The 230,686-nt window shown below is 42.8% G+C and carries 196 protein-coding genes, 6 tRNA genes and 3 pseudogenes (2 of these 205 running past the window's edge); 34 read left to right on the top strand and 171 right to left on the bottom strand.

The genetic code is table 11. The annotated features are described in order from the left end of the window. From ACIRUQ_RS03235 to ACIRUQ_RS03200, 8 genes are all read right to left on the bottom strand, one after another. Positions 1 to 1,392, bottom strand: the 5' portion of a protein-coding gene (locus ACIRUQ_RS03235; protein WP_021739496.1) for an oxaloacetate decarboxylase subunit alpha. The gene continues 18 nt to the left of window position 1, outside the view; 1,392 of the gene's 1,410 nt are visible here — the first part of the coding sequence; it begins with the start codon at positions 1,390 to 1,392; the stop codon falls past the left edge of the window. Positions 1,393 to 1,592: 200 nt separating this feature from the next. Beyond that, on the bottom strand, positions 1,593 to 2,744 hold the full coding sequence (locus tag ACIRUQ_RS03230; protein WP_021739497.1) for a sodium ion-translocating decarboxylase subunit beta: 1,152 nt from the start codon (positions 2,742 to 2,744) through the stop codon (positions 1,593 to 1,595). Positions 2,745 to 2,758: 14 nt separating this feature from the next. Further along, a complete protein-coding gene (locus tag ACIRUQ_RS03225; protein WP_022036481.1) occupies positions 2,759 to 3,127 on the bottom strand; it encodes a biotin/lipoyl-containing protein in 369 nt (122 codons plus the stop codon). A 31-nt stretch (positions 3,128 to 3,158) separates the two neighbouring features. Then, a complete protein-coding gene (locus ACIRUQ_RS03220; RefSeq protein ID WP_022036480.1) occupies positions 3,159 to 3,551 on the bottom strand; it encodes an OadG family protein in 393 nt (130 codons plus the stop codon). Between the two features lie 20 nt (positions 3,552 to 3,571). Beyond that, complete coding sequence (locus tag ACIRUQ_RS03215) at positions 3,572 to 4,942, bottom strand: carboxyl transferase domain-containing protein (RefSeq protein WP_055289669.1); 1,371 nt, start codon at positions 4,940 to 4,942, stop codon at positions 3,572 to 3,574. A gap of 449 nt (positions 4,943 to 5,391) precedes the next feature. Continuing rightward, positions 5,392 to 6,024: a L(+)-tartrate dehydratase subunit beta gene (ttdB, locus tag ACIRUQ_RS03210; protein ID WP_022036478.1), complete on the bottom strand. Its 633-nt coding sequence runs from the start codon at positions 6,022 to 6,024 to the stop codon at positions 5,392 to 5,394. Positions 6,025 to 6,108: 84 nt separating this feature from the next. Continuing rightward, positions 6,109 to 7,008 carry a L(+)-tartrate dehydratase subunit alpha gene (gene ttdA / locus ACIRUQ_RS03205; RefSeq protein WP_021739502.1) on the bottom strand — a complete coding sequence of 300 codons (900 nt, stop codon included), beginning with the start codon at positions 7,006 to 7,008 and terminating at the stop codon, positions 6,109 to 6,111. Between the two features lie 68 nt (positions 7,009 to 7,076). Continuing rightward, the gene (locus ACIRUQ_RS03200) at positions 7,077 to 8,345 is read right to left on the bottom strand and encodes an SLC13 family permease (protein WP_022036477.1); all 1,269 of its coding nucleotides are present in this window, start codon (positions 8,343 to 8,345) and stop codon (positions 7,077 to 7,079) included. 219 nt (positions 8,346 to 8,564) lie between these two features. Between ACIRUQ_RS03200 and ACIRUQ_RS03195 the strand changes: the two genes are divergently transcribed. After that, positions 8,565 to 9,440 carry a LysR family transcriptional regulator gene (locus ACIRUQ_RS03195; RefSeq protein WP_022036476.1) on the top strand — a complete coding sequence of 292 codons (876 nt, stop codon included), beginning with the start codon at positions 8,565 to 8,567 and terminating at the stop codon, positions 9,438 to 9,440. Between the two features lie 128 nt (positions 9,441 to 9,568). Here the strand turns inward: ACIRUQ_RS03195 and ACIRUQ_RS03190 are convergent, their stop codons facing one another. The 5 genes from ACIRUQ_RS03190 to ACIRUQ_RS03170 all read right to left on the bottom strand — a co-directional run bounded on the left by ACIRUQ_RS03190 (position 9,569) and on the right by ACIRUQ_RS03170 (position 15,091). Next, positions 9,569 to 10,093 (bottom strand): adenine phosphoribosyltransferase, encoded by a 525-nt coding sequence (locus ACIRUQ_RS03190; protein ID WP_021739505.1) that lies wholly within the window; start codon positions 10,091 to 10,093, stop codon positions 9,569 to 9,571. 125 nt (positions 10,094 to 10,218) lie between these two features. Then, positions 10,219 to 11,721 carry a glycerol kinase GlpK gene (glpK, locus tag ACIRUQ_RS03185; RefSeq protein ID WP_022036475.1) on the bottom strand — a complete coding sequence of 501 codons (1,503 nt, stop codon included), beginning with the start codon at positions 11,719 to 11,721 and terminating at the stop codon, positions 10,219 to 10,221. Between the two features lie 298 nt (positions 11,722 to 12,019). Continuing rightward, positions 12,020 to 12,388, bottom strand: a complete 369-nt coding sequence (locus tag ACIRUQ_RS03180) for a DUF1667 domain-containing protein (RefSeq protein ID WP_022036474.1) — start codon at positions 12,386 to 12,388, stop codon at positions 12,020 to 12,022. Next, positions 12,388 to 13,653 carry an NAD(P)/FAD-dependent oxidoreductase gene (locus ACIRUQ_RS03175; protein WP_055289667.1) on the bottom strand — a complete coding sequence of 422 codons (1,266 nt, stop codon included), beginning with the start codon at positions 13,651 to 13,653 and terminating at the stop codon, positions 12,388 to 12,390. The genes ACIRUQ_RS03180 and ACIRUQ_RS03175 overlap by 1 nt, the downstream gene beginning before the upstream one ends. Before the next feature lies 1 nt (position 13,654). Then, the gene (locus ACIRUQ_RS03170) at positions 13,655 to 15,091 is read right to left on the bottom strand and encodes an NAD(P)/FAD-dependent oxidoreductase (RefSeq protein WP_022036472.1); all 1,437 of its coding nucleotides are present in this window, start codon (positions 15,089 to 15,091) and stop codon (positions 13,655 to 13,657) included. Positions 15,092 to 15,540: 449 nt separating this feature from the next. On the opposite strand from ACIRUQ_RS03170, the gene ACIRUQ_RS03165 reads away from it, so the two are divergent. Genes ACIRUQ_RS03165 through ACIRUQ_RS03140 form a run of 6 tightly spaced genes read left to right on the top strand, consistent with a single transcriptional unit; the run spans position 15,541 to position 21,169 of the window. Then, the gene (locus tag ACIRUQ_RS03165; RefSeq protein ID WP_022036471.1) at positions 15,541 to 16,764 is read left to right on the top strand and encodes an NRAMP family divalent metal transporter; all 1,224 of its coding nucleotides are present in this window, start codon (positions 15,541 to 15,543) and stop codon (positions 16,762 to 16,764) included. 16 nt (positions 16,765 to 16,780) lie between these two features. Further along, positions 16,781 to 17,509 carry a 5-oxoprolinase subunit PxpB gene (gene pxpB, locus ACIRUQ_RS03160; protein ID WP_021739511.1) on the top strand — a complete coding sequence of 243 codons (729 nt, stop codon included), beginning with the start codon at positions 16,781 to 16,783 and terminating at the stop codon, positions 17,507 to 17,509. Positions 17,510 to 17,512: 3 nt separating this feature from the next. After that, positions 17,513 to 18,520 carry a biotin-dependent carboxyltransferase family protein gene (locus ACIRUQ_RS03155; RefSeq protein ID WP_055289665.1) on the top strand — a complete coding sequence of 336 codons (1,008 nt, stop codon included), beginning with the start codon at positions 17,513 to 17,515 and terminating at the stop codon, positions 18,518 to 18,520. A 32-nt stretch (positions 18,521 to 18,552) separates the two neighbouring features. Further along, a complete protein-coding gene (gene accB / locus ACIRUQ_RS03150) occupies positions 18,553 to 18,987 on the top strand; it encodes an acetyl-CoA carboxylase biotin carboxyl carrier protein (protein WP_022036468.1) in 435 nt (144 codons plus the stop codon). 12 nt (positions 18,988 to 18,999) lie between these two features. Then, positions 19,000 to 20,346: an acetyl-CoA carboxylase biotin carboxylase subunit gene (gene accC / locus ACIRUQ_RS03145; protein ID WP_022036467.1), complete on the top strand. Its 1,347-nt coding sequence runs from the start codon at positions 19,000 to 19,002 to the stop codon at positions 20,344 to 20,346. A gap of 52 nt (positions 20,347 to 20,398) precedes the next feature. Next, a complete protein-coding gene (locus tag ACIRUQ_RS03140; protein WP_021739515.1) occupies positions 20,399 to 21,169 on the top strand; it encodes a LamB/YcsF family protein in 771 nt (256 codons plus the stop codon). Between the two features lie 90 nt (positions 21,170 to 21,259). On the opposite strand, the gene groL is transcribed toward ACIRUQ_RS03140, so the two are convergent. The 3 genes from groL to ACIRUQ_RS03125 all read right to left on the bottom strand — a co-directional run bounded on the left by groL (position 21,260) and on the right by ACIRUQ_RS03125 (position 24,180). Further along, positions 21,260 to 22,885: a chaperonin GroEL gene (groL, locus tag ACIRUQ_RS03135; protein WP_055289663.1), complete on the bottom strand. Its 1,626-nt coding sequence runs from the start codon at positions 22,883 to 22,885 to the stop codon at positions 21,260 to 21,262. 24 nt (positions 22,886 to 22,909) lie between these two features. Then, complete coding sequence (groES, locus tag ACIRUQ_RS03130) at positions 22,910 to 23,194, bottom strand: co-chaperone GroES (RefSeq protein WP_022036466.1); 285 nt, start codon at positions 23,192 to 23,194, stop codon at positions 22,910 to 22,912. A 206-nt stretch (positions 23,195 to 23,400) separates the two neighbouring features. Beyond that, a complete protein-coding gene (locus ACIRUQ_RS03125; protein ID WP_021739519.1) occupies positions 23,401 to 24,180 on the bottom strand; it encodes a Cof-type HAD-IIB family hydrolase in 780 nt (259 codons plus the stop codon). A 312-nt stretch (positions 24,181 to 24,492) separates the two neighbouring features. On the opposite strand from ACIRUQ_RS03125, the gene ACIRUQ_RS03120 reads away from it, so the two are divergent. Next, entirely contained in the window at positions 24,493 to 24,906 is a 414-nt protein-coding gene (locus ACIRUQ_RS03120; protein ID WP_055289661.1) for a hypothetical protein, read from the top strand. Positions 24,907 to 25,344: 438 nt separating this feature from the next. Then, positions 25,345 to 26,688, top strand: coding sequence for an MATE family efflux transporter (locus ACIRUQ_RS03115; RefSeq protein ID WP_055289658.1), 1,344 nt, complete (start codon positions 25,345 to 25,347; stop codon positions 26,686 to 26,688). A gap of 166 nt (positions 26,689 to 26,854) precedes the next feature. Here the strand turns inward: ACIRUQ_RS03115 and ACIRUQ_RS03110 are convergent, their stop codons facing one another. From ACIRUQ_RS03110 to ACIRUQ_RS03040, 15 genes are all read right to left on the bottom strand, one after another. After that, entirely contained in the window at positions 26,855 to 28,348 is a 1,494-nt protein-coding gene (locus tag ACIRUQ_RS03110) for a glutamate synthase subunit beta (protein ID WP_022035537.1), read from the bottom strand. Between the two features lie 104 nt (positions 28,349 to 28,452). After that, positions 28,453 to 32,997: a glutamate synthase large subunit gene (gene gltB / locus ACIRUQ_RS03105; protein WP_055289656.1), complete on the bottom strand. Its 4,545-nt coding sequence runs from the start codon at positions 32,995 to 32,997 to the stop codon at positions 28,453 to 28,455. A gap of 383 nt (positions 32,998 to 33,380) precedes the next feature. Continuing rightward, the gene (panF, locus tag ACIRUQ_RS03100; protein WP_055289655.1) at positions 33,381 to 34,862 is read right to left on the bottom strand and encodes a sodium/pantothenate symporter; all 1,482 of its coding nucleotides are present in this window, start codon (positions 34,860 to 34,862) and stop codon (positions 33,381 to 33,383) included. After that, on the bottom strand, positions 34,855 to 35,109 hold the full coding sequence (locus tag ACIRUQ_RS03095; protein ID WP_022035535.1) for a YhdT family protein: 255 nt from the start codon (positions 35,107 to 35,109) through the stop codon (positions 34,855 to 34,857). The genes panF and ACIRUQ_RS03095 overlap by 8 nt, the downstream gene beginning before the upstream one ends. A 115-nt stretch (positions 35,110 to 35,224) precedes the next feature. Then, a complete protein-coding gene (locus ACIRUQ_RS03090) occupies positions 35,225 to 35,887 on the bottom strand; it encodes an HAD hydrolase-like protein (RefSeq protein ID WP_055289652.1) in 663 nt (220 codons plus the stop codon). Then, positions 35,884 to 36,726 (bottom strand): 2-amino-4-hydroxy-6-hydroxymethyldihydropteridine diphosphokinase, encoded by an 843-nt coding sequence (gene folK, locus ACIRUQ_RS03085; protein WP_021739528.1) that lies wholly within the window; start codon positions 36,724 to 36,726, stop codon positions 35,884 to 35,886. The genes ACIRUQ_RS03090 and folK overlap by 4 nt, the downstream gene beginning before the upstream one ends. A gap of 1 nt (position 36,727) precedes the next feature. After that, on the bottom strand, positions 36,728 to 37,534 hold the full coding sequence (gene folP, locus ACIRUQ_RS03080; RefSeq protein WP_022035532.1) for a dihydropteroate synthase: 807 nt from the start codon (positions 37,532 to 37,534) through the stop codon (positions 36,728 to 36,730). Positions 37,535 to 37,640: 106 nt separating this feature from the next. Continuing rightward, positions 37,641 to 38,285 (bottom strand): HD domain-containing protein, encoded by a 645-nt coding sequence (locus tag ACIRUQ_RS03075; protein WP_055289650.1) that lies wholly within the window; start codon positions 38,283 to 38,285, stop codon positions 37,641 to 37,643. A 69-nt stretch (positions 38,286 to 38,354) separates the two neighbouring features. Further along, entirely contained in the window at positions 38,355 to 39,737 is a 1,383-nt protein-coding gene (locus tag ACIRUQ_RS03070) for a folylpolyglutamate synthase/dihydrofolate synthase family protein (RefSeq protein ID WP_082432712.1), read from the bottom strand. Continuing rightward, complete coding sequence (locus ACIRUQ_RS03065) at positions 39,722 to 40,240, bottom strand: 5-formyltetrahydrofolate cyclo-ligase (RefSeq protein ID WP_207642768.1); 519 nt, start codon at positions 40,238 to 40,240, stop codon at positions 39,722 to 39,724. The genes ACIRUQ_RS03070 and ACIRUQ_RS03065 overlap by 16 nt, the downstream gene beginning before the upstream one ends. A 242-nt stretch (positions 40,241 to 40,482) precedes the next feature. Beyond that, entirely contained in the window at positions 40,483 to 40,809 is a 327-nt protein-coding gene (locus ACIRUQ_RS03060) for a rhodanese-like domain-containing protein (protein ID WP_021739533.1), read from the bottom strand. A gap of 121 nt (positions 40,810 to 40,930) precedes the next feature. Next, positions 40,931 to 41,902, bottom strand: a complete 972-nt coding sequence (locus tag ACIRUQ_RS03055) for an alpha/beta fold hydrolase (protein WP_021739534.1) — start codon at positions 41,900 to 41,902, stop codon at positions 40,931 to 40,933. Positions 41,903 to 41,951: 49 nt separating this feature from the next. Next, entirely contained in the window at positions 41,952 to 43,307 is a 1,356-nt protein-coding gene (locus tag ACIRUQ_RS03050) for an MFS transporter (RefSeq protein WP_055289645.1), read from the bottom strand. Positions 43,308 to 43,321: 14 nt separating this feature from the next. After that, entirely contained in the window at positions 43,322 to 44,008 is a 687-nt protein-coding gene (locus ACIRUQ_RS03045) for a TetR/AcrR family transcriptional regulator (RefSeq protein WP_055289643.1), read from the bottom strand. A gap of 187 nt (positions 44,009 to 44,195) precedes the next feature. Beyond that, entirely contained in the window at positions 44,196 to 46,208 is a 2,013-nt protein-coding gene (locus tag ACIRUQ_RS03040; RefSeq protein WP_055289641.1) for a sodium-translocating pyrophosphatase, read from the bottom strand. Positions 46,209 to 46,645: 437 nt separating this feature from the next. On the opposite strand from ACIRUQ_RS03040, the gene ACIRUQ_RS03035 reads away from it, so the two are divergent. Further along, positions 46,646 to 47,920: a M18 family aminopeptidase gene (locus ACIRUQ_RS03035; protein WP_055289639.1), complete on the top strand. Its 1,275-nt coding sequence runs from the start codon at positions 46,646 to 46,648 to the stop codon at positions 47,918 to 47,920. Between the two features lie 85 nt (positions 47,921 to 48,005). On the opposite strand, the gene ACIRUQ_RS03030 is transcribed toward ACIRUQ_RS03035, so the two are convergent. The 11 genes from ACIRUQ_RS03030 to ACIRUQ_RS02980 form a co-directional block, all read right to left on the bottom strand. After that, positions 48,006 to 50,267, bottom strand: a complete 2,262-nt coding sequence (locus tag ACIRUQ_RS03030) for a DNA topoisomerase (ATP-hydrolyzing) subunit A (protein WP_055289637.1) — start codon at positions 50,265 to 50,267, stop codon at positions 48,006 to 48,008. A gap of 143 nt (positions 50,268 to 50,410) precedes the next feature. Continuing rightward, positions 50,411 to 52,333, bottom strand: a complete 1,923-nt coding sequence (locus ACIRUQ_RS03025; RefSeq protein WP_055289634.1) for a type IIA DNA topoisomerase subunit B — start codon at positions 52,331 to 52,333, stop codon at positions 50,411 to 50,413. Between the two features lie 530 nt (positions 52,334 to 52,863). Then, positions 52,864 to 53,919 carry a DUF4349 domain-containing protein gene (locus tag ACIRUQ_RS03020; RefSeq protein ID WP_021739541.1) on the bottom strand — a complete coding sequence of 352 codons (1,056 nt, stop codon included), beginning with the start codon at positions 53,917 to 53,919 and terminating at the stop codon, positions 52,864 to 52,866. A 67-nt stretch (positions 53,920 to 53,986) separates the two neighbouring features. Continuing rightward, positions 53,987 to 54,919 (bottom strand): immunoglobulin-like domain-containing protein, encoded by a 933-nt coding sequence (locus tag ACIRUQ_RS03015; protein ID WP_021739542.1) that lies wholly within the window; start codon positions 54,917 to 54,919, stop codon positions 53,987 to 53,989. A gap of 7 nt (positions 54,920 to 54,926) precedes the next feature. Beyond that, positions 54,927 to 55,466 (bottom strand): RNA polymerase sigma factor, encoded by a 540-nt coding sequence (locus tag ACIRUQ_RS03010; RefSeq protein ID WP_021739543.1) that lies wholly within the window; start codon positions 55,464 to 55,466, stop codon positions 54,927 to 54,929. Between the two features lie 293 nt (positions 55,467 to 55,759). Then, complete coding sequence (locus ACIRUQ_RS03005) at positions 55,760 to 56,200, bottom strand: DUF6548 family protein (RefSeq protein WP_404856546.1); 441 nt, start codon at positions 56,198 to 56,200, stop codon at positions 55,760 to 55,762. 73 nt (positions 56,201 to 56,273) lie between these two features. Beyond that, positions 56,274 to 57,458: an iron-containing alcohol dehydrogenase gene (locus ACIRUQ_RS03000; protein WP_055289632.1), complete on the bottom strand. Its 1,185-nt coding sequence runs from the start codon at positions 57,456 to 57,458 to the stop codon at positions 56,274 to 56,276. Between the two features lie 186 nt (positions 57,459 to 57,644). Further along, positions 57,645 to 58,682: a PTS transporter subunit IIC gene (locus tag ACIRUQ_RS02995; RefSeq protein WP_022035519.1), complete on the bottom strand. Its 1,038-nt coding sequence runs from the start codon at positions 58,680 to 58,682 to the stop codon at positions 57,645 to 57,647. A 193-nt stretch (positions 58,683 to 58,875) separates the two neighbouring features. Further along, positions 58,876 to 60,198 carry an MFS transporter gene (locus ACIRUQ_RS02990; protein WP_022035518.1) on the bottom strand — a complete coding sequence of 441 codons (1,323 nt, stop codon included), beginning with the start codon at positions 60,196 to 60,198 and terminating at the stop codon, positions 58,876 to 58,878. A gap of 301 nt (positions 60,199 to 60,499) precedes the next feature. Next, a tRNA-Leu gene (locus ACIRUQ_RS02985) sits at positions 60,500 to 60,584 on the bottom strand. 34 nt (positions 60,585 to 60,618) lie between these two features. After that, positions 60,619 to 60,703, bottom strand: a tRNA-Leu gene (locus ACIRUQ_RS02980). 186 nt (positions 60,704 to 60,889) lie between these two features. Between ACIRUQ_RS02980 and ACIRUQ_RS02975 the strand changes: the two genes are divergently transcribed. Beyond that, positions 60,890 to 60,974: transfer RNA gene (locus tag ACIRUQ_RS02975), tRNA-Leu, on the top strand. An 83-nt stretch (positions 60,975 to 61,057) separates the two neighbouring features. Here ACIRUQ_RS02975 and ACIRUQ_RS02970 read toward each other — a convergent pair. The 12 genes and pseudogenes from ACIRUQ_RS02970 to ACIRUQ_RS02915 form a co-directional block, all read right to left on the bottom strand. Then, positions 61,058 to 61,267, bottom strand: a complete 210-nt coding sequence (locus tag ACIRUQ_RS02970) for a hypothetical protein (protein WP_055289629.1) — start codon at positions 61,265 to 61,267, stop codon at positions 61,058 to 61,060. A 17-nt stretch (positions 61,268 to 61,284) separates the two neighbouring features. Next, a complete protein-coding gene (locus ACIRUQ_RS02965) occupies positions 61,285 to 62,475 on the bottom strand; it encodes an ABC transporter permease (RefSeq protein ID WP_404856530.1) in 1,191 nt (396 codons plus the stop codon). Further along, the gene (locus ACIRUQ_RS02960; RefSeq protein WP_404856529.1) at positions 62,468 to 63,352 is read right to left on the bottom strand and encodes an ABC transporter ATP-binding protein; all 885 of its coding nucleotides are present in this window, start codon (positions 63,350 to 63,352) and stop codon (positions 62,468 to 62,470) included. Before ACIRUQ_RS02960 ends, ACIRUQ_RS02965 begins: the two co-directional genes overlap by 8 nt. Next, positions 63,336 to 64,115, bottom strand: a complete 780-nt coding sequence (locus ACIRUQ_RS02955; RefSeq protein ID WP_404856528.1) for a hypothetical protein — start codon at positions 64,113 to 64,115, stop codon at positions 63,336 to 63,338. Before ACIRUQ_RS02955 ends, ACIRUQ_RS02960 begins: the two co-directional genes overlap by 17 nt. After that, positions 64,102 to 64,641 carry an RNA polymerase sigma factor gene (locus ACIRUQ_RS02950; RefSeq protein WP_005348545.1) on the bottom strand — a complete coding sequence of 180 codons (540 nt, stop codon included), beginning with the start codon at positions 64,639 to 64,641 and terminating at the stop codon, positions 64,102 to 64,104. Before ACIRUQ_RS02950 ends, ACIRUQ_RS02955 begins: the two co-directional genes overlap by 14 nt. A 187-nt stretch (positions 64,642 to 64,828) precedes the next feature. After that, entirely contained in the window at positions 64,829 to 65,113 is a 285-nt protein-coding gene (locus ACIRUQ_RS02945) for a hypothetical protein (RefSeq protein ID WP_055291366.1), read from the bottom strand. Positions 65,114 to 65,442: 329 nt separating this feature from the next. Next, on the bottom strand, positions 65,443 to 65,724 hold the full coding sequence (locus tag ACIRUQ_RS02940; RefSeq protein ID WP_055291368.1) for a hypothetical protein: 282 nt from the start codon (positions 65,722 to 65,724) through the stop codon (positions 65,443 to 65,445). Between the two features lie 14 nt (positions 65,725 to 65,738). Next, the gene (locus tag ACIRUQ_RS02935; RefSeq protein WP_242853648.1) at positions 65,739 to 66,086 is read right to left on the bottom strand and encodes a TnpV protein; all 348 of its coding nucleotides are present in this window, start codon (positions 66,084 to 66,086) and stop codon (positions 65,739 to 65,741) included. 82 nt (positions 66,087 to 66,168) lie between these two features. After that, positions 66,169 to 66,321, bottom strand: a pseudogene (locus ACIRUQ_RS02930) (Maff2 family mobile element protein); the annotation flags it as partial. A 93-nt stretch (positions 66,322 to 66,414) separates the two neighbouring features. Beyond that, positions 66,415 to 66,723, bottom strand: a pseudogene (locus tag ACIRUQ_RS02925) (TraG/TraD/VirD4 family protein); the annotation flags it as partial. Between the two features lie 280 nt (positions 66,724 to 67,003). Further along, positions 67,004 to 68,299 (bottom strand): tyrosine-type recombinase/integrase, encoded by a 1,296-nt coding sequence (locus tag ACIRUQ_RS02920; RefSeq protein WP_006859611.1) that lies wholly within the window; start codon positions 68,297 to 68,299, stop codon positions 67,004 to 67,006. 86 nt (positions 68,300 to 68,385) lie between these two features. Then, positions 68,386 to 69,015, bottom strand: coding sequence for a helix-turn-helix domain-containing protein (locus ACIRUQ_RS02915; protein WP_015529844.1), 630 nt, complete (start codon positions 69,013 to 69,015; stop codon positions 68,386 to 68,388). 171 nt (positions 69,016 to 69,186) lie between these two features. On the opposite strand from ACIRUQ_RS02915, the gene ACIRUQ_RS02910 reads away from it, so the two are divergent. The 9 genes from ACIRUQ_RS02910 to ACIRUQ_RS02870 all read left to right on the top strand — a co-directional run bounded on the left by ACIRUQ_RS02910 (position 69,187) and on the right by ACIRUQ_RS02870 (position 77,475). After that, on the top strand, positions 69,187 to 69,417 hold the full coding sequence (locus ACIRUQ_RS02910) for a helix-turn-helix domain-containing protein (protein WP_004843519.1): 231 nt from the start codon (positions 69,187 to 69,189) through the stop codon (positions 69,415 to 69,417). 140 nt (positions 69,418 to 69,557) lie between these two features. After that, positions 69,558 to 69,872: a hypothetical protein gene (locus ACIRUQ_RS02905; RefSeq protein WP_006859613.1), complete on the top strand. Its 315-nt coding sequence runs from the start codon at positions 69,558 to 69,560 to the stop codon at positions 69,870 to 69,872. After that, on the top strand, positions 69,872 to 70,243 hold the full coding sequence (locus tag ACIRUQ_RS02900) for a hypothetical protein (RefSeq protein ID WP_015529843.1): 372 nt from the start codon (positions 69,872 to 69,874) through the stop codon (positions 70,241 to 70,243). Before ACIRUQ_RS02905 ends, ACIRUQ_RS02900 begins: the two co-directional genes overlap by 1 nt. Next, on the top strand, positions 70,200 to 71,921 hold the full coding sequence (locus tag ACIRUQ_RS02895) for a MobA/MobL family protein (protein WP_055289267.1): 1,722 nt from the start codon (positions 70,200 to 70,202) through the stop codon (positions 71,919 to 71,921). The genes ACIRUQ_RS02900 and ACIRUQ_RS02895 overlap by 44 nt, the downstream gene beginning before the upstream one ends. Beyond that, the gene (locus ACIRUQ_RS02890; protein WP_006858470.1) at positions 71,860 to 72,606 is read left to right on the top strand and encodes a DUF6040 family protein; all 747 of its coding nucleotides are present in this window, start codon (positions 71,860 to 71,862) and stop codon (positions 72,604 to 72,606) included. Before ACIRUQ_RS02895 ends, ACIRUQ_RS02890 begins: the two co-directional genes overlap by 62 nt. 108 nt (positions 72,607 to 72,714) lie before the next feature. Then, positions 72,715 to 73,383: a response regulator transcription factor gene (locus tag ACIRUQ_RS02885; protein ID WP_006858428.1), complete on the top strand. Its 669-nt coding sequence runs from the start codon at positions 72,715 to 72,717 to the stop codon at positions 73,381 to 73,383. Then, on the top strand, positions 73,380 to 74,393 hold the full coding sequence (locus tag ACIRUQ_RS02880; RefSeq protein ID WP_006858429.1) for a HAMP domain-containing sensor histidine kinase: 1,014 nt from the start codon (positions 73,380 to 73,382) through the stop codon (positions 74,391 to 74,393). The genes ACIRUQ_RS02885 and ACIRUQ_RS02880 overlap by 4 nt, the downstream gene beginning before the upstream one ends. A 111-nt stretch (positions 74,394 to 74,504) precedes the next feature. Further along, a complete protein-coding gene (locus ACIRUQ_RS02875) occupies positions 74,505 to 75,272 on the top strand; it encodes an ABC transporter ATP-binding protein (RefSeq protein WP_006858430.1) in 768 nt (255 codons plus the stop codon). Then, positions 75,262 to 77,475: an FtsX-like permease family protein gene (locus ACIRUQ_RS02870; RefSeq protein ID WP_006858431.1), complete on the top strand. Its 2,214-nt coding sequence runs from the start codon at positions 75,262 to 75,264 to the stop codon at positions 77,473 to 77,475. Before ACIRUQ_RS02875 ends, ACIRUQ_RS02870 begins: the two co-directional genes overlap by 11 nt. 76 nt (positions 77,476 to 77,551) lie before the next feature. On the opposite strand, the gene ACIRUQ_RS02865 is transcribed toward ACIRUQ_RS02870, so the two are convergent. From ACIRUQ_RS02865 to ACIRUQ_RS02810, 12 genes and pseudogenes are all read right to left on the bottom strand, one after another. After that, positions 77,552 to 77,791: a DUF6061 family protein gene (locus ACIRUQ_RS02865; RefSeq protein WP_006858432.1), complete on the bottom strand. Its 240-nt coding sequence runs from the start codon at positions 77,789 to 77,791 to the stop codon at positions 77,552 to 77,554. Positions 77,792 to 78,097: 306 nt separating this feature from the next. After that, positions 78,098 to 78,421, bottom strand: coding sequence for a hypothetical protein (locus ACIRUQ_RS02860; protein WP_055290862.1), 324 nt, complete (start codon positions 78,419 to 78,421; stop codon positions 78,098 to 78,100). Positions 78,422 to 78,536: 115 nt separating this feature from the next. Further along, positions 78,537 to 80,309, bottom strand: a complete 1,773-nt coding sequence (locus ACIRUQ_RS02855; protein WP_055290860.1) for an FtsX-like permease family protein — start codon at positions 80,307 to 80,309, stop codon at positions 78,537 to 78,539. Next, positions 80,296 to 81,057 (bottom strand): ABC transporter ATP-binding protein, encoded by a 762-nt coding sequence (locus tag ACIRUQ_RS02850; RefSeq protein ID WP_055290858.1) that lies wholly within the window; start codon positions 81,055 to 81,057, stop codon positions 80,296 to 80,298. Before ACIRUQ_RS02850 ends, ACIRUQ_RS02855 begins: the two co-directional genes overlap by 14 nt. Before the next feature lie 47 nt (positions 81,058 to 81,104). Then, positions 81,105 to 81,446: a hypothetical protein gene (locus ACIRUQ_RS02845; RefSeq protein ID WP_055290856.1), complete on the bottom strand. Its 342-nt coding sequence runs from the start codon at positions 81,444 to 81,446 to the stop codon at positions 81,105 to 81,107. 39 nt (positions 81,447 to 81,485) lie between these two features. Further along, positions 81,486 to 81,821 (bottom strand): DUF3784 domain-containing protein, encoded by a 336-nt coding sequence (locus tag ACIRUQ_RS02840; RefSeq protein ID WP_055290854.1) that lies wholly within the window; start codon positions 81,819 to 81,821, stop codon positions 81,486 to 81,488. A gap of 47 nt (positions 81,822 to 81,868) precedes the next feature. Beyond that, on the bottom strand, positions 81,869 to 82,246 hold the full coding sequence (locus tag ACIRUQ_RS02835; protein ID WP_055290852.1) for an SdpI family protein: 378 nt from the start codon (positions 82,244 to 82,246) through the stop codon (positions 81,869 to 81,871). Between the two features lie 43 nt (positions 82,247 to 82,289). After that, positions 82,290 to 82,478, bottom strand: a complete 189-nt coding sequence (locus ACIRUQ_RS02830) for a PDDEXK nuclease domain-containing protein (protein WP_055290849.1) — start codon at positions 82,476 to 82,478, stop codon at positions 82,290 to 82,292. Positions 82,479 to 82,679: 201 nt separating this feature from the next. Beyond that, positions 82,680 to 84,518, bottom strand: a complete 1,839-nt coding sequence (locus tag ACIRUQ_RS02825; protein WP_055290866.1) for an amino acid ABC transporter ATP-binding/permease protein — start codon at positions 84,516 to 84,518, stop codon at positions 82,680 to 82,682. A 20-nt stretch (positions 84,519 to 84,538) separates the two neighbouring features. Then, a pseudogene (locus ACIRUQ_RS02820) lies at positions 84,539 to 86,275 on the bottom strand (ABC transporter ATP-binding protein/permease). A 31-nt stretch (positions 86,276 to 86,306) separates the two neighbouring features. Continuing rightward, a complete protein-coding gene (locus ACIRUQ_RS02815) occupies positions 86,307 to 86,603 on the bottom strand; it encodes a YbaN family protein (RefSeq protein ID WP_404856527.1) in 297 nt (98 codons plus the stop codon). Positions 86,604 to 87,336: 733 nt separating this feature from the next. After that, complete coding sequence (locus ACIRUQ_RS02810) at positions 87,337 to 87,516, bottom strand: hypothetical protein (protein ID WP_055290847.1); 180 nt, start codon at positions 87,514 to 87,516, stop codon at positions 87,337 to 87,339. A gap of 780 nt (positions 87,517 to 88,296) precedes the next feature. Here ACIRUQ_RS02810 and ACIRUQ_RS02805 point away from each other — a divergent pair. After that, positions 88,297 to 89,286, top strand: a complete 990-nt coding sequence (locus tag ACIRUQ_RS02805; protein WP_055290845.1) for an alpha/beta hydrolase — start codon at positions 88,297 to 88,299, stop codon at positions 89,284 to 89,286. A 198-nt stretch (positions 89,287 to 89,484) separates the two neighbouring features. Then, positions 89,485 to 89,569: transfer RNA gene (locus ACIRUQ_RS02800), tRNA-Leu, on the top strand. A gap of 56 nt (positions 89,570 to 89,625) precedes the next feature. Here the strand turns inward: ACIRUQ_RS02800 and ACIRUQ_RS02795 are convergent. The 9 genes from ACIRUQ_RS02795 to cas1 all read right to left on the bottom strand — a co-directional run bounded on the left by ACIRUQ_RS02795 (position 89,626) and on the right by cas1 (position 98,405). Continuing rightward, on the bottom strand, positions 89,626 to 90,936 hold the full coding sequence (locus ACIRUQ_RS02795) for a tyrosine-type recombinase/integrase (protein WP_207642790.1): 1,311 nt from the start codon (positions 90,934 to 90,936) through the stop codon (positions 89,626 to 89,628). A gap of 220 nt (positions 90,937 to 91,156) precedes the next feature. Continuing rightward, on the bottom strand, positions 91,157 to 92,005 hold the full coding sequence (locus tag ACIRUQ_RS02790; RefSeq protein ID WP_055290841.1) for a hypothetical protein: 849 nt from the start codon (positions 92,003 to 92,005) through the stop codon (positions 91,157 to 91,159). A 105-nt stretch (positions 92,006 to 92,110) separates the two neighbouring features. Beyond that, positions 92,111 to 93,121 (bottom strand): site-specific integrase, encoded by a 1,011-nt coding sequence (locus ACIRUQ_RS02785; protein WP_055290839.1) that lies wholly within the window; start codon positions 93,119 to 93,121, stop codon positions 92,111 to 92,113. Positions 93,122 to 94,319: 1,198 nt separating this feature from the next. Then, positions 94,320 to 94,511: a hypothetical protein gene (locus ACIRUQ_RS02780; RefSeq protein WP_156331002.1), complete on the bottom strand. Its 192-nt coding sequence runs from the start codon at positions 94,509 to 94,511 to the stop codon at positions 94,320 to 94,322. A 40-nt stretch (positions 94,512 to 94,551) separates the two neighbouring features. After that, positions 94,552 to 95,394 (bottom strand): hypothetical protein, encoded by an 843-nt coding sequence (locus ACIRUQ_RS02775; protein ID WP_055290835.1) that lies wholly within the window; start codon positions 95,392 to 95,394, stop codon positions 94,552 to 94,554. 51 nt (positions 95,395 to 95,445) lie between these two features. Then, the gene (locus tag ACIRUQ_RS02770) at positions 95,446 to 95,658 is read right to left on the bottom strand and encodes a hypothetical protein (protein ID WP_055290833.1); all 213 of its coding nucleotides are present in this window, start codon (positions 95,656 to 95,658) and stop codon (positions 95,446 to 95,448) included. 54 nt (positions 95,659 to 95,712) lie between these two features. Further along, a complete protein-coding gene (csm6, locus tag ACIRUQ_RS02765; RefSeq protein WP_055290830.1) occupies positions 95,713 to 97,038 on the bottom strand; it encodes a type III-A CRISPR-associated CARF protein Csm6 in 1,326 nt (441 codons plus the stop codon). An 18-nt stretch (positions 97,039 to 97,056) separates the two neighbouring features. Next, the gene (gene cas2 / locus ACIRUQ_RS02760; protein WP_055290828.1) at positions 97,057 to 97,374 is read right to left on the bottom strand and encodes a CRISPR-associated endonuclease Cas2; all 318 of its coding nucleotides are present in this window, start codon (positions 97,372 to 97,374) and stop codon (positions 97,057 to 97,059) included. Between the two features lie 26 nt (positions 97,375 to 97,400). Further along, complete coding sequence (cas1, locus tag ACIRUQ_RS02755) at positions 97,401 to 98,405, bottom strand: CRISPR-associated endonuclease Cas1 (protein WP_055290826.1); 1,005 nt, start codon at positions 98,403 to 98,405, stop codon at positions 97,401 to 97,403. A 1,586-nt stretch (positions 98,406 to 99,991) separates the two neighbouring features. Here cas1 and ACIRUQ_RS02750 point away from each other — a divergent pair. After that, positions 99,992 to 100,110, top strand: a tRNA-OTHER gene (locus ACIRUQ_RS02750). 296 nt (positions 100,111 to 100,406) lie between these two features. On the opposite strand, the gene csm5 is transcribed toward ACIRUQ_RS02750, so the two are convergent. From csm5 to aroB, 11 genes are all read right to left on the bottom strand, one after another. Then, complete coding sequence (gene csm5 / locus ACIRUQ_RS02745; RefSeq protein ID WP_055290824.1) at positions 100,407 to 101,531, bottom strand: type III-A CRISPR-associated RAMP protein Csm5; 1,125 nt, start codon at positions 101,529 to 101,531, stop codon at positions 100,407 to 100,409. A 3-nt stretch (positions 101,532 to 101,534) separates the two neighbouring features. After that, positions 101,535 to 102,443, bottom strand: coding sequence for a type III-A CRISPR-associated RAMP protein Csm4 (gene csm4 / locus ACIRUQ_RS02740; protein ID WP_055290823.1), 909 nt, complete (start codon positions 102,441 to 102,443; stop codon positions 101,535 to 101,537). Positions 102,444 to 102,461: 18 nt separating this feature from the next. Further along, complete coding sequence (gene csm3 / locus ACIRUQ_RS02735) at positions 102,462 to 103,130, bottom strand: type III-A CRISPR-associated RAMP protein Csm3 (protein WP_055290821.1); 669 nt, start codon at positions 103,128 to 103,130, stop codon at positions 102,462 to 102,464. Positions 103,131 to 103,145: 15 nt separating this feature from the next. Further along, complete coding sequence (csm2, locus tag ACIRUQ_RS02730) at positions 103,146 to 103,538, bottom strand: type III-A CRISPR-associated protein Csm2 (RefSeq protein WP_055290819.1); 393 nt, start codon at positions 103,536 to 103,538, stop codon at positions 103,146 to 103,148. Beyond that, on the bottom strand, positions 103,535 to 105,889 hold the full coding sequence (cas10, locus tag ACIRUQ_RS02725; RefSeq protein WP_055290818.1) for a type III-A CRISPR-associated protein Cas10/Csm1: 2,355 nt from the start codon (positions 105,887 to 105,889) through the stop codon (positions 103,535 to 103,537). Before cas10 ends, csm2 begins: the two co-directional genes overlap by 4 nt. Then, the gene (gene cas6, locus ACIRUQ_RS02720) at positions 105,886 to 106,668 is read right to left on the bottom strand and encodes a CRISPR-associated endoribonuclease Cas6 (protein WP_242853627.1); all 783 of its coding nucleotides are present in this window, start codon (positions 106,666 to 106,668) and stop codon (positions 105,886 to 105,888) included. Before cas6 ends, cas10 begins: the two co-directional genes overlap by 4 nt. A gap of 278 nt (positions 106,669 to 106,946) precedes the next feature. After that, positions 106,947 to 107,405, bottom strand: a complete 459-nt coding sequence (locus ACIRUQ_RS02715) for a hypothetical protein (protein WP_156331001.1) — start codon at positions 107,403 to 107,405, stop codon at positions 106,947 to 106,949. Positions 107,406 to 107,465: 60 nt separating this feature from the next. Further along, complete coding sequence (locus ACIRUQ_RS02710; protein WP_055290864.1) at positions 107,466 to 108,911, bottom strand: aminoacyl-histidine dipeptidase; 1,446 nt, start codon at positions 108,909 to 108,911, stop codon at positions 107,466 to 107,468. 83 nt (positions 108,912 to 108,994) lie between these two features. Beyond that, positions 108,995 to 110,464 (bottom strand): sodium-dependent transporter, encoded by a 1,470-nt coding sequence (locus tag ACIRUQ_RS02705; protein ID WP_055290813.1) that lies wholly within the window; start codon positions 110,462 to 110,464, stop codon positions 108,995 to 108,997. Next, positions 110,448 to 110,885 (bottom strand): hypothetical protein, encoded by a 438-nt coding sequence (locus ACIRUQ_RS02700; protein WP_055290811.1) that lies wholly within the window; start codon positions 110,883 to 110,885, stop codon positions 110,448 to 110,450. The genes ACIRUQ_RS02705 and ACIRUQ_RS02700 overlap by 17 nt, the downstream gene beginning before the upstream one ends. Positions 110,886 to 111,073: 188 nt before the next feature. Further along, positions 111,074 to 112,186: a 3-dehydroquinate synthase gene (gene aroB / locus ACIRUQ_RS02695; RefSeq protein ID WP_022035394.1), complete on the bottom strand. Its 1,113-nt coding sequence runs from the start codon at positions 112,184 to 112,186 to the stop codon at positions 111,074 to 111,076. A 456-nt stretch (positions 112,187 to 112,642) separates the two neighbouring features. Here aroB and ACIRUQ_RS02690 point away from each other — a divergent pair, with 456 nt between their 5' ends. Beyond that, entirely contained in the window at positions 112,643 to 113,515 is an 873-nt protein-coding gene (locus ACIRUQ_RS02690) for a deoxyribonuclease IV (RefSeq protein WP_404856526.1), read from the top strand. Further along, complete coding sequence (locus ACIRUQ_RS02685) at positions 113,512 to 114,405, top strand: LysR family transcriptional regulator (protein ID WP_022035392.1); 894 nt, start codon at positions 113,512 to 113,514, stop codon at positions 114,403 to 114,405. The genes ACIRUQ_RS02690 and ACIRUQ_RS02685 overlap by 4 nt, the downstream gene beginning before the upstream one ends. A gap of 190 nt (positions 114,406 to 114,595) precedes the next feature. On the opposite strand, the gene ACIRUQ_RS02680 is transcribed toward ACIRUQ_RS02685, so the two are convergent. Further along, the gene (locus tag ACIRUQ_RS02680) at positions 114,596 to 115,480 is read right to left on the bottom strand and encodes a hypothetical protein (RefSeq protein WP_022035391.1); all 885 of its coding nucleotides are present in this window, start codon (positions 115,478 to 115,480) and stop codon (positions 114,596 to 114,598) included. 69 nt (positions 115,481 to 115,549) lie between these two features. Beyond that, positions 115,550 to 116,908 carry a citrate/2-methylcitrate synthase gene (locus tag ACIRUQ_RS02675; RefSeq protein WP_055290807.1) on the bottom strand — a complete coding sequence of 453 codons (1,359 nt, stop codon included), beginning with the start codon at positions 116,906 to 116,908 and terminating at the stop codon, positions 115,550 to 115,552. 296 nt (positions 116,909 to 117,204) lie between these two features. Between ACIRUQ_RS02675 and ACIRUQ_RS02670 the strand changes: the two genes are divergently transcribed. Further along, positions 117,205 to 117,639 (top strand): helix-turn-helix transcriptional regulator, encoded by a 435-nt coding sequence (locus ACIRUQ_RS02670; protein WP_021739559.1) that lies wholly within the window; start codon positions 117,205 to 117,207, stop codon positions 117,637 to 117,639. An 81-nt stretch (positions 117,640 to 117,720) separates the two neighbouring features. Here ACIRUQ_RS02670 and lon read toward each other — a convergent pair whose 3' ends face one another. The 7 genes from lon to ACIRUQ_RS02635 all read right to left on the bottom strand — a co-directional run bounded on the left by lon (position 117,721) and on the right by ACIRUQ_RS02635 (position 129,221). After that, positions 117,721 to 119,991: an endopeptidase La gene (gene lon / locus ACIRUQ_RS02665; RefSeq protein ID WP_022035389.1), complete on the bottom strand. Its 2,271-nt coding sequence runs from the start codon at positions 119,989 to 119,991 to the stop codon at positions 117,721 to 117,723. Positions 119,992 to 120,164: 173 nt separating this feature from the next. Further along, positions 120,165 to 121,127, bottom strand: coding sequence for a TIM barrel protein (locus tag ACIRUQ_RS02660; RefSeq protein WP_055290805.1), 963 nt, complete (start codon positions 121,125 to 121,127; stop codon positions 120,165 to 120,167). Between the two features lie 62 nt (positions 121,128 to 121,189). After that, positions 121,190 to 123,937, bottom strand: coding sequence for a translation factor GTPase family protein (locus tag ACIRUQ_RS02655; RefSeq protein WP_055290803.1), 2,748 nt, complete (start codon positions 123,935 to 123,937; stop codon positions 121,190 to 121,192). A gap of 110 nt (positions 123,938 to 124,047) precedes the next feature. Further along, on the bottom strand, positions 124,048 to 125,532 hold the full coding sequence (locus ACIRUQ_RS02650) for an AAA family ATPase (RefSeq protein WP_055290801.1): 1,485 nt from the start codon (positions 125,530 to 125,532) through the stop codon (positions 124,048 to 124,050). A 120-nt stretch (positions 125,533 to 125,652) separates the two neighbouring features. Beyond that, positions 125,653 to 126,201 (bottom strand): carbonic anhydrase, encoded by a 549-nt coding sequence (locus ACIRUQ_RS02645; RefSeq protein WP_022035385.1) that lies wholly within the window; start codon positions 126,199 to 126,201, stop codon positions 125,653 to 125,655. An 81-nt stretch (positions 126,202 to 126,282) separates the two neighbouring features. Beyond that, positions 126,283 to 127,881: an MBL fold metallo-hydrolase RNA specificity domain-containing protein gene (locus ACIRUQ_RS02640; protein WP_022035384.1), complete on the bottom strand. Its 1,599-nt coding sequence runs from the start codon at positions 127,879 to 127,881 to the stop codon at positions 126,283 to 126,285. A gap of 23 nt (positions 127,882 to 127,904) precedes the next feature. Then, a complete protein-coding gene (locus tag ACIRUQ_RS02635; protein WP_022035383.1) occupies positions 127,905 to 129,221 on the bottom strand; it encodes an ATP-binding protein in 1,317 nt (438 codons plus the stop codon). Positions 129,222 to 129,438: 217 nt separating this feature from the next. On the opposite strand from ACIRUQ_RS02635, the gene ACIRUQ_RS02630 reads away from it, so the two are divergent. Both ACIRUQ_RS02630 and ACIRUQ_RS02625 read left to right on the top strand, forming a co-directional pair. Beyond that, entirely contained in the window at positions 129,439 to 130,614 is a 1,176-nt protein-coding gene (locus tag ACIRUQ_RS02630; RefSeq protein ID WP_055290799.1) for a 5-bromo-4-chloroindolyl phosphate hydrolysis family protein, read from the top strand. A 45-nt stretch (positions 130,615 to 130,659) separates the two neighbouring features. Then, positions 130,660 to 131,817, top strand: coding sequence for a toxic anion resistance protein (locus tag ACIRUQ_RS02625; RefSeq protein WP_055290797.1), 1,158 nt, complete (start codon positions 130,660 to 130,662; stop codon positions 131,815 to 131,817). Positions 131,818 to 131,900: 83 nt separating this feature from the next. On the opposite strand, the gene ACIRUQ_RS02620 is transcribed toward ACIRUQ_RS02625, so the two are convergent. The 16 genes from ACIRUQ_RS02620 to ACIRUQ_RS02545 all read right to left on the bottom strand — a co-directional run bounded on the left by ACIRUQ_RS02620 (position 131,901) and on the right by ACIRUQ_RS02545 (position 154,184). After that, positions 131,901 to 133,220, bottom strand: coding sequence for an ATP-binding protein (locus ACIRUQ_RS02620; protein WP_021739569.1), 1,320 nt, complete (start codon positions 133,218 to 133,220; stop codon positions 131,901 to 131,903). A 77-nt stretch (positions 133,221 to 133,297) separates the two neighbouring features. Then, positions 133,298 to 133,975, bottom strand: coding sequence for a response regulator transcription factor (locus ACIRUQ_RS02615; RefSeq protein ID WP_204987662.1), 678 nt, complete (start codon positions 133,973 to 133,975; stop codon positions 133,298 to 133,300). Positions 133,976 to 134,375: 400 nt separating this feature from the next. Beyond that, positions 134,376 to 135,437: an electron transfer flavoprotein subunit alpha/FixB family protein gene (locus ACIRUQ_RS02610; protein WP_240122430.1), complete on the bottom strand. Its 1,062-nt coding sequence runs from the start codon at positions 135,435 to 135,437 to the stop codon at positions 134,376 to 134,378. An 18-nt stretch (positions 135,438 to 135,455) separates the two neighbouring features. Beyond that, complete coding sequence (locus ACIRUQ_RS02605) at positions 135,456 to 136,247, bottom strand: electron transfer flavoprotein subunit beta/FixA family protein (protein WP_021739573.1); 792 nt, start codon at positions 136,245 to 136,247, stop codon at positions 135,456 to 135,458. A gap of 14 nt (positions 136,248 to 136,261) precedes the next feature. Continuing rightward, the gene (locus ACIRUQ_RS02600; protein ID WP_161128790.1) at positions 136,262 to 137,428 is read right to left on the bottom strand and encodes an acyl-CoA dehydrogenase; all 1,167 of its coding nucleotides are present in this window, start codon (positions 137,426 to 137,428) and stop codon (positions 136,262 to 136,264) included. A 192-nt stretch (positions 137,429 to 137,620) separates the two neighbouring features. Continuing rightward, entirely contained in the window at positions 137,621 to 138,460 is an 840-nt protein-coding gene (locus ACIRUQ_RS02595) for a 3-hydroxyacyl-CoA dehydrogenase family protein (protein ID WP_021740763.1), read from the bottom strand. Between the two features lie 233 nt (positions 138,461 to 138,693). After that, positions 138,694 to 139,881, bottom strand: coding sequence for an acetyl-CoA C-acetyltransferase (locus ACIRUQ_RS02590; RefSeq protein WP_021740764.1), 1,188 nt, complete (start codon positions 139,879 to 139,881; stop codon positions 138,694 to 138,696). Positions 139,882 to 140,472: 591 nt separating this feature from the next. Beyond that, positions 140,473 to 143,676: a carbamoyl-phosphate synthase large subunit gene (gene carB, locus ACIRUQ_RS02585; RefSeq protein WP_055290587.1), complete on the bottom strand. Its 3,204-nt coding sequence runs from the start codon at positions 143,674 to 143,676 to the stop codon at positions 140,473 to 140,475. After that, the gene (locus ACIRUQ_RS02580; protein WP_055290588.1) at positions 143,676 to 144,746 is read right to left on the bottom strand and encodes a carbamoyl phosphate synthase small subunit; all 1,071 of its coding nucleotides are present in this window, start codon (positions 144,744 to 144,746) and stop codon (positions 143,676 to 143,678) included. The genes carB and ACIRUQ_RS02580 overlap by 1 nt, the downstream gene beginning before the upstream one ends. A 356-nt stretch (positions 144,747 to 145,102) precedes the next feature. Beyond that, the gene (serS, locus tag ACIRUQ_RS02575; RefSeq protein ID WP_044964989.1) at positions 145,103 to 146,383 is read right to left on the bottom strand and encodes a serine--tRNA ligase; all 1,281 of its coding nucleotides are present in this window, start codon (positions 146,381 to 146,383) and stop codon (positions 145,103 to 145,105) included. A gap of 138 nt (positions 146,384 to 146,521) precedes the next feature. After that, the gene (locus tag ACIRUQ_RS02570; protein WP_022035834.1) at positions 146,522 to 147,775 is read right to left on the bottom strand and encodes an ABC transporter permease; all 1,254 of its coding nucleotides are present in this window, start codon (positions 147,773 to 147,775) and stop codon (positions 146,522 to 146,524) included. Positions 147,776 to 147,793: 18 nt separating this feature from the next. After that, positions 147,794 to 149,338 (bottom strand): biotin/lipoyl-binding protein, encoded by a 1,545-nt coding sequence (locus ACIRUQ_RS02565; RefSeq protein ID WP_055290589.1) that lies wholly within the window; start codon positions 149,336 to 149,338, stop codon positions 147,794 to 147,796. Further along, the gene (locus ACIRUQ_RS02560; RefSeq protein ID WP_022035836.1) at positions 149,335 to 150,009 is read right to left on the bottom strand and encodes an ABC transporter ATP-binding protein; all 675 of its coding nucleotides are present in this window, start codon (positions 150,007 to 150,009) and stop codon (positions 149,335 to 149,337) included. Before ACIRUQ_RS02560 ends, ACIRUQ_RS02565 begins: the two co-directional genes overlap by 4 nt. Positions 150,010 to 150,018: 9 nt before the next feature. Continuing rightward, a complete protein-coding gene (locus tag ACIRUQ_RS02555; RefSeq protein ID WP_055290590.1) occupies positions 150,019 to 151,353 on the bottom strand; it encodes an efflux RND transporter periplasmic adaptor subunit in 1,335 nt (444 codons plus the stop codon). A gap of 278 nt (positions 151,354 to 151,631) precedes the next feature. Next, complete coding sequence (hydF, locus tag ACIRUQ_RS02550) at positions 151,632 to 152,888, bottom strand: [FeFe] hydrogenase H-cluster maturation GTPase HydF (protein ID WP_055290591.1); 1,257 nt, start codon at positions 152,886 to 152,888, stop codon at positions 151,632 to 151,634. Between the two features lie 249 nt (positions 152,889 to 153,137). After that, on the bottom strand, positions 153,138 to 154,184 hold the full coding sequence (locus ACIRUQ_RS02545; protein ID WP_082432848.1) for an ABC transporter substrate-binding protein: 1,047 nt from the start codon (positions 154,182 to 154,184) through the stop codon (positions 153,138 to 153,140). A 291-nt stretch (positions 154,185 to 154,475) separates the two neighbouring features. Between ACIRUQ_RS02545 and ACIRUQ_RS02540 the strand changes: the two genes are divergently transcribed. Beyond that, complete coding sequence (locus ACIRUQ_RS02540; protein ID WP_055290592.1) at positions 154,476 to 155,513, top strand: low specificity L-threonine aldolase; 1,038 nt, start codon at positions 154,476 to 154,478, stop codon at positions 155,511 to 155,513. Between the two features lie 172 nt (positions 155,514 to 155,685). Here ACIRUQ_RS02540 and ACIRUQ_RS02535 read toward each other — a convergent pair whose 3' ends face one another. From ACIRUQ_RS02535 to ACIRUQ_RS02515, 5 genes are all read right to left on the bottom strand, one after another. Next, positions 155,686 to 157,455: an ABC transporter ATP-binding protein gene (locus tag ACIRUQ_RS02535; RefSeq protein ID WP_055290593.1), complete on the bottom strand. Its 1,770-nt coding sequence runs from the start codon at positions 157,453 to 157,455 to the stop codon at positions 155,686 to 155,688. Between the two features lie 29 nt (positions 157,456 to 157,484). Then, positions 157,485 to 159,218: an ABC transporter ATP-binding protein gene (locus ACIRUQ_RS02530; protein ID WP_022035842.1), complete on the bottom strand. Its 1,734-nt coding sequence runs from the start codon at positions 159,216 to 159,218 to the stop codon at positions 157,485 to 157,487. 66 nt (positions 159,219 to 159,284) lie between these two features. Continuing rightward, entirely contained in the window at positions 159,285 to 160,760 is a 1,476-nt protein-coding gene (locus tag ACIRUQ_RS02525) for a polysaccharide deacetylase family protein (protein ID WP_055290594.1), read from the bottom strand. A 182-nt stretch (positions 160,761 to 160,942) separates the two neighbouring features. Further along, on the bottom strand, positions 160,943 to 162,406 hold the full coding sequence (locus ACIRUQ_RS02520; RefSeq protein ID WP_082432846.1) for an ABC transporter substrate-binding protein: 1,464 nt from the start codon (positions 162,404 to 162,406) through the stop codon (positions 160,943 to 160,945). 157 nt (positions 162,407 to 162,563) lie between these two features. Continuing rightward, positions 162,564 to 163,913, bottom strand: a complete 1,350-nt coding sequence (locus tag ACIRUQ_RS02515; protein WP_055290596.1) for a nitrate/nitrite transporter — start codon at positions 163,911 to 163,913, stop codon at positions 162,564 to 162,566. A gap of 252 nt (positions 163,914 to 164,165) precedes the next feature. Here ACIRUQ_RS02515 and ACIRUQ_RS02510 point away from each other — a divergent pair, with 252 nt between their 5' ends. Next, positions 164,166 to 166,190, top strand: coding sequence for a sensor histidine kinase (locus tag ACIRUQ_RS02510; RefSeq protein ID WP_055290597.1), 2,025 nt, complete (start codon positions 164,166 to 164,168; stop codon positions 166,188 to 166,190). A gap of 81 nt (positions 166,191 to 166,271) precedes the next feature. Here the strand turns inward: ACIRUQ_RS02510 and ACIRUQ_RS02505 are convergent, their stop codons facing one another. The 30 genes from ACIRUQ_RS02505 to ACIRUQ_RS02360 form a co-directional block, all read right to left on the bottom strand. Continuing rightward, on the bottom strand, positions 166,272 to 167,126 hold the full coding sequence (locus ACIRUQ_RS02505) for a response regulator (RefSeq protein WP_022035847.1): 855 nt from the start codon (positions 167,124 to 167,126) through the stop codon (positions 166,272 to 166,274). A gap of 95 nt (positions 167,127 to 167,221) precedes the next feature. Then, complete coding sequence (locus ACIRUQ_RS02500; RefSeq protein ID WP_172679902.1) at positions 167,222 to 167,452, bottom strand: hypothetical protein; 231 nt, start codon at positions 167,450 to 167,452, stop codon at positions 167,222 to 167,224. A 197-nt stretch (positions 167,453 to 167,649) separates the two neighbouring features. Then, the gene (locus ACIRUQ_RS02495) at positions 167,650 to 168,111 is read right to left on the bottom strand and encodes a metallophosphoesterase (RefSeq protein WP_022035849.1); all 462 of its coding nucleotides are present in this window, start codon (positions 168,109 to 168,111) and stop codon (positions 167,650 to 167,652) included. A gap of 77 nt (positions 168,112 to 168,188) precedes the next feature. Continuing rightward, positions 168,189 to 169,517, bottom strand: a complete 1,329-nt coding sequence (locus tag ACIRUQ_RS02490; RefSeq protein WP_243115857.1) for an MATE family efflux transporter — start codon at positions 169,515 to 169,517, stop codon at positions 168,189 to 168,191. Between the two features lie 78 nt (positions 169,518 to 169,595). Then, positions 169,596 to 170,162, bottom strand: coding sequence for a SpoVA/SpoVAEb family sporulation membrane protein (locus ACIRUQ_RS02485; protein ID WP_022035851.1), 567 nt, complete (start codon positions 170,160 to 170,162; stop codon positions 169,596 to 169,598). A 79-nt stretch (positions 170,163 to 170,241) separates the two neighbouring features. After that, positions 170,242 to 170,664 carry a stage V sporulation protein AB gene (locus ACIRUQ_RS02480; protein WP_055290598.1) on the bottom strand — a complete coding sequence of 141 codons (423 nt, stop codon included), beginning with the start codon at positions 170,662 to 170,664 and terminating at the stop codon, positions 170,242 to 170,244. A 78-nt stretch (positions 170,665 to 170,742) separates the two neighbouring features. After that, entirely contained in the window at positions 170,743 to 171,378 is a 636-nt protein-coding gene (locus ACIRUQ_RS02475; RefSeq protein WP_022035853.1) for a stage V sporulation protein AA, read from the bottom strand. Further along, positions 171,375 to 171,755: a hypothetical protein gene (locus tag ACIRUQ_RS02470; protein WP_055290599.1), complete on the bottom strand. Its 381-nt coding sequence runs from the start codon at positions 171,753 to 171,755 to the stop codon at positions 171,375 to 171,377. Before ACIRUQ_RS02470 ends, ACIRUQ_RS02475 begins: the two co-directional genes overlap by 4 nt. A 155-nt stretch (positions 171,756 to 171,910) precedes the next feature. Beyond that, the gene (locus tag ACIRUQ_RS02465) at positions 171,911 to 175,459 is read right to left on the bottom strand and encodes a penicillin-binding Tp47 domain C-containing protein (RefSeq protein WP_055290600.1); all 3,549 of its coding nucleotides are present in this window, start codon (positions 175,457 to 175,459) and stop codon (positions 171,911 to 171,913) included. 315 nt (positions 175,460 to 175,774) lie between these two features. Next, positions 175,775 to 178,141 (bottom strand): hypothetical protein, encoded by a 2,367-nt coding sequence (locus ACIRUQ_RS02460; RefSeq protein WP_055290601.1) that lies wholly within the window; start codon positions 178,139 to 178,141, stop codon positions 175,775 to 175,777. A 342-nt stretch (positions 178,142 to 178,483) separates the two neighbouring features. Next, positions 178,484 to 179,341, bottom strand: coding sequence for a 4Fe-4S binding protein (locus ACIRUQ_RS02455; protein ID WP_055290602.1), 858 nt, complete (start codon positions 179,339 to 179,341; stop codon positions 178,484 to 178,486). Then, positions 179,342 to 179,779, bottom strand: a complete 438-nt coding sequence (locus ACIRUQ_RS02450) for an FMN-binding protein (protein ID WP_022036430.1) — start codon at positions 179,777 to 179,779, stop codon at positions 179,342 to 179,344. Then, positions 179,776 to 181,551, bottom strand: a complete 1,776-nt coding sequence (locus tag ACIRUQ_RS02445) for an FMN-binding protein (protein ID WP_242853622.1) — start codon at positions 181,549 to 181,551, stop codon at positions 179,776 to 179,778. Before ACIRUQ_RS02445 ends, ACIRUQ_RS02450 begins: the two co-directional genes overlap by 4 nt. 313 nt (positions 181,552 to 181,864) lie before the next feature. Then, complete coding sequence (locus tag ACIRUQ_RS02440; protein WP_021740798.1) at positions 181,865 to 182,389, bottom strand: Gx transporter family protein; 525 nt, start codon at positions 182,387 to 182,389, stop codon at positions 181,865 to 181,867. 20 nt (positions 182,390 to 182,409) lie between these two features. Further along, positions 182,410 to 183,525, bottom strand: coding sequence for an FAD:protein FMN transferase (locus ACIRUQ_RS02435; RefSeq protein WP_055290604.1), 1,116 nt, complete (start codon positions 183,523 to 183,525; stop codon positions 182,410 to 182,412). Positions 183,526 to 183,724: 199 nt separating this feature from the next. Then, positions 183,725 to 184,438 (bottom strand): SigB/SigF/SigG family RNA polymerase sigma factor, encoded by a 714-nt coding sequence (locus ACIRUQ_RS02430; RefSeq protein WP_021740800.1) that lies wholly within the window; start codon positions 184,436 to 184,438, stop codon positions 183,725 to 183,727. 6 nt (positions 184,439 to 184,444) lie between these two features. After that, the gene (gene spoIIAB / locus ACIRUQ_RS02425; RefSeq protein ID WP_021740801.1) at positions 184,445 to 184,909 is read right to left on the bottom strand and encodes an anti-sigma F factor; all 465 of its coding nucleotides are present in this window, start codon (positions 184,907 to 184,909) and stop codon (positions 184,445 to 184,447) included. 5 nt (positions 184,910 to 184,914) lie between these two features. After that, on the bottom strand, positions 184,915 to 185,220 hold the full coding sequence (locus ACIRUQ_RS02420) for an anti-sigma factor antagonist (protein WP_021740802.1): 306 nt from the start codon (positions 185,218 to 185,220) through the stop codon (positions 184,915 to 184,917). Positions 185,221 to 185,503: 283 nt separating this feature from the next. Continuing rightward, the gene (locus ACIRUQ_RS02415; protein WP_049946855.1) at positions 185,504 to 186,991 is read right to left on the bottom strand and encodes a zinc ribbon domain-containing protein; all 1,488 of its coding nucleotides are present in this window, start codon (positions 186,989 to 186,991) and stop codon (positions 185,504 to 185,506) included. A 10-nt stretch (positions 186,992 to 187,001) separates the two neighbouring features. Further along, positions 187,002 to 187,139 (bottom strand): hypothetical protein, encoded by a 138-nt coding sequence (locus ACIRUQ_RS02410; RefSeq protein WP_021740804.1) that lies wholly within the window; start codon positions 187,137 to 187,139, stop codon positions 187,002 to 187,004. After that, positions 187,132 to 188,532, bottom strand: coding sequence for a folylpolyglutamate synthase/dihydrofolate synthase family protein (locus ACIRUQ_RS02405; RefSeq protein ID WP_172679903.1), 1,401 nt, complete (start codon positions 188,530 to 188,532; stop codon positions 187,132 to 187,134). Before ACIRUQ_RS02405 ends, ACIRUQ_RS02410 begins: the two co-directional genes overlap by 8 nt. Positions 188,533 to 188,545: 13 nt before the next feature. Further along, positions 188,546 to 191,191 (bottom strand): valine--tRNA ligase, encoded by a 2,646-nt coding sequence (locus ACIRUQ_RS02400; protein ID WP_055290606.1) that lies wholly within the window; start codon positions 191,189 to 191,191, stop codon positions 188,546 to 188,548. A gap of 506 nt (positions 191,192 to 191,697) precedes the next feature. Continuing rightward, a complete protein-coding gene (locus tag ACIRUQ_RS02395; protein WP_021740808.1) occupies positions 191,698 to 192,348 on the bottom strand; it encodes a hypothetical protein in 651 nt (216 codons plus the stop codon). Positions 192,349 to 192,430: 82 nt separating this feature from the next. Further along, a complete protein-coding gene (locus ACIRUQ_RS02390) occupies positions 192,431 to 192,931 on the bottom strand; it encodes a small multi-drug export protein (RefSeq protein WP_021740809.1) in 501 nt (166 codons plus the stop codon). 74 nt (positions 192,932 to 193,005) lie between these two features. Then, positions 193,006 to 194,076 carry a histidinol-phosphate transaminase gene (gene hisC / locus ACIRUQ_RS02385; protein WP_044965041.1) on the bottom strand — a complete coding sequence of 357 codons (1,071 nt, stop codon included), beginning with the start codon at positions 194,074 to 194,076 and terminating at the stop codon, positions 193,006 to 193,008. 97 nt (positions 194,077 to 194,173) lie between these two features. Next, a complete protein-coding gene (locus ACIRUQ_RS02380; protein WP_055290607.1) occupies positions 194,174 to 195,217 on the bottom strand; it encodes a sulfate/molybdate ABC transporter ATP-binding protein in 1,044 nt (347 codons plus the stop codon). A gap of 89 nt (positions 195,218 to 195,306) precedes the next feature. After that, a complete protein-coding gene (gene modB, locus ACIRUQ_RS02375; protein WP_022035568.1) occupies positions 195,307 to 196,011 on the bottom strand; it encodes a molybdate ABC transporter permease subunit in 705 nt (234 codons plus the stop codon). Between the two features lie 198 nt (positions 196,012 to 196,209). Next, complete coding sequence (gene modA, locus ACIRUQ_RS02370) at positions 196,210 to 197,139, bottom strand: molybdate ABC transporter substrate-binding protein (protein WP_055290616.1); 930 nt, start codon at positions 197,137 to 197,139, stop codon at positions 196,210 to 196,212. 169 nt (positions 197,140 to 197,308) lie between these two features. Further along, positions 197,309 to 198,190: a helix-turn-helix transcriptional regulator gene (locus ACIRUQ_RS02365; protein WP_055290608.1), complete on the bottom strand. Its 882-nt coding sequence runs from the start codon at positions 198,188 to 198,190 to the stop codon at positions 197,309 to 197,311. Further along, on the bottom strand, positions 198,163 to 198,285 hold the full coding sequence (locus tag ACIRUQ_RS02360) for a hypothetical protein (protein WP_278493977.1): 123 nt from the start codon (positions 198,283 to 198,285) through the stop codon (positions 198,163 to 198,165). The genes ACIRUQ_RS02365 and ACIRUQ_RS02360 overlap by 28 nt, the downstream gene beginning before the upstream one ends. Positions 198,286 to 198,413: 128 nt before the next feature. Between ACIRUQ_RS02360 and ACIRUQ_RS02355 the strand changes: the two genes are divergently transcribed. Continuing rightward, positions 198,414 to 198,487, top strand: a tRNA-Pro gene (locus tag ACIRUQ_RS02355). Between the two features lie 121 nt (positions 198,488 to 198,608). On the opposite strand, the gene ACIRUQ_RS02350 is transcribed toward ACIRUQ_RS02355, so the two are convergent. From ACIRUQ_RS02350 to ACIRUQ_RS02305, 10 genes are all read right to left on the bottom strand, one after another. After that, a complete protein-coding gene (locus tag ACIRUQ_RS02350; RefSeq protein WP_055290609.1) occupies positions 198,609 to 200,135 on the bottom strand; it encodes a hypothetical protein in 1,527 nt (508 codons plus the stop codon). A 193-nt stretch (positions 200,136 to 200,328) separates the two neighbouring features. Continuing rightward, the gene (locus ACIRUQ_RS02345; RefSeq protein ID WP_055290610.1) at positions 200,329 to 201,240 is read right to left on the bottom strand and encodes a LysR family transcriptional regulator; all 912 of its coding nucleotides are present in this window, start codon (positions 201,238 to 201,240) and stop codon (positions 200,329 to 200,331) included. 34 nt (positions 201,241 to 201,274) lie between these two features. Beyond that, a complete protein-coding gene (locus ACIRUQ_RS02340) occupies positions 201,275 to 201,673 on the bottom strand; it encodes a SufE family protein (RefSeq protein WP_070103980.1) in 399 nt (132 codons plus the stop codon). After that, positions 201,670 to 202,629, bottom strand: a complete 960-nt coding sequence (locus ACIRUQ_RS02335) for a LysR family transcriptional regulator (RefSeq protein WP_021740818.1) — start codon at positions 202,627 to 202,629, stop codon at positions 201,670 to 201,672. The genes ACIRUQ_RS02340 and ACIRUQ_RS02335 overlap by 4 nt, the downstream gene beginning before the upstream one ends. A gap of 36 nt (positions 202,630 to 202,665) precedes the next feature. Beyond that, positions 202,666 to 203,883 carry an aminotransferase class V-fold PLP-dependent enzyme gene (locus ACIRUQ_RS02330; RefSeq protein ID WP_055290611.1) on the bottom strand — a complete coding sequence of 406 codons (1,218 nt, stop codon included), beginning with the start codon at positions 203,881 to 203,883 and terminating at the stop codon, positions 202,666 to 202,668. 249 nt (positions 203,884 to 204,132) lie between these two features. Continuing rightward, the gene (locus tag ACIRUQ_RS02325) at positions 204,133 to 205,662 is read right to left on the bottom strand and encodes a hypothetical protein (protein WP_021740821.1); all 1,530 of its coding nucleotides are present in this window, start codon (positions 205,660 to 205,662) and stop codon (positions 204,133 to 204,135) included. A gap of 340 nt (positions 205,663 to 206,002) precedes the next feature. Then, positions 206,003 to 206,134, bottom strand: coding sequence for a hypothetical protein (locus ACIRUQ_RS02320; RefSeq protein WP_021739850.1), 132 nt, complete (start codon positions 206,132 to 206,134; stop codon positions 206,003 to 206,005). A 14-nt stretch (positions 206,135 to 206,148) separates the two neighbouring features. Continuing rightward, the gene (locus ACIRUQ_RS02315) at positions 206,149 to 207,597 is read right to left on the bottom strand and encodes a sodium:solute symporter (RefSeq protein WP_404856525.1); all 1,449 of its coding nucleotides are present in this window, start codon (positions 207,595 to 207,597) and stop codon (positions 206,149 to 206,151) included. Between the two features lie 79 nt (positions 207,598 to 207,676). Further along, the gene (locus ACIRUQ_RS02310) at positions 207,677 to 208,099 is read right to left on the bottom strand and encodes a hypothetical protein (protein WP_055291167.1); all 423 of its coding nucleotides are present in this window, start codon (positions 208,097 to 208,099) and stop codon (positions 207,677 to 207,679) included. 18 nt (positions 208,100 to 208,117) lie between these two features. Continuing rightward, positions 208,118 to 209,644: a hypothetical protein gene (locus ACIRUQ_RS02305; protein WP_021739647.1), complete on the bottom strand. Its 1,527-nt coding sequence runs from the start codon at positions 209,642 to 209,644 to the stop codon at positions 208,118 to 208,120. 383 nt (positions 209,645 to 210,027) lie between these two features. On the opposite strand from ACIRUQ_RS02305, the gene ACIRUQ_RS02300 reads away from it, so the two are divergent. Next, the gene (locus ACIRUQ_RS02300) at positions 210,028 to 210,708 is read left to right on the top strand and encodes a phosphatase PAP2 family protein (protein ID WP_021739648.1); all 681 of its coding nucleotides are present in this window, start codon (positions 210,028 to 210,030) and stop codon (positions 210,706 to 210,708) included. Between the two features lie 77 nt (positions 210,709 to 210,785). On the opposite strand, the gene ACIRUQ_RS02295 is transcribed toward ACIRUQ_RS02300, so the two are convergent. From ACIRUQ_RS02295 to ACIRUQ_RS02275, 5 genes are all read right to left on the bottom strand, one after another. After that, positions 210,786 to 211,634 (bottom strand): Mrp/NBP35 family ATP-binding protein, encoded by an 849-nt coding sequence (locus tag ACIRUQ_RS02295; protein WP_055291165.1) that lies wholly within the window; start codon positions 211,632 to 211,634, stop codon positions 210,786 to 210,788. 199 nt (positions 211,635 to 211,833) lie between these two features. Then, entirely contained in the window at positions 211,834 to 212,931 is a 1,098-nt protein-coding gene (gene mtnA / locus ACIRUQ_RS02290; RefSeq protein ID WP_373927565.1) for an S-methyl-5-thioribose-1-phosphate isomerase, read from the bottom strand. A 159-nt stretch (positions 212,932 to 213,090) separates the two neighbouring features. After that, entirely contained in the window at positions 213,091 to 214,362 is a 1,272-nt protein-coding gene (locus ACIRUQ_RS02285) for a peptidoglycan-binding protein (RefSeq protein ID WP_022035576.1), read from the bottom strand. A gap of 93 nt (positions 214,363 to 214,455) precedes the next feature. Next, complete coding sequence (locus tag ACIRUQ_RS02280) at positions 214,456 to 215,142, bottom strand: hypothetical protein (protein ID WP_055291162.1); 687 nt, start codon at positions 215,140 to 215,142, stop codon at positions 214,456 to 214,458. A gap of 644 nt (positions 215,143 to 215,786) precedes the next feature. Further along, a complete protein-coding gene (locus tag ACIRUQ_RS02275; RefSeq protein WP_055291160.1) occupies positions 215,787 to 216,755 on the bottom strand; it encodes a beta-ketoacyl-ACP synthase III in 969 nt (322 codons plus the stop codon). 351 nt (positions 216,756 to 217,106) lie between these two features. Between ACIRUQ_RS02275 and ACIRUQ_RS02270 the strand changes: the two genes are divergently transcribed. Next, a complete protein-coding gene (locus ACIRUQ_RS02270; protein ID WP_055291158.1) occupies positions 217,107 to 217,871 on the top strand; it encodes an N-acetylmuramoyl-L-alanine amidase in 765 nt (254 codons plus the stop codon). A gap of 439 nt (positions 217,872 to 218,310) precedes the next feature. Here the strand turns inward: ACIRUQ_RS02270 and ACIRUQ_RS02265 are convergent, their stop codons facing one another. The 9 genes from ACIRUQ_RS02265 to tig all read right to left on the bottom strand — a co-directional run bounded on the left by ACIRUQ_RS02265 (position 218,311) and on the right by tig (position 229,040). After that, on the bottom strand, positions 218,311 to 218,586 hold the full coding sequence (locus tag ACIRUQ_RS02265) for a hypothetical protein (protein WP_404856524.1): 276 nt from the start codon (positions 218,584 to 218,586) through the stop codon (positions 218,311 to 218,313). A 262-nt stretch (positions 218,587 to 218,848) separates the two neighbouring features. Further along, positions 218,849 to 220,840 carry an NAD(+) synthase gene (locus ACIRUQ_RS02260; protein ID WP_055291154.1) on the bottom strand — a complete coding sequence of 664 codons (1,992 nt, stop codon included), beginning with the start codon at positions 220,838 to 220,840 and terminating at the stop codon, positions 218,849 to 218,851. Beyond that, positions 220,837 to 221,709, bottom strand: a complete 873-nt coding sequence (gene hslO, locus ACIRUQ_RS02255) for an Hsp33 family molecular chaperone HslO (protein ID WP_055291152.1) — start codon at positions 221,707 to 221,709, stop codon at positions 220,837 to 220,839. The genes ACIRUQ_RS02260 and hslO overlap by 4 nt, the downstream gene beginning before the upstream one ends. 71 nt (positions 221,710 to 221,780) lie before the next feature. Beyond that, positions 221,781 to 222,533, bottom strand: coding sequence for a class I SAM-dependent methyltransferase (locus ACIRUQ_RS02250; protein ID WP_055291149.1), 753 nt, complete (start codon positions 222,531 to 222,533; stop codon positions 221,781 to 221,783). A gap of 10 nt (positions 222,534 to 222,543) precedes the next feature. Further along, on the bottom strand, positions 222,544 to 223,470 hold the full coding sequence (locus tag ACIRUQ_RS02245; RefSeq protein WP_055291147.1) for a DUF1002 domain-containing protein: 927 nt from the start codon (positions 223,468 to 223,470) through the stop codon (positions 222,544 to 222,546). Between the two features lie 40 nt (positions 223,471 to 223,510). Further along, positions 223,511 to 225,280, bottom strand: a complete 1,770-nt coding sequence (recJ, locus tag ACIRUQ_RS02240; RefSeq protein WP_055291145.1) for a single-stranded-DNA-specific exonuclease RecJ — start codon at positions 225,278 to 225,280, stop codon at positions 223,511 to 223,513. Positions 225,281 to 225,312: 32 nt separating this feature from the next. Continuing rightward, positions 225,313 to 226,074, bottom strand: a complete 762-nt coding sequence (gene truA / locus ACIRUQ_RS02235) for a tRNA pseudouridine(38-40) synthase TruA (protein WP_055291143.1) — start codon at positions 226,072 to 226,074, stop codon at positions 225,313 to 225,315. 277 nt (positions 226,075 to 226,351) lie between these two features. Then, complete coding sequence (asnS, locus tag ACIRUQ_RS02230; RefSeq protein ID WP_021737828.1) at positions 226,352 to 227,743, bottom strand: asparagine--tRNA ligase; 1,392 nt, start codon at positions 227,741 to 227,743, stop codon at positions 226,352 to 226,354. A 112-nt stretch (positions 227,744 to 227,855) separates the two neighbouring features. Continuing rightward, a complete protein-coding gene (gene tig, locus ACIRUQ_RS02225; protein WP_022035440.1) occupies positions 227,856 to 229,040 on the bottom strand; it encodes a trigger factor in 1,185 nt (394 codons plus the stop codon). A gap of 224 nt (positions 229,041 to 229,264) precedes the next feature. Here tig and ACIRUQ_RS02220 point away from each other — a divergent pair, with 224 nt between their 5' ends. After that, entirely contained in the window at positions 229,265 to 229,711 is a 447-nt protein-coding gene (locus ACIRUQ_RS02220; protein WP_021737826.1) for a hypothetical protein, read from the top strand. Between the two features lie 255 nt (positions 229,712 to 229,966). On the opposite strand, the gene murI is transcribed toward ACIRUQ_RS02220, so the two are convergent. Further along, positions 229,967 to 230,686 carry the 3' portion of a glutamate racemase gene (gene murI / locus ACIRUQ_RS02215; protein WP_055291141.1) on the bottom strand. It continues 126 nt past the right edge of the window, so only the last 720 of its 846 coding nucleotides appear in the window; its start codon lies beyond the right edge, outside the window — the gene reads right to left on this strand; the stop codon is at positions 229,967 to 229,969.

Raw genomic sequence — 230,686 nt, 5'->3', positions numbered from 1 at the left:
ATTTTTGTGGTCAGCCGCCTCCGGATCTACCTTTGTCTGCTGTGCCTCACGATATTTGAAGAAATCCAGTGCCTGCTGCGGGAAGAGTGCATAAGAAAGCACATCCTCATCCTGCTGTTTCCAGCGTGACATTTCATTCTCAATCTTGGCAAGTTCCGGTTCGATCAGATCTGCCGGACGACAAGTAATTGCCTTATCTTTATCCGCACCGAGAACTTTTTCCACTACTTCCGGATTGAATGGTTTTACTGTCTGACCATATTCACCAAGTAAAATGCTCTTGGTTTCTTTGGTAGCAACTTTATAACGCTCACCCATCAGAACATTTAATACAGCCTGTGTACCTACGATCTGGCTGGAAGGTGTTACGAGAGGTGGCTCACCAAGGTCTTTTCTTACACGTGGGATTTCTTTTAATACTTCCTCATATTTGTCCTCTGCGTTCTGCTCTTTCAGCTGAGAAATCATGTTTGAAAGCATTCCGCCCGGAACCTGATAACGTAAAGTATTGATATTTACGCCAAGTACCTTCGGATTTAACAGGCCGCTTGCCATTGCCTCCTCACGGATCTTGCCAAAGTACTCATTGATTTCAGCAAGAATATCCTGATTCAGACCGGTATCATACGGTGTACCTTTGAAGGTTTCAACCATAACTTCTGTTGCCGGCTGGGATGTTCCCAGTGCCAGTGGTGAAATTGCAGTATCAATGATATCGCATCCGGCTTCTACTGCTTTCAGACAACTCATGGAAGCCACACCACTTGTATAGTGGGTATGAAGCTCGATTGGAAGGCTTACATTTTCTTTTAATGCTTTTACAAGACGCTCTGCCTCATATGGAACCAGAAGACCTGCCATATCTTTGATACAGATGGAATCTGCACCCATATCCTCGATACGTTTTGCAGTATCTACCCAATAATCCAGCGTATATGCCTCACCTAAGGTATAGGAAAGTGCAATCTGGGAATGACCTTTTTCCTTTTTGCAGGCATCTACGGCTGTCTTTAAGTTTCTCAGATCATTTAAACAGTCAAAAATACGAATGATATCGATTCCGTTTGCAATAGATTTCTGTACAAAATATTCTACTACATCGTCTGCATAATGACGGTATCCCAAAATATTCTGTCCACGGAACAGCATCTGCAGTTTTGTATTTTTGAAACCATCACGGAATTTTCTGAGACGCTCCCACGGATCTTCTTTCAGGAAACGCAGGGATGCATCGAAAGTTGCACCGCCCCAGCATTCGACTGCATGATAGCCGACTTTATCCATTTTATCGATGATCGGAAGCATCTGCTCTGTGGTCAGTCTGGTGGCCATCAGAGACTGATGCGCATCACGCAGAACAGTTTCTGTTATTTTCAATGGTTTTTTCTCCATGATAAATTATCTCCTTTTTTATAATCATTGCCTTTGTTTACGGATTGTTCCGCTGTTCCAGCTCCCACAATCCTCCCTCCATTCGAAAATCGCATGACTCTGTCCTGCTTTTTTCTCATTGGAGGGGCGTGTCGCTAATCCTGTAAAGCATTTACATGCAAGCATGACATGCTTTTAGGATTTCGACACTGTAAACAAAGTTATACACCGAATATTGCCATGAATACTCCGGCTGCAATCGCAGTTCCGATAACTCCGGCAACATTTGGTCCCATGGCGTGCATCAGCAGGAAATTGGTCGGATCTTCTTCTGCACCAACTTTCTGGGATACACGGGCTGCCATCGGTACTGCGGATACACCGGCAGAACCGATCAGCGGATTGATCTTGCCTTTTGTTACAACGCACAGGATCTTACCAAAGATAACACCTGCTGCGGTACCAAATGCAAAGGCTACCAGACCAAGTACTACGATCTGAAGTGTTGTCACTTTCAGGAATGCTTCTGCACTTGTGGATGCTCCGACGGATGTACCAAGCAGGATAACTACAATGTACATCAGGGCGTTGGATGCTGTCTCGGACAGCTGTTTTACTACGCCACTCTCACGGAACAGGTTACCAAGCATCAGCATACCTACCAATGGAGCTGTGGTCGGAAGCACCAGACACACAATAATGGTAACAACGATTGGGAAAAGGATTGCTTCCAGTTTGGAAACTTCACGAAGCTGTCCCATACGGATGGAACGCTCTTTTTTAGTTGTTAAAAGTTTCATGATCGGCGGCTGGATGATCGGTACTAATGACATATAGGAATACGCCGCCACGGCGATCGGACCCATCAAGTCATTTTGATGTAATTTTCCGGCCAGGAAGATGGAAGTCGGTCCATCTGCTCCACCGATGATGGATACTGCTGCAGCTGCTGCATCGGAAAAACCGAATACGATAGCCAGCAGATATGCGGCAAAAATACCGAACTGTGCGGCTGCTCCCAAGAGAAAACTGATCGGGTTTGCGATCAACGGACGGAAATCCGTCAGTGCGCCGACACCAAGGAAAATCAGGGACGGAAGAATGGACCACTCATCCAGTTTGAAGAAGTAGTGCAACAAACCTCCGACACCGTTGCTTGCATTTTCCGGAGAAATCATGATATCCGGATAAATATTTACCAGAAGCATACCAAACGCGATCGGTACCAGCAGTAACGGCTCATATCCCTTTTTGATTGCTAAATATAAGAACACACAGGCAACGGCGATCATCAGATAGTTTCCCCAGGTCAGATTGAAGAACGCGGTCTGATGCACGAGATTGCCCAATGTCTCTGCTATATTACCTGACATGTCTACCTCCTGTCTTATGCGTTCATAGTAGCAAGTACTGCTCCTGATTCTACTGTCTCACCTTTTGCTACATCCACACTGGCAACAGTGCCATCCTGTGGTGCAACAACTGGTGTCTCCATTTTCATGATCTCAAGTACAACGACAGGATCACCTTTCTTTACGGCTGTGCCCGGTGCTGCTACAACATCAACAACTTTACCTGCTGCACCTGCAGTAATGGAAATGCTTCCTGCTGTGCCTGCAGCTGCCGGTTTTGCTGCCGGAGCCGGTGCCGGTGCTGCTGCTCTCGGAGCCGGTGCTGCTGCCGGAGCGCCATTTGTATTTTCTTCTACGGTTACATCATATACGTTTCCGTTTACGGTAATTGTATAATTTTTCATTTTTCTATTCTCCTTAAACAAAATGGTGTGATTAGCGTCTCTTGATCGTACGGACTCTGAAACTGTCTACCGGTACATTCTCACTTGCTGCGATCGCGGCTGCGATAACAGCGACCAGCTCCAGATCATCCGTTTCCTGTACAGGAGCTGCAACAACTGGTACTGTCTTTGGTGCTTCTGCTGTCGGTTCTGCTTTTTTGGCAAATTTTTCCTGGATTACAGGAATGATCTTGAAACAATAAATGATCAGCGCAATTGCGATCAGCATAACGAATACCGTTCCCATACCAAGGACTGTATTCTGTAATGCATTTGCCAGCCGGGCTTTTCTGTCTGCTGCCTGCGCAAATACGGTCATTCCCGGAAGCTGTAAAGCCAGAAGTCCGAGACTGCCTGCCGCAATCCCTTTGATATTCTTTCTCATCTTCACTATCTTCCTTTCTTTTACAGCATGGAAAATGCCATGATCAGATGTTTTCTTGTCTGTGCCGGAGCGATGACTGCATCCACGCTGCCTCTTGCTGCTGCGGAAGTTACGGCATTCTGTTTTCCTTCATAAGCAGCTGCCTGTTTTTCAGTTGCTTTCTCTCCTTCAGCTGCAAATAAGATATTTGCTGCTTTTTCAGCTTCCATCATACCTACTTTAGCATCATCCCATGCAAATACCATATCGGCATCACTGATGCTTCTTGCGCCCATAGCCACATAAGCACTGCCGTAAGTATCGCCCATGATCAGGTTTACTTTACTGTTGAAACCGCCGTCGTGATAAGCTTTTACCAGTTTTGCGATTGCCTGTGGAAGACCTTTTTCTGTCTGCTCTACTGCCGCAAATCCATCTGCTGCTGTCACAGTCAGAAGCGGAATCTCGCAATCGTTACAGAATGCGACGAAAGCTGCTGCTTTCTCACATCCGTCTACTGTAAGACCGTCAGCCAGATCTGCCGTCTTCTCACCTTTTTCATCATAAAGTGCATCGGCATTTGCCACTGCACCAACTAAAATTCCATTTAATGTAAGGAATCCTGTCACCATCTCCGGTGCGTAATCCGGGCGGATCTCCAGGAATTTATCGTCTGCACACTCAGCTAACAATGCACGTGCATCTTTCATGGCACATGTTTTATCAGAAATGTAACGATTCAGATCATCCTCTCCACAACGTCCATATTCTTCATCAATGAGCATTACTACCAGCTCACGGATTTTTGTCAGAACAGCCTCTTCGCTCTCCAGTACTTCTGCCTGTCCGGAAACTGCCGCCTGATATTTTGCAGAATCAAACTCGCGGGAAAGTTTTTTATTATCCATAATGGTATGCGGTGCATTCACATACATCTGTGCTTCTTTTGTCATAAATGCAAAATCACTCATGGCCGGAATCAGTGTCATACCACCTGCACAGTTACCCATTACTGCGCTGATCTGAAGTACACTGTCCGCATACTCAGCCTGCTTTGCAAGGACACATCCAAAGCTGTCCAGTGCATCTACAGATTCCTGCAGACGAAAACCGCCGCAGTCTAACAGTCCGATCACCGGAGCTGCTGCCTTATCAGCCATATCATATAATTTTGCAATTTTCTTTGCGTGCATCTCACCCATCGTTCCGTTCAGCACATCACGGTTCTGACTATATACATACACCGGATTGCCCTCAATCTGTCCGTATCCTGTGATAACACCATCGGATGGTGCAGACTGGTCATTTACGGTAAAATCTGTTGTGCGGGCGGAAACTAATGCGCCAACCTCTACGAAACTACCTTCATCTAACAGACGGTTGATTCGCTCTAACGCTAAACATTCTGCCATATTGCCTCATACCTCCTTGAGATTGTTATTTTATTAACATACCAGATTCATTCTACTTCATTTTTTACAAAAATTCAAGAAAAATGTTCCTGTTTGCCTATACATTTTTTTGCATTTCCTTGGCATATTCACTTGTATTCTATGCAAAGTATACAAAATACTTCGCATTTCCTTTTCTAACTGCAAAAAATATAATTTTTTATTAATTCTGCCTTATTCTTTATTACTATTAAAACACCGGTTCCACTATTTTGTAAAAATCATTCTTGTTATGAAGATATTCCTTTTCGGAATCAGAAATTTAAAAGGATTTTCAATGTGATTTCCTGTCAAAAGAATGCGCACCATGCCTGCTATACATGGTGCGCATCCTGTAATTCTATGGAGTACTCAGTTTTGCAACCGAATGGATCTGCTCAGCATAAACGATCTTCTATATGCATGGATTTTTATTTGATGAATTTTACTTCCGGATAAATCTTCTGCTTTGCAGCTTCTTTTCTTTCATTATAAATAACTTTCTGTTCTTCGAATAAATTGCGTCCGTTTGCATCAATGGATACGATGAGCGGGCCAAATTCTTTGACCTTACAGCACCAGAGTGTTTCCGGCATTCCAAGTTCATCCCAGTGATGCTCCGCAATGTACTGCACTTCAGTAGCTGCCACAACGGCACAGCCTGCCGGGAATACACAGTGGATGGCACCAAATTCTTTACATGCGCGCTCGGTATTCGGTCCCATACCGCCTTTGCCAACAATCACTCGGACACCGGTCTGCTCGGTAAATTCGTACTCGAATTTTTCCATACGCATGGAAGTGGTCGGTCCAACGGATACCATCTCATAATCATCCTCGGTTCCTTCAATTTTTCGCACAATCGGTCCTGCATGGAAAATTGCTTTGTTTCTGATATCATATGGAAGTTCTCTGCCGTATTCCACCAGTCTGCGGTGTGCCACGTCTCGACAGGTCATCAGATCGCCGTCCAGCCATACAATGTCACCGATTTTAATATCTGCCAGATCCTCCTTGCTTACAGGAGTAACTAATACTTTTTTATCGCCTCTGATTTCAATCATCTTTTTATTCTCCTTTTTCACGAAATATTTGCATAGCTTTCACGTTTCGCCAATCATACATCTAGAAAGGAAAGCCGTTACTTTTTACTCAAATTTCCAGGTAGAATGTGTATCACAGACTACGTTCAGATCTTTGTCGATCACAATGTGACCACGACGGTGTGACCAGCATCCTACGTTTACAGCAACACCGATAGTAGACGGATGACGTGCTGTATTCTCAATATTTACACCCATGACAGAATATTTTCCGCCCATACCCTGCGGTCCAAGGCCAATAGCATTGATTCCATCCTCTAAAAGCTGCTCCATTTTTGCTGCATTTGCATTGTCATTGTGGGAACCAATCGGTCTCATCAGCGCCTTTTTAGAATTTAATGCTGCAGTCTCTACGGAAGTTCCGACACCGACACCAACCAGAAGCGGCGGGCAGGCATTTAATCCATAAGTAGTCATCTGATCCAGTACAAAATCGGTGATTCCTTCATACCCTGCACCCGGCATCAGTACCATTGCTTTACCCGGAAGAGTACATCCGCCACCTGCCATGTAAGCATAAATCTCACACTGGTCGTTATTTGGGACAATATCCCACCATACCGTCGGTGTTCCTTTTCCGACATTTTTCTTTGTGTTGTACTCGTCAAACGTCTGTACAGAATTGTGGCGAAGTGGTGTGGCAAATGTTGCCTGCACAACCGCATCTGTCAGCAGAGCTTCCAGCTCATTGATGTACGGGAAATTTGTTCCGCATTTGAGCCAGAACTGAAGGACACCGGTATCCTGACAGCTCGGACGGTCAAGTTCTACTGCCAGTCCCTGATTTTTTGTCATGGTTTCATATAATACTTTCGGCAGTGCCGCATCTTCTTTGGAGCCAAGCTCCTCTAATTTTGCCACGACATCATCCGGCAGCTTTTTTCCGATATGTCCGACAAAGTCGGCTACCATGTCTGTTAATCTCTTGATTTCTTTTTCTTTCATTGAATCGCACCTCCAGCAATTTTTACTTTAAACTTTAATACTAGCTTCGCCGCTTATACAGCAGCTTTTTAATGATAAAATGGGAATAAAATTGGTAACAAAATCATACATAACGCAAAGGATACAAGGATCAGCGGCAAACCTGATTTCACATAATCCTTAAAGGTATAACCGCCAAGTCCGACTACCATGGTATTTGCAGGCATTCCGATTGGTGTTGCGTAAGCGCAGGATGCTGCAATTACCGTTGCAATAACCACTGCTCTTGGATCTGCCCCAAGGATATCTGACATAGATACCGCAATTGGAACCATCAGCGCTGTGGTTGCTGTGTTTGACATAAAGTTTGTCAGAACACATGACACTACAAAAATGACAAACAATAACATCATCGGGCTTGGATTTTTTCCAAGGAATCCTACGATTGTGTCCGCGATCATGGTTCCGGCGCCTGAGGTATCCAGTGCATTGGCAAGCGCCAGGGAACCACCGAAGAGGAGAACTACTTTTAAATCTATGGATTTCAGTGCAGCGCTTCCGGAAATAACACCGGTTAGTACAACTACACAGGCTCCGATACAGGCAGATACCTGAATTGGAATACCAATCTGTTTTTCAAAGATCATTGCTAAAATAACCGCGATCAGCACTACCAGAGACGTAATCTGTTTCCACTTTGGCACATGACTGAAATCCGGTTTTGTCTCTGCCACTTCTGCCACACTTTTTGCAGAAGTCTTCGGAAGCAGGCGGTATCCGATGAAAACAAAATAAACGATACCTGCCAGAAGCATTGGGATTCCAATCGGCGCATACATAAAAAATCCGGTTTCTTCACCAAGATTCTGCAGGGCATCCACACCCATCAGATTTCCCGGTGCTCCGATAATGGAGAGGTTTCCGCCAAGTGCTGCTGCAAATACCAGTGGCATGAGCAGGCGGCTTCTGGAATATCCGGATTCGTCTGCAATTCCACAGACAACTGGGATCAATACTGCTGCGGTCCCTGTATTTGACAGGAATCCTGACATGACTCCTACGATCACCATAATGGCAACCATCAGGATTTTTTCATTTTTTGCAAATCTGGTCACCACCCCACCAATCTTGTTTGCCATGCCGGTTTCAAAAAGTGCCTGTCCTACTACAAACATTCCAACGCACAGAATCACGTTGCTGTTTACATATCCGCTGAATGTCTGGGAAGCGTCCAGAACCCCGGTCACATTTAATCCGATTGCTACAATCGTAGCGGTAAGCCCCAGTGGAATCTTTTCTAATATAAAGCTGACAATCGCAAATATCAGAAATAAAATTGTTATTGTCGATGCTGACATTTTTCACCCTCCCTGTAAAGAATTGTGAATCGGCCGTTCTCTTTATTTGATATCTGTATTGTAAATCAGGTATATTCATTTGTCTATTTAATGAATTTTAACTTGCCATAAATAAAATTTATAGTATACTTTAAGCAAAAGGAAGTTATTGAATTCATCTGATCATTCATCAGTGGTGAATTTATGACGGAAAGCAGCTTCGACGAAAGGAGAATTTTTATGACCTTAAATCAGTTGAAATATTTTTGTGAAACATGCAGATGCCACAGCATCACCGCTGCTGCAAATCAGCTGTTTGTGACGCAGCCGGCCATTTCACTGGCTATCCGGGAACTGGAGGCTGAATTTGGCATCACACTTTTTACACGATTCAACAACCGGCTCACCCTGACGGAAGACGGCGCACTGTTTTATAAGAAAGCTGACTACATTCTGCAGTACTGCAAAGATATGCAATTTGAATTGAACGGCAGCCGGATTCAGCAAAATCCGATCCACGTCGGCATTCCTCCGGTGCTCAGCAGTTTTTTCTTTCCGGGACTCATTGATGCTTACCGTTCCAAATATCCAGATGCTCTTGTATCCCTGGAGGAATATGGTTCTGTACGTGCCTGCGATCTGGTTCTGGAAGATAAACTGGATCTGGCTCTCGTCAATATGGAAATGTATAACATCGACCAGCTGAACAGCCATGTACTTATTCACGACCAGCTTGTGTTCTGTGTATCCCCGGAACACCCACTGGCAAATCATACTTCTATCAAAGCTGCTGATCTGGATCATCAGAATGTTATTTTGTTTAATAAAGATTCTGTACAGAATGCCATTTTACGCACCCGCTTTGATTTCGGAAATGTCCATCCGAATATTATCATGCAGGGAAACCAGCTCTATACCATGATTAATTTTATTCGCTCCGGGACAGTGGGATGTTTTCTTTATAGCTGCATTACCGCAGGACTGCCGAAATACAAGGCCATACCTATGGAGCCGCCAATGAAAACGGATATTGGTATTGTATGGAAAAAAGGACGCTATCTGACGACGCAGATGCAAAATTTTATTACGTTTGTGAAAAAATATTATGATGCATAAATACAAAAAACTTTCTGACAGAACCTATCATTCAATCATGATTTTTCTGGTCAGAAAGCTTTTTAATTAACGATTTCTCTTGTTTTTATAAGGATAAACTCTGGGCAGAGACTCTCTCTACCCCAATCCTAGTTACCCGGATAAGTAATGACAGACTCTACGTCGTAACCTTTCAGTTTCTCACGACCGTTTAATCCAGCCAGCTCCATCAGGAATAATACTTTGACAACTTCTCCGCCAAGGCTCTCGATCAGTTTGATGGCAGCCTCAATGGTTCCGCCGGTTGCGATCAGATCGTCTACTACGACAACTTTCTGACCCGGTTTGATGGAATCTTTGTGCATCTCAATCTCAGCAGAACCGTACTCAAGATCATATTTGGCACAAACTGTCTCGCATGGAAGTTTTCCTTTTTTACGAACCGGCACAAAACCTTTGCCAAATTCGTAAGCCAGCGGTGCTCCAAAGATAAATCCTCTGGATTCTGCTCCAACTACCACATCAAAATCTACGCCATCCAGACGCTCCTTTAATCCGTCAATCGCAAGTTTCAGTCCGTCCGGATCCTGTAAAACGGTTGTTATATCGCGGAAAATAATTCCCGGTTCCGGAAAATCCGGGATACTTCTCACGTAATCTTCTACTTTTTTCATAATATGTATAGTTCCTCCTGTTTTATGGATTATCACTCAACCTTATCATTATACATGAAAATCCATAGGATATAAAGACATTTTTTCTGTTCTTTGGAAAAACGAATACATCAGAAATTACAATTTCATTCTTCATCCTGAGACCATGCAAGTGCACAACGCACTGCGCGGTGCCAGCCTTTCAGCAGTTTCGCACGCTCTGTTTCCTCCATGGTGGGTTCAAACGTACGGCCAAGATTCCAGTTTTTGCGAATTTCATCCTTGCTGCTCCAATAGCCTACAGCCAATCCTGCCAGATACGCCGCACCAAGTGCTGTTGTCTCAATGCATTTCGGGCGCTCTGCACGGATTCCTGCGATATCTGCCTGGAATTTCATCAGCATATTATTCGCACTGGCTCCACCGTCCACTTTTAAATGTGTCATTTTAACTCCGGCATCTTCTTCCATTGCGGCAATGACATCATAAGCCTGATAAGCGATGGACTCCAACGTTGCACGGATAAAATGCTCTTTTTTACATCCTCTGGTCACACCTACAATAGTGCCCCGTGCATAGGAATCCCAATATGGTGCACCCATTCCGGTAAAAGCAGGAACGACATAAACTCCCTTGCAATCCGGTACTTCATCTGCGTACTCTTCTGACTGGCGCGCACTTTTGATCATGCGCATCTCATCCCGCAGCCACTGGATCGCCGCACCTGCCACAAATACACTTCCTTCCAATGCATATTCCACCTCATCACTGACACTCGCCGCCAATGTCGTCAACAATCCATTTTTTGATGTGATCGGTTCATTTCCAGTATTCATAAGAAGAAAACATCCGGTTCCGTATGTGATTTTTCCTTCCCCTTTTTCAAAACAACTCTGCCCAAACAAAGCTGCCTGCTGATCTCCGGCAGCTCCGCAGACCGGAATTTCTCCGCCTGTCACGGACGGATCAGTATAACCATAGATATAGCTGGATGGTTTTACTTCCGGAAGCATACTTTCCGGAATGTTGAATTTTTCCAGGATTTCCTTATCCCAGCAGCATTTGTGAATATCATAAAGCATTGTTCTGGATGCGTTGGAATAGTCTGTCACATGCACAGCGCCTCCGGTCAGATTCCAGATCAGCCAGGTGTCCACGGTTCCAAATAAAAGGTTTCCTTCCTCTGCCTGTTCCCGTGCACCTTCGACATTGTCCAGAATCCAGGCAATCTTGCTCGCTGAAAAATATGCATCTGCGATCAGTCCGGTCCGCTCACGGATCAGCTCATCAAATTTTTCCTCTTTCAGACGGTCAATCTGTTCTGCCGTTCGACGACACTGCCAGACAATCGCATTGTATACCGGTACTCCGGTAAAACGATTCCACACAATCGTTGTTTCACGCTGATTTGTAATTCCGATTCCTTCAATATCTTCCGGCATTGCTCCTGTCACAGCCAGAGCTTCTGTCAAAACAGATAACTGTGTAGACCATATTTCACGCGGATTCTGCTCCACCCAGCCCGGCTGCGGATAAATCTGTGTCAGCTCTTTCTGTGCCATCCCACAGATATTTCCCGCATGATCAAATAAAATACACCGGGAGCTTGTGGTTCCCTGATCCAATGCCATGATATATTTTTTCCCCATGATTTCTCCTCATTTCCGTCAACTTTTCTTATTATTCTATGATGCCAGGGTCAAAAGCCTGAAACCACGATGTGCTTGCACAAGAGTGGTTTTATGGCTTAATGACCCGCCCCGATATGAGCATAAAAGTGGAGCGTCAGCTTCACGATATGCGAATATTGGGTAGAATTGTGGGAGTACGAAGTACGGAACAATTCGTATGGCATCTTTTGACCTCAACATCATTTTATCGTATCTCTCAAAATGTTTCAAGAATTCCCTCGGCATTCTTGCTGCTCACCACATCTAGAGGCGAGAGTCATCTCACATCTGATATAGATTTCGTCGCAACCACATCCACGCCGGTATCTGCCACATTTTCCACAATCACATCACCGATCTGAACCGGTGCGGTAAGTGTCACTCCTTTTAATGCACACAGACATTCCCGGATTTTTCCCTTCGGAATATCTGATGCCGTTTTTACCGATACCACCGGCAGATTGCCTCCAGCTACCGGCACTGTCGATGTCACGATTCTTCTTGGATCTGTCAGTTCCTTTCTGGCATAATCATCTCCGCGCTTGCATGTATTTCCATTTACAGATACCACCTGCCCGCCATCCATTTCCACTGTCAGATTACAGCCCAGCGGACAGCCGATACAAATCAGTTCTTTTCGTTCCATTATGCTTCCCCCTGTTCGATTCGAATTGTTATTTTGGACAGATTTTCATATTCCTGCAATTTTTTCTTTTGTAAAATTACCTGTTCCATCTCGCCCGGTGCCATAACTTTCTTTTTCAGACGCATGATACAACTATCGTCAAAATAAACACAGAGTTCACTGTTTTTGTATACATTTCCAACGCGGAAACGGACGATCTGTTTGTCCTGCATCCGATGAGGATGAATGGAAGACGGCACGGTATAGCGCACACCACCCTCCGGGCAGATAGCGATTTCTGTCGTGTCTTCCGCAAACTGCTGTGTCACATATTCTGCCGCAAACGTTCCTGCTGCGCCAGCTTCTTCGGATACATAATCCACCAGATCATGCACATGTAATACGTTCCCGCAGGCAAACACACCCGGAATATTAGTTTCCAGACGCTCATTTACAATCGGCCCCGAAGTCACCGTACTTAATTCCACACCCAATTTTCCGGAAAGCTCATTTTCCGGGATTAATCCGCAGGATAACAGTAAGGTATCACACTCGTAAGTTTCTTCTGTTCCCGGAATCGGTTTTAATTTTTCATCCACCTGTGCGATCGTAACTGCCTCCACCCGGTCTTTCCCTTTGATATCTACCACAGTATGACTTAATTTTAACGGAATATCATAATCATCCAGACACTGTACAATGTTTCGCTTCAATCCACCGGAATATGGCATCAGTTCTGCCACCACCTGCACTTTAGCGCCTTCAAACGTCATGCGCCGCGCCATGATCAGACCGATGTCACCGGAGCCAAGAATGACCACTTTTTCACCTGGCATCCGTCCCTCTATGTTGACGTAACGCTGTGCGGTTCCTGCAGAATAAATTCCCGCCGGACGATACCCCGGAATATTCAGGGCACCTCTCGGACGTTCCCTGCATCCCATCGCCAGAATGATGGCTTCCGCCTCTAGCACAAACATTCCCCGTTCCCGGTTCATACAGGTAATCTTTTTCTCCGGACTGATATCCACCACCATAGTTGACAGCAGATATGGAATCTGCATTTCTTCCACTTCTGCAATAAAACGTGCCGCATACTCCGGTCCTGTCAGCTCTTCCTGAAACGTATGTAACCCAAATCCATTGTGGATGCACTGATTTAAAATACCGCCAAGCTGCTCATCACGCTCTAAAATCAAAATATCTTCCACACCGGCCTTTCGTGCCGCAACTGCTGCTGACAGACCTGCAGGACCGCCGCCGATGATTGCAATTTTCGTTTTCATATTACAGTTCCTCCTTATCATATCCGGTCAGGAATCCTGAATTTCTGCCTTTTTTCGTAATCTCACTGATGTCGCATCCAAGTTCCCTTGCAAGGATTTCCACGGTTTTCGGGGAACAGAATCCTGCCTGACATCTTCCCATTCCCGCACGGGTTCTGCGTTTCACTCCATCCAGCGTTGTCGCTCCCAACGGACGGTGGATCGCATCCAGAATTTCTCCTTCTGTCACCATCTCACAGCGGCAGATCACATTCGCATACGCCGGATTTTTCCGGATCATCAGATGGCGTTCTTCCATACTCAGTTCTTCCATGCAGACCACTCCTTTTCTGGTGGATACAAACTCCGGATTATCCTCTGCCGGAAGCAGTTTTTCAATCATTTCTGCCACATAAATGCCAATCGCCGGTGCACTGGAAAGTCCCGGAGATTCAATCCCTGCCACATCGATAAATCCCGGTGCATCTGCCACTTCTTCAATGATAAAATCATTCTTCTCTGTATGTGCACGAAGACCGGCAAATGACGTGATAGTCTGGCGTTTTGGCAGGTTTGGTGTACTTAAGCCCGCACGCTGCTGCAGATCCTCCAGACCTTCTGCTGTGGTTGCGATATTTTCCTTATCCAATTCGTCCACTGCCGTCGGTCCAAGCATCAGATTACCATGTACGGTCGGCGTTACCAGTACACCTTTTCCATACTTTGTCGGAAGCTGGAAAATCGTATGAGAGACAAATTCGCCTACTTTTTTATCCAGCAGACAATACTCGCCCTTTCGCGGAATGATCTGAATCTTCTGTTCACTGACCATATTGTGAAAAACATCCGCATAAACGCCTGCAGCATTTACTACCAGTTTTGTCTCATACACATGATCCTGCGTGCAGACCTCATAATATCCATCTTTTTTTACAATATTCTGAACTTCCTGGTTCAGGAAAAACTGTACACCGTTTGCACATGCATTTTCTGCCAGTGCGATCGTCAATCCAAAAGGACATACAATGCCTCCTGCCGGCGCATGCAGCGCAGCCACGACCTGATCCGACACCTGCGGTTCCATCTGCCGCACTTCATCACCGGAAATGATCTGACATCCTTCCACACCATTTTTCTCCGCTTTTTCCAGTAATTCTTCTAATTTTGATCTGTCCGCATCTTCAAAACAAAGCACCAGAGAACCATTCCGCTTATAAGAAAAATCAAGTTCCTTCGAAAGTGCTTCCATCCTCTTGCTTCCCTGCACATTCATCTTCGCTTTTAATGTTCCGGGTGTTGCGTCAAATCCGGCGTGTACAATGCCACTATTTGCCTTGCTGGTTCCTTCGCAAATATCACTGCAGCGCTCCAATACTGCTACCTTTCTCTTCTTACGCATCAGTTCCCGGGCAATGGCACTTCCTGTCACGCCTGCTCCTATGATCATTACATCATACATAACATTCTTCTCCTTTAACTAATAAAAGCCGAGCAAAAATAAACCACTCTCATGGTTTTTCTTTTTGCTCAGCTCATAATCTCATGCAAATCCCTATGCAATTTCTAAGATTATTTTAGCACTAATCCTGAGAACATACAAGTGACACTTTTCACTTTATTTATAAGTTACAGTTCACACGCGCCATTCGCAAAACGTCCTTTCAGGACTTCTCCGTAGCTACGCTACTACTTTTGCTCATAAAAAGGCGCTCCCTTCATCATTATGTATCCAAATATTTCCTCATGCAAGCATGATCAATATTTGAATACATATGATGAGTGAACTGTAATAATAAAAAAGTTTGTACTTCTTCTTATAATTATGTATAATAGTAACACTATAAAAAATGGACTCCGGAAATTTTTTTAACAGTTCTGAGAGTACATATCATACAGAAGGAGATACTTATGAACAAAAACAATCAGAAAAAAAATGCCGGTGCCCTGATCGGTGCCGCATTCCTTATGGCAACTTCTGCCATTGGTCCGGGCTTTTTGACCCAGACCGGAAAATTCACTGACAGCTTACACGGAAGTTTCGGCTTTGTCATTTTGATTTCTATCATACTGGCAGCCATCGTGCAGTTAAATGTATGGCGTGTTTTATGTGTATCCGGCATGCGTGGACAGGATGTGGCAAATAAAGTCCTTCCGGGACTCGGTTATGTAGTAGCTTTCCTGATCGTTGCCGGCGGACTGGTCTTCAATATCGGTAACGTTGGCGGAGGTGCGCTTGGTTTTAACACACTGCTTGGTATCCCGACCACCGCAGGATATTTCCTGGCAGGTGCCATTGCCGTTCTTGTTTTCTTGTTTAAAAATGCTTTAAAAGCTATGGACACACTGACCAAAGTACTTGGCGGACTCATGATCGCTGTTATCTTTGTAGTGATCCTCATTGTTCGTCCACCAGTTGGCTATGCATTAAAAGAAACCGTTGCACCATCTGCACCAATGGGCGATATCTTCCCTGCAATCCTGACATTACTTGGCGGTACTGTCGGCGGATATATCACCTTTGCCGGTGCACATCGTCTGATTGATGCCGGTATCACGAAAAAGGAAAATCTGAGTGAAATCAGAAAAAGTTCTGTCATGGGACTTGGTATCGCAACGATCGTACGTGTACTGTTATTCCTCGCTATCCTTGGTGTTGTTGTTGCTACTGCAACTTCCGGTGCTCATACACTGGATCCGTCCAACCCTGCTGCTGATGCATTCAAAATCGGTGCCGGTGAGATCGGATATCGCTTCTTCGGGCTTGTGCTTTTATGTGCTGCCATCACTTCCATCGTTGGCTGTGCATATACTTCCGTATCTTTCCTGAAGACATTCAGCAAAGTAATCGAAAAAAATGAAAAATGGTTTATTGTCGGATTTATCATCCTCAGCACCATCGTTATGGCTCTGATCGGTCAGCCGGCTACTCTGCTCGTTCTGGCAGGTGCCTTAAACGGTCTGATTCTTCCGATCACCCTGGGTGTGTGTCTGGTAGCTTCCAAAAAGAAAACCATCATGGGGGAGGATTACCATCATCCAAACTGGCTGCTGATCCTTGGTATCATTGTTGTTATCATCTCTGCATACCTCGGCATCACCTCCCTTGGAAACCTTGCAACACTTTTTGCATAATGGAGCATGATCAATTATGAAAGAGACAAAAATTCTTACCGCCGGAGATTCCTCCCTGCTCATTCAGTTTGGGCAGGAGATTTCTCCTGAAATCAATGCACAGATCACTGCATTTGTGCATCTGATGAGAGAACAGCATCTGGAAGGTGTCACAGATGTGATCCCTGCTTTCACAAGCCTTCTCATCAACTACGATCCGCGAGTCATTGACTATCGCAAATTAAAACGCCGTCTGGAAAAATTATTAAAACTGGAAGTCAGCAAAAAAGCTTCTTCTTCCCGTATTTTTGAAATTCCGGTATGCTACGGCGGGGAATACGGCCCGGATCTGGAAAATATTGCAAAACATGCAAACCTTACCACACAGGAAGTCATTACTATTCATTCATCCAGTGACTATCTGATCTACATGCTTGGATTTCTGCCTGGATTTTCCTACCTGGGCGGTCTGGATGAGCGTATTCACACTCCACGTCTGGCAAATCCACGTATCCGGATTCCGGCCGGAAGTGTCGGCATTGGCGGTTCCCAAACCGGCATCTATCCACTGGATTCCCCGGGTGGCTGGCAGTTACTGGGACTGACACCGGTTAAAACTTATGATCCGAACCGTGATGTTCCGATTCTTTTTGAAGCAGGTGATTACATCCGTTTCGTCCCGGTCAGTGAATCTGATTTTGCAAACATAAAAAATGAAGTGGATAACGGTACTTATACCTGTACCATTCATCCAAAGGAGGTGTAACCTATGGGCGTTCGTGTATTAAAAGGCGGCATGCTCACAACCGTACAGGATCTTGGAAGAACCGGCTATCAGAGCCAGGGCTTCGGCGTGTCCGGTGTCATGGATGTACGTTCCTTTAAAATTGCAAATCTGCTTCTGGATAATCCGGAAAATGAAGCGGTTCTGGAGTTTACCCTGATGGGACCAACCCTGGAATTCACTTCCGAGACCATCATTGCTATCACCGGCGGTGATTTCCAGCCACAGGTAAATGGTAAGCCGATCAAAAACTATACCGCAGTTTACATACACCGCGGTGATATCTTATCTTTCCGTGGAGCCAGAACCGGAAGCCGCGGCTACATCGCTTTTTCCAGCTACCTGGATATCCCAGTGGTGATGGGCAGCCGTTCTACCAATATCAAATGCTCCATCGGTGGATATAAAGGACGCCGCCTGATGGACGGAGATTATGTCGGTTTCCGTATCAAACGAAGATATCTACCGTATTACCTGTCCCGCACCCTGGATCTGGATGAATTTGACCAGGATGAGGTGACTTTACGTGTCATCATGGGACCACAGGATAAATCTTTTACCTCTGCAGGGCGAAAAACATTCCTGGAATCAGAATATACTGTAACCAGCGAATTTGACCGCATGGGATGCCGTCTGGAAGGGCCTTTTATTGCCTACAAAACGACATCGGATATTATTTCCGATGGAATTGCCTTTGGTTCCGTTCAGGTACCAAGCCACGGAAAACCGATCATTCTGCTTTCTGACCGCCAGACCACCGGAGGATATGCCAAAATTGCCACTGTCATTTCCGTGGATATTCCAAAACTGGTTCAGCGGAAAACAGACCACAAAGTACGGTTTCAGGCAGTTACTGTGGAAGAAGCCCAGCAATTGATGCAGGATGAACTGCACGAACTGCAGGAATTCCGCAAACAAATTTATCAGCCATGTAAAGAGGTACTGGACTGCAGGCTGGTAGCTAAGCGCCTGACAAAGCTGTTCCAGGACTAACTACTGAATAATTAAAGGAGTAACAAATTATCATGGATTTACAACAGATTGAAAAACTTGTACAGATTATTGAAAATTCTTCCATGCTGGAGTTTTCCATCCAGGAAGGCGATACAAAGATCAAAATGAGCCGCCGCGGAACTGCTGGTGTTCCGGGAGAAGCCGCAATCACCATCGCGCAGGCAGCACCTGCTGCCCAGGCAGAGGAAGAAGCCGAAGATGAAACTTACATCACCTCTCCGATTGTCGGCACTTTCTACTCTGCTCCGTCACCGGAAGCAAAAGCCTTCGTAAAAGTCGGTGACAGAGTCAAAGCCGGCCAGACTGTATGTATTCTGGAAGCTATGAAACTGATGAACGAAATTGAAAGTGATTTTGACTGTGAAATCGAAGCAGTACTGGTCAGCAATGAACAGAAAATCGAATATGGCCAGCCACTGTTTAAGGTAAAGAAACTGGATGACTAAGGAGGCCTGCTGATGTTTCACAAAATATTAATCGCAAATCGTGGAGAAATCGCAGTCCGCATTATCCGCGCCTGCCGAAACATGGGAATCCGCAGCGTCGCTGTATATTCCAAAGAAGATCAAAACAGTCTTCATGTACAACTTGCGGATCAGCGTGTCTGCATTGGAGAAGGTCCTGCCCGCAACAATTATCTGAATATGGAACGCATTATCACAGCAGCCCGCAATGTCGGTGCTGATGCCATCCACCCGGGATTTGGATTTTTATCTGAAAATGCAGATTTTGTCCGTCTCTGCAACGAATATGGTATCGCATTTATCGGTCCGACTGCAGAAGTCATCAACAGTATGGGAAATAAATCCCATGCCCGCCAGACCATGATGGATGCCAAAGTACCTGTCGTTCCCGGCACAAGAGAACCAGTCTATGATGCTGAAACCGGTGAAAAATTTGCGGATGAGATCGGTTATCCGGTAATGATCAAAGCATCCTCCGGCGGCGGTGGAAAAGGTATGCGCGTGGCACAATCCAAAGACGAGTTTGAATTTCATTTCAACATGGCACAACGGGAATCTGCAAATGCGTTTGGCGATGATACAATGTACATCGAAAAATATATCGAAAATCCGCGCCATGTGGAAATTCAGATCATGGCAGACAATTTCGGAAACGTAGTTGCACTTGGAGAACGTGACTGCTCGGTACAGCGAAATCATCAGAAGCTGATCGAAGAATCTCCATCTCCTGCCATCACAGAAAAAATGCGTGCTTCCATGAATCATGACGCAATTCTTGCAGCCAAAGCAGTGAATTATACAAATGCCGGAACTGTCGAATTTATCGTAGATCCGAAAGGCACTTACTATTTCATGGAAATGAACACCCGAATTCAGGTAGAGCACGGTGTCACAGAAATGGTCACCGGTACCGATCTGATCATTGAACAGATTCGCGTAGCTATGGGAGAACCGTTAAGTTTTTCCCAGAATGATGTCACACCAAAGGGACATGCCATCGAATGCCGCATCAATGCGGAAATTCCGGAGAAAAACTTTATGCCAAGTCCCGGTGTGGTTAAACATCTGCACCTGCCGGCAGGAAACGGCGTCCGTGTGGACACCGCCCTTTACACCGGTTACCGCATTCCTTCCGAATACGATTCCATGATTGCAAAAGTCATTGTACATGCACCGGATCGTAAAGCTGCCCTGCAGAAAATGCGTTCTGCATTGGATGAAATGCTTATCATGGGTGTGGAAACCAACCTGGATTTCCAGTATCGTATTCTGAAAAATCCAGAGTTCTGTGAAGGAAAAGCCGACACCGGCTTTATTGAACGGATTTTGCGTCTGGACTGATAAATCCACAAATGTAAAGCATGATTTTTAATCAGAAAGAGAGGTCTTTACCATGTATCAGGTAGATTTAAATAGTGATCTGGGCGAAAGCTTCGGCCGCTATACCATTGGAATGGATGAAAAAATCATTCCCCTTATTTCCTCTGCAAATATTGCCTGCGGATATCATGCATCCGATCCTGTCGTAATGCTCGAATCCATCGCCCGCACCAAAGAGGCTGGTATCAAGATTGGAGCGCATCCGGGGCTTCCGGATCTGATGGGATTTGGCCGCAGAAATATGGCAATTTCCCCAGAAGAAGCCAAAGCTTATACGCTGTATCAGATCAGCGCTCTTGGAGGCATGTGTCAGGCAAACGGAATGCGTCTGCAGCACGTCAAACCACATGGAGCCTTGTACAACATGGCTGCCAAAGATTATGCCCTTTCTCTGGCTATCTGCGAAGCGATCCACGACTATGATCCTGAAATTATTGTTATGGGATTATCTGGAAGTGAAATGATCCGTGCGGCAAAAGACTGTGGCTTAAAAGCAGCCAGTGAAGTATTTGCTGACCGCGGATATGAAGAAGATGGTACGTTAGTAAACCGTCGCAAAGAAGGCGCCATGATCACAGATGAAGATGAGGCTATTGCCCGTGTCATCCGTATGGTAAAAGAAGGCGTTGTCACTGCTGTCACCGGAAAAGATATTCCGATTCAGGCTGATTCTGTATGTGTACACGGAGATGGCGAAAAAGCATTGCTTTTTGTAGAAAAAATCCGTAAAGTACTTACTGAAAATGACGTACAGATCTGTCCGCTCGCCGATATAATTGGCTAAACGATATGTTGTGAAAAAGAGATCCAAAAAGCCGTCCCACATGCAAGCATGCGGACGGCTTTTTTGTTAGGGCATATGTGAGCTGTTGAATTACATCATTCCCATTCCCGGTGCACCACCTGCCGGCATTGCCGGAGCTGGCTCTTTGATGTCTGCTACAACAGACTCTGTTGTCAATAATGTAGAAGCAACGCTTGTTGCGTTCTGTAATGCACTTCTTGTAACTTTTACAGGATCAAGGATTCCTGCATCTACCATGTTTACATACTCTTCTTTTGCTGCATCAAATCCGACACCCGGCTCGCTCTCACGAACTTTGTTGATGATGACAGCACCTTCGAGACCTGCATTTGCGGAAATGTAGAATAACGGAGCTTCCAGAGCTTTCAGGATTACTTTTGCTCCTGTCTTCTCATCACCTTCCAGTGTCTCAGCAAGTTTTGCAACCTCTTTTGTTGCATGGATGTATGCAGATCCGCCACCTGCAATGATTCCTTCCTCTACTGCTGCTTTTGTAGCTGCCAGAGCGTCTTCCATACGCAGTTTGCTTTCTTTCATCTCTGCTTCTGTAGCTGCACCTACACGGATCACTGCTACGCCGCCTGCCATCTTCGCAAGTCTCTCCTGCAGTTTCTCACGGTCGAAATCAGATGTAGTTGTCTCAATCTCTGCACGGATCTGAGCAACTCTTGCTTTAATTGCCTCAGAATCACCCTCACCGTCAACGATGATTGTGTTCTCTTTCTGAACTTTAACAGATTTTGCCTGACCAAGCTGATCTAATGTTACATCTTTTAATTCCAGACCAAGTTCGGAAGAAATTACAGTACCACCTGTCAGGATTGCGATATCCTGCAGCATTGCTTTTCTTCTGTCACCATATCCCGGTGCTTTTACGCCGACAACAGTGATTGTTCCACGTAATTTGTTTACGATCAGGTTTGTTAATGCATCACCCTCGATATCCTCAGCAATGATTAATAATTTTTTACCTGTCTGTAAGATCTGCTCTAACAATGGTAAAATCTCCTGAATGTTTGTAATCTTCTTATCTGTGATCAGGATGTATGGCTCATCCAGGTTTGCTTCCATTTTATCCATATCAGTTGCCATGTATGCAGAAATATATCCACGGTCAAACTGCATACCTTCTACTAAGTCTAACTCTGTCTGCATTGTCTTGGACTCTTCGATTGTGATAACACCGTCTGCGGAAACTTTCTCCATAGCATCTGCTACCATATTTCCTACTGTCTCGTCGCCAGCGGAGATTGCTGCAACTTTCGCGATATGGTTCTTTCCGTCAACTTTCTGGCTCATAGCTGCGATTGCTTCTACAGCAGCCTCAGTTGCTTTCTTCATACCTCTTCTCATAACGATTGGGTTTGCACCTGCTTCCAGGTTTTTCATTCCCTCTTTGATCATTGCCTGAGCGAGAACGGTAGCGGTTGTTGTACCATCACCTGCTACATCATTTGTCTTTGTAGCTGCTTCTTTTACAAGCTGTGCACCCATGTTCTCGAATGCATCCTCAAGCTCAATATCTTTTGCGATTGTAACACCATCATTTGTGATCAGTGGAGCACCAAAAGATTTATCCAGAACTACGTTTCTTCCTTTCGGTCCTAATGTAACACGAACGGTATCTGCTAATTTATCTACACCAGCTTCCAGAGCTTTTCTTGCCTCTGATCCATATTTTAATTCTTTTGCCATGATAATTTTCCTCCTTCAATTTTATTACTCTACTACAGCAAGGATGTCATTCTGTCTTACGATGATGTACTCCTCACCCTCTAATTTTACTTCGTTACCTGCATATTTAGAATAAATAACTTTATCACCCGGTTTTACCTGCATGGTTACTTCTTTACCATCTACCATTCCGCCAGGTCCTACAGCGATTACTTCTGCTTCCTGTGGTTTCTCCTGTGCACTTGTTGTAAGGATCAGACCGGATTTTGTGGTCTCTTCTGCCTCTACCTGTTTTAATACAACTCTGTCACCTAATGGTACTAATTTCATGATGTGATTCCTCCTTATTCTATATATAAGTTCTATGCTTTCTTTTGTTTTATTAGCACTCATTTCTTCTGAGTGCTAACCGATAGTCATATAATAGTTTTTTTACACCTGAATCGCAACTAAACAATTTCGTATATATATGTGTATTTTTTCCACTTTTCTCTTATATACTCTTTTTTTCTTACTTTTTCTCACTTTTTCATTTTTTAAATCAATGCAAAATGCTTCAGTGCATGATAAATACCGTCTTCATGCAACCCCCTAGTTACATAGTCCGCATGCTCTTTAGCCACATCCGTTCCGTCCCCCATCGCAACTCCCACACCGGCAAACTCCAGCATGTCTACATCATTGGCACTGTCACCGAATGCATAGGTATCCTTTACATCAATTCCCAGTTTTTCGCATACAAAAGCAATTCCGCTCGCTTTGCTGTATCCTTTTGGTACTACTTCCATGGCCACATCCCCGTGAACCATAAAATCATAATCATCCTTTAATAATTCGATCACCGCCGGATAATCCCGATCATGGATTAAAACAGAAAACTTACTTGCTTCCCACTGTTCCTCATGCCCTTGAATCGGCAGCATACAGTCTTTCATAACCTCCAGCAGATATCTTCCGTATGCATCTCTGCTGATCTTGTCTGCATCCATGTACAGCATATGGCGGCCTTCCATAACCATGGCAATATCATAATCATAAAATACCTGTACTGCCTTTTTCAATAATTCCCGGTCAATCTCTTTGTACAGCATTTCTTTTCCTTTATATTCTATAAAGGTGCCACAACCGCAGACAATGCCGTCAAATCCCATACCGAGCAGCTCTTCACTGTTGATAAACACGCGTGTCCTTCCACTGCAGAGGAAGGTCTGATGTCCGTTCTCCTGAAGCTGATGAATTGCTTCTTTTGTGCTCTGTGGAATGTTATTGTCCCTGTCCCATAAAGTCCCGTCAATATCAAAAAAAATCGCTGCCATATATGTATGTGTTCCTTTCTTCTTACCTCATTTTTCCTGTTTTCTGATTATAACGGTTTTTACATACAAATGCAAATATTCAGGGTAAGGCATAAAGCACTTTTTCCAGATGAAAAATCGTTTCTTTATTTTGAAGATTTCCTTAATATTCTTTGAATTCACAGTTTCGCCACATCGTACATGCTATAATAAGTAGAAACAGGTAAAATCGACAACACATGAGACTTGATACATGATTCTGGTCAACGTAGTCTATTACATTCTTCTCAGAATCATTGCATTTTCTCACCGACATTAAGAGGAGGTTACATTATGGCATATCCACATAAACGGCACCGTTTTCAAAAATTTATTGTTTTTCTGTTTGCTATCGTGATTATTTTACTGGTTAGCTATTTTGTTGCCTTACCAAAAATAAAAACAAAAGCCACCGGAATTGTAGCTGAAAAACTTCTGGAGTCACAAATCACATCTGATACATCTGCCATTGCAGGCGTCAATGCTCAGGAAATCCTTGATGCCATGAACGATACAGACCGTGCAACCGTAGATCAGATCATTACAAATCATATGTCTGCAGATACAATGAAAGAAGCCTCTTCCTACATCACCAGCGGCGATACTGCCGGATTAAAACAATACGCAAAAGATACGCTGACAGCCTCTGAGTTGGAACAGATCAAAGAGCTTTATAATAAGTATAAAGGACAGGTTTCGATGAAGTAAAGCGTAACACTATATTAAAAAGGAGCCAAAAAACTTACCTTGTTAGCTAACAATCGCTGCCAAGGTAAGTTTTCTCCGCTCCCTTATCTACAACATAATAGCTTACTGAAAACAGTACTGCAATATTTCTTGCGTAACTTGAAAACGCTTATGCCATAGCAAATTTATCATAATAAACAAGTACTTCTCATTCCGATAAATTTAGTTTTTTTTAATTTTTCACTCTTTTTACTTTATTCAACAACTCCTGATTAGCATTCTTTACAAATCCACAATTATCCCTATAAAAAATCCAATTAACAAGTCAAAGTGACAAGATGTCACCCAAAAGTGGTAGATAAAAATATCAATGTGCCATATAATACAATAGAGGATTGCGTTTTGGCAGAGTCCTATGTAAAATAATCGGACAAGGATGAGAAGAAAAAGGAGATTCTTATGGGAACAAATGAAAAAAATATGACCACTGGATCACCTGGAAAACTGATCATTACTTTTGCTATACCACTGATGCTTGGAAATATCTTTCAGCAGTTTTATACGATGGCAGATACCATGATCGTCGGACAGGTGGTAGGGGTTGAAGCACTGGCGGCAGTAGGCGCCGGAGACTGGCTGGTATGGCTGGTGTTCGGTATCATGACAGGTATCACACAGGGTTTTTCTATTCTGGTAGCTCAGTTTTATGGAGCAAGGGAAAAAGAAAATCTGAAATGCGCGGTGGCGAAAAGCTATATCATGACAGCACTGCTTTCTGTGATTGTACTTGCGGTAAGTGAAGGGGCAGTTTATCATGTTCTTTTGTTTTTACAGACACCGGATAATGTCATTGACCTGACAATGCTATATCTTCGGCTGATCTTTGCCGGAATTCCGATCATAGCAGCTTATAATATATTTGCAGCGATTCTTCGAGCACTGGGTAACAGCAGATCTCCACTGATAGCAATGACCGTAGCAGCGTTGATCAATGTGGGACTGGACCTGTTATTTGTGGCAGTTTTTGGCTGGGGTGTAGCCGGAGCAGCAGTGGCGACAGTCATCGCACAGGGATTTTCAGCCCTGTACTGTCTGATGGTGTTACGGAAAATTCCGGATATCCGACTGGAAAAACAGGACTTCTACAGACAGCCGGCAATGAGTCTGCGGCTTTTGAAAGTGGCGACTCCTCTTGCGATCCAGAATGTGATCATCTCTATAGGGGGGCTTACAGTACAGTATGTAGTCAATGGATTTGGATTCCTGTTTGTGGCTGGATTTACAGCATCAAACAAATTATATGGAGTTTTAGAGATGGCTGCCGTTTCATACGGATATGCAATTACAACCTATGTAGGCCAGAATCTTGGTGCAAAGAAATATCAGAGAATCCGGAAAGGTGTGCATAGCGGAACTTATATGGCATTGCTTACTTCTGTTGTGATCTCAGGTGTGATGGTGTTATTCGGACGCAATATATTGTCACTGTTTGTATCCGGCGAACCGGAACAGATCCGACAGGTGTTAGACATTGCATATAAATATTTGTTTATTATGGCAATTTTTCTATGGGTACTGTATCTGCTGTATGTATATCGTTCGGCGATTCAGGGTCTAGGTAATACCCTGATTCCCCTCGCCAGTGGCATTGCAGAATTTGTGATGCGTGTCAGTGTTGCATTATTGTTACCAAAACTGATCGGTGAAGACGGAATTTTTTATGCGGAAATTTGTGCCTGGACCAGCGCAGCTGTTTTATTGTTTATAAGTTATATGATTATTATACGAAAATACAAAGAATAAGGTTTAGAGGAATAAGTTTTTAATATGATATAAAGAACTGCTGCATCACAGATTCATCTATGATGCAACAGTTCTTTTATATTAAGCTGCAATCGCATATATACTTTTCAAAATAATAAAAAAGAGAGATTGTTCATCAATGATAACAAATCACTGCACATCTACACTATTGTACCGAAAGATAAGAATATCCCATCAGGCTCTCATCTACTTCTCTGGCTGCTTCGCGTCCCTCACGGATTGCCCATACAACCAGTGACTGTCCTCTGTGCATATCGCCTGCGGTAAAGACTTTTTTCACATTCGTCTTGTAACGGCCTTCTTCAGTTTCTACGTTTGTTCTGGCATTTAATTTTACACCAAAAGCATCTGCTACGTATTTCTCTGTACCAAGGAATCCCGCTGCGATAAGTACCAGATCTGCATCCAGTTTCTGCTCACTGCCTTCCACCGGAACCATGTTCATACGACCGGTTTTCTCATCTTTTTTCGCTTCCAGTTTTACAGTGATCAGACCTGTCAGATTGCCGTTTTTATCTTTCAGAAACTCTTTTACCGTTGTCTGATAGATTCGCGGATCATGTCCGAATACAGCAATAGCTTCTTCCTGACCGTAATCTGTCTTGCAGATTTTTGGCCATTCCGGCCAAGGATTGTTCGCAGCACGCTGATCCGGAGCTTTCGGCATCATCTCAAGCTGTGTTACAGATACTGCTCCATGACGAATGCTTGTTCCCACACAGTCATTTCCGGTGTCACCACCACCGATGATCACAACTTTTTTGCCCTTTGCAGAAACAAATTTTTTATCTTTCAGATTGGAATCGAGCAGACTCTTTGTGGTCTGTGACAGGAAATCCACTGCAAAATAAATACCTTTTGCATCTCTGCCCGGTGCATTGATATCACGCGGATTTTTGGCACCGCAGGCAAGTACCACGGCATCATACTCTTTCATAAGTTTTGCTGCTTTTTCGTCTTTTCCCACATTCACTCCGGTGACAAAGTTGATGCCTTCTTCGGTCATCACATTGATTTTGCGGTCGATGATGTGTTTTTCCAGTTTCATATTCGGAATGCCATACATCAGCAGTCCACCCACACGGTCATCGCGCTCATATACGGTTACCAGATGACCTCTGCGGTTTAACTGGTCTGCTACGGCCAGACCAGCCGGGCCTGATCCGATGACAGCCACTTTTTTCCCTGTACGCACTTTTGGCGGATTTGCCTTCGCATATCCTTTTTCATATGCATGTTCAATAATTCCGTACTCATTATCCCGCACAGTGACCGGATCATCATGCAGACCGCAGGTACATGCAGCCTCACACAGTGCCGGGCAGACACGGGATGTAAATTCCGGGAAGTTGTTGGTTTTGTGCAGACGCTCGTAAGCCTGCTCCCATGTTCCCATATAGATCAGGTCATTCCACTCCGGCACCAGATTGTGCAGCGGACAGCCACTGGTCATGCCCATGAGTGTCATACCTGACTGACAGAAGGGAACGCCGCATGCCATGCAGCGTGATCCCTGAATCTCCTGTTTTTTCTTTGAGAGGTGGATGTGGAATTCATCAAAATTTTTGATTCTTTCTTTCGGTTCAACCGCTTTGCTTACCTCTCGGTCATATTCCATAAATCCTGTTGGTTTTCCCATTTTAATCCTCCTGTTTTACCGAAATTCATCATAATTCACCATAAGTGCTTCACTTCCGTAAAACTATCTTTTTATAGAAGTGAAAGTTTTCTCATGTAAAATTTCTATGCCTGAGCCTCAAGATTTGCATAAAATGCTTCAATCTGAGCCTGCTCTACGTTGTAGCCTTTTTCCTCCATCTGTACGATGGTTGTCAGCATATGATGATAATCATATGGCACTACTTTTTTGAATTTCGGCAGATATTCTCCGAAGTTATCCAGAATTTCTTTTCCTTTTACGGAATTGGTCAAAGCGACATGTTCCTGAATCAGTTCTTTTAATTCCTGTACATCGTATTTGTTGGTCAATTCCTCGGTAAATACCATTTCTTTATTGGTTCTTGTATACAGATCGTTGTCCTCATCCAGTACATATGCGACACCGCCGCTCATACCTGCTGCGAAGTTCTTGCCTGTTTTTCCGATAACAACTACGCGTCCGCCGGTCATATACTCACATCCGTGATCGCCGACACCCTCAACGACTGCAATTGCACCGGAGTTTCTGACTGCAAAACGCTCTCCTGCCACACCGTTGATAAATGCTTTTCCGCTGGTTGCACCGTAAAGTGCTACGTTACCGATGACAATGTTTTCATCCTGACGGTATTTGATGCCTTTCGGCGGATATACGACCAGTTTTCCACCGGAAAGTCCTTTTCCGAAGTAATCATTGCTGTCACCTTCCAGCTCCAGTGTCAGGCCGTTCGGAATGAAGGCTCCGAAACTCTGTCCACCGGCTCCGTTACATTTTACCACGTATGTATCATCTTCCAGTGTATCTTTGTATCTTCTTGTAATTTCAGAACCAAAAATGGTACCAAAGGAACGGTTGATATTAGAAACATTGATTTCTATGCTTCGTTTCTGTTTCTGCTCAAGTGCCGTTTTCATCTGTTTTAACAGCACTTTCTCATCGGCTGTTTTCTGCAGTTCAAAATCGTATACTTTTTTCGGATCAAAGATTACTTTATCCTTTGAGCTTGCAAACGGATTCTCCAGAATGTTCTTCAGATCCAGTTTTGCAGCGTGACCGGTTAAGTTATCACGTACTTTCAGCAGATCAGAACGTCCAACCAGCTCATCTACCGTGCGGACACCAAGTTTTGCCATATATTCGCGAAGCTCCTGAGCGATAAAACGCATGAAATTCATAACATATTCCGGTTTTCCGGCAAAACGTTTTCTCAGTTCCGGATTCTGTGTAGCGATACCAACCGGACATGTATCCAGGTTGCAGACACGCATCATGACACATCCCATTGTTACCAGTGGAGCTGTAGCAAAACCGAATTCCTCGGCACCAAGCATTGCTGCTACAGCAACATCTCGACCACTCATGAGTTTTCCGTCTGTCTCAATGCGGACTTTATTTCTCAAGCCGTTCATGATCAATGTCTGATGCGTCTCAGCGAGACCAAGCTCCCAAGGAAGTCCTGCGTTATGAATAGAGCTTCTCGGTGCAGCACCGGTTCCTCCGTCATAACCGGAGATCAGAATAACCTGTGCACCGGCTTTTGCAACACCGGCTGCAACAGTTCCGACACCTGCTTCTGATACCAGTTTTACAGAAATTCGTGCTCTTGTGTTTGCATTTTTCAGGTCAAAGATCAGCTGTTCCAAATCCTCGATGGAGTAAATATCGTGATGAGGCGGCGGTGAGATCAGACTTACGCCCGGTGTGGAAAGTCTTGTTTTTGCAATCCACGGATATACTTTTTTACCCGGTAAATGTCCACCTTCTCCCGGTTTTGCGCCCTGTGCCATTTTAATCTGAATTTCCTGTGCGCTGACAAGGTAACGGCTGGTTACACCAAATCGTCCGGAAGCAACCTGTTTGATAGCAGAGCACCGCTCCGTATCCAGTCGTTCCAGGCTCTCACCACCTTCACCGGAATTGGATTTACCATGTAACCGGTTCATGGCGATGGCAAGTGTCTCATGAGCTTCCTGTGAAATAGAACCGTAAGACATCGCACCTGTTTTAAATCTTGTCACAATAGAGTCAACACTTTCTACTTCATCGATTGGAATACCTGACTTCGGATATTTGAAATCAAGTGTTCCACGGATATTCATAATGTCGGTCTCATTATTGACCAGCTTTGTATACTCTTTAAATAAATCATAATCCCCACGTTTTGTGGACTCCTGCAGCAGATGGATCGTCTGTGGATTGTACAGATGTTTCTGTGCTCCGCTGCGCATCTTGTGATGTCCTTTGCTGTCCAGTGTCAGCTCCGTCTGTAATCCAAGCGGATCAAATGCCATGGAATGCAGCTCATTTACATCATTTTCAATATCAGAAATCGTGATGCCGCCGATTCTGCTGACAGTATCCGTAAAATATTTATCAATGACGCTTCGATCAATACCGATAGCTTCAAAGATTTTGGATCCCTGATAGGACTGGATTGTGGAAATACCCATCTTGGAAGCAATTTTTACAATTCCGTGTAATACCGCAGAGTTGTAATCATTGATCGCAGCATAATAATCTTTATCAAGCAGATGATCATCTACCAGCTGCTCAATCGTATCCTGCGCCAGATATGGGTTGATGGCACAGGCACCGTAACCAAGCAGTGTTGCAAAATGGTGGATCTCACGCGGCTCACCACTCTCCAGGATCATTGCCACTGCAGTTCTTTTCTTTGTCTGGATCAGATGCTGCTGCATTGCAGAAACTGCCAGCAGTGACGGAATTGCCACATGGTTCTCATCCACGCCACGATCGGACAGGATCAGGATGTTTGTGCCGTCACGGTATGCACGGTCTGCCTCTACAAACAGGCGGTCAATGGCTTTCTCCAGACTTGTGTTTTTATAATAAATAATCGGAACAACACCAACTTTGAAACCTTCTTTTTTCATATGTTTGATTTTCAGAAGGTCTGTATTTGTCAGAATCGGATTTTTGATCTTCAGTACCTGACAGTTTTTCGGCTCTTCCTCCAGAATGTTTCCATCTTCACCAACATAAACTGTTGTGGATGTGACAATCTCCTCACGGATAGCATCGATTGGCGGATTTGTAACCTGTGCAAACAGCTGTTTGAAATAGTTAAACAGCGGCTGATGATCATCGGATAATACAGCCAGCGGTGTATCAATGCCCATGGCTGCTGTGGATTCCGCACCGGTTTTTGCCATCGGAAGCATGACTGTCTTTACAGACTCATAAGAATAGCCAAAGGCTTTCTGGATGCGGTGCAGATCATCGCCGGTGTAACGCGGTACACGCACATTCGGAATTTTCAGATCTTTCAATTCTACCAGGTATTCATCCAGCCACTGTCCATAAGGACGTTTGCCCGCATAAGATTCTTTCAGCTCATCATCATCGATGACACGGCCTTTGACGGTATCAACCAAAAGCATTTTGCCCGGACGCAGACGATCTTTTGTGACAACCTTCGTCGGATCTACATCCAGCACACCTACTTCAGATGCAAGGATCAGATAATCATCATCTGTAATGTAATAACGGGACGGACGCAGACCATTGCGGTCAAGGACAGCTCCCATAATATCCCCGTCACTGAATACGATGGATGCCGGGCCATCCCATGGCTCCATCATCGTTGCATAATACTGATAAAAATCTTTTTTCTTCTGACTCATCAGATGATTGTTTGCCCACGGCTCCGGAATAGTGATCATAACCGCCAGTGGAAGTTCCATACCACTCATTACCAGGAACTCCAGTGTATTATCAAGCATTGCGGAATCGGAGCCGGATGTATTGACTACCGGAAGCACCTTGGATAACTGACCTTTCAGATGCTCAGACTCCATGGTCTCCTCGCGGGCCAGCATCTTATCGGAGTTACCCTTGATTGTATTGATTTCACCATTATGTACCATAAAGCGGTTCGGATGTGCACGCTCCCAGCTCGGATTTGTATTTGTAGAGAATCTGGAATGAACCATTGCAATGGCAGATTCATAATCCGGATCCTGCAGATCTTTGAAAAACAAACGCAGCTCGTTTACGAGGAACATTCCTTTGTAAACAATCGTTCTGCTTGACAGTGATACTACATAGGTATTGTCGTTAGACTGTTCAAAAACGCGGCGTGCCACATACAGGCGGCGGTCAAAATCCAGACCTTTTTCCACATCATCCGGACGTTTGATAAACGCCTGCATAATGTATGGCATGCAGTCTACAGCTTTCTGTCCAATGACTGTCGGATCCGTCGGCACTTCTCTCCATGCCAGCAACTCTAACCCTTCTTTTTCAATGATGACTTCAAACATCTTTTTCGCCTGATTGCGTTTTAACTCGTCCTGTGGGAAGAAGAACATACCAATTCCGTAATCTCTTTCTTCACCTAAAAAGACGCCGAGGGATTTCATGGTTTTGGAGAAGAATCTGTGAGATATCTGTAACAGAATACCTACTCCATCACCAGTTTTTCCTTCGGCGTCTTTGCCAGCTCTATGTTTTAAGTTTTCAACAATTTTTAATGCGTTCTCAACCGTCTGATGTGTTTTCACACCTTTAATGTTTACCACAGCACCAATACCGCAGTTGTCATGCTCGAACCTTGGATCGTACATGCCGACAGCCTTGGCGTTGCTCTCGTTCATATGAAGTTTCATAACATCTTCCTTTCTGTAATCCGTTACATACGCTTTTTTACATGTATTAACGCAAACTGATTGATTGGGTATACTATACCGCTTTTTTTTTAAATTGTAAACCCACTTTTTTCCTCTAATTGTCAGATAGTCAGATAATTATTTTTTAATTATATTGTTGTTTCTAAATTATTTTAATTATCTGTCCATTTTGTTTTATATCGCACAATTTCACTTTGTATTTCTTTATAAAAAAATTTACCTGTAAGAATCAAATTCATGTATTACAGGTAAATTTTTCGAATTTTATATTCAATTCATTCTTTTTTTGGATGTTGGCCAAAATTTAATATTATGAAGGGCGAAATCAGAGATTCCTTTAATAACCTACAAATTGACACCCATTAAAAATACAATTTCAGCACTTTTTCGTCAGTTTTTTTGCCAACTATGGAACCAATCACCATGCAAAGCAGTGATACACTGATGCCGATCAGAATCTGGTGCAGATTCGCGATTTTCCATCCAAAGAACATGGTCACACAATAGCATACCGCACCACCGATGATTGCACTGATCGCTCCGGCTTTGTTTGCTTTTTTCCAGAACATACCAAGCAAGAAAATCCAGAAAAATGCACTTTCCAGTCCACCAAAGGCAAACATATTGATCTTCCAGATCACACTTGGCGGATTGATGGAAATTCCAAAAATAATAAGTCCGATCACCAAGGTACAGATCTGGCTGAGCATCGTTGTTGTTTTTTCAGATACTGCATGTCCCTTTTTCTCTTTCTCATGCATATACACATCTTTTACGATGGAAGATGTCGTGCTCAGCAGCAGAGATGAAATTGTGGAAATGGATGCTGCGATTGGTCCAATGATACAGATTCCGGCCACTAATGGTTTTAAGGAACCTGCAATAGCAAGCGGAATGATATTATCCACACTGTTTCCATAGTCTGACAGATTTCCGGTCAGAACACCTGCGGATAATACACCAATAAAGTTCATGCCGATATTCATAGCGCCGACAACAACGGTACCAAGAATAATCGCATGATGCAGCGATTTTGTATCTTTGTAGCTTAAACAGCGCACTGCTGACTGCGGTAATCCCAATGTAAAGATACCAACCAGCATCCACTGGGAAATGTACAGACTCACCGGCATATTTCCACCGGATAATGGCTCCAGCATCTCAGGCTTTGTAGCCGCGATGTTTTCCATAATGTTCTCATAGCCGCCGCCCTGACGGATAATGCCAATGAGCAAAATCACCATACCTGCCAGCATAACTACCGCACAGATGGCATCTGTAATCGCTACGCCACGAAATCCACCGACAGTCGTGTAGATAACAACAACCAGGCCGAATACGATCAAACCCGTGAGATAAGAATATCCTGTGACTGCCTCAAATAATTTCGCACCACCTACAAACTGAGCAACCATCGTTGCCGCGAAGAAAATAACGATGATAATTGCGGAAATATTTGCCAGCACATCAGACTGATACCGATGTCGGATCACATCAATAATGGTCACTGCATCAATTTTTCGTGAAACCATCGCCATTTTTTTACCAAGGATACCAAGCACCAACAATAACGCTGTCACCTGAACGACGGACATATAGATCCATCCGAATCCAATGCTCCATGCCTGTCCCGGTCCGCCGACAAAGGAACTTACCGAACTGTAAGTTGCAACGGTGGTCATCGCCAGTACAAAGCCTCCCAGACTACGGGAACCGATAAAATAATCTTTTACAAAGCCTTCGGAGGTTTTTTTTGCAGATGCCCGGCGCACATAAATACTTACGATCAACATAATGATCATAAAAACAAACACCGGCATCAATGCCAGAATATTCTTATTCATCTGCATTTTCCTCCTCCAGATCAAAGTCTTTAAATACGCGTTTCATCAGATATACAACGACAATAATGGAAAATATCCATGTGCCGATGCATCCTGTGACAGCCCATAACGGAGTATGGAAAATAGTGATATGTAACTTGCTTACTCCAAACCCTGCAACTATCCAGAACACGATAATTGCAATGACTGCCCAAAGGACAGATTTCGCCTCTTTTGCGATCTGCCGCAATTTTTCCTTTCGCTTCATGACGTCCTCCCTCATTTTTTGGCTCGTGTCAACGATTCCACAGTTCACTCAGTTTCGTTCTGATTTTTCATCTCTGATTAATTATATACAGACATAAAAACTTATCTATTATAACTTATACCAATGCTTCCCGCAATGCTTTCTGGTCTTCATATACGGCCACAGCACCTGCGTTCCACATTTCTTCTGCGCCTCCGAATCCATAGCCTACTCCGATGCAGTCAATACCGCCTTCCTTTGCACCATCCGCATCATAATGCGTATCTCCGATCAGCACTGTTTGTTCTTTGGAAAAATCCGCATACTGTGCTTTCATCCGTCGAAATGCTTCTTGCAATACTTCAATTTTTGTATCAATTCTGCCATCATGACTGGCACCGACTACTTCATCTAATTCTGTCAGCAGATCAAATTTTTCCAGCACCTGGCGGCACTGTGCCTCCGGCTTTGATGATGTGATGACCTGAATGTATCCTGCTTCTTTGAAAGCCTGAATTGTCTCACGTACGCCTTCAAATAATTCACACTCATATACTCCGATCGGTATATAGCGCTCCCGATAGCGCACAATTGCTTTTTCTGCTTCTTCCTCACTGAGTCCGCAATATGTTGTAAAAGAAAAACGAAGCGGCGGTCCGATAAACTTCCGCAGTTCCTCCTCTCCTTCCAGATGGATTCCGTATGGTTCCATGGCATATTTCACACAGTTTGTCACACCCTCATAAGTATTCGCCAGTGTGCCATCCATATCCCAGAAAATAAACTTATACTTCTTCATTCATTACTCCATTTATTCTGTGTCTTGCTGATCAGTTCCTGACGAAGCTGCGCAACGGTCTTATGCAACACCGGATGGACCTTTCCCGGGCAAAGCATGTAGAGTGGTTCCAACACAAACAATCTGTTCTGCATATCGATATGCGGAATGATCAGTTCTGACTCTGCCACGATTTCATCATCATAAAATACAATATCCAGATCGATGGTGCGCGGTCCCCAGTGAATCACACGCTCCCGCCCAAGTTCTGCCTCAATTTTGTGAATGACGATCAGCAACTCCTGCGGTGTAAATAATGTCTCAAGTTCGATGGCACCATTTAAAAAAGCAGGCTGCTCTGTATAGCCATACGGAGCTGTCTCCATCAATTTTGACACTTTCAGATTGCGGATTTCACTGCATTCCTGCAAAAGTCTCACTGCTGCCCGCAAAAACTGCTGGCGTTCTCCAAGATTTGAACCTGCAGAAAGATAGACTGTATGCCAGCCGCGGCTGATCTCCACCGATACATTTTCCAGAGGCAATCCGATCGGTGCCCATGGTTTCCGGATCTCCAGATCCAGTTTCTGTAAAAGCGGATATTCCATCAGCATAGCCTGTGCCATATGCTCTGCTACCGCTTCAATCAGTTTAAATGTATGATTTTGCATGTAACCTGTAATAAAATGACAAACTTCACCATAGTTGATAGATTTTTCCAGGTCATCTGAATAACCGGCTGCACGCGTATTTGTGTACATTGTTGCATTTACCAGAAATTTCTGTCCCAGTTTTGTTTCCTCAGAAAACACCCCATGGTGTCCGAACACTTCCAGATTCTGTATTTTTATACGATCCATATTACGCCTCCATAATCGCTTTTGTCATCTGAATTGCCTGTTTATTTGCCTTGATATCATGTACACGAACAAAGGCATAGCCCTGCTGTACCGCAAATACGGTTGTCACAGCGGTTCCCAGCACACGGTCGGTCACAGGTGTATCGAGTGTCAGTCCGATCACCGATTTTCGCGATGTTCCAAGAAGCAGCGGATAACCAAGTGTTTTCAGTTTGTCCATATATTTGATGGTGATCAGATTCTGCTCATACGTCTTTCCAAAACCAACCCCGGGATCCAGAATGATTTTATCATCCGCAATGCCGGCTGCTTTTGCCAGTGTCACGCACTCTGCAGTTTCGTCGTACCATTCCTTCAGGAAATCTGCATAATTGCTGTTGTCCCGGTTGTGCATCAGACAGCATGCCACATCGCCTTTAGCGATTACTTCAGCCATCTTCGGATCATATTTTAATCCCCAGATATCATTGATCAGATCTGCACCTGCTGCAATTCCTGCTTCTGCCACTGCACTTTTGTAAGTATCCAGTGAAATCGGTACATCAAATCTGGATTTTACCGCTTCAATGATCGGCGTCACACGGTCAATTTCTTCCTGATCTGTAATTTGCACATGCCCCGGACGGGTGGATTCTCCGCCAATATCGATAATATCAGCGCCTTCTGCCAACATTTCCTCTGTATGGCGCAGTGCCGCATCCAGACAATTAAAATTACCGCCATCTGAGAATGAATCCGGTGTCACATTCAAAATGCCCATTATATATGTCTCATGATCTGTGTCAAAATTTTTCTTTCCTATTATCATTTTTTATTTTCCTTCTAAAACGCTATATTCGGTATGCTTTTTTCCATTTATTCTATATACCGAATATGTTTTTTATGTCAAAACCGTTCCGTTTTTCACTACACTTTTACCAGCAAATCGTCTGATTACGTTCTTCTTTCTTCCATTTACAGGAATCTGATGCTTCACAGAAAAAACAGTTTCTTGAAAGATGATCCGCCCGGCGAATATAGTATTCCATCCTAGAAAGCTCGCCATCCGTTTCTTCTCTCCCATGATGCACACCCACAATCTGCAAAGTCTCACGCATCCATTCCGACGGATATTCAATCTCTGTCAGCAGTTTTTCTGCAATCCGCACACCGGCAACGCTGTGATGTTCCCCGGTCTCATACTGTGCCACTCTGCCAATATCATGCAACAGACCAGTTACGTAAAACTGATCTTTTTTAGCCAGCATGTTATCTGCATTCAGGTATGGTTCCTCCGCATGGTCAGCATCGTCTGTTTGTAAATCTGTTATATATTGTTCTGCAATTTCAGCACGGTATTCCTGTTCACTGACCTCTACTTTTGCTTCCTTTTTTTGCCGATAATCTTTCAAATGTGTCTTATATTCATCTTCCAGATACATCATCCATGCCATTCGGCAGACATCCAGCGCATGTGACAGTTCATGATGACAGTATATTCTGTCCTGTTCCATCTCCTGTACACGTTTCTGCAACTGCAAAAATTCCGGGTGTTTCAATAATTTTTCTGCAAATTTCATAAATCTTTCTTTTCCTATTTCTGTGCAACTGTTCTGATATTAACTCACATCAAATTATTTTTAGTAAATTTATTTTTCACTCTCATATGCGTTACGCACATCCCGCAGATACGACAGTGATCCAAAAGCCAGTATCATATCCTCTTTCTGCGCGTCCCGCAAAGCATATAATACCGCATCCTGAATATTTTCACAATATTGTGCATCAATATTTTGCCCGAAAAGTTGCTTTTCCAGTTCTTTACCGTCCAGCGCCCGGGGATTCTGAGGTGTCACAGTGTATACACGATCTCCGGGCTGATACATCATCGTAATCATTTTTTCATAATCTTTGTCAGCCAGAACCCCCATAATATATACGATTCTTCGGTTCGAAAAACTTTCGTCCAGTGTTTTTCTCAACTTACGCACTGCGTCTTCATTATGCGCCCCATCCAGATAGAAATCCGGTCCCGTTCCGATTTGTTCCATACGACCGTGCCAAATGGTATGTGAAAGTCCCTGTTGAATCACAGTTTCTGTGATTTTCGGATACTTTTTCTGTAGAATCCGCAATGCATTTATCACACAGACTGCATTTTCTACCTGAAATGCACCGCAGAGGGAAAGTGCAACTGGAATCCACAGAAAATCTTTTTCTGATTCTTCTTTCTGGATATTGTTTTTTACAGCATCCGGTGCAATACATACCTCATTGCTATTTCTCCTTGGTGCTTTCCATTCAAATGCATACCGACCATCTTTTTGCGTTATGTTCTGCACCTGCGTGATATCCGCAACAATCAACTCTGCCTGCATTTCTTCTGCTTTCTTCTTAATGACCTCCATTGCCTCCGGCTTTTGCTGCATGGTAACTACCGGCACCTGTGGTTTGATTATGCCGCTTTTTACAGTTGCGATCTCTGCCAGTGAATTCCCAAGAAAACGGATATGATCCATACTGATGGATGTCAGTACGCTGACCAGTGGCTTTTTGATCAGATTGGTTGCATCTGTCGCACCGCCCATTCCGACTTCAAGCAATGCCATGTCACAGTTTTCTTCATAAAACCATAAAAAGGCTGCCGCGGTTTCCACTTCAAACCGGGTAGGATGTGCCATTCCCTGTGCCACCAGTTTTTCACAGGCCGCTTTTACCCTTGTAAAAAGCTGTGCCAGCCGTCCTTTTTCTATATTTATGCCATTCATCTGAAACTCATCTTCATAAACAAATACATCCGGCGTACAGAATCTGCCCACGCGATATCCGGCTTCTGTCAAGACCTGGGAAAGCATAGCGCCCACAGAACCTTTTCCATTTGTCCCACCGATGTGTACCAGTGGAATTTCATCCTGTATATTGTCAAGTTCTGCCATCAGATTCTGAATACTGGTCAGCCCCAGCTGACTGCCGTATTTCTTTGTTTCTTCCAGGAAATCCATTGCGTCTATATAATTCATTGTCTTTTCCATACTCCTTTTTCTGTCACCAGATATTCCACAGGCAAATCATTTTCTTCCGTTGGCAGTTGATCCGCCACCTGCAGTTCATAAGCCACTCCTACTTTTACACAATCTGTTTTTCCTTCAAAAAACCGGTCATAGTAGCCTTTGCCATATCCCATACGATTACCCTGACGGTCAAAAGCTACTCCCGGCACAAACACCAGAGCTTCTTCCCAGTCCACCGGATTTGTCTCCACCGGTTCCATTACATGAAATGTACCTTCCTTCAGTTGTGAAAAACTGCTGATTTCAAAATATCGCATGGTATCTCCAAATACTTTTGGAAACACAATTCGTTTCTGCTGCCGCCAGCCTTCTTCTATCACCGGACGGATATCCACTTCATTTCCAAGTGGCGCATACGCCAATATTCTTTCTGCCTGCTGAAACAAATTACTTGAGATGATGTTCTGACAGATTCGATCTGATTTTTCTTTTACTTCCATCTCGCTCATTTTATTTCGCAGCATCTTGTATTGTTTTCTGATTTCTTTCTTTTCCATCATTTACCATTTCTGTACCATATCGTTTTTCGTAAAGCTGACATTCTCAATTCACTTTACATGTCGCTAAATTATTAGTCAACCGTCTTTTGCATATTCCGCTAATTATAACGCAAATACGGCATAATATCAATTTGTTTTGATATTATGCCGTATTTATTTTTCTGCATTCATTTGATTAACAAACGTCAATCGCCAAATTTCATATTTTATTTCATTTTCTTCAATGGACCTTCATGCTCTTCCATTCTTCCGCCTGGAATCGCATTTTCATATCCCATTTTCTTTAATTTTTTTGCTGCCTTTTTCGGTTCATTATCATAGCTTCCAACGATATAAATCTTTTTCTCCTTATCCGGAACACGTTTTTCGATCAGTTCTAACTGCGTCATTGGAATATTGATGCTTCCGCTGATATACCCGCGTTTATATACATCTTTGGCACGAATATCGATCAGTACTGCATTTTTATCTGTTCTAGACTCATTAATGGCATCATTTACCGTTAAAACCTTAAATCGATCAAAAATCCCCATTTTCTGTTTCTCCTTCACCTTATCTTTTCTTTTATGCCCGTTATCTGCCATACCTTTTTTACGTGCAGAATCCGATTACACGTAGAACAGTATATAACCGCCCATAAAATCTGGCAAGCTTTTATTTCTGAAGAAACGCTAAAATCTTATTGATATACTTGTCCATCGTCTCATCATTGCTGCTGTATGTCTCATGTTTTGTTTCTGACAGATACAGGTATTCACATTCAGCTATACCATGTTTTTTAATCTTATCAGCAAACTTCTGTATTTGACTTGTCCACACATAATCGTCCTGTTCTGCCTGAATGATCAACATCGGTGCCGTATACTTTTTCCACGCATGACGCATCAGATACGTGTTCATCTTTGCAGCATTCGACAGCCAGCTGTAAGATGCCGCACAGGTCTGCATCTCTTTTGTCGCTTTTCTGCGTTCGTTAAAGCGGGTAAATCTCGGTTTTGATGTAGATGCACTTGTCTCAAATGTTTCACTCGCTTCATATGGTTTCTGTCCAAGCACATAATGTTCTGCTTTTCCGATCAGGCACTGGAGCGTTGACACCGACGCAGAAATTCCCCACGGAACATTTGCAGTATGTGGTCGGATCATCGGAGAATTTAAAATCACATGTTGAAACCACTCCGGCTTCCAGGACACTGCAATGGCTCCGATTGCCCCTCCCATCGAATGGGCAAACAAGTTTAACGGCAAATTCGGATATTCTTTTTTTGCCATCTGACAAATTTTCAGAAAATCTCTGATATAACGTTTCCATGTATCAATATGTACCAGAGAAGAATCTTTCGTCAGGCGATAACTCCATCCATGTCCGCAATGTTCCGGCAGCCACACATGATAACCGGCCTGTAAAAAGTAATAGACCAGTTCATCATATTTCGGATAGGATTCCGTAAATCCATGACAGATCACAATCACACCTTTTGGCATGTCTGCCTGGTAACGTAAAACATGCAGTTTCCCGACTGCATCATAACTGTCTGTATATCCGCTTATGCATCGTTGTTTCAGATATGGTTCTACCGTCGTCTTCATAGTCTCATCATATTTTACTTCCTGTATAATTTCCATATTGTCCTTCCTTCGTATCCTGTCTTTTGTCCTTCCCTGTTACAAACAATTACTTTCCGCTGATAATCCCGTTAATTCTTTTTTCATTATAAAACGCAAGAATAATACCGCCAACACAGCAAAATACTGCTGCTCCAAATGCTGCGATCCGATAACCGGTTCCGTTTCCCGCTCCAATCGTAGAAACAGCTGTAAAAATCAGCATGGAAAGGCTCTGCCCAAGTTTAAATGCAAAGGTTCTTGCTGCATAAAACATGCCTTCCCGGTTGCTTCCGGAAGTTATAGCATCACTCTGTGCGATATCTGCAACGACTGCCTGCGGGAGAATTCCGAAAATTGCCATCGGCAGCGCTGCTACAACCATAAGAATCAGTCCCTGTGCGTTTTCCGGTATCAAAGAAATTTTCCCCATAAAACCGGTATAAAAATAAGCCAGACTGAATACCACAAATGCAAACAGAATCATCTTTTTCTTTCCGATCTTCGGTGTCAGCTTATTGACCGGTATGTAAAACACCAGAGATAATGCAGTCATTCCGACAAAATAAATTGTTGTCATTGTCTCCGGAAGACGCAACAGACTGGTAACGAAAAACGGAAGCCCTGTCTGGAACATTGTCAACGCAATCCAGTAAAAAATATCTGATCCGACAAATTTGCGAAATTCCCCATTTTTAAATGTTTCCACAAGAGAACGAAATGCTGATTCTTTTGCCGGAACCGTATTGACATAATCTTTTTCCCGGATACAGAACACCGGAACAAGCATGCAGATAAATGCAATCACTGCCATAATCGTAAAAGTCACACGGATTGCACCGACTCTTCCAAATGCCGGAATAAACATGCCCCAGATGGTCGGTGCCAGATACGCAACTGCTGTTCCCGCAATAAATGTAAAGGAAATCACAGTGGAAATATTCAGCCGTTCCTGCTGCGTATGTCCAAGCTCCGGAATCAGCGCATTGTACGGTGTACAATATGCCGTAATTGATAAATAGTATGCCAGAATCATGACCAGTAAAAATACTGCGTTAATTCGGCTGTTTTTATTCACCGGTGACCAGAATACAAGCACGGTTGAAAGTGCCAGTGGCAAAGATGCCCATTTCAAAAATGGGATTCTTCGCCCATGTTTCGATGTACAACGGTCAGATAACGATGCGATCATCGGATCTGTAAACGCATCAAAAATCCGTCCAAACGCGGTAATTCCCCCGATAATGGTAAAGATTCCAAAGACTACCAGTCCCTGCGGAATAAATACCGTCTGTCCCTGACTGATAGCTACCTGATCCGGCTGATAAAAGTATACCAGCCAGTTTGAAATAATTCCCGACAACATTGCCCAGCCAAACTGACCTGCTGCAAACTGCCATATTTTTGCCGTTGATAATTTTTTCATAATACCGTCTCCTTCTATTTTTTATCCAAAGAATTCTGCTGTAATCCCCTCAAAATCACTCCTGTCATCACCTGAAGCTGTACGTTTCCTTCCACAATCCGATCAGAAGTCAAAATATCTCCTCCCACTGCCAGTTTTTCCATCAATGACAACAGTGTATGGGTCAGTGAAAAATACATTTCATCTACTGAACAGACAAAAGCAAGACTTCCATCTTCCAATCCTGTTTCCAGTGCATTTGTCACATATGGTTTCAACTTCAAAATGCCATCTTCGTAATCAGACAGACCTTCTTGGGAAATCTCATATTTTTTTACAAACACATCAAATTCCTGTAAAAATTTCAAAAATGCTTTCTCTTCTTCAAAAATCCGGCAGAAAATATGTAAAATCTGTTCCAAACGCTGATAACCGCTCCACTTCTTTAAAGAAACAGATTCCGCTCTTTCCAGCTCTGTCAGATATTTTCCTGCTACCTGTTCCCAGTAGTGTCCCGCAGTCTCAATCACCAGTTCGATTTTCGTAGAAAAATAACGATATACCGTCGCAGCCCCCACACCGGCATGCTTCGCAATTTCTTCTATTGAAGTGTCTTCGATACATTTTTTCTCAAACAAGGTCATCGATGCCGTCAGAATCTGCTTTCTTTTCTGCTGTGCCTGTCGCTCTCTTGTGCTGAGTACTATTTTATCTCCACTCATATGTTTATCACCTTCTTTTTATGATAGTAATACTATCACTTTTATCATTATCTTACAATATATTTCCTGTCAAACAAAAAGAGAACCTCCGGTTCCTGTCTGAAACAGGAACCGGAGGTTCTCTTTTCTTATATTTATTTCATCAAACAAATATGAACATTCTTCGTCAACGATCTATTTTCTTATCTTAGAAAATTAACAGTCCACCAACCTGTAAGAACAGTGGGGCGAATACTAATGACACGATTGTCATCAGTTTAATCAGGATGTTGATGGAAGGACCTGATGTATCCTTGAACGGATCACCTACAGTATCACCAACAACGGCTGCTTTGTGCGGCTCGCTTCCTTTTCCACCATGATTTCCACCCTCGATGAATTTCTTAGCATTATCCCATGCTCCACCGGCGTTAGCCATAAAGATAGCCATCATAACACCAGTAACCAGAGCACCTGCAAGCAGTCCGCCAAGAGCTTCTGTACCAAGCAGAAGACCAACGACAATCGGAACAATGATTGCCAGAATACCCGGAACGATCATCTCTTTTAAGGATGCCTGTGTAGAAATACCTACGCAAGTCTTGTAATCCGGTTTGCTTGTTCCCTCAAGGATTCCTTTGTCAGATCTAAACTGACGACGAACTTCTTCGATCATCTTGTAAGCAGCTTTGGAAACTGCTTCCATTGTGATGGATGAGAACAGGAATGGTAACATGGCACCGATGAACAGACCAGCGATAACAACCGGGTTCAGGATACTGATACCGGACTCCATCAGATCAACTGCTTCTGCATAACTTACGAAAAGTGCAAGAGCTGTCAGAGCTGCAGAACCGATAGCAAAACCTTTACCAATAGCTGCTGTTGTGTTACCTACAGAATCCAGAGAGTCTGTGATGTCACGAACGCTCTCGTCCAGACCGGACATCTCTGCGATACCACCAGCGTTATCTGCGATCGGACCGTATGCATCAACGGCTACTGTACTTCCTGTTGTGGCAAGCATACCTACGGCTGCAAGTGCGATACCGTATACACCAGCCATCATGAAAGCTACGATAATTGCAACTGCGATCAGAACAACCGGTAATGCACAGGACTGCATACCAACTGCAAGACCACTGATGATGTTTGTAGCGGAGCCTGTCTCAGACTGATCTGCGATCTTCTGTACATGTCTATAATGATCAGATGTATACCACTCTGTGATTTTACCGATCAGCAGACCAACAATCAGACCTGCAACGATTGCAACAAACGGTTTCATAGAACCAAGCATAACGTGGGAAAGAATTGCAGCGAGCACGATTGTGATCACATAAGAAACATTCTCACCAGTGTTCAGTGCTTTCTGCGGATTAACACCATCTTTACCACGTACAAAGAAAATACCGATGATAGAAGCGATGATTCCGACTGCAGAAAGTACTAACGGATAGAAAGCTGCTCCAATGGTTCCTGCTGCTCCGATATAAGATGTAGATGCTGCAATACCAAGTGTGATTGCAGAAATGATAGAACCTACATATGACTCAAAAAGGTCAGCTCCCATACCGGCAACGTCACCTACGTTGTCACCTACGTTATCAGCGATAACAGCCGGGTTACGAGGATCATCTTCCGGAATACCAGCTTCTACTTTACCAACAAGGTCAGCTCCTACGTCAGCAGCTTTCGTATAGATACCACCACCAACACGGGCAAATAAAGCAACGAAAGAAGCACCAAGACTGAAGCCGAACAGGATGGATGAGTTTCCTGTCAGTACATAAATGATGCTGACACCAAACAGACCAAGTCCAACTACACAAAGTCCCATAACTGCACCGCCACGGAATGCAACGGATAAAGCAGCTGCCATACCTTTCTCTTTTGCAGCATTCGCAGTTCTGACGTTTGCTCTTGTAGCAACTGTCATACCACAGAAACCTGCAATAATAGAGAAAAACGCTCCGATTAAGAAACATAAAGCTGTTGTCCAGCCAATTGCAAATCCTACTGCCACAAATACAATGACAATAATGATTGCAAGAATTTTGTACTCAGCGAATAAGAACGCACGAGCACCTTCATGGATTGCTGCTGCAATTTCTTTCATACGGTCTGTACCTTCAGACTGTTTTTTTACATTGGCAGCTAATCCTGCGGCAACCAATAAAGCGATGATGCCGATGATTGGAATAATAATAGTCCAAGTCATGATGTATTAACTCTCCCTTCGATAGTCATAAAGTATGTCCTTATATTCATACTTCATTGTGAATAGCCAATCCCTGCATCTTTCATATTTCATGCCATACATTCTTATTTCATGTTAAAAATGATGCCACGACTATAAAAGCCTGCAAAAATTGTCTAGGCATTATACTAGCATATGCAAAACGGGCTTGTCAACGATTGTTATGCAATTATCAATCTATTCTGTGCAAATTCAACCATTATATCTTTGATTACGTCATTCTTTTCGTCATTATTCCATGTGTTTTTTCCATTTTTTTCTACATTTTTTCAAGAATCACTATTTTTCAGAACAAATCAGATGCAATTTCATTTTCCATAAATGGATGTTTTATGATACAATAATGCATGGCATTATTAATGCTTTTTTACTAATTATATTATTCGAGGTGAATGTTTATGCAGTCAAATATCGCAACAGAATTAATACAGTTTATAAAGACAAGTCCATCTGCTTTTCATGCAGTAGACACAATGAAAAAAGAGTTTCTGGCAAATGGTTTTACCGCTCTGGCAGAAAATGAGCGCTGGAATCTGAAAGCCGGCGGACAGTATTTTATCACACGCAATGACTCATCCATCATTGCTTTTTCTATTCCGGAAAATGGATTTCACGGTATGCGCATCATGGCTAGCCACAGTGACTCTCCTTCCTTTAAAATTAAGGAAAATCCAGAAATGGAAGTGGAAAAACACTATATCAAACTCAATGTAGAACGCTACGGCGGCATGATTTTTGCGCCTTGGTTTGACCGTCCGCTTTCCGTAGCCGGACGTCTGATCATCAAAAATCCATCTACCGGAACACTCGAAAGCAGACTGGTCAATGTAGACCGTGATCTGGTCATGATTCCAAACCTGGCCATCCATATGAATCGTGAAGTAAACAGCGGCTACAAATATAATGCGCAGAAAGACATGCTTCCACTCTACGGCATGAGTACAGCAAAAGACACCTTTATGGAAACAGTTGCTGGCGCAGCTCATGTATCCACTGATGACATTCTCGGACACGATCTCTTCTTATATAATAGAGAATCAGCCAGCATCTGGGGAGCTGATGAAGAATTCATCTCTGCTCCACAGCTTGATGATCTACAATGTGCATTTTCATCCATGAAAGGCTTCTTGTACGGAGAAAAAAACAATTATCTGGCTCTACATTGTGTATTTGATAACGAAGAAGTGGGAAGTGGTACCAAGCAGGGCGCTGCATCTACTTTTTTACGTGATACCCTGCAGCGTATCCACGAAGTATTAGGCTACGACTGTGAGGATTATCGCATTCATCTGGCTAACAGCCTGATGTTCTCTGCAGATAATGCACATGCGGTCCATCCGAACCACACCGATATGGCAGACCCGACAAACCGCCCGTACCTGAATGGTGGTATTGTGATTAAATTCAATGCAAACCAGAAATATTGTACCGATGCAGTATCCGCAGCAATGTTTCGCGATATCTGCAAACAGGCAGATGTACCAGTACAGACGTTCACAAATCGTTCCGATATCGCAGGCGGATCCACACTGGGCAATATTTCCAATACACAGGTCGCACTCAATACAGTGGATATCGGATTACCTCAGCTGGCCATGCATTCACCATATGAGACAGCCGGAGTGAAAGATACCGAATATCTTGTACGCGCGGCACGCGCATTTTTCTCTTAAAAAAGAAGCTGGAAGCAAAACTCCAAGGCGCAGCGCAGATAGAAAATCAATCGTGCCGGCATTGGAGTTTTCTTCCAGCTTCTTTTTAAACTACCCTAAACAAGATTTTATTTTTTACCCCGCGGGTATCGCGGTTTGCAATTCTCAGCCGATTCAAATGCACGGCTTTCTCTTTTATCATAATAATCTCTTCTTTTTCATTGTTCAGCTGCCATACATCCGTCAGCAGTTCCCCATCACCAAGCCGCATGCCCCGGACACCGACAGCGCCTTTTTTCTTTTCCGGAATATCTTCGGTTGCAAAGCGAAGGAAATAGTTTTTCTGTGACCGGAGTACTAATGTTGTCTCCAGTTCTGCGACTGCCAGATACAGGATTTTGTCTCCTTCCTGCAATTTTGTAGCTGCAGTGGTTCGTTTTGAAACATCAAATTCGCTGCCTGCCACCAGTTTGCACATAGACTGTTCTGTCACAAAAAGCAGCTTCTTGTCCATGATAGATTCCAGTGCTGTAATGTATACAATATTTTCTGTGCTGCTATCATAATTACTGATATTATCCACCGGAATTCCCTTATCGCGGAATTTACCATATGGAATATCTGACACTTTTACCATATGCAGCTGCCCGCCATCGGTAAACAGACAGATTTTTCCGTCACTCATACAAGGAACAATCTGCTTATTTTCACTGTCTGCCGCTTCTTTGTTGCGCTCGTAAACAGAATTGTCCACGGTCTTTACATATCCAAAACGATCCATCAACAATACAACCGGAACTGCCTCAATCTCTTTTTCTTTGTATACAGCAGCTTTTCCGTTTTCTATTACAGTCAGGCGCGGATGTGCAAATTCTTTTTTCAATGCTTTCAGTTCCCTGATAATGACTTTAGCCATGGCCGAACGGCTTCCAAGAATTTCCTCATACCGTGCAATATTTTTCAATGTTTCCTCATGCTCTGTCATCAGTGCTTCTATTTCGAGTCCGATCAGCTTGTACAGACGCATTTCCAGGATTGCGGTAGCCTGACGCTCAGAAAAATGAAGCATGGAAGCGGTTTTTTCGGAAAGTTTGGACTTGAATTTGATCCCTTCTGTTTCTCCGGTGATCAGGCACTTTTTCGCCTGTTTGATATTTTTACTTCCACGCAGGATTTCGATGATCAGATCAATAACATCGCAAGCCTTGATCAGACCTTCCTGAATCTCACACTTATCCTGTTCCTTTTTCAGCAGGGTTGTATACTTGCGGGTTGCAAGTTCATACTGGAACTGTACGTTGTGGCGAATCACGGATACCAGTCCCATAGTTTCCGGTTTTCCATTAGCTACTGCCAGCATATTTACGCCAAAAGTATCTTCCAGTCGTGTCTTCTTATATAAGAGGTTACACAGATTCTGCGCATCAGCACCTTTTTTCAGTTCAATGACAATACGGATGCCTGCTTTAGAGGACTGATTGGAAATATCCACGATATCGGATGTTTTTTTCGTTTCAACCAGACTGTATACATCATTCAGGAATTTACCGATATTTGCTCCGATCATGGTGTATGGAATCTCAGTGATAACGATACGTTCTTTTCCACCCTTCATCGGCTCAATCTCTACTTTTCCGCGCAGTTTAATCTTTCCATTTCCGGATTCGTAAATGGAAACCAGTTCATCTTTATTAATAACGATTCCACCGGTCGGAAAATCCGGTCCCTGAATATATTCCATTATTTCTTCTGTGGTAATATCCGGATTTTTCATATAGGCAATCACACCGTCAATGACTTCACCAAGGTTATGCGGTGGTATGCTGGTTGCCATACCAACCGCAATTCCTTCTGCACCATTGATCAGAATGTTCGGTACTTTTACCGGAAGTACGGAAGGTTCTTTCTCTGTCGCATCAAAGTTCGGGATAAAATCTACCACATCTTTATCTAAATCTGCCAGATATGCCTGCTGTGTGATTTTCTGCAGACGTGCCTCGGTATAACGCATTGCTGCGGCTCCGTCACCCTCTATGGATCCAAAGTTTCCATGCCCATCCACCAGCGGCATACCGTATTTGAAGTCCTGCGCCATCACGACCAAGGCTCCGTAAATGGAACTGTCACCATGAGGATGATATTTACCCATGGTGTCACCGACAATACGCGCACACTTACGATACGGGCGGTCATAACGGATGCCCAGTTCATGCATATCGTACAGAGTTCTGCGCTGCACCGGCTTTAATCCGTCCCGCACATCCGGCAAGGCTCTGGCAATGATAACACTCATTGCATAGTCAATATATGATTTCTGCATGATCTCCGAATACTCGGTCCGGATGATCTGCTCTCTGTTTTCTGCCATGTTTCTCTCCTACAATCACTATTCAGGATTCACCTGCAAATCCTGATCCGGATCAGACTAATACTCTTTTGTTTCTGATCCGGATTTTTCTACTCTATTCGTTCATAGAATAATTATATCATTTACTTACATTACTTTCCTTATTAGATATCCAGCTCTGCATCATTGGCATGCTCATAAATAAACGCTTTTCGCGGCGGTACATCCGTACCCATCAGCATTTCTGTCACATCCGATGCCATTCGTCCGTCCTCGATCTCGACTTTTTTCAGCATACGCGTCTCCGGATCCAGTGTAGTCTCCCAAAGCTGCTCCGCATCCATCTCACCCAGACCTTTATAACGCTGCAATGTAAAACTACCGGTGTGTGTCCTGCGGTAACGCTCCAGGGCCGTATCATCATAAAGATATTCTTCTTTTCCTTTGGACGGAATCACTTTATAAAGTGGTGGCATTGCAATGTATACATGTCCTTCAAAGATCAGTTCCGGCATAAAACGATAGAATAAGGTCAGAAGCAGTGTGGAAATATGCGCACCATCCACATCGGCATCTGCCATAATAACAATCTTATCATAACGCAATTTGGAAATATCGAAATCGTTGCCGTATCCCTCGGAAAAACCGCATCCAAACGCATTGATCATGGTCTTGATCTCCGCATTGGCCAGCACTTTATCAATACTTGCTTTCTCAACATTCAAAATTTTTCCACGGATTGGAAGAATCGCCTGGAAATTACGATCACGGGCGGTCTTTGCGGAACCACCGGCAGAATCTCCCTCGACGATGAAAATCTCACATTTGGAAGCATCCCTGCTCTCACAGTTTGCCAGTTTTCCGTTGGAATCAAAAGAAAATTTCTGCTTTGTCAACAAGTTTGTCTTTGCCTTTTCTTCTGTCTTACGGATTTTTGCCGCTTTCTCCGCGCAGGATAATACTATTTTCAGTGTCTCCAGATTTTTGTCAAAAAACAGCTGGATCTCGTCACCGGTAACTTTTGCTGTAATACGGGAGGCATCCTGATTATCCAGTTTTGTCTTGGTCTGTCCCTCAAAACGCGGATCCGGATGCTTAATGGAAATAACCGCGGTCATACCGTTACGCACATCTGCACCGGTAAAATTTGCATCTTTTTCTTTTAAAATTCCAAGCTGGCGAGCGTACTGATTCATTACCGTTGTAAAAATCGTCTTGAATCCAGTGATATGGGTACCGCCTTCCGCATTGTAAATATTGTTACAGAAGCCAAGAATATTTTCATGAAACTCATTGGTATACTGAAATGCCGCTTCCACGGTGATATCTTCGCTCTCACCCTTGAAATAAACCACGTCATGCAGCACTTCTGCCTTTTTATTCAGATCACGGACAAATCCGATGATTCCTTCTTCTTCATGATAAACAATGTGTTCCGGCTCCTCACCACGCAGATCTTCGTAAATAATCGTCAACTTCGGATTCAGATATGCTGTCTCATGCAGACGGCTTTTTACCTCATCCTCTTTGAATCTTGTTTTTTCAAAAATCTCCGGATCCGGAAGAAAATTAATCTTTGTTCCGGTCTTTTTTGTCTTTCCGATCACCGGAAGCAAACCATTCACCAGCGGTTCTACTGCCACACCACGCTCATACCGGTCATGATGGATTGCACCGTCCCGGCTGATCTGCACATCCAGATACGTGGACAGTGCATTTACAACCGAAGAACCCACACCATGCAATCCGCCGCTTGTCTTATATACAGAATCGTCAAATTTTCCTCCTGCGTGCAATGTAGAAAACACAAGTCTTGCCGCCGGAACTCCTTTTTCATGCATTCCCACCGGAATACCACGGCCATTATCCTCTACTGTACAGGAACCGTCCGCTTCCAGCGTCACTTTAATCTCGCTGCAGGCTCCTGCCAGATGCTCATCCACTGCATTATCCACAATCTCATAGATCAGATGGTTTAACCCCTTACGTGAAACACTTCCGATGTACATACCGGGACGCTTGCGCACTGCTTCCAGCCCTTCCAGCACGGAAATACTTCCCGCATCATATGTTACTTTATCTGCCATTCTCTCACCCTTTCCATTGTAATTCGTTCCTATCATTCACCGGTTCCATATCATCAGTCCGTTCCCATACGAATCAAGAAAACACACTGTTTTTGTGTACCAGGTTCGCTGTAACCAAAAATTAACTGCCAAAATATCCATTTTCATGCAGCAGAACTCTTTTCTGTGCTTCCGGATTCTCTTTCGGCAGCTATCCTTGTCTTTTTATCTCAGCCTGAGATAAACGCTCCGCGTGGATGCGCAGTGATTCTGAGATGAATATGTCAGCCTATGCTGACCAGAATCACGCATCAAGTCTCACGTGCGTTCGGCTTGAATTTGTTCACATTGTTTCACAACGATATACTTGGCAATGAACATTTGTTCACCAAAGTTTTTTTATTTTACCATAAAAATGGGAATCCTGCAAGGCGGATTCCCATTTTCAAGAATGTCCTCGACATTCTTGCTACGAGATGCACGTCATGTAATGCATGACATATTCTTCTGTGTATCTCTGCAAGCCTACACTCCGATTTAAATCAGTGTAATCACATTTTTTCAGAATCTGATTTCTGTTTCCCCTTTTTTCTGTCTTTTCTCTTTCGCAAAATCCTGCGAACTACCATAAAAGCTGCCACACACACGATCACAACCGGAACCAGGATCGGCAGACCTCCCAAAAAACCGATCAGGAAATTTTGAAATCCCTGCCCCATCCGATACAGATTATCATTCCATCTGGTATACACACGATCACCAAACGTTTTACCGGTAGTCGAACTTTCCCGTGTTACCTCGTACAGATCCAGATATATCGTACTATAATTGACCTGATTGTCGTATACACGAAGCTGGGACTCATAACTTTCAATCTCATAACGGACATCCGTGATCTGGGACTGAATGGACAGGATATCCGTCATAGAATCTGCCTGCTCCATCATGGTAAATAACGCATCCAGTTCCTCCCGCAATGCTCTGATATGTGTGTCCATATCGATATACTGCAGCGTGACATCCTCCGTGTTCTCACTGAAAGACCGTACGTTAGTGGTATCTTTTAATCCATTTACAAAATTATCCAACTGATCTGCCGGAATCCGCAGAACCAGATACGCATACCGCGTCATATCCATTCCATAGTTTCCGCCAATATCGGAATTTTCCACATAACCGCCGACACTCTTCGTTTTTTCCCGCACATCTGCTACCAATGTATCAAACTCGGTAGTCTCTGCTGACATATTGACCGTTTTGATCAGTTTCTGATCTGTGTTAACCCCTTCCACCTGTTCAAATTCTGTTCCGGTCGTATCCGTTCCCTGTTCTCCGGAGTCCTGTACACTTTGTTCCACGGTATCGTCTGTATTTACTGTTGCTTCTGTGACACCACCTTCAGCCGTTGTTTCCGCACTGACTTTTTTCTGACTTTCTGCCTGAAAAGTTCCAAAACCACTTTCACTGTGATTTGTGGCACTGCTGTCTGCACTTGACTGCGCGCTTTTTCCACATCCGATTGTGGACAGCATACATCCAACTAACAGCATACAAAGTATCCATTTTCCAAAAACAGAACATTTTCCCGCTTTTTTCTTTTCTCTCATAATTCTTCTCCTCCCGCAATCACTGCTGTTATCTGACATCAAATTCGATCTGAATTGGCTGTAGCTGTTATCTGACATCAAATTCAATCTGAATTAGCTGTACATACTGGTCGCCACCATCGATATTTCCAATGGAAATATTTTTCTGCAGGCGATAATGCCCTGCCCCAAGAGAACCATATACATTTGCCCAGTCCACATACCAGTCAAACCAATTCTGTTTATCCCCTGACTTCACAAAATGTAAAATATCGTAACATGCGATTTCATACTGCTTTTGACACTCCATCCATGTATCTGTCGTCTCATCATAAACTTCTATACCTTCGTAATCATCTCCAAAACTAATATCTTCATCGCCGTTATTTGTCAATCTTACTTTCAGGGATGTTGGTGTCACTTCCAGCACTTTTATATCCACATTCTGTGCAAGCATCCCCGTAGATGCTGATGCGTCTTCCTCTGTGCCCGCCGAATCCTGACTGCTTTCTGTTTCTTTCTTATCCTCATTTAAAACATTAGATTCATTCTCCTGCGTATCCGAAGCATCCACGTTTCCACTTATTGTATCAGCATAATCTGACTTTCCCATTTCAGGGCTTTCCTCCTGGCTTGCCGTTTCTGTTTTGCCAGTTAAAGCAGAGGATTCCTTCTGCGACATTTTCAAATTTCCACGCAGCCCGACCCAGCTTCCGCCTGCCACAACCACACATACAATGCATGCGGCTGCCACACGGGTCCATCGCCGCCCACGTGCTTTCTTTTTCTGCTGTTCTTCCGCCTGTTTTCCCTGTTTTAAAATAAACTGCATTTTTTCAATAAACGGCTTTGAAAATGCATGCTGTCCTTCTCGTTCCAGCTTTTTCTGTACCTGGTTCGTTTCTTCCTGCATGCAGTCTGCCAATGCCCGTTTTAGTACTTCATCTGCGCCCCGCACTTTTTTTCGTTTTTTATAAATATACTCGCTTTTCTCTGATTTTCCCTGATTTCGTCTGTTCACTGTGCCATCACTCCTCTCTCAGAAGATTTTGCAATTTTTTCCGTGCCCGGAAAATCCGCACATTCACCACTTTTGGTGTTACGCCAAGCAGATCAGCAATCTCCCTGTCGGAAAGTTCATGCAAATATTTGAACTCAAATACCACACGATAAATCTCATCCAATTTCTGAATGGCCTGCAAAATGCGTTCATAACTTTCCTTCACCAGATACTGATCCAGCACATCTTCACCGAAAACCTCTGCTTCCTGTTTTGGGGAAGCCTCTTTCTCTTCCATGATTCCCTGACGCTTTCTCCATAGATCCGTTGCTTTATTTTTTACAATTGTTGCCAGAAAATTCCGCGTTGCTGCAGATTCCACACAGCCAACCTTGTCTATGTGATGCGTCAGTGCCAGAAATGTCTCCTGTACTGCATCTTCTGCCAGATGGTCATCCTGTAGTCTTTCACATGCCAAATACCACAAAAAATAACGATATTTATGATAAAGCTGAACAAATTTGGACCGGTCCTCATCGCTGTCCAGCATGATTAAAAACAAAAGCATAACGTTTCCTCCCCGTTATTTACATACATTCTCGAAATCTTTTAAACAAAGATTCGAAAACCCATTTACAGATATCCGTAGTAAAAAGATTGTGATTTATCTCTTATATATATAATAACGGAAAAAGCCTGTCGTTTACTACAGAATTTTCCATTTTCATAATATTTTTTTACAAAAGATGTTATCCTAAAACACAAAATAGGTAAAAACGAAAAAAATACCTTGTCCATTCAAAACCATAGACAAGGTACTAAAATGTCATAAAAATATATCGATATATCTCTGAGAAAAATTTATAATATGACTTTAAAAAACAGGAATATAACTATCACTGCAATTATAGTGCCCCAAACGAACACTCCACACCTGTGAGATTCCTGTGAAAATCTACTGTGCTTTCCTTTTTGTTGTGAATCGTCACACTGCCGCGATGCCGATTTCCCCCCTGATGATGAATGAGTCTTTCTGTTTGACCTGATTGTTTTTCGATATAAAGCCAGCGGATCACTTGTAGACATCATCCGAGTATAAAAATTATTTATCCATTGTATATCATCACGGTTACACATGTTTGTTTCCGTACATCCCGGTTCATGCACAATTTGATTTCTCACCCAACGATAATGTTTTAATTGCTTCAAATCCTCATTCCAACTTTTAACATAACACGAACCAACAGGTGTATTAATCATTTCATCAATATATAATGAGACACCATGCTTATCGCCGTACATCTCATTGCATAATTTTTCAAGCTTCTTATAAGAATCAATAAAATTCATCATTTACTCCGTACTAACTGAGTTTTTAGACATCATACGCCATACGGAACACTTCCAATATGTCATCGTATGCCAGTTCTTTGTAACCGATCAGTGTACGTGTTTTCCCTCTGGAGCACTTAAACGCCAGCATCTCCAAATCTGTTTCTTTCACACCAAGCATTTTCAAATTTGTTGGCATTCCAATAGATGCATAAAATGCTTCCTGCATGTTAATGGCCGTCTCAATGGTTTTCTCCGGGTGTTCAAAATCCACATCTACATTCCATACATTCTGTGCATACTGTAACCAGCGGTTGATGTTTGCCTTGTATACATAACGTGCCCAACTGCACCAGAGTGCTGCCAAGCCAGCTCCGTGTGCCACCTGTGTATACATTCCGGAAACCTCATGCTCTAATTGGTGAACAACAAGCTGAGTCTTTCGTCCACATCCTGTCAGACCATTATGAGCCAGTGAAGATGCCCACATCATATTTGCACGCGCTTCATAATTTTCCGGATCTGCCAGACAGTCTTTTCCGGCTTTCATCACATTTTTGATCACTGCTTCTGCAATGGCATCCGTCAGATAAGTATCTTCGCCCGGGCCGAAATAACGCTCAATCGTATGCATTGCAATATCCACGATACCGCAGGCGGTCTGATATGGACTTACCGTATAGGTCAGTTCCGGATTTTCAACAGCAAAATCCATACGGTTGCAGCTGCATCCATAGCCTCGTTTTTCGTTTGTTTCCGTATTTGTAATAACACAGGAATTGGACATTTCAGAACCGGCTGCTGCCAGTGTCAGGATTGCTCCCTTATGTAATGTTTTCTGTGGTACACATTTTCCCAGCGAAAAATCCCACACGTCAATATCCGGATTTGCCACACCGTTTGCAATATCTTTAGAAGAATCCAGTACAGAACCACCACCAACGGCTAATACAAAATCAACGCCTTCCCGCTGACAGAGTGCGATTCCTTCCCTCACCAGCTTCAGTTCCGGATTGGCTGTCACACCGCCAAGTTCCACATAAGCGATGCCTTCTGCTTCCAACGCTTTTTCCACGCGGTCCAACAGTCCGCTTTTTCTGGCAGACTGACCGCCAAAATGAACCAGCACTTTCTTCGGTGTAAATCCGGCAATGATTTTTCCTACGTTTTGTTCTTCACCTTTTCCAAAATAAACTTTCGTGGGTGTTTCATATACAAAGTTTTCCATACCATTCTACCTCCAGCAAACATTTACTTGTGTTGCTACTACTTTATAACAATCCGTAAAAATGTTCAACCAATCCTTCGATATTCTATATACTTTCACTTAAGCATGCTCCATACTGTTTGTAAAGCGGACATTCGCAATCTGCTTTCGCTACTTGCTCATTCCCATTTTTCAGATTCTTTGATTTTATACTTCCAGTTTCATGTCACCGTCTTTGATCCATCCGGCTTTTCTCATTCCTTCTGAGAAGATCAGTGTCACAACTGCCGGCAAAACAAAATGCATAATGATGATCTGAATCAGTGCCACTTTAGAAGACATGCCTGTTTCAAGCATTGCTCCATAAGCTGCGATCTGTCCGACAAAACCTGCGGAACCCATTCCAGATCCGATTGGTGTACTTACCATATGTAAAACTGCAGATGCAATCGGTCCTAAAATCGCACTGGAAATGATTGGTGGAAGCCAGATCAACGGTCTTCGCAAAATATTTGGCACCTGAAGCATGGATGTTCCGATTCCCTGCGCAATAAAACCGCCAAATTTGTTTTCCCGATAACTTGCTACCGCAAAACCTACCATCTGACAACAACATCCAATCGTCGCTGCACCTGCTGCAAGCCCTGTCAGTCCCATGGAAACACCAAGTGCTGCCGAACTGATTGGCAGAGTCAGAATCATTCCCATAAGAACGGATACTGCGATACCTCCAAGAATCGGAGATGCCTCTACGTTAATATTTACCAGATTTCCAAGCCATTTCATAAAATTGGAAATTGGCGGTCCCACGATAAATCCTGCTGCCGCACCGGTACAAATGGATACCAGTGGCGTCAAAATAATATCAATTTTTGTTCTTCCTGCAACCAGCCTGCCGCACTCAATGCCGATCAGAGCTGCCACAAAAGCTCCCAGAGGCTCTCCTGCTTTTCCCAATGCAAAACTTTCCATTCCCAGTGCCGGAAACGCTCCGATCATACCGGCTACCGCAGCTGAAACTGTTACAAGCGGTCCCTGTTTAAACTTTGCAGCGACACCGACACCAATACCTGCTCCGGTTACTGTTTTTGCCACACTGGAAATCGCAATCAGATAAGTTCCAATCTCATTTCCAACTAAAGTTCCAATCTGTCCAATGATTGTTCCGATGATCAATGTAGAAAAAAGCCCAAGTGCCATTCCACTCAAACCATCAATAAAAATGTGATTTAGTATCTTTTTCATAAAACTACTCTCCTTTATTCTCATATCGCTATAAGGATATGGTTTTTCATAGGATAGACAAATACACTTAATTTCGTTGTTTTGTCTGTCTTGTCACTTGTCGTCACATTATAGCACAGAGTGTTTAAAAAGAGAAGTCCATCTTTGTCTCTTATTTTCCCCGCAATTTCTTCTTGTTTTTTAATCAGCAGGCTTACTTTTGGATCGACTGACGCTTAAAGAAAAATGCCAGCACCATGCATCCTGCCACGATCAGCATCGGTAGCCAAAACAGATTCATGTAAATGGCACAAATTGCCTCCGGACTTTGCTGCGCCGTCTCTGCCGCATAATGTCCTGCATGGAGCACCACTGAAAATACCACTCCGGCAATGGCAGTCCCAGCTTTCATCGTGCACATCATAAAGGATGTCATCACCCCCTGCGGACGTTTTCCAGTCAACGCTTCTACTTCATCTACCGTATCCGCACAAATGGCATAACATGGACTGGTTGCCATACTTTTTCCAAGCCCTGCCAATAACATAAAAATGCAGAATAAGATCAGATTTTTCCTAAATGCAAACATAACCACTGTCAACACCAGAAAAACACCAAATCCAAACAGCATACAGTTTCTGTTTCCAAGCCAATTCAGCATCTTATCCATAAACAATGCCGCCAAAAGCTGTGTCATTGTATAAATCGTAAGAATTAATGTTGCCCTGCTCTCATCCATCAAAATATATTTCGCGTAATACATAATGCTCTGGTTCTGCAGTATCATAACAACCATAACACAGGCTCCGATCACACAGAGCAAAATCCATGACCGGCTTTTTGCCGCACAGTGCAGAGATTCCTTTAAACTCATGCGTGCTTCCCCGTCTGTCTGCACACGTTCCCGACAGGAAATACTACAATTTCCAAGTAACACCAGATTGATCACACCATAGATTACCGCCACCGGTGCAAAACTGAAACGTCCCTGCACGCCGCACAGTGCTACCAATGGCAGCGTCAGGAAACTTACCAGCAAACTTCCTGTTCCGCTTCCAAATACTTTAAAACTATTCAGCACACGCCGTTCTTTCACGTCACTGGTCAGCAACGACAGCAAAGTGCCGTAACCAGTGTTGTTGACCGCATACAAGATACAGAATAATAAATAAGTAATAAACGCAAACGTCACCTTCCCGTGTGCGCTCAGATCCGGTACCATAAAAACCAGAATAACCATAATTGTCAGCGGGATTGTAGTTGCATAAATAAACGGCTTTGCCTTACCACCTTTGAAATGACTGCCATCAATAGCAACGCCCGTCAGGAAATTCACCAGTGCTTCCAACAATCTTGTCACGCCAAAGATCACGCCCACTGCTGCAATGGAAATTCCTGCGATATCTGTATAATAATAGGAAAGGTAAGAACTGACTGCACCAAACGTAATGCAGCTTGCCACATCCCCGCCGCTGTAGCTAAGTTTTTCCCATAAAGATATTTTACCAGATTCACTTTTTATGTTTGTAGTTTTCATTGTCTGCCCCCAACTTGAACTGTTTTCATTCATTAACAATATAAATCTTATAAAAACAAGTTTACTACTTTGATAAACAAAAATATAGAAATATTTTTCCCAAATACTGTAAATTTGTATCATTATGTTACACTTTGTTCATTATATTATACTTTGTTCATTTCATGGATTGAAAGAATGATTGTACTTGCAGGAGAATTTATTCGATAGCTTACTGAAAAAAGACATGCCAAAATACAAAATTTATATCACCATAATTATAACGCAAAAATCAGCAGATCTTCTCTGCTGATTTTCATGATGCAGGAAAAGGGACTTGAACCCTCATGACTGCAATAGTCACACGGACCTGAACCGTGCGCGTCTGCCAATTCCGCCATTCCTGCGTATTAAGTTGTTCTGCTGCATCGTTGATTAAAATGCAGGAAAAGGGACTTGAACCCTCATGACTGCAATAGTCACACGGACCTGAACCGTGCGCGTCTGCCAATTCCGCCATTCCTGCATATCAATTTGCTTTGCTGCCTCGCAGCTGACAAAGCATATAATACAACAACGCCATTTAAATGTCAACACCTTTTTCGTATTTTTTGAAATATATGTTTTTTATATTTTTTTTACAAAACTGTTGACATTATGCCCGCCTTTTGGTATCATTCTTTCTTGTCGGAAACAAATTAATACGACGCATGCGGAAGTGTCGGAACTGGCAGACGAGCAAGACTAAGGATCTTGTGACTATTGCAGTCGTGTGGGTTCAAGTCCCATCTTCCGCATTACTTATTCGGGTGCGGAAGCCTTATAAATTAAGGCTTCCGCGCTTTTTGTTTTTAAACTGTTTGAACACCCTTGAACACGTTCACATCCGGCATTTTGCCACTGATTGCCGCTTCGTAGGCAGATACTCTATCTTCCAGCGGTTCCGTTGCAAAAATGTAACTCTTGTTTTTGTATACCACACAACTTCATATCCATCACGTTTTACCGCCCCAGACTCATCATGTATATACTTTTTTACTTCCTGACGTTGAATATGTACTACTTTTCCAGAAAATACTTTATTTTTCATGAGTATGAATACAATTTTTACCTATTTCCATATCTGCGAAAACTTTTATAAATAAAAGGCAGTAAGGCTATTGCCATTACTGTATACATTACCATTACAAGCGGAATTTGTCGAAATACACAATTCCCAATCTGATAAATAAGTGGAACTTTTACACTTGCCTGTACATTTGTCAAAATTGTTGGTATCAAATTGAAAAGCGTTGTATACCCAGAAAGTGCCCGTCCTATAAATGGCAATAAGCAATATAAAAAGAACGGAATGCAAACAGCGACACTAATTGTATGCATTTTAGCCGCTACTAACATAGACACTGAAGCCGCCAGCATACTGGCTATAAATCCACATACAACTGTCAACAAATAGTATTGTCCATATGACATAATGTAAATACTATATGCCTGATACATTTGATAGGGTGTATTCATACCACTGGTTCCCATAATTCCAAAACAAATCACACTAAGTAATATAATTCCCATACAATAAATCATAACTGTCGTAACTATTCCTGCCAGTATTTTTGTTTTAACAGCTTTTGTACGTCCATACTTTGTAGAGAAAAATACTGCATCTGCTTTTGTCTGAAAATCATCTGCAAATATTCCAGCACAAATAAAACCAACTATGATTGCCAGAATAATAGAATACGTTTCTACATACATAATCATAGTATCCCATGAACTATAAGATTCGTATTCTACTGGTAATTTTATTTCATTATATTTCTTTTCCAAGTATTTTTTCTGTACAGAAGTCTTTCCATATTCTTCTGCCATCTTTTCCATATTTTTATGATAAGTGTCATAGAACTCTTGCACATTTTCTTCTGTAATTTGATTCAGAACACTTTCATCATATTCTGCATCCGGTGTTAATACCGATATTATAAAACCCCTAATATCATCTATCGGTTGTAATGTCGTTCCGTAAATCGCATTTTCTTCTGAGGATTGTGTCATCGCATTTTTATTTTGTTCTATAACTTTTCCAAGTTCATCTTCTGTCAATGTACCTTTCCATGCTCGTCTGTTATCTGTAAGTTTTCTTGTTGCCATAATTCCAGTACTAGCATTTCCATTCTCATCCACATAGCAATTACTTGTAACTGCAAATCCGCTAAAAATGACAGCAAGTATCAATGCCAATCCGATTGCAAATACATTAATTTTCTTTGAAAAAATTCGTTTTAATTCTAATTTAAGCATCTTGTTTTTCCTCCGATTTTTCTCCAAAATAAAATAGAAATGCATCTTCCAGATTTTTTTCTACAGCCACAGCATCTTCTGTTGGCTTTTCTATTGAAATAATTCTAAGCTCTGCTCCGGTTTTTGTTGTTTTTATATTTCCAACCAAATATTCATTCATATATTTGTCTATCATACTTCTCGAAACATTACATTGCCATACCTTTTCTTTCATAGAAGATACTAAATCTTCCGCAGTACCTGCATAAAAAAGTTCTCCATCTTTCATTAACATAATGTTATTCGCAATGTACTCAATATCCGATACAATATGTGTAGACAAGAGCACCAAACGTTCTTCCGACAATTCACTAATTAAATTACGAAAACGTATTCTTTCATTCGGGTCTAATCCAGCGGTAGGTTCGTCCAGGACAAGAATTTGCGGATCGTTTAACATCGCCTGTGCTATTCCTACACGTCTAACCATTCCTCCAGACAAATTCTTCATTTTTCTTTTACTGAATTTTTCCATTCCTACTTGATTTAATAATTGCTTCACTTTTTTTCTGGCAAACGGCATTTTTAACCCTTTTATAGAAGAAATGTACATCATATAATCATATACGGTCAAATCTGGATAATATCCAAAATCCTGTGGTAAATATCCCAGAGCTTCTCGGTATTCGCCTCCTAGTTTCCATATATCTTTACCATTCCATAATATTTGTCCTTCTGATGGTTGAACAATCGTACAAAGCATACGCATTAATGTGGTCTTTCCTGCTCCATTTACTCCAAGCAGTCCATAAATTCCTTTTTCCATAACACAATTCACTTTATTAACAGCATTTACTTCTCCGTATTGTTTTGTTACATTTTTAAATTCTAATTTCATACGTGTAATCCTCCAAAATTTTTTCATCAAATAGCAATGACTTCTGAACACAAAAAATAAAATATACAAAAGTCAATATCAGCATAGCCACCCATACCGGAGTTACAATTTTCTGATAAATAACATCATTTGCAACAATCATCATCCATAAACCAACCCATACCAGACAGGAAAGCACTGCTATATATTCTGATTTTTCCCATCTGCTGTACAACACACGAAAACATATACAACATGAAACATTTACCGGAAGTAAAAAATTAACCACTAAATCTCTTAACGAGAGTATTGTTGTTTGATATGTAATTGCCAAAAACGCCATAACGATCACCAGATCCACTACTCCAAACATTAACATTCTTGCTGTACAAATCTGACGCAGTGTGTAATAAGACGCCTGCTCAATCTCAATCGCACCATTTCTTCTGTTTTTCCAAATTTCCGGGACAATCAGAACCACAAATATTGTGGCAGATATTCCCATAATCCTCATCATATCTTTTATGTCTGACGTATAATTACTCAACCATATCCATAGACACATAAGAATACAACCTTGTAAAATCCACCATCTTTTTTTTATGAATTTTGTCTGCTCATACAAAAATTCAAAATAAGATGTTCTATGCGATTGTTTCGATAAAATTGACTCTGACAAAATATTCTGACATACTTTTACTGTTCTGTTTTCTGCTTCAATCCTTACATACTTTTCTTCAATCTCCTCTTTATATTCCTTTATTTGTTGCTTATAATTCTTCATCTTTTTTCACCTCCAACTCTTTCATTAAAAGTTCTTTTGCTCTTCCGATTCGATATTTTACAAGAGAAAGTTTGATATGAAGTAATTCTGCAATTTCTCTTTGCTTCAATTCCTGAAAAAAATATAAAACTGCCGTTTCTCTAATTTCTTCCGGTAACTTTCTCACTGCCTGTTCAATAGTTAATCGGACTCCTAGCTCTTCTACATGATTTTTACTACAGTCCTCTGATTTTAGCAGTTCCTCTGATGGAATATCTTTTTTCTTTTTGTAATAATTTTTAACGGTATTTCCGGCAATTGTATAAAGATAATTCTTAACTTTTCCATATTCTTTATATCTATATAAATTGGAAAAGAAACGTGTAAACACTTCTTGTGTCAAATCCTCTGCCTCATAGGGATCATTGATATGTAGCAAACAATATTGATATATACTTGAGTAATATTTTTTGACCAGTTTTTCACACGCATCTTCATCTCCTGCTCTTGCTAGATGTACTAACAAAGAATCAGTTTTGTATTCCATTCGCAAATTTGCCTCCCTCTGTTTTCTAAAAAATATAACAATCCTACTATAAAAAAAGTTAGGATTTTCTTTTGTTTTTATTTATATTTTTCTAAATATTCTTCCAAACATAAATTTTCTTCTTTCATTATTTTAGCGACAGTCATTCCAACATAGCGGTAATGCCATGGTTCATTACTAATTCCTGTTATATCCGTGAATCTACTTTTTTACCATTCGATAATTCTGTCAATTCTACTTGATAATAATTTGGAATATAATGATTTCGATCGACCAAAATAAGATTCCATTCACCCGAAGTGTCTGCAAAGGACTTTTCTGACTGCAAAATTTTCGGTAATGTTAATTCTCCAACCTGCACATCGATTTTTATTGTTCTCCACATTACAACGGTTATTATGATAGTCATTAAAAGAATGAATACTCGTAAAATATTCTTTCTTCTGCGATTGCTGTATCTTCTTTTGTTCATTTTCTCTCCCACACTTTCATTATCAAAATATTTCTACTTTTAATATAATTAACAACCAAAACGACAAAAGAGTTAGTATCTAAACTTATTTATCAATAAAAAGTTTATTTTTTATCAATTCCAGTTCAATTTCCCCTCAATGCCTTTTTTCTCCGATTTTCGTATGCTTATCCCACAGCAGAGCAGTACCTACCACACCGGTACGACCTGCTGAATCAATCAATACGAAAACGGAGGTATTTTTTATGCAGGTGAGACAGTAAAGACCTCCTGTGGCTGATTGCTTTCACAGAAGGTCTTATTTGTTTATGCTGTCACATTTTCATTTTTCAGATATGGTTGTCTTTCTCACACACCAGCCTTTCATAATCCAGAAATCCCCGGATATACATTTCTTTTGCCACAATCCCTTCCATGGCATTTTTCGCTAAGATAATTCTGTCCAATGCCTGCCACATCTCCTGTCCGGCATCTCTGAGGACTGGTTCCAATATTTCTATGTAATGATGAATTTCTGCTTCCAGAGAAAACATCTCTGGATCGGATTCAAGAAATCTTTCCAGTTCCCGCTGGTATTCTTCATAATAGCTTTCAATCAATTCTCTTCTCATATCTGGAATCCCCCTTATACATAAATCAGTTCCTGCTTGATGATTTCAGCAGCCCGGTTGCGGATATTGTTGCAATGGCATACCCATTCCATAGGATTCTGTCTCTTCAGTTCCTCCGTAACTCCCTCTGCACTTCTCATCTGAGCTTCTATCAGCTCAAAGCGTTCCTGTGCCTGTTCATTCAGATCTGCCAGATAGCTGTCCAGTCTGCCGGTCAGAAGAAGATATGTATAAGTTCCAGATTTATGTTCTTTCAGATATTCATTCCGAAGCATTCCCCAACAGCCAATCGGTCTGGTTTCCTCCGGATAGTAAAGATTCGGTAAATAATAGTCTCCTACTTTTGTGTATTCGATTTTCATGGTGTCTCCTTTCGCTTTGCATGAAATTGTCATGTTATCTGCGTAGGATGTGCGTTTTTCCTTTAAAATCTTTTCACATAGAAGACATTAAGTGCTTCATGCCCTGAGATTTTGCGCCAGGGTTGTCGTTGCCGTAACCTTCCAACAGGTTGATGACACCCCAGATACCAAGACCAGCGCCCAGAGCGATAACGAGAGTCTGAAGAACGGTAATTGCCTGTTCAAAAAATGCCATAAATAATATTAGCCGGAATCATTTGAATGATTAGTTAGGTTTGTTTCATAAGCGCACAAAAGCCGGAACAATCTGCCCTCGATATATGAGAGCCTGATTCCGGCTCTCTCCGGTGTTGTAAGTGTCTATGGTCTCCTTTCCCAGAACAGCCGCCAGCTCTTTCAGCGTTGTTGGCTCTTTGCCACCCAGGAAGATGGAAGTATCCATATTGCCGATGATGGTATCGGCATTATCTTTGTAAATTGCCTTGAGCTGGCTCTGTGCCTGCAACACCAGACAGGCAGAGATTTCACGGCTTCGGATGGTGGCCACCAGCTTTTCCAGCTTCGGAATCTGCCCGATGTTAGCACACTCATCAATCAAACAGCGCACATGAACCGGAAGCCTGCCGCCATACACATCACAAAATCGACTTAGCGGTTTTGCCAGTAACAAAATGTCAATAGTTTTTTAATCACTTTTTTCAAAAAGGCAAAAAAAATAGAACGTATAGATTATTTCCATACGCTCTATCTCACATTTCATATTAAATTTTTGAATTCTACAAACTGGAATTTATATAATTATTCCTCTAACTTTCCCTATTTTACAGGCTTTCCCGCCTGTTCATTAGTGAAATGATATGTAGTTTCCCTTATTTTTGCCCTTATGAGATAATCACAAGGGAAATAAGGGAAATTTTTTAGTCATTGCCTACCACTTTATCAAGAAGCCGAACCGATTTTCGTTTCGCATCTCTTGTGGAGTGAGCATAGACGTTCATTGTGGTACTGACATCTGAGTGTCCCAACAATTCCTGTACATCTTTTGGGGCTGCTCCATTTGCTAAAAGGTTGCTTGTATAGGTGTGACGTAACTGGTGGAAATGAAAGCCTTCAAATCCCTCTAATGCTTTTGCCACCTTTCTGCATACCGTCCCCAAAGTAGTCGGAAGTTCCAGACAACCATCCGGTCTTAAGCAGACAAAAGAAATTTCTTTATAATCTGCCGGGACTTCCTGCGTTCTGTCTAAGCAATAATATTCGTAGTACACTCTGTTTTTCTCTTTGACCTCTTTGTAGTAGTTCGTGTGATAAAGTTCTTCGTACTGCATTCGATTTTTTAACTGCTCTTTCCGGGCATTACGGAAAATCTCTACCAGTGTATCTCCAAAATCAACAACCCTTACTTTTTTCCGCTTGGTTGGTCCGATGATATATTTGCGCTTTGAGCCATCATATCGGATGCTGCGTCTTATGGTAAGGCATTGTTCTTCCAGATTTACGTCCTGCCATGCCAAACCACAGGCTTCTCCAATACGAAGCCCGGCATAATAGGCTATCTGGATTGGAAGTATTGCGGCTGGGTTCTTTTTTTGCAGATAAGCAAGCAGTCTTTCATAATCTTCTCGTGAAATTGGTTGGACATTTCCGTCCATATCCTCATCAGAAAACAAATCCACTTCATCCGTCTGATACCGCAGTTTAATATACTGCATAGGATTGAACGTAATATACTGCTTTGGAAATACTGCAAAGCGGAATGATTGCTGCATGACTGCGGAAAAAGAATGGATGTAATCTTTGCTGTAACCCTTTCTCTCTTTTCCATCGGGATGAACTCCCCCGAAGGAAAGCAAATCGAAGAAAGATTGCAAATGTTCAGAGGTTACATTTTTCAGTTTACGTTCTGCCAATGGGTGTTTCTTAATATTTCGGATTGTTCCGAGGTAATTCTCCACCGTACCATTGCTGAGCGTACCTGTTTTTAATTCCTCCTCTGCCCACACATCCAAAAGCTGTCCGACTGTGAGATTATCCGCTTTGGCAACAAATTTCTTTTTCTCATAATCATCCATTGCCTGACGGAGCAGTTTTTCAGTTTCACTTTTGCTTTCTGTTCCAACGCATTCTTTCTGAACAAGATTGCCGCTTGCGTCCTCTACATAGAAGCGGTAGTACCATTTCTTTCCTTTTTTTCTTACAGATCCTTTTGCCATAATCGTATGTCTCCTTTCGATATTAGACAATCGGAACTGATGAAATGCTTCGTGCGTGTAAGTATATCATAACTCCGGTTGTCTTACTATACCGATTCGGAATCTTCGTATAAGACTTCTGATAAAAGATTTGCAAGCCTTTGTTCTGCTGTTTTTGGTTTCTTGGAATAGAGCCTTACAATGTCTGCCATCTCATTAAAAGCATTGATGGTATGAGTGATTTCCCTTAAGAACATAATCTCATTATATTCCTCATTCGATTCAAACCCTATTGTTTTGGCAATATCCGTCTGACCAGCATTTCCCTTGAAGTTTTTGCAGGCGAACTGGAAGGAATCCAAAAACAGACCATATTGTTTTAACATCAGCAGTAATAAATCTTTTGAAAAAGCATCTTCTTCTTTGGTAAGGGCAAGCGGTAACTGTTCCAGAATATCTCCCATCGCATCACGAATCTGTAATTCTCTCTTATCCGTAATGTCGGTTTCATATTCATCTGTTTCCCCTTTGAGCCATTCCACAGATACATGGAGTGCTTCCGAAAGACCTTCCAGCACCATTTTTTTCGTATTGTCAATCGAACCATTCTCATAACGCAGGATTGTAGAAGCGGTAACTCCCATCTTCTCTGCGACATAAGGCTGTGTCAGATTCAATTCCAGACGGCGCTGTTTTATTCTGCTGCCTATCAGCTTGCGTAATTCTTTATCTTTCATGCTGACTGCCTCCTTTTTCGGTATGTATGAATTATAGCATTGTTTTTCCGAAATTGCAATATGCAATGCAATATTTATTTTTGACATTTCGTAACGCTTGACAAAAAGATGTGAAAAGGATATACTTACATCACAGGAATTGCATAATGCAATTTATAAGGAGGTGATTATATGACGCAAAGAAAAATTGCATTATCCATCGAAGAAGCTGCCGACTATACGGGAATCGGCAGAAACACCTTAAGACAGCTTGTAGAATGGAAGAAACTTCCGGTATTAAAGGTTGGTCGTAAAGTCCTGATTAAAACCGATATTCTGGAAATGTTTATGGAAGCGAATGAAGGTCGTGATTTGAGGGATAGAGGAAATGTAAAAGCCGTAACAAGAACTGCGGCAAATTAAAAAGGCGGCTTCCCAAGAAACCGCCAAAGGTTCTATCAGACCGAAGCCATGATATACCTACACGCAAGAAGATTATACCATGTGCTTCTTCTGATACGCAACCAAGAACTTATGTTTGTGAAGGAAAGGAGAATGTAAGAATGGCAAAATCAACAAAAAGTTATGAAGCACGAATGCTTGAAATGGAAAAGAAAGAGCAGGAAAGCCTTGAAAAGGCGAAACGATATGCGGCACAGAAGAAAGAACTTCTGAAGCGAAAGAAAGCCGAAGAAAGTAAAAAACGAACCCATAGGCTCTGTCAGATTGGCGGTGCGGTGGAATCCGTTCTCGGTGCGCCTATTGAGGAAGAAGACATCCCAAAGCTGATTGGTTTTCTGAAAAGGCAGGAAGCCAACGGGAAATTTTTCTCAAAGGCAATGCAGAAAGAAGTCAATACCGATATGGAGGAAGTGTAATGGCGGAGGGGATGAGTTTTTCATTCCCTTCATTGCTTTTTCATGAAGGGCGCACTTATGGACAACCAGAGGTCGTCCCAATAAGTTTGCCACAAGTGGCAACCGGTCTGCGTTCACGCTTGCCGGGCTCGTTCCGTCGGCGGGGCTTTCAGCCAGACCTGCTCATGCCGCAGGAGGCACTCTTCGCCAGAGAGGCGCATTCCATGCAGGCTGCTATGCGCAGGGCACTCTTACGCAGAGGGCGTTCCGGCAATGCTGCTTTTCCTAAAACCGAAAGCAATGTTGCCGGAAATCTATGCCGGATGTGCAGAAAGGAGGAATCCAGACATGGCGATTTTTCATTACACAGTCAAAATAGTCGGACGAAGTAAAGGGAAATCTGTTATCTCCGCTTCCGCATATCTCAATGGGGATGTGATGAAAAACGAGGAAACCGGGAGAATCAGTTATTACACTTCTAAAAAAGAAGTGGTCTACACTCGGCTGATGATGTGTGAAAACGCACCTCCTGAATGGCAGATAGTACCAGAAGAAAATATAAAACGCTTTCAAAAATCTGTCCGATACAAAAGATCAGAAGATAAAGAAGCTGCTTTAGAAAAATTTAAAATCACATTTCAGAAACAAAGGTTATGGAATGAGGTATTGAAGATTGAAAAAAATGCAGATGCCCAACTTGGCAGGTTATTTGAATTTGCCCTTCCCAAAGAATGGAACAGACAGGAACAAATTCAATATACAACTGACTATATTCAAAAAACTTTTGTAGATAGAGGAATGTGTGCTGATTGGAGTATCCACGATAAAGGGGATGGCAACCCCCATGTCCATCTGCTTCTGACTATGCGTCCTTTTAACCCGGATCATTCTTGGGGAAAGAAAGAAGTCAAGGATTGGGATTTTCTCAGAGATAAAAACGGAAATATCGTGATTGATGAATCCCATCCGAACTGGTGGCAGGATAAGAAAAACCCTGACCGTCATGGAATCCGTATCCCTGTATTAGACGAAAACGGAATTCAGAAGATGGGTGCAAGAAACCGCCTGCAATGGAAACGGGTGCTGACCGATGCTACCGGATGGAACAATCCAAAAAATTGTGAACTGTGGCGGAGTGAATGGGCAAAGGTGTGTAATGAACATCTTCCTTTGCATAATCAGGTCGATCACCGTTCTTATGAAAAACAGGGAAAACTCCAGATTCCTACCATCCATGAAGGCGCTGACGCAAGAAAGATTGAACAAAAGTTTCTTGCCGGGCAGGAAATAAAAGGTTCGTGGAAAGTAGCGGAAAATCAAATCATAAAACAACAAAACACGTTATTGCAAAAGATACTGGACACCTTTGGAAAAGTATCGGGTGCATTATCATTATGGAAGGAGCGATTAAATGACATTAGAAGAAAGCCGGGAAATTATACCCTTAATGGAATCCATGATTGGGCAAATCGAAGAACAGCAGACCTTAATGGCAGAAATGATTCTGGAAATGCAGAACCGGGACACCCAACTCTCTCTTATGCAGGAACAGAATCAGAAATTGCAAAAATTAAACAGCGAGTTATCCGAGCTGCTCAACATTTTGCCAAATACCGAGGAACTGCTTTCCAAGATGGAAGAACAGAAAACGAAGATAGAACTTTTGGAAAACGAAAATCAGCAATGGCAGAAATTGGTACAGAAACTGAACAGCGAAAACAGTTTATTACTGAAACAGAACACCGAATTGCTGAACTGGAACAGCAGATAGAGAAAGGACGTGATATAGATGAACGAATCCAGAGAATCAAAGAACGCCGAACAGTTGGAAGAACTTCTCCTCTTGACCGAGGAGATACAAGAAGAACTGGAACAGAAAGACCAGCTTATCGTGGAACTAAAGACGCAGCTCAACGAATCTCTGACCTTGAACGAGAAATTAAACAAAGAGAACAGAGCCGGGAATATTCAAGCATTAAAGAACGACTTGAAGCTAGCAGACAGAGCATTGCGGAACGAGAAAGAGAAGCTGCGAAGCGCAAACGTCACGATAGGGGAATGTCAAGATAAAATACGATGCTTAACACAACAACGGGATTATGCCCGGACACATCAGAAAATCGTAGAGATACCGGTAGAAAAGCCGGTACTCTATGAAAAATGTGAAGCCTGTGACCGGACAGACTATCAGAATGCAAAAGCAAAATACGAAACACAAAAAGAGCGACTTGCAGGACAATATAAAGCAAAAACGGTAATGTTCCAAACAACCTTGTTCCTTCTTGCATGGTATTCGCTGACAACCACTCTTTTTCAGGCAGTACAGTCAGATGTGCTCCTTTCCGATTGCAAATCATTCTTCCATGATGCAGCGTCATTCATACAAACTTTTATCGGTTGGACGATTGAGGTCGGGCAATCTGTGGCACAGATTAGCACAAAAATTCCAAATCCTTTTATAGCCGGAATGGTATATTGGATATTGCTAATATTGATTGTAGGAATATGTGTGGCAGGAACAGGGATACTGGCGATACTGATAGAAATAAAGGTTATAGAATTATATAGGGAAAAGTGTTGGGATGTCATTACTCTACTGATGATACTGACAAGTGCTGCTGTCATCATTTATTTTGGAGAAGCAATCAAAAAAGCACTGTCAGTAAATCTTCTATTGCTTTTTGTACTTTTGCAGGGCGCATATGTTGGACTTAGGTGTTATTTAGAATCGTACCTTGAGAAAAGAAACTATTAAGCATTTTTTACAAAGCTATGTACAAAATCATTCTAAAATTCCCATTCAATAATACGATTGAGAAAACCTCTCTGATACAGTATAATAAAGTGTCAGGGAGGTATCTCTATGAAGGAAAAAATACTAATCATTGAAGATGATTTTACGATACAAACACAGCTTAAAACTCTTTTGTCTGGGAATGGATATGAAGTATTTGCAGTTACGGATTTTTCCAAAACAATAGAGCAGTTAAAAGAAGCTGCGCCACATCTGGTTATTCTGGATATAAAACTTCCGGGGAATAACGGTTTTGAAATATGCTCGGGGATTCGCACCTTTTCAGATATTCCGATTGTATTTGTAACAAGCAGCAATACAGATATGGACGAACTGAACAGCATTATGCTGGGTGGAGATGCGTTTATCACAAAGCCTTATAATCCCGCTATTCTTCTTGCTAAAATTGCTGCATTGTTAAAGAAAGCCTACCGTTCCCCTCAAACAGAAATTTATATGTGGAGAGAAGCTACCCTGCATTTGGAGAGTAGCATGATAGAGTACAAAGGACAGAAAGCAGAATTGACAAAGAATGAATTGAAAATCCTCTACTACCTTTTTAAGAACTCCGGAAAAATCTGTTCCAGAAATGATATTGTGGATTTTCTTTGGGACAATCAGCTTTATGTTGATGATAACGCCCTAAGTGTCAATATTACCCGTATTCGCGACAAACTGGCAGCAATCGGACTTGTAGATTTCATTAAAACAAAACACAGGCAAGGATATACATTATGAGTGGAAAACAATATTTGAAAAATCAACTCCCCGTTATTTTAATCAATCTGCTGGGTATGCTTGTCCTTGCTTTGTTCCTGATTGCAAGCGATAATCCTATCCAAACAGTCCTGTTTATTTTTGCAGTCTGGTCGATTGTCCTTGTTTTATCTTTGCTGGCATTTTATTTCTCACGAAAAAAATATCTGAATAAATTGCTCAATATGACGGAGCAATTAGAAGAACGATATTTATTGCCGGAAATCATGCAAGTGCCGGAAAGGGCTGATGAACAGGTTTTTTACCAGATTATGAAAATGGCTGAAAAATCTATGTTGGAACGGATTGGCGAAGTACAGAGGGAACGCAGGGAATATAAAGAATACATTGAACAATGGATACACGAAGTAAAAACACCAATTACAGCGATGAAGCTGCTGTGTGAGAATAACCGTTCTCCCTTTTCCAGAGAGGTATTGGCAGAGTTAGAGAATATCAACCAATATACAGAACAGGCACTTTACTATGCCCGGAGTGAACACGCTGAAAAAGACTATTCTGTCCGTGAAGTCAATTTATGCGATGTTGTGCATAGTGCAATCGCAGATAATAAGTATCTTTTGCGTCAAAGCAATATGTCAATTCAGATAGACGATATAGAAACAAAAGTTTATACCGATGAAAAATGGGTGCGGTTCATCTTAAATCAGATTATCGGTAATGCAATCAAATACCATGCAGAGCAGCCTATTTTGCACTTTGGGGCAACAAAAACGAATGACAAGATTGTGCTATCTATCAGCGATAATGGGATAGGTATTCCTAAAAGTGATTTACCCCGTATTTTTGAAAAAGGATTTACAGGTCAGAATGGGCGAACCGGGAAAAATTCTACTGGAATTGGCTTATATCTTTGCAAGCGTCTATGTGATAAACTGGGAATAGGGCTTACTGCTTATTCCGAAAACAGAGGAACAACGATTTCACTTATCTTTCAAATGAATGATTTTATTATCGGAGTGCAGGGCTGACAGGTTCTGCACTTCTTACATTTTTGTAAGAACTGTGTAAGAAAACTTGATACAAAAAATGAGATACTCCATTTACAATAAAGATATGGAACAGTTAAGGAGGTTTATCAGATGAATACGATTTTGAAACTGGAACATATCCAGAAATATTATGGCAATGAAGGGAATATTACCAAAGCCATTAAAGACATTAGCTTTTCTGTGGAAGCTGGGGAATTTCTCGGAATTATGGGTGCGTCCGGTTCTGGAAAGACAACGCTGCTCAACTGTATTTCTACGATTGATACCGTAAGTGCAGGGCATATTTTTTTAGATGGAACAGATATAACGGAAATCAAACCAAAATCCCTTGCCCGTTTTCGCAGGGAGAATTTAGGGTTTATATTTCAAGACTTCAATTTGCTGGACACATTGACGATTTCAGAAAATATTGCACTGGCATTAGCAATCAACAAAGTCCCTGCCGGGAGCGTAGAATCCCGCATTTTGGATATAGCCGGAAAGCTGAATATCAGCGATATTCTAAACAAATATCCTTATCAGGTATCCGGCGGACAAAAACAGCGTTGTGCTTGTGCAAGAGCAATTATCAACAACCCGAAGCTCTTACTGGCAGATGAGCCGACAGGGGCATTAGACAGCCATTCCTCACAAATGTTGCTGTCTACCATTCAAAGTATCAATGAACAGCTTAGGGCGACAATTCTTATGGTAACTCATGACGCTTTTACCGCCAGCTATGCCAACCGTATTCTTTTTTTGAAAGACGGAGAAATCTTTATGGAACTGCGCAAGGGCAACGACAGCAGAAGTGCTTTTTTTGATAAAATTCTGAATGTCCTTACCATGATCGGAGGGGGACAAAGCCATGTATGCTAAACTTGTTTTCAGAAATGCAAAACGGTCTGTAAAAGACTATCTGGTCTACATTGTCACAATGACAATCTGTGTTACCTTGTTTTATGCGTTCTTGTCTATTTCCAGTAGTTATTATAGCCCGGATATAGGCAGCGAGTATGATTTTACTCTGTTAAGTGACGGAATGAAAATTGCAATCTGCATGATAACATTGCTGTTGTTATTTTTGATACGGTTCGTCAATCATTATATGCTAAGACGGAAGCAAAAAGAGTTTGCTGTCCAGTCCATTATGGGAATGGAACAAAAAACTATTGGCAGGATTTTCTTTGCAGAAACACTGATTATGGGTATGTTTTCCATTTTGATTGGTATTTTTTGCGGTGTATTTTGCTCTCAATTCATTACCGCAATGCTCCTTACTGCTTATGGAGAGCCTTATGAAATCTCATGGACATTGTTCCCGGACACCGTTTTGCTGACAGTGATATTTTTTGTGGTAAGTTTTTTTGTGGTAGGAGTTTTCAATACACGCACAATCAAAAAAACAAAAATTATTGATATGCTTTCCGCAGAGAAAGAAAATGAGCCAGAATTGAAAAAGAGCCGATTCATTCCTGTCGTAGTAATTCTGTTTTTAATGTTTACTTTATGGGAATTGTTTTCAGGAATACAAAATGTCCGATTTTATTATGACTCCCGCTTTGTTTTCCCGGTGAAAATCATGTATTGGGGAAATATTTTGCTCCCTGTTGTTACATTAGGCTGGGCGGCATTATGGATGTTGAAAAAGAAAAAAATTGCTTTTCAAAAGTTGATTGATGGGCTGCTTATTTGTTCTGTATTGCACGCCTTTTTAGCAGCAAGCGTACCTGCTCTTACCAATCAATACTATTTGCCTTTACATGGTGGAATACTGAATCAATATCTGGTATTTGTATTGATTGATTTGCTCTTCTTTATTTGTGCATTGATTTATCTTGCCAGCAGCTTGATTGTAGCATGGAAAGTAAAATCGCCGGAACATAGATACAAGGGAGAAAACCTGTTCTTTTTCGGGCAAATTATATCAAAACTAAATACAACCAGCAAAACAATGACGCTGATTTGTATAACCCTTGTCCTTGCAATCTTCATGTTTATTGCCGCCCCTATTTTGACGGGCTGGGCTTCAGGTTATTTGGATATGCGCTCTATGTATGATGTGCAGGTATATTCAAGATATAATGACGTATATGAAGAAGAAAATCTGCCGCAAGACAGTTATGAAATCATTACTGAGTTTCTGACAGAACACAAAATAGATACAGTTTATGATTGCACGTTCAATCTATATCTGCCAGAGAAAGACGATTTTCACAACAGACAGAAATATGATTTTCCGATTGTAGCAATTTCTTTGAGTGATTATAACACTATACGGGAAATGCTGGGTTACGAACAGATTTCTCTGGAGGAAGATGAATTTACAACACAATGGAAAGCAATCGCCACCGAGGAAGAACGGGATAGCTTTTTGAAAGAACACACCAGCATTATGACAGACGCAGGAGAATTGACTCTTTCCGGGCAGTCCTATTATGAGGATCCGATTGGAGAAACAGCGTACAATTCCTATACAAATGTATTGTATGTACTTCCAGACAATATTTGTGAAAAGCTGTTGCCAGTAATAAAAAACCGATATATTACAACAACGGAAAATATCTCCTATGAAAATGCAAGGAAACTGGAAAAACTTTTTACAGAGAAATATCCCGAGCAGGCAGAAACCGGGGCTATTTATGGCGTGCGTTTTAGCACACTGCAAATCAATAGTTCCATAGCAAATAACTTTATTTTACAGACTGCAATGATTTATGGTGCTGTCGTACTGATGGTTATATGTCTTACCGTACTTTCTTTGCAACAACTCTTAGACGCAGGACAATATAAATATCGCTTCTCTGTACTCCGAAAATTGGGGGCGGAAGAAAAGCATATCGGAAAACTTATCTTGCAACAATTAAGTGTTTGGTTTGGGCTTCCAATTATCACAGCAATCATTGTAGCTGCTGTTGTAATAGCTTACTTTATCCAAACCATATCAGCAGAAATTTCAGCCTATATTGGGTTTAGTACATTGATGTTACAAATAGGGGCAACAATGGGGATTTTGGTAATTTTATTGATTTGTTACTTCATAAGTACATGGATTATTTTTAGGCGCTCTGTTAATCCATAGAAAATATGTAATTATTGCATTTCGCACATTCTTTAAAGAGGGATAGCACTCTTAATGAACACTATCCCTCTTTCACTTAATAAAGTTCTAATGAATCTTCTGCATCCACCCACATCTGTAAATTGCCCTCAAGATATAATCTTGCATATTCCAAAGGCTCATCCACAGCTAATGAAGTAAGTGCACATTCTGATCCATATGTGGTTTTTAAATCTTTTTCAGCTTCCCAGCAGTCAATGCGAAGCATATATCCAGCACTTGTGTAAACATCAATACTATCGTGATTTATGTTGTATTCTGCATAAATTGTTCTCATCGTATCTTATCTCCATTTTCTTTTGATAATCAGTTATAGAGTTAAATATCGAAAACATTTCAATCAGTTCACCATGTCGTTATTGTTATATGTTATACTGTGTTATGAAATTTTCTTTCCCTTAATTTTTCCCATATTAAGGTTCATGAAAGCTAATGGGAGAATGTAACACAAGGGAAAGAGTAAGGGGAAGTACACTTGCTACAAACTTAGTATTTTCAAGGGTTTGCGAAGAATTTGATAATCAAATATAACAGTTATTAAATTTCCTAAAATATGTGAAATATCAACTGGAATTTGACTTGCCTATTTTCTTAAAATCTCATGTGAAGCTTCTATTTCATTTGCCAAGGTATGCTCTGTTAATTCTGACATCAATTTCAATTTTTTATTAATCAATGGTCGCATACAATTAGGAACATGTTCCTGATGCGCTCTGTGGATTGCTACACATTCCTTACAGTTTCCGTGATAACGACAGGCTTTCAGGCAAGGACAGTGATCTTTGTCTTTATATTCCTTACGAAATTCCGCTGCAAATTCTTCTTGCAGTCTCAGCCCCTCGACACGGTTTCCCTTATGAAATTCTACCATTGCATCCAGTTCTTTCTGGTTCCCTTCAATCTTCATGTTATTATAGCGCCTCCATTTCAACTATTCCTCATTTTCTGACAAATTCCGAGTTGTCTCTATCTTTATCTTTTAATTATACACAGGATTTGAATCTTTTTCTACTTATCTATAATCAAAAAATCCTCTCGAAAAATCCTCTTCCTTGTATTATAAAACCGCTTTCATAAAGTTTTTCTTCTTTTTCAGAATACCTGCGTATCACTACGAATATTCCGACTGTCAAAATCACTCCAAATACGATTCCTGCCAGAATTCCATTCGTCCCCATTCCATAACTCTCATTCAGATAATAAGATGGCAGGAAAGAAAGGATTGTTCCCACAACCGATGGCGGTATAAATCTTAGAAAATTCTTATAGCATAGGCACTTTACCATTTCCTTGTCTATCATTCCCAACATTCGCAAACTACAAACGACCCTGCTATTTTCTTCCTTCTCTGCCTGGATACGTGAATGAATTAGCAGAAACTCAGCCATTATCATAAGCCCTATCACAAATGCCATCAAAAATAATAAAAATTGTCCTGATTTCTTTGCATCCTGGTATTTCTCCACTTTCGAAGACAATTCATAATATGTCTGCTCATCTTCATTCAACTGATTGCTTTCCTGCAGATATTCTTTTACTTCACATACTCCCGCATAAGAATCTTCCCAATTCTGAAACTGAAACAAGTTTGCGATACCAGCACTACCTGTTATATCTGCACTTAATTTTTCGAAATCAGAATCGTTGATGATCAGTGTTTTATCTGCAAAGGTCGGATTTTGATTAAACAGTATCTTTACATCTGTTCCAACAGACTGCAGCTTTCTGTCCCCGGAAATCGTTACAGTAGATACTGGCTGTATGTTATGTTCATACCCATCTTCCAGATTGTATTGAAACAAATTCAAAAACTCGCCTTCCTGAATCTGATAATCACATCCAAAATCCCGGTTTATTTCTGTCACAGGAAGATAATTAAAAACATCATCTCTGATATAGGGAAGCTGAATGACCTGTTCTACAGTAACACCATTTTTCTCCAATATATGAAGGACATCCTGTACTGAAACCTGATTCATTCCATAGATTTCTGAGTACACCATGTCATAGGGAGAATAACTTTTTGCATCCTGTAAAAAAGCCGGATATAAAGTCACACATACCCCCATAAGCATAACAGATACCGCTATTATGAGAGAGGCTAAAACATACCTACATCCCCATTCTTTCTTGTGTCTGCGGACAAATGACCATTCCACCAGATGAAACCTCATGTGGTTGGGGGCAAGTCTGCATAGGAACGTACCGATCTTTCCTGTTTTTTCTGCCCGATATTGTGCTTTTAGCAGGGTTCCGATTTTATCCAGCATAAGTCTCCCGGCATTCAGGATAAAGGCAACTGCCACCACTACTGTATATAGAACTGCTGTAAGCTTATATGCTTCCGGGCAAAACTGCCATTGCACTCCGTGAACATCTATTGCATAAATGATAACGGAAAAAAATAAAAATGACAGCACAGTTCCTGCCGCAAGTGCTATTGCTAATGCCAGCACGGATATGATCACATTTTCAAAAAGTAAGTTTCTAAACGCTTCCTTCCGGCTCATGCCAAGAGAAAACATCACGCCGTATTCCTGTTTTCTTGATGCCAGAAATGCCTGACACGAAACAGGAAGAAAAAAAACCAGAAACACTGCAGACAGAAAAAATGGAAGATAAATGTTATTGGATATTGATGAATTTACAATCGACGCATTCATAAACGTCCTGTTTGTGGAAATAACTGCAAAACAACAGAATAATGCCGTTGCAGATAAATTGCATAGAAAGTACAATCGATATTTGTAAAAACCAGCTTTCAGCATCTTTCGGGAAATATCAAAAAAGGTCATCTTTTCCACCTCCCAAACCGCACAGCGTTTTCCATATATCTTCTCTGAAATTATCGGCAGTGTTCTCTTTCTTTACTTCTTTTGCCAGATTCCCATCCTGTAGAAAAAGTACCCGGTCACAAAAGGATGCCGTATAAGCATCATGTGTCACAAGCAGAAAGCTGATGCCAGACCGTTGATTCATCTGTTTCATACATCGCATCACATCCCCGGTGGTCTTTCGGTCAAGGCTTCCTGTTGGCTCATCTCCAAAAATAATATCCGGTTCATTGATTAGCGCCCTGCCAATCGCAACTCTCTGTTTCTGACCTCCCGATATTTCCGTAATTCCTTTGTCAGCTAATTTTTCAATGCCGAGCACATCCGCTATTCTTGAAAAACGCTCTTGCTGGATGTCTGCTTCTTTTCGTTCAAGAATAAGTGGTAACAATATATTTTCTTTTACCGTCAAACTCTCCAAAAGCTGGAAATCCTGAAAAATCATTCCCATATGCTTTCTGCGGAAAAATGCCTTCTCTTCTTCCGTAAGCTGTGAAAACGTTTCTCCTCCTATTACGATTTCTCCATCGTCCGGTGTGTCAACCCCGGTCAGCACATGGAGCAGAGTAGTCTTTCCACTGCCGGATGGTCCCATAATAGCAGCCATTTCTCCTTTCATAACTTGCAGATTCACATTCTGCAAAATCCGCATAGTTTCTCCTGCAGTTTTATAACTTTTTGAAATATGATTTGCATTTAATACATACATCGAAGTTCCTCCTGATAATAAATTTTAAATTTGATTATCAGAAGTATTTAATCATCCATCCGAACCGATAGACTGCAAAGGGTAACTCCCGGTCTGAAAGAAAACTCACCTTGTCCGAGGTCTTTAAAGCCATCATATACCCAGAGCACCATTATTTCTATTCCACCGAAACATATACACTCATAGAAATGCAAACATATACTTTCGCTTATATCGTTTTCACTATTTGACTTTTCCAAGCATTCCATCTGATGTATGACTATACTTTCCAAATCCCCTTCTGCATAATATCCACTCCAGAGTCGGAAATTTAGCGACAAAAGTAAAATCAGCATGATGGAACTTAAAACCATAATAGCAGCAATTCTCTGTTTTTTTACTGAAATCATATGAATCAAACCCTATACTTCTGCTTTATCATCTGGAATTTATTTTAATAAATATTTTTCAAATGCTTTGTGCGTGTCAAAGTGAACCTCTTTGAAAAATAAAACGAGCCAAATAATAAAAGCCGGAATAGCCATATATGGTGTTAAAAAATAAGACAACCCTGCTCCTACTAACATTATGCCAGCCCATGTAAAACACTGATTTTTTATATCACGAGAAATATGAGCTTTATCATACAATGCCTGTTCTTCTTTCGGTAATGAATTAAATCCCGAAACAAATTTAGCCGCTTTTTCTTTAAATATTGCAAATAACACTCCTATAATCACAAATGGAATAACCAAAACTCCACATAGCCAAAACCCTATATTCATAGTATATTTCTCCTTCACAAATCCCGATTTTCTTGATTCTGCAAACTTTATCGTCTTGTTCCATTCTTATCAAAATTCTTTTTTAATGCTATTTCTGTTGGGAGAATAGACCCAATTAAAGAAATAAGTTGAACACCACAAATAATTCCTCCCATACTCCCAACACAATCTTCACTTTTTCCAATTACTAAAAGCATGAATATTACTGTTATTGGCAACATAACCATTCCACAGACATACCAGACTTTACCGCAATATTTATGAGCAAATTCCCATGTATCTTTATTCTTCATAGACATCGAAGTCCGATATCCGAATACTGAATTTATTTCCTTTGGAGCCTTTTTCATAAAATATTTTCCAAAACCAATCATCGTAAATGGAAGAAGCAAATCCATAATCAACATAAAAATCCAAAACTCCATTGTAAATCTCCTTTACTATAACTTCCGCTTTGTATTTCCGTTTTTATTCTTTTTTGTGAAATTCTTTCAAATTTAATTCACGTTTCAATTCTTCCTTTGACGGCAGATAGGTGAAATATTTCGATGCAAATATCTGATGATTATCTTCAGGAAGCGTATATTTTACAATAGAATCTCCCTTATCTGCACAAAGTACAATCCCAATAGGCTGCGTGTCTCCTTCATTCATCATTTATACGCATCAAGACACGATAATGTGACCAGCTCATCGTTTCTTTTGCTACTTCTCCAAGATAATGAAATTTATCCTATAAACTTTCAGTTATCATCCTTATATAACATAAGATTGTACTATGAAATTTGCGTCATTTTCGACCTGTTATTCAGACAGTTTACAAATACATTAACCTTGTCTTTAGCGTGCCTGACACTCTTAAGAAATCCGTCCATTTTCCATTTCATATACCACATCCGCCACGTTCATGGTTGAAGTCCGGTGTGATACCAATACCACCGTCTGTTTTTTTCCGGATTCTTTCAGAGATTTTAAAATAATACCCTCATTTAGTGAATCCAGATTTGATGTCGGCTCATCCATAAGCAGAAGTGGTACATCGTGCAAAAATGCCCTTGTGATACCGATTCGCTGCTTTTCTCCACCGGATAAAGTATCACCCAGTTCTCCAACTTCGGTATCATATCCTTTCGGTAAGGTCATGATAAAATCGTGAATGGATGCTTTTTTTGCCGCTTCCATAATTTCTTCTCTGATTGCTCCCGGTTTTGCAATAGCTATATTATTTGCAATGGAATCATGGAACAGATGTGTTTCCTGTGTGACATAACTTTCCATATGACGTAAGTACTTCGTTGGAATCTCACGCACATCGGCACCGTCCACCGATACGTTTCCTGCGTTGACATCCCAGAACCGCATCAATAATTTTAATAGCGTAGATTTTCCGGAACCGCTTGCTCCATGGATACCGGTAATCTTGCCAGCTTCCAGTTTCAGGGAATAGTCATCTAAAATGGTTTCTGACTCATATGCAAAAGTTACATGTTCTGCACTTGCGCCAGCAAATTCACTATTTTTGTCTGTCTCACTTGTAAAGTTCTGTTCTGTAACATCATCATTTTCTGCTGAACCTGCTGAACGATCAGTTACTGATACAATACTTTTTCCTGTCTCTGGAATTTCCTCTACCAAAGGTGTTTCCTCTAATAAAGAAAGTACACGTTCACCGCTTGCCAATGTCTGATTCAGATTGTTTGACAGACTGGACAACGCAACTACCGGTCCAAAAGATCCCCACATGGCAATCGTACAGGTCAAAATGCCTTCAAACCCCATGGCACCTCTTGCATACAACCAGATGGTCAGCGTCAGCATACCAAAGGATGCCAGCAAGATTACCATGTTTGTAAAGGAACGCTGTGCTCCTTCCATGTGGCTCAAATCTTTTTGCATTCCAGAGAGTTTTTTAGAACGCTCTGTCATCTGTGCTTTGCGGTTTTCACCCTGTCCGTATTGAATGGTTTCATCCAATCCGCGTAAAGAATCCAGTACGAAACTGTTTAACTCACCAAATTCTGTCCGGAATTCCATACCTTTCTGACTGCCGCGTTTTCCATTCCACAGCGGGATCACAACACCAACCATCAGATATGCCGCCAGTGCAAGAAGTCCTGCCAGTGCATGATATCTTCCGATGAAAATCACCATGATTGCAGATGTTAAAGTTGCAATCGCAATCGGTGAGATTGTATGTGCATAAAATACTTCCAACAACTCAATGTCTGTTGTAATAATGGAGATCAGGTTTCCTTTGTCCCTTCCTTCCAGTTTTGCCGGACAGAGTTTCCGAAGTGCCGCAAATACTTTGTGACGGATGATTGCCAGCAGTTTAAATGCGATAAAATGGTTACAATATTGCTCCACATAGTGAAGTAAACCACGCAATACCGCAATTACTACCATCACGATCAGAATTGTTTTCACCGGTGTAAATACTAACCACATATTATCCACCGGGACATTCATGCCTGCCACGCCAGTCAACAATCCATGCACGATCACCTGTCCTGCAAGGATAGTCAGAAAAATAGCACACAAATAACCTAAGGTTCCAAGGACGATTGCCGCCAGCATGATATGAATCAGAGGTTTTACCAGTCCGATCAGGCTTCCCATAATTGAAATCGCACTTCTACGCTTTTTCGTTTCAGCAGATCCATTGACTTGGGTTGTCTGCTTTTGCTCACTCTGCATCTCTTTTCTTTCTTCTGCCATCAAAGACTCCCCTCCTCCCCATAATGCTCCAGCGCCATCTGACTCTCATACAAGTGTCTGTAGGATCCGTTTTCTTCCATCAACTCCGCATGCGTTCCACGCTCTTTGATCTCGCCATCTTTCAGAAAATAGATCTGATCCGATTTCACCACATTTGCCAGTCGATGTGAGATCAAAAGCACTGTCCTGGTCTTTGCCAGTTCGTGGATCACCTGCATGATCAGTTCTTCACTTTCAATGTCGATGTTACTTGTTGCTTCATCAAAAATATAGACTTCCGCATCTTTGAGCAGTGCCCTTGCAATTACAAGCCGCTGACATTGTCCGCCGGATAAGTTTCCTGCTTTCTCCAAAAGTTTTGTCTGCAAGCCATCCTGCGTCTGCAAAAATCTAAGCAGATTGACGTTCTGAAGCACCGCATTCATTTCTTCTTCCGTTGCATCCGTTTTCGCCATCCGTAAGTTTTCTTCTACGGTTCCTTTAAATAAGTAACTGTTATGGCAAACCAAGACTACATGCTCCATCAGATTTGTTTCATTCACTTCCGATAACGGCACACCGCCAATAGTGATCTCCCCGGAAAATCCCCGGTTTTTAGCAGAAAGTAATCCTGCAATGGTACTCTTTCCACAACCGGATTCTCCGACCAGTGATACAAAACTTCCCGCCGGAAGATTCAGGTTGATGCCTTTCAGGATTTCTCTGTCTTCCTCATAAGAAAAATATACATCTTTGAGTGAAATGTCTAATGCTCCCTCCGGTAATGTTTTTGCTCCTGTCTCCGGCTCCGGCAGATCCAGAATCTTAAAGATCTTGTCACTTGCCGCCATACCATTCATTGCGATATGAAAGAAAGAGCCAAGCAGACGCAACGGCAGGAAAAATTCACTTGCCAGAAGCACGATACATAATATACCCGAAATTGTCAGATTTCCTTTCAAAAACTCTGTGACAGCAACTATCATACCAATCGCCGCTCCACCATATGCAACGATATCCATCACACTGGTAGAATTGAGCTGCATGGTCAGCACTTTCATAGTGATCCGGCGGAAGTTCTGAGACTCCACATCCATCTCATCTGCTTTCTGCTGGTCTGCCTGATAGATTTTCAGAGTAGTAAGTCCCTGCAGGTTTTCCAGAAAGGAATCACCCAAACCGGTATAAATGCTCCAAAACTTGTTTAATAACTTCTTGGCGATCTTCTGCACCACCACGATAGAAATCGGGATCAGCGGCACACAGATCAGCAGAACCACGCTTGCTTTTAAGCTGACTCTGCACAAAATAATAAATAGCGTCACCGGGGCGATCAGACTGTAGAACAACTGTGGCAGGTATTTTCCAAAATAAGTTTCCAACTGCTCTACACCTTCCGTAGAAACCTGCACCACCTCGGAAGATGACACCTGTTCGCTGTAAGAAGCCCCCAGTTTCAGCATTTTTTCATAAATTTTTTCCCTTAAAATGCGTTTTACATCCACGCAAGCCAGATAGGAAGACCTTGCCCCCATCCGCTCACAGACAAACCGCAACACGATCACGATCGCCAGCGTGACCACCGTCAGCTCAATGCTTTGCACTGTCACTGCCCGCTACACGACACGTTCCAGCAAATTTGCGATCGAAAAAACTGCGAAAACCTGTGACAGTAACGCAAACCACTGCCACAGGATCGTGTATACGATATACTTTTTTGCATGGGACAATAGCCCCACAAGTCTCGTTTTTATCATATTTGTTTTCCTTTAATGTTTCCTTGATTGATCAGATACTTTCTCCGTCTACCTCCCCGGGGTTCTCCGTTTTTACCCGAAGAAAGAAATATAACAGATGGCATACCCAGACAATGGCAATACAGATCCGTCCGATCGGCACGTTTTTCATGCAGATAAAACCGATCGCCATCACAACGGTTACCATACCGATGATCTTTAATTTGGTTCCCATCGTCATGGAACGCTTCTGCACGAAATTCTCCAGATGCTTCTTATATAAGTTGCTTCCGGTGAACCAGTCATGCAGCTTCTGGGAACTCTTTGCAAAGCAGAACAGAGTTGCCATGTAAAATGGAACCGTCGGCAGAATCGGAAGTACGATCCCTACCGATCCAAGTCACAGACAAAGACAACCTAAAACAAGCCATATAATTCTCATATCTTTCCTCCGATTTTCAGGTACTTCATGAATACCTTCAACGCTTATATAGTTACAGTTCACACGCGCCATTTGCAAAACGCCCTTTCGGGCTTCTCCGTAGCTTTGCTACTGTTTTTGCTCATAAAAAGGCGCTCCCTTCATCACTATGTATCCAGGTAATTCCTCATGCAAGCATGATCATTACCTGAATCCATGTGATGAGTGAACTGTAACCTTATATAACTATTAATGTTGTTTATTTTGGATTATTCATTGATTTCAGAACAGATGTTTGATAAAATAGACTCTAAGGTGCTACTTCACATTGACGTGAATGGCGGTTCGCTTTTTGCGGAGAGTTCATAGCTCTGATTACATAGATTATATCTTTTAGGAGAAATCTTACGGAAGGAGAACTCTGCTTATGCTTACAATCGGTGACTTGATTGCAGTGCTTAGTCTCTGCTTAACCTGTTTTGGTCTTGGCTATTCGATTGGTTCTAATAGTAATAAGACCACAAAAAAATAACCGCCTTCCCTGTTAAATAAGCGGTTATTTTTTTCCAATTATATATCAGGCGAATCGTCGTTAGTAGCACCTTTTACAATATTATATTAACACCGCTTATATTTCATGTCAAATACATCTGTTCTATTTTCAACTTTTACTTCCAAATCGTGTCCGAAAAGTTTCCATCTCTGTTCCAGTAGATGCAACATCTGCATTGGAACCTGAGCTGTCATCTGTATCTGCTGCAAATGCTGACATCGGAACACTGCCGATCAGCATCGCTGCTGCCATCACAAATGTCAGCAATTTTTTTGCTGCTTTTTTCATCTCTTTTCTCTCTCCTCTCTTTTTCTCTTATTTTTATCCCTCCTTCTTCTGTCGTTATGTTCCGTAATTAGCACTAGTTTTCTCTGATTACCTATCATTTCCTTTGGTTAGTTTCTGTAATCATTAGTTAGTTTCTTTCACTTTTCATTAGTTATAAACCACCCTCCCCGCATTGTCAATAAATTTTCACGTTTGTGTGCATCGCTGCACGTTTTGGCTACAGACTAAATTCCCTTGTTTTCTTGATTCATCGAAGTTTTTGGATTTTTTAAAAATTTTTTCGTGCTTTAATCGGAAGACAAAAAAAGAGGGAACCGACTCCTGACAGGTTGGGTTCCTGTTGGATATCGATTTCCTCTTTTCGTATGATTAACGGTTATTTTGTTGTGATGTTACATTTATTCCGCATAGATAATCTTTGCACAATATGTTCAAGAATGCCCTCGGCATTCTTGCTGCGAGATGCACGTCATACAACGCATGACATATTCTTCTGTGCATCTCTGCAACTCTACACTCCGTTTCGGTCGGTGCTAAACGAGTGCCACCGGCACTCAGAACCCCTCTGATTACATAGAAACCCGAAATGGAATCCACTGGAAAGGCTGGCTAAGCCATGAGTATTATTGACTTTATAGCTGTGGTAAGTTTCGGCTTAACCTGCTTGGGTCTTGGATATATCTTTGGCAAGGATAATATTTTCTTGAAGATATTTCATCAATCATGTATATTATAATGGTTTGATACCCAAACAAATATGAAAGAAAGGTTTTTATATACATGAAAATAACAAAAAAGAAAAAACTCAGCATCAAAAAAGTTATACTCATCATCATAGCAATTCTAGCTGCACTATTTGTTCTGATTTCCCTCTTTGCCGGAAATTATCTTGTGAATTATTCCATTGGTCGTTCCGGTGACGGTGGAAACAGAACCGTTGCCCTGGAAATTCCGGAAACAGCCGATGATACAGAACGTACAATCGCAGAAGGCAAAATTGCTCAGCAGGAAGCAAACGAAGCTTTTCTTGCTGAAAATCCGGGACAGACGGTTGAAATCACAACTGAAGATGATATTCACTGCAATGGTGTTTATTATCCAAATGGCGAATCCCATGATTGGGTAATTGCCCTGCATGGCTACCGCGGTGACCATCTCGGTGCAACCAGCCTGGCTCAGCACTACTATACTCGCAATTATCAGGTATTGACACCGGATCTTCGTGCCTGTGGAGATACAGATGGCAATTACCTTGGCATGGGCTGGCTCGACCGAAAGGATATCCTTTCCTGGATTAACTGGATCGTCGCTCAGGATTCCGATGCCAGAATCGTTATTCACGGTATTTCCATGGGTGCTGCCACAACCATGATGACAGCTGGTGAAGATACCCCGGATCAGGTAGTTGCCTTTATAGAAGACTGCGGTTATACCAGCGTGTGGGATATTTTTTCCAGTGAATTAAAACTCCGCTTTGGTATGCCGGAATTCCCGTTGATGTATACAGCTAACCTCTTTGCCAGCACCAAAGCCGGCTATTCCTTCAAGGAAGCATCCGCTCTGGATCAGGTAAAAAACTGCAAAAAGCCGATGTTGTTCATTCATGGTACCGCAGACGATTTCATTCCATATGAAATGATGGATATTTTATATCAGGCAAAACCTGGTAATAACAAAGAAAAAATCACGGCCCCAGGTGCAGGTCACGGAGAAGCAATGTATCTACTGGGCGAGGAATACTGGGATGATGTCTTTACTTTCTTAGAGTGAACTACATCGGAAGTTAAATCACCTGGGGCCACTTACTAACCTAATTCGGATTACAAAATTGCCTCGTTTCAGCTTCAGCAGTATTACGTATGATCAGGGGTATATTTTATTAGATTATTTTCAAAAATATAGCTTGACATTTTATACTTATTTTGTTATTATAATCAAGTCGTTTGAAACAACTACATAATGGCAAATGCGGAAGTGTCGGAACTGGCAGACGAGCAAGACTAAGGATCTTGTGATTATTGCAATCGTGTGGGTTCAAGTCCCATCTTCCGCATTACTTAATTTGGTGCGGAAGCCTTATAAATCAAGGCTTCCGCGCTTTTTTTATTTTTAAATTGTTTGAACACCCTTGAACACGTTCACATCCGGCATTTTGCCACTGATTGCCGCTTCGTAGGCAGATACTCTATCTTCCAGCGGTTCCGTTGCAAAAATGTAACTCTGCTGTGTCGTAGAAATATCTTTATGCCCTGCAAACATTCTGATTTCTTCATCTGACAAAAGCTTCGATGCTGCTAAATTCGAAATACACGTTTTTCTGATACTGTGATTTCCTTTTTGTGATGTTTCAATTTTTTTATTGATTCTGCGCAGTGTATTATTGATTGCATCATTGTGCATCCGTTCCCCCTGCGCATTTAAAAGCAGATATTCCGAACAGAACCCTTTCTGTTCATTGATCTGACATATCAGTTTAAAAAATATCTTTGCATTGCTGGTAAGTACAATTTCACGATTGGATTCTCTTGTTTTTGTATACCACACAACTTCATATCCATCACGTTTTACCGCCCCAGACTCATCATGTATATACTTTTTTACTTCCTGACGTTGAATATGTACTACTTTTTCAGAAAAATCTTCTTTTTTCAACGCAACAAGTTCTCCAACACGTAATCCTAACGTAAAATTCAAACCAATTGCCAGATACGCGACATTTTTTGTTTTTTTATATTGTTTCATGGCCAACTCAATAACGGATGTTTCTTCTTTTCCCATAAAAATCTGCTCTTCTGCCGTCTTTTTCTTTGGCTGTGCAAATTTTTTATAGGATATATTTCGAACATTTCGTGAAACATTATATTTTATGATGCTTGAATCGATTGCATAATCATACAGCATGTTCAAAAGTGATTTCATTTCTTTAAACTGCTTATTTGTCAGATGCAACTGCTCAATTTTGTCCAGATACCATTCTTTTAAAAATGCTACCGTGATTTCGTCAAGATACTTTGTAACCAATGCATCTTCTTTGTAATACTTTTCCCATACCCAGTTAAGCTTGTGAGCATTGGCACAGGATGTTTCTTTTTCTTTATATTTCAGAAACATCGGATATAATATTTCAAATGTTGGTCGTTCTAAAACTTTCGCTTCTTCTCTTTTCTTATAAAATACTACCAGTTTTTTTTCGAGCCCCTCAAGGGTTGTCGATGTCAGCGGTTTTCGTTTCTCATCATCGTTTTTTACATAAGTACGATATCGCTGATCTTTTTCTGAATAGTAGATTTTATAATTATGCTGTGCTAAATAATATTCTTTTTCCATATTTTTAATCTCATTCAGCACACTGTCTAACGTTTTCTCTCTAGCACGACATTCAATATTCGACAGTGCTTCTGCATCTGTATGAAAAAACATCAGCTTTTTCAAGATTGCACAGGCGTCCAATATTGAAATATTGGTCGTTTTGTATCACTCCTTCCATCGTGAGACTGCTTTTTTCTATACAAAACATATGTTTGTATCTATTTTACCAAATGTCAATCCTAATTTTATTTTTCAATTCGGATTTTGTTGATTACATTCGATAAATCAGGCACAAATTTGTTTTATATGCCTAGCATAATTTCAAAGTCAATTACTTAGAATTCAACTGTTCCAATTGAATCTGCAATCTGATCACTTCTTTGTCTGCATCTCTGAGTTTTTCTTCATACATATTTCTTACTTCACGCTCCGTATCAGATATAGACTGAAACACTTCCATCTGCACTTTGCTTTCAGCTTCGGATAGTTTCTGCTTCATTTCTGACTGTAACTCATGCATTTTCAACTCATGGCTTTTCTCATTTTCCAGTAATGCACGTTCCAATTCTTGTATACGCCCCTGATAGTCTTTTTCTGTTTCTACCATTTTCGTATACTCAATCATCTTTTCTTCTGCTGATGCAAGTTTTTCTTTCAGATTTGCAATTGTTACATCTTTTTCTGCTGCCAATTTTACAACGGTATCTACATACTCTTTTGCTTCTTCCGCATCTTTTGTTGCCTGTTCAACCACATCAGCATTTGCCGCTGCCATGCACTCTGCTTCTTTTAACTTAGATTTTGCATCTGTTACCTGCGCATCGGCTTCATCGCGGATCTTATTTTTCAACGCAATTGCATCAGATAATTGACTTCTCAATTCCGTAATCGTATTATCCTGTCCAGCAACAACAGCATTAATCTGTTTCACCAAAGTTACAAGAGTCTGATCAACCGCTGTCAGGACAGGCTCTAATTCTGGATGCGTACCTCGCGTTTTTTCAGCATTAGCGATGTCCAAAATTCTTATCAGTGCGAGTTCTCTCTGCTCATTTTTAGGATCTGTTTCGTTTATATATGATACAATTGTATCTTCAAGATACGTATCTGTAGTATCTCTCATCCTAATACTTTTCGGTTTCTTTTCATCTTTTACTTCATCAGTTACTTTTCGACTCATTGCTTTTATCCTTTCAAATTATTATGTAAACGTTTACGCGTATACGTTTACAAAGTTATCAAATTACACTGTTACTGTTTGTTTTTGTCACCATTCATACTTCTATCACAAATTACGAATATAGCTTGTAATTGCGGTATCCTCGCGATTATGTCCAAGTGCAACGCTCACAGCCCTGATTGCTTTTCGGTCAAGTTTTTTACCTTTCTCATCGGATCTGCACACATAAATTTCTGAACGTAACTTTCCATCCGCACATAAAATTTTCTTTTTGTAATCCAATGATTTAATTGGTCTTGCATACAGCTTGTACAAATACGTCGCATAATCTGACCGATATCCGTGCACATCACAGTTGCTATTTATATAGTTCCACACTAAATCATTCGGGGCTGTATTCTGCATTCTGCGTATAATCTCATCTTTATGTGGGCCTACAATCGGTGCAAGTCTTGTCTTCCCACCTTTGTCTTTGCGATGCAAAATGAAATACTCCTGATCCGAAAAAAAGTGTAATGCATCTTCACACGCTTTGGTCATAGACATATCATGTTCTTTTCTAGCCTGTAGCAAACACTGCTCCACTCTTTGGCGATCATATAGATCATCCCCACGCAGACGCTCAAGTACGTTACGCCGAAATCCGCAGGCCTGGCAAAAATGAATCAGTTCTTCATTCGTCAGTTTGGCAAAATGTTTATCTCGCTCTTTCTGACCACGGCTTCTTTTGATATCTACTCTGTTTCTACGTGGACATTGAAATCGCTTTGGATCATCTGGCGCAATCTCGTAAAATTTATTAAGTGCTGCCGCTTCCAAGTTAATCGTCCACGCGGAACATCCTTCTGCAACTCTCAATTCCAACCACTCTGCAACATATTTTTTTGCTTTTTTCATACTTTTAACTTCCGGATGCGTTTTCATAATATATTTTACAAAATAATTGATATGCTTTTTATACGTCTGATAAGTACTTTTTGAATATATTTTGTTTCCAGTTGCTCCGTTCTTTTTCGCATTTGCTTTTGACTCGCCAAAAGCAATCATACTTTGAAGCTTGTCATAAGCCTGCTGATGAAGTGTCCTTTTGTAATACTTCGATTTATTTCTTCCCATTTTACCTGCTCCCTCCTTTCTCAGAAATTTTTGTTAAAACAATTGCCGCAGAATGCCTTTTATCAAAGACTTCCGCTACGCCATTTTTTGAACCAATTCTTTCGGCAAGTCCGGCGTATGACTTTCATAACGCGTTTTTACTGCTTGCGTCTGCAGTCTCGATTACGATTTTGTGATAGCATTACCTCTTTCGGTATTCATCGGAACACTACGTGCAAATACGTCTAATCCGCTTATTACCTAATTAGTATGCATACCGAAATCTTTGGGCTTGAGATTCCTGCCGCATTTTATGCTTGTTTTACGACAAACAGTTCCAGATATGCGCGATCTGGGTCATTTTTCTTAAGGAAATGACATCTCCCATTCACTAATTCTAGCATTTGCCAGAGAGCATCTGTTTTTTAAGTACGATACTCAAATACTTTTCTCCGCCGCGTCGACGGTTTAGACGGTCAACCACCGTCTACTCCATTTTGCAGATCATTTAATCTGCTGACATCTACAAAGCCGATGTCGTGCTTTCCTTTTGATGTCTTTCGACATTTTGCTGATGTTTCATTGTTTCAATGTCGCATCTGTTTTTCTCCATTTATCTTGTTACATATATAGTATGAAAGATAAAAAATTTTTGACTGCCATTTTTGTCCCTTTCTAATTCAAATTTTTAATTTCTTACTAAATTTCTGAATAAATTTTATAAAATTCTTCTACTGCACGCTCTGGTTACACCGCTTCTACCCACACTTAACGGTTTACTCGTTCATATATTTAGGTCGGCTCCACGCCTCCCTGCATATAAACGAGTAAACCGTTTCTGGCCTCTCACTACTCTTCCGACCAAATATAAGTGTGCATTTTCTTCTCTTCATGCATTTTTTCATTTCTTCTGTGGCATATACTTGTCATATTTTCAATCGGTGGCAAGTATATGTCGATCTATTTGTTTTTGTGACATATATTTGTCGTACTTTAAACAGTGGCATATATATGTCGGAATATTATTTTCGTGTCATATATTTGTCGTATTTCAACCAGCGGCATATATTACCAGCTTTGCAAAAATGTCATATATATGACAAAAGCGAAACGCTCAATAACCGAACCTTTCGATTTTCTTTACAATAAAATGCTCTTATTGTTGATATATTTTTTCAAAAAAATAAGATGCCAAATTCTGACATCCTATTTTCCATCTTTATTTGTTAAGTTCATTCAACAATTTTGCATCTAGTTTCCATACATTTTCTAATTTGAACCGCGACACTTTGAGTGCTTCATCAATAACAGCATCTCGTTCATCAGCATACTTTATTTTCTGCAGCAAAACATATATATCTATTTCATGCATTAAATTCATAGTATCAGTCGCCTTATCTAATTCTTCCATTTTCTCCGTAGCAACCACCGTATCCCCTTTCTAAGCAACATTAATCCATGGCATTTTCCCAATAATCATAGGCATCATCATACCCATCATCGTAATCACCATCGCCAAATTCTTCCGCCCACTCTTCTGCAAAATCATCTGCATTGTCATAGTCTTCCGCATCATATGGATCAGAATACGTATATTTGTGTTTGGATGAACTGCTGGAATTATAATTATATTTCTTTTTATTTGATGAAGTAGACGAATCCTTTTTATTATTTTTATATCCTGTTCCAGAATTAAATGTATCTCTAGGTGCAGTGTAATGATATACAGATTCATTATTCACATACAGGCTCTCTCCCGTATAATCTGACCACATTTCATAATTTGTTCCAGATTCTGCATCAGAAACCATAATACGCGGCATAAACTGATCATTGACAATATAAACCTGTATGGTTTTATCATTAATCTCTGTTTCGTATGGGTCATCTATATCATGCGAATCAATTACATCGTACTTTAACTCTTTCAGATCGCGCATAATATCCACGAATTCCTTTAATCCTCCATCTCGGGTCGTCATAATAGCATATTTCTTGTTCAGATCTTCACAGCCATACCCAACCTGATAATAATAAATATAATCTGCCCGCTCTCTGCGACTCAGATCAAATTCTTTTCCGCATACCTCAGCAGAACATTTGCTGTACGATACCTTCAAATTTTCCAAATCGCCTTTTTTCATTTCTGCTCGCATATCCGAAACATATTCTTTGACATAATCTTTTGCAATCTGATCTGCCTGCTGTTGCTCTTGCTCAGGTGTCATTGTTGCACCTGCTCCACTTCCAGCTATTAATGCTGCCAGCACCCCTGCCAATAATTTTTTCAACATAACTCATTCACTTCCCTTATCGATTCTTCATAAAAAATCTGTTAATTCATATTAAAAATCGTCATCAAAATCATCACTGTCAAAATCATCGTCTTCGTCAAATTCATCCTCATCGTCGAGATCTTCATCTTCCGGTTCTTCCTCGTCAGGGCTTGTCAGCCACTCCAACTCATTCATTTTCTCTACTCTGTCAAGTTCTCCATCTCGATCCCAATCAAACATACTGTCAATACCGTTATCTACTTCATCATCCCAAAATTTCATTCCGTCGCCTTCCTTATCATCTGTACTTTAATACTACATAAGTATTCTTTATTTCTACATCTTAGATATAATTATTTTATTCATCTCATCATATGAATCCCAATACTCTTTTTTTATATTGATTCCCGTGTAGTTGAATAGTTCTTTTATCATTTCCATGATTTTATCACTGGAAAATCCTGTCAGCTTCTGTATTTTTTCTTCTGTTACAGAAATAATCTGGTGTGCTGCCAGATTCCGAACATTATCTTCTACGGAACGAACATCCCTCACCAATTCTATTAGATGTTGGTCTGTATCTAATCTCTCAATTAATACCTTCAAATGTTTTGAAGAAATATCCTGCCCATTAAATTTTCCAGCAAATCCATCATTTAATATCTTTAACACAGTTGTATCTTTCAACTGCTGCATTGACCACCTGCGATGCCCCTTTCCATCCCTTGTACTAAGCCTACAATAATCGTCTATTTTTATATGACATCTTTTTTTCAAAATCAGCTCAAATAAATCTACAATTAATGGTGTAACTGAACGAATAAAATCCACATACTCTTTCTTTTTCAGGCGTATTTCCATATTGCAGGCATATTCAAAATATTTTCTCTCACCACTTCCTCGTACTGGCAAACACTGAATTCCTGTTTTTCGAATCATTTTATCAACATTTTCGAAATCCAACATCATTCTCTGTGATGCCATATAAAGCAAATCACGATATGATTCTACTTCATCTTTCTGCATTGTATCAGTAACTTCCAAAGCGGCTGAGTAATCATATGCCAAAATATGTTTCTTTATAATTTCTTCCTTTTTTATTTTTGATAATGTCGGACATTTTATTTCCCTGCACCGATTCGGAGAACCATCTTCATTATCCTCATTTAACTCCCACAATAATTCCACATCATAATTTTTATGGATATGCTCGTTAATTTTTCTTTCCGGAGTTGCCACCTGAATCATCTTTGCCGGAAATTCTCCTAATGTCTGCAATACAAGAAGTCCACTTTTCATAGCGGGTGTTCCAGAAGATACATTTAACAGTAATGTGTCCGTTTCATCCATCTCATCATATATCTGATGAATTATTTTACGAAAATCCTCATAAAAATAATCAAATTCATGCACTTCTGTTAATTCTCTACGTTCAACAATTTCATATTTCATCTCATGCTGTTGCAATTTTGATAAACGATTGAGACAATAACGATACCTGTCATCTGCTTCCTGATTCTCCAGCATTTCCTTCGACATATACATAATCACTTTATCTGGTTTATAATTTCTGCAAATATGTAACATGGAACCATCTCTACAATTCGTAGAAGATATTGGATCCGTTCCTCCCACTGGTGTAAATAAAATTATTTTATCCATTCTTACTATCTCCAAATTCTATAAAATAATAACCTCTTCGTCTTCAATTCTATGGCTTAATCCAAACAAATTTACTTCTCCCATTCCTCGGATTTTATATACCCTTACGGTATCACTTGTATTATCAATCAAATGTGGTATCTCTGCAAGCAACTTCCGGTATAAATTTTCTGTAATCATTGCCTCAAATGCTGATTTCTGTACCCGAAATCCATAACCATTCATCTTCTTTGCAAAAGCAACTCTCCGTCTATTATCTACAATATCGTAAATAACCAAAATATAAAGTTTTTTCTTATCACTTAGTATTTCTGTATTCCAAAAATAATTTTCCATCCCTGCATCCTCATACACCAACCATATTATCGAATCAAAATCGGACGATATTCATTTGCATTTTCTGTCTCAATTGCCTTTACCAGTTGTCCGATTTGTAAGTCCAATGCTCGTCTAAAACTTACACTGTAATCCACATATGACAAATACTTGCTTTCTGCTCGAAATTTTCCTTCCAATTTCTGAATATACTTTTTGAATCCTTCTTTTTCCAGAAAAACTCCCGGCTGCTCAATACCTGAATAAAAATCATCCACTAATAATTCATGTCCATTTAACATGCTCAATGCTGTCGAATCAATCAATACAGCTCTCCATTCTTCTATCAAATCACTTGCAAGTGTTGGATGTTTTTCCCGGTCTTTATGCATCAAACCAAAATATGGATTTAGTCCCTTTGCTTCGATTTTTCCATATAATTCATTCATCATTATTGAATAACCAAGACTTATCATTGAATTAAAAGGATCCATAGGTGGTCGTCTTGAACGCCCAGAAAATTTAAACTCCGGTTCTATCAATGCTCCCAATGTTCGAAAATAAATTTTAGCTGCCGTTCCTTCATATCCCATTATCTGTTCAACACTCTCCGCTATTAGTAATTTTTTATACATATTTTGCATTTCAATAACGGATCTTTCAATCTCTACGTTTTTATTTCTTGCATAACGTCTCAAAATAACAATCTGATTTCGTATTTTTGCATCAATAATTTTCTTGGAAAATGTTAGTTTAAAATCCTCGTTTTTTCCTATTTCTGCCTGCTTTCTCTGACGCTGCACATTAACGTGGGATGTTGAAATCAATCTTCCATAATATGCCCCATTAATCGAATAAAACAATATATCTACTCCTCTTTTCAAGCATTCTTCCATACACTGTGTTGTAATCTGTACCTTTCCAAACACAGATATTACTTCCATCGGTTCTGCAGGCACACTTTTTATTAAGCCATCTTTATATTTCACCTGAAATCGATTTTCGGAAATACCGATACTTGCCCCCTGTTCACTTACATACAAATAACTCATAGTCTTTCCCTCTCTCTACTCTAACTGTTTTTTCGTATTGTCCCCTTATGGAGAATCTATATATCTACCACACAACATTAAATTATCGGAGGCAAAAATCAGTTCTCGTCCCCTCCACGGGGAATCTATATATCTACTGTGCATACCTACTGTTGATGGAAAATCTATTCTTTCGTTCTCGTCCCCTCCACGGGGAATCTATATATCTACTAGAAACTATCATCAAGACTACTTTTAGTCTGCCGTTGTTCTCGTCCCCTCCACGGGGAATCTATATATCTACGAAAAAGAGGATTAACGCTTGAAAGCAAGGGACACGTTCTCGTCCCCTCCACGGGGAATCTATATATCTACGTTCTCTTTACCTGTGTTACTGTGTTCCCGTTTGCGTTCTCGTCCCCTCCACGGGGAATCTATATATCTACCAAATGGCAAGAAAAGAAAACATGGTAACAAGAACAATGTTCTCGTCCCCTCCACGGGGAATCTATATATCTACAAATTTACAGTTTATGACAGTTAAAAAACTTTTAGTTCTCGTCCCCTCCACGGGGAATCTATATATCTACGGAAATGAATGATATTGCTTCATACATGAATGATGAGCTTGTTCTCGTCCCCTCCACGGGGAATCTATATATCTACGTATATTGCAGAAAGTAGGTGTAGATATGAAAAATCAAGTTCTCGTCCCCTCCACGGGGAATCTATATATCTACAACAAAAGTTGACTTCTTCCAGTCTGCACGCACTCTGTCGTTCTCGTCCCCTCCACGGGGAATCTATATATCTACGTAAGCCTTCAGCAAATACATTAGGTTGTATTATCGATGAGTTCTCGTCCCCTCCACGGGGAATCTATATATCTACCAATTCTTAAAAAGTTTGGCTATAACAAAAGAATAGTTCTCGTCCCCTCCACGGGGAATCTATATATCTACATGACAAAAAAATTATTACAAGAAAGATGCGAATACTTGTTCTCGTCCCCTCCACGGGGAATCTATATATCTACATGGAAGAAGCAATAGATGATTGTGAAGAAGTAAGTTCTCGTCCCCTCCACGGGGAATCTATATATCTACTTACAATGTTTAATACTATGAGAGCAGTAAAGCAATGTTCTCGTCCCCTCCACGGGGAATCTATATATCTACAAAAACTTTTAGGTGATGATATGAAAGATATGATTGTTCTCGTCCCCTCCACGGGGAATCTATATATCTACTATTTACAGGAAAGAGCAGATTATCTTTCAGAATTGTTCTCGTCCCCTCCACGGGGAATCTATATATCTACGAATATTGTGCATGGACAGCTTTGCAGTATTTTGTTCTCGTCCCCTCCACGGGGAATCTATATATCTACAAATACCTGTATCTTCGTTCATGCATTAGTAATCAGTTCTCGTCCCCTCCACGGGGAATCTATATATCTACCTAATTGAGTTAGAACAAAGGTACAGGGACTTATTTGTTCTCGTCCCCTCCACGGGGAATCTATATATCTACGATATAGTTTGGAAGTTCCAATTGCCTGTTTATCAGTTCTCGTCCCCTCCACGGGGAATCTATATATCTACTTATGGGGAAGTGGCGCAGTGGTAGCGCACTGGTCTGTTCTCGTCCCCTCCACGGGGAATCTATATATCTACCAGATGCAGCTGATACGATAGCAAAACAACTAGGTGTTCTCGTCCCCTCCACGGGGAATCTATATATCTACGCTTCTATGGCGTTTGCTTCTAATGTATGTAAATGTTCTCGTCCCCTCCACGGGGAATCTATATATCTACTAAAAGTTAAAAGACAAACAAAAGAACAAATTGAAGTTCTCGTCCCCTCCACGGGGAATCTATATATCTACCCTCTCCCTGCTATCCCGCAAAGATACTGGGCTCATTATCCAGTTTGCGGCGCAAACCCGCAAACCAGATAATTTTCATTAAAATTGTGCTATTAAACGGACAAATCCATTGATTTTACAGGCATCGGCGCAAAATCATATTTTTTCATACTCAATTTGCGCCATTCCCATATCATATAATTTACCTTGATACTTAGTACATTTACATACATGTGGTGCTAATCTCAAAGAAATATCTTTAGAGTGTTTATGTTTTATATAATTTGGACCAAGAGTATTTTTATATATATTGTCTACTACCCGCACAGCATCTTTTCCAAGTAAAGGATATACAATCGTCTTTGACAGGAAACCACATCCGCCACCAATCCAGACAATATTTTCCTTCGTTGTTCCTCTACGAAATCTGGAATAAAAATACTGATAACAAATTTTCTGAAAACAATTCAATGCTTCTATAATATCCTCCATATCATATGGACATATCGTGCTGTCTATCGATATTTCAAAGCAAATATCTGTACCAGGGATTAATGCCTCACGTAAAAGTGGCAACGGCTTTTCTTTATAATCCAATGAATAATCAATCTTTTGACTCAAGGTTAATTGCTCCAGCGAAATTGGTTCACTATCACCTACATGCAATCCAGACAGATTATCATTTACAGCATTTCCTGCACTTTTTTCACAACGATTCAACGTATATAATATCTCTTTTTCCAATTCTTTTGTTTCACGCAATAAACATTGTTTTCGATTTGCCCGTTCTCCGGATTTCTGCATAATTACCTGTCGAATTTTTTCATATTTTTCCGGATTTCTCTGAATTTCCCATGATATCAATGCTGTTCGTATCATACCTTTTATACTGCTGCCAGGCACATACGGCATACCATAAGTATCTTTTACAAAGGTATCAATTTCCTTAGGCGGTGCAGATTCTCTATTTGCAAAAGCTTCACCTGCATCCATTTCATACAACGTCCATTTATCATAATCTTCGCTCTGAAACCTATGTGTACTAAGCCATTTGCCTAATGCCAAACCTTTTGTTCTTGTGTCTAACATATATGTTTCAAAATCTTTTTCCAGATGTTTCTTTTGTAATTCTGCATACATTTTTTGTATATCTGGAATAATTACCTGATGATTCCATGGCATATAGATATACTCTTTTTTTCCTATTTTTGTTCCAGAACCAATATGAACGGGAGATAACACATGTAGTTTAACTTTATAACATTTTAAATACTCATTCATCAATTATACCCCCAGAAAAAGTGCTTTTGCATAACGATATACCGGATGTTTCCCGCTGTCTGACACATCATATATATCTCCTTCAAATCGATGTTCAAAACATGATCCCGCTGAAAAAACATATAAATCCTTTTTCTTTTTCCATTCATCTGCATAATTTACAGATGCCACATAGCCAGATCGTTTCAGCAACTGATAAGATGCCTTATCCAGTACACTTCCTAATTCATTTTCTTTTGGTAACGCCACCGATAATAATATCTGTCGGGATGTTTTATTTTTCAAATGTGCTTCAAAAATCTCGGGCATTTTTGCCACTTTAAGAATAAACTTTCCCATACCCACACTCTTTTTTCCTCCTATCCCCGTGTAAGATAAAGATTCCAACAAGTTTTCTAACAGTACTTTTTCATCCATCCCTTCATACGCCACAACAAGATATAAACCACATCCATCTTGATAGAAAAAACTTCCGACTCGAAATGGGAGTGTCTCATCCTCGCTTCTCACATTTGCCATCGTCTGCTGCACAAATGTTCCATAATCCTTCATTGGATCTTGATGCAATTGCACAGTTCCATTCAGAAAATCATCCAACATTTCGATTGGAATATATTTTACTTTCTTAAATAATTTCTTTTGTTCTGATATTCCCTGCTCTAACGGTTTAACATAAATCATCGGCTTCGGGATTAAATACTCCTGCCGCAAATATGGGAATGCATCAGAAAACAATAATCGCCCTGTATCCACTGCCTCGTAAAATTCAGTTGCACATTCCAACTTTAATGCCTCTATATACAGTGACGAAAACAGTTGATCTGCTTGAAATGCATATGTACTTTCATTCAGCATGCCCGTACCAAAATGCACGCCTGTCTGAAACTCTAATTTATAAATGGAATACTCCATAATCTACCTCTCTCCCATCTACTCCCTTTCACCATTCAAAATTTCCTGACATTCATCCAGCACATCATCGCTGACATCTCCAATTACAACACATAACTCTAAATCAAATATTTTGATACGGCCATATCCTCTTGATCCGCTTCCGCCAAGATAATCATACTGTAATAACTGAAATCCATCTTTCAATATTTTGAAATCCTGAAGCATCTCTTCTTCAGATGTCACTTCATAAATTAATTGCATCGGGAACTTGGCTCCACGAACTACTCTCTCAATTTGGCGTGGATTAGCCACTGCAGTTGTTCTTGTGATACTGTTTTCAAACTTTATCTCTGTTTGTCCTACGACACCTGCGCGTTTTAATTCATCCACATTTTCAATAAACATATCTGTAAATAAAATTTTGCCAACTCTAACATGCCCTTTTTTCGCACTTCCAAATAATCGTGTCAAACATTCAGTATCATCATCTGGTATACTCGCCACATAACCTTCATTATATTTTTTTGCTAAAAGTGATCTCATTTTTCCCTTTAAACTGCTTCCCGGAATCATTGGACGATTTGTTCTTGCGTCTTTAATTACTGGTGAATCTACAGCACCGATTGCTGAAAATGCACTTGATCCTCCTATATGTAAACCTGTCACTGTTTCAATCATTCCGCTAATTTCAACCTTTGCAAACATTCTATTTTCCTCCGTTTAATCGTCTTTTCCGCCATAAAATTTTCGATATGCAACCAGTGCTTCCATATACCTGCTAAATAAAATATATTGTTTTCTGCTGTTCCCAATATCATCTAAATGCTCCAACAATCCCGCCTGCTCTACTAATTTTTTAACTTCAGCCTGTCTTCCAGCTTCATATACAAAACGAATTTTCATATATTTTATACGCCCAGCAATGTCTGTCGAAAGTTTTTCATCTTGTGAATTAATAACATCATTATAAATATCAGCTGTCATGGCTAACAAATTGCGGATTTTGGATGTTGTTACCATCTGTACAGGCTTTCCATTTGGTCTCTTTTCTTGTGAAAGTTTCACGATAACTTTCTCAGCTAGTTCCGTATAATTATCTTCCGTTAATTTCATACTTCTTCTCCTCCTTCACGATTCAGATATACATATAAATAAATTGCCGTAATTAATTCCTTCCGATCTTTATTATTTTTACTCCACTCATACATTTTTCTTGAAAATGCCGCATATTGTATTCTCTTTTTATCATCCTGCGGTTCCATGCGTGAAAGCAAGTAAACATATCGAGCTGTATTAATCTTTTCTTCTGTATTTCTTAGCAGTTCAACCAAGTGATAGAGAAAAGCCATACCATGATCTTCCGACTGTTTAAAATATTCATTTAAAGTTATAAGCTTTTCATTTATTACATTTTTTTCAAACTCTGACCATGAATACCTATGGTCTCCAACAGATGCAATCTTGCCATTTTTTGCAGAGTCTTCTGTTTTATATGTATTTGTTTCAAACAATGTAATGGCATTTTTTCCATCCAAACTTTTTGCATAATCTTCTAACGCTGCTACTTCTTTTGCCATCACATTCAATGGATATTTTGGTGGATATACTCCTATTCCTCCAGAAATTGTTAATGTTCCCTGCGTGAATTTATGGAATGCATTTCGCAAATCGATAAATGCTGCAAGTACATCATTCCAGGCACCTGCCAAAAACACATCGTCTCCACCAGAATATACAATGACTACCTTTCGTTCCTCAGTTTTTGAGATAATCCCCGTGCTTTCTTCTCTTAATATGTTATTGATATAGCACTTAAAGAAAAGAGATAATTGTCTGGATAATGTAGCTGTTCTGGAAATTGTAGTGTATGTGTTTTTACCGTTTTTTCCTTGAAACCCATGTACAAATGTTGTTCCTAAATTATCTACATCTGCTCTTAAAATTCCTATGCGTTTTACACCAGATGACTGCTCTGCAAGTTTTTCAAATGTATCGCCAGTTGTATAAGCTCCTACCCATAATTTAGTTGTAACATGTTTTCCTGTATATATTCTATTTTTTGTATAACAACGAACATAAGTATCTTGTTCCATCCGTTTACGAAGACTTTGTTCCGTATCTGCCACAAGATAACGTCCAAATGGTAACGGAACAGAATCTTTTTCAGATACACACATTATAGTGAAAAAATCATCATATAGAATACTACTGGACATTTTTTCAAGTGCATAACAAATTGGGCACTTGTCATCAATTAACTTTGCCGCTCTCCTACATACTTTACATTCCCTTTCTCCTTCATGCCTTCTGCTGTTCAATTTTATAATCATGTCTGCATTGTATCGATGCGTCTTTTTTCTTGAAATATGTTCTGAAATTTTCTGATATAAATCAGAATAGGATCCTTCAGGCACATTTCTTAATGCATTCGCACTTGCTTCTGCATACCCACCAGCCACATATAATGCTGTGTCAAAAGTTTCAAGAAGCCATCCATTCAGCTCCCTCTCATTTTTTTCCAAAACTCCTTTGGCATGCATTGTATTAGGTACCAGCAAATAACAATGTCCGCCACCTGTATAAATCAAATTCGCCCGACAAAGCGAAAGCTTTTCCAGAAGTTCATCCACAATATGTTCCATCATAATTTCCAAATAAAAACTTCTGGCTCTTAATCCTTTTAATGCACCTTTTTCCCCGATTGTATAGATAAAATTTTGTATTCCTGATATATCCATTGAATAAAGCAAAAACATTTTTTCTTCATAGGATTTTTTTGCATCTTCCAATAATCGCATTCGGTGATTTTGTTCCCCATTTTCTTCCAAATACTGTTCTACACAAGATGCTATCGCTGCTGTCATTTTCACATGATCATACAGAGAAATATCTGCAAGTTCCTTTTTAGAAGTTGATGATGGTATGTATGAAAGATTCGCCTCCAATACAGATAATAATGAATTTAAATACTCTTCATTTAACTCAATTCCCTTAATATTATCTGTGATATTTCGCACAACCGTTTGGTAAAATTGTTCATCCATCGCAATTGGCTCATTCGTTGGATAATTTATACCACTTTCTGGATTCAACACCTGCATCGCATAATGCTCATCGCCACGATTTCCATTCAAAATATTAAACACACTAGCCAATGGCATTTTTTTATCAAATCCCATTTCTTGCTCTGATGCATCTCTCCGATCACTAAATGCCGCTACATTATCTGCATAATACGTGACATATGCGCAATCATTATCTGAAATTATTGCATTTTTCAAATACGCCGCGTGATGATATCGGATACAATTGAGAATTTCTGTATCTTCCACCAGTGCTTCCGTTTTCAAATATTCATAGCCACTCTGGCTGTGGTTTCTCCCATCACCACTTCGATACACTACTTTTCCAATATCATGAAGCAAGCTGCCAATAATAAGTTTTATCTGCCTGTCTGTAATCATTTTCTTCCCCTTTCATTTAGTTTTATACATCCCATTCCCAACGAAGTTTTTATTCCTATTCCAGAGTATTCTCCAAACTCAAATAACATATTTGCAAAATTGGTCATTGTTTTTGTACCAGTCAGCTTAATTGTAATTTTTCCTATGAATGCAGGTATCTTTACCTTTTCCACAAAGAAGTTAACACTTTTCAAATCATAACGTACAATTTGAGAATTCTCGCATAACTGTTCTAATGTTTCTTCATCCACCATACCCTCATCACGTGCTGCTGAATCATACTTGCTCATTAGGCTTTGATAGATTCCTCTTAAATCTGGATAAAAAACATATTTTCCTTTTTGTTTAAACGCAGTTGGAGCTATAAAATGAACATTGATATAAGGACTACTCTCCATTTCGTAAAAATGATCTATTAATTCCTGATAAGATATTTCTGTATATTTTCTTTGAATAATATCTATTTTTATTTTTTTCTTTTTTAACATTATCCTGTTTACATTCCACACAGAATCAACAATAATTGTCTGTACCGCCTCTTTATTTAGTCCACAAATAATCCAATACCATGTTTCGTCTCTATATTCCAAATGTTGACTATATGGATGTAATTGAGACAGATGTAAATAATCTGCATATTCTGAGGGAATTAATTCCATTAATACTCCATGAAACAAAGACGCCATCTGATAATTTATCTCCTCCGCACATCTTAATTTCAATTCTAATTTTCCTAGCATTTCATCACTCCAATATATTTTTGAAAATCTTTTATTCATTCAATTATTTTTACAGTCAGTATAACATATCTGAGTGCTTTTTTGTGATTATTTTACATTTTTAATGTGTTTTTTACCTTTTTTTTCACATTTGGCACAAATATATTTCCTTTTTCGCTTACTTTAATCACCTCAATTTATGATATCGTAAAAGAAAAAACATCCAGGAAGATTTTTCTTCCCAGATGTTTTATCTCATATTAGTCCTATCTTACTACCTATTGTATGCTATTCAATGTCATTCTTAACGTTCTAATATTTTTCACTTATTCACACCATTACTTTTCATTCTCAAAAAGCATCTGTGCATACTCCACATTCGAAATCCCATTATACCGATTCAGATCCACAAACACATTTCCAGCTTCTGCTCCACCATCAACCAAACCGAATCTGATATAGGAATAGAACAATCCCGTGTTCATATCAACCACAACCGGAACTGCCTGACGCTGCAATGCTGCTGCCAACACTGGAGCATAAATCACTTTTCCGTCCTCAATCTGATCAATCACAAAATCTCCTTTGTGTACAAGATCGTCGACTACGATATCCAGTGCCTGTTCCAAAGTATCAGAATTACGAACCATAACTTTCTCACAATCCATATTTTTCATCTCGACTCTGACCCATCCATCTTTCAGGAGAATCAAATCAATAAAGCTTCCAGACTCCATGCGATAATGTGTCTGCTCCATCGGAGAATTATAGAAGTTAATCTGTGTTCCCTGACTCATAATCACCTCAGCAATGAGCATCTCTTCTGCACTTTTCAATGGATAATCAATATGTACTTATTATAACTTTTTCAATACCGCCAGCGTCAGTTCCCAGTTGCGCTTCACAGATTCGATATTCAGCCGTTCTCTCGTTGTATGAATATCGTTTATCTGCGGACCGTAGGAAATACAGTCAAGCCCCGGCATTTTTTCGCAGAAGATACCACACTCCACACCGGCATGGATTGCTGCTGTTTCTGGCTTTTTGCCTGTGATTTCTTCATAAGTCTCAATCATCAGCGGACGGATTTTGGAATTCGGCTGATACTCCCAGGCCGGATATACGCCAGAAATTCTGCAGTAGCCGTCAACGCTTCCTGTCAGATGCTGCATCTGCTTCATCAACCATTCTTTTTCACTTGTAACGCTGCTCCGCACGGAAAATGTCATGGAAATTTCGTCTTCTGTCTGTGCCAGGATTCCCATATTCAGGGATGTCTGTACACTGTCCGGAACTTCCGGAATGCGCTTCTGTACGCCATTCGGCAAATGGGTCAGCAAAAACATCAGTTTCTGTGCAATCTCCCCGGTAAGTACCTCAGTCTCTCCACAACATTCTTTTTCCACATAGATATGCATCTGTGGATCCGTAAAATGATGCTCCCTTTTTAACATTATCTCAAATGTCTGTACCGCATCCTCAAAAGATGCCGTCTTCTCTTCCGGTACAACCAACCGAGCAGCGCACTGTTTTGCAATCGCATTATCCTTCTCTCCACCACTGACCGACACTATAGAAAATCCAATTTCATCCATGCATTCTGCCAGAAATCTGCCGAAGATTTTATTTGCATTAGCGCGCTCACGGCTGATCTCCATACCGGAATGACCACCCATCAGCCCCTCTGTATGCCATACATATTGCTGACCGTACACCGTTTTCTTCTTCACCGGAAGGCAGCATGCTACTGTAGCTGCACCAGCACAGCCAATCAGAAAGATACCATCATCCTCAGAATCGATATTCATCAGAATTTTCCCTTTCAGATCAGACGTATCCAGAGCTGTTGCTCCAACCAGCCCGACTTCCTCACCGACCGTAAATACTACCTCCAGAGCCGGATGTGGAATATCATCTGCTGCCAGAATAGCCAGCGCATAGGCTACTGCAATACCATCATCACCTCCCAGTGAGCTTCCTTTTGCCTGTATCCACGCTCCGTCAACCTCCGGAATCAGCCCATCTTTCTCCAAATCGAGTGGACAATCCGCATCTTTAACTGCTACCATATCCATATGCCCCTGCAAAATGACCGTGTCTGCCTGCTCATATCCCGAAGTGGCATCTTTCCATATGACGACGTTACCACATTCTTCCTGCCGATAGTTCAACCCGTGCTCTTTTGCAAAGTTCACGCAATAATCACTGATTTTCTGTGTATTTCCCGATCCATGTGGAATGCTGCAGATATCTTCAAAATAATAAAATACTTCCTTGGGCTCCAGATTTTCAAATACACGCATCTTCATTCCTTCTTTCTGCTATCAAAATAAGTCAGAGCCATGCAAAAAACTGTCATGACTCTGAATGGTATACATTTATGTGTTTACTTTTTTGTTTTTTTCTTCACAGAAGACAAGCCAAAAATAATGGCCAGCAATACTGCTGCAAATGTCATCCAGCCTGCTAAAACCTTCGGTCCCATCTTGGCAAAGGTGTCATAATATCCTTTCAGATATACAATAACAATAATGGCCGGCAAAATATAGGTCATATAAAATTGCAGTTTATTGGAAATCTTCAGTCCTTTTCCATCATTTGCCTCTTTGCGGAAATTCTCCCATCCCCATCCGTTTTTCTTTACACAAAACAGGACAAAAATCATACTTCCCAGTGGAAGCAGATTATAAGACACCAGAAAATCTTCCAGATCCATCACAGAACTTCCTGCTCCCATTGGCTGGAAACCTGACAGCAGATTGAAGCCCAGTACCGCCGGGAGTGACAGTGCAATGATCAGTACGATATTAAAGATTACCGCTTTTTTTCTGCTCCAGCCACCCATATCCATATAGAAGGATATGATATTTTCAAATACCGCAATGATCGTGGACAATGCTGCAAATGACATAAAGATAAAGAAGCAGGTTCCCCAGATTCTTCCTCCTGCCATGTTATTAAATACGTTCGGCAGTGTGATAAACAGCAGGGACGGACCTGCATCCGGCTGTACACCGTAAGCAAAACATGCCGGAATAATGATAAATCCTGCCATTAATGCTACAAACGTATCCAGAATAACGATATTCGCCGCCTCACCCGGAAGGGAATGTTCCCGTTTCTGGTAACTTCCGAAAATCTCCATCGCACCAATGCCGACACTCAGTGTAAAAAATGCATGCGTCATGGCATCAAATACCACGGCACCCAGGCCACGGCTTTTGATGGCATCCAGATTTGGAACCAGATAAAACTTTACTCCTTCCATGGCATTTGGCAATACCAGAGAATGAATCGCCAGGATAACGATCAGAATGATCAGTATACTCATCATGACTTTCATGATTTTCTCCATACCGCCCTGCAGACCAAGCGCACAGATACCAAATGCAATGAGAACTGCCAGGATCATCCAACCAACCATTGCCCCGGGAGAAGCCAGCATGTCAGAAAATGCTGTTCCTACTTCATCCGCAGACATAGATGCCAGGGTCCCGCTGGCACTGCGGTAAATATAAAACAGCATCCAGCCGCCTACCATTGTGTAAAACATCATCAGCAGGTAGTTGCCGAAAATAGAAAACCATTTGAAATGATACCATTTTGTGCCTTCCGGTTCCAGTTTTTCATAAGCTTTGGCTACACCGAAACGGCTGCCTCGTCCGACTGCAAACTCACTGATCAGAATCGGCAGTCCAAGAATTGTCAAAAACACCAGATAGATCAGAATGAACGCAGCGCCTCCATTCTGTCCGCAAATGTATGGGAACTTCCATACATTTCCAAGTCCAACCGCACACCCGGCTGAAACCAGTATGAATCCCAGACGGGATCCAAATTTATCTCTTTCCTTCATAGTAAATATTTCTCTCCTTTATATTCATTATCTCTTCCCATTCTCTGGGCAATGGGTATTTTAGAACATAATGGCAGACAAAATTCCCCTGTCTCTGTTCTGACATCTGCTCTGCTATCACATAAAATCCGTAACGCCGATAGCGTTCCATATCCATCAAATTCACAGCACTGATCCGTGTATACATTGCAGTACATCCGCTGCACCAGCATTTATACTGGATAAACTGCAGCACAGCATCCAGATAGGAATAATCCAGATAGTCCTGCTCCATATGAATCTGTTCGATCCAGAACTGACAGTCTCCCCGCCCTGTCTGGCACGGTTTCACTGCATAAAAAAATTCTGCTGCTTTTCTGCCCTGTTCCAACACTTCATAAAAAACAGCTGTTCCTTCTTCTCTTTTTCGTTCATATCTCATACTATCAATCTGCCTCCAATTATTATGCTCCTGTACTCCTTTTCCAGCTTCAAGAATGCCCTCGGCATTCCTGTTGGTCATCACCTATAAATATGGGCGTCATCTCATATCTGATATATTCGACTTGCCTCACACGCAACCTGCGGAGCATTTTGGAAGTATTAATGCTGTTTCACACCTTCCCGGTATTATAACTGCATAATAATCTCCCGGGCAGTTTCTTCTGAAACCGGTGTTGCATATACATTTTCACCAAAACATACAATTTCGCCAATCCCATTCTGCACTACGAAACGCAGTTTTCCATCCCGGACCTTCTTATCGGTATAAAGCTTTTTCACCAGTTTTTCCCGGTCTATGTACAACGGAATCTCTGTCGGAAGTTTTGCACGTTTGAGCAATGCGATCACCCGCTCTGCCTGCGCATCTGTCATATAGCCCATCTTCTGGGACAGACGCACTTCTGCTGCCAGTCCGATCGCGACTGCCTCACCATGCAGCAGACGATATTCGCTAACGGTCTCCACCGCGCGTCCCACCGTATGTCCGAGATTTAAAACTTCCCGCAGGCCGGTTTCACGCTCATCCTTCATTACTACATGATATTTGATGCTGCAGTTTTTCTCAGCGATATGCTCACATGCAGTCTGATCCAATGCAAGAATTTCCTCCATATGTGCTTCCAGATATTCAAAAAATTCCGCATCTGCCAGACACGCGTGCTTGATAGTTTCTGCCAGCCCGCTGTAAATCTCACGTTCAGGCAATGTCTTCCATGTGTCCAGATCCAGATATACTTTCTGCGGCTGGTTGATCAGTCCGATCAGATTCGTTGCCAGCGGTGTATCGACAGCTGTCTTGCCGCCCACAGATGCATCTGCTGCCGCCAGAAGACTGGTAGCATAATTAATAAATGGTACACCTCTGCCGTAAGTTCCTGCAACAAATCCTGCCAGATCTGTAACTACGCCACCGCCAACAGCCAGAATGCAGCAGTCTCTGCGATAACCTTTTTCCAGCATTGCATCCTCCAGCATCGCCTTTGTCTGCCGCGTCTTGCTCTTTTCCCCAGCCGGGAAGATAAACACATCCGTCTGGAATCCTTCTTCTGCCAGCTTTTGTTCCAGTGGTCGTGCATACAAAGGTTCCACATTGCTGTCTGTAATAATTGCAAATTTATGAACCTTTCCTGCCAGCCCGTGTTTCAGATCGGCTGCAACCTGATCCACCAGTCCATGTCCGATTTCGATCTCATAAGAATCATCCACAACTCGTTTTAATTCTACCTCAAATTTCGGCATCCCTTTTTCGTCCTCTCTCTGTCTTTCCCTCTGTCTTTGTCCTGTAAAATCGAACCGGTTCCCCAGATGTTCCTGTATTTTTATCTCAGTCGAGAAGACTCCCACTTCTGTAAGTGGTGAGTAATAACAAGTCTTTCTCAGTGGGAGTACAATCTCCGACTGAGATAAACGCTCCGCGAGGATGTGCAGTGATTCTGAGAAGAATATGTCAGCTTTCGCTGACCAGAATCACGCACCAAGTCTCACGTGCGTTCGACTTGAACATCAGAAAATACTGCTATCCGGACTTTTTCCACAGATTCACAGATGTACTTTTTATTGTAACCAATTTTTTCTCATTTGCCAAGGTCAAAAGTGCTTCATTGTCGCTCAAACAGCAAAGTTTTTGCTAGGAAAATTTCTCATTTTATACTATACTTGATACATATGCAACGAACGAAAAAAGAGGAAAACGATATGTTAAAAATAGGTTCACACGTCAGCATGTCCGGAAAAGACATGTTTTTAAATTCTGTAAAGGAAGCTGCAGGCTACGGTGCAAACACTTTTATGCTTTACACCGGTGCGCCGCAGAATACCAGGCGTAAGCCAGTGGAAGAACTGAATATTGAAGCTGGCTGGGAGGCCATGCACCACTATGGAATGGATAGTTTTGTAGTACATGCACCTTACATCATCAATCTTGCAAACACCGTAAAGCCGGAAACGTTTGAGCTGGCAGTCAATTTTCTTACTTTGGAAGTACAACGTACCGCCGCCATGAAAAGCAAAATCCTGATTCTGCATCCGGGTGCCCATGTAGGAGCCGGTGTAGAAGCAGGAACAGCGCAGATCATCCGGGGACTGAACGAAGTTCTGGATGCATCCGCAGATACAGACTGCTGCATCGCGCTGGAAACCATGGCCGGAAAGGGATCGGAAATTGGCCGCAGTTTTGAAGAACTGGCTGCTATCTACGACGGTGTCTCACACCCGGAACGGCTGCGTGTCTGCTTTGACACCTGTCACACCCATGATGCCGGTTATGATATCGTACACAATTTTGATTCTGTCATAGAAGAATTTGACCGGATTCTCGGAAAAGATCAGATTGCTGTCTTTCATATGAATGACAGCAAAAATCCATGTGGAGCCCACAAGGACCGTCATGCCAACATCGGTCAGGGAGAGATTGGCTTTGATGCACTGTACAATATCGTGCATCACCCGGACTTTGCAGAGGTTCCGAAAATTCTGGAAACACCATATCTGCCGGATCCGGACGATCCAAAGAAAACCCTGCCACCTTATAAAGAAGAAATTGCAATGCTTCGCGGAGGAACAATATGACCATCTTTCAGATTCAATGTTTTTTAAATGTAGCTGAATACCTGAATTTTACAGAGGCTGCCAATCATTTGTTTGTAGCCCAGTCTTCTTTAAGCAGAAATGTCTCAAACCTGGAGGAAGAGCTGGGTATGAAATTATTTGTGCGCACAAAAAAATATGTCCGTCTCACTTCCAGCGGTGCCATTCTCTACGAAGAATTTTCCAAACTGATGAAACTCGGGGAAGCTGCCATACAGAAAGCACGCAACGCAGAACTTGGAGAAAACGGTTCCATTGTCCTTGGTGTCATTGAAACCCAGCGTTCCGAGAACTTTCTGCCCCATGCCCTGCATCTTCTCCGGGAAAATCATCCGAATATCCGCATCGACATTATCAGTGGCAATTTTCATGAACTGCGGGAATCCATGCTCAACGGCCGTATTGACATTGCCCTGACTCTGGATTTTGATATCGTGGACTATCCGGCAGATGACATCATCTATCAGGTATTTTTCGAATCATCTCCGAAATGCGTCATCTCCCGCTCACACCCGCTGGCGCAGCAGAATAACCTGCATTTTGATCGTCTGAGTACAGAAACGATGATCGCTATTGATCCATCCATCTCCCGAGGGGCTTATAACAATATTGTACAATTTTGTGAGCGGCACGGCTTCACACCGGCTCACACCATTTATGCAACTTCCATCCAGAATCTTCTTCTGAAAGTGGAAGCCGGACTCGGTTTCTCAGTACTGGATGAAAACTGCATCTCCAATTCCAATACAGCAGTACTTTCGCTGCCTTTCTATAAGACAGATCCGCTCCATCTCGTCGCTGTATGGAAAAAAGATAATCTGAATCCGGTCATTCCACTGTTCACGAATTATCTGTTGCCGCAGGAAACATAATCCCCGGAAATAGCAAACAATTTTTCTTTACTGCACGAAAAAAGAGTCCATATAGAATCTGAGCCGGGCGTCATTAACCCGCTTGATTCCATATGGACTCTTTTACGAATGTCACCGGCATTCTTGCTGCGAGATGCACGTCATGCAATGCATGACATATTCTTCTGTTCATCTCTGCCAGTCTGCTGCCTTAGTTTGCTCCGTCTGAAGTGCCAACTTCTTTCTGGAGTGCCAGTATATCTTGTATTTCCTCCGGCGATATATGAGTATACTCACTCAATTCCCGGATGGATGGATCCTGTGCATTTTCTTTTGCCAGATATTTGCGTGCCTCATGCAGCAGTGCTGCTTTTCCAAGTACCGCCTGCACCTGGTCGGTATCTCCGGTCACCTCGCGGATATGTGCCTCAAATCCTGCGATGACCTGTCCTTCCAGATACTTGTCTACTTCCGGTGCACTGCCAAGCTCCGGCAATGCGCCGAGTGCCATCCATAGTGCCATATTTCCTTCCTGGATCAGATCTTCCATATTCACCGGTACATCATCATACATACCAGCCATATGGATCACACGCATCAGCCAGCCATCCACTATGGCATTGACCACACTCTGATCTCCCTGCAGAACTGCAGTATACAATTCCAGCATTTTTGCTTCATCTGCCTCACCGCGTTCTCTAACATCGTTCAGGTACATTTTATAATATACAGAATCGGAAAGCTGCTCCACATCTTTTGGCTGCAGTGCATCCTCTTCCTCCTCTTCTATGGTATCTTTTGATCCCCTGTCAGCGCCAATCTGAATCCCGGATGCAGAGTCTGTGTCCGAATACACCTCAATGGTCTCTACCTCAGGTTCTTCCTCTTCTGCGGCCTTATCGCACTCCGGCTGCCGGGCCGCCTTTGCCTCCGGCGGCAGATTCAGATACTCGTAAACCATTTTTTCCTGTTCCTCTGAAAGTTCCATCCCCTCAAAGTAACGGTGTACTTCCTCCGGTTTGATTTTTTCACTGGATGTGGCAGCAATCTCAGCCACTTCATGTAACGTCTCCAGAAAGAGATTTTTATCTATCATTTATTTTGCAAACTCCTTTGTGATATTTTTCAGCAGCAAACGGAAAAATAAGTCTCCGCTTCGTATATCTTAACGTTCATCCATCGGCACGTAATCCCGCTCCACCATAATACTCTTATAAGCCGGACGGATAATCTTATCAGCGTTTACCAGTTCCTCAATGTGGTGTGCACTCCAGCCGACGATTCTTGCCATGGCAAAAATCGGCGTATATAACTCCAGCGGAATATCCAACATACTGTACACAAATCCACTGTAAAAGTCCACATTTGCACTTACACCTTTGTAAATCTTGCGTTTATCAGCAATTACTTCCGGTGCAAGACGTTCGATCATGGAATACAATGCAAAATCTTTGTGACGGCCTTTCTCAATGGCAAGTGCTTCTACAAAATGCTTGAATACCCGCGCTCTCGGATCAGACAGAGAGTAAACGGCATGACCCATTCCATAAATCAGGCCTTTCCGGTCAAATGCCTGTTTATCCAATAATTTTCCAAGATATTCTTTTACTTCTTCCTCATCTTCCCAATCAGAAACTTCTTTGCGCAGATCTGCCATCATTTCCACTACTTTGATATTGGCACCGCCATGTTTCGGACCTTTCAGGGAAGAAAGTGCCGCAGCAATAACCGAATAAGTGTCGGATCCTGCAGAAGTTACTACACGGGTAGTAAACGTAGAATTATTTCCACCGCCATGTTCCATATGAAGCACCAGGGCAGCATCCAGTACCTGTGCTTCCAATTCTGTATATTTCTTATCCGGCCGCAGCATAAGCAGAATATTTTCTGCTGTAGACAGATCTGGCTGTGGACGATGGATATAAAGACTTTCATCACAGACATAATGATTATAAGCATGGTATCCATAAACTGCAAGCATCGGCATTTCACTGATCAGTTTCATACACTGCATCAGTACGTTCTGCAGGGAGGTATCACGGATATCATCATCATAAGATGCCAGTGTCAGTACACTTCTGGTCAGGGAATTCATCAGATCTGCACTCGGTGCTTTCATAATGACATCTCTCGTAAAATTTGTCGGCAGATGCCGTGCTGTTGCCAGCGCCTCACAGAAGTTGTGCAGCTGTTCCCCGGAAGGGAGTTCACCAAACAACAGTAAATAGGCAACCTCTTCAAATCCGCAGCGTTTTCCCTCAAATCCTTTGACCAGATCAATCACATTATATCCGCGGTACCACAGATTTCCATCGCAGGGGATTTTCTGTCCGTTTTCCATCCGGAAAGCTTCAATCTTAGAAATATTCGTTAATCCGGCGACTACACCGTTTCCATTTTTATCGCGTAAGCCACGCAAAACACCGTTTGCATCAAACATCTCTGCCGTAATCTTATCGGTCACCTGGCAACGCTCTGCATACTCTTTGGAAAATGATTCTAGCATTTTTTCATTGTACATCATTGTATCCTCCTTTTTCGCCGGAATTGTTTTATTTCTTTGATAGAAATGATCCTATATTTTAACTCCAATTCACACATATTCTAGCACTCATGTTACCTGTTTGCTAATTTTTTGTCAAATAAAAAAAATATAAACAGTCCGATTCTGTATATGTTATACGTTAAAATGAGTAATAGTTCTATACGAATGTACGCTATTTTATTCCTTCAAAACTGAGTAATATATGTATATAAATGACAGGTATCCAGCGATAACATACAGTCATCATTTCGGACATAACTTCAGGAGGGTTTATCATGGATGTATTAAAACGTATTGACGAGATTATGAGAAAACAACACTTAAATGATTATCAGCTTTCCAAATTGTCCGGTCTGTCTACTTCTACCATATCCAATATGAGGAAGCGAAACACCATTCCATCCATTGCCACACTGGAATATATCTGCGATTCTTTTGATATGACATTATCGCAGTTCTTTGTGGACGAAGGCACACTTCTGTATCCGGTAAATGATACCCAGAAAGATTTTCTTGATTATTTCATTTTGCTGACAGAAGAACAGCAACAACTTGTACTGGAAGTCGTGAAAAATATGCAGGCGAATTATCATGAAAAAATAGATCGTCAGAAAGAAAAACTCGAACAGCGCAAAATTGCTGCCTCCCAGATGGATACGAAAAATCATTTTGAAAGTGTTACAGCAGAAGAAAACGGTATTGCCGAATAGTCTGCATAAATAAAAAAGAGGAAATCGATTTCCACGCAGGATATTTTATCCTGTGATTGTTGATTTCCTCTTTTTTTGTTATCAGATCAGATTTGTTTTCTGTAATACTTCTTCTATCCGTTTTACCGGAATGATCGTCAGATCTTCTTTCACCTCATCTGCAACATCTTCCAGATCCTCCCTGTTTTCATACGGAATAAAAACGGTCCGGATGCCTGCCCGCTGTGCAGCCATCAGTTTTTCCGGCAATCCGCCGATTGGCATCACACCGCCACGCAAAGATACTTCACCTGTCATGGCATACTCCGGTGAAATTCCTTTTTCTTTCAGCATGGATGTCAACGCCGTCACAATGGTGATTCCGGCAGATGGACCATCTTTTGGCACAGCGCCTGCCGGCACATGGATATGTATATCCGACTCATTCAAAGTTTCTGCTTCCTCCGGGAACATGGATTTAACCAGAGTCAATGCAATCTGCACGGACTCCTTCATCACATCCCCCAACTGACCGGTAATCTGAACTTTCCCTTCCCCTTTTGTTCTGGATGTTTCGATAAACAGGATTTCTCCGCCCGCACTGGTCCATGCCAGTCCGGTCACGACACCCGCCTGCGGTTCCTGCATCCGTACATCATGGTGGATCTTCTTGCGTCCCAGAAATTCTTTCAGTCGTTTCACACCTACGGAAATGCTCTTTTGTTCCCCTTTTACCAGTTTCACAGCTGCCTGACGGCACAGTGTCTCCATCTGTTTTTTCAGTCCACGGACACCGGATTCCATCGTATACTCATTGATAATCTCCCGCATGGCATCATCCGTCACCTTCAGGTTCTGCTTCTTTAACCCCATGACAGACATGGCATTTGGCAGCAGATATTTCTTCGCAATCTCGAATTTTTCCACTGCCGTGTATCCCGGAAATGAGATCACTTCCATACGATTTAACAACGGCTCCGGAATCGTATCCACTGAATTTGCGGTACAGATAAAAAGCACATCTGACAGGTCATACGGCACGTTCATATAATGATCCGTAAAACTGAAATTCTGCTCCGGATCCAGCACTTCGAGCAGTGCACTGGCCGGATCCCCATTATAATCATGCGAAAGTTTATCCACTTCATCCAGTACCATCACCGGATTTGAACTTCCGCTGCGCTTCATTCCTTCCATGATCCGCCCCGGCATGGCTCCGATATAGGTTCTCCGATGACCACGGATTTCTGCCTCATCACGGACACCACCCAGACTGATCCGGACATATTCCCGGTTTAACGCTTTTGCAATGCTCTGGCAGATACTGGTCTTACCCGTTCCCGGTGCACCTACAAACAACAGAATGGAACCGGACTGCTTTTTGTTCAGTGCCATAACGGCGATCTGCTCCACAATGCGCTCTTTGACTTTTTTCAGTCCATAGTGCTGTTCATCCAGGATCTGTTCTGCTTTATTTAGATCAATCTCTTCCGGCGCCGCCTTCTTCCAGTACAGAGATGTCATAAAATCCAGATAGTCATAAAGCAAACCATACTCATGGCTGTCCTTGCCCTCCTGCTTCATCCGGTTTAAAACCTTCTGGGCCTCCCGCAATGCTTCCTCATTCATACCGGATTCTTCAATCTTCTTCTCAAATTTCCGCACATCAGATATATTTTCCGGATGCATCTCATCCAGCTGCTGCTGCAGAAAATCAATCTGTTTCTTCAGTGCTGATTCACGGTATACACGCTCATGGGTCTCCTTCTGTGCACTCTCTGCCTCATTACTGACATGAGCCATCTCGATAAATTCATAAACTGCTTTCTGCATCAGCCCGACTCTTTCTCGCTCTGAATCAGTCTCCATGATCTCATATTTTTCTTCTGCTGACAGATTCAGATACCCGGAAATCGCACACACAATCTCCGTCATCGTATTCCAGTGCTGTATGAAAGCCCGTGCCCAGACGCCCCACGGAAAACCGTTGACAAACTGTACCAGACTGTCCTTTGTCTCTTTATAAATTGCTTTTTCTTCCTCCTCCGGAAGATCTGTGCATTCAGAGCAGATGGCTGCATCTGCCATAAACTCACCGTTCTGCAGTTCCACATCGGAAATTTCCACGCGATCGTGTATACGGATACTCAGATTCCCATCATCATCAATATTTTCAACCGTTCCGACCAGACCTTTGTTTTGAAAATCATCCACCGTCAGATCTTCCCGGCGTTTTTCTGATTTCTGAATTAAAAACAGAATTTCCTCTCCTTTTTCTACTTTTTCCACCTGCATCCGGTCCAGAATATCTTTTTTAAAATAAAAGGTCACTCCCGGCAGGAGCAGTAAATCATATACAGGCAAAACTAACATACTATCGCCTCCCTTTTTGTTAGCAAACTATCTTATTGAGTGCTAATTATAGCACACTCTGTCAGTAATGTGAAGTATTTTGATAGGAAAAAAGGAAATCTGTGTACTCATACAGGCTGAAACGCCTTGCATCGAGGAACAGATTTCCTTTTTATTTACACTTCTACTATTAATCAACGCTCTTGTAGTGCCTGGCGCTGCTGCCGTAGCAATTCCATATGTTCTTCCCGGTTATTTGATATAAATTCATAAGTCAGATAGTCCGGATCAATCCGCTTAATAAGCTCCCGTACCCCTGCGCAGGTAAAGGGTTTATGCTGATCCATCCGGAATACGCAGGTATAGATTTTCTCCATCCGTTCGTTATAATCCTCAGACAGTTCCGGCAGATTTTCCATCAGCTGTTTCCGGTATGCTCCGGTCAGTGACTGGTTCAGATGAATGCCCCGGATGTGATCACACAGCTCACCGTGCTGATCCAGACACCGGTGGATATATGAGACCGCCTCCTCCTGGGAGTTCAGCTCCAGATCCGTATGCATCAGATGACCGGTGTCCAGCATAAATCCTGTTTTCGGATAATGAATTCCTTCCAGCAGCCGTCTGGTCATCTCCGGCCGGGTAAACGTCAGTCCCGGATGCCACAGGTTTTCCAGCAGCAGCCAGGGACCTTCTGCTGTCGCCGGCAATGCCTGGTTGATCATTTCACAGGCCGCATCGATGACTTCCTCATCCGTATGTGCATATTCCCCCGTCAGACATTCCATGCAGGTAACATCAGAAATGTGGTATACCGCATACTCTGCCTGATGAAGCAGCGCACGGTTCCAATCCTGCAAAAATGCGTCCACCAGTGCCTGGCGGTCTGTTCCACCAAAATTTTCGTATACCTGTTTTTCGGATCCATATTCCCGGATACACCGTTCCATATCTCCGTTCCAGAAATCAAGCCAGTGATACGGACAGCGCATATGTATGCCAATCACCTTTTCTTCCGGAATAATAGGACTGATATCATCCCCGTAATCCATCAGTTCCACACCATCAAAGCCCTCCAGCGCTGTTGCAAAATCTTCCACAGACGTATAACGCTCCAGATCCCATTTCATACTTGTTATATTAAACTGTGTTTTCATCCTCTCCCAATCCTCCCATACCTCAGGGATGCTCTGCATTTTTTGTTTTTAAAGACTGTTTTTCACTCTTCCGATTTTTTCTGTGCCTCCAGCAGTTCCCCGATCAGACGATTCTTCGCACTCGTCTGTTCCAGATAACTCTCCCGCAGCTGCTTGCCGGACAGTTCCATCTCTGCGTGTAAATCCCGCGCAGACAGCAACCGGCAGCCTTCCCCCCGGATGATGATCTGTTCCAGCCCATCGGAAGTTGCCACTGTCACCTGATACTTCGATGCGTTCATATGTGCAAATTTTTCAATATATTGATCTGCTGTCTCTGCTTCTTTTGTAAATACCACATGAATGTTATGATAATCCGAGCATTCTGTCTGATGTCCCGCCACACGGTAAGCATCAAAGACTGCGATGACTTCCATCTGTTTCATTCCCTGATAATTACACAACTTATCCAGCAGAATACCTCTGGCTGCATCCATATTTTCCCGGGCAAGTTCCTTCAGCTCATCCCATGCAAAAATGATATTATATCCATCCACCAGCAGATATTCCTGCTTCCTGGGCTGTGGCGTAAAGCTCCTCGTTACCGATTCACTGCGGCTTTCCACTCTGCGGCGGCGCACCACACCGTTCCTTCTGGTCCGCGCTCCACTGTTTGCATAAAATGTTTTTTCCAGAATGGCATCTACCTCATCCACCCCGATCCATTCATCCATCACACTGTGGGTGGCTCGCTCCGGCAGTTCTTCACGGACTGCTGTCTCCGGCTGCCAGCCTTCCACATGCATATGTTTCTTTACTTCGTTCCATGGAACATGAAAACCTGCTCCGTGGGCACAGAATACAGAACCGGAAGGATTGGCCGTGTCATGCTCCGCATCATATCCGATGGCAGCAATGACTTCTTCTGCATTATGGCAGGGTGCATAGCCTGCCGGTGTCAGGAAGATCCGTCCGAATCCTTTCGTATAAGCCGCCACTTCTTTCGGATAATTCTGTATCTCACTAACCGGTGCTTTGCCGATGAGCACAGAAAATCCATGTTCTTTCGGTGCCAGTTCAAAGGTTCCACTCATTTTTTCCACATCCGTCATCGCCCTGCCGATCATCTCCTCCGGGATTTCCATCCGGAACTCATAATATGGTTCCAGCAGTACGGACTCTGCTTCCATCAGACCCTGGCGGATGGCCCGGTACGTCGCCTGCCGGAAATCCCCACCCTCGGTATGTTTCTGATGCGCACGCCCGGCAATCAGTGTCAGCTTCATATCCGTGATCACAGATCCTGTCAGTATCCCGCGGTGCTCCCGCTCCATCAGATGCGTCAGAATCAGACGCTGCCAGTTTTTATCCAGCAGTTCCTCACTGCAGTCTGCTGCAAATACCAGTCCGCTGCCTGCAGGGAGCGGTTCCAACAGAAGATGTACCTCTGCATAATGGCGCAGTGGTTCAAAATGTCCGACTCCCTCCACGGTATTTGCAATGGTTTCTTTATATACAATATGGGAACTGCCAAAAGTCACATCCACACCAAAGCGCTCTGCGATCACACTTTGCAGGATCTCAGTCTGGATCTCGCCCATGATCTGTGCCTGGATTTCCTGCAGCTGCTCATCCCATATGATGTGAAGCTCCGGTTGTTCCTCCTCCAGCTGTTTCAGTTTCGGAAGCATCACCGCCGGATCACAGCCCTCCGGCAGACACACCTGACAGGTCAGCACCGGTTCCAAAATTGGTGGCAGCGTCTCTGCTGCTTCCCCAAGTCCCTGTCCAGGATAAGTCTCCTGTAAGCCTGTCACCGCACAGACTTCTCCCGCCTCTGCTTCCTGACGAACTTCATATTTTTCACCGGAATAAATACGGATCTGATTTACTTTTTCCAAAGTCTCATCTTCCCCTTCCGTCTTTGTACAGAGAAGATCTTTGACTTTCAGTGTGCCTCCGGTAACTTTCAAATGGGTCAGACGGTTTCCCTGCTCATCCCGTGAAATCTTATATACTTTTGCGGAAAACTCCGGCGGATACTGTACCGGTTCCGTCCACTCTGCAAATCCATCCAGAAACGCCTCAATCCCCTGCATTTTCAATGCAGAACCAAAATAGCAAGGAAATACCAGCCGGTCTGTGATCATATCCCGAATCTGTTTCTTCGGAATACTTCCGGTTTCCAGATACGTTTCCAGTGCCTCCTCCTGACAGGTAGCAAGCTCCTCATACCAGAATTCCATAGCCTCGGTATCCGGTATCAGAGAATCTGATCTGCCCACATATTCCCCCTGTTCTATCTTATCATGAGCCGATTTTCCGTTTTCCATATACTGCGCATGGGAAAAATCAATGCATCCCTCAGAAAGCCTGCTTTTTAACTCTGCCATCAGCGCTTCCTTGTTGGCACCGGGCTGATCCATTTTATTGATAAAAAGGAACGTCGGAATCTCATACTGTTGCAGCAGACTCCACAATGTCTGTGTATGTCCCTGCACACCGTCTGCCCCGCTGATCAGCAGTACCGCGTAATCCAGCACCTGAAGCACCCGCTCCATCTCTGCGGAAAAATCTACATGTCCCGGCGTGTCCAGCAAAGTCAGCTCCATTCCCTGCCAGGTCAACTCCGCCTGTTTGGAAAAAATTGTAATTCCCCGGTCACGTTCCCTCGCATCTGTATCCAGAAACGCATCTTTTGTATCTACTTTTCCAAGTTTCCGAATTGTCCCGGAAGCATACAAAAGAGCCTCTGACAGTGTGGTTTTTCCTGAATCCACATGCGCCATCAGTCCGGTACAGATGTGTCTGTTTCTATTATTTTCTGTCATAGTGTTTTCCTCATATCATAAGCCGGTATCCGTTCTCAGACTCCTACTTACCAAAAAGACATGGACAGAATCATTGCTTTCGCAAAATCTATCCATGTCTAGTTGAAACCTTACTCCAGCAAAGCTTCCACTGCTGCTGCGTCGAAAGTGACCGATGCCACATGATTTACCTCAATCTGATACAATGCATTGGCAGCGATATGCTCTGCTGCCTGCTCCAGATCACGGATACCGGTAGTGTTTTCATATTTTCTCACAACTACATCCAGACCTTCCGGTGTAACGATACATTCCTGCTCGCTCATGCCCATACGTTTTAATACTTTCGGCAATGAAAAACGTGAGAAAATCGTCTTTTTCTCTTCCGGTGTATAATCCGGGATCTCGATTACTGCAAAACGGGACATCAGCGGTGCACTGATACGGTCTTTGTCATTGGCCGTAGCAATCGGATATACACCGACAGTCGGAACCATGCACTCCATGTAATTATCGGTAAATCCCAGGTTATCCAGCAGTGTCAGCAGGACATCTGCAGGATTTCCGTTCCCCTTTCCGTTGGATGCCTTGTCAAGCTCGTTGATAATAAATACCAGTCCGGACTCACCTGCTGCGGAAAATGCTTCCATAATGATACCCGGTTTTGCATTGGCATAGACACGGGAGCTTCCGGTCAGCTGCTCCGGATCATGAATGGAACTCATATCCAGTGTGGTCCACGGCAGTTTCAGGATACGTGCTACCGCATAGGCAATCTGGGATTTTCCGGTTCCGGCAGGTCCGATCAGAAGAAGACCATACGCTGGCAGCGTGTGCGTACGGTTGATCTGGATAATGGTCTCAATGATACGCTGTTTTACACGCTCCATACCATATAATTCCTCATCCAGGATCCGACGTGCCTCCTCCGGATCAATTGCTTCAAAATAATTACTCTTCCAGCGAATGTTCATCATAATGGACAACGCACGCTGTGCATGCCGGCGCTCCTCCGCGGATACTTCATGGGAACGGGCCACCGCCAGGTTCCGGCGAGCCCACAGACGAATATTATCCGGCAGGGTTCGTCCTGCGCAGTTCATAAAATCTGTAATACTCTGCAGACTGGTCAGCTTCATGCTGTCGCCTTCTTCTTCCTGCTCTTCCTCATCATTCGCCTCTGTCGGTGCATTGCTTGCAAACAGACGCTCCATCATAAACTGCAAAAATCCATCTTCTGCAGATAATTTCGTACCGCCGCCGAACGCAATCTCACGGATTTTATATACCGCATAGCCATCCGGCCGGTTCACACCAGACAGACGCACAGTGATGTGATTTTCTCCCAGCCAGCGGAGCAGACTGACAAAACGAGCATCCATCTGTAAAATATCCGCACTGACTTTGCCATCTTCCTCCTCGAATTCAAAGGATGTGCGTTTTACCGGGTTGGTAAACACACCACAGGAATGATGTTTCCACTGGCGGCTCTGGTTGTCCAGTAACAGAATCGGTGATTCTGCTGTGGCTTCAGATGCATTCGAAAACAACATTGTATATGTACATTCTCCATGAGAATTTTTATCCGGTTTATTATTAAAATCAAATACAGGCATGAAATTTCTCCTTTTGTCTCATTTTGCATTCTCAGAATTCTTCCAAAAAAACTCTCCAAATGCAGATTTCTTTATCCTAACAGTATAACACTGCTTCCGATATAAGAAAAGACAAAACCGCTACTCCACGGAAACTTTTGTCAGTTCTCCGGTCACGGAATCCATGATAAAACCGCGAATCATGATATCCTTTGGCATCAACGGATGTTTCTGAAGTGCAAGGATAGTATCTTTCACTGACTGTTCCACACAGTCGAATCCGCCCAGCCATTTTTCCAGATTGATCCCACTGCTGCGGATAATGTCAATATGCTCCTGGGAAATTCCTCTGTGCGTCAGTTCCTCCAGCAGCTTTCCGCCGTCCATGCCCTGCACGCCGCAGTCCGTATGTCCGATGACCATAACCTCTTCCACACCAAGTTCAATGATGGCAACCAGAAGACTGCGGACCACACTTCCGTATGGATGCGTGATCACGCCGCCGGCGTTTTTAATAATCTTCGCATCACCGTTTTTCAGGCCGAGTGCCGCCGGGAGCAGCTCGATCAGCCGGGTATCCATACAGGTCAGGATTGCAAGTTTCTTGTCCGGATACTTACTGGTCAGATACGGCTCATACGCTTTATTCTCCACAAATTTTTTATTGTACTCCATGATTTCATTAATCATTGCTATCCTCCTCATTTAAACAACGATACATAAAAACAGAACTACTCAGCATGTTTCTGAATAGTTCTATTTTAACAATTATTATCTGTCCCACTTATCACACAGTGCATTGATCTGATCTGCAAATTTCGCCATATCTTTGTTTGCGATTTCTTTGTTCTTGTGGATCACTGCGATCAGGCGCTGACCAGCTGCCAGCAGTCTCTCAAATACCGTATTGCCGGATTTCTTCGTCCTACGTTTTTCGGCCAGTTTGCGGCTGCCCTGAACCACACACAGATTCTGCTGCAGATCATAGATATCACCGCTGTAAGGCGCCACTGCATCCACACCGACCACTTCTTTTAAATGTGCCGCAAAATTATCCGTCACCTGATCCTGCCCATGTACGACAAAAATCCGTTTCGGTTTCTGCTTCATGCCCTGCACCCATGCTGTCAGATGATCCTTATCTGCATGACCGCTGATACCCGGCAAATTCAGGATTTCTGCATTGACATGTACCGTCTCCCCAAAAAGTTTTACTTCTTTTGCACCATTCAGCAACTGGTAGCCAAGCGTACCCGGCACCTGATAGCCTACAAATACAATCGTACACTCTTCCCGCCAAAGGTTATGTTTCAAATGATGGCGGATACGGCCCGCCTCACACATACCGGACGCAGAAATGATTACCTTCGGTGTCTTGATAAAGTTAATACTTCTGGATTCGTCACTGGAAACGGTCGTCTTCAGGCCTGGAAAACCAATGGGATTCACACCGTTTTTGATCATTTCCAGATCCTTTTCCCGGAAACACTCCAGCACATTTTTATTGAAAATATTCGTTGCCTCGATAGCAAGCGGACTATCTACATATACTTCAAAATTCTGGAAAGAAGATAACATCTGATTTTGTTTGATTTTTCTCAGGTAATACAGCATCTCCTGCGTTCGACCTACAGAAAACGCCGGAATCACCACATTTCCGCCTCTGGCAAAGGTTACTGCCAGCACGCGGGCAAGTTCAGATGCATAATCTGGCGGAACCTCATGATTTCTGTCTCCATAGGTCGACTCCATAATCAGATAATCCGCAGATTCCGGAATTTCCGGATCTCGGATCAGGGCACGGTTGCCATTTCCGATATCACCGGAGAAGATCAGCTTACACTCATCCTCCTCTTCCTTAGCCCACATCTCGATAAAGGAGGAGCCAAGCAGATGCCCTGCATCCCGGAAACATACCGTCAATTCATCACACACATGAACTTTTTTGTCATAATCACATGGCACAAAATAATTCAGAACACCCTGAGCATCATTCATACTATACATTGGAACTACTTCCGGCTGTCCGGCTCTTCGGGCTTTCCGGTTTCTCCAGTCTGCCTCAAATTCCTGAATGTGTGCACTGTCCTTCAACATGATATTACAAAGTTGTGTTGTTGCATTTGTGGCAAAAATCTGTCCACGGAATCCTCTTGCATACAACAGCGGCAGCAATCCTGAATGATCAATGTGTGCATGTGTCACAAACACATAATCAATGGCTGCCGCGTTCACCGGAATATCCTGGTTCTCATAGATATCGGCCCCCTGCTCCATACCACAGTCCACCAGAATATGTTTTTCCCCGATTTTCAGATAATGACAACTTCCTGTTACTTCGTGCGCTGCACCAATAAATTCAATTCTCATAGAAAAACCCCCTTCTATACATATTATTTTTCGTTATCCTCTTTGCCCTGCAGATAATAGATAAACTGCTGCGCCGTTCTTCCGGAAATACCTCCATGACTCAGTTCCCATTTATTTGCTTCCGCTTTCAGCTCATCTTCAGACATCTTAATTCCGGATTTTGCTGCCAGATGGATTACAATATCAAAATACTCTTTCTGGCTCGGTTTGGAGTAATTGATGGTAACACCAAAACGGTTGACCAGAGACAGTTTCTCCTGCATGGTATCAGAACGATGCATACCTTCATCCTGCTGTACATCGTTGCGGTCGCTCCATGTCTCCCGGATCAGATGACGTCGGTTGGATGTCGCATAGATCAGAATATTATCCGGTTTCGTCTCCACACCGCCTTCGATGACTGCTTTCAGGAATTTGTATTCAATCTCAAACTCCTCGAAAGAAAGATCATCCATATAAATAATGAACTTATAATTTCTGTTTTTCACCGCTGCAATGACGTTAGACAGATCCTTGAACTGATGCTTGTAAATCTCGATCATACGCAGGCCCTGGTCATAAAACTCATTGACAATGGCTTTGATACTGGTTGATTTACCGGTACCACTGTCACCAAAGAGCAATACATTGTTTGCTTTTTTGCCTTCCACAAAAGCACGGGTATTGTCCACCAGTTTCTTTTTCTGGATTTCATAACCAACCAGATCAGACAGCATAACTTTGTCCATGTTGTTGATCGGTAAAAATACAAGTTTGCTGTCGGTACGATCCTGGATACGGAACGCTTTGTTCAGACCAAACATGCCAACACCATAATCTCTGTAAAATTCGGTTACCGCTGTAAAAAATCCTTCCACATCTCTGGCCTGTTCCATACGGCTGCTCAATGCCTGCACTTTCTCGCTGACGTTTTTATTGTACATCAGCTCTTTTTTCTCAATTGCACGATAATTGGAAATCTGTGTGAAACAGTCAATGCCAAGAGATTTCTCAATTTCAGAAAAATCATACTCAAACAGATTTTTAATGGCAGAAAAATCATTTCTGGCAAAATGATTAACGCTTCCGTCATTGGCACCGATTTTTTCGCAGGTGATACTGAACGGATTTTCATTTGTAATAAGGAAATACGCCAGATAATTGTGCCAGAGATTTTTATCAAAGCCAAAATCGGTTGCGACCGTCAGCAGACGTTTGATCTGGGTATAGACTTTGCGGATCAGTACCGCATTGCTCTGGGTACCTTCCTCGAATTCCCGGAAAATCTCGCCCATCTGATATAAAATACAATCCTCGTCTATATCTCCATACATAATTAATTTTGCAATATCTCTGTACATACTGAAACCTCCTGTACTTTGTACTTCTTTCTTATTCCTTCTGCAGGAAGTCATCTCACATCTGATATTTCCGGCTGTTGGAACTGTTTATGCTTTTTTTATAGTTTATACCCTTTTTTCCACTTTGCCAATAGTTGTATTTTTCTTTCTGATAATGTATCATAGAAACCATGAAACTGTCGTTTTTTCAAATGAAACATCAAAGGAGTAAACATATATGTCAGACACAAACTGGAATGACGTTGGCGATAAGATCAAAGATGCCGTAGATTCCGCCATCTCTACCGGAGATTTTTCCAATCTGAGCCGTTCCATCGGCGATGTCATCAACGATACGATCGACAATGTCAAAGATTCTGTAAAAACTGCCGCACAGCAGAATAAAAAAACATACAGTGCAAACCCATATTACAAAACAATACACACAGAATCGGCACCGGAGCAGCCACAGCCTCCGGCACTGTACAACAAACGTCCCGGCGGTCAGGCAGGTGCTATCATCAGTATGGCACTTGGCTATTCCGTGGGTATTTTTACACTGGCCGGTGTGATCTCATTTATAGCACTCAGTGCAGCCGTTTCCCATATGTTTCTGGTTCCGCTTATCATTTTCGGTATACTTGCAGCCGGTGGTTTTTACCTTGGTACCAGAGGCACCAAAAAGATTCGCCTGCTGAATCGTTATCGAAGCTATGTACGCCAGATTGATCATCGCCTCAGCATTCCAATCCAGCAGCTGGCAGACCGCGCACATAAATCTGTGTCTTTTGTCGCAAAGGATCTGCAGAACATGATCAATCAGCGGCTTTTTTACGAAGCACATGTGGATACGCAGGACAATTACTTCCTGCTTTCCGATCAGGCTTATGAGGACTACCGCAGCGCACGTCTGAAATATTACGAACAGAAAAAAATCATAGAAAAGGAACAGGAAAAACACAAAGTATCTGATGAATGCCAGAAGCTGATCGACGAAGGTCAATCCTATATCCGCCATATCCGGGAATGCAATGACGACATTCCGGGAGAAGAAATTTCCCGCAAGCTGGACAAAATGGAACAGCTGGTGCAGCGGATTTTTGATGAGGTACGGATTCATCCGGAAGTTGCACCGGATTTGCAAAAAATGATGGATTATTATCTGCCAACTACATCCAAACTGCTGGACGCCTACCGGGAACTTGACAAACAGCCTGTTGCCGGCGATAACATCCGCAGCACAAAGGCAGAGATTGAACAGACGGTTGATACCTTGAACGTTGCATTCGAAAAACTGCTGGACAGCCTTTTTGTCGACCGTGCCTGGGATATTTCTTCGGATATTTCCGTACTGAACACCATGCTGGCACAGGAAGGTCTGAAAGAGGACGATTTCACACTTAACAACAAATAGCATTTCCTGCCATTTAAAATCATTATTTAAGGAGAATAAATTACTATGGACAATGAATTCAAAGATTTTACAGCCACACCAACACTGACGTTCGATGTGGCACCGGAAACAAAAGAAGCACCTGCACCAACTGCTTCTTCTGAGCTCGCTGAGCAGGCCGCAGATCCGGCATTCAGTGAAAACAACCTCACACCGGAAGAACTTCAGATGGTCAATGAGTTTTCTCAGAAAATCGATCTTCACAATTCCCAGGCAATCCTGCAATATGGTGTTGGAACACAGAAAAAAATGGCTGATTTTTCTGAAGCAGCGCTGAATAATGTTCGCACAAAAGATCTGGGAGAAGTCGGAAATATGCTCTCCTCACTGGTTATTGATCTGAAGAGCTTTGATGTCACAGAACAGGACAAAGGATTTAAAGGATTATTCAAAAAATCTTCCAACAAGATTACTTCCATGAAAGCAAAATATGACAAAGCAGAAGTAAATGTCAACAACGTATGCACTGCTCTGGAAAATCATCAGGTCACACTCATGAAAGATATTGCCCTGTTGGACAAAATGTATGCAGTCAATCTGACCTATTTCAAAGAACTTTCCATGTATATTCTTGCCGGCAAGAAGAAATTGGAAGAAGTAAGAAACGGTGAACTTGCTGCTGCAGTTGCCAAGGCGAATGCATCCAATCTGCCGGAAGATGCGCAGGCTGCCAAAGATCTGCAGTCCATGTGTGACCGCTTTGAAAAGAAAATCCACGATCTGGAACTGACACGAATGATCTCCATTCAAACTGCGCCACAGATTCGTATGGTACAGAATAATGATACGCTGATGGCAGAGAAGATCCAGTCCACAATCGTTAATACGATTCCACTCTGGAAAAGCCAGATGGTACTTGCGCTGGGCATTGAACACTCTGCACAGGCTGCCAAAGCACAGCGTGAAGTAACAGACATGACCAACGAACTGTTACGCAAAAATGCAGATATCCTGAAAACAGCAACCATCGATACTGCCAAAGAATCTGAGCGCGGTATTGTGGATCTTGAGACACTGAAACATACGAATGAATCTCTGATCAGTACCTTTGACGAAGTACTAAAGATCCAGACCGAAGGTCGTGAAAAACGCCGCAACGCAGAAGCTGAAATGCAGCGTATGGAAGATGAACTGAAAAAGAAACTGCTTGAAATCCGTAATTAAATTCTTGCTGAAAAAACTCCAATGCAGGCACGATAGATTTTCTATCTTCGCCCCGCCTTGGAGTTTTTCCATCTTTGTTCTATTTATGCGTTAAACAAAATTTTTATTTCCGTTCCTTTTCCAAGTTCACTTTCAATCTTCAGCTCTGCTTTATGCATCACCGCAATATGTTTTACAATCGCAAGTCCCAATCCGGTTCCACCGGTCTGTTTGGATCTGCTCTTATCGACACGATAAAAACGTTCAAAGATACGCTCCTGATCTTCCTTTGATACGCCGATTCCGGTATCTTTTACAGAGACAAACGGATGCTGTGCTTCCTCGCCGATCGTAACATTGACAGAACCGCCTACGCGATTGTAACGAATAGCATTATCACACAGATTGTAAATCAGCTCATCCATCATCCGGCGATTTGCCTGGACAACCTCACTTCTACCTTTCACGCGAACAACTACCTGATGCTTATTGGCTTGCATTTCCAGCATATCCTGACAATTCAATGCCATCTCATACAAATCCACCGGTTCTGTATCCACGCACTCTTCTACGGAATCTAACTGCGACAGGCGCAGAATATCATTGATCAATGTCAGAAGACGCTGAGAACTTTTATGGATTTCTCCGGCAAAACGCACAGTATCTTCCCCTTGTGCAATTCCAGACTCAATCAGTTCCGCATATCCGGAAATGGATGTCAGCGGTGTCTTCAATTCATGAGACACGTTAGCCGTAAATTCCTGTCGCATCTTTGAATTTCGTTTTAATTCCCGATGCTGCTGATTGATGGTTTCGATAAACGGCTGAATCTCCGGATATGTCTGCATTTCACTTACTTTTTCCACATCTACCGCCAGCATTTCGATGGGTTCAATAAACCGCTTTGTCATAATATGTCCTAAAATCAGACACAACACAAAAATCCCGGCAAAAATAGCGATTCCCTCCGGAATCAGATAGACACTCAGCTTTGCTACATATGGAATATCCCTGGATACACGGATAATGCAGCCATTATCCAGTTTTTCCGCATAATAAAAGGAAAGTGTTCCTATCGTATTAGAACGTCTTGTTGCTTTTCCTTCCCCATTTTTTAATGCCTGCTGAACCTCCGGGCGCTCCATATGATTTTCCATCTTGCTGGCATTTCCTTTGCTCTCATAGAGCACACTTCCATCTTTGCTAATCAGGGTGATACGCAGCCCATCCGCATTTGCATCATAATTTTGTTCCAGTGTATCTACAATATAATCCGAGCTTGCCAGCACATGGACATCTGTCTGAAGATCCTGGAAAATCTGCTTCTGCAACATCATGAAATATGCCCAGAACGTCAGTCCTATCGTCAATATAATCGCCAGTGCTGCAATTCCAACTAAATTTTTATGAATTTTCTTTCTCATACTTTCTGCCTCGTAAAAAAGATTCTTACCTTCTGATTCACGACCCGGAGCAATAAAGGTCTTACTTTTATGGATTTTTAATCTCTGATATGATTTAAACTATATCCTACATTTCGAACAGTCTGAATCAATTTTCCGGACGGACCAAGTTTCTGACGCAGTGTCTTAATATGCATATCCAACGTACGGGATTCTCCAGTAAAATCCATGCCCCAGATTTCCTCCATCAAACGGTCTCTGGTCAGTACAATCCCTTCATTCATAATGAGATACTTCAGCAATTCATATTCTTTGTAGGTCAGATCACATTTTCCCTGCGCAGTATGCACTTCATGCTTACTGTCATTCAGAATAATGTCCTCAAACTCATACTCTTCTTTTTTCTGAATAGAAGCACTTCTTCGCAGTAACGCTTTTACTCTGGAAATCAGTTCCATCACACCGAACGGTTTGCTCAGATAATCATCAGCACCAAGATCCAAACCTTTTACCTTGTCCAGCTCCGTTGTTTTTGCAGTTACCATGATCACCGGCACCAATACTGTTTTGTGATTTAAACGAAGTTTTTTCAAAATCTGAAGACCATCTTCATCCGGCAGCATAATATCCAGCAGCACCAGATCCGGAATTTGCTCATCCAATGCCGCATAAAAATCCTTTGCATATTCAAATCCCCGCACCTCATAGCCGGAATTTTTTAAAGCAAAGCTTTCAATCTCCTGAATATTCTTATCATCTTCCACAATATAAATCATCATATCTTCCCACCTCATCTACTTCTATTCGCTGACCAAAATCACCCATCAAGTTTCACGTGAATTCGACTTGAAGTTTCTTCGTATCGCAACCACCTGACAGTTTTACTGTCTGACAGCTCTAACTATCTTATTTTATCTAACATTATAAAGACAGTCCGTAAAATGAAATCATATTCTAAGTAAATTCTATGTAAAAAAATTTACATACATTATACCATGTATCTTATTTCGGGTGGCTTAAAATTTAATATCATAAAAAAGTGGCACTTATAATTTTACATCGTAGATAAAGAAAACGTGGTATTTTTCCTCCGTAAGCGATTGTTAGCTACGGAGGTAAAATACCACGTTTTCGATTTATACACTAAAGTTTAAGCCACTGCACAAACTTTAAATTTTACTTAGCTGCCAGAGCTTTTTTGATCTCCTCAGTAAGAAGCGGAACGATCTTGTTCAGATCTCCAACGATACCGTAATCAGCTACGTCAAAGATCGGAGCATCTTCGTCTTTGTTTACTGCGATGATCAGGTCAGACTCTTCCATACCGGCTACGTGCTGGATGGCTCCGGAAATACCGATTGCAAAGTAAACCTGTGGACGAACTGTCTTACCTGTCTGTCCTACCTGCAGATCCTGTGGTTTCCAGCCTGCATCTACAACTGCACGGGAGCAGGATACAGTACCGCCAACAACCTCAGCCAGCTCCTCGAGCATTTTGAAGTTCTCCGGTGTTCCAACTCCACGGCCGCCGGATACAAGGATCTTAGCATCCTGGATGTCTACTACGTCAGCTACGTTCTTAACAATGTCAAGAATCTCTACGTATTTGTTATCCGGTGTGAAGCCTGGGTTGTACTCGATCACTTCCGGTTTTGCATCAGCGATCGGATCGATCTTCTGCATAACACCCGGACGAACAGTTGCCATCTGCGGACGGTTATCCGGGCAAGCGATTGTTGCGATTGTATTTCCACCGAAAGCAGGACGTGTCATCAGTAACTGATTGTGTTTCTGCTCTTTACCCGGCATTGGGTTCAGTGGGAAATCACCGATCTCAAGTACTGTACAGTCAGCTGTCAGACCTGTCTGGACACGTGCGGATACACGCGGGCCAAGGTCACGGCCGATTGCTGTTGCTCCTACTAACATGATCTCCGGTTTGAACTCATTGATCACAGATGCAAGTGCATGTGTATACGGCTCTGTTCTGTATACCTCAAGTTCTTTGTCATCTACAACGATAACTTTATCTGCACCGTAAGCACCAAGCTGAGCTGCAAGGTCTTTTACGTTATGTCCAAGTAATACTGCTACTACTTTCTCATTTAAATCATTTGCAAGATCTTTTGCTTTTCCGAGTAACTCGAAAGCGATCGGGCTGATCTCATTATCAACCTGCTGAGCGAATACATATACGTCTTTGTACTGCTCAATTAAGGATTGTTCCATTGCTGCCATTGTTATTTCTCCTTTCTCTTACAGTCCGCATACATGTTTCTCTGTCATCTTACCAAGCAGATAAGAAACAGCTTCTTCTGTATCCAGTGTGATTTTCTCTCCAGCACCTTTTCTTACTTTGTCGGATGCTTTTGCGATCTTTGTCGGAGAACCTGCAAGACCCATGTTTCCATCTTCCAGTGTCTTCAGTTCTGCTCTTCCCATTGTTGTGATCTCTGCTTCGCATGCATCAAAGATTCCGCCCGGTGTCATGTATCTCGGGTCATTGATCTCTGCAAGGCATGTGATCAGACAAGGCATCTGAGCTTTTACTACATGATATCTGTCATCATACTGACGCTGTACTTTTACAGCATCTCCCTCGATCTCGATCTTACGTGCGTAAGAGATTACCGGGATATCAAGATGCTCAGAGATCTGTGGTCCAACCTGTGCAGTATCACCATCGATCGCCTGACGGCCTGTGATGATCAGGTCGTAATCGCCCATCTCACGGATTGCTGCTGCGATTGTGGAAGATGTAGCCCATGTATCAGCACCACCAAGGCATCTGTCTGTTACCAGAACTGCATTGTCAGCACCCATTGCTAATGCTTCGCGTAATGTATCGCCAGCTTTCGGAAGTCCCATTGTTAAAACAGTAACTTCTGCGCCATACTGGTCTTTTAATCTTAAAGCAGCCTCAAGACCTGCTTTATCATCCGGGTTCATGATTGTGAGCATTGCTGCTCTGTCAAGAGTTCCGTCCGGATTGAACTTTACTCCACCTGCTGTATCAGGTACCTGTTTAATACAAACAATAATCTTCACGATTGTTTTCCTCCTTACTTAAGTAATGCACCAGAAATAACCATACGCTGAACTTCACTTGTTCCTTCGTAGATCTCTGTGATCTTAGCATCACGCATCATACGCTCAACATCGTACTCTCTGATGTAACCATAACCACCATGTAACTGTACGCATTTTGTTGTAACTTCCATTGCAACTTCTGCTGCGTAAAGTTTTGCCATAGCAGCTTCTACAGAATAAGAAACTTTTGCACCGGCCTGGTACTCATCTTTCTTTAATGCAGCTCTGTATACCATTAACTGAGCAGCTTTTACTTTTGTAGCCATGTCTGCTAACTGGAACTGTGTGTTCTGGAACTGAGCGATGCTTCTGCCGAACTGTTTTCTTTCTTTTACATATGCGATTGTTGTCTCTAATGCACCCTCTGCAAGACCAAGTGCCTGTGCAGCGATACCGATACGTCCGCCATCCAGTGTATGCATAGCGATGTTGAAACCTTTACCCTGTTTTCCAAGAAGGTTCTCTTTCGGGATACGGCAATCTGTGAAGATTAACTCATATGTGGATGAACCACGGATACCCATTTTTTTCTCTTTTACACCAAATGTAAATCCTGGTGTTCCTTTTTCAACGATGAAAGCAGAGATCTCTTTCATTGTTCTGCCACGTTTTTCAACTTTTCCTGTAACAGCGATTACGATATATACGTCAGCTTCTTTACCGTTTGTGATGAAGCATTTGGATCCGTTCAGAACCCACTCATCGCCATCTAAAACAGCTTTTGTCTGCTGACCCTGGGCATCTGTACCTGCCATCGGCTCTGTCAGACCGAAAGCGCCCAGTTTTTTACCGGAAGCAAGGTCCGGAACATATTTCTCTTTCTGCTCTGGTGTACCAAATGTAAGGATTGGGTCTACACAAAGGGATGTATGTGCAGATACGATAACACCTGTAGTACCACAAACTTTTGATAACTCCTCTACGCACATAGCGTATGTAAGGATGTCACAACCCTGTCCACCGAGCTCCTTCGGTACAGGAATACCAAGGAAGCCATATTTAGCCATTTTCTCAACGGTTCCAGTTGGGAATTTTTCAGTTTCATCAACTTCCTGAGCAAGTGGTTTTACTTCGTTCTCAGCGAATTCTTTGAAAAGGCTTCTTGCCATTTCGTGTTTCTTACTTAATCCGAAATCCATTTTATACTTTTCCTCCATTTTTAGTGAAGCACAGTCAAAACTCCAAACGACACCAAAGACATGTGTAGCGAAATGCACATGTCTGGCGCCACTCTCCGATATGAACATCGGTATCAGTCATTTTGACTGCCTACTTCTTATATATCTTATAAGGACTATACCCCTTATAATTCGAGAGTAATTATTCTATTCTTATTTGCTGTAATCGTAGAAACCTACGCCTGTCTTGCAGCCAAGTTTGTTTGCACGTACCATTTTTCTAAGTAATGGAGCTGGACGATACTTAGGATCGCCTGTCTCAGAATAGATTACTTCCATGATAGCAAGGCAGATATCAAGACCAATGTAGTCACCTAACTGTAAAGGTCCCATTGGGTGGTTAGCACCTAATCTCATTGCTGCATCAATATCTTCTACGCTTGCAACACCTGCTTCTAATACACAGATACCTTCGTTGATCATCGGAATAAGGATTCTGTTTACTACGAAACCAGCTGCCTCGTTAACCTGAACCGGTGTCTTACCGATTTTTTTGGAAATCTCAACGATTTTATCTCTTAAATCATCCGGAGTATTTGCTCCCTGGATTACCTCGATCAGTTTCATTACTGGTGCCGGATTGAAGAAATGCATTCCGATTACCGGTCTGTCAAGACCTGCACCAATCTCTGTGATGGATAATGAAGATGTATTTGTTGCAAAAATACAGTCAGCCGGAACAATTTCCTGAAGCTCTTTGAATGTCTGTTTTTTGATTGCCATATCCTCTAATGCTGCTTCAACTACTAAATCAGCATCTGTACAAATATCTTTTGTACCTGTGGTAATTTTAGCAAGGATTGCATCAGCTTTGTCCTGATCCATTTTGCCTTTTGCGATTCTTTTTTCGAATCCTTTTGCGATTTTTTTCTTGCCGTTTGCAGCAAACTCATCATTGATATCACATAAATATACTTCATAGCCTTCTGTCTGTGCAAAAGCCTGTGCGATACCTGATCCCATTGTTCCTGCTCCAATAATACCAACTTTCATGATATGTCCTCCTTAAAATGAAAATATATACTAACATGAAACATAGCGACTGCCATACCCAAACAATCTTGTCCATAGATTAGTCACACATATCTAATAATGTCTGTGCTTTGCCGTAACTATGTTAAATTACTAACAAAGCAATGTTTAAAATATCTCCGACACTTTCGCATGTCGCAATCATGCCGGAGATAAATCCGGATTTTTAAATCCTTTTAAAAATCAAATTTTAATTAAGCTTCTTTTTTAACGATTGTAGCACAACCCATTCCGCCACCGATACACAGAGTAGCAAGTCCGTATGTAACGTCTCTCTTCTGCATAGCATGAAGCAGTGTAACAAGGATACGGCATCCGGAAGCTCCTACCGGATGTCCCAGTGCGATAGCACCACCGTTTACATTTAAGATATCAGAGCTGAAGCCTAACTCTTTCTGTACTGCTACAGACTGAGCTGCAAATGCCTCATTTGCCTCGATCAGATCGATATCATCCATCTCAAGACCAGCGATCTTTAATGCTTTTCTTGTAGCCGGAACCGGTCCGATACCCATGATCTCCGGAGCGCATCCGGCAAGAGCACCTGCTACGAATGTAGCCATCGGTTTAACACCAAGTTCTTTTGCTTTTTCTTCGCTCATTACAACGATTGCTGCAGCACCATCATTGATACCGGAAGCATTACCTGCTGTAACAAGTCCGCCCTCTTTACCGGAGCAGCATTTTAATTTAGAAAGTGACTCAGCTGTTGTGCCAGGACGCGGTCCCTCATCTTTTGCGATCATAACAGTCTCTTTTTTCATTTTAACCGGAACAGGAACGATCTCATCATCAAATGCTCCGGACTCCTGAGCTGCTACTGCTTTCTGCTGGGAAACTGCTGCGAACTCATCCAGTTCTTCACGTGTTAATCCCCACTGATCACAAATATTCTCAGCTGTGATCATCATATGGTAGTTGTTGAATGCATCCCATAATGCATCATTTACCATTGTATCAATCATAGTTGCATTGTTCATTCTGTAACCAAAACGAGCTTTCTTTAATGCATATGGAGCCATAGACATATTCTCCATACCACCTGCTACAACGATATCAGCCTGTCCAGCCATGATCATGTTTGCAGCCTCGTTTACACATTTCAGACCGGATCCGCATACTACATTCAGTGTGAAAGCCGGAACCTCATTCGGGATACCTGCTTTGATAGATGCCTGACGAGCTACGTTCTGTCCCTGGGAAGCCTGGATAACACATCCCATCATAACCTCGTCAACCTGTTCCGGAGCAACGCCTGCTCTCTTTAATGCCTCTTTGATAACGATGGATCCTAATTCAACAGCCGGAGTATTTCCAAACTGTCCACCCATTTTACCGATTGCAGTACGGCAAGCGCCTGCTAATACAACTTTCTTTGCCATTTTTTTCTTCTCTCCTTCTTGACTTTTTAAATATACCTCTAGTAATTATGTTAAAAGAATAACGCTAGACAATATTATTTTAGCACTATCATCTAATTTTTGCAACGTCTCCTTCGTCATTTTTCCTAAAATTTAAAAAGGATTTTCGTACACTTTTGTCATTTTTTTAACATAGTCGAAAGGGTGAAAAGTCATCTAAAAGACTGTTATTTTTTTAACATAGTCTCCAAAAAAAATTAGGAACCGTACACCGAACCTCGGTTTCCGCTTTCCTATTTTCTTCTTCGATGGTTCCTCGCTCTTCTGGCTAAGGTCTTTGAAAAATCTTATGAGTTAACTTTAACACACGTATGCATACAATGCAATACCCACATACAGGTAATTAAATTTCTTCCCAGTTCCTACATTACCACAAAGTTATTGAAAAATCCAGTCTTTTTATAAAACTTTGACATTTTTTTCACAAAATCTTCATATTTTTTCCATAACTGAAAGGACGCCAGAAGTTAATTTTTCCTAAGCAAGCAATTGTTAGTTGCAAGGGTAAAATTAACTTCTGACGTCTTCTCTTCAAAATCTTAAAATTAAATATTAAAGATTCTTAACTGTCGCGATGTCGATCATCGTCATCTGATCATTTGCTGTCTCAAGGCTGAGTGCCAGCGCATTTGCCGTATCCATGGATGTCAGGCAGTGAACGCCTGTCTCAATGGCATTTCGGCGAATGAGGAATCCGTCTCTGGATTTATCACGTCCCTGTGTTGGAGTATCGATAACAAGGTCAATCTTGTGTCCGAGGATCAGATCCATAACATTTGGTGATTCCTGAGAAATTTTATTTACGCGTCGGGCATTTACACCGTGATCCTGCAGATATTTTGCAGTGCTTCTTGTGGCATAAATCGTATATCCCAGTGCTTCAAAACGTTTTGCAACGCCAACTGATTCTTCTTTATCCGAATCTTTGACGGTCATGATCATCCGTTTGTACTTCGGAAGCTGGATACCAGCACCGATAAATGCTTTGTACAGTGCTTCGTTGAAATTCTTGGCAATACCAAGACACTCGCCGGTAGATTTCATTTCCGGTCCAAGACTGATCTCCGCTCCACGCAGTTTCTCAAAGGAGAATACCGGCATCTTGATTGCAATATAATCTGCCTCCGGTGCCAGTCCCGGCTTGTATCCCATTCCTTTGATTGTCTCACCAAGGATCACTTTGGTTGCCAGATCTACGATCGGGATACCTGTTACTTTGCTGATATACGGTACGGTTCTGGAAGAACGCGGGTTTACTTCGATAACGTATACTTCCTCGTTCATTGCAATAAACTGGATATTGATCAGTCCTACAACATGAAGTGCTCTTGCCAGACGTTTTGTATATTCTACAATCGTCTCTTTTACATGATTGCTGATCGTCGGTGCCGGGTATACAGAAATACTGTCTCCGGAATGTACACCGGTACGCTCGATATGTTCCATAATACCCGGGATCAGGATATCTGTACCATCGCATACCGCATCAACCTCAATTTCTTTACCCATCAGGTATTTATCGATCAAGATTGGATGATCCTGTGCGATCTGATTAATGGTATCAATAAATTCTACGATTTCATCATCATTGAAGGCAATATGCATGCCCTGTCCGCCAAGTACATAAGAAGGACGAACAAGCACCGGATAACCTATGCGGTTTGCTGCCACTTTTGCTTCCTGAGCCGTATAAACAGTATCACCTGCTGCTCTCGGAATATTCGTCTTCTCCAGGATTTCATCAAAAAGTTCACGGTCTTCGGCTGCATCAACATCCTCTGCTTTTGTACCAAGAATCGGCACACCCATCTTCATCAGGCTTTCCGTCAACTTGATCGCAGTCTGTCCACCGAACTGTACAACTGCTCCATCCGGTTTCTCGATGTTTACAACATTCTCAACATCTTCCGGTGTCAGTGGTTCGAAATACAGCTTGTCTGCAATGTCAAAGTCAGTGGAAACCGTCTCAGGATTGTTATTAATAATAATGGTTTCATATCCGGCTTTGGAAAATGCCCATGTACAATGAACCGAACAGAAATCGAACTCGATACCCTGTCCGATACGGATCGGACCAGATCCAAGTACCAGCACTTTTTTCTTCTTTGCTGTTCCATCTGCCTCATTTTCACCGTCAAAACAGGAATAATAATATGGTGTGCTTGCCGCAAACTCAGCAGCACAAGTATCAACCATCTTGAAAGAAGCTGTGATACCGTTCTCATAACGCATATTTTTGATGTAGTCTTCGTCTTTACCTGTTAACTGAGCAATCACTTTATCCGGGAACTCAATACGTTTTGCTTCACGCAGCAGATCAACAGTCAGTGCTTCGCTGCGCAGACGACCTTCCATTTCAACCAGGATTGCAATTTTATCAATGAACCACTTGTCAATCTTTGTGATTTCATGGATGGTGTCATAGGAAACACCACGACGGCATGCCTCTGCAATAACCCAGATTCTTCTGTCATCTACCACTTTCAGACGCTCGATCAGTTTATCATAAGAAAGTGTCAGATATTCATCAGAAACAAGACTGTCCACATGCTGTTCAAGGGAACGGATGGCTTTCATCAGCGCACCTTCGAAGTTTGTACAGATACTCATAACCTCACCGGTTGCTTTCATCTGTGTAGTCAGTGTACGTTTTGCAGTGATAAATTTATCAAACGGCAGACGCGGGATCTTTACAACGCAATAATCCAACATCGGCTCGAAACTTACATAAGTTTTTCCTGTAATGGCATTTTTGATTTCATCCAGTGTATAGCCAAGTGCGATCTTTGCGGCAACTTTTGCAATCGGATATCCGGTTGCCTTGGAAGCCAGGGCGGAAGAACGGCTTACACGCGGGTTAACCTCGATGACACAGTATTCAAAGGAATCCGGATTCAACGCATACTGTACATTACATCCACCGGTGATGTTCAGCTCACTGATAATATTTAACGCAGAAGTACGCAGCATCTGGTATTCTTTGTCACCCAATGTCTGGGAAGGTGCTACTACGATAGAATCACCGGTATGCACACCAACCGGGTCGATATTCTCCATATTACATACGGTAATACAGTTTCCGTTGGCATCACGCATTACTTCGTACTCGATTTCTTTCCATCCGGCGATGCAGCGCTCAACCAGAACTTCTCCGACACGGCTCAGACGCAGACCATTACTCAGGATTTCAACTAATTCCTCTTCATTATGAGCAATACCACCGCCGCTTCCGCCTAAAGTGAAAGCCGGACGCAGTACAACCGGATAACCGATGGTATTTGTAAATTTAATACCATCCTCTACCGTATTTACAACCAGAGAAGCTGCACACGGCTCGCCGATTTTTTCCATGGTATCTTTGAACGCCTGACGATCCTCCGCACGGAAAATAGTCTCAGCTGTTGTACCAATGAGTTTTACACCGTTTTCTTCTAAAAATCCGGATTCTGCCAGCTCCATACCAAGGTTCAGACCAGCCTGTCCACCCAGAGTCGGAAGTACGCTGTCCGGTTTTTCTTTTAAAATAATCTGTTTTAACACATCAACGGTCAACGGCTCGATATAAACCTGATCCGCGATCTGTTTATCTGTCATGATGGTTGCCGGGTTGGAGTTTACCAGGCAAACTTCAACACCTTCCTCTTTCAGGGAACGGCATGCCTGTGTACCTGCATAATCAAACTCAGCAGCCTGTCCGATAACGATCGGACCGGAACCGATTACTAATACTTTTTTGATATCTGATCTCTTTGGCATTATTTCTGTCCTCCCATCATTTCAATAAACTTGTCAAACAGGTATCCGGAATCCTGTGGCCCAGGGCATGCTTCCGGATGGAACTGTACAGTAAAGATATTCTTTCCTGTATACTTGAGTCCTTCGTTGGTTCCGTCATTTACATTTGTAAACGCAGGAACTGCTACTGCTTGATCCAGACTGTCTGCATCCACCGCGTATCCATGGTTCTGGGATGAAATGTATACACGACCTGTCTCCAGATCTTTTACCGGATGATTGCCACCTCTATGGCCATATTTGAGTTTATAAGTATCTGCGCCGGTAGCTAATGCCATCAGCTGGTGTCCTAAGCAGATAGCAAAAATCGGTACTTCTGAATCATAAAGTTTTTTCACTTCTTTGATAATATCTGTGCAGGCTTTTGGATCTCCAGGGCCGTTAGAAAGCATAATTCCGTCCGGATCAGAAGAAAGAATCTCCTCAGCCGTTGTGTGTGCCGGATAAATCGTAACTTCACAGCCACGTTTGTGCAGGGACTGTGCAATATTGTTCTTTGCGCCAAAGTCCAGCAGTGCTACTTTATAGCCATCTGCTTTCAGCACTTTTTTCTCGCTGCAAGTCACCTTATCCACTACATTTCCTGTATTGTATACATGAAGCTGAGGCAAAATTTCATCCAGTTTGTAATTTTCATCTGTGGTGATCATACCATTCATAGTTCCTTTTTCACGCAGAATTTTTGTCAACGCTCTTGTATCAATTCCTGCGATTCCCGGAATATCATGTTCTTTCAAAAAATCCTGAATGGTTCCCTGGCAACGGAAGTTACTTGGAATTCTGGATAACTCTCTTACGATATATCCGTCCGGCCATGGCTGTGCAGACTCCATATCCGGTGTAACTCCATAATTTCCAATCAGCGGATACGTCATTACAACTGCCTGTCCCGCATAGGATGGATCTGTCAAAACCTCCAGATAACCAGTCATGGAAGTATTGAAGACGATCTCACTGATCACGCTCTTTGTCGAACCAATGCTTGTTCCGGTAAATACTGTACCGTCTTCCAGAATCAGAAATGCTTTCATTTATTCGCCCGTCCTTTCTCTTTTCTACAATATACACTTTGCATCCAAAAATGTTCTCACATTTTTGCTGCGAGATGCACGTCATGCAGCGCATGATAAATATCTCTGTCCATCTCTGTAATCTTACTACATTTTAACATGTATTTGCTGGCTTGTTGCAAAAAAAAAGAGGGAATTTTCTCTTTTTCTGTATATTTATACATTATTTATGCATAATATTCATTTTTCTGCCATATATACAAATTGTAGGTATTTTATCATAGTTTTTTCCTTTTTTCAACACTTACTTTCATGATTTCTCACTTAAGCAACAGCGGCAAGGCCCGACGTCATCGCCAGACCTTGCCGCTTCTTAATTACTCAATTTTTGTTTTTCCACCCATATATGGCTGTAATGCTTTCGGAATATTAACAGTTCCATCCGCATTTAAGTTATTCTCCAGAAATGCGATCAACATTCTTGGCGGAGCAACTACGGTATTATTCAATGTATGTGCCAGATATTTCTTACCATCAGCACCTTTTACACGGATTTTCAGTCGTCTTGCCTGAGCATCACCAAGATTTGAACAGCTTCCTACTTCGAAATATTTCTTCTGACGCGGAGACCATGCCTCAACATCAACAGATTTGACCTTCAGGTCAGCAAGGTCACCGGAACAGCACTCTAACGTACGAACCGGAATATCAAGACTGCGGAACAGATCTACCGTATTTTGCCATAATTTCTCATACCACATCATAGAATCTTCTGGTTTACATACAACGATCATTTCCTGTTTTTCAAACTGATGGATACGGTACACACCTCTCTCCTCGATACCATGAGCTCCTTTTTCTTTACGGAAACATGGAGAATAGCTGGTCAGAGTCTTTGGCAACTGCTCCTCATCGATCATCGTATCAATAAAGCTTCCGATCATGGAATGCTCGGAAGTACCGATCAGATACAGATCCTCGCCTTCAATCTTGTACATCATAGCATCCATCTCATCAAAACTCATAACACCGGTAACAACATTACTTCTGATCATGTATGGCGGAATGCAGTATGTGAATCCACGGTCAATCATAAAGTCACGGGCATAAGCCAGAACTGCTGAGTGCAAACGGGCAATATCCCCTTTCAGATAATAGAAACCGTTTCCGGCTACTTTTCTTGCACTGTCAAGATCAATACCATCAAATTTCTCCATGATTTCTGTGTGATACGGAATCTCGAAATCCGGAACAACCGGCTCACCGAAACGCTCAACTTCTACGTTCTCACTGTCATCTTTTCCAATCGGAACAGACGGATCAATGATATTTGGGATGGTCATCATGATTTTTTTGATTTTCTCCTGAAGCTCGCCTTCCTGTGCCTCAAGTTCTGTCAGACGCTCTGCATCTTTGGCAACCTGCTCTTTTAATGCCATAGCCTCTTCTTTTTTTCCCTGTCCCATCAGAGCACCAATCTGTTTGGAGATACGGTTTCTGTTGGCACGCAGATCATCCGCTTCCTGCTGAACTGTTCGGGATGATGCATCTAATTCGATTACTTCATCCACCAGACCAAGTTTGTGATCCTGAAATTTATTTTTGATATTCTGTTTTACAATATCCGGGTTTTCTCTTAAAAACTTAATGTCAATCATAGCTTCCTCCTGAGGAAATTTTATTCTTTCAAAAGTATACACTGATTCACAGCAATATTCAAGCCTTGTTCCTTGTGTTCTGGATAAATTTTGTATCGAATTTTGTATCGGTAAACCTTTTAATCACACAAGCAAGATCTATTCTCGGCGTAACGCATCAATTGGTTTCAGATTTGCTGCTTTATAAGATGGCAGTAATCCGAAAATAATTCCAATTCCCATAGAAAATCCAACTGCAATGATTGCCGCCGGGATACTAATAACCACAGGCATCTCACTAACTTTAGAAATCACCTCCGCGAGCACGATTCCTGCAATTACACCGATGATACCACCAAGGCTGGTCAATACGGCTGCCTCTGTCAGAAACTGACCGAGAATATGGCTCTTCTTTGCTCCGATCGCTTTTTTCAGCCCAATTTCCTGTGTGCGTTCTGTCACAGATACTAACATGATATTCATAACACCGATACCGCCGACCAGAAGCGAAATACCTGCAATCCAGATCAGCATGCGGTTTGTGGACTGGCTCAGTTCCTGAATATCCTGTGCCTGTTTTAACAAATCCTGGCCTTTATATTGGATTGTACTATCAGAAACACTGAGATTTGCGTTCAGGATATCTGCCACCGCCTGACCTGCAGATGCCATGGAATCTGTATCTGTTGCTTTTAAAACCACACTCTGTGGTTCATCATACTGAAATACAATCGGCCATGTGGCAGATGGAATAAACACTCTGCCACTGCTATCCTGCATGTAAGTATAATAGTCATCCATAGAATTGATCACTGGTTCAAAACCATCTTTTTTATCTGCAATTCCAACTACAATATACGGTTCTCCCTGAATCTCGATGGTCTTTCCTATCGCATCGGCTCCCTGAAATAACGAAGATGCACTATCCCGATCTAAAATTGCCACTTTTCTGTATTTCGCATAATCATTACTGTCAAACCCACGGCCCTCCTTAATGGTATAACTGCAGGTATCCAGATAATTTGCATCAACGCCCATGACATAACCACCGGAAAGAGATGTATTGCCATAACATACCGTATCATAACCCTGACGGCTGGTATAGCGGGATGCTTCCTCCACACCATCCACTGCCAGAATCTGCTGCATAGTATCATCACTGATCACCGGAACACCATCCGGAATTCCGTTATAATCCATCTCGTAAGTCCATTCATCCTGATAAAGTTGAACTGTCACTGCATTATTTCCGGCACCTACCAGATTCTGTTTGATCTGCTCATTTGTTCCCTGAATTGTGGAAACAATTGCAATAATTGCACCAATACCGATAATGATGCCAAGCATCGTCAGAAAGGAACGCATTTTATGAGACCAGATGCCCTGAAAGGACAGTCTAATATTTTCTAACATTTCACGCACCTCCCCTTACTAATATGAGCCATCGGAATCCACCGCACGGACACCCTCTTTTGCCGTTTTTCCATATGGAAAGGCAATGCGGTCATCTTCACTCAAGCCGGCTTTAATTTCAATTGTATCTCCGTAAATGATTCTTCCTGTTTTCACATACTGTTTCACCAGACGATCATTTTCATCTGCTTTCAGTACGTAAGACTTTCCATTTTCCGTACGGACATATCCTTTAAAAATATAAAGAGAACTTCCTGTTTCATCATCGGAAACTGTCATGGTCAGATCCACATATTCGCCATTTCGAAATCCTGACGTATCTTCAATATAAGCGACAAATGGGTAGTAAGACACATTATTATTGCCTTCTCCATAAGAAGAAACATCCGTGGAAGGATAGTTTTTAATCTCGGTAATCTCTGCCTCGCAGCTTGATCCGCTTTCCCACGAAGATACACTGACCATCTGCCCCGGTTTTACCTTATCCAGAAGTAATTCGCTGATTCCTCCTGTCACATATAGACCTTCCGAACCTGTCACCTCCATAAATGGCGTACCGTCATTTGGCAGATTATCTTTATCCTGCAAATTTTTTACTATGCCGGTAACCGTAGCATATATCATTCCATCGGAACTCTTCGCTTTCAGTTTTTCTACTTCCAGTTCCGCTTTTCGCTTATTCAGGTCCAGCTCCTTGATTTTTTTCTCCTGCTCTGCGATCATATCATTTAATTCCGCCTGGGTGTAACCGCCTTCATCTGATATTCTGTCATTGACAACACTCGAATCATCCTCTGCCTCTGATGCATCATTTGAAATCTGGCTGTGATCATATACGGACCATTTTGTATTTCCATCAGGCACAACGATCTGTGCACCGTCCACTTCCCATGCGGTCACAAGTTCTCCGGAAACTTCATTATTTTCCCGAATCTCGAATACAGCATATGTTTTTTCTTCTGCCAGCTGGCTTAAAAAGTCTCCCGTCACATAAGCTGATTCTGTACACAGGTAACGATAAGGATTCTCTTCGCTGCCATCTGCGCTGTTCTGATTATATGGAACGGCAGTCCCGGAAATATAGTTGTATGCATTTCCTGCCATCTCCTGCACATGTGGTATATCAGGTTCTGGCGTCACCGGATTGGCTGGCTCCACATATGGTTTCGTATTTTTTAATTTTTTTAAATCATTCTGAGCAATAGTAATCTGATTATTCAGATTTTCTACTTCCAGCTGTTTTCCCTGTAAATTCAGGGAAGCTACTGTCGTATCAAGTGCCAGCAGTTTATCACCTTTCTGCACCTGCTGTCCTTCCTTTACATACACCTCTTTGATTTCATCCGTATTCGTAATTTCCACAGACTGAGAATAATCATTCGTAATCATTCCGGAGCTATTAACATCGTCTCCCCAATATCCACTATTTAAATCTGCCACAGACATCACTTCCGCTGTCATTTTGGCGCGCTGTACATAGACACCGGTTCCGATGCTGCCTCCTGCAATAGCTGCAACAATGGCGATCACAAGAACACGTTTCATGACTTTCCTATTTTTCATTCTGCCGCCTCCTCTATCTCACCATCAATGATGTGGATCACACGTTTTGCATAAGACGCAATCTTTGCATCATGCGTGATCATGACAATGGTCACACCTTCTTCATTCAGACGGTCAAAAAGCTCCATGATCTGTCTGCCGGACTTGGAATCCAATGCTCCCGTAGGCTCATCAGCCAGTAAAATCTTCGGATTGTTCACCATAGCACGGGCAATGGCTACACGCTGTTTCTGACCGCCGGACAGCTGCGTTGGTTTGAACTCCACACGATCTGCCAGCCCCACACGATCCAGCGCAGCAGCCGCACGTTTTTCCCGATCCGGCTTCTTTACTCCCGCATAAATCAGAGGCAATGCTACATTTTCCAGTGCGCTCTCTCTAGGCAGCAAATGAAAACTCTGAAACACAAACCCGATACTGTTCAGTCTGACATCTGCAAGTTCCCGGTCTTTGCATTGTAAAACATCCTGCCCCGCCAGTTCATAGCTGCCACTGGTAGGCAGGTCCAGGCATCCGATGATATTCATTAATGTCGTTTTTCCGGAACCGGAAGGTCCCATGATTGCCACATATTCTCCCTCTTCCACCGAAAGACTCACATCTTTTAATACAGGAACTACCAGTTTTTCCTGCTGATAATCCTTATAAATATGACTAAGATTTAAAAGCATATGCCCCTCCTATTCTGCCGCCGGAGTGTCTGCACTTCCTGTGTCAGCACCTGAATCTCCATCTACGACCGGCTGCATATCACTTTCATCTACCATACCGGCATCAGCATCCTCGTCCATACTATGAGCATCTGTTTCGCCATCAGAAGAAAGATCCTCTTCCACCATTCCTTCATCTACATTTGTAGTTGTCTTTAAACCTATACGGAATCCAGATACCGGCCATGCGATATAATCTGTCAGCTCCAGACCGGATGTAATTTCATACAGATCCATGCCTTCGTCATATTTCCCAAGTTCAACTGTACGCTTCTCCAGTTTACCTTTTCCGTTATCTGCCCATACATATGGTGTATCCTCGTCTTGCACAATATATCCACTGTAAAGCCAGATTCCTTCTTTCTCATCCATCTGTCCTTCATCCAGCTCCACATACAGATGCTGTCCAAGCATCAGGCCATCTGCGGAATCAAGTTTTACATAAAATGGATATTTGCTGGACTGATTGTCAGAATTGGAACCATCATAAGACATGTTGTTATTATTCGCCTGCTTATTTTCTGTATCAATTTTCTCAATTGTTCCTGTCCATGTCTTTGTCTCGTCTACTCTGGAACGTAAAATCACACTCTGCCCCTCGGAAAGACTGTATACATTTGTCTCATTAACAGTCCCTTTCACACGGTAATCGCCAACAGTCAGAATTGACATAAATGGCTGTTGGTTACCATGCTCATCTGTACTTTCGTTTTCATTAATGGATTTTACAATACCGTTGATTTTGCTGCTCACGGTTGACTGGGACATCGTATCTTCCATCTTCTGAATCTCTAATTTCTTACTCTGCTGTTCAAATTCAGACTGCTTGATGGAAGTTTGCAGACTCTGGATCTGCACCGTATAATTAAACTGCTCATCCTTGGATGCTGTATTTTTTTCTGCTGTCAATGTTTTGATCTGATTGTTGTAGTCTGTGATCTGATTTGCAATGGTTTCCAACTCCAGCTTTGCCTGCGCGATCTGCAGACTCAGATCATCTGTCTTGTACTCGAATAATGGAGTTCCCTCCTGCACTTCGTCACCTACGGATACAAAAATTTCTTTCACCGTCTGGTCTGATGTCAGATTCACGTCCCAGGTATCCTGAGATTCCACAACACCCATATAACGGTTCTGTCCGCCTCCATTGCTACCGTTTACCAAAGACTGTACGGACTCCACATAGGCTGCATCTCCACCGCCACTGCTTTTCCCCAATTTACCTTTCAGGAAAAAACCAACTGATACCGCAGCAATTGCAACGATGATCACAACTGCTAAAATGATTTTTTTCTTCTTGCTCATATCGCACTCCTCCTATAATCAGGAAATCAACCCGCCATTACAATCTGTTCTGCGTAAATTCAAGTCGAACGCACGTGAGACTTGGTGCGTGATTCTGGTTAGTATAAACTAACATGTCCATCTCAGAATCACTGCACATCTACACTTCGTTTCGGTCATGACAAACAAAAATGGCTACAGATTTCCTTTCTGTAACCATTTTAACATGACGTAATTTTTAATACTATTAAGATACCCTTAATTTTTATTTTTGACTTCTGCATATATGCAATAGAGGCTTATTCCGCGTTCAGATTCGGAAAAAGTTCAATACTACGTTTCAAAATTCCTTTCATCTGTGCAATAGCAATTCCATAATTCGTAAACGGAACCTTCTGATCCTCCGCACACTTCATGCGGTATTTTACTTCCCTTTCATTCAGCATGCAGCCACCACAGTGGATCACTAACGCATATGATGTCAGATCTTCCGGAAATTCCGTTCCTGAACTTGTCTCAATGATAAGTTCTTTTCCTGTATGCTGCTTTAACCAACGCGGGATCTTGACGGTTCCGATATCATCACATTGACGATGGTGCGTACATCCCTCGGAAATCAGGATTTTATCTCCATCCTTCAGATGGTCGATAGCAGCGACTCCATTTACCGCAGTCTCAAGGTAACCTTTATACCGTGCCATCAAAATAGAAAACGATGTAAGCGGAATTTCCTCTGATACCTCCTCCGATACCTGTTCAAATACCTGGCTATCGGTAATGACCATGGCAGGACTTCTGCCAAGCTGCTCCAATGTCTGCTTTAATTCGCTTTCTTTTACTACTATGGCTGCTGCATTTGCTTCCAGTACATCCCGAATTGTCTGTTGCTGCGGCAGAATCAGACGTCCTTTTGGTGCCGCTGAATCAATTGGTACAACCAGAACTACGAAATCTCCCGGATGCAACAGATCTCCTACAATTTTCAGTGTCATATCCTCATTTGGAGTCAGTTTTCCGATACACTCTTTTAGTTCATAGATGCCGGCACCGGTAAGGGCACTGACATATTGTTCCTGACCTGAGGAAAGCAACGCATTTTGCTCTGCTTTTCTTTGTTCAGATACATTATTCTGACAGACTTTTTCTGAAATTTCATCAGAAAGTAAATCAGCCTTATTATTTACAATAATATATGGAATCTCTTTTTCCTTGAAAATACGAATCAGTTCTTCATCACACTGCTTTTTGCCTTCTGTGGCATCCACTACAAGCACAGCAATATCAGTTTTGTTCAATACCTGTTTTGTTTTTCTGACACGCAGCTCACCCAACGCGCCTTCATCATCAAAACCGGGTGTATCAATAATCATTACCGGTCCGATTGGCAGCAATTCCATAGATTTATAAACCGGATCCGTGGTCGTTCCCTTCGTGTCCGATACCACAGCCAGTTCCTGCCCGGTCAGAGCATTTACGACGCTGGATTTTCCTGCATTTCTTCTTCCAAAAAAGCCAATATGTACACGATTGGCACTCGGTGTACTATTTAATCCCATTTTTTTACACTCTCCTTTACATCATTCTTATAATGCGAATATTGGGTAGAATTGTGAGAGTACGAAGTACGGAACAATTCGTAAGGCATCTTTTGACCCCAACATCAATTTTATTGTAACACCAGTATTTTTTTCTTACAATAAAAAGCGAACGTTTTGTGCTGCAAAACAAAAATCAAAAGTTCTTGCATTACAAAAACTTTTGATTTTCAATCACAACTTCTTACAACATATATTGACAGATTATTTTTACTGCAATGCTTTCTCCGCATATTCTGTAGTTACAACGTCCTGATAATCTGGCCGTTTTTCCAGCTGGCCGGCACTTTCAAGAATATCTAACAGCAATGTAAAACTATCCTCTGAAAACACAAGATCTCTCTTCCATGTATCCTGCTTCTGATAACGACGGATGATCGTTGTGATAGTTGCCGTGTCTGTCTCAGAAAACTGCGGCTGAATGCTGGCTGCAATTTCCTCCGGTGTATGTGTATTGACATATTCCATACCTTGCTGCAATGCATTAGTAAATGCCTGGATCACATCCGGATGTTTCTTTATATAGCTCTGTTTTGCACTGAAGGCTGTATATGGCACATAACCGGAATCCACCCCCAACGATGCCACCACATAGCCGGCTTTCTCCTGTTCCAGTAACGTTGCCCCAGGTTCAAATTCCACCGTATACGCTCCCTGTCCTCCGGTGAAAGCTGCTCCCGTAGAGCCAAAATCAATACTTTGGTCAATGTTTACTTCAGACGGTTCAATACCATTCTGTTTTAAAATGTACTCAAACACCATTTCCGGCATGCCACCTGCTCTACCGCCAAGTACATCCTCACCGATCAGATCTGACCATTTGAAATCATTCATTTCTTCCCTTGCAACAAGAAAATTTCCTGCTCGCTGCGTCAGCTGTGCAAAATTGATGACCGGATCTTTGCTGCCCTCATTGGCCGTGTACACGGTTGTCTCCGGTCCCATAAACCCAATGTCAGCTTCTCCGGAAAGTACAGCGGTCATAACCTTATCCGCACCGAATCCTGTCACCAGATCCAGATCAATACCGGCATCTTTAAAATATCCTTCTTCAATTGCTACATACATCGGTGCATAAAAAATGGAATGTGCCACCTCATTTAAGGTCACTTTCTGCAATACAGGTTCTTCGCCGTTTTTCTCAGGTTCAACAGAACTTTCTTTTTTTTCAGAGCTATCAGCAATCTCATCCGGAACCGATGTCTGACCGCATCCCATTAGTAACATTCCTCCGACAACAGCGATACACGTGAACATAGAAATTACTTTTTTTACACTCTTTTTCAAAACAACCTCCAAAAACTATCGTAGATTTTTCTTTTTAATATATGTGGACTGTTTGTTTTTGTTCCTATGTACATATTTATGATGTGAATGTCAAAAGTGTAGCATTGTTACACATGAATGCATACTTTTTTATAAATGACTTGCCCACTCTCACCCACCTTGTTATACTCTCTATATAACCTTTTCCCATCACGCATGTAAGATCTGGTGCGTGATTTATGACTTTGGGGGGATATTTATAATTATTGGAGGGACAAACATATGATTTATTTTCGCTCAGACTACAGTCAGGGCGCACATCCAAAAGTCATGGATGCGCTGGTAAAAACAAATTTTGAACACACAGACGGATACGGATTAGACGAACACTGTGAACACGCAGCCCGTATGGTACAGGATCTGATTGACAATCATGATTGTCATGTACATATGATGGTAGGCGGCACACCATGTAATGTAACTACGATTGCCGCAAGCCTGAAACCATACGAATCAGTAGTAAGTGTGCGCGGTGGACATGCTTATTTCCATGAAACCGGTGCCGTAGAAGGCACAGGACACCGCATTGTCACCATGGAAGGTGCCAATGGAAAACTGACACCGGAAATGATCGATCAGGCGTGGGAAGAATATGAGGACGAACATACACCAATTCCTAAACTTTGCTATATCTCACAGCCCACCGAAATTGGAACGATTTACAGCAAAGCTGAAATGACCGCCCTTTCTGAAAAATGTAAGGCACATAACATGCTGCTTTATGTGGACGGCGCCAGACTCGGCTGCGCCCTGACATGTCGTGACAATGATCTGACTATTCAGGAACTGGCAACGCTCTGTGATGCTTTTTATATCGGCGGAACCAAAAACGGAGCTCTTTTCGGAGAAGCACTGGTTATTTTAAATGATACTATGAACGATCATTTCCGTTGGATGATCAAACGTCAATGCGGTCTGCTGGCAAAAGGACGGCTCATCGGTGTTCAGTTTGAAGCACTGCTGGAAGGCGGCATGGACAGCATCTATTTTTCCATGGCATCCCATGCCAATGAAATGGCTGCTCTCCTGCGCGACTCTCTGACAGAACTTGGTGTACCGTTCTTCGGAAGCTCCCAGACAAACCAGATTTTCCCGGTTCTTCCGACTGCTGTTGTGAAAGAGCTGGAAAAAGACTTTTTCTTTTATGAATGGGCACCGGAGAAAAATGGCATGATTCCAATCCGTCTGGTCACCGCCTGGGGCACAACAAAAGATGATGTGGAATCATTTTTACATACCATCAAAAAATTACTTTCATAGAAACAGCTAATACGTCTTCTATCAGTCGAACGCACCGGTTCTCACGTGCGTTCGACTTAATTTATGCCAAACACACATGAAATCCGGTGCGTCATTCCATTCAGTATAAGCTCTTATATTTTTCTTATAATCACTGCATATCCCAATTCTGCCCAAGTGGCAAAGAACCTTTTTAATGAGCAAACTGGCTGTTATATAACTTATAATAAAACCCTTTCTGTTTCAGCAATTCTTCATGATTTCCCTGCTCAATGATACTTCCATCCTTCATCACCAGAATCCGGTCTGCATTCTGAATCGTGGACAGACGATGCGCCACGATAAAGCTGGTCCGTCCTTTCATCAATTTTGCAAATGCATCCTGAATTTTAATCTCCGTTCTCGTATCAATGGAAGAAGTTGCTTCATCCAGGATCAGCATCGGTGGCTGACACAACATCACCCGCGCAATGGAGAGCAGCTGCTTCTGTCCCTGGGACAGGCTTCCACCATCTTCTCCGATCACAGTATCGTAACCATCCGACAAACGCTTGATAAATCCATGTGCATGGCATGCTTTTGCTGCTGCAATCACTTCTTCATCGGTGGCATCCGGACGTCCCATTCGGATATTGTCCCGAATGGTACCTGCCTGCAGCCAGGTATCCTGCAGCACCATACCATAATTTTCACGGAGGCTGTGTCGTGTCACATGCCGGATATCCTGATCTTCCACGCACACAGAGCCGGCATTGACATCATAGAAGCGCATCAGCAGATTGATCAGTGTCGTTTTTCCGCATCCGGTCGGACCTACAATCGCAATGGTCTGTCCCGGTTCCACCTCCAGATTCAGATCCTCGATCAGTTTTTGCTCCGGCAGATAAGAGAACGCTACCTTTTTCAAGTTTACTTTTCCCTCTATCTGATGCAGTACAACTGCGTCCTTATCATCCGGAATTTCTACTTCTTCTTCAATCAGTTCAAAAATACGTGCTGCACATGCCAATGCATTCTGCAGTTCTGTAATAACACCGGAAATCTCATTAAACGGTTTCGTATACTGGTTGGCATAACTCAGGAAGCAGGAAAGGCCGCCGACCGACATGCCGCCTGCAATAACACTTAATGCTCCTGCCAGCGCCACGCCTGCATATACCAGACTATTGACAAAACGGGTACACGGATTTGTCAATGAAGAAAAGAAAGTTGCACGCAGAGAACAGTTCTGCAGCCGTTCATTAATCTCATCAAACTGTTCCAGTGCTTCATCCTCATGTGAAAATGCCTGTACGATTTTCTGATTTCCTACCATTTCATCAATCAGTGCTGTCTGCTCTGCTCTTGTCTCCGACTGCAGCCGGAACATATCATAAGTCCGTTTTGCAATAAATCTCGCCACAAACAATGATATTGGTGTCAGACCGACTACCACCAGCGTAATACCCGGATGAATGGTCAGCATAAAGATCAACGTACCGATAATTGTGACCACACCGGTAAACAGCTGGGTAAATCCCATCAGCAGACCATCCGCAAACTGATCTACATCCGCAATAACACGACTGACAATCTCACCATAGGAATGTGCATCCATATATTTTAGCGGTAGTTTCTGAATTCTGATAAATGCCTGGTTCCGCACATCACGCACTACCTGATACGTTACTTTGTTATTGATGGTGTTCATGATCCACTGCAGCACTGCGGTGCTCACCGCAAGAATGGCAATTTCCACTAAAAGCTTTGTGATGCTGACAAAATCAACATTTCCACGATCAATGATAAAATCAATGGCACGTCCTACCAAAATCGGAATATATAAGGTCAGAGCCACTGTTACCGCTGCCAGCACAATGGATGCCAGCATCCAAAAACGATAAGTTTCGATATATTGCAACACTTTTTTTAACGTGTTCATCTGTGTTCCGGACTTTTTCACAAGTTGTCCCTCCTCTTGCATTTTCAATAAACTTCCCTGTTCGCAACACTTTATTTCGTCCGTTTATACTGTGAATCATAAATTTCTCTGTATACTTCGCAGGTATTCATCAATTCCTCATGGGTACCGATACCAACCACCGAACCGTCATCCAGGACAACAATCTTGTCCGCATATTGAATAGCAGAAGTTCGCTGGGAAACGATAAACAGTGTCGGTTTATGTTTCATGGATCCGATGGCCATACGAAGTGCCGCATCTGTCGCAAAGTCCAATGCAGAGGAACTATCATCCAGAATCAGGATTTCCGGCTGTTTTACCAGTGCTCGGGCGATGGTCAGACGCTGCCGCTGTCCCCCTGAAAAATTCTTTCCACCCTGTTCTACTTCTGTATCCAGGCCTTTTTCTTTCTTTGATACTACATCTTTTGCCTGGGCAATCTCCATTGCCGCAAAAATTTCCTCATCCGTAGCATCCGGTTTGCCCCACTGCATATTGGAGCGGATGGTTCCGGCAAATAATACCGATTTCTGTGGAACCACACCAATCTTGTCTCTGAGCTCTGTCAGACCATAGGTGCATACATTTCTGCCATCCACATACACCGCACCGGAACTGCAGTCATAAAAACGTGGAATCAGATTTACCATCGAAGATTTTCCGGAACCGGTTCCACCGATGATACCGATGGTCTCTCCCGGACGGACATTCAGAGTGATATCACTGACCGCTTCCTGCGCCGCATCCGGATAGCGGATTCCCGCATGTTCGAATACCACACTGTATGCTGACTTACCGGCTTCACCATCGCCAGACACCGTCGCTGCTCCGTCTTTAACAGAAGGCTCTACTTCCAGTACGGACTGGATACGGTTTCCACATGCTACCGATTTTGTAATATTGATGATCAGATTGGCCAACTTGATCAGTTCTGTCAAAATCTGAGACATATAGTTGTACAGTGCAACAACCGCCCCCTGGGTAATAATCCCCATATCCACACGTATGGCACCGATCCAGATCAGTGCAATGATTGCCACATTGATGATCACATATGTCAAAGGATTCAGCAAAGCGGAAATACGTCCCACAAACTTCTGTGTATCTGTCAGTGTCTGATTCTGCTTCTGAAATTCCGCTTCCTGCTCTTCTTCTTTACAGAATGCACGCAGGACACGAACACCGGTCAGATTTTCTCTTGTCAGCCCCAGTACTTTATCCAGACGGTTCTGTACCTTCCTGTACAATGGAATACATGCAAGCATTACGCCAAATACAACCACTGCCAGTGCCGGGATTCCCACGACAAACACCAGTGCCGCCTTCACATCAATGGTAAATGCCATGACCATGGCACCAATTACGACAAACGGAGAACGCAGCAGCAAACGCAGGGTGAGATTTACACCATTCTGTACCTGATTCATATCACTCGTCATACGGGTGATCAATGTGGATGTTCCCTGGGTATCCAGTTCTGCATAGGACAGTTTCTGGATATGTCCAAACAGTACATGACGGATCGTTGTCACAAATCCCACGGCTGCCTTTGCGGCAAAATACTGTGCCGTGACAGAAAATGCCAGGCCGATCAATCCGAGCAAAACAAGAACGAGGCACATCTTTACGACATAGCCTCGATCCTGATTTCCGATACCGGTATCAATGATGGCTGCTACTACCAGAGGCACAAATAATTCCAACGTAGCCTCCAGTAGTTTGAACAGTGGTCCCAGTACCGATTCTTTCTTATATTCTTTTAAATAACAAAGCAATTTTTTCATAATTTCTTATGTTTCTCCCACATTTCTTTTTCACATCACTGTAATGCAAGAATTCTTCATAATCTGTTAATTATTAACTCCATGATGCACTGGAATCGTATCTTTGGAAATCGGATAAAAAGAATATCCATTATTCTTTCCATAGGTAATGATACTCTGCAATGCGTCTGCAGATGTCTGTTTTGCGGAAGTATCATGCATCAGCACCACATTATTACGATTATGCTTGAATCCACCGGTAACATTTTTAATGATCAGATTAACCGGACGGTTATTTCCTTCCGCATCACCGGAAGATACATTCCAGTCCATATACATCAGGCCACTGTCTGTAACGGTCTGTACCAGCTGGGACATTACACCCACACAATACTTCTCACTGACTGTATTGGAACTTCCACCCGGAAAACGGATCACATAAGCATCATACCCGGTATCTTCCTTCAACTTATTCTTCAACTTGTTGATGTTCTCCATAAAAGCATCATTGGAAGTATAAATCTGACTGTAATCATGGGAATAACCATGAATACCGATCGTGTGTCCCTCATCGATCATTCTTTTGATGATTGGAAGTTTATCTTCATCATAATCGCAGATAAAAAAGGTTGCTTTAATGCCATTTGCCTTCAGTGTATCCAAAACTCGGACTGTCACATCAGAACTCGGACCGTCATCAAAGGTCAGATAAATGGAATCTCCCGGATTGGTCTCCACCTCCTCTACCTTCACAGTCCGTGTAGCCTGTGATACATTTCCGCTGGAGTCTGTTGCCGTATAGGTCACAGTATAGGTGCCCGGCCGGTAGACATCCACATAACCGCTTTTCACCAGATTGGCCGTAATATCACCATCCCGGTCATCCGTTGCTGTTGCACCTGCATCCTCATATTTTTCCAGTTCTTTGACTGTCACGGAAGATTCACCATTTAAAGTAATCTCCGGTGCTGACGTATCCTTCAAAATGATCTGACGATCCATTGAGCCGGTATTACCATGGCTGTCTGTCACCTCATAATGCACCTGCATGGTATAATCATTTACTTTTTCTTTTGTGATCTTGATATCCTTTGACACATCACCGTCACAGCCATCCTGTGCCGTAGCTCCTGCTTCCTGATATTCTTCAAAGCTGCCTACAATTACTGTGGCATCTCCGTTTAACGCGATCACCGGAGCTGCATGATCGATCACCTTAACGATACGCTCTTTGGATACTTTTCGTTTCTTGTATTTCAGCTGATACTCCACATGATAAGTACCAAGCTTTGATGTATCCACATTGCCGGTGGTCATCACCAGGTCACTGATATCCTCATCTTTTGCGGTAGCCTTTACACCCGGATCCACAAATTCACTGCCACATTCCACCAGCATTTCTTCCTCGCCGTTCAATGTGATGATCGGACTGGCACCAACCAGTGGGCTGATGGCCATTATAAAAATACAAAGCCCAATCAGCACCAGCACCGCTGCACCCATCAGGCGTTTTTCCTGTTCACTTTTAAAAACTCTGTCAATAATCTCCTTTATTTTATCCATTTTGAATTTCCCTTAGTATCTCCTTTTATCTATATGCATCAAACGGGCTTTCATGCGCCCGCTGATTATCATAGCACAGATTTCAGAAAAAAACCTTTAAGTTTGTGTTAATTTTTCCTGACACAATATGGGAACATACACATTTTTTTCCAACACACTTTTTTTTGCCACATGTTCACCTTTCACTGTGCGGTAAAATTCAGATACTGTGCCGCATCCTGCACAAATTCTTCCTGGTTCACTGCTCCGCCCAGCAGCTTTCTGGTCAGATTCCGCCAGTTATCACCATCCTCCTTCTCCAACACGGCATACCACAAAGGTGTGTAGTGAACTGCCTGATCCAGCTGCTCATGAAACTGCCGTACAGCCAGTGCTTCCTCTGACGGTGCCTCAAGACCGCTGTCATTTACAAAATCCACATAATCATACTGTGTCACATTGCGCTCATTTACCCGTTTTGCAAATTCCAGGCATAGCTGTGCTGCCTCATCCGGATAGTTTGTATTCGAACTGATACAAAGCCCCGGGGTCAGGGTATGATTGATATCTACCATATATTGTGCATAGGAATCATCATAGGCCGCATTGCAGCTTGGAAACTGTTCCATACTGAGCGCATCTGCCCCCATCTCATCCAGCAAATGATAAACAATGGTTGACTGATGTGGAAAAAGCACAGCTTTCCCATCTGCAAAATTCTGCACTGCTTCTACTTCTCCGATTTCCAGAAATTTTTCAGGGAAAGCATTCATCTCTTTTAGCTGCATCAGTTTTTCTGCTGCCTGAGTAAACACCGGAGCGGAAAAATCCATTTCCCCGAAAGCCAGTTTTTCCTGTGCATAAGGATCAATGCGGTTTACGATCACCGTATAGAGCAATTCTCCCAGCCAGCTGTCCTTGTCCCCCAGTTCTATAGCTGCATATTCTGTCCCATGTGCTTCATTATAAATATTGACCTGCTGCACCAGTGCCACCAGTTCTTCCCATGTATGTGGCACCGTAAGTCCCATCTCCTGCATGAGATTCTGGTTACAGTAGGTAACGGCATATGCCTCCACCAGACACGGGATGATATAATTGTGTCCATCTTGATAAGGCAGCACATAATTATCTGCAAACTTTGTCTCCGATGCTTCCAGATATTTTTCCACCGGCAGACAGGCATTCGCATCAAACAGAAAATTTGGATAATTTCCTCCCCAGACGGCAAAAACATCCGGCAATTCATCGCATACCAGTGCAATCTTCAGCTTGTCTTTAATCTGTTCTGTGGAATACGTCTTCAATTCAATGTCATAACCATATTCCTCCGCCAGTTCTTCCCACAAATCTACATAATAGGTTCCCGGTGTATTTTCATCAAAAAAAGCCCAGACCGACAGGGATACCTTTTCTCCGGAATCTGTCTGAACATTCGTAGCTTCTGACGTTTTTGGCTGCACTGCAGTTTTGCATCCGCTGCACAGCAGAACTGTTCCAAGCAAAATTACCAACAGCAGAGCTGTAAGCAGCCTTCCCATGATACCATTTTTCTTTTTTACTATGTATTTTTTCATCCTGTTTCCTTTTTTCTTCTTTACTTTATCCGTGCTCACAATACCATCTGACAAATCCCACCATGTTCCGGTCGGCATACGATATCTCATACCGGTGATTGTATCTTTCTGTGCTTTATTTTCACATGAAAGCCCTGCTTCGTCAAGTTCCGATTCGTATTCGAAGCTTCAATGTAAAAAACCCCAGACAACATACATTGCCTGGGGTCCTGTTTCACTTATTTGCTTCACTTTTTTATAGATAACATCAGATTGTTTTTGCAAAAGTCTCTGCTTCTTCGCTGCCTTTTGCTTCCTGTTCTGCAATCCAGTCTGCATTGTATTTGTGATCTTTTACAAATGCGATGATCACAATCACATTGATCAGAGCCAGACATGCATCAATGGCATATGCGTAACGGATGTTTCCACCTGTCATATTCATAACTGCGCCGTTGATGGCAAAGGTCAGTGCTGTAATGATACCCTGGATTGGGAACAGTACCGAATTTACTTTATCAAATCCTTTTCTTCCGAATACAGATGCCGGAAGAGAAGTGGTGAAGTTTGCACTTCCGCCGATACCGATACCGATCATAACGATAGAGATCCAGAAGCCTGCCATCGTATCTGTGAAGTTGAATAATAATGCACATGCATACCAGCATCCAAATACGATCATTGCTTTCTTTGTTCCAAGTTTCTGATCCAGAACACCAATCAGAAAAGATCCGACAACACCTACGATGGCACATGCAGACATAATACTTGCAGCTACGGTAATAGAGAATCCAAATCCGTTTGTCGTACGGTTGATCATCTGTGACATGGTTCCTACGGAGCAGATCTGGAATACACCGGTTACCAGTGCAACAATCCATACCTGATCACATTTTAACAATTTTCCAATTGTCCAGCCGCCATTTTTATCACTGTCTGCCCCATCAGAAGTATCATAAAATTCATCATATACTTCTTTGGATACATGGTCCGGATAATAGCCACGCTCAAACGGAGTATCACGGACAAATAAAATTCCGACAATACCAAGAATGATACATCCGATAGAAATCGGATAACATGCACGGGTTACTCCGAATCTTCCAACCAGGAACAGGATCAGCGGTACATAGATTGCTGTTGCAAGATTGTGTCCCATAGTTGTATATCCCATAACGATTCCTTTTTTCTTAGGAAACCAGTTTGCAACCAGCACACCGCCGCACAGATAACCTGCTGACATGATGGTTCCGCAGGTAACTGCCATCATAATGGTATAAACAACAGGGTTTGGGGCATTCAGTACACCGATATATGTGATGCCGGCGATGATGCAGTTAATACCGGACATATATCTGGAACCGATTTTGCGGTTTAAGATACCGATTACGATAAACAGTGCCACACCTATGATTCCGGCTATGGAATTACAAGTGGAGATCGTTCCTGCCATTTTTGCACTTCCCAGCATATGTTCTGCAATTTTTCCTGCAATATTGTTACTTCCGTCGTTGATCATTCCTACATAAAACCAGAACATCAGCATCATGTAAATAATATGGAACCAACCATGTACGCCAAACGCAACCACTGAATTTTGCTTGTCTTTTTTCTTCATGTTTCAATTTTCCTCCCAATAATAAATACTTTTTCTGCACGAAAAACCCTAACTCCTTCGTGCTCTTCAAACCTCCTTTATTGTATCGGAAACGCCGTTTAAAAATATAAAGAAAATTTCGTTTTTTATTGACTATATTTGGGAAATATAGATTTTCTTTGTCTTATTACATTTTTCTGTTAAAATACTATGGTGTAAGCGTCAATCATATTGAAAAAATATGACTTTCCATCTATAACTTGAGGTAACTTTATGAAAAAAAAATCACTAAACATACATAAACGAGATAATCAGAGTTTCCGACACCGGCTGCTGCTGTCCATTTTCCGGATCGCCGCTCCGGTCACTGCCATCGTCTGTACCGTTTCCATTGTTATGCTGACTCTGAACTACCGCCAAACCGTCATTAATTCCCAGGCAGCCGCTACGGAAAAAGTCCGCAGCGACATAGCACATATTGTCGATAATACACAGATCTTATCCCAGGATATGATCTTCAACAGCGAAATCCAGCAGATTCTTGCCAGCAGTACCGCCGGCGAGCAGTTTCCACAAAATACGGACGTTGCCTACCACATTAACGGTTTTATCGCCAACCGGGATTATATCAACTGTGTGATCCTGACCGGTAACAACCAGACGTTATACTCCACAGAAAAAGCATTTACCAATATTTCCGACTATGATACAATTTTTCATTCCACATGGCTCGCGCAGTTACAAAACAGCCATAAGCCATATCTGTGGTATGTGGATCCGGATTACACACCTTTATCTGCCTATACTTCCAGCTCGGATTCTGCAGATTTGGCAGTATCGGAATCAGCTTCCTCTCATACCACTCCGGGCAGTCAACAACATATTATGATGGCACGTCCCGTATACAGTATGTCGGACTACACGACCCTGCTTGGTTACCTTATGCTGTATCTGGATGATACTTTTTTACAAGACCTAATGGGAGAATTTGACTTCGGTCACACGACAAATATCTGGCTGGTAAACAAGAATGGAACCGCCATCCTGCAAAATAATTCTTCTGCTGATTATTCTTATTTATTAGAAGATTTTTCTCCGCAGGAAAAAGGCTCGATTCTGTCCTCTCATGGCAAACGTTTTGTCCTGAACATCCGGCCGGTTACAGAAAACGGATGGTATCTATATACCGCCACTCCATTCCGGGAAGTTTCGGAACCGCTGACAATTTTTGTCCTGCAGGCGATCTTACTGGGCGCAGCCATGGTAGCGATCCTGTTTTTCCTGTCCCGGCGGACAGCCTCCTCCCTGTCAGATCCTATCATCCATCTGGCACATACTATGGATCACTACCGCAGCGATATGAAACCAATGGTCTTTCCCGGACGGACTCCGGTTTTGGATAAAGATGCTGATGATGATACTGGTTTGACATCTGACACCACAAATACGGTGGCTGTGAATGCTCCGGATCGTTCTTCTGTATCCTTTTCAAATATACAACCAGCGGATCCGGAAGATTTCTCCTTTGAAGGACAGCCGGACGAAATCATTCAGATCTATCGTTCCTACCAGCAAATGGTCAACCGAATGGATACTCTGATCCGGGAAAATTTTGTAAAAAATCTGGAAAAAAAGGATGCGGAACTTGCCCTGCTGCAAAGCCAGATCAATCCACATTTTCTATACAATACGCTCGACTCTATCAACTGGCTGGCCATCGCCAATGACGAAGATGAAATCAGTGAAATGGTCACCGCTCTGTCAGATATGTTCCGGCTCAGCCTGACAAAAAGCCACAGTTCCTACATCCGGGTGGCGCAGGAAATGGAATATGTACGGAGTTACCTGGTATTACAGCAGTTCCGCTACGAAGACTGTCTGAGCGTATCGATCACGATTCCGGATACAGTCGCAGAACTCTACATTCCCCGTTTTACCCTGCAGCCGCTGGTGGAAAATGCCATCAAACACGGTATGATCTCCCCGGATGATCCATTCGCCATTGATCTTGAGATTTTTATCCGGGAACATACACTGCATATCCGGATTGGAAATGACGGCACCCGCATCTCTCTGGAACAGATGAAAAAGTTGCTGGATTTTGATGCTTCCAGACAGGAACTGCTGGATTTTGACCAGAAAAGCTACGGTGTGCAAAATATACAGCGCCGCATACAAATCCTCTGTGGAATTTCCTATGGTCTTTCCTACGAGATACGAAACAACCGTACCTGGTGTGATCTGACGCTTCCGGTTCTTGAACATGATCCATCAGAAAAGACAGAGGATTTGCAATAAAAGAAGCACTCACACGGAGCATTGCTCATTTTCTGAGTTTCCCCTCCTGTGGGTGCTTTTTATGTATATAATCTTTTCAGTTTATTTCTTACTTCCTGCCTTTTTGCGGAATTCCGAAAGGGTTTCCCCTGTATTCCGCTTGAAGATCTGTGAAAAATAAGTGTAGTCGTTGTAACCGACTTCCACGGAAATCTCATACATCTTCATATCTGTATGTAGCAGCAGTTCTTTTGCTTTCTCAATACGCAGATTTGTCATATACTGAAGAATCGTCACTTTCTGCTCTTTCTTGAACACATCGCACAGATAACTTTTATTCACATTGATATGCTCCGCAACGTCCGTCAGGGAAATGTTCTCATTGTAATGTCTGCGGATGTAGTACAGGGCATCCCGCACGATCTTCGTGGGCGACTGCTCGCCTTCCTTCGCCAGTACACCGGGGCGCTGCGCCACATTGGCCGGCTGTACGGAAGAAACGGCATGTTTCACTTCCTCTTCTCCCACAAGTCCTCTGGCATATCCATCCAGCACCTGATAATAGGCTGCCTGTCCGATTTTTGCCTCCAGACGTTCATACATCCGGTGCAGCATATCACCAAAATCCGTCTTTTTGATAGGTTTTAACAGATAATCACTGACTCCGATCTGCATGGCAGTCTGCGCATAGGAAAAATCGCGATACCCGGACAAAATCACAATCTCACTCTCCGGCAGGATTTCCTTGGCCCTTCTTGCAAATTCCAGACCATCCATCTGAGGCATCCGCACATCGGTAATGATTAGATGCGGACGCAGACCCGGCAATGCATCCAACGCTTTCAGAGAGTCCACAAAGGCTCCCTTGATCACAAATCCAAAATCTTCCTTCTGACAAAGCTTCTGGATTCCCTGTAATACGATTTTTTCATCATCCAGTATCACCATTGAATACATACCGTCACATCCTCGTACAATATCTTATAACCAGTTCTCCCCGTCTATAATCCGGAAAAAAATAACTCGTAGAAATCCTGTAAGTTTTCTGTCGATCAGCCATTCAGATCTTTCAGGTTCTGGAACAGCTCAATATCTGACTGCTGTACACGCATATTTGTCGTCATCGGCTCCTCTCCCGGTCTCGTGACAGTAATCTCAATCACAGTGCCTTCCTGTACCCCACCGGTTAAGACATTTCTGAAAAATGCCGCAAATTTCGGATGGTTGCTCACAAACTGATTTTTTGCTTTCATTACTTTCATAGCTGCTGCCGGGTTTATCATACTCTGTTTCCTTCTTTCTTCATTTATGTAAAGCGGACATTCGCAATCCGCTTTCGCTACTTGCTCATGAACGCAGTCGCTTAGCGACCCGTCAGTGGGCGTTTTTAACTCCCACTGACATAAGCATCCCCCTTACCCACTGCTTAGCGCTCTACACACTTGAAGCGGTGGAATGCTTATTCTGCATTCAAATCCTATCATTTTCCACTGGAAAAGTCAATTTTCTCAACATAATATTCCGCCCCGTCCACTTCCATCACCACCATGGTGACAGCACCGCCAAACCGGGGATATCCGCAACTTCCGGGATTCAGCCAGAGCAGGTGTCCCGCTTGTTCCGCAAAATATTTATGAGTATGACCAAATACCGCCACATTCGTTCCTTCCGTCTGTCCGATCAGATGCCGCCATTCATGCGCCATTACGAAAGAAACGCCCTCGATCTGAAATGTCAAAACTTTTGCGATTCCTCTAGCCCAGTCTCCATCATTGTTTCCACGCACCACATACAGATTGCCCAGAAAACGAATCTGATCCAGCAGAGATTCCTTCGTCACATCCCCAGCATGCAGGATACAGTCACAGCCTTTCAGGATTTCCAGTACCTCCGGCCGCAGAAGGTTATGCGTATCTGATATAATTCCAATCCTTTTTGCCATACGATTACGCTCCCAGTTCTTCTCTCATCCTTTATTCCATAATACCAAAAGCCCATAACCATTTTTCTGCCACTTCATCACGCTTCCACAGCAGCTGATGGCATGCTTTTGTTGAACTTCCGGTAAAACAGGTATCCTGCCAATGTCGTGATGGAATCCGTCACCGGAAATGTCAGCCAGAACCAGTTCAGTCCGAATCTCGAAAACAGATAAGCCAGTGGAATAAATAAAAATACGGTCCGGATAATCGTCAGGATTGAGCTTGTCGCCGCATGCCCCAGTGCCTGGAAAAATACCGGAAATGTCAGTGAACTTACCAATGGCACAAAGCTGATTCCGATAAACCGGAAAGCCACGACTCCGATCCGGATAACTTCCGGGTCATGTGAAAACACATGAAGCATCTGTCCCGGAATTGTTTCAAATAAGACAACACCGATCATCATCAGGGCGACACCGAATCCAATGGCCACCTTCAGTGTCTTTTTGCAACGCTCATATTTTCCGGCGGCGAAATTGTAACTCACCACCGGTACGATACAAGTCTGCATCGCACCAAGCGGAATAAAGAAAAATGCCTGCCATTTATAATACAATCCCAATACCGTAACTGCCTGATCTGAGAAAGTTGCAAGGAGCAGATTCAGCCCAAATATGTAAAACGTATACGCCGACTGCATCAGGATGTTTGGAATACCGAGTTTATAAATCCGTTTGATCTGATGTGGAAATACCACTAACTTCGGTATTTTCCGACATCCTCCTTTCATAACGATCACAGCCGCTGCGATCTGCCCCACCACGGTAGCTGTAGCAGCTCCTGCGATTCCCATTTTCGGCAGACCGCATAATCCGAAGATCAGGAATGGATCCAATACGATATTCACCACTGCACCTACAATTTGTGCGATCATGGGCACCCTCATATTTCCCTCTGCCTGATGCACTTTTGTCCATACGCTCTCTAAAAACAGTCCGATGCTGAGCACGCAAACGATTCTTCCGTAGCTGACTACCATCGCAATGACTTCCTCTGAAGACGTATTCATCCTCGCATATGCCGGCATCAGGAAAAAGCAGACCCCTGCAAAAAGAACCCACATCACAAGTGCCAGCGGTGTACCGATTCCTGCCGTATCATCCGAGCGTTTCTTTTTGCCGATTCCCAGATTATACGCCATCTCGGTGTTAATGCCCACACCGGTTCCAACTGCCAGGGCGATCATCAGCAGCTGGATCGGATAAATAATTGAGAGTGCCGTCAGACCACTCTCAGAGTAACGGCCGACAAAGAAACTGTCCACCACATTATATAACGCCTGTATCAGCTGAGCCAGCATCACAGGCGGTGCCATTTTCATTAATATCTTTGCTATTTTTTCTGTCCCAAAAAAATTGCTTTCCACATTATTTCCCCCACATTTCTATTAATGATTACCCCTTTAGCATAATAGTATATTTCTGAGAGAAAATCCAGCACAATTTTACGATGCCAGTTTCCAGATCCAATACACCAGTCCCAACAGCCAGCTGGTAAAAATACCATATAAAATGACCGGACCACCGATGGAAAAAATCTGACTGCCGATACCAAAGACCTGCCCCTCTTTTTTAAACTCTATCGCCGGTGCTGCCACACCATTTGCAAATCCCGTGATAGGAACCAGTGCGCCCGCACCACCGAATTTTGCAATCGTAGGATAGATATTCAGCCCGGTAAGGATTACACTGATCAGCACCAGGATCACACTGGTCCATTTCCCGGCGTTCATCTGATCCAGTCCCCGGCTCATGGCAAAATTCATAATGCCCTGGCCGATGCAGCAAATGATGCCGCCCACGAGGAATGCTTTCAGCATATTCAGCGTCAGACTGTAAGACGGCGTCACCTGGCTGACATAAGCATGATAGGCATTTTTCCGTGCCTCTTTTTCTTCCTCGGTTCTGGCATTCTCCTGTCCGGAAATTTCCTGCATCAGTTCCTCCCGGGAAATATTCTTATATTCCGCCTTCGTCTTCTGCCGTTTTTCCTGTCCATTCTTTTGTCCCATCTTCTTTTCCATCCTTTCTGCTCAAACTTTTTCACTCAAGTCGAACGCACGTGTGACTTGGTGCACCTTCGCGGAGCGTTTATCTGGCAACACAGAAAAAATAAACCAGTCCGCCTGCAACCTTTCCAAATGCAAAGAAAGTAATCAGTATCTCAAGACCGGTTTTGATTCCCATTCTGCGAAACAGCACCGGAAATACGTTGAGCACTTCCGCCAGGGCAACGGACAGACAACCTGAAAATACGCCGGAGGCCAGTCCATACACCCCCAGGAACCATGTTCCAACCGGAAATGGAAGCTCCGGGAAAACAGCCAGCACACAGCCAAAGATTCCTCCGGCAATCAGTCCGTTTTCCAGTGCAGGCACATAGGCCGCCACACTGGTTTTTCCCGCCATACGTGGCACCATGCCAAGACTTGCCACCAGGGCAAAGACTCCAGCTGCCACACCAATGCCACACAACAATCCCAATGCGCCAAGCAGAAGCTGATAAGTGACCATCTTACCGACCTCCTTTCTTTCCGATGCAAACAATCTTATATCACATTCTTTTTCTGCCTTCTTTATTCAGGAATGCATTCACACTTTCTTACTTTTCCCTTTCCGGCTGCTGGTCTCGATATAAGTGGTATCCACATCCTGCTCGTATTTGCGCATTGCCACCTGGATCGGTGTCGGATCATCTGTGATCTTCTTCGTTCCGACATGATTGTAGAAAACCATGATACCGATGGCAAGACCGATACAAAAGCAGATTTCCAGTACTCCCGCTCCGTTGGATACCTGTCCGGTGACTCTTGTATACAGAGCATTAAATACTTTATTGACAGAAACATCCTCGATAAATGTCATGATGGTAAATGCGGAACCGAAAAACAGAATCACGCAGACCAACGCTGTCTTTAAATATTGCACGGATTTTTTCTCCGGATCCGGCACATAACGAATCACAAAATCCGGTTCTCCAATGTTTTCAACCTCCAACATCGGATATTTTTCATGAATTTTCCGGATGACATCTAAGACCGAAAAAACCTGTACCAAGCTGCTTTTCTCATTCCCGGAAAAATAATATACCTGTTCCTGCAACACCTGACGGAGGATCCCCACATCGGTACATTCCACCGATGCGATATCCTGCAGCGTTACACTCCGCTTGTATACAATACAGTTCTGTTCTATTTTCAGATATAAAATCTGTCCTGCCGCACTCATACAGATTCCTTTTCTTCCGAAGTTTCTTCATCCTCTTTAAATACTGCCTGTGCAGATTCTTTCATCTCAGACATATCTGCTTTAATCTCACTGGCAGCATTACGCACTGCTTCACCCGCATGTTTCCAGCTGTCCTTCATCTCATCTGCGGAATACTCTGCCGCAAATTTCACTTCCCTTGCAATATCTCCTCCCTGCGCTTTCATGCATTCACAGGCATGCTTAACTTTTTCTCTTTTAGATCGAAGTTTTTGCCCCAGATACCCGTTCTCCTGTATAGCTTCGCCTTTTAATCCGCATAAAAAATAAAAAACCGCTCCCGTGATCATTGCGATCACTACTATACAGCAACACTTTTTCATCAATTTACAACACATGCAAATTTCCTCCTTCTTATTTTGCTGTTAGTATGGAGCGATTTTTTATAATTATTCTATTTTTTAATAGATTCTATTTTATTTTTTTAATCTGCCAGTTTTCTGACTGTTATTGTAGCAGATACAGTTTTATACTTCCCCTTTCACTTCAGAATTTAAAATTGCACCTGTCCGTTTACAACGCGATAATTTGTGCCATAGTAATTTACAATGCCGGTGAAACCAAAATCTACCATACCGCCGGTTACCTTCCACCAGCTTCCGCCGTACGGAACAAGGCTGTTGTAACCAAAGTTGACCGCACCACCTTCTACATACCACCAGCCATAAATGCTGTCGTATACAAGACCTGTGTAACCGAAGTTTACGGCTCCGCCTGTTACATACCACCAGCCATAAGTGCTGTCGTATACAAGGCCTGTGTAACCAAAGTTTACGGCTCCGCCTGTTACATACCACCAGCCGTAGTTGCTATCGTATACAAGGCCTGTGTAACCAAAGTCGATGGCACTTCCGTTTACATACCACCAGCCATAGTTACTGTCATATACAAGGCCTGTTGCTGCAAAACTGATTGCACCGTTCTGTACATACCACCAGCCGGATTCGTTCTGTACAAGACCTGTGTAAGAGAAATCTACTTTACCGTCTTTTACATAGAACCAGCCGTTTGCGTTTGCTGCAAGCCCTGTCATCTCTTCGTCTACATCACCGTCTGTGTAATAATACCAGTTACCGTCAGCTGCTGCCTCATTTGCAAGACCCGTGAATTTATTTACTTTCTCCAGTTCTGCAATGGCAGCGTTCAGATGTGCCGTTGACTCATCAATACTCTCCTGACTGGTTTTTCCTGTCGGAACGGTTGCCAGATCTTTTTTTGCCTCTGCTAATTCAGCTTCCAGATTGCTCCAGGACGCTTCTGTATAATCCTCTTTATTCAGTGCTTCCGCTGCTTTGATCGCTGCCTCCAGTTTGCTTGTATCGCTGACCGGTGTTGCAATATGGATATCATCTGCTGTCACATTGACTTCTACTTTTGTATCTGTATAACCAAGTGCATGGATCGTAAGTACCCATTTTCCGGTTCCATCTGTTCCCTGCGGAAGCTGGCATCTCAGGGAATCTGTCAGCCCCAGCTGGATTCCCATAGATTTGTGCATCCAGTTATCTGCTGCAAATTTTGTTCCGTAAGTTGCAAGTGCTGTATCACCGCTTCCATAATAAGTCCACTCTACGGATTGCATTGCGGAACCAAGATCGCCATAGTTCTTTTTCAGATCCACACGCAGGAAATCGCCAAACTTACTGCTGTCCACTACTTCAACACCCATATTTGCAACATCTGCTGTTTTCAGTTCGGTATCTTTTAATCCGGATGCCGTACCTGTCTGTGCCGCACTGAAACTGAATGTACCATCAGCATTCAGAGAAACTTTCTTCAGACCATTTGTATTTTTGTTTACATCTGCAACCGCTGTATAACTCTTCAGATTATTCTCAGAATAACCACCGGACAGTGTCTCTCCGTTTTCTGTTACACTATATGCTGCCTTAAATGCTTCCAGATTTTTTGATTTCACTTTTACCGGAACATATTTGATTCCTTTGATCACATAATGGTCATATGTACTTGTTTTTCCATCGACTGTTAAAGTCGTGATTCCTGTTGCTCTGTCAGATGCTTTTACCAGTGTTTTTCCATTTGATAAAATGGCAGTATTTCCATCCGTCCAGGAAATCGGCTCATAAGTATTTCCATCCGTATCATAGATTACAACATCCTGCTGGAAACTTCCTCTGTGCAGACCATGGTTTGCTGTTGCACGGGTTACGGTATCAAATGCACCCTTGTCATATTCTCCGTTTGTATCCATCACATCGGAAGATGCTGCAGATCCCGCATTCTGTACATCTTCATTCGCATAATACTCAGCGTAAGGAACAGATGCGTAGACATAAGTATATTCAGGTGCTACATAGGTAAATGAGAAATCATTTGCATATCCGGTTGCCTTTACAGAAATTTCAAATTCGTCTCCTGCTTTTGCGTCTTTAAATGGAGCTGCCTCCTCATTCAACGTTCCGTCTTCATTCACAATTTTTACAGAACCTTTTCCGGAGGCATTGTATGCTTTTCCGTTAACAGTTACTGTTTTTATATTTTTAATGTAAGACGTTACTTCATCTGCGGAAGCTCCCTCTGCTGCCACCAGACTGTCACTTGCATTATCATATGCGACCACTGTTTTACCTGTTGTCAGTTCAAAGCTTGCAGATAGTTCCACATATTTAGCATTTTTATCTGCAACACGCAACGTATACTGTCCCGGAGCAGCTGAATCCTTATCAAATGTTAATGTTCCATTTTTAACCTCTACATTTTTTAAACCTTCTACGGTATACTGAGCATCATAATCTTTTGGAAAACCGGTAATAGTAACTGTTGTCTTTCCTGCATCTGCAGATGCATTTTCAACAGCTATCGTATTTGTAAACTTCACCGGAACATACTGGTTCATCGGAATTTCATAAACACCCGCATCGGTATAATAAGTCACTTTGTTGATCGTCTGTCCCATCATTGATACATAATCTGCATAAGAAAGCTTACTTCCGTGAGCCTCCGTCACAAATCCAGTACTCCATGCAAGTTTTGTTTTTTTCCAGATATTTTCCACATGACGTAATCCGTAACTGTCACCTTCTTTTGTACTGATTGTGACTCCATAGACGGTGTTGATCGTATCCGGAAGTCCATCCAGATTCAACTGATAATCACCATATTTGGAAGAAGTAGAAAAACTGCCTGTCACATCCGTCAGTGTTGTTGCTTCTGTTCCTTTTACCGTTCCAAAACTGAAAGAACCGTCTTCATTCACCGTCAGCTCTTTATAGTAGGATGGTGCCTCAGATAATACATAGTAGGAATAATTTCCACTTTCAAACAAAGCATCTTTTCCACTGTAAGTAGTCGTAGATTCTTTTCCTTTGATGCTGGTTGTAATATCTACTTTACTCTCATCTGTAATCTGTGTATATTTCCCGGTCAAAGCAGCAAGATCACTGACTTTTACCGGAAAAGTAATTCCACTGATATCCGTTCCATCACTGTTTACATGATAAGAACCTGCTGCAAGCGATGCTCTTGTCTTCATTTTTGTTGCAGAAGAAACAGCATCTACATCTGCATCTCCTTCTGCTGCATAAAAATCAGCATATGGAATGTTCATCAGCACATACGCTTCCTGCGCGGTTGATGCTTCCGGGGCACCCTGGATTGCTTCCAGTGCTGCCTCTTTGATGGCTTTGGAAGTACGGGTAGCTCCGGATACCGTAGACCATCCGTTAATGGTATCTTCCGTAGCATCCTTTCCTGTCAGTAATGTCTTGATTCCGTTTTTCTTACTGTAAGCTTTGCTGAAATAACTGCTGTTGTCAGCTTCCACGTAGCCATTTTTCGGTGTGGCTGTAATATCAGAGATTTTTCCATCCTTTACAGATACCGTGACATCCACATCATACTCATTCCACTCATCGTCTGTATCCTCGATGGTTCTGTAAACATGTCTGGTAGCTGTATAGGTTCCATCTGCTGCCACTTTATCAGCAGTTACTGCAAATGCTGCTGTCGGGCAGGTGCTCATTACCATAGCTGCTGCCATGATAGAAGCCCATACTTTTGCTGAAATCTTTTTTCTTTTCATAAAATATAAAATCCTCCTTGCTGTTTCTATTCTAAAAAAGGCGAAAAAACCGGGTTAGTTCCACTAATCTTTTTTACATGTCGGCAACTTTTTATAATAATATGCAAACATCATTAGTGCTATCTAACGCCGGTTATTTTAGCATCACCTTTTTTTTCGTCAACAAAGATGTTGAAATTTTATACTTATTGACTTTTTTCATCAATAATATTGAGAATCCATCTCAATAAACACATATTTATATCTCAGCCAAACTATAACCTCCGACTGAGATATAATGCTCCATATAATTACACAATGATTCTCTTTCTCAGACTAGAACACAACTTTTCCGTTTACGACATTCCATACACCGTATTCATTTGCCGCTGTGCCGGTATAGTCAAAATCTACTTTTCCGTTCGCTACTTTGAACCAGCCATTTTCGTTTGCTGCAAGTCCTGTATAGTCAAAGTCTACTTTTCCGTTGGTCACTTTGAACCAGCCATTCTCGTTTGCTGCAAGTCCCGTATAATCAAAGTCCACTTTTCCATTCGTCACTTTGAACCAGCCATTCTCGTTTGCTGCAAGTCCCATATAGTCAAAATCTACTTTTCCATTCGTCACTTTGAACCAGCCGTTTTCGTTTGCTGCAAGTCCTGTATAGTCAAAGTCTACTTTTCCGTTCGTCACCTTGAACCAGCCGTTTTCGTTTGCTGCAAGTCCTGTATAGTCAAAGTCTACTTTTCCGTTCGTTACTTTGAACCAGCCATATTCATTTGCCGCAAGTCCGCTGATCTCGGTTGCAATCTGACCATCTTTATAGTAATACCAGTTTCCATCCTCTGCCGGTGCAAGTCCATCCGGAATAATAACCGGAGTCTCTGCATCCTGTGCCACTGCTTTTGTAACAATGTCCTGATAATTATCACTGACAATTGTGATCGTATATTCGGTTCCAATGGTCGGTGCTTTCTCCAGTGTAAAATTCAGTGCTTCCAGCGTTCCTTCTGCAAATACGGCAGAACCTCTTCCCTGACGATAGCTGATGGTATAAGTCGGATTCTCCAGATCTGCCAGTGTTTTTCCATCTAATGTTGCAGATACATCCGTTCCTTTAATGGCTGTTGTCGCAGATATGCTCTCATAAGTAGCTTTTACTTTTGAAATCAGCTCCTCGATCAGCTCTGCTGCCTCCGCTGAAGAAGCAGTTTTATTTGCGATCATTTCCTCAGCTTCACCGACATGCTCTTTCAGATCAGCATTGCTGTCATATCCGTTTGCTGCTTTTGCTTTATCCACCCATTTCTGAAGCTCTGTGATCTGCTCTTTAATAACCGGTGTGGACATGGTTCTTGTGATATCCGGATAGTTGGAACTGCTGATGGTCAGTGTATAAGTCGTTCCGGCTGTCGGTGCTGTCTTCAATGCAACCTTTCCATCTTTGATCTCTGCATTCTCTGCCAGTCCGCCGGATACGGAAATTCTTACGTTTTCCAGATCAGATGGAACACCGCTGATACTCAGTTCTGTGGAATCATCTTTAATGCCATACTGCAGACTGCTGAGATCTCCCTCATAGTATTTTGTCAGTTCCAGGCCATTCTCTCCGCAAGGCACTTCGATAATACCGAGGTCTGTGAGCAATGTTACACTCTTTAATGTCTTTCCGTTCATATCACTGAACTGATAGAATGCATCCCCTTTTCCGTGTGCCCGTTTCAATCCCTGACCTTCTTTTATGGACCATGCGATTTCAACGTTTGGTGTCTTTGTTCCAACCCAGGTATTCTCCAAGCAGGTCATACCATAGGATTTACCCTCCGTTGTATTCAGGATTGCACCGTACAGGGTATACGGAACGGTCTCATCCTCACCCACTTTCAGGTTATTGCTTGTTCCAACACCTTCCAGCGTGATCTGATAATCACCATAGCCGCCATTAAGATCCAGATCTGTAACAGACAGATATTTATTCGTTACGGCTGCTTCCTGCAACTTGCTAAAACTATATGTACCATCCGTATTTACAGTCAGTGTGCTGTATGCTGCCGGTGTGCTGTCCAGATCTGTCATGTAATAATTGTCATTCTCTGTCAGATTTTTTGCTTTTAATGTTTCATAAGTGCCTTCCGGAACTGCCACTGCCATAGTCACACCCATAATGAATTTGCCATTGTTATAAGTGCCCTTTGCCAGTCCTGTTGTTCCTTTGAATTTATTGGTTGTAGCTGTGGAAACCGCATCCAGACCTTCTTCCACCTGCCATACTGCTTTATCGGTCAGGTCATATGCAGCGTACAGATCTGTATACGGCACATTCATGGTCACATATCTGACCTCTTCATCCTGATCCCCGTCTGCTTCCGGAGCTTCTGCAATCGCCTCTGTAATAGCTTTTTTGAAATAAGAGCTGTTTCCATCGTCATATCCATTTCCAGGTGTTACAGTCACAGACTCAAATTTTCCGTCCTTTACTTCAAAACCAACGCTGATGGAATAGCTCTGCCATTCTCCAACTTCATCATTTTCCGCTACCACAGGATCAGAAGCATCTACATAGGCCTCTTTCGTGTATGTTCCATCCTTCACGGCATTCGCTCCTGTTGCCGCAAATGCACTCACCGGCATAGTTCCGGCTGTCATAGCTACTACCATGGCTCCTGCAAGCATTTTTGTCAGAAATTCCCGTCTCTTTTTCATTGTGATTCTCCTTTCCCATAAGCCATTGCCTAACTTCCTTTATTCCTGTACCTGTCACATCCAGAAACCGTTTTTTCCGTCAGACAAAAAAAGAGACTTCACCTGTATATGCGTCCTGTGCCGCATGCGGGAGAAGTCTCTACCAAGTCCACAGACAGTTTTATCTCCGTCTGAAAACTCAGACTTAACAGCAACTGACCTGTGAATTTCAATGTTCAATTTTGATGGCATTTTTATTAGTGGTTCCTAACGACGGTTACTTTAACATTATAACATCCCATTTGTCAACCGCTTTTTTTCCATTTTCTTTTAACTGAAACTTTTTCTCAACTTTCATTCCCCTTAAAGCCCGATAAATTTGAACAGCACCAGCAGCACTACTGCCCGCAGCACGGTAAACCAGATTTCATTTCCTTTCAGACTGCGGATACCGGTATGTATATTCCCTTTCGGACAGGTATCGATACACTTCTGACACTGGAAGCAGTCCCCGGAAAGTTCCGGAGCTGTATCCGGTGCCAGTTCAATATCAGACGGGCATTTCATGGTACATGCACGACAGCCTCTGATACACTCGGAACGGTCTCTGCGCAGGGTAAACAGCGGCAATACCGGAAGCATGGAAAATACCGCTCCCATCGGGCACAGCACACGACAGAAAAAGCGTTCCTGAAATGCCATACCGACCAGGATCAGCACCAAAAGTACCAGCCCTACGATATAGCCGCCCAGTTTGAAATTACCGGCATGCAGCATGGAAAATACATCCCATGGGCTCATGCCCCGCGTCTTACTGTATACTCCGGTATAACAGCTTACTACCAGAAGCACCAGCACAACATACTTCACTGCCTGCAGATATTTTACCACCGATGCTTTCATCGTCACCGGTTTCTTTTTCCGTTTCTTGCAGATAAACACATAAAATGCGCGCACTGCATCCCCAAGACTTCCGAAGGCACAGGCAAACCCGCAGAAAAATCTGCCGAATACAACCGTAAACAGGCAGAGAGCGATCAGTGTAACCACAAAGGACGTCAGCTCCAGGTGGCTCTTTGCCCCCATCTGGGTAAAAATGTATTTTACACCGTTAAAAGCGGCTGTATAGGCAGACGGAATAAACAGAAAATACAGTAACTGTATCACTGCCCGCACCCACACATGCACTTTCTTCAGCGTCTTTTTATCCATCTGTTTCATTTATCTGGCACCGCCTTTCGCAAGAGCTTGTGCCGTTGCATTTTTGATTCCGGTGGAGCTGAAAGTCGCACCGCTGATGGTATCCACATCCGCGCTCTGTGCATCCAGAATCTCCGGAATGATATCGTTTGCCATCGTCAGATAGGCACTGTCTTCTTTTTCTGCAGACAGGATATCCACAGCGGCGATCCTGCCATCTGTAATGGTCACTTCCACTGTGATATCACCGCCAAAACCGGTGGCTGTGCCCTGATAGATTCCGTCTGTATAGGAACCGCCTGTCTCCCCGGCCTCTGCTGCAATTTCCGCATTTTTACGGTCTGCCTCGGCTTTGGCCGCGGCATCCGTCTGTTCATGAGCCAGTGTCACTTTACTATATCCGATCAATGCTGCCACAATGACGCATACATTGATCGTCCGTATCCAAAATTTTTTCATTCTGCGCTATCCTCTCTGTCTTTGTTCCGGGCAGACTCAGTCTCTGTCAGGAATTTTTCCCTTGCCTGACGCAATGCTTCACGGCAGGCTTCTTTGATGGATTTTGACGTACAGGTCGCACGGGAAACGGTATCCATCTCAGTCAGGTTCTGATCTACCTGCGCACCCGCATTTTCTCCACTCATATCTATCACTGCCATACCGATAATACGGGATACCATACCGGTCATGCCGGAAGTACCGCTCACCGCACGTTTGATGTAAGAATTGTTTCCGCTGTCTCCGTCTCCGGTCACATTATTGATTTCTGCCACCCGGTCGTTTTTGATCACAACGCTTGCGGACAGATGATACGGTTCAAAGTCCTCATCCTCATCCGGCTCACACAGAACCGTTACCGGATAGGTTCCATCTGCATAGTATACGGATTTTTTATCTGTATCAGATCCATCGTTTCCGTTATCGGTATTTCCATTATTATCATTGCCATTGTTTCCGCTATCACCTGCATTTCCATGGTCCGGGGTCACCGGCTGGGATGGATTTGCAGCTGATTTTGCAGCATCCAGTGCCGCCTGGATCGCATTGATGATACCTCTGGAACTGTATGTCGCTCCGGACACGGTATCTACCCCTGTTGTCTGCTGATTAACCACACGGTTTGCCACTACTTTTGCACGGTCAAAATATGCCGCATCATCCTCATTGGACAGAATCTCCACGGACTGAATGGTCTGATTTTGGATTACAACCGCTACGGTAATGTCACCCAGATATCCTTCGGCTGTTCCATAATAAGTGCCATCCGGATACGGGAATTTGCCGCTGACCATCGGAACTGCCGGGACATCCTCTGCTTTCTGCTCCGGCAATTCAGGCACGATCAGATCCTGCTGTCCGCCCTCACCCGGATTCACGGCAGCCTGTGCCAGTGCATTTCGTACCGCATTGATAATTCCCACGGAACTGTAGGTCGCTCCGGACACCGTGTCTACATTGGTACTCTGGGAAGCCACGATCTTTCCGGTAATGGAAGATGCTTTACTGATATAACTGCTTCCGTCGGAAGTCTCCACAATCTCAACAGACGCAATTTTCCCATCTGTGATCACGACTTTGACCTTGATCGGTCCCGCAAATCCGGTGGCACTTCCGTAATACACACCGTCTTTGTATGAACCTGCGTCCATGGATGCTGCCAGCGTGGTGGATCCCTGTCCCTGACTCGGATTTTCTGCGGTCTTTCCGCTGTCCTTTTCACCGGTCAGCGCATTTTTGACCGCACTGATGATACCTCTCGAACTGTAAGTCGCTCCGGAGACTACATCCACATCCAGATTCTGTGACTGGATGATCCGGTCAATCACCCCTTTGGCACGGTTGAAAAATGCCGCGTCATCTGCTTCTACATTTAAAATTGTAATCGCTACGATTTTTTTATCTTTGATTTCAACAGCTACTGTGATCTTTCCTGCAAATCCGGTACCTGTTCCTTCATAAATACCATCCGACAGATCAAATACCTGACCTTCCAGATTCATCTCCTCTGCGGTAGTATCTTCCACCGTATCGGACTCCGTGGCTTTTGGCGCTGCTTTCTGTACGGCATATACCTTTGGTGTATACGCTGCCACGGATGCTCCTGCGCAGGCAACTACCAGAATGGCAGATAATGCCGGAGCCATTGAACCAAGCTTTACGGATTTTTTTTCTTTCTGCCGGTCATTGTTTTTCACATCTGGCTCTGTCTTTTTATTTTCTTTCTTCATCATCGCTCTCCCGACCTTTCTAAAAAATATGCTGCCACACATTTTTTAATTTCCTCTCACAAAAAATGCCATCATAATATACATTAGGCTTTTCTAACGCACGTTATGATAGCATTACTTTTTTTCACAAGTCAAATATTTTTTTCTCATTTTCTCAATAAAGCGTCTTCTTGAGAAATAATGTGCAATATCTTTTCTTTTTTCTCAACTGAGCGCATGAAATAAGCCTTGCTTCGTGAAAATCCATAAAAAAAAATTTCACGCCTCGTTCTTTTTATGATATTGCAGATTTTTCCACGAATGGCTGTTTTACCCTCTAATGGGCGCTGTCAGCTGCATAAGCCCGTCTGACTGCCGGCAGAATGACTCTGGATACGATGCCGATCAGCAGACCGGTAACAAATCCGGAGATCAGCAGCACCGGAACATAAAAGATCAGTTTCAGATTTTCCACCACAAGGATCGCCACGATCAGCTGTCCGATATTGTGGCAGATTCCGCCAAGTACGCTGACTGCCAGAATGGACAGTTTATCTGTTTTTTTCAGAATAAGCATCACTGCCAGGCTCAACAGACCGCCTGCCAGACTGTACATGATAGAAGCCAGATTTCCAAACATAAATCCACTCAAAAAAATACGCACAACAGAAACCAGAAATGCCTCTTTGCCGCCGATCAGATAAAGTGCCGCCACAATCACCAGGTTTGCCAGGCCAAGCTTCACACCCGGAATCCCGAAATTGATCGGAATCAGTGTTTCCACATAACTGAACACCAGTGCCAGCGCAATCATCATCGCCAGAAGTGCCACTGTTTTTGCAGATATCTTTTGTTTTTTCATACTTCCTTACCGCCCTATGTCTACTTTGTCTTGATTTCCTGAATATTTGCCGTATTGTTCATATTGATAAAATCATCCATGATGCCATCGGTAATATACAGTTTTCCGTCCTCATCCTCCATAATTGCGTCAAATCCGTCTTCTGCACAATGTTCCTCGCAGTATGCAATGGCATCCTCCGTACCCAGTACAAACAGAGACGTGGACAGTCCATCCGCCAGTGTACTGTCAGCACTGACAATGGTGACTGAAATCAATCCGTTATTGGCTGAATATCCGGTCTTCGGGTCGATGATATGATGATATTTCACACCGGTTGCCTCATCTACAAAATAGCGCTCATAACCACCGGAAGTGATGATAGCTTTATCTCTGACACTGACGCCTCCCAGATAACCGTTCGTATCATTCGGATCCTGAATACCGACTTTCCATGCAGAACCATCTGGCTTGGAACCCAGCACATGCGCATTGCCCCCCAGATTGATCACGGCACTCTCAATACCATAACGTTTCATGACTTCCATAACTCTTCCGGATGTGTAGCCTTTGGCGATTCCACCCAGGTCAATTTCCATCCCTTCCGGAAGGGTAATGGATGATACACCGTTGTCCTCCGTCAGACTGATCCTGCCGGCATTCACCAGTGCAAGTTTTGCAGCCAGATCTTCCTTCGAAGGAACGGCAAAATCACCGGTAGTAAATCCCCAGAGCTGCATCACCGGATAAATACTGATATCAAAAGCACCCTGTGTACTCTGATAAATAGCGAGGGCACGTTTTACCAGATAGTCCGTATCCTCAGACAGTGTACCGCCCCCATTTTGATTGATCTGCGCCACTTCACTGTTCGCATCTCCGGTAGACAGCAGTGCATCCAGTCTCTGGATCTCCGCTATCCCGGCTTCCACCGCCTCTTTTGCATTCTCACCGTAAGCAGTCAATGTCATATAAGTATCCATGGCAAATACTTCACTGGTGTACTCCGCATTGCTGTTTTTTGTTGTTTTATGATCTGACGCCGCTTCACTCTGTACCGATCCTGCGTCCGCATCGGCCCGGTTTATACCGCAGCCTCCCAGCGGGAAACAGACCAGTGCACCGCACAGCAGCATCATCCAGATTTTTTTCTTCATCTGCGATTATCCTCCGTACTTTCAGATCTTTTATATTCTCCTTACCCACCGCTTAGTACTTTATGCACTTGATGCGGAGAGATGCTTATTCTGTGTTCGAATTAGCACAGGCTAACGTATATTCTATTACATCCACATTTGTTATGCAAGAACTTTTATTGAATATTTTTTATCATCAACTGCATACTGTAACAAAATATTATGCTCTCTCGCGCAATTTCGCAAGCAGTTTTTTCTCCCTTCTGGAAATCTGTACCTGTGTGGTACCCATGATTTTTGCCACCTCGGACTGCGTTTTTTCCTCCACATAACGCAGATAGATCAGCTGTTGCTCTTTCGCTTCCAGTGTATCCAGCAGCTGTTCCAGAAACAGATGGTCGGTACGTTCTTCAATCTCGTTATGCCGGTCACAAATCTGTTCTCCCAATGTGATTTCTTTCCCCTGATTGCCCGGAATCGACCGGTGCAGAGAGTCCACTTCTGTATTTGCTGCCAGCGACTGCACAATTTCTTCCTTCCGGATGCCTGTCTTTTCTGAGAGTTCTTCCAGTGTTGGCTCCCGCCCCACCGTATTCTGCCAGTCTGCTTCTGCCTTTCGAACTTTCCACGCAGTCTCCTTCAGAGAACGGCTGACTTTCAACATGCCATCATCCCGCAGATAACGGCGGATCTCACCGATGATGAGTGGTACGGCATAAGTGGAAAACTTCACTTCATATGCAGTATCGAACCGGTCAATGGCTTTCAGTAAGCCGATGCTTCCAATCTGAAACAGATCCTCCGGCTCATACCCCCGGTTGGAAAACCGACGCACAATGCTCCATACCAGTGGCATATTTTCCTGTACCAGCCTGTCTCTGGCTGCTTTATCTCCCTGGTGTGCCCGTTTAATTGTTTCCAACACCTGATCCATATGTAACTATCTGATCTCCTTTTTCATGACAACCCGTGTCCCTTTTCCTGGAGAAGATTCCACTTCCACAACATCCATAAAGGCTTCCATAAAAGAAAATCCCATGCCGGAACGTTCCAGATCCGGTCGTGTCGTAAACAATGGTTCCAGCGCCTGTTTGATGTCTCTGATTCCGCGTCCCTCGTCCGTAACCGCCACATACAACGTCCGTCCTGACAGGCTTGCCTCCAGCCAGATCGTGCCGCCTTTCAGATTGTAACCATGAATAATACAATTCGTCACTGCCTCAGACACAGCGGTTTTGATATCCGCCAGTTCATCGATGGTCGGATCCAGACAGCTGACAAATGCCGCCACTGCCGTGCGGGCAAATCCTTCATTTTCTGATTGTGCTGCAAACGCAATCTGCATCCAGTTTTCTCCCTGTTCCTGCGTTTCTGCCTGTGACTGTTTTTCTTTTTCCTGTATCATGCGCTTTATTCCTCCTCCATCAAGTGTTCCATGCCGGACATCGCAAATATTTTTTTCATCCGCTCATTTAAATGTACGGCATATACATGGCCACCGGACAGTTTCATGTTTTTATACCGCCCAAGAATGACACCGATGCCGGAACTGTCCATCCAGTCAGTGCCGGAAAAGTCAAATATAATCGTTCTGATAAAATGTGTCTCCACCATAAGATCTGCTTCTTCCCGTAGTCTGGCAGATACATGATGATCCAGCTCCTGCGGCAGAAAAATGCGCAGCGTGGTTCCTTTGATCTGATATTCACACTCCATGTTTTTGTCTCCTTTTTGGGTTTTATGTCTTTTATGACTTTTTATTTTTTATAAAGGCAGCTGGAGGAAGAAAATAAATAGAACAATTCGTATGGCATCTTTTGCCCCCAACATCTTCATATTTTTAGATACGAAAAAGACAGTATAGGAAAGATATCGTTACATCGAATTCATCTTCGATATATTGAATAAATATTTTTCGCATTAATATTTCGAAATATTCATTCACTTTATCTTTCGTATACTGTCTTCTACTTTCTAAAAATGCCTGCGGCATAATTCATTACTCGTTATCAGTATTGTTATCCGAGTTGTCCGCAGTTGTATTATCTGCCGCAGATCCGTCGGGAGTTCCGCCTGCCTGTGTACCGGTACTGCCGCTTGCATCCGGTACGGTAATACCGCGGGATTGCATATCATCGATCATTTCCTTACAGGTATTGCGCACGCTGGAGGAGTTTGTATGATTTTTTGCGATCTGGAACCATTTCAATGCATTGCTCTCATCTTTCTGATAGTTATAGGCAAAGGCCAGATAGTAGGCCGCTTTTCCTTCCTGATAACCTTCGTCAGTCTGTACGATGGATTCAAATTTTGTAATAGCTTCACTGTAATTGTTCTTTTCATACAGATCCAGTGCTTCATTCATATCTGCTTCCAGCATGGCACTTTTTACATCTGTCAGCATGTTATCATAAATCTGCTGTGCATTTTCACTGAGCAGATCACGGTTGACGTTTGCCAGGCTCTCGCCGGCTTTTACATTTTCTTTTGCCGCATAGGCCACGTAGGCGTTCAGCAGAGCTTCATAAGATGTGTTTTTCTCCCCGGCAGAACTTGTCTCTGTCTGTGCGTCCGCTACGGTCTGCTGCAGACTGGAAATTTCGTCCTCAAGGCTCTTTATGCTCTGCTCTCTGGTTGCAATGGTTTCATTTGCTTTGACCAGCTGGGATGCCGCGTTTGTATTGGCATTTTTCCGGATACCGGGTACGATCAGGAAACACACTACTGCGATTCCGATGGCGGCACCCACCAGCAGATTGACCACTGTCAGAACAGCGGTATTATCGGTAAACTTCGCCGGACGGATGATCAGATCATTGCCGCTCTGATAACTTACCGTATCTTTTTCCTTTGTTTTAACTTTTCCATTGGCTTTCAGATGTTCATGGCATTCCTTTTTGTAACGCATGGTATTCGCATCACCGACATCTATTTTTTCTGCATTTTTTAATGCACGCAGTGCAAGATCATAGCGTTCTTCTTTCATGTATAACAGTGCCAGCAGCTGATGACCTTTCACCAGCTTTGGATTCAATGCCAGTACTTTTTTCAGCTGGATCAGTGCCAGATCCGTATTGCCGTCTTTGCAGTAAGTCAATGACTGGTTAAATTTTTTGATGGTCTGGTTCAGGTTGTCCAGACGGGCAGAACTTTTCTGGATATCTGCCAGATAAGCGGTTGCCGGATTATCCTCTCCCTGCAGACTTTTACTGATGACCCACTCGCTCAGTGCTTTCACGGATTCACCCATCTCAAAGTAAACCAGTCCCAGCAGGTTACGGGCATTGGTGTTCATTTTGTTATAGCGGAGGCTCATTTTCAGATATTCAACGGCTCCGCTCAGATCACGAACCTGTGCGCGCTCCAGTCCGTCATTGTAAAGTTTGTTGGAAATACTGGCAATCTTTTTCCAGATTTTCACATCTGCTTCACAGTTCGGACAGGTATCCATAGAATCCAGGTACGCACCACAATAATAACAATTCATCTGTGCCCTCCTATCTTCTGCTCTCTTTCAACATTTCCTGTAAAATATCCATCATATCTGTCAGATCACGATTGTAGATCGCATCTTCTGCATCTTCCACTTCCATACTTGGTTCAAATTTCTTTAATTCTTCCTCGAAATCAATCATCACAGTTCTCCTTCCACGCTTCCATCAATGCACCGATAAAATAGAGGGAACCCGTACAGAATAACTTCTGTCCCGGCTTCTTCTTATTTTTCATTACCCGGAGTGCTTCCCGATAATCAGCAAAACCGATGATCGGATGCTCTGCATCAGACCGACATCCTGTTTTCGGATTCACTGTTTTCTCAGAAATATCGTCCGATGTCTGCTCCATCGCCTGTTCTTTTAACTTGTATTCAAATAGTTTCTGCAATTTTTCAAAAGATATGCCACGCTCATTCGGAATCGTTGTTACTGCCATCTCATCCCATACAATATCGCTGGTCAGCATATCGATCGACGTACTGTAATCCTTTTCTTTTACCATGGAAAACAGTAGCAGCGGACGATAACTGTCCGCAGCAGTCAGTCGCTTCACTGCTTCGGTAAACATACCGATGCCGGAGGTGTTATGCGCCCCGTCAAAATAAATCTCCGGTGCGATCTCCTGCATCCTTCCCGGCCAGAACGCTGCTTTCATGCCTGAATGAAGCTGCTGTTCAAAAGAATCACCGGAAAATGCTGACGGATACTGCTGCTGCAGAATGCGCATGGCAAGAATCGCCAGTGCCGCATTTTCCACCTGATAATCTGCTGCTCCCGGAATCGTCCATCTTGTTTCCTTATCATACGCAGTCGAAAGCGAAAAATCAATAAAATTATTCTTAAATTCCAACATCCGGTACATTTTCTTCTCAAGGGCTGTGCAGGGACTGTGTAATTCCCGCGCACGGTCTGCAATAACTGCTGCTGCCTCAGATTCATTAGCATCAAAGACAACCGGTACGCCCGTTTTGATAATTCCCGCTTTTTCCCCGGCAATCTGTGCAATGGTATCTCCCAGAATCTCCGTATGCTCCAGGCTGATAGACGTAATGATGCAAAGCACCGGATGTGCAACGCTGTTTGTGGCATCCAGTCTGCCGCCAAGTCCTGTCTCCAGTACGATATACTCCACTCCGGCCTCTTCAAAAATTACCATGCCCATGGCAAAAATAAACTCGAAAAATGTCGGATAGCCCAGACCTTTCCGTTCCAGTTCCTCTGCAGTCTTTTTTACCCGGGCATAGGCAGACAGAAACTGATCCTCACCGCATAAATCACCATTTAACTGAAAACGTTCCCGCACATCGATCAGATGCGGAGATGTGAACAGTCCTGCGGTTTTTCCCTCAGAAAGCAACATATGGTAAAGGAAGCAGCAGACGCTTCCTTTACCATTACTTCCTGCCACATGAATGACTTTGCAGCGATTACCAGGGTTGCCAAGCAGCTCCATGAAATGCTGTGTATGTGCAAGGCTGTGTTTTTTGGTAAACTTTGGAATTCCATACAAAAATTCCACCGCTTGTTTCATGTTTTCACTCATATTATTTTAACTGTGCCAGACGATTTTCCACGTCTTCCATCATCTGTTTATATTTTTCAAGTTTTGCTTTCTCCTCATCCACTTTTGCCTGAGGTGCTTTGCTTAAGAATTTCTCATTATTCAGCATACCGTTGGAACGAGCCAGCTCTTTTGCAAGTTTTGCTTTCTCTTTCTCCAGTCGTTCCCGTTCTTTTGCCATATCTACCAGCTTCTCTAACGGAATGTATACAACAGCATTCGGGATAACAACGGATACCGCATCCTCCGGAATTCCTGCTTTATCTGCCTGTACGTCGATCTCACTTGCAGAAATCAGCTGACTGTAAATATCTTTGTGGGAAGCAAACAGCTCACACAGGTCTGCATCCGAAGATACAATGAAGTATTTTGCTTTGCGGCTTGGTGGAACATTCATCTCGGAACGGATATTACGGATACCCTTAACCAGTACTTTGATGGTTTCCACATCTGCCTCTTCTTTTGCAAAATTCCACTCTTCGGTGTATTCCGGCCACGGAGCCAGCATAATGGTCTCTTCTTCCGGACAAAGCGTACAGAAGATTTCCTCTGTGATAAACGGCATATATGGATGCAGCATCTTTAATGCATTAGCCAGTACTGTTTTCAGAACCCACAGTGCCGCATTGGCAGCTTTTGGATCTTCTTCTTTCTTGTACAGACGCACTTTTGCGATCTCAATATACCAGTCACAGAACTCTTCCCAGATGAAATCATAGACTTTCTGAACTGCAATTCCCAGCTCGTATTTATCCATATTCTCTGTCACATCTTTTGCCAGTGTATTTACTTTCGATAAAATCCAGCGGTCAACCGGTAACAGATCTGCTGCTTCCGGTTTGGTCGGCTGCTCGTCACCCAGGTTCATCATAATGAATCGGGATGCATTCCATACTTTGTTTGCAAAGTTACGGCTGGACTCTACACGCTCCCAGTAGAAACGCATATCGTTTCCTGGCGCATTACCGGTGATCAGGGTCAGACGCAGGGCATCTGCACCATATTTATCAATAACCTCTAACGGATCGATACCGTTTCCAAGGGATTTACTCATCTTACGTCCCTGGGAATCACGAACCAGACCATGGATCAGTACCGTGTGGAACGGCTCTGTGCCGGTCTGCTCCAGAGCAGAGAATACCATACGGATAACCCAGAAGAAGATGATATCATATCCGGTGACAAGTACATCGGTCGGATAGAAATAATCCAGTTCTTCTGTCTTGTTCGGCCAGCCAAGTGTTGAGAATGGCCACAGGGCAGAGGAGAACCAGGTATCCAGTGTATCCTCATCCTGTTTTAAATGACTGCAGCCGCATTTCGGGCATTTCTCCGGCATATCACGGGAAACAACCATCTCACCACATTCTTCACAGTAATAAGCCGGGATTCTGTGTCCCCACCAGAGCTGTCTGGAAATACACCAGTCGCGGATGCCTTCCAGCCAATGCATATAAGTCTTTCCAAAGCTTTCCGGAACAAATTTTAATCTGCCGGACTGTAATGCATCAATGGCCGGTTTTGCCATTTCTTCCATTTTTACAAACCACTGCGGTTTGATCATCGGCTCTACGGTTGTCTTACATCTGTCGTGGGTACCTACGTTATGGACATGTTCAACTACTTTTACAAGTAAGCCAAGCTCATCTAATTTTGCAACGATGGCTTTTCTTGCTTCATAACGATCCATACCTTCGTAAATGCCACCATTTGCATTAATCGTTGCATCATCGTTTAAAATGTTGATTTCTGCCAGATTGTGGCGTTTTCCAACCTCGAAATCGTTCGGGTCATGTGCCGGTGTGATTTTTACACAGCCGGTTCCAAACTCTTTGTCTACATATGGATCCGCGATCACCGGGATTTCACGGTTTACGATCGGAAGCAGTAACTTCTTGCCGATAATATCTGTGTAGCGCTCATCATCCGGATTTACAGCCACGGCTGTATCACCCAGCATGGTTTCCGGACGGGTGGTTGCGATTTCTACAAATCTGCCTTCCTCACCGATGATCGGATATTTGATGTGCCAGAAATGACCTGTCTGCTCTACGTGCTCTACCTCTGCATCAGAAATAGAAGTCTTGCAGACCGGACACCAGTTGATGATACGGGATCCTTTGTAAATATATCCTTTGTCAAACAGGCGGATAAATACTTCTTTGACTGCCTCAGAACATCCCTCATCCATGGTAAAACGCTCTCTCTCCCAGTCAGCGGAAGATCCCATTTTCTTTAACTGTTTTACGATACGTCCACCGTATTCTTCTTTCCAGTCCCATGCATATTTCAGAAACTCGTCACGGGTTAAGTCTGCTTTATTGATTCCTTTTTCTTTCAGGCTGTTAATAACTTTAACTTCTGTTGCAATGGCTGCGTGGTCAGTACCCGGCTGCCATAATGCAGAATATCCCTGCATTCTTTTATAACGGATCAGAATATCCTGCATGGTGTTGTCCAACGCATGTCCCATGTGAAGCTGGCCGGTGATATTTGGCGGCGGCATAACAATCGTAAATGGTTTTTTACTTCTGTCTACTTCTGCATGAAAATATTTATTGTCTTCCCATTTCTGGTAAAGACGGTCTTCAATCCCTTTTGGATCATAGGTCTTTGCTAATTCTTTCATTTTATCTCCTTTCAAGTGCTTTGTTTTATAAGGATTTCAACCGAATTTCCTGTAAAACAAAAAACCCCTCACATACATAATCGCATGTGAAGGGCGAATCTACGCGGTACCACCTTCATTTTATCCCATCAACTCCCTGTACAAAAACAGCTTGTACCTCTCTTTCTTTTCCGGAAATTAATGGAATCTCTATGATTGATTAACGGGAATCACCCGGGATCTCCTACCCACCATACAACAAACATATCATCTGTTCTCTCAGAGCAACAAAACGTAAATTCACAACGATCGCTGCTTTTGTCCTATACATATGCTGCATTGGCTTCAGATATCCGGTTCCAAAGCTACCTTCCGCAAACTGCCTGTCAGACGGTCTTTCAGTCCATGGACCCTCTTCCCTGTCACCGCATCTTTTGCGTACTCCTCTTTGTCATTACCTTTTATAACTATAAAATTTTCAAAGTCATTAAACATGATAAACAACATTTTTTGCCTTGTCAAGTTTTTTATAATTGCGAATACCCAAATCCGTTTACCATAGCTTCAATCGCAAATCCTTTTTTGCAATACGGACATTCATCTCGGCCAAACGCCTGATAGCCCGGCACATCATCCGCATTGAATACAGAATGCACTTCCATGCCGCCAACTTTCTTCACGGTACTGAAGATGGAAGAAATGCCATGAACAGTTCCGCCATAATACTGCACGCACTCCAGACTGCGCCGCACAGTCAGTCCCGTCGTTGTAGTTGCCAGCAGCAAAATCACATTTTTTCCTTTGATGGCAGGAATCGTATTGTCACGGAAAATCAGCTGATTGTTCGCATTATACTCCGGTGTGACCACATAAATCGTATCATGCAGGTTCGTGTTGCGAAAACCGCGTTTTTCAAACTCCTGTGCCAGATAAGCACCAACAACTTCCGTGCCGTCCATGCAGACGATCGTATCCACCACAGTAGAGTTCACATAATCTCCTGCCAGACTTTTTGCAACTTCCTGTGCCTCATTGGCACGGGTTTTCAGGCTCGTCATATCAATATAAAAGTTGATATGTGAGTGGCTTGTAGCAAAATGTCCCGGAATGGCATGCAACGCTACGTGATTGTTGTTTCTTGCATACAGTTTTACCATTCTTGCTTCCATTGTTTCCATCGTAAAGTCCCCCTCTTACGCTATATTATTATGTCTGTCGTTATCGGGCAGGCAAAACACTCTGCTTCTTCATCATTTTTCATTATCTGATGATATGTCCAAGTACACCATAAGAAATCAGTGTCATGATCACGGCTGCAAGACAGATTCCAAGCAAAATCGCCTTGAAAGCTTTCTTGATATCCATATCGATCAGCGATGCCACCAGTGCGCCGGTCCATGCACCGGTTCCCGGAAGCGGAATGCCAACAAATAAAACCAGTCCCCAGAATTCATATTTTTCAATCTGGTCACGCTTTTTCATTGCTTTGTTTTCCATCTTCTCAACCAGTGGCCGCAACAACTTTGTTTTCTTCATTGCTGTAAATATTTTTTTGATAAAAAATAAAATAAACGGAATCGGAAGAATATTTCCTACCGCGCTGATCAGGATTCCTTTCCACATCGTAACATCAAGTAACGATGATGCCAGAATACCTCCTCGCAGTTCCAGAATCGGAAACAGTGAAATAATAAACACAATTGCTTCCCTTGAAATATGTGCACCTAAGGTACTTGTAAACCAGGTTACCAGACTTTCCATATAATCCTCCTAAAATCATTTTTTCTCTCAGTCAGAGTTGAGATTCCCATGTTTGCATCCTATGCACAATGCACTTATAATCTGCCGGATTCCTTCAGATAATTCTCTACTTCCGACAGGAACTCGTCCATCTCAGCATCTGTTCCGATTGTGATACGCAGATAATTATGAATACGCGGTTTATTAAAATAACGGACATAAATATCTTTTTCTTTTAATTTTTCAAATAATTCCTCTGCCGGACAGCTTTTGTGAGATGCAAAAATAAAATTGCTTCTGGAATCACGGAACGTAAATCCAAGTTCTGTCAACCGTAGTTTTACACGTTCCCTTGTCTGAATGATCTTATGTAAAGTTTCCTCAAAATATGCCTGATCTTCGATGGATGCCACACCGAGATCCAATGCCGTCTGATCCATTGTATAGGAATTGAAGGAATATTTTACATCATTCAGATATTTGATCAGTTCCGGTGATGCCATGGCATATCCAATGCGCATTCCCGCCATGGAACGTGATTTTGAAAATGTCTGCACTACGATCAGATTATCATATTTTTCAAGTAACGGCTGGGCTGTCCTGGCCCCAAAATCCACATATGCCTCATCAATGATCACGATAACATCCTGATTGTGCTGCAAAATATCCTCAATCATCTCCTGGGATGCTTCCACCCCAGTCGGTGCGTTCGGATTTGGAAAAATCACACCACCGTTTTCTTTATAATAATCCTCTTTTCGGATATTGAAATCATCATCCAGCGGCTGTGTCTCATACGGAATACGAAATTCCTCCGCCCAAACATCGTAAAAAGAATAGGTAATATCCGGAAACAGGATTGGTTTTTCACTATTAAAAAAGGTCATAAAACACATGGCGAGAACATCATCGGAACCAACACCGACAAATATCTGCTCCGGTTTTAAACCTTTCTGCTTTGCAATCGCATCCACCAGGCGGGTACAGGCCGGATCCGGATACAGTCTCAGACGGTCAGGATCCAGATTTTTTAAAGCTTCTGCCACGCCGGGAGCCGGTGGATATGGATTTTCATTTGTATTTAATTTAATCATACGCTCCTTATTTGGCTGTTCGCCAGGAACATACGGAACGACTTTGCGAATATTCTTTTCCCATGCTTTCATCATCACTTTTTACTTCCTTTTACAGTTTTATACACTGTATCACACTAAAGTGTTGCTTGTAAAGACTTTTTAAGGATATAAAGCCAAATGAAGTTTTTTATGCATGTAACAGCAGCAACGCATGTTCCGGTATTGTAATGCGTAATTGTTCATGCTGTGCAAACTGTTCTGCCTTTTCTTTATCCATCAGGATTCGCAATGACATCGTCTCTGTGCTGTATTTCAGTACCAGTTCTGACTCAAACTGCTGCTCCAGCAGACGATCGGTCTGCATGACAGAACTGTTCTTTGCTTCTGCCAGATCCGTAGACACGTCGATATAATGTGCGCGCACGCCCACAAATGTCGTATTTTCCGGAATTTCTTTTTCCAGTTCAAAGCAGATTCCCCAATCCGGAACATCCAATTGATGCTCTGACAGCCGTTTTGCCGGTACGATATTGCGGCAGCCGGAAATACGGGCAGCTGCCCTGGTCACCGGATTTGCAAAAAACTCTTTCTTCTCCTGCACAGTCTCAATATGTCCCTTATCCAGCACGCAGATGCGATCACAGAGATGATACACCTCATCACGGCTGTGTGACACAAAAAGTACAGTTTTCCCAATCTCGGAAAGCAGATCCTGCAGTTCCTCTTCCACCTGCCATTTCAGAAAACTGTCCAATGCCGACAATGGTTCATCCAACAGCAGAATCTCCGGCTGTGATGCCATCATACGGGCCAGCGCCACACGCTGTTTCTGGCCCCCGGAAAGCTGCCGCGGAAGATGATGCTCCAGTCCTTCCAAACGGAAACGGCGGATATAATCCTGCACGATTTCCTTTTGCGGTTTTCTTCCCATGCCCGCCATGATATTTTTCTCAACGGTCATATTAGGAAACAGGGCATAATCCTGAAACATATATCCAACCTTTCTTTTCTGCGGAATCAAATTGATTTTTTTCTCAGAATCGAATAATGTGCGACCATTTAATATAATTTTCCCCTCATCCGGGGTCTCAATTCCGGCAATGCATTTCAATGTCATACTTTTGCCACATCCGGAAGCACCAAGCAGAGCAAACATTTCCTCGCCTGCCGAAAACGCAACATCCAGACAAAAATTGCCGATTTTCTTTTTGATTGCTACTTCTATTGCCATAATATTCCTTTTCCCACACACATATTGAGTAAAGCGGACATTCGCAATCCGCTTTTCTTCTATGTTTAAGTCGAACTCACGTGAGTACCCTACCAGCTCTGCGTATTCTTCATATTTTTACCTGCCACCAGGTTCATTGCCACGATGATGCAGAAAGCAATTGCAAGAATGATGATAACCCACACACCTGCTGTCAGATAGTCACCATCCTGAATAACCATGGCGATTTTCTGCGAAATCGTCGATGTCTTACCGGGGATATTACCTGCCAGCATAGAAGTCGCACCATACTCTCCAAGAGCCCGCGCAAAGGTCAGTATTGTTCCTGCGATGATACCGGGACCCGCATTCGGCACTGCAATCTTCCAGAAGATCTGCATTTCAGACATTCCAAGCGTCCTGGCCGCATAGATCAGGTTTGCGTCCAGCTGTTCAAAGGACGCCCGCGCATTCCGGTACATCAGCGGGAAAGAGATCACCGTTGCCGCAATGATACATCCAAGCCAGGTCTGTACCACCTTAATGCCGAACTGCTCAAACAAAAACATACCGATCGGGCGGCGCTTACTGAATAATAAAAGCAGAAAAAATCCGGCAACCGTCGGCGGCAGCACCATCGGCAATGTCAGGAAGCCATCCGCAATAGCTTTGACACGTTCTCCCGCATGTATCACTTTTCGTGCTGCAAATAATCCCAGGAAAAAGGAAATAACCGTTGCTACAATTCCTGTCTTAAAGGAAATGAACAACGGTGTCCAATCCAGATTCTTCACAATTTCCATAATTGTATCCATATACAAATTCTCCCAGTCCTTCCTTCCACATCCATATAAATCCACATTCTTTTACCTGGTATCTATCCAGATGTTACAGATAAAACCCGGACATACTCTGTCCAGGTTTCATCTGAACTTCTATGAATTTTGAAATTATACCGAAAAAATACTGATGGTAATCAATATCATTTCCAGGAAGTATCATAGTTTATCGGCTTAGTCTTCTACGTTTGTATCAAAATAGTAGCTGTCAAAAATAGCTTTTGCCGCATCAGATTTTACGAAGTTTACAAAATCCAGGGCTGCTTTCTGTTCTAACTCATCAGCCTCGTCATTCTTAACCTGAGCGATCGGATAAATAACATTACCTGTCAGATCATAGCTGATGACCTGAAGGATGTCCAGCTTATCTTCCAGTCCGTATGTATCAGAATAATATACTGTACCTACTTCGTTAGATCCTTCTGCCACCTGAGTCTTAACAACACTTACGTTACCGCACTCATTGATTTCAACTCCGTCCAAAGCCTGGGAGATCACATCTGTCGGTATTGTAGATACATCATCTACCGCATCCAGCATTCCGGCATTTACCATGGCCTGACGTGTGTATTTACCAACCGGAACACTTCCGTCTGCCATTGCGATGCTCTTCGCATCTTTCAGGTTCTCAAGACCTGTAACTGCTGTGCCGCTTCCTTTGTATGTGATTACTACAACCTGGTTGTTTACTACGTTATGACGGGTTCCGTCCACTACCAGCTGATCATCGTTCTGTAACGTATCCATCTGCTTCTGGGCTGCAGAGAAGAATACATCACAAGCTGCACCTTCCTCAATCTGTGCAAGCAATGTTCCTGAACTGTCATAACTCGGTATGATTGTTACGTTCGGCTGAGTCTCATTGTATTTTTTAATCACTTCGTTTAAAGCATTCTCCAGACTTGCTGCTGCAAATACCGTAATCTGTGTGCTTTCAAGCTCCTCTGAATCAGAATTCTCCTTAGCTGCCTCGGAGCTGTCGCTCTGCTCTGCTTTCGCAGATGTGTCATTTGCTGCTCCCTGATCTGTGTTCTGACTACCGCATGCTGTCATGGAAAGAACCATAACACCTGCCAGTATTAAGCTTAGCACTTTCTTTTTCATTTCACTTTTCTCCTGTTTCTTTTCATTTTTGTCATGTTTTGTCATGTTTTATATATTTTTGTTATACTATAATTCATTTTGTTTGTCAAGTATATTATTGGTATTTATGTGGTATACCATTGCATTTTCACAAGAACGTAATTTTCTATCAAATAAAAAACAGCCCTATCTAGTAGAGCTGTTTTCCCATATCACTGATATCATAGCCAGACATCATTTCTGCTTCTTTCTGAAACTCCTCTGATCCGATGATATTCAGGAGATTTTGAAATTCTTTTCGTTTCAAATCCTTTTTCCGAAATACGATATCATAACTCTCCTGCTTCAATGGAAGAAATTGGATGCCTTCCATCTGCCGGGCTGATTTTTCGTTTCCGATCGCCACATCTGCCGTTCCCCGCAGCACATTGGTAGCTGCGATCAGATGAGAAGATGCAATATCTTCATATCCGTGAATACGATCCGGATCAATATCCAGCTTTTTGCACATTTCATCAATAAAGATACGGATCCCACTTCCCTTTTCCCGGTTGATCATCCGCACATCCTCTCTGAGCAGATCCTCAAATTTCTGAATATTTTTCGGATTTCCTTCCTTTACATAAAATCCCTGCCAGCGTTTCAACAAATGAAACACTGCCACCTGTTCTCCCGGCAGCATCCGCTCTATATACGGCAGATTATAGGTATCTGTCGCCCCGTCCCACATATGGCAGGTAGCCACATAATTTTCATTCTGATACATCCGGTACAGACCGCTGTAACTTCCCATCGGAGAACGGTACACCTGCGTATGTCCGTCACTTTGACTGTTATACAGAGCACAGAGCACATCCAACAGCTGATCCTGTCCGCAGATTACGATATTCTCCGGAGACTCCGTTTCCGGCATCACTCCCATATATTCATAGACATCCTTCCGTGCGATCCGGAACTGTTTTCCCATTTTCGTAGCTTTCAGATCCCCACGCTTGATCATTTCATAAACGGTATTCTTCTTTACCTGTAAAATTTCCGCCACTTTCAGCGGAGATAAAAACTGTTCATCCATGCAATTTCCTCCCCAGTACCTGTATCGTTATGATAATGCAAAAGACTTACCTGCTTTCCCATCTTTTTTCCGTTAAAACCACGTGTATATGCCATATATACATCTCTTTGTGTATACACTAAGTATAACTTCTGAAAAAAAGCTTTGCAAGCATATCTTTTTTATGATAAAATAATTTTTACAGTTTGCTCACAAGGTTTTTAGCCCTGTGAAAAAATAATGTCGGGGTGTGGCTTAGTCTGGTAAAGCGCTCGTCTGGGGGGCGAGAGATCGCAAGTTCAAATCTTGTCACTCCGATACTCAAAAAATGCGGCATGTTCCCAAAGCACATGCCGCATTTTTTCTATATATTTTTAACCAATATTATGAACTGTTTTTTATACCTGAAAAAGCATCATATTTCTCATACAGTTGTATTCTATGCTGTCACAATCTCAATTCCTGTTACTTTTCCAAACTTCTTCAGGTCTTCGATATAATCACCATACACCAGAGTCAGATGACAACCAAATTCGCACTGTTTATAGAACAGATCTTTGTTATCTGCTACCCGGAAGAATAAGCCTTGTCCACAGCTCTTTCCATCATATCCGGCCGAAGCAACAATGGTTCCTTTTGCAGCCAGCATCTTTGTACCTGTCGGATCAATTCTGCATACTGTGATTTCCTGTCCTTCATCCTGCATAAAATCATAACGTACTGTCGCACCAAATCCACTGTATGCAAAAGAATCTACAGAATATTTCTTCAACGGCTGTTCAAATCCATCAAATTTTCGTGTTGGTGTTGCATGGAAAATACTGTACAGATTCGTTTTATCATCCAAATGATCAATATGAGCATCATCAAAATCACCGAAAATCGTCGGCAATTTTCCATCTTCTAAAGAACAGACATTGGCATTTCCCATATAAACGGATTTTCCACTCAGATTCTCCAATACCGCCTGCGTAAGCAGTGAATTAAAATCCAGATCACAGGCAGAAGGAATTCCATTTTCAATATTTAAAGAATGCGTCAGACAGAATGTTACCCGTTCCTCAGAAAGTCTTCTGGTGGAACACAAATCCGGACATGGTGCCGTAAATGCATTACACTCATAATGATCCATCAGTTTCTGAACCAGTACATATGCTTTAAATGTATCTATGATGGCTGCCCGATCCATTCTGACTTCATCCGCATTTGCAATAAATTCATCTGCCAGTTTTTCTGCCAGCGCTGTATCCTCAGCATTGATATTCTGACCTTTTCTGCCCGGAATCGTCGGATTACTATATGGGTCAACTTCATGCAGCTGATCCAGCAGCTCATGTACGCTGATATTACGGAATTTTACTCCAAGACGGTTTGTTATTTCTTCAAGATTTACAAAATTGTCGGTTCCGCCATAGGATTTGACAGAGCTGAATCTGGATGCAACCAGCACTCTTGTATTCTGCAACGCTTTTCGCGTTCTTAATGCTCTCAGATAGCCTTCATAATCTGCCCAGGAATAGAACGCATATGCCTCATGTCCTCTTGCATGCAAAGCCGCTGTATTCAGGGTTTCCTCACAGCAGGAATGCGGAATCATAGCAACAGGCTTATGAAATCTCTGTGCGAACTCTACATAGATAAACCCTCTTGCAATCTGAAAATTAAATACAAACAAATCAATTTTATCAATCTCTGCACTCAGTGTTTCATAAATTTTTTCAGAATTTACCCATTCATCCGTAGCTTCCAGATAAATCGGATCCATCATATTTATTCCAGCCGGAACATGAGAAAAAACATCCTGTTTGAATATTTCATAAGTTTCCCGGCTTACCATCTGATCATATTCTTTTTCCAGTGCATCGCCTTCCCCAAAACGGCACGGTCCCTCATAAGCATATTCATGTACCAAACCGATATAAATAGGGCGAACATTCAGTTTCACATCAATATTTTTTGCAATCATTTCGTTTTCCTCCTCAGACACAATACAAACTTCTCATCAAGCCGGCCAACTTAATATGTCTATATTGTAGCTGGTTTTCTGTCTTTTGAAAAACGAATATCTCGCATATGTAACGGACTTTTTCTCATATCCTAGTATTTCGATCGCTTCTGTTACAGCAAGTACGAAAAACTTCCTCTCCCTCTATTTTTTCTTATCTTTGTTCATCATTCCGAATCAGATTCAGGAATTCCCTCAGATACTGTTTATCATTTTTTCGCCATACCATAGCCACACCACTATGTGTATCTGCAATTGGTCTGCTTACAATATGCAGACAATCTGTATCTTTATGGTACCTGTCACAGATAAACACATCATTTTTTTCATGCAGATTATATACCAGAGACGAAGCATTATTCACATTGTATACAATATTGGGTAAAAAACCATGCATCCGGCAAAGATCCATAAGCATGCTCTGATAACTTGGCAGATGCAAGGCAGAAATAACTACCAGATTGCTCGTCTTCAGATCCTCAACAGTCCATACATCCTTATCCCGCAGCGGATGATCTGTTCGCATACATACAGTCAACGGTGTCTCTTTGATAAAAGCAACATGGTTTCCATCCAGGCCACTGCGTTCCATATCATATCGAACTGTAAAAATAACATCCAGTTCATTTTCCATCAGCTGTCTGTGTAATATTTCCGGACGTTCCGATTCAATATCCAGTCCTACACCCGGATATTGTTCTCTGAATTTTTCCATGTACTCCCAGAGATATGCCTCTGATTTATGAATATCTAAAACCCCTATGTTCAGTTTTTTTATATCACCTCCCATATGTCTGCGTGCCACTTCCACAGATTCCTGCATTGCGCTGATCACATCTTTCCATGAACGATACAGGCTTTTTCCGGCTTCCGTCGGAACCAGTATATTTTTTTCCCGCGCGAACAGTTGAACCTGCAGATTCTGTTCGATATTCTGGATTGTCTTACTGATGGCAGACTGTGTCACATTTAATTTCTGTGAAGCCTTTGAATAACTTCCAAGCTCCATCGCACAGATAAAATACCACATCTGATAAAAGCTCAGATTCATATATTCATTTTTCATAGCTGATCTCCTGCTAGCTTATCCTGTTTAACACTCAAATGGACTGTATATGCCGGATCACACTGTTCACACCGTTGAACCGATCTGTGCTGATCTGATTTTTCAAATCTGTATCCGCGATATACCACACCTTTGCACTGGCAATATCTTCCTTTTTCTGATCCTGAAACATAACAATGGCAACTGCAATGATTCCCTTGATGATCAGTGCCTCTGAATCACCCCATATATGCAGTCTTCCATCCTGCTCCTCACAGTGAATCCATACTTTTGACTGACAGCCCTGGATCAGATGATTGTCATCCCGCCATTTATCCGGATAGGGCTCCAGTTCTGCGCCCACCTGCAGTAAAAATTCATACTGCATCATCCAGTCATCAATCTCATTAAACGCTGTTACAAACTCTGTCTGAATTTCATCTATTGTCTTCATTTTTCTTCCTCCGGCATCCTTCCGTTCTGAATATTTTCCTGTTGTTCATGCTGTCTGCAGTTTCTCACTACATCAATGAACTGACAGAGATATTTTTTTCTTTCGTTCTTCCATACCATCACAACACCGCTCTTTGTATTTTTTATCGGGCGCGAGATTACATGAGATGAACCATAATCTTTGTGATATTTATCACAGATAAACACATCGTTTTCTTTCAACAGATTATATATCTGAGATGCTGCATTCTGCGCATTATAGACAATATTGGGAAAAAAGCCGTATTTCAGGCAAAGTTCCACAATCATACTGTTATAACTTGGCAGATGCAATGCTGAAATCATAACCAGATTACACTCTTTTAAATCTTTGACTTCCCACACCTGTTTGTCCACCAGCGGATTGTCCGCTCTCATACAGACGGTAAATGGTGTCTCTTTCACCAGTTCCATATGATGTCCGGTCCAGGAAATTGTTTCCATATCATAGCGCACGGTAAAAATAACATCCAGTTCATTTTCCATCAATTTTTTGTGCAATACTTCCGGCCGTTCTGACTCAACTGCCAGCGAAATATCCGGATACAGATCATGAAATGCTTCTACATACTCCCACAGATAAGATTCTGACTTGTGGGAATCCAGCACCCCTATTTTCAAACTCTCACTTCGTCCACCCATATAACGCCGTGCATCTTCCACAGCTTCCTGCATTTCCACAATCATCTTTTTCCACACCTGATAGAGATTTTTTGCAGCTTCTGTCGGTATCAGATTGTTTTTCTCCCTGATAAACAGTTCCATTTTCAGGTTCTGTTCTATGTTTTGAATACATTTGCTTAATGTCGACTGTGTTACGTTGAGATCCTGGGAAGCCCTGGAATAACTTCCAAGCTCAATGGTACGGATAAAGTACCACATCTGGTAAAAACTCAGGTTCATATAAGCATCTTTCATTACAGTTCCTCCCTTTTGTCTCTCTCATAATTTATGTTACCATTTTTTCAAAAACGAAATGATCTTCTCCATGCGGTCACCGATCACTTCGATTTCTTCTTTTGTATTATAAAATGCCGGCGAAAAACGGATCACCGAATCATAGCCCAGCCTGCGCAGCATCGGCTGTGCACAGTGATTGCCACTGCGTACCGCAATACCGTATTTATTCAGAAAACTTGCCATATCGTATGGATGAATGCCGTCGACCACCACAGAGATCACACTCTGTTTTTCCACATTTCCGCCCAGTACGTGCACATATTTCCGTTCGGAAAGTCTCTGTTCCAGCGTATCCGTCAGTTCTTTCTCCCATGCTGCAATCTCTTTTGTACCGATTTCCTGCAAATAATGCAGTGCCTGACCAAGCCCAATAGCTCCAGGATAATTCGGGGTACCGGCCTCCAGACGATATGGAATCGTGGTAAAACTTGTATCCTCGTTTCCTACTACATCCACCATACCACCGCCGTACCAGAGCGGTTCCATGACATCCAGTCGTTCCTTCTTTCCGTATAAAACACCGATCCCGGCAGGTCCCATGGTCTTGTGTCCGGAAAAGGCCAGAAAATCACAATCCAGTTCCCGCACATTCATCTGACCGTGCCGGATTGCCTGGGAAGCATCGACACACACCGGGACATTGTACTGATGTGCTTTCTGAATGATCTCACGCACCGGAAGTACCGTTCCTGTCACATTGGAGATTGCAGTCACCGAAACGATCACCACGGACTCGTCCAGTTCCCGTTCCAATGCTTCTATATCTAGTCTGCCATCTTCTCGCATCGGTATCACCACAAACTCTGCACCGGTCCGTTTCGCTGCCTGCTGCCACGGGACAAAATTGGAATGATGTTCGAACTCTGTCACGATCACCTTCCTGCCTTTTTGCATATACTGCGCCGCATAACCGAACGCCACCTGGTTCAGACTGTCCGTAGCTCCTCTGGTAAATATGATCTGCATCGGATCGTCACACCCGATAAAATCAGCCACTGTCTTTCTGGCATCTTCCATGGCACATGTGGACCTTTCACTTAGTGTATGGATTCCCCGGTGCACATTCGCATTATCCTGCATATAATGCCGGTTCAGGCATTCCAGAACACAGTTTGGCATCTGTGTGGTCGCTCCGTTGTCAAAATAAATCAGCGGATTATTATTTATCTTCTGTTCCAAGATTGGAAAATCATTTCTGATCTGTGCTTGCATCCTATCGACTCTTCCTTCTATATCTTTACCGTCCATTCTAGTTTTCCAGTTTTCCTATTTGTATAGTATTTTTTTCATTAAAAGCAAGCATGGAGGAGATCCTCTGATCTCCTCCACACATGTATGATCTTTACAAAATCTATTATACCATCCTGTTTCTTTTTTGCTACTAGTTTTTTTAATTCTGGTAGCTCATCTACAGTCGCTTTGCGTCCTGTTCGACTTGAATTTATCTTACAGACACAGTTTCTATGCTCTTACTACTTCCAGACCAAGCATTTCTGCCAGCATTTCCAGTTCTTCTGTATAATCACCGTATACAAGCGGCATATGGTTTCCACCGTAACGAACCTGTTTCTTAAAGAAATCTTTTTGATTGTCTACAGTAAAGATTACACTCAGGGAACAGTTCTGGCTGTCTACGCCGCCACCTCCTACAATCGTTCCTTTTGCAATCATCATATGGCTGCAATCCGGAGAGATACGTGCCATTGTAATTACCTGACCGGCATCTTTCGCAAAATCATATCGCAGGGTTGCACCCCATCCGCTGTATGCGAACGGCTGGATACCATACTCCTCATACGGCTGGTCAAAGCCTTTGAGTTTTCTGTTCGGTGTGGAATGGAAGGTGTAATACAGATTCGGTACATTTTTGATATCTTTCAGGTTCTCTGCTGTAATAACACGCTCCGGAATTGCATCTCCATTTTCATCATAGAAGATCGGGTTTGTATTTCCCATATAAGCTGCGGAATTGGATAAGTTGGACAGAATCATCATGACAACAACTGCTCCGATATCGTACTCACAAGCAGACGGGATACCCATCTCGTTGTTCAGGGAATGGCATAAACATGCGGTAAACTGCTCCTGATTCAGACGTCTGGTTGCACAGGCATCCGGACATGGCATACTGAACGCGTTGCAGTCATACAATTTCATCTGTTTCTGCGCATTGTACCATAATTTTACGGATTTGATGATCATATCACGTTCCATGCCGACTTTATTTGCACCGGCGATCAGCTCATCTGTGATACGCTCGATTTCTACCATATCTGCCTCATCCAGGTTGTTGATATTTCTGCCGGGAACCGTACTATTCGTGGTCGGATCCACGACATGTGTGGTCTCGATAAATTCATGTACGTTCAACACACGGAATTTGATGCCGAATTTATCAGTAACCTGTGCCAGTGAGTTAAAGCTGGACTCAGAAGAGAAAGATTTATTCGCATTATATCTCGGTGTTACCAGCACATTCATGTTTCTCAGCACTTTGCGTACACGCATGGCACGCATAGTCTTGTTTGCATCATCCCAGTCATAAAAACCATATGCCTCCAGACCTCTTGCGATCAGCGGCGGTACACAGTCTGCCAGACAGCAGCAATTGTACGGCATAATAGCGATTGGTTTTTTATAACGCTGTGCAAATTCTGTCGTAATATCGGTACGTCCGATTTCTGTATTAAACAAATACAGATCTACCTCGTCATTATCCACGGTCATAGCTTCAAACATGGATTCCGGACTCATGAAATCCTCATGACGTTCTATGTAAATGCACTCCATTACGTTGATCTGCGGATCTGTGATATATTTTTTCAGGTCTTTTTTGTACTGTTCAAATAACTCTGCCTCTACCATCTGGTCGTAAGCCATTTCCAGTTCCTCATCATGTCCGAAACGACATGGACCCTCAAATACGGTCTGGTGTACCAGTGAAAGGAAAATCGGTCTTACATTTAATTTAATATCAATACCACGTTTCATGAAAAAATCCTCCTGTTTCTTATTAGTGTAGTTTTTTATTAGTGTAGTTTCTTATTAGTGTAGAGTGCAGTGATTCTGAGAAGAATATGTCAGCTTTCGCTGACCAGAATCACACACCAAGTCTCACGTGCGTTCGACTTGAAATCTACTATTCTGTTTGTTCTATTTGTATTTCCTATATCATTTGCTGTTTTTCGTAGTTCTGCTACACCGGGGTTACTGCTCTTCCCTGTTTTTCTTTCCCATCTGATTCCACACAGCTGACAGGATCATCAGCAGAACCATAACTCCGACAAAACATAACATCCAGATCTGTGTTGTAGTCATTTTGTCTTCCCCCCTATTTGTCATCCAGGTTAACCAGTTCATCGCTGTCACCAAATTTGTTGAGTTTACCAATGGCAAAGCCGATACCGGTTATTGCAAATACCATTATGGCAGTATACAGAATTGTTGTCACACACATATGCATAATATCTTCCTCCTTTATGCGCGTTTACCGGCAAACAATCCTTTTTTGCCCGGTAATACGGCGGTTGAGATCACACCAACGATCAGAGCAACGATCAGTGAGATGTAGTTTACATGGAAGTTGGCCCATCCGAGTGCATTCTGTAATCCGAAGGTGGACCAGATACATACAACGATCCATGTGATGATAAATGTAATGACAGAAGCCTTTGTGCTTCGTTTCCACCAAAGTCCGATCACGCCCATGATAAATACCGGGATTCCGAAGGAGAAGCACCAGTTTACCATGTCTACAACTGCCGGCTGGAAGTTACAGATGGCAATACTTACGATACCGATGATGATGATGATCACGCGTGATAAGGTGAATTTCTGTTTTTCTGTTGCATTTGGTTTGTACAGTGTGTACATATCATGTGAGATCAGGGTAGCCGGTGCCAGTGCCATAACAGCGAAGGAAGAAAGGTCTACACCCAAAAATCCTGCAGCCAGTAATGCGATGACCGGCTTCGGCAGCAGATCCAGCAGCATGGCCGGTGTCATCATCATGGAACCTGCGTTTCTGTATGCCAGGATAGAGAAAGCAGCTACACCGATGAGAGCCGGGATGATACAGAATAAACCGTTGATCGGGCCTGCAAACCAGAGGGATTTTTTTACTTCATGATTGTTTTTTGCGGTTGCTACCGGCTGATAACCGGTCTGTGCCATACCATGGAACATGGTAGCACCAAGTGCGGACGGAATTGCAAATCCGATGATCAGTGCTTTGTTTCCGAAGATGCTTGTCATCCAGGATGTGTCAGCACTTGCTGTCATGGTTGCTTCTACCTGATCCCAGCCACCCGGGAGTTTGAAGCACAGACAGATGAATACGACGATCAGAGCTGCGTACATTAAAATGGCATTTAACAGGTTCAGCCAAGCAATCTCTTTCATACCTGCCAGTAATACATAGAGCATGGCCAGGATACCGCCGACGATGGCACTGATCATATAAGACCATCCTGTCAGGAAGGAAAGTGTGATGGCGATGGTCTCGACTTCCAGACAGACCATTGCGATACTTAATGCTGCGTTTACACAGGAAATCATCGTTCCAGGTACTTTACCAAATACTTTGTTCAGAAAATCACCGATGGTTTTCGCTCCGGTTCTGCGAATCCATGGACCGGTGATCTGTGTGATGACTACCATCATAATTACACATGCGATACCAAACCATGCAGCGATAACTCCCATAGATGCTGCATTCTGACAGGTTCCCCAGTTGTGTGCGGAACCGAGCAGCGTCAGGGCAAGTGTGATACCTACCAGAGAAGCCGGAAGGCCGCCACCGGCAAATGCAAAGCTTCCGCTTTCCGCACCGCCGCTTTTCTTATTTTTGTATGCCATAAAGGCACCGATACCAACGATGGATACCACTTCATAAATCAGTACTGCGATCAGTACACCCCAATTCATAACCAATTCCTCCTATTTTTCTTCCATTGTACTGTCCGATACAATGGTCCATCATTTCAGGTTTCTTTTTCTATCCCGATCAGTCAGCCATTTTTCCATTCAGCTGCCGGTATACAACAGAGGTAAGTTTTTTTGTATCCTTGATCTGGACGACCTCATCCAAGGGAAACTTAATATTCAATTCTTTCTGGATTGCCATCAGCAATAATACTTTTTTATTCATTGCTGAAGTGGCACCGTCACAGGACGCCTTATTATCATAGGCTATGGCCTGTTCCTTACTGAGTTTGATTGCTTTTGCAACACTCAGTTCTGCCAGATCGTCCAATACATAAACATCCGCCACTTCACCAAACAGATTATATTTATACAGGACATAATCATAAATATAGGTATGTAATTCGTCTTCCTCCATATGACGATGCGCCTTGATATAATCTATCTGGTGCTGCGCATGTTCTCTGTGACTGATCAGATGATTCTTTATCTGTGAAAAATCCAAGATTGTCTCCTTCTACTTTTATGCAATAACTGCTTCAATGCCAAGTGCTTCTGCAAGCATTTTCAGTTCTTCCACATAATCACCATATGCAAGTACCGTATGGTTTCCAAAATACTGCTGTTTGTGGTAGAAATCTACCTTATCAGCTACATTGAAAAATACACCCTGATCACAATTCTTCATCTCATATCCAGCTCCGCCTGAGATAGTTCCCTTTGCAATAAAAATCTTCGTCGCATCCGGTGAAATACGGATCATAGTGATCACCTGTCCGATATCCTGTGCAAAATCATAACGGATGGTTGCGCCAAATCCGCTGTATGCAAACGGTGCCAGACGATATCTCTCTTTCTCTGCTTTCAGACCTTTCAGATTTCTGTTCGGTGTAGAGTGGAACGTCATATAAAGGTTTGTCTTATCTGCAATATCTTCAATGGTATTGTCATTGAACTTGTGGAATGGAATCATATGGCCTTCTTTATCAAAAACAATCGCATTTGTATTTCCCATATATGGTGCTTTTCCGGAAAGATTTGTCATAATAACTTTTCCGATCACGGAATTGATATCATATTCACAGGCTGAAGAAATACCATTTTCATCATTCAGGGAATGTGTCATACATAACGTGAATTTTTCTTCAGAGAATCTGCGTGTGGAGCACAAATCAGGACATGGTGCCGTAAATGCATTACAGTCATACGCATCCAGCAGTTTCTGTACCGTATAGTATGCCTGAATCGTCTTTTTAACCATATCCGGCTCCATCGTACAGGCTTCTGCATTTGCAATCAGTTCGTCTGTGATCTTCTCAATTTCCTTCATATCTTCATCGTTGATATTCAATGCCTTCCTGCCCGGTGTGGACGGGTTTGTGGTCGGATCTACCGGATGTGTCTGATCCAACAGTTCATGAACATTTACATGACGGAACTGAATGCCCCATTTATTCGTTACATCACTCTGATTAATAAAGTTATCATAAGAACTGTAAGAACGGTTGGAATCCCATCTTACTGCCAGAAGGACACGGGTGTTTTTCAGGCATTTACGAACACGCAGAACTCTCATCCATGTATCAAACTCATCCCATGACATAAATGCATACGCTTCAAGTCCTCTGTTCTTTACCGCTGCCGTATTTCCGATTCCATCACAGCACAGTCCCGGTGCAGCACCTACCGGTTTTTTATAACGCTCTGCAAACTCAAGATAAATATCACCACGTCCGATACCAAAATGAAACAGATAAAAATCAACTTTATCAATATCTTCTGCCATCTTCTCATACATTGCTTCCGGGCTTCTGAACCAGTCATCACGCTCTACATAGATCGGATCCATAATATGAACACCTTCCGTCTCATGTTGTACTACTTCATTTACATATGCGGCATTCATTTCCTGATTCATCATAGCATCATATTCCGGCATCAGCTCATCGCCTTCCCCAAAGCGACATGGTCCCTCATAAAAATATAAGTGCTGGATTCCCACAAAAATTGGACGAACATTCAATACTGTGTCAATTGTCTTCTTAATCATCTTGTCTTCTCCTTTTGATTATCTGATTGATTCGTGATTGTTCCTATATTTCCGTTGGCCAACTGGATTGATTCTATTGTAACGTGAATGTTTCTATTTGAAAAACGGATTAATTTCTCATTATCGTGAAAGACTTTCATACCATACAATTCCTATCATTTTCATAGTAACTATTCTCTTTGTTATCCACTATTTCCCTGTTTTCGGAGCACATCGCTGAAATCTTTCCTTATTTTGATTTTTTTACACAAATTTAAGATTTTTCCACGTTGTTTTTTTTAACCTGTGGTGCTACACTCTTCTAGAAACAAAAAAGAAACTGTGTAAGAAACACACAGTTTTGAGAGCATAAAAATTATACTTACATCGGAGCACTATTGCGTATGAAAAAAATTTTTGAATATCTCAGACACAACACCCACCTTTTTCTGTTACTATACGCGTTGATCTATATTCCGTGGTTCTGCTGGCTTGAGGAAAAAGTAAACATCAATTCAAATTTCCATGTCATTCACATGGCACTGGATGACTACATTCCATTTTGCGAGTTTTTTGTCATTCCTTACTACCTGTGGTTTATCTACATGGCAGCTGGCATTATCTTTATCGCATTTACAGATGGAAAACTGTGCTGGCGGCTCGGTATCTTCCTGATCACCGGTATGACCGTATTTCTCTTTATCTCAACGGTATATCCAAACGGACAACTGCTCCGCCCGGATACATTCGCAAGAGATAACATTTTTGTACACATCGTACAACGACTGTATGCATCGGATACACCGACAAACCTGTTTCCAAGCATCCATGTATACAATTCCCTTGCCATTTATTTTGGATTGGCACACAGTCAAAAGCTGCAAAATAAAAAATGGATAAAAAACGCAGCACTGGTTCTCACCGTCTGCATTATTTTATCCACTATGTTCTTAAAACAGCACTCTGTCTTTGATGTGCTGACAGCCTTTGCACTGGCTGCTTTTATGTATTCCGTGTGCTATGGTTCTATCGCCGTGGCTTTTGAACGGCGGCGGCAGAAACGGATTCCGGCTGGACAAATATAAATATTTCAATGTAAAAAAGATGTGCCATTTTCTTACTTCCATATGAATGAAAGAAGAAAATGACACACCTTTTTTAACTACATATTTTCAATTTTCTTTACTGCATCTTCCAGATATGGATTATCTGCTTTATAGAATAATCCCGCATCTGCCAGTTCTGCATAAGCCGGATCCAACGGCATTTTGCCAAGAACCTGCATTGCCAGCTCAGAAGCTGCTTCATCAATGTGGCTTTCACCGAACAGCTTGATTTCTTTTCCGCAATCCGGACATTTCAGATAACTGTAATTCTCTACTACGCCAAGAACCGGAATATCCATCATGCCAGCCATATTATAAGCCTTCTTTACGATCATCTGTACCAGTTCCTGTGGAGATGTCACGATCACGATACCATCTACCGGAAGAGACTGGAAGACTGTCAGCGGAACGTCACCGGTTCCAGGTGGCATGTCCACGAATAAATAATCCAGATCACCCCAGACAACATCGCTCCAGAACTGTTTTACAGTTCCTGCGATAACCGGTCCTCTCCAGATAACCGGTGCTTCCTCATCCTCCATTAACAAATTGATGGACATAATCTTTGTGCCATCCTCTGCTGCAATCGGCAGGATTCCCATCTCGCTGCCCATAGCCGGTCCGTGTACGCCGAACATTTTCGGAATAGACGGTCCGGTAATATCTGCATCCAGAATACCTACTTCATATCCTTTTTTACGCATTGCAGTTGCTAAAGATGCTGTTACGAAAGATTTACCTACGCCACCTTTACCACTGACAACACCGATTACTTTTTTAACAGATGAATACTCATTTAATTTTTCCTGAAAGCTCTGCGGCTGCTTGCTGCTCGGACATCCTTCACAACTCTCGGAAGAACAGCTTCCTGCACTGCTGCAGCTGCTACATGCACTGTCTGCCATAATTATACCTCCTGTGGATTCTCACTAATCATTAGAATGATCCAGCACAAAGCGCTGCTTTATACAAAGTAATCTTCTTTCCTGAAAACTTGACTCTGCTGAACCATTACTGCTTATTATACCCCACTTTCAGAGAAAAGTGAAGCGTTTATTTTCCTATATTTCACTAGGATTACAGGTTTTTATAAAATTGTTCCTGTTATTTATTCTTCTGAGCTGCCTCTTTTTTTGCAAAAATTTCTTTGAAAGATTCTGTATATGGAGGACGTGCGATACCAAACTCGGTCACGATACCTGCGATCAGCTCATGATCTGTCACGTCAAACGCCGGATTAAATACTTTTACACCTTCCGGAGCCATGCGCTCTTTATACCACATCTCTGTCACTTCTTCCGGTTTTCTCTGCTCGATTTTAATCTGATCACCGGTCGGAGTGTTCATATCAATGGTAGAGGTCGGTGCTGCAATATACATCGGCACATTGTACTGTTTTGCAACTGCTGCAACTACGGAAGTACCGATTTTATTTGCAGTATCTCCGTTTGCTGCCACACGGTCACAACCCACAAAAATTGCATCTACCCAACCGTTTTTCATAACAGTTGCAGACATATTATCACAGATCAGAGTTACATCAACACCGGAAGACTGAAGCTCAAAAGCAGTCAAACGTGCTCCCTGAAGCAGTGGTCTGGTCTCATCTGCAAAGACACGGAAATTGTAACCGCGCTCCTGTCCCAGATAAATCGGAGCCGTTGCTGTGCCGTATTTGCTTGTTGCAAGTTTTCCGGCGTTGCAGTGTGTCAAAATACCGTCACCCGGTTTTACCAACGTCAGACCATATTCACCGATGGCTTTGCACACGCGGATATCCTCGTCCTGGATCTCAACAGACTCCTCTTTCAGAAGCTGTTTGATCTCGGCAACGGACTTGTCCGCATTGTTTAATACAACCTGCTCCATGCGGTTTAACGCCCAGGAAAGGTTGACTGCTGTCGGGCGGGAAGAATCCAGGTATTCTTTCTGTTTTTTGAATTCTGCATAAAATGCATCATAATTGTCTGTATCAATTCCTTTTGCCAGTACATAAATACCGTAAGCTGCTGCCACGCCGATGGCCGGAGCACCACGTACCTGAAGCAGATAAATTGCATCCCAGATTTCCTGTGCGGTCTTTAATGCAATGATCTCTGTGGTTCCCGGTAATTTTGTCTGATCGATAATAACTACGGCACTGTTTTCATCATCTAAAGAAACCGTATCATAATCCATAATGTTTTTTTTCTCTTCCATCATTTATCCTCTCATCTTTCTATATTTTCTGCCATTTATGCCCTATTCTACATGAAATTAAAGAAAAATGCCAGAGTAATTATGATTTCTCCGGCATTTTATCTCATCTTACGTTACTGTTTACATGCGCCAAGTCTCACGTGCGTTCGACTTGAATTGCAGTTAATTCAGCTCCGCGATCCGTGTCACCCCCACATAAATCTGTGAAATTTTATACCAGGTCGGGAAATCCACCACACCACTCACCGGCAGATCAAAGATCCGCTGAAATGCTTCTACGGCTTCCCGGGTACGTTCCCCGAATATCCCGTCCGCCGCAATGGTCGGGATCGCCGGATATGCCTGGGAAATCCGGGCTAACTGCTGCTGGATCTGCCGCACCTTTGTACCGGAGGATCCCACTGTAAGATCTGCACCCGGCCAGGAAGATGGAATTCCGGCAATCTCCTCTGCAGAATTAATGTAAATACTGCTGCCATAATAATAACGCAGAATTTCGATGGGGCTGTACCCCTGCTCTCCCAGATAACGAGATCCCCACTGTGTCATCCAACCACTGCAGGTTACATTTTTCCCATCACAATACTGCGTCAGAATCGGCTGCTGTACATTCGGTCTGGACAGATAATGATTGAAAATCTCATCCACGATCCGGGAAATATTGCTGAAAATCGTGCGCCCGAAAGACCATTTCTGATCATAAGCAGTAGATGATGTAATGGTAAAGTCATATCCTTTTCCTCTGTACCACTCCGTGTATACGCGGTTTAAGGAAAAAGACATAATCGCCAGAATATTAGCCCGCAGCGTTGCCTCCGGCCAGGTGGAATAGATCTCGCTGGATGCCACATTTTTGATATAATCCCGGTAGCGAACATAGTAATCCTGTGCCCTGGTATCTGTCGGCGGTCCATCGTGGACGATCACATACTCCGGAATAACCACGCGGCTCAGCACGATTTCTCCGGATTCATTCACTGGTTTGACCTCATCTTCCGGAATCTTTGGTGGAAAATCTCCCCACAGAGTATTTGGTGGAACAACGATATTTTCTGTTCCCTCTTTCTGTGAGATATCCAACGGCTCCATCCGTATCTCCTGCAAAGCTGTCACATTTGCAAACACATCAATCGCAGATACTTCCACACTTCGGTAGCCTTCTGCCTGCACGGTCACCGTATATTCTGAAAAAGGCTGCGGCCGATCCGGTTCCTGGGAATACTCTACCGGCGGTGCGTCCAGCGTCACAGCCTCCGTCTGACCTGATGAATCTGTCTGCAATTCTTCCAACAGACGCTGGCTTTCTCCTGTGTATGCAATGCCCACCCGTGCATTCACAACAGGCTGCAGACCCAATGTTGATGTCACATTGACCTGCAGCCTTCCTCTGTCCACATTTTCATTTTGTTGTACGTGTAACCCTTTGTCCGGCATAAAACCCTCACAAAATAATGTTTACACTAAATCTATGCGATAATACCTGAAAAATGTCCTGGAATAATTGCATACTTTTACAAATTCCATATATTATTTCTGTATATCACTCTGCTGAAATAAGATTGCAAATGTTTTCGCCGTTGTGATAACGTTACTTTGATTTCTGGAAGTTTCTACACTGGAAAACTCTCCACCCTGAGTCACATCTGCATTCTCAAGGGTAAAACTTAACGTTCCTGTCACACTAATGCGAAATCCTCTCTCTTCCTGATAAATATTCGGATCTGATATTTGCGCTGTCGCACCCGGAACCTCCGGAAGATATATTTTTGCGTCCGCCAAATTATCAATCGCTGTGATCTCACCATCTGGCTTCCGGTAAATATAACGGATATCTGCTGAAAATGCTGTCTTTACATTGCAGCCGCTTCCATTTGAAACTGATCCGCATTCTTTATCCACTGTCGCATATCCAATCGCTTCCTCTTCACTCAGTGCAATCTTGTCAGTTTCCAAGCGTTCCTGACTTTCTGCTTCCACATAAGACAGGCCCTTCTCCTGCGCCCATACGGCAAGATAATGATCTCTGGTACCAATTTCATAATCTGCAGGATCTGTACTTTTTTCCACATCCTTTGCCTCTGTTTCACCGCTCAAGACACTACCTTCATCGTTCCTTACTGCACTTTCCTTATCCTGTCCGCATGCTGCCATAAACATATATCCCGCCACGCAAAGCAACACCAGGCCAATATACTTTATACTTCTTCGTTTCATAAAAGCCCCCTCTCATTATACGGCAACTATTTTTTTCGTCCATATATAGTATATCATACACTTCCACTATCCATCAACCCCATTTTCTGCTTGGCAACAATATCTCGTTTGTCTTGTTGTTGGCTGAAATTTAATTTTTAATACGAAAACGAAGCATCCTGTCAGGACGCTAGACGCTCACTACCCTCGTTTCACGTCGTTTTCATCGCGCTCGTTCCCACGCCTGAAAAAGAGGTCGTTCCCACTCGCGCAAAAACTCGTGAAACTCGGTCGTTTGCTTAATCGCTTTCCCTGACAGGATGCTTCATTTTCTGTATTTACACAGTGAAATAATCAGCCATTCACACGACGCACTGCGTGCGCAACAAAAAGTTGAATTACTGTTAGATTATATGCGCACGTGGCATAAGGTGCCATCAAGTAAATTGGGCAAATCTGGGAGCAAAATCCGAGACAAGACGGTAGGTTGATTTTCGTCACCGTAGCGAGCATAGCCCGCCTCCGTAAGTGTGTCTGAGCACGCTGTTTCTGCGTGCGAGTTCGCGGGAGGAGGCGGAGATAAGCGGCGCAACGGAGGTAGAAAATCATCCGTGTCTGTCTGGATTTCTGCTTCAGATTTGCCCTTTACACAGACAAACAAAAATTTAGATTCCCCACTCGATAGCCATGGTTCCCCATGTCAGTCCGGAACCAAATCCGGCCAGCATCAGCTTATCACCTTTTTTCAGCATACCTTTACGGTTGACCTCATCCAGAAGAATTGCCACACTGGCAGCGGATGTATTTCCACATTTATCCACATTCATCGGAATCTTCTCATCCGGCACTTTCAGACGTTTTGCAATCGTTGCCGTGATTCTCGCATTCGCCTGATGGAACAGATACCAGTCAATGTCCTCTGTGGTCAGATTTGCCGCTTCCAGTGTCTGCAGAATGGACTGCGGCACTTTTTTTACCGCAAACTTAAATACTTCTCCACCGTCCATATACAGATAATCCATTGGCTTCTGCTCTGGTACAAACGGATTGTAATTTTCTCTGTTTTTCACATAGATCGCACCGCCGCGGGTTCCGTCGCTTCCCTGTGTGGATGCGATCACACCGCGCTCTGCTGCACGGACAACTGCGGCACCGGCTCCGTCAGCAAACAACACACAGGTGGAGCGATCACTCCAGTCCACAATGCGGGATAATGTCTCTGCACCAATGACCAGAGCAGTTTTATGTACACCGGCCTGCATATAAGCATCCACCAGGTTCAGCGCAAATACAAATCCGGAGCATGCTGCACTGATATCAAAAGCAACCGCGTTCACAGCCCCCAGTTCGCTCTGCACCAGACATGCTGTGTTTGGAACCAGTGTATCCGGCGTACAGGTTGCCACAATGATCAGATCCAGTTCTTCTGCCTTTACACCTGCGGACTCCAATGCTCTTCGTCCAGCCTCTGTTGACATGGATGCCGTCGTCTCTTCTACTGCAATATGACGCTGACGGATACCGGTTCTGCTACTGATCCACTCATCGCTGGTATCCACGATGGTGGAAAGAAAATCATTTGTTACTATCTTTTCCGGCAGGCAACTGCCGGTTCCTATAATCTGTGCTCTCATCTATCCCTCCATTTAGTTTGATTATCAAAACATTCTATTTTCAAAGTATACAGAAAAACATACTTATTGTCAACACTGAACCATTTCTATTTTTATTCTTCTGAACCTCGCTGCAGTCCACCAGAGACTCTATCAGATGCGAGATATCACATTGGATGTACTATTTTGAAAATAGCATCATATATTACTTACATGTAGCGACTCAGTGTACCAAAAATCTTATGATGCTCATGCTGACCAGAATCACGCACCAAGTCTCACGTGCGTTCGACTTGAATACTGGTACATCTGATGTCCTTGAAGCTTGTCATTTATCACATATCTGTGAATTATTTTTTAGGGGGAATATTTATGGACGTAGATATCATTCTGGATGCCGGTCACGGCGGTTTTGACAACGGTGCATCCTACATGGGACGCGCAGAAAAAGATGATGTACTCCGGCTGACACTGGCTGTCGGAGCAAAGCTAAAAGAAGCAGGTTATCATGTCTACTACACTCGAACTATGGATATCTATAACTCACCAACGGAAAAAGCAGCCCTTGCCAATCTCTCCGGTGGAAAATATTTTATTTCCTTTCACCGAAATTCCGGCATGGAAGACAATCTGTACAACGGTGTGCAGACCCTTGTCTATCAGCATGATCCAACGGTTGATACGCTGGCTGAAAATATTAACCGGCACTTGGAGCAGGTCGGTTTCAAAAATCTCGGTGTGGAGGAAGTTCCGGGACTGATCGTCCTTCGAAAAACAGAAATGCCCGCAGTACTGGTAGAAACCGGATTCTTAAACAGCGACATTGACAATCAGCTCTTTGATGAAAAATTTGATGCCATTGTTGATGCTATTGTCGCCGGTATCGAGGAAAGCATTCCACTCTCCGCCCAGGAAATCCCGGAACAATATTATGTACAAACCGGCCTGTTCAAATATGACGTCAATGCTGCCTATCAGCTCGAACGTCTGCAAATTCTTGGTTTCGACGGCACCATCCACTATGAAGAACCTTACTACGGTGTCTGGATCGGCAAACCGAAAAATCTGGATGAAGCAGTTCTCCTGCAGGATGAACTCCGCCAGAAAGGATATAGCACCCTAATTGTGTCAATGTAAATCCAGCTTTTTTCAATTATCAAAAGTAACTTTTCAACTGTAGAACCATTATAGCAGGTCAAAAACAATCCGTACAACGACGCAATACTGCAATCAATACAATGACAGAAATTGAGGAATCTTTTTTCTGGAAGCGATTAAGTGAGTGACCGATTTTCACAAGGTTTTGCGCGAATGGGAACGACCTCTTTTTCAGGCGTGGGAATGAGCGCGATGAAACCGCGTGAAATGAGGGTAACGAACGTCTAGCGTGAGAAAAAAGATTCCTCAATTTCGTCAATTTTATACGCAAAAAAATTCTTTACAACAATGCCCCCATTCCGTATAATGAAGATGTCTTTATTCTTTCTTTTTCAAATACATATCATGGATAAATCTTACATCATCGCTTTCTGGAGCCCCATTCAAACCCTTCACCCACAGTTTTGTCTGGACTATTTTATTCCGCTTTTGCGAAAATTTGGTGATATTCAATGCATTGATTTTCAGTCCCGCCGGGATCCACGTACCATGCACATGCTACAACAGGCAGACCTTGTTGTAATCGGTCTGCCTGCTGATTCTGCTTATTTTTATTCTTTTTTCTGTGAACACTGGATTTCCTTTTCCAATGTATGCTACGCAATCCTGGACTATTTTCCATCTTTGCAGCAAGAAACCGATCACTTGTGTCGTCAATACCGCATTCCGGAACAGTCTGTTCTGAGATTCCCATACAATGCTCATTTTCTGGAAACACTGCGGCGCGGAAAGTCTTTTTTCCGGCATTGTCAGCCAAAGTCAACTTCTCTTTCCTCAACGGAAAACCAGCGTCTTTTTCTCACAGAACTAGCCTGCGCTGCCCGGCGCATCCTGAATACACTGGATGAGACGCTTCTGCTACAAACCCCGGACATTATCCAATCATTCCGGTAGGTAAAGCGAACATTCGCAATCTGCTTTCGCTACTTGCCCTTCAAGTCGAACGCACGTGAGACTTACTCTCCGGCTTTCATCCGAGCTGCAAATTCTTCCCAGCTTCCACCCAGAATCCCCTGTGACTTTGACTGTTCCTCATCATCAAGATGCTCCAGTTCCTCCATCCAGATACGGGCACTGGCATCGGACGGCATACGCAAATCGCCACGCGGAGATACCGCTACCGTACCTACCTTCGGTCCATCCGGCAGGCAGGAACGTTTGAACTGCTGACTGAAAAATCTGCGATAAAAAGTTTTCAGCCATTTCTGAATGGTTTCTGTATCATAAGTTCCGGCAAAAGCATAGTTTGCCAGACGATAAATCTTTTTCGGGGTACATCCAAAACGCAAAATGTAATACAGGAAGAAATCATGCAATTCATACGGTCCCACAATATCCTCTGTCTTCTGTGAAATCTTCCCATCCTCCGGCGGAAGAAGTTCCGGGCTGACCGGTGTATCCAATACATCATACAACACCTTCTGTAGCGTCTCATCTGCGCAGGTATCCGCATAATAACATACCAGATGACGCACCAGTGTCTTCGGCACTGAAGCATTCACGCCGTACATAGACATGTGATCGCCGTTATAAGTCGCCCATCCCAGGGCAAGCTCAGACATATCACCGGTTCCTATGACCATACCGCCGCTTTTGTTTGCGATATCCATCAGAATCTGGGTACGTTCTCTGGCCTGACCGTTTTCATAAGTCACATCATGCACAGCCTCATCCTGTCCGATATCCTTGAAATGTACACGGACAGAATCTACAATGCTGACTTCCCGGAACGTAGCACCCAGAGATTTGATCAGACTTACTGCATTGTCGTAAGTACGATCTGTAGTTCCAAAACCAGGCATTGTCACAGCTACAATGTCTTTGTGATCCTTTCCGATCAGATCAAACGCTTTTACCATAACAAGCAGGGCAAGCGTAGAATCCAGTCCGCCGGAAATACCAACCACCGCTGTGGCCGCATGGGTATGTTCCAGACGCTTTTTCAGTCCCATGGCCTGGATCATAAAAATCTCCTCGCAGCGTTTTTCACGGTCTGCCTTGTTTCCCGGCACGAAAGGCGCCGGATCCACAAAACGGGTCAGTTCTGTTTTTTCTTCTTTCAAACTGAATTCAACGTTAATGTAAGACTCATCGGAAGTCATGAAGGTACTCATCCGACGGCGTTCCTCATTCAGACGTACCATATCAAGTTCTGTATATATGCTTTCGTTGCAGAAACGTCTGGACTCTGCCAACAGCGTTCCGTTCTCTGCGATCAGATTATGACCGGAATATACCACATCCTGGGTGGATTCCCCGTCTCCGGCACTGCAATATACATAACCACAGATCAGACGGCCGGACTGCCCGGTCACCAGGCTCTTGCGGTACATATCTTTTCCGGTTGTCTCATCACTGGCAGAAAGATTGACCAGCAGTGTCGCACCTGCCAGAGCATGATCTACGCCCGGTGGATTCGGAGCCCACACATCCTCACAGATTTCCGCTCCGATCTTCAATTCCGGCATCTGTCTGCACTGGAATAACACTCTGGTTCCCATAGGCACGACCGTATCTTCATCCAATGCTACCGGAACCGGCTGTTTCATACCCGGTGCAAAATGTCTGCGCTCATAAAACTCATTATAATTTGGAATGTGAGTCTTTGGCACCAGCCCAAGCACTTTTCCCTGTGTCACAGCTGCCGCAACATTATACAGTTTGCCGTTATATTCCAGCGGAAGTCCCACAAAAGCCAGATAGTCCTTGCGCTGCGTATATTTTGCAATCGCAAGCAGTTCCTTTTTTGCCTCCCGGAGAAGCACCTGCTGATAAAACAGATCCCCACAGGTATAACCGGTAATACACAGTTCCGGAAATACCAGTATCTTGGCACCCTTTGCTTCTGCTTCATCCATCAGGCGGCAGATTTCTTTCCGGTTCGCCTGCGTATCCGCCACAGTAACCTTCGGTGTCAGAGCCGCTACTTTGATAAATCCCTGTCTCATTTCTTCACGATCTCCTTTAATTCTTCGATACTAAATGTATATGCGGTATTACAGAAGTGACACTTTACCTCGATGGGTTTGCCTTCTGTAATCATTTCATTCAGATCTTTCTTTCCAATGCTGATGATTGCTTTTTTCACACGGTCCTTAGAACAGTTGCAATAGAAAGAAGCCGGAATTTTATCTGTGATCTCCACGCCGAAATCTCCCAGAATATACTCCAGCATGCGTTCCGGTGTATATCCCTGCTCCAGCAGGTTCGTGACAGATGTAATCTCAGACAGTTTTTTCTCCAGCGCATCAATGATCTTCTCATCCGTAAACGGCATCAGCTGGATGATAAATCCACCGGCCTGGCGCACTGTATTGTCCTTATTCATCAGAACACCGAGTCCCACAGAAGACGGTACCTGTTCAGAAGTTGCGAAATAATAGGTCAGATCTTCTGCAATCTCACTGGTCTGCAGCACAGTGGTTCCCACATACGGCTCTTTCAATCCCATATCTTTGATGACACGCATCATACCGACACCTACAGCTCCGCCCACATCCAGCTTGTGCTGTTTGTTTGGTGGCAGCATAACATCCGCAACCACCGGATATCCTTTCACATGTCCCTGGGAATCCGCGGTCACTGTCATTCCTTTCATCGGTCCGCCGGACTGGATCTGTACCGTCAGCAGATCTTTGTCGCCCTTCATCATCACACCCATCATAGCGCCTCCGGTAAGCAGACGACCAAGTGCCGCAGTGACTACCGGACTGGTATTATGACGCTGCCGCGCTTCCTCCACAATTCCTTTTGAAGTCATGGCAAATGCGCGAATCGAACTGTTCGCAGCAGTTGCACGTACAATATAATCTTCCATTATTCTCATTCCTTTACTAACTTTTAGTCAAGCGGATATTCGCAATCCGCTTCGCTACTTGCTTGATTCGGTTAAAATACGTGTGGCTGGGTTCTCACTGCCACAAAATAAGCCCGCTCACAATTTTCATCCGCAGGATCCGTAGTTCCCTCCGCACAGACTGCTTTCAGCGTCAGTCCCGCCTGTTCGAGAAGTGCCGCCACCCGCTGCAATTCATAGGCTCTCTGATAGTGAAACTCTTCAAACCGGGCAAACAGACCGTTTTCCTGTTTCACAAACAGTGTCAGTACATATTCATTGATGCTGCTTTCCTCATCAAAATAATTTTCCCAGATAAAGCTTCCTTCTTCCCGGTTTTCGCAAATTGTGGCATCTCCGATCAGATCACGGTATTTGTGAATGGTATTCATGTCAAAAATGAACACACCGTTTTGATCCAGATAGTTGTGCACCAGGGAAAATACCTCCGCCAGATCTTCCTCCTCCAACAGATAATTCAGAGAATCGCAGACACACACCACCGCTGCCACGGTTCCGTACAGCTCGAACTCCCGCATATCCTGCTGCAGATACAAAATCCCTTCATCCGGATGGTTTCTGGCAATCTCCAGCATTTCCGCTGAAGCATCCACACCGATCATATCATAGCCTTTCTGACGCAGCAGCCGTGTCATCGTTCCGGTGCCGCAGCCCAGATCCAGTACGAGTCCCTCTGAGATACCATGCTCTGTCAAAATTTTACTGATACCTTCACACCATGCTTCGTAAGGCACATTGTCCATGAAACGATCGTATACCTGTGCAAATTCTGTATATGCTTCCATGTTTCCTCCATTAACGGTTAAACAGGCTCTTGATAAATGCAATCAGTTTTGCAAAAAAACCCTGTGCCTGCTGGGTCAGTGCTGATGTATCAACCTTCAGACCCATATCCTTTAATTTTCCATATAAATTTTCCGCCTGATCCCGGATATTATTCCAGTTCAGATCCAGTCCCTGCAGTTTTTTCAGCAGTTCCTTCAGCTGATCGATCTGATCCTGGGTCAGACTTACATTAAATTTTTCCGATGCCTGGTCAATCGCATCCGCCAGTTCGCTGTCAGAGAGATTTTTGCCGCCCACCTGATCCTTCAGATAAGCTATCATACCGGCAATTTCATCCGTCTTGCCGGTCTCATCTCCGATTTCACCGGTTACCACCATCTCATTGATGGCACCGTCGATAACATCCGTATCCACTGCTTCACCGGTCATTCCGGAGTAAGCCTTCACTGCGCCGATCAATGCCGCCGTACCGGACATATCAAAAGGTCCGACCACAACCACATTGGCATCCTTTACACCGGCTGTTGCCAGTGCATTCTCATACATGCTGGTGGTGCAGTAGTTGATATTTTTTGTGGTTACTGTGATACCGCTGCCTTTCTTCGCTTTCATTACAGCCACAGAAGATAAGGCACGGCTGCCGATGTGGTCATTTGTGATATAAGCATCCAGATACTGATGTTCCTCTGCATTGGTCACAGTATTCACATTACATTTTTCCAGGTCTGCTTCCGTCAGCCCAAATAATTCCAATACCTTTGCTTTTTCGTCTGCACGCAGATCCGCACCAAATGAAATGTATGGTGTATCTCCGTCTGCGATGGTAACCTGTGTCGCATTCCCGCCGTCCGCGGCAAATGCGCTGACACTCATGCCCATCACCATCACTGCTGCCAGTAATAATACCATCCCTCTTCGAAAAAATCCCTTTTTCATGATTTACTCCTTTCGAGCTCGCTTTCTTTTCAGTATGCCTTCAGACAGATACCCCTGTCAACCGTAATTTTATCCGGGGTGTTTCATAATAATGATCCATTTCCGGATAATAAGTAAAATGCAGGGCCGCTTCGTGGACACATCTGCCTGCCAGAGTATCCTGTGCCACTACTTTACCATATTTTTCCGTCAGTGGTAACAACAAATCTTCCACATCGCCAAAGTACACTGCATCCATAGACACACCTGCCGCATTTCTGACTTTCATCTGAAATACCCGGCCTTCTTTTCCGCAGATGCGCAGGCGCTCGATCACCAGATTCCGGTCTGCAAATACCGGTTTTTCGTTTCCTTTTCCAAAAGGTTCCAGACAACCCAGCTGGTTCACCAGACGTTCTGTAATATAGCTGATCGGCATCGGCACATCAATCACTACCTTTGGTCGGAGTTCTTCTTCGGTCAGTGTGCACACTGCATTTAATTTCCGCCGGAAGGCATCAATATCCGCTTCCTTTAGTGAAAAACCCGCTGCCATCGGATGTCCGCCAAACTGTGTCAGATATTCTTCGCATTTGCACAGTTCCTCATACATGGAATAGCCTTCAATGGAACGGCCGGACCCCTTTGCACCGTGTTCACTCCGTGTGACCACCAGTGTCGGCCGGTAATAAGCTTCCCGGATCCGTCCGGCCACGATACCAGCCAGACTTTCGTGACAGTCCGGAAGAAAAATTACCAGCACCCGGTCATTGACATATTCTTCCTGCTGCGCAATCTCTTTTGCCTGTTCCACCGCATGCATGGTCAGCAGCTTCCGGCTCTCATTCAATTCCACGATTTCTTCTGCCAGAACTGCCGCCTCCGTTTCGGATTCGCACAGCAGCAGCTTTAAGGAAAGCCGTGCCGTGTCTAATCTGCCGCTGGCATTCAGACAGGGACCGATACGAAATCCGATATCATGGGACTTGATCGCACCCATCGTTAACTTGTTTTGCAAAATCAGCGCTTTCATTCCGATATTCGTGGTACGGTTCAGCATCTCAAGTCCCAGTTTTACCAGAATCCGGTTTTCGCCCTGCAGATCCATGACATCACCCACCGTAGCAAAACCGGCATTTTCGATAAAGCAGTCTGCCTCGGACACCTCCAGTCCAAATACTTCGTAAAGCACCTGCACCAGCTTGAAAGCAACCGCCGCTCCGCATAGTTTCTTAAACGGATAATGACATGCCTGCTGCTTCGGATTCACCACTGCATCTGCCTCACACACTTTTTCCCTGCGTACGCCATCCACCTCTGTGAACGGTACTTCATGATGATCTGTAACCACTACGGTCATTCCCAGTGACTTAGCCAGATGAATCTGATCAATGGCAGAGATTCCGTTATCGCAGGTCAGGATCGTATCTATACCATCCTGACTGGCCCGGGTCACCAGATGTTCATTCAGCCCATATCCATCCAGAATCCGGTCCGGAATCACAAAATCTGCGTCTGCCCCCAGTCGCCTCAGGGCACAGTACAAAATGTAGGTGGATTGGATTCCGTCAATATCATAATCTCCAATGATCCGGATCCGTTTCTTTTCTTTTATTTTTTCTCTCAGAATCTGCGCCGCCAGATCTGCATCTTTCAACAGATGCGGATCGTTCAGGTCTGCTCTCGTCCCATGAAGATACAGATTCATTTCCTGCAGATCGGTCAGACCCCGGTTCCGCATGATCCTGGCTAATACCGGGTCGATGCCGAAACGCTGCCCGATTGCCTGAAAATCAGCTTTTTTTGCTGAAACTACCCATTTTTCTTTCACGTAGTCACTCCTGTTTCCATTTTTTCATCAGGTTAATATATTACTTCCCATAAAGTCAGTCCCTGCGCCGGCATTGTTGGACCTGCCTCCGCCCGGACCTTGGATGCCAGAATTTCTGCCACCCGTTCCGGCGGATAGACACCGCATCCCACATCGACCAGGGTTCCGGTCAGGATACGGATCATATTCTGTAAAAATCCATTCCCGGTATATGTAAAACGGATTTCTTCACCGATCCGTCTGATGTCAATTTCATGTATGGTACGCACTGTGGATTTTTTCATTTTTGCATTTCCGCAGAATGCCGCAAAATCATGCTTTCCCAACAGATACTGTGCTGCCTGCCGCATGGCTTCCACATCCATTGGCCGATTATCGTGCAACATATACTTCCGTTCAAACACATTCGGATAATCCGCATTCCAGATGCGGTACACATATGTCTTTTTCACCACATTCAGACGGCTATGAAATCGTTCGGACGCTGCCCGCACCTCTGTCACGGCAATATCTTCCGGCAGATACTGTACAAAAATCTGTCTCAGTTCCTCACAGAGTTCCTCCGGTGTCTTACCCGCACAGCAGGCATCCGGAAGGCGGAAATTTGCCACCTGTCCATGCGCATGCACACCGGCATCGGTGCGCCCGGAACCGTCAATCTCTATAGTACGTCCATACTGTCTGCTTAAAATTGCTTCAATTTTCCCCTGAATGGTCTGATCCGTAGTCTTCTGACGCTGCCAGCCTTTGTAGCGGGTTCCATCGTATTGAATAATTATTTTATAATTTGCCATAAAAATATTCCTGTTTGCTAAAGGGGAAGTTCGGTACAGACCAAACCTCCCCTTTTATTTGTTTACATTTCAAGAATGCCCTCGACATTTTTTACATCTATACATTCTTTTTACACGGATTGCTGCATGCTTCGCATTCCCGCAATCCTGCTCGCACTTCGGAAATCGCAAGACTTCGTCTTCCTTTTTTCCTCAGTGCGAGGACGTGCCCTGAATTACATGTGTCCTTTACATGCAAGCATGACATGCCACATGTATTCCGGCACTGTAAAAAGAATTACAATTCACAGTTATTTACTGTTCTTGGGAACGGAATTACGTCACGGATATTTCCCATACCTGTCAGATACATAACGCAACGCTCAAATCCCAGACCAAATCCTGCATGTCTTGCAGAACCGTATTTTCTCAGATCCAGATAGAAGTCATAATCTTCTGCTTTCAGTCCGAGTTCTTTCATTCTTTCCAGAAGCTTGTCGTAGTCATCCTCACGCTGGCTTCCACCGATGATCTCACCGATACCCGGAACCAGACAGTCCATAGCAGCTACTGTCTTGCCATCCTCGTTGAGTTTCATGTAGAAGGCTTTGATCTCCTTCGGATAATCCGTTACGAATACCGGACGTTTGAAGATTTCTTCTGTCAGATAACGCTCATGCTCTGTCTGCAGGTCTGCACCCCAGAATACTTTATAATCAAACTTGTCATTGTTTTTCTCAAGGATCTCGATCGCTTCCGTATAGGTAACATGTCCGAAATCAGAATTTAATACATGATTCAGACGATCCAGTAATCCCTTATCTACAAATTTGTTGAAGAATTCCATTTCTTCCGGTGCATGCTCCAGCACATAGCGGATAACATATTTCAGCATGCTCTCTGCAAGAACCATATCATCTTTCAGATCTGCGAAAGCAATCTCCGGCTCGATCATCCAGAACTCTGCTGCATGACGTGTCGTATTGGAGTTTTCTGCACGGAAGGTCGGTCCAAAGGTGTAGATATTCTTGAATGCCATCGCATAAGTCTCACCGTTTAACTGTCCGCTTACGGTCAGGTTGGTCGGTTTTCCGAAGAAATCCTGTGTGAAATCAACGCTTCCGTCGTCTGTTTTTGGTACATTGTTCAGATCCATGGTGGTAACCTGGAACATCTCACCGGCTCCCTCACAGTCACTGCCTGTAATCAGTGGTGTGTGTACATAGACGAAATCGCGTTCCTGGAAAAATTTATGGATTGCATATGCGATCAGTGAACGTACTCGGAACACTGCCTCAAACGTATTGGTACGCGGGCGTAAATGAGAAATTGTTCTCAGATACTCAAAACTGTGACGTTTTTTCTGCAACGGATAATCCGGTGCGGATGCACCCTCGATCTCCACTTTGTCTGCCTGGATCTCAAACGGCTGTTTTGCATCCGGTGTAGCTACCAGCTTACCAGTTACAATGATTGCAGCACCTACGTTTAATTTTGAAATTTCTGCAAAATTCTCCAGATGATCGCCGTAAACGACCTGTAACGGTTCAAAAAAGGTACCATCATTTACTACGATAAATCCAAATGTCTTGGATCCACGAACGGAACGAACCCATCCACCGACGGATATCTCTTTGTCAAGATACATTTCTTTGTCCCGGAATAAATCCCGGATGTTTGTCAACTCCATGTGATTGCCTCCCAAATCTCAGCCCCTCAGCTGTTTTTACATCAAAATAAAATCACTTTATAAATATCACGTTTTTATACTTCAGCTTTACAGTCCCTAGTTCATGCGCTGATTATTCCGCATCTGCAGAACTGTCTGCATCATCAGAAGCATCTGTATTGTCAGCAACTTTTGTCTTTACACTCTCCATGATCTTGGATAATGCCTGATTTTCTGCGTAACTCAGTCTTATATAATCCTCTCCGCCGTACTCCTTATAGAATGTATCACGGTCTGCGATATTATAGCTGGATACATAGCTGTCCACAAACTCCTCAAAGTTTTTCTGGGACACAGACAGATTCATATCTTTTACAACAGCCTCAAGGATCAGCTCCTGTTTCAGGCTTTCTTCGATGTAATCACTTACCTGATTGTTGAAGTCATCCTCTGACATACCCATATAATCTTCAAAGCTCTTTCCGCTTTTCTCTACAGCGTTATTCACGCGCTCTTTGTACTCTGTAATTCTCTGATCCAGTAATCCATCCGGAAGTGTCACTTCACACTCATCGAGCAGTTTCTGAAGAACGCCGCTCTGGATCTCTGTCATTTTGCTGGAGTGATTACGATTCTCCAGTACGCTGCTTACCTGTGATTTCAGATCATCCACTGTTGAAATTCCCTTGTTGCCGAAATTCTCACTGACATACTCATCGGTCAGATCATCGTATACCATTTCTTTTTCTGTATCAATACTGTTGATGGTTACCGTAAATACGACAGCTTTACCGGCCAGATCTGTATTGTTGCTATAATCCTCCGGGAAAGTCAGATTCAGTTCTACCGTCTCGCCCACATTTTTACCGATCAGCCCATCCTCAAATCCATCGATGAAAGAACCGGATCCAATCTTCAGATGCTGTCCTGTGGCACTTCCGCCGGAGAACTCCTCTCCATCAATTTTTCCCACATAGTCAATATTAACAACGTCACCGCTCTCTACGGTCTTCTTGTCACTGACTTCATAGGACGGATACATAGACATCAGATACTCAATATAAGACTGGATATCTGCATCACTGACTGTATAATCCTTGGAAAGTTCTACGGTCATATTCATGTAGTCATTTAATTTTACATATTTTTCTACTTTATAATCGGTAGCCTTTAATAATTCTTTGGCAGGGATCTCCACATCTTTTTCTTCTTCTGCAGATACGCTGCTGTCTGTGGTGGCACCTTTCTGACCACAGCCACCCAGTGCTGCTGTCGCAACCATCACTGCCATTAATACCATTACGAGTTTCTTTTTCATTTTCTTATTGTTCCTTTCTTTGAATGAATCTTTCCCCAAAAATTCATCCCCTTGTCTGCGCTTCTCTCAAAAGGCATCACTGTCTTTAAAGATACCATATTTTCCTATAAATGAAAAGGTGATTCTTCTATTTTTTTCTTGAGTTTTCACCTGATCAATGATACAATATCACCTAGACTTAGTTTTACTATGAACAAAATACCGATAAAGGAGGAAATATATCCGTGTCACCACAGATCATTACACTTATCATTGTTCTTGCTATTTGTGTTGCCGCTTTTATCCTGCTCTATTTCCAGGGAAAACGAAATATGAAAAAACGGGATGAACAGCAGGCAGCCATTGATCAGGCAGCACAGTGGGTCAATATGCTGATCATTGACAAGAAAAAACTTCGCATGAAACAGTCCGGTCTGCCACAACAGGTCATTGACCAGACACCGAAGTTTGCAAGACTGGCAAAAGTACCGGTTGTCAAAGCAAAAGTCGGACCGCAGATCATGGTTCTGATCGCCGATAACCAGATCTACGATCAGATCCCGGTAAAAAAAGAAGTAAAAGCTTCTGTCAGCGGTCTTTTCATTTCTGATGTTCGCGGTCTCCGTGGACCATTGGAAAAACCGGAGAAAAAGAAACCCGGTTTCTTTGCACGCCTTACCGGTCAGAAATAATTATCCGAATATGCACGAAAAAACGAGCGTGATGAACATCAGTCATCACGCTCGTTTTTATCTCAGTCGAGAAGACTCCCACTTCTGCAAGTGGTGAGTAATAACAAGTCTTTCTCAGTGGGAGTACAATCTCCGACTGAGATAAACGCTCCGCGAGGATGTGCAGTGATTCTGAGAAGAATATGTCAGCTTACGCTGACCAGAATCACGCACCAAGTCTCACGTGCGTTCGACTTGAACTCAGTCAAAGATCGTTCAATAATCCTCGATATGGATCAGCTGTGTGGTGTCCACACCGTATGGCAAAATGGAGTTCGCAAAATTTTTAAACTTATTTGCCGCATCACTGACATAGAACTCATGCATTGCACCTTCATAGTTCTGTTTTCCGTCGTTGTTCAGTCCATCCCGCTCCAGCAGGGATTTCAATTCCCTGGCGGTCTCATAGGCCGGATTTACCAGATTTACTTTTTCTCCCATGATCTGACGCAGAGTAGAACGTAACAGCGGATAATGGGTACAGCCCATGATCAGAGTATCGATACCGGATTCCAGCAACGGCTCCAGATAACGGTTTGCTACTTCCACCGTCACCGGATCCTTCAGCCATCCTTCTTCCACCAGTGGCACAAACAGCGGACATGGTTTGCCCAGCACCTGTGCATTCGGCTTATGTGAATGAATTTCTTTTGTATACAACTGACTCTCTATTGTACTTTCTGTGGCAATCACACCGATTTTTCCATTTTTCGTGACTTTCGCCGCTTCCTTCGCTCCTGCTTTGACCACACCCAGAATCGGGATGTCAAATTCCGGTTGTACGGTTTCCAGTGCCAGTGCACTGGCAGTATTACAGGCGATAACGATCGCCTTAACACCTTTTGACTGTAAAAAGCGGATGATCTGCCTTGAAAAACGAATGATGGTTTCCTTGGATTTGCTGCCGTATGGTACTCTGGCGGTATCACCAAAATA

This window comes from Eubacterium ramulus (genome assembly GCF_045002895.1).
Taxonomy (GTDB): Bacteria; Bacillota; Clostridia; order Lachnospirales; family Lachnospiraceae; genus Eubacterium_I; species Eubacterium_I ramulus.
The sequence above is the reverse complement of the archived record's forward strand: the minus strand, read 5'-3'. Positions and strand labels throughout refer to the sequence as shown.

Excerpts from the sequence above, each read along its gene's own strand:
- ACIRUQ_RS03230 (WP_021739497.1), bottom strand. The coding sequence starts at position 2,744 with ATGTCAGGTAATATAGCAGAGACATTGGGCAATCTCGTGCATCAGACC.
- ACIRUQ_RS03225 (WP_022036481.1), bottom strand. The coding sequence starts at position 3,127 with ATGAAAAATTATACAATTACCGTAAACGGAAACGTATATGATGTAACC.
- ACIRUQ_RS03220 (WP_022036480.1), bottom strand. The coding sequence starts at position 3,551 with ATGAGAAAGAATATCAAAGGGATTGCGGCAGGCAGTCTCGGACTTCTG.
- ACIRUQ_RS03215 (WP_055289669.1), bottom strand. The coding sequence starts at position 4,942 with ATGGCAGAATGTTTAGCGTTAGAGCGAATCAACCGTCTGTTAGATGAA.
- ttdB (WP_022036478.1), bottom strand. The coding sequence starts at position 6,024 with ATGATTGAAATCAGAGGCGATAAAAAAGTATTAGTTACTCCTGTAAGC.
- ttdA (WP_021739502.1), bottom strand. The coding sequence starts at position 7,008 with ATGAAAGAAAAAGAAATCAAGAGATTAACAGACATGGTAGCCGACTTT.
- ACIRUQ_RS03200 (WP_022036477.1), bottom strand. The coding sequence starts at position 8,345 with ATGTCAGCATCGACAATAACAATTTTATTTCTGATATTTGCGATTGTC.
- ACIRUQ_RS03195 (WP_022036476.1), top strand. The coding sequence starts at position 8,565 with ATGACCTTAAATCAGTTGAAATATTTTTGTGAAACATGCAGATGCCAC.
- ACIRUQ_RS03190 (WP_021739505.1), bottom strand. The coding sequence starts at position 10,093 with ATGAAAAAAGTAGAAGATTACGTGAGAAGTATCCCGGATTTTCCGGAA.
- glpK (WP_022036475.1), bottom strand. The coding sequence starts at position 11,721 with ATGGGGAAAAAATATATCATGGCATTGGATCAGGGAACCACAAGCTCC.
- ACIRUQ_RS03180 (WP_022036474.1), bottom strand. The coding sequence starts at position 12,388 with ATGGAACGAAAAGAACTGATTTGTATCGGCTGTCCGCTGGGCTGTAAT.
- ACIRUQ_RS03175 (WP_055289667.1), bottom strand. The coding sequence starts at position 13,653 with ATGAAAACGAAAATTGCAATCATCGGCGGCGGTCCTGCAGGTCTGTCA.
- ACIRUQ_RS03170 (WP_022036472.1), bottom strand. The coding sequence starts at position 15,091 with ATGTATGATGTAATGATCATAGGAGCAGGCGTGACAGGAAGTGCCATT.
- ACIRUQ_RS03165 (WP_022036471.1), top strand. The coding sequence starts at position 15,541 with ATGAACAAAAACAATCAGAAAAAAAATGCCGGTGCCCTGATCGGTGCC.
- pxpB (WP_021739511.1), top strand. The coding sequence starts at position 16,781 with ATGAAAGAGACAAAAATTCTTACCGCCGGAGATTCCTCCCTGCTCATT.
- ACIRUQ_RS03155 (WP_055289665.1), top strand. The coding sequence starts at position 17,513 with ATGGGCGTTCGTGTATTAAAAGGCGGCATGCTCACAACCGTACAGGAT.
- accB (WP_022036468.1), top strand. The coding sequence starts at position 18,553 with ATGGATTTACAACAGATTGAAAAACTTGTACAGATTATTGAAAATTCT.
- accC (WP_022036467.1), top strand. The coding sequence starts at position 19,000 with ATGTTTCACAAAATATTAATCGCAAATCGTGGAGAAATCGCAGTCCGC.
- ACIRUQ_RS03140 (WP_021739515.1), top strand. The coding sequence starts at position 20,399 with ATGTATCAGGTAGATTTAAATAGTGATCTGGGCGAAAGCTTCGGCCGC.
- groL (WP_055289663.1), bottom strand. The coding sequence starts at position 22,885 with ATGGCAAAAGAATTAAAATATGGATCAGAGGCAAGAAAAGCTCTGGAA.
- groES (WP_022036466.1), bottom strand. The coding sequence starts at position 23,194 with ATGAAATTAGTACCATTAGGTGACAGAGTTGTATTAAAACAGGTAGAG.
- ACIRUQ_RS03125 (WP_021739519.1), bottom strand. The coding sequence starts at position 24,180 with ATGGCAGCGATTTTTTTTGATATTGACGGGACTTTATGGGACAGGGAC.
- ACIRUQ_RS03120 (WP_055289661.1), top strand. The coding sequence starts at position 24,493 with ATGGCATATCCACATAAACGGCACCGTTTTCAAAAATTTATTGTTTTT.
- ACIRUQ_RS03115 (WP_055289658.1), top strand. The coding sequence starts at position 25,345 with ATGGGAACAAATGAAAAAAATATGACCACTGGATCACCTGGAAAACTG.
- ACIRUQ_RS03110 (WP_022035537.1), bottom strand. The coding sequence starts at position 28,348 with ATGGGAAAACCAACAGGATTTATGGAATATGACCGAGAGGTAAGCAAA.
- gltB (WP_055289656.1), bottom strand. The coding sequence starts at position 32,997 with ATGAAACTTCATATGAACGAGAGCAACGCCAAGGCTGTCGGCATGTAC.
- panF (WP_055289655.1), bottom strand. The coding sequence starts at position 34,862 with ATGAATAAGAATATTCTGGCATTGATGCCGGTGTTTGTTTTTATGATC.
- ACIRUQ_RS03095 (WP_022035535.1), bottom strand. The coding sequence starts at position 35,109 with ATGAAGCGAAAGGAAAAATTGCGGCAGATCGCAAAAGAGGCGAAATCT.
- ACIRUQ_RS03090 (WP_055289652.1), bottom strand. The coding sequence starts at position 35,887 with ATGAAGAAGTATAAGTTTATTTTCTGGGATATGGATGGCACACTGGCG.
- folK (WP_021739528.1), bottom strand. The coding sequence starts at position 36,726 with ATGGATCGTATAAAAATACAGAATCTGGAAGTGTTCGGACACCATGGG.
- folP (WP_022035532.1), bottom strand. The coding sequence starts at position 37,534 with ATGATAATAGGAAAGAAAAATTTTGACACAGATCATGAGACATATATA.
- ACIRUQ_RS03075 (WP_055289650.1), bottom strand. The coding sequence starts at position 38,285 with ATGAAATTTGCAGAAAAATTATTGAAACACCCGGAATTTTTGCAGTTG.
- ACIRUQ_RS03070 (WP_082432712.1), bottom strand. The coding sequence starts at position 39,737 with ATGGAAAAGACAATGAATTATATAGACGCAATGGATTTCCTGGAAGAA.
- ACIRUQ_RS03065 (WP_207642768.1), bottom strand. The coding sequence starts at position 40,240 with ATGCTGCGAAATAAAATGAGCGAGATGGAAGTAAAAGAAAAATCAGAT.
- ACIRUQ_RS03060 (WP_021739533.1), bottom strand. The coding sequence starts at position 40,809 with ATGGGGATTTTTGATCGATTTAAGGTTTTAACGGTAAATGATGCCATT.
- ACIRUQ_RS03055 (WP_021739534.1), bottom strand. The coding sequence starts at position 41,902 with ATGGAAATTATACAGGAAGTAAAATATGATGAGACTATGAAGACGACG.
- ACIRUQ_RS03050 (WP_055289645.1), bottom strand. The coding sequence starts at position 43,307 with ATGAAAAAATTATCAACGGCAAAAATATGGCAGTTTGCAGCAGGTCAG.
- ACIRUQ_RS03045 (WP_055289643.1), bottom strand. The coding sequence starts at position 44,008 with ATGAGTGGAGATAAAATAGTACTCAGCACAAGAGAGCGACAGGCACAG.
- ACIRUQ_RS03040 (WP_055289641.1), bottom strand. The coding sequence starts at position 46,208 with ATGACTTGGACTATTATTATTCCAATCATCGGCATCATCGCTTTATTG.
- ACIRUQ_RS03035 (WP_055289639.1), top strand. The coding sequence starts at position 46,646 with ATGCAGTCAAATATCGCAACAGAATTAATACAGTTTATAAAGACAAGT.
- ACIRUQ_RS03030 (WP_055289637.1), bottom strand. The coding sequence starts at position 50,267 with ATGGCAGAAAACAGAGAGCAGATCATCCGGACCGAGTATTCGGAGATC.
- ACIRUQ_RS03025 (WP_055289634.1), bottom strand. The coding sequence starts at position 52,333 with ATGGCAGATAAAGTAACATATGATGCGGGAAGTATTTCCGTGCTGGAA.
- ACIRUQ_RS03020 (WP_021739541.1), bottom strand. The coding sequence starts at position 53,919 with ATGAGAGAAAAGAAAAAAGCGGGAAAATGTTCTGTTTTTGGAAAATGG.
- ACIRUQ_RS03010 (WP_021739543.1), bottom strand. The coding sequence starts at position 55,466 with ATGCTTTTGTTTTTAATCATGCTGGACAGCGATGAGGACCGGTCCAAA.
- ACIRUQ_RS03005 (WP_404856546.1), bottom strand. The coding sequence starts at position 56,200 with ATGTACGGCGATAAGCATGGTGTCTCATTATATATTGATGAAATGATT.
- ACIRUQ_RS03000 (WP_055289632.1), bottom strand. The coding sequence starts at position 57,458 with ATGGAAAACTTTGTATATGAAACACCCACGAAAGTTTATTTTGGAAAA.
- ACIRUQ_RS02995 (WP_022035519.1), bottom strand. The coding sequence starts at position 58,682 with ATGAAAAAGATACTAAATCACATTTTTATTGATGGTTTGAGTGGAATG.
- ACIRUQ_RS02990 (WP_022035518.1), bottom strand. The coding sequence starts at position 60,198 with ATGAAAACTACAAACATAAAAAGTGAATCTGGTAAAATATCTTTATGG.
- ACIRUQ_RS02970 (WP_055289629.1), bottom strand. The coding sequence starts at position 61,267 with ATGAAAAATAAAGTATTTTCTGGAAAAGTAGTACATATTCAACGTCAG.
- ACIRUQ_RS02965 (WP_404856530.1), bottom strand. The coding sequence starts at position 62,475 with ATGCTTAAATTAGAATTAAAACGAATTTTTTCAAAGAAAATTAATGTA.
- ACIRUQ_RS02960 (WP_404856529.1), bottom strand. The coding sequence starts at position 63,352 with ATGAAATTAGAATTTAAAAATGTAACAAAACAATACGGAGAAGTAAAT.
- ACIRUQ_RS02955 (WP_404856528.1), bottom strand. The coding sequence starts at position 64,115 with ATGAAGAATTATAAGCAACAAATAAAGGAATATAAAGAGGAGATTGAA.
- ACIRUQ_RS02950 (WP_005348545.1), bottom strand. The coding sequence starts at position 64,641 with ATGGAATACAAAACTGATTCTTTGTTAGTACATCTAGCAAGAGCAGGA.
- ACIRUQ_RS02945 (WP_055291366.1), bottom strand. The coding sequence starts at position 65,113 with ATGAACAAAAGAAGATACAGCAATCGCAGAAGAAAGAATATTTTACGA.
- ACIRUQ_RS02940 (WP_055291368.1), bottom strand. The coding sequence starts at position 65,724 with ATGAGAAGAGAATTGATTGAAAGCTATTATGAAGAATACCAGCGGGAA.
- ACIRUQ_RS02935 (WP_242853648.1), bottom strand. The coding sequence starts at position 66,086 with ATGAAAATCGAATACACAAAAGTAGGAGACTATTATTTACCGAATCTT.
- ACIRUQ_RS02920 (WP_006859611.1), bottom strand. The coding sequence starts at position 68,299 with ATGGCAAAAGGATCTGTAAGAAAAAAAGGAAAGAAATGGTACTACCGC.
- ACIRUQ_RS02915 (WP_015529844.1), bottom strand. The coding sequence starts at position 69,015 with ATGAAAGATAAAGAATTACGCAAGCTGATAGGCAGCAGAATAAAACAG.
- ACIRUQ_RS02910 (WP_004843519.1), top strand. The coding sequence starts at position 69,187 with ATGACGCAAAGAAAAATTGCATTATCCATCGAAGAAGCTGCCGACTAT.
- ACIRUQ_RS02905 (WP_006859613.1), top strand. The coding sequence starts at position 69,558 with ATGGCAAAATCAACAAAAAGTTATGAAGCACGAATGCTTGAAATGGAA.
- ACIRUQ_RS02900 (WP_015529843.1), top strand. The coding sequence starts at position 69,872 with ATGGCGGAGGGGATGAGTTTTTCATTCCCTTCATTGCTTTTTCATGAA.
- ACIRUQ_RS02895 (WP_055289267.1), top strand. The coding sequence starts at position 70,200 with ATGGCGATTTTTCATTACACAGTCAAAATAGTCGGACGAAGTAAAGGG.
- ACIRUQ_RS02885 (WP_006858428.1), top strand. The coding sequence starts at position 72,715 with ATGAAGGAAAAAATACTAATCATTGAAGATGATTTTACGATACAAACA.
- ACIRUQ_RS02880 (WP_006858429.1), top strand. The coding sequence starts at position 73,380 with ATGAGTGGAAAACAATATTTGAAAAATCAACTCCCCGTTATTTTAATC.
- ACIRUQ_RS02875 (WP_006858430.1), top strand. The coding sequence starts at position 74,505 with ATGAATACGATTTTGAAACTGGAACATATCCAGAAATATTATGGCAAT.
- ACIRUQ_RS02870 (WP_006858431.1), top strand. The coding sequence starts at position 75,262 with ATGTATGCTAAACTTGTTTTCAGAAATGCAAAACGGTCTGTAAAAGAC.
- ACIRUQ_RS02865 (WP_006858432.1), bottom strand. The coding sequence starts at position 77,791 with ATGAGAACAATTTATGCAGAATACAACATAAATCACGATAGTATTGAT.
- ACIRUQ_RS02860 (WP_055290862.1), bottom strand. The coding sequence starts at position 78,421 with ATGAAGATTGAAGGGAACCAGAAAGAACTGGATGCAATGGTAGAATTT.
- ACIRUQ_RS02855 (WP_055290860.1), bottom strand. The coding sequence starts at position 80,309 with ATGACCTTTTTTGATATTTCCCGAAAGATGCTGAAAGCTGGTTTTTAC.
- ACIRUQ_RS02850 (WP_055290858.1), bottom strand. The coding sequence starts at position 81,057 with ATGTATGTATTAAATGCAAATCATATTTCAAAAAGTTATAAAACTGCA.
- ACIRUQ_RS02845 (WP_055290856.1), bottom strand. The coding sequence starts at position 81,446 with ATGATTTCAGTAAAAAAACAGAGAATTGCTGCTATTATGGTTTTAAGT.
- ACIRUQ_RS02840 (WP_055290854.1), bottom strand. The coding sequence starts at position 81,821 with ATGAATATAGGGTTTTGGCTATGTGGAGTTTTGGTTATTCCATTTGTG.
- ACIRUQ_RS02835 (WP_055290852.1), bottom strand. The coding sequence starts at position 82,246 with ATGGAGTTTTGGATTTTTATGTTGATTATGGATTTGCTTCTTCCATTT.
- ACIRUQ_RS02830 (WP_055290849.1), bottom strand. The coding sequence starts at position 82,478 with ATGATGAATGAAGGAGACACGCAGCCTATTGGGATTGTACTTTGTGCA.
- ACIRUQ_RS02825 (WP_055290866.1), bottom strand. The coding sequence starts at position 84,518 with ATGCAGAGTGAGCAAAAGCAGACAACCCAAGTCAATGGATCTGCTGAA.
- ACIRUQ_RS02815 (WP_404856527.1), bottom strand. The coding sequence starts at position 86,603 with ATGGCAACTCTGTTCTGCTTTGCAAAGAGTTCCCAGAAGCTGCATGAC.
- ACIRUQ_RS02810 (WP_055290847.1), bottom strand. The coding sequence starts at position 87,516 with ATGAAAAAAGCAGCAAAAAAATTGCTGACATTTGTGATGGCAGCAGCG.
- ACIRUQ_RS02805 (WP_055290845.1), top strand. The coding sequence starts at position 88,297 with ATGAAAATAACAAAAAAGAAAAAACTCAGCATCAAAAAAGTTATACTC.
- ACIRUQ_RS02795 (WP_207642790.1), bottom strand. The coding sequence starts at position 90,936 with ATGTTTTTTCATACAGATGCAGAAGCACTGTCGAATATTGAATGTCGT.
- ACIRUQ_RS02790 (WP_055290841.1), bottom strand. The coding sequence starts at position 92,005 with ATGAGTCGAAAAGTAACTGATGAAGTAAAAGATGAAAAGAAACCGAAA.
- ACIRUQ_RS02785 (WP_055290839.1), bottom strand. The coding sequence starts at position 93,121 with ATGGGAAGAAATAAATCGAAGTATTACAAAAGGACACTTCATCAGCAG.
- ACIRUQ_RS02780 (WP_156331002.1), bottom strand. The coding sequence starts at position 94,511 with ATGGAAGAATTAGATAAGGCGACTGATACTATGAATTTAATGCATGAA.
- ACIRUQ_RS02775 (WP_055290835.1), bottom strand. The coding sequence starts at position 95,394 with ATGTTGAAAAAATTATTGGCAGGGGTGCTGGCAGCATTAATAGCTGGA.
- ACIRUQ_RS02770 (WP_055290833.1), bottom strand. The coding sequence starts at position 95,658 with ATGAAATTTTGGGATGATGAAGTAGATAACGGTATTGACAGTATGTTT.
- csm6 (WP_055290830.1), bottom strand. The coding sequence starts at position 97,038 with ATGGATAAAATAATTTTATTTACACCAGTGGGAGGAACGGATCCAATA.
- cas2 (WP_055290828.1), bottom strand. The coding sequence starts at position 97,374 with ATGGAAAATTATTTTTGGAATACAGAAATACTAAGTGATAAGAAAAAA.
- cas1 (WP_055290826.1), bottom strand. The coding sequence starts at position 98,405 with ATGAGTTATTTGTATGTAAGTGAACAGGGGGCAAGTATCGGTATTTCC.
- csm5 (WP_055290824.1), bottom strand. The coding sequence starts at position 101,531 with ATGAATGAGTATTTAAAATGTTATAAAGTTAAACTACATGTGTTATCT.
- csm4 (WP_055290823.1), bottom strand. The coding sequence starts at position 102,443 with ATGGAGTATTCCATTTATAAATTAGAGTTTCAGACAGGCGTGCATTTT.
- csm3 (WP_055290821.1), bottom strand. The coding sequence starts at position 103,130 with ATGTTTGCAAAGGTTGAAATTAGCGGAATGATTGAAACAGTGACAGGT.
- csm2 (WP_055290819.1), bottom strand. The coding sequence starts at position 103,538 with ATGAAATTAACGGAAGATAATTATACGGAACTAGCTGAGAAAGTTATC.
- cas10 (WP_055290818.1), bottom strand. The coding sequence starts at position 105,889 with ATGATTACAGACAGGCAGATAAAACTTATTATTGGCAGCTTGCTTCAT.
- cas6 (WP_242853627.1), bottom strand. The coding sequence starts at position 106,668 with ATGAATAAAAGATTTTCAAAAATATATTGGAGTGATGAAATGCTAGGA.
- ACIRUQ_RS02715 (WP_156331001.1), bottom strand. The coding sequence starts at position 107,405 with ATGAGTCAGGGAACACAGATTAACTTCTATAATTCTCCGATGGAGCAG.
- ACIRUQ_RS02710 (WP_055290864.1), bottom strand. The coding sequence starts at position 108,911 with ATGCGTGTATTTGAAAATCTGGAGCCCAAGGAAGTATTTTATTATTTT.
- ACIRUQ_RS02705 (WP_055290813.1), bottom strand. The coding sequence starts at position 110,464 with ATGAAGGAAAGAGATAAATTTGGATCCCGTCTGGGATTCATACTGGTT.
- ACIRUQ_RS02700 (WP_055290811.1), bottom strand. The coding sequence starts at position 110,885 with ATGAGATATGAACGAAAAAGAGAAGAAGGAACAGCTGTTTTTTATGAA.
- aroB (WP_022035394.1), bottom strand. The coding sequence starts at position 112,186 with ATGCCGAAATTTGAGGTAGAATTAAAACGAGTTGTGGATGATTCTTAT.
- ACIRUQ_RS02690 (WP_404856526.1), top strand. The coding sequence starts at position 112,643 with ATGTTAAAAATAGGTTCACACGTCAGCATGTCCGGAAAAGACATGTTT.
- ACIRUQ_RS02685 (WP_022035392.1), top strand. The coding sequence starts at position 113,512 with ATGACCATCTTTCAGATTCAATGTTTTTTAAATGTAGCTGAATACCTG.
- ACIRUQ_RS02680 (WP_022035391.1), bottom strand. The coding sequence starts at position 115,480 with ATGATAGATAAAAATCTCTTTCTGGAGACGTTACATGAAGTGGCTGAG.
- ACIRUQ_RS02675 (WP_055290807.1), bottom strand. The coding sequence starts at position 116,908 with ATGATGTACAATGAAAAAATGCTAGAATCATTTTCCAAAGAGTATGCA.
- ACIRUQ_RS02670 (WP_021739559.1), top strand. The coding sequence starts at position 117,205 with ATGGATGTATTAAAACGTATTGACGAGATTATGAGAAAACAACACTTA.
- lon (WP_022035389.1), bottom strand. The coding sequence starts at position 119,991 with ATGTTAGTTTTGCCTGTATATGATTTACTGCTCCTGCCGGGAGTGACC.
- ACIRUQ_RS02660 (WP_055290805.1), bottom strand. The coding sequence starts at position 121,127 with ATGAAAACACAGTTTAATATAACAAGTATGAAATGGGATCTGGAGCGT.
- ACIRUQ_RS02655 (WP_055290803.1), bottom strand. The coding sequence starts at position 123,937 with ATGACAGAAAATAATAGAAACAGACACATCTGTACCGGACTGATGGCG.
- ACIRUQ_RS02650 (WP_055290801.1), bottom strand. The coding sequence starts at position 125,532 with ATGCCTGTATTTGATTTTAATAATAAACCGGATAAAAATTCTCATGGA.
- ACIRUQ_RS02645 (WP_022035385.1), bottom strand. The coding sequence starts at position 126,201 with ATGATTAATGAAATCATGGAGTACAATAAAAAATTTGTGGAGAATAAA.
- ACIRUQ_RS02640 (WP_022035384.1), bottom strand. The coding sequence starts at position 127,881 with ATGAGAATTGAATTTATTGGTGCAGCGCACGAAGTAACAGGAAGTTGT.
- ACIRUQ_RS02635 (WP_022035383.1), bottom strand. The coding sequence starts at position 129,221 with ATGTACAGAGATATTGCAAAATTAATTATGTATGGAGATATAGACGAG.
- ACIRUQ_RS02630 (WP_055290799.1), top strand. The coding sequence starts at position 129,439 with ATGTCAGACACAAACTGGAATGACGTTGGCGATAAGATCAAAGATGCC.
- ACIRUQ_RS02625 (WP_055290797.1), top strand. The coding sequence starts at position 130,660 with ATGGACAATGAATTCAAAGATTTTACAGCCACACCAACACTGACGTTC.
- ACIRUQ_RS02620 (WP_021739569.1), bottom strand. The coding sequence starts at position 133,220 with ATGAGAAAGAAAATTCATAAAAATTTAGTTGGAATTGCAGCACTGGCG.
- ACIRUQ_RS02615 (WP_204987662.1), bottom strand. The coding sequence starts at position 133,975 with ATGATTTATATTGTGGAAGATGATAAGAATATTCAGGAGATTGAAAGC.
- ACIRUQ_RS02610 (WP_240122430.1), bottom strand. The coding sequence starts at position 135,437 with ATGGCAGCAATGGAACAATCCTTAATTGAGCAGTACAAAGACGTATAT.
- ACIRUQ_RS02600 (WP_161128790.1), bottom strand. The coding sequence starts at position 137,428 with ATGGATTTCGGATTAAGTAAGAAACACGAAATGGCAAGAAGCCTTTTC.
- ACIRUQ_RS02595 (WP_021740763.1), bottom strand. The coding sequence starts at position 138,460 with ATGAAAGTTGGTATTATTGGAGCAGGAACAATGGGATCAGGTATCGCA.
- ACIRUQ_RS02590 (WP_021740764.1), bottom strand. The coding sequence starts at position 139,881 with ATGGCAAAGAAAGTTGTATTAGCAGGCGCTTGCCGTACTGCAATCGGT.
- carB (WP_055290587.1), bottom strand. The coding sequence starts at position 143,676 with ATGCCAAAGAGATCAGATATCAAAAAAGTATTAGTAATCGGTTCCGGT.
- ACIRUQ_RS02580 (WP_055290588.1), bottom strand. The coding sequence starts at position 144,746 with ATGAAAGCATTTCTGATTCTGGAAGACGGTACAGTATTTACCGGAACA.
- serS (WP_044964989.1), bottom strand. The coding sequence starts at position 146,383 with ATGATTGACATTAAGTTTTTAAGAGAAAACCCGGATATTGTAAAACAG.
- ACIRUQ_RS02570 (WP_022035834.1), bottom strand. The coding sequence starts at position 147,775 with ATGTTAGAAAATATTAGACTGTCCTTTCAGGGCATCTGGTCTCATAAA.
- ACIRUQ_RS02565 (WP_055290589.1), bottom strand. The coding sequence starts at position 149,338 with ATGAAAAATAGGAAAGTCATGAAACGTGTTCTTGTGATCGCCATTGTT.
- ACIRUQ_RS02560 (WP_022035836.1), bottom strand. The coding sequence starts at position 150,009 with ATGCTTTTAAATCTTAGTCATATTTATAAGGATTATCAGCAGGAAAAA.
- ACIRUQ_RS02555 (WP_055290590.1), bottom strand. The coding sequence starts at position 151,353 with ATGAGCAAGAAGAAAAAAATCATTTTAGCAGTTGTGATCATCGTTGCA.
- hydF (WP_055290591.1), bottom strand. The coding sequence starts at position 152,888 with ATGGGATTAAATAGTACACCGAGTGCCAATCGTGTACATATTGGCTTT.
- ACIRUQ_RS02545 (WP_082432848.1), bottom strand. The coding sequence starts at position 154,184 with ATGTTCACGTGTATCGCTGTTGTCGGAGGAATGTTACTAATGGGATGC.
- ACIRUQ_RS02540 (WP_055290592.1), top strand. The coding sequence starts at position 154,476 with ATGATTTATTTTCGCTCAGACTACAGTCAGGGCGCACATCCAAAAGTC.
- ACIRUQ_RS02535 (WP_055290593.1), bottom strand. The coding sequence starts at position 157,455 with ATGCAAGAGGAGGGACAACTTGTGAAAAAGTCCGGAACACAGATGAAC.
- ACIRUQ_RS02530 (WP_022035842.1), bottom strand. The coding sequence starts at position 159,218 with ATGAAAAAATTGCTTTGTTATTTAAAAGAATATAAGAAAGAATCGGTA.
- ACIRUQ_RS02525 (WP_055290594.1), bottom strand. The coding sequence starts at position 160,760 with ATGGATAAAATAAAGGAGATTATTGACAGAGTTTTTAAAAGTGAACAG.
- ACIRUQ_RS02520 (WP_082432846.1), bottom strand. The coding sequence starts at position 162,406 with ATGAGATATCGTATGCCGACCGGAACATGGTGGGATTTGTCAGATGGT.
- ACIRUQ_RS02515 (WP_055290596.1), bottom strand. The coding sequence starts at position 163,913 with ATGAAGAAAAAAGACAAGCAAAATTCAGTGGTTGCGTTTGGCGTACAT.
- ACIRUQ_RS02510 (WP_055290597.1), top strand. The coding sequence starts at position 164,166 with ATGAAAAAAAAATCACTAAACATACATAAACGAGATAATCAGAGTTTC.
- ACIRUQ_RS02505 (WP_022035847.1), bottom strand. The coding sequence starts at position 167,126 with ATGTATTCAATGGTGATACTGGATGATGAAAAAATCGTATTACAGGGA.
- ACIRUQ_RS02500 (WP_172679902.1), bottom strand. The coding sequence starts at position 167,452 with ATGATAAACCCGGCAGCAGCTATGAAAGTAATGAAAGCAAAAAATCAG.
- ACIRUQ_RS02495 (WP_022035849.1), bottom strand. The coding sequence starts at position 168,111 with ATGGCAAAAAGGATTGGAATTATATCAGATACGCATAACCTTCTGCGG.
- ACIRUQ_RS02485 (WP_022035851.1), bottom strand. The coding sequence starts at position 170,162 with ATGGGACAAAAGAATGGACAGGAAAAACGGCAGAAGACGAAGGCGGAA.
- ACIRUQ_RS02480 (WP_055290598.1), bottom strand. The coding sequence starts at position 170,664 with ATGGTCACTTATCAGCTTCTGCTTGGCGCATTGGGATTGTTGTGTGGC.
- ACIRUQ_RS02475 (WP_022035853.1), bottom strand. The coding sequence starts at position 171,378 with ATGAGTGCGGCAGGACAGATTTTATATCTGAAAATAGAACAGAACTGT.
- ACIRUQ_RS02470 (WP_055290599.1), bottom strand. The coding sequence starts at position 171,755 with ATGTGTTGTAAATTGATGAAAAAGTGTTGCTGTATAGTAGTGATCGCA.
- ACIRUQ_RS02465 (WP_055290600.1), bottom strand. The coding sequence starts at position 175,459 with ATGAAAAGAAAAAAGATTTCAGCAAAAGTATGGGCTTCTATCATGGCA.
- ACIRUQ_RS02460 (WP_055290601.1), bottom strand. The coding sequence starts at position 178,141 with ATGAAAAAGAGACGGGAATTTCTGACAAAAATGCTTGCAGGAGCCATG.
- ACIRUQ_RS02455 (WP_055290602.1), bottom strand. The coding sequence starts at position 179,341 with ATGAAACAGATGGATAAAAAGACGCTGAAGAAAGTGCATGTGTGGGTG.
- ACIRUQ_RS02450 (WP_022036430.1), bottom strand. The coding sequence starts at position 179,779 with ATGAAAAAATTTTGGATACGGACGATCAATGTATGCGTCATTGTGGCA.
- ACIRUQ_RS02445 (WP_242853622.1), bottom strand. The coding sequence starts at position 181,551 with ATGATGAAGAAAGAAAATAAAAAGACAGAGCCAGATGTGAAAAACAAT.
- ACIRUQ_RS02440 (WP_021740798.1), bottom strand. The coding sequence starts at position 182,389 with ATGAAAAAACAAAAGATATCTGCAAAAACAGTGGCACTTCTGGCGATG.
- ACIRUQ_RS02435 (WP_055290604.1), bottom strand. The coding sequence starts at position 183,525 with ATGAAGAAAAAAATCTGGATGATGCTGCTGTGCGGTGCACTGGTCTGT.
- ACIRUQ_RS02430 (WP_021740800.1), bottom strand. The coding sequence starts at position 184,438 with ATGGATCAGGTGTTGGAAACAATTAAACGGGCACACCAGGGAGATAAA.
- spoIIAB (WP_021740801.1), bottom strand. The coding sequence starts at position 184,909 with ATGATACAGGAAAAAGAAAAACAGTCACAGGCAGAAACGCAGGAACAG.
- ACIRUQ_RS02420 (WP_021740802.1), bottom strand. The coding sequence starts at position 185,220 with ATGGAGTGTGAATATCAGATCAAAGGAACCACGCTGCGCATTTTTCTG.
- ACIRUQ_RS02415 (WP_049946855.1), bottom strand. The coding sequence starts at position 186,991 with ATGAATTGTTATTATTGTGGTGCGTACCTGGATTCTATGGATACCTGT.
- ACIRUQ_RS02410 (WP_021740804.1), bottom strand. The coding sequence starts at position 187,139 with ATGATTGATTTCGAGGAAGAATTAAAGAAATTTGAACCAAGTATGGAA.
- ACIRUQ_RS02405 (WP_172679903.1), bottom strand. The coding sequence starts at position 188,532 with ATGAAACAAGCGGTGGAATTTTTGTATGGAATTCCAAAGTTTACCAAA.
- ACIRUQ_RS02400 (WP_055290606.1), bottom strand. The coding sequence starts at position 191,191 with ATGAAAGAATTAGCAAAGACCTATGATCCAAAAGGGATTGAAGACCGT.
- ACIRUQ_RS02395 (WP_021740808.1), bottom strand. The coding sequence starts at position 192,348 with ATGGAAACAATGGAAGCAAGAATGGTAAAACTGTATGCAAGAAACAAC.
- ACIRUQ_RS02390 (WP_021740809.1), bottom strand. The coding sequence starts at position 192,931 with ATGGAAAGTCTGGTAACCTGGTTTACAAGTACCTTAGGTGCACATATT.
- hisC (WP_044965041.1), bottom strand. The coding sequence starts at position 194,076 with ATGAAAGCATGGGAAAAGAATATTCGCAAAGTCGTTCCGTATGTTCCT.
- ACIRUQ_RS02380 (WP_055290607.1), bottom strand. The coding sequence starts at position 195,217 with ATGGCAATAGAAGTAGCAATCAAAAAGAAAATCGGCAATTTTTGTCTG.
- modB (WP_022035568.1), bottom strand. The coding sequence starts at position 196,011 with ATGGATACAATTATGGAAATTGTGAAGAATCTGGATTGGACACCGTTG.
- modA (WP_055290616.1), bottom strand. The coding sequence starts at position 197,139 with ATGAAAAAGAAAGTGCTAAGCTTAATACTGGCAGGTGTTATGGTTCTT.
- ACIRUQ_RS02365 (WP_055290608.1), bottom strand. The coding sequence starts at position 198,190 with ATGGATGAACAGTTTTTATCTCCGCTGAAAGTGGCGGAAATTTTACAG.
- ACIRUQ_RS02360 (WP_278493977.1), bottom strand. The coding sequence starts at position 198,285 with ATGGCATATACACGTGGTTTTAACGGAAAAAAGATGGGAAAGCAGGTA.
- ACIRUQ_RS02350 (WP_055290609.1), bottom strand. The coding sequence starts at position 200,135 with ATGATTGCAAAAAATATTGATGTGAAACTGAATGTTCGCCCTATTTAT.
- ACIRUQ_RS02345 (WP_055290610.1), bottom strand. The coding sequence starts at position 201,240 with ATGAAAAATGAATATATGAATCTGAGCTTTTATCAGATGTGGTATTTT.
- ACIRUQ_RS02340 (WP_070103980.1), bottom strand. The coding sequence starts at position 201,673 with ATGAAGACAATAGATGAAATTCAGACAGAGTTTGTAACAGCGTTTAAT.
- ACIRUQ_RS02335 (WP_021740818.1), bottom strand. The coding sequence starts at position 202,629 with ATGAAAGATGCTTATATGAACCTGAGTTTTTACCAGATGTGGTACTTT.
- ACIRUQ_RS02330 (WP_055290611.1), bottom strand. The coding sequence starts at position 203,883 with ATGCAAGCACAGATCAGAAATGATTTTCCAATCTTGGAACAGAAGATA.
- ACIRUQ_RS02325 (WP_021740821.1), bottom strand. The coding sequence starts at position 205,662 with ATGAAACGTGGTATTGATATTAAATTAAATGTAAGACCGATTTTCCTT.
- ACIRUQ_RS02320 (WP_021739850.1), bottom strand. The coding sequence starts at position 206,134 with ATGCATATGTGTGTGACAACAATTCTGTATACTGCCATAATGGTATTT.
- ACIRUQ_RS02315 (WP_404856525.1), bottom strand. The coding sequence starts at position 207,597 with ATGAATTGGGGTGTACTGATCGCAGTACTGATTTATGAAGTGGTATCC.
- ACIRUQ_RS02305 (WP_021739647.1), bottom strand. The coding sequence starts at position 209,644 with ATGATTAAGAAGACAATTGACACAGTATTGAATGTTCGTCCAATTTTT.
- ACIRUQ_RS02300 (WP_021739648.1), top strand. The coding sequence starts at position 210,028 with ATGAAAAAAATTTTTGAATATCTCAGACACAACACCCACCTTTTTCTG.
- ACIRUQ_RS02295 (WP_055291165.1), bottom strand. The coding sequence starts at position 211,634 with ATGGCAGACAGTGCATGTAGCAGCTGCAGCAGTGCAGGAAGCTGTTCT.
- mtnA (WP_373927565.1), bottom strand. The coding sequence starts at position 212,931 with ATGATGGAAGAGAAAAAAAACATTATGGATTATGATACGGTTTCTTTA.
- ACIRUQ_RS02285 (WP_022035576.1), bottom strand. The coding sequence starts at position 214,362 with ATGCCGGACAAAGGGTTACACGTACAACAAAATGAAAATGTGGACAGA.
- ACIRUQ_RS02280 (WP_055291162.1), bottom strand. The coding sequence starts at position 215,142 with ATGAAACGAAGAAGTATAAAGTATATTGGCCTGGTGTTGCTTTGCGTG.
- ACIRUQ_RS02275 (WP_055291160.1), bottom strand. The coding sequence starts at position 216,755 with ATGAGAGCACAGATTATAGGAACCGGCAGTTGCCTGCCGGAAAAGATA.
- ACIRUQ_RS02270 (WP_055291158.1), top strand. The coding sequence starts at position 217,107 with ATGGACGTAGATATCATTCTGGATGCCGGTCACGGCGGTTTTGACAAC.
- ACIRUQ_RS02265 (WP_404856524.1), bottom strand. The coding sequence starts at position 218,586 with ATGGGAATCTCAGAACAGACTGTTCCGGAATGCGGTATTGACGACACA.
- ACIRUQ_RS02260 (WP_055291154.1), bottom strand. The coding sequence starts at position 220,840 with ATGAGACAGGGATTTATCAAAGTAGCGGCTCTGACACCGAAGGTTACT.
- hslO (WP_055291152.1), bottom strand. The coding sequence starts at position 221,709 with ATGGAAGATTATATTGTACGTGCAACTGCTGCGAACAGTTCGATTCGC.
- ACIRUQ_RS02250 (WP_055291149.1), bottom strand. The coding sequence starts at position 222,533 with ATGGAAGCATATACAGAATTTGCACAGGTATACGATCGTTTCATGGAC.
- ACIRUQ_RS02245 (WP_055291147.1), bottom strand. The coding sequence starts at position 223,470 with ATGAAAAAGGGATTTTTTCGAAGAGGGATGGTATTATTACTGGCAGCA.
- truA (WP_055291143.1), bottom strand. The coding sequence starts at position 226,074 with ATGGCAAATTATAAAATAATTATTCAATACGATGGAACCCGCTACAAA.
- asnS (WP_021737828.1), bottom strand. The coding sequence starts at position 227,743 with ATGGAGTTGACAAACATCCGGGATTTATTCCGGGACAAAGAAATGTAT.
- tig (WP_022035440.1), bottom strand. The coding sequence starts at position 229,040 with ATGAAAAAGAAACTCGTAATGGTATTAATGGCAGTGATGGTTGCGACA.